We start from the raw sequence: 229,479 nt of genomic DNA, 5'->3' as shown, positions 1-229,479 counted from the left end.
CAAGGGCGAGGTCGACGGCGACCGGCAGTCCGCCGGTCAGGTGCCAGACCTGCCACACCTGCCCGTTGGTCAGGATCATCCACTCGACCCCTTCGTTGACGGCGTACATCTGCACCTGCCGCAACTGCCGGATTCCGAGCTTCTGCGTACACCGCTTGACCTCGATGAACGCGACCATCTGACGGTCGATCCGGACGCCGTAATCGGCGAACTCACCCTTGACCTGATACTCCGTGGTCAGGTCCTCGTACTTGTCAAAACCGAGACCCTCACAAAGGAAATCGGTGACCAGCAGCCGGGTGTCGCCTTCGTTGGCGTCTCGTTCGACGAGGTCGGCGAGCGGGCGGGAAAACCTCCGGACCGCCGTCCTTGCGCGTTCTCTGGCTGCCGTTTCCCACTTTGGCAACGGTCGAGGTTCCACACCGGTCGGCTTCGCAGCCGTCACCTTCTCCGGCGGCATCGGATCGGGTTCGATCAATAACCCTGAAGCCGGGGCGAAATCAGCGTCATCCGCCATTTCCAGGACCTCCCGCGACCGGATGTTACTTACAGAACATCAGGTCGCGTTCAGTCGAGCGCGTGTTACGGAATACGGTCCAGGAAATTCTGTATACCGTTTCCCAGATCACCAGGAAAAGATGTTATTAATTGACAATTTATGCGGTAAATGAATCACAAGAATCATGAGTGACCCGAAAGTTCCACCCGCCGAATACCGGTTAGCCCTCGACGAGCTCCCATTCCGCGCCCGGGGCCTCGCGGTCGAAAACCTGGCCCGGCGCGGCCTGCAGGACGGTCACGACATCCGGGTACAGCCGCACGACGTGTTCCAGTTCCATGCCCTCGACTTCGAAGTCCTCGGCTTCCGGGACCTCGAAGCCGACGAACAGCCAGGTGCCGTCCGCCTCCCGGACCACCTGGCGGACGGCGCGAGGCGGCGCGTCCGGTCCCGTGCCGACCTCGGCGAGGCCGGTGCTGAGCTGCACCTCTTCGAGCGGTGAGCCGGGGTGTTGCCAGGCGGCGACGCGCGTTTCGCGGATCGCGACGTCCTCGGCTTCGTCGTCGGAGTCCGCGACGGAGCTGAGCAGCCAGGTGGCCCGGTCCGGGTCCCAGTCCGCGGCCATGCCCGGCGGCAGGTCGGCCAGCGCCTTGAGCTGCGGGATCCGCTCGACGGCCTCGCGCAGGCGCAGGGCGCCGAACTGCTCGCGGTTGACGTCCATGTCCTCGTCGAACTCGGCGCCGTCGCTGATGAACCAGTCGTCGTCATCGTCGAGGACGACGAACGCCAGCTGGCCGGCGTCCTCGAGCAGCGTGTGCGCGAAGATCACCGGAGACTCCGGATCCTGTCGCAGCGGCCATTCGGTCGACATGCTCACTCCCCGCGTAGTTCCGGTGTGTGCGCACATCCCACCAGACCCGCGACCCGGCCGCGTGCCCCGCCTCACCCAACGGCTCGCGGCACCGAATCACCGCACGTCAGGAGGTAATTCGACGCCGGTTGGATTACTGTCTTGGGCATGGTGCTGCCAGAACGTCTTGCCCGCTTCAACCGCGTGGTGACGAACCGGATCTCGGGGCCGTTTGTCGGGTGGCTGCCCGGCTTCGGGCTGCTCGTGCACAAAGGGCGCCGCTCCGGCAAGGAGTTCCGGACGCCGCTGAACGTGTTCCGCACCGAAGACGGCTTCGCCGTGGCGCTGACCTACGGCCCCGGCGCCGACTGGGTCAAGAACGTGCTGGCCGCGGGCGGCGCGGAGATCATCACGCGGCACCGGAAATACCGCGTCACCAAGCCGGAACTCGTGCATGATGAGTCCCGCCGGTCGATGCCGACTCCGGTCCGGCAGTTCCTCGGCCTGCTCGACGTTCAGGATTTCCTGCTGGTCAAGCGGGAGTGAGGGGGAGCGGATGCTCACCGGGGAGCTGGTCCGGCTGCGCGCGCTGGAGCCGTCGGACGCCGAGTCGTTGTACCGCTGGGTCAACGACTGGGAGCTCGGCCAGTGGATGACCAACAGCCATCCGCGCTCGCTCGACCAGATCCGCAAACGCTGCGAGGACCGCAAGGTCAACACCTACGAACTCGTGGTGCTGGGCATCGAGAAGATCGCCGACGGCAAGCTGCTCGGCGTTGTCGACCTGCGTGACGCCGAGCCCGAGCAGGGCCGCGCCGAGGTCGACATCTACATCGGCGACCGGGACCACTGGGACGGCGGCTACGGCACCGAAGCGCTGCGACTGATGTGCAACTACGGCTTCGCGATGATGCGCCTGCACCTGATCGCGCTGTGGGTGGTCGCGGAGAACGAACGCGCCCGCCACGTCTACCGCAAGCTCGGCTTCGTCGAGGACGGCCGGCACCGCGAGTGCTTCCGCGGCCAGGACGGCAAATACCACGACATGTACCTGATGAGCCTGCTCGAAGGGGAGCTCAAGTGAGCACTCGAGCTCAGCTGACCAGCCGGCGCGGGGCCTTCCGCCGCCAGGACTCCGTCAGCAGCTCCCGCAGCTGCTGCCCGTCCACCCGGTCCAGGTCGACCAGGATCGAGCCGTGCCCGTCGTAGTGCGGGGTCGTGAAGAACGCCGGATCGCCCGCAGCGAGCAGCGCGGCCTTCTCGTCGAGGCCGCAGAACAGGACGAGCCCGCCCTCGGCCTCCGTCCGCAGCCGCGCGAATCCCTTGCCCGCCACCTTCAACGCGGGTGTGCGGTACCAGGTGGACTCCTCGGTCTCCGGCAGCTCCGCCCCGAGCGCCACCACTTCTTCCCAGGTCGCCATGGCTCCATCGTCGCCGACCGCGCCGCGGTTGTCTTGGACAAACGGGAGCCCCGCCTCGGGCGTGCCGAGGCGGGGCTCCCGTGAATCGCGAAACTACGGCGTGACCGTGATCCGGTCCGCCGGCGGCGGCGCGACGCCCGGGTGCGCGCCGAGGTAGGCGATCAGCGCGTCCAGGTCGACGGGGCCGCCCGCCAGGTCGGTGCCCTTGGTGAACTCGGTGAACCCGTCACCGCCGGCGGCGAGGAAGTTGTTCACCGACACGCGGAACGTCGCGGCCGGGTCCACCGGCGTGCCGTTCACGGTGAGGTTCGAGATGCGCGAGCCGACCGGCGCCGACGCCGAGTACGTGTAGTGCAGCGTGCTCGAGATCTGCAGGATCTTGGTCCCACCCGGCTGACCCCACTGCTGCTCCAGCACGTTCTTCAGGTTCGCGCCGGTGAGCGTGATCGTCTGCATGATGTTCGCGAACGGCTGCACGGTGAACGCCTCGCCGTAGGTGACCACGCCGTCGCCCTCGCCGTTCGGCGACGACGCGTAGTTCAGGTCCGCGCGGATGCCGCCGGGGTTGGTGATGGCGATCTGCGCGTTGTTGGCTTTGGTGCCTTCGAGCTGCGCGTCGGCGATGACGTCGCCGAGCGTCGACTCGCCCGAAGCCGCGCCGGCCGCCTTGAGGTCCGCGGTGATGGTGCCGACCTGCTTGTTCGCGATCGGGGCGGACTTGGTCTTGGCCTCGTCGACGAGCTTGGCCACGGCCGGGTCCGGCGTGACGTCACGGGTGACGATCTCGTTGTGCGCCTTGCTCTGCGACCGCACGACGTCGCGGGTGCGCAGGTCGATCTTCACGTCGAGGACGGACAGCAGCCGCCCGAACGACGCGCCCTGCAGCACCGCGCGCGGCTGGCCGGCGGGGTCGTTGATCACGCAGTTGTACTGCTGGTGGCTGTGCCCGGTGAAGATGGCGTCGACCTTGGGGCTGACGTTCTTCGCGATGGTCGCGGCGGGGCCGTCCGCCTGGAGCTTGCAGTCGTTCGGCCCGGAGTTGACCTCGGTGCTGTCGCCCTGGTGCAGGAGTACGACCTGGGCCTTGATGCCGAGCGCGTCGAGCAGGTTCGCGGTGCGGTTGATGGCCTGCACCTCGTCGCCGAACTTCAGGCCCTTGATGGCCTCCGGCGTGACGACGGTGGGCAGGTCCTTCAGCGTGGCGCCGATGACCCCGATCGGCACGCCGCCGGAGAACTGGACGGTGAACGGCAGCAGCGCGGGCAGGCCGTTGGTGAAGTACACATTGGACCCGAGGAACGGGAACTTCGCGCCGTCGAAGGAACTGCGGAACTGGCAGCCGTCGGTCTTGTTGCAGCCGCCGAACTGCATGCGCAGCAGTTCCTGGTAGCCCTCGTCGAACTCGTGGTTGCCCACCACGGACGCCTTGACGCCGAGCATGTTGAGGAAGTCGATGGTCGGCTCGTCGTGGAACAGCGCGGACACCACCGGCGACGCGCCGACGTTGTCACCCGCGGAAAGCACCATCGAGTTGCGGACCTGCGACTGCAGCTGCTTCACGTGCGTCGCCAGGTACGCGGCGCCACCCGCGTCCACAGTGGAGCCATCCGACTGCGTCACGCGGCCGCTCGAACCGGCGGGCGGCTCGAGGTTTCCGTGCAGGTCGTTGAACGTGATGATCCGGACGTCCGTGGTCTGGGCCGCCGACGCGGGTGCGCTCGTGACGGCCACCGTCGCCAGTGCGGCCGCGGCGGTGACCGCGAGCCGGGTGAAGAGCCTCATGTTTCCTCCGGTTTCGCGCCCGATGTCCCCTAAACGGGCGCACGGCGTCGCAGTCTGCCCAAAGAGGAGGGTCGTCACCAGAGGAAAAGGGAGGGCGATAGGGAAATGTCACCCGGCGTTGGCGCTGCCGTCGAGCAGCACGCGCGCGACGACGTCCGGCGCGTCGCTCATGGGCACGTGCCCGCAACCGCGCAGCGTGATCAGGCGAGACTGGGGAGCGACGGCCTTGAGCGCTTCCGCTTTGGGGCGCGCGAGCACGCGGTCGCGCTCGGCCCACGCGATGGTGACCGGGACGTCGTCGCGGACCGGCCCGGTGAAGTGGAAACCGCCCTTGGCCTGGGCGAGTGTCGGCAGGAACCCTTCGGCGCGGCCGAGCGCGCGGACGTCGTCGACAACCACTTGCGGCGTGAGCACCGCGGGGTTGGCGTAGATCAAACCGGTGAGCGCCTTCCGGCCCGCGGCCGTGGTGGCGAGCTGTCGGACGCGCCGCTCGGGTGTGTGCCGCGCAAGCGTGTGCAGGGTGCGCAGGACGGTCAGCGCGTAGTGCTGCTGCCACGCCGTCCACAACCCGGCGGGCGACAGCGCGGTCACGCTGCGCACCAGCCCGGCCTCCCCGAGCGCGAGGGACAGCAGCCCGCCGAGCGAATTCCCCGCGACGTGCGGCTTTTCGATCCCGAGCCGCCGGAACAGCCGCGCGAACGTCTCGAGCGCCGGCTCGATCCCGTACGCCCCATCCCGATGCGGCGACTCCCCGAACCCGGGCAGGTCAACCGCGATCACGTCCCGGTGCGGCGCCAGCAACGGCACGACGGGATCCCACGCCTGCCGCCGATGCCCGACCCCGTGGATCAGCACCAACGGCGCGCCTTCGCCAACCCGCGTGTAGACGACGTCGTCCATGATCCCGAGCGTAAGTGCTGGTGGCGGGGATTTCTAGTACTTCGGGTAACAGTTACTCATGCGTCCACCTGACGGCGGGTCACCTCTTTGCTTCCGAGTTGTCCACAGCCTGGGCCTCATTGTGGACAACTCGACCTTGCGACGTCCGGGCACAGGGTGCGCTTGTTGCGTGGGGATCGGCTGTTGAGCGGGAGTTGGCTAGTCGGGCGGAGTCGCGTGGAGCTGGGACGGCGGGCGGAACGGGTTGTGGAGCGAGGCTGAGGCGGCGCGTGGCGGGGTTGTCGCGGAGGTGCGGTCGGCGGCAGTGCGGTGGCACTGAGCTGGGGTGGCGCGCCAGCGCGGCAGGCAGTGCGACAGCCGGAACCGGCGTCGCGAGACACGAGGAAGGCGCGCCTGACCAAGAGCGAGGCGCCAAGCAACGAGGCGCGGCAAGGTGGCAGCACCACAAGCGATGGAGGCGGCCCGCCGACAGCTCACGGCAACGCAACAGCTCGGCACGACCGAGGTGCGACCGTCCGACCGCGACAGTTCGGCGCAACCGACCGGAGCACTCCAACGGCCGGTCCAACAGAAGCCCAGGACAAAAGCACCACCACCGACCAACCCCTGCCCCATGAACACGGCGGCCACAGCCGTAACACCCGCCCCAGCCGAACCGATGACCCGGACGCCGCATCGCGAAAACGCACCCGGGGGAACAGATGGAACTGCAGATCGTCCTGCTCGTGATCGTGGTTGTCGGGATCCTGGTGGGCGGGACGGTCTTCAGTGCGTGGCGGGCCGAGCGGGCCGAAGACCGGGAGCGCGACCGCGAGGAAGAGCCTGGCCGATCGGCTTAACGCCGCCTCGGCCAGATGGCCGACCCCCGGCAAAAGCGCCCGGCTCTTCGACCGAAGTGACCGGGCCCCAAGATCCATAACGTTCAAGCCATGACGAACGCACAGGTCACGGCCCTGCAGTACGGCCTCATCGGTTTCCTCGCGGTGTGGGCGACGGTCCTCGTCCCGCAGCTGGTGCTGCAGTTCGCCCGCTACGGGCGACCGCGGGTGCGCGGGCTGGTGACCACGGCCGCCGTCGTGTTCTACGCGTGCATGGCGCTCGCCGTCGTGTTCCTGCCGCTGCCCGGGCCGCACAGCCGGCGGCTCGAGCAGACCGTGCAGTTGCGGCCGTTCCAGTGGATCAGCGACATCCACAGTGAGCTGCTCAAGCACGGCCTGTCGGCGTCGCACTGGTTCACCACGCAGACCTTCCAGCAGGTCGCGCTGAACGTGCTGCTGTTCGTGCCGCTGGGGGTGTTCGCGCGGATCCTGTGGCGCCGCGGGCTGGTCGGGACGCTGGCGATCGGCGCCGCGGCCTCACTCGCCATCGAGATCACGCAGCTCACCGCGAATTTCGGCACCGCGCCGTTCGTCTACCGCATTTTCGACGTCGACGACATCATGACCAACACGTTCGGCGCCGGCGTCGGCTGGCTCTTCGCGGCCCTGCTGCTCGCCCTGCGCGCCGTTCCTTCAGCGGTCCACGCGCAGACGGCCCGGCGCGAGCGGGTCGACCTCGCCCAGGCGCGCTAAGCGGGCCTTGCGCCGCAGCGCCGCCCGCTTGGCGGCGCGCCGGTCCTCCAGGACCACGATCAGCGCGGCGACGGCGATGACCAGGGCCACCAGCCCGAGAACGAGCGAAACCGGCACGTGGCCTCCGCTCCGACGTCGTTGTGCGAGAGATCACACAGGCTACCTAGCCTGGTGGCGGCTTCGCTACCCCGTGTGCGGAGAACCAGTCCCGGTCAGCGGTCACCCACCGGTCGAAGATCAGATCGGCCGAGGTCAGGACCTCGCCGAGCGCTTCGGAAGACAGCCGGCGGCAGGTGAATTCCTGCCGCCAAGCCTCACCGCCGACGCGGTACCGGACGGCCGCGGACAGCAAGTCACCGTCGCGGGCGACGTCCTCCAGGGCGACGGCCACGTCGCCGGGCCGTGGCCAGCAGTGCCCGCGCCTGCGCCGGGTCAGGGGTGTTGAGCAGGTGGCTGCCGAGCAGCACGACGTCGAACCGCCGACCCAGCCGCAGGTCGCCGATCCGCGCGCAGACCGTCTCGGCCCCGCGCACGTGCGCGAGCATCTCCGGTGAGTCGTCCACCGCGACGACCCGGTGGCCCAGCGCCACCGGCGGGACCTCCACCGGGCAACCGTCGGCCGTGACACCCATGGCGCCCAGCGTGCCGGAGACTGGGCGGATGAGCACCCGGCCGACGAAGGAGCAGCTCGCCGCCGCGTATGGCACGACCGTGCCGGACGTGCTGGCGCCCGGTCTCGACGTGCTGTTCTGCGGCATCAACCCGAGCCTCTACTCCGCCGTGCTCGGCGTGCACTTCGCACGGCCCGGCAACCGGTTCTGGCCCGCTCTGCACCGCAGCGGCTTCACACCGCGGCAGTTCGACCCGAGCGAACAGCACGAACTCCTCGCGCTGAAGCTCGGCGTCACCAACGTCGTGGACCGGGCCACCGCGCGGGCGGACGAGCTGGACGACGACGAGTTGCGCGACGGCGGCCAGGCCCTCGTCGCGAAGGTCCGGCAGGCGAAACCGCGCTGGCTGGCCGTACTGGGCATCACGGCTTATCGCCTCGCGTTCGGCGAGTCGAAGGCCCGGGTCGGGCCTCAAGCAGGCATGATCGGGGCGACGAACGTGTGGGCACTGCCCAACCCGAGCGGCCTCAACGCCCATTGGACGCCTGCCGGACTGGCCGAGGAGTTTGCCGCGCTCCGTGCACAGCTTGTTACCGAGCGTCCATCCAACGGGTTACACCCTCAGTAGCAGTCGGTCGAACGACCTCGTCCTGAGGTCGTCGAATAGCCCCTGATCACAGCCGCTTTTCTACGGAGAGTTTGCTGCGACCGGCCGATACGGCCATGAGGGGGAAACCGCGTCACGAGACGCCTACGGGGTACTCGAATCAGAGACAAGGTGTCGTTCCCGTCCGGTCCCAGCAGGGGAGACCGGGTGGTGCCGGACGGCGCGCCGGGGGGCGTGCCACACAGTCCGGCTACCCGGGGACGACCTGGAGTACGGAGGCCCGAGATGCGCGGCATCGAGCCCCACCGACCGACCGCCATGCCGGGGCAGCCCGGCGCGAGCCGCAGCCTCGGGGTCGCCGTGGTCGATCCCGTTCCGATCTTCCGCGAGGGCCTGGCCGCGATGGTGCACCGCAGCCCCGGCCTGCACTGGGCGGGCCAGGCGGCGAGCCACCACTCCGCGCTCCAGCTGTGCGAGCAGGTGCGCCCCGACGTCGTCATCCTCGACTCGGCGCTGGACCCCAACTGCCACCTCACCAAGCTGCTGGCCTCGGGCGATCCGGCGTTGCTGCTGGTCGTGCTGGTCCGCGACGCCAACCGGACGCAGCAGTACCTGGCGACCGCGATCGGCGCGGGCGCGCACGCGATCGTGCCGCGCTCGGTGGACCCGCGCCGGCTCGCGGAGGCCATCCGGCGCGCGCACTCCGACCGTCGTTACATCGACCCGACGCTGGCGGCGCTCACCGCCAGACCGAAACGCCAGCCGTCGCCCAGAGCGGCGCCGGCCGCGGACCACCTGGCCCAGCCGAAGGGCGCGATGCCGCTTTCGCGCCGCGAGTACCAGGTGCTGCAGCTCGTGGCCGAAGGACTGGAGAACTCGGCGATCGCGAAGCTGCTGTTCCTGTCCGTGGAGACGGTCCGGACGCACGTGAAGAGCATCCTGCGCAAGCTTTCCGCGCGGGACCGGACACACGCCGTGACCATCGCGTTCCGCAGCGGCATCCTGATCCCGCGCGCGGACGACGAGCACAATCCCGCGGCCGCCCAGCCCGCCGTGGCGCGCGGCACCCCCTGACCTTGTCGTCCAGGTGGATGTGGGTTTTTCGGCTGAATTCCGCCCCTGAAGGCGGGGTTTCGCTTGCCCGGCGTTACTCGTAGGTAATATCCTGAAGTTACCGGCGAGTAAGGGAACCTGCGCCCGGCCGGAAAGCCGAACACAAAACGGAGTGACGACATGGGCCACTACAAGAGCAACGTCCGAGACCTGGAGTTCAACCTCTTCGAGGTGCTCGGCGTACAGGAGCGCCTCGGCAAGGGCGTGCTCGCCGAATCGGACGAGGAGACCGCGCGCGGGGTGCTGTCCGAGCTGAACAAGCTCGCCACGGGCCCGCTGGCCGAGTCCTACGCCGATGCGGACCGGAACCCGCCGGTGTACGACCCCAAGACGTTCAGCGTCAAGATCCCCGAGTCGTTCAAGAAGAGCTACCAGCAGCTGATGGACGGCGAGTGGTGGCGACTCGGGCTGACCAACGACCTCGGCGGCTTCGGCCTCCCCCCGACGGTCCAGTGGGCCGCGGCCGAGCTGATCCTCGGCGCGAACGCCCCGCTGTTCATGTACATGGCGGGCCCGAACTTCGCGATGATCGTGAACAACAACGGCACCGAAGAGCAGCAGCACTGGGCGCAGATCATGATCGACCGCGCCTGGGGCGCGACGATGGTGCTGACCGAGCCGGACGCCGGCTCCGACGTCGGCGCGGGCCGCACCAAGGCGGTCAAGCAGGAGGACGGCTCCTGGCACATCGACGGCGTGAAGCGGTTCATCACCTCCGCCGAGCACGACATGAGCGAGAACATCATGCATCTCGTGCTGGCGCGGCCCGAGGGTCCCGGCATCGAGACCAAGCCCGGCACGAAGGGCCTTTCGCTCTTCCTGGTGCCGAAGTACCACTTCGACTCGAAGACCGGTGAGCTCGGCGAGCGCAACGGCGCCTACGTCACCAACGTCGAGCACAAGATGGGCATCAAGGCCTCCACCACCTGTGAGCTGACCTTCGGCCAGCACGGCACCCCGGCCAAGGGCTGGCTGATGGGTGAGGTGCACAACGGCATCGCGCAGATGTTCCAGGTCATCGAGTACGCCCGGATGATGGTCGGCACCAAGGCCATCGCGACGCTGTCCACCGGCTACCTGAACGCGCGCGACTACGCCAAGGAGCGCGTGCAGGGCGCCGACCTGCCGAACATGCTGAACAAGGCCGCGGCGCGCGTCACGATCACGCACCACCCGGACGTCCGCCGTTCGCTGATGCTGCAGAAGGCGTACGCGGAGGGCCTGCGCGCGGTGTACCTGTACACGGCGTCGTTCCAGGACCAGCTGTGGACCGGCGAAGGCGACGAGGCTTCGCTGAAGCTGGCGCACGGCGTCAACGACCTGCTGCTGCCGATCGTCAAGGGCGTCGGCTCCGAGCGGGCGACCGAGCAGCTCGTGCAGTCGCTGCAGACCCTCGGCGGGTCCGGCTTCCTGCAGGACTACCCCATCGAGCAGTACATCCGCGACGCGAAGATCGACTCGCTGTACGAGGGCACCACGGCGATCCAGTCGCTGGACTTCTTCTTCCGCAAGATCGTCCGCGACAAGGGCCAGTCGCTCGCGTACGTGGCCGGCGAGATCACGAAGTTCCTCGAAGCCGAGGCAGGCAACGGACGGCTCAAGAACGAGCGCGCGCTGCTGAAGCAGGCTCTCGAGGACACGCAGGGCATGCTCGGCTCGCTGATCGGCTACCTGACCGCGTCGCAGGAAGACCCGCAGAACATCAACAAGGTCGGCCAGCACACCGTGCGGCTGCTGATGTCGGTGGGCGACCTGCTGGTCGGCTGGCAGCTGCTCAAGGGCGCCGAGGTGGCCATCGCCAAGCTGGACGCCGGCGCGTCGGCCAAGGACGTGCCGTTCTACGAGGGCAAGGTCGCCGTGGCCTCGTTCTTCGCCAAGTCCGTGCTGCCGGAGCTGACCGCGCGCCGCGCGATCGTCGAGGCCGCCGACAACACGCTGATGGACCTGGACGAGGCGGCCTTCTGAGCCACTGAGCGAGGAATTCCCCCGGTGCCCGCGCACCGGGGGTTTTTCTTTCGGGTGACTTCGCCGGTCGTGACTGGCGGGGCGGCGGGGCGAAGTGGGTGTAATGCCCCTGGAAACGAGGTTTCGACCGCTCCGGCGAGGGGAATCCCGACAGCGTCCGTGGCCGGTGCCGCGGACTCCGTTTCAGGCAGAGGAGTTTCGATGACCGTCTCAGGCATCATCAGCGCCATCGTGATCGGCTTGATCCTCGGCCTGCTCGGCCGGATGTTCGCGCCCGGCAAGCAGTCCATCCCGATCTGGCTGACGATCGTCGTCGGCATCGTGGCGGCCTTCGTCGGCACCTGGATCGCCCGCGGGATCGGCTACGCCGACACGAAGGGCATTGACTGGCTGGAAATCATCACGCAGGTGGTGATCGCCGCGATCGGCGTCAGCCTCGTGGCCGGGATCTACGGCCGGCGCAGCGTCAACCGGTAACACTCGCTTCTCTCGGTCCGGCCCGCTTTGCTTGACGGCGGGCCGGATCGGCGTTTTCCAGGGCTGGTTCTAGGCCACGCTCAGCACAAGACGATGGGCTGCGGGGCATAAGTCGTATTACGGGTTTCCTCGCGGATTTCGTTGCCCGTGGCCAAATCGTAGAAGACGCGGGTGTCCGAAACGCTGAAGCCGGTGGCGCCCGGCGAGGCCTGGCAGGTGCCGTCCGGGCCGGGGCCGAACTGGATGGGCGGTGAGACCTGGTTCGTCCGGGCGCCCGTGCGGCCTTCGACGCGGTACTGCTTGGTGCCCCAGATCCGCACCGTCACCGAGCCGCCGCCGGCGTAGGCCTGGATGGCGAAACCCGTCGGCATGGTGTCCGCGATCTTCAGCTCCACCGGGTTTCCCGCGGCGTCCACGGCCGCCGCGTCGCGGCCCGCCGGGTAGCGGTCGAGGTAGTGGTCGTGCGCGGCGTGGCCGCCGTCGCCGAGACCGGCCAGGTACGCGGCGTTGTACAAAGTGGACGCGAGCTGCGAGACTCCGCCGCCCACCACCGAAGGGCCCGTGCCGTCCTCGTCGACGGGGGCGCTGACGTAGCCGTTCGCCGAAGTCCGGGCGCCCGAGCGCGAGCCGAGGCTGAACGTCTCGCCCGGCTTCACGACGGCGCCCGAGACGCGGTCGGCGAGCGTCTGGATGTTCGTGGCCGCCGGGCCGCTGAAGCCGCTGGTGGTGAACTCGCCGATCACCTCGTTGATGCCCAGCGCCGACGCCGCTTCCGTGGTCACGCTCGGCTTCGTCGCGTCGTACGCCACGCTCAGGTCGCGCCCGTCCGGCTTCGCCAGCACCTGCGTGATCGGCTTGAAAGTGTTGGCCCAGTTGATCTTCCGCGCGTCCTCGGACGGCTGCACGGCCGGCGCGCCCGCGGTGAACACGATCTCCGCGTCGCGCCCGTCGGTCTCGGTCGAAACGAGGTCCGCCTGCACGGCCTGCTGCAGCTTGCCCTGGTCGATCCGCAGCTCCAGGCTGCCGCCGTCGCGCGGCGCGAACTGGAACGACGCAGCGATCGCGGCGGGCGTCAGCGTCGCGTCCTTGCCCTGGCCGTGCACCACCACGGGTTTCGCCACCGCGGGCGCCACCACCTGGTCCAGCAGCGCGTGGACGCCGGCCGACGTCGCCTTGGGCGGCGTCACGTCCATCCGCAGCGACACGCCGCCCGGCGCGAGCCAGTCCGCGATCACCGCCTGCACGGCCGCGTGGACGTCCGCCAGCGACTGTCCCTGTCGCGGCTCGACGGGGTACGGCGTCACGTCCGTCCCGGCCTTCGGCAGGAACCCGATGCTGCCCTCGACCAGCGGGTGGTTCAGCCGCCCGTCGGCCAGCGACTGCACGGCCTGGCGGACCTCCTGCTGGTCCGAGCGGGTGACCACATCGACGTCGCGGGTGCTGAAGAACGACATGATGCGCGTGATCGGGCTCAACGGCTGGTGCCCGGCCTGCGCGAGCGTCGCCGGCCAGTCCAGGCCGAGGCCGGATTGGGCGGGCAGCAGCGTCGTCGTGACGTCGCCGCCGTGCACCTGCACCGGCTGCGTCAGCCGCGGCTGGAGCTCGGCGCGCAGCTTGGCCTCGGCGTCGGCGTGCGAGAGACCGCCGACGTCGATGCCCGCCACGACCACCCCACGCGGCACGTCGCCCGCGCTGACGATCAGGTCGAGGCCGTACAGCAGCACGAACAAGCCCATCAGACCGCCGACGATCATGAACGTGCGGCCGATCTTGCGCCGGACCCGGCGCGCCGGCGTATCGGGCGGCGGGGGCGAGCCGACGACGGCGAAGATCTCGGTGGCCAGGTCGTCTTCGGAAACGAAGCCGTCTTCGGCAGCCCGGTCTTCTCGGGAACCATGCAGCAGGTCGTCGAAGAAGAGGTCCTGCGAGGTTTCGTCTTCGCGCACGCCTGCCCTCCCCCTGCCAGGAGCTACAGGTACAGCCCCGTGCCGTGTTCGGTCCGCTCGGTGGCGACGGCGTGAATGTCCCGCTCGCGCATCACCAGGTGCCCTTCGCCCTTGATCTCGACCTCGAACTGGTCTTCGGGGTTGAAAAGCACCCGGTCGCCCGGCTTGACGTTGCGCACGCTGTTGCCCACGCCCAGTACATCACCCCAGGCGAGCCTGCGCGCCACTTGCGCGGTCGCCGGGATGACGATGCCGCCGCTGCTGCGTCGCTCGCCCTCCTCGGGGGACAGCCGCACGAGCACCCGGTCGTGCAGCATCTGGATCTCGAGCTGGGGGCCGTCGGACACGCCCCCATGTTACTGAGGCGGCGGGGTCCCCTTCGGCTCGCCCGCCATGACCAGGCTGAGCAGTCTCTGTCCGCCGGCCTCGAACCGCACCGGCACGCCCCAGTCCTGTCGCGTGATGCGGCACGCGGGGTGCTCGCCGCCTTCGTCACAGCTCGCGGCCTGCGCGACAACCTGAAGCACGCCTTCGGTTACGCCCTCGGCGAACCGGACCCGGCGCACCAGATCCGTGCCGACCCCGGCGCCGTCGGCGAGCAGCTCCGGCGGCGACGCGCTGATCTCCAGCCGCGTCGACGGCCCGTAGCGCTCGTCCAGCTTCTCGCCCGGCGGCGGGGTGAAAACGACGGAGAACTCGACGTTTCCGGGCGCCAGCACGGTCGGCGGCCGTCGCACGGCGTGCGCGGTGCCCGCGACGGTGGTCGCCTGGACGCCGACCGGCACGACGCGGTTGCCCGCCGACTCGACGACCAGCAGCACGCCGTCGTGCAGAAGGAGGCCTTGCGGCTCCGCGAGCCCGGTGGCGAGCGTCGTGACTTCGCGCGTGAAGGGGTCGTAGCGGCGTACAGCGCCGTTGTACGTGTCGGCGATGGCGATGCGGTCTCCGGGCAGCACGGCGAGGCCCAGCGGGTGCTGCAGCAGCGCCTGGTCGGCCGGGCCGTCGGAATGGCCGAAGGAGAACAGGTCGACGCCGATGGCCGTGTGCACGGTGAACGACTCGCCGTCGGGCTCGATCCAGCGCAGCGCGGACGTTTCGGCGTCGGCGAGCCAGAGCTTGTCGCCGTCGGGCGCGAGGCCGGAAGTCTGAGCGAAGAACGCTTCGTGCACGTCGCCGTCTCGCAGGCCTTCGACGGTGGTGCCCGCGAAGCGCCGGATGTCGCCGGAAGCCGGGTCGAACACGCTCAGCGTGTGGTTGCCCGCCATGGCGACCACGACACCGCCCGCGGGGGCCCACCACGCGACGTCCCACGGGCTGGTGAGGTCGACGTCCACGGCCTTGCCGGTGTCGGAGCCGTCGCGCCACTGCCGGCCCGTGCCCGCGATGGTGCTGACCTCGCCGGTGTTGAGGTCGAGGCCGCGCAGCCGGTGGCCGGCCGTGTCGGCGACGACGGCGTGGTACCCGGCGCGCTGGGCGACCTCGTTGGGCAGCAGCGCGATCCCGGACGGCTCGGTGAAGGTGGCGAGGTCGAACGGGCCGTCCTGCGCGCCGCGCTCGCCGCTGCCGAAGCGGCGGATCACGGTCTCGCCGTCGGAAGCGAATTCGACGATGGAGTGGTGCCCGGTGTCGGCGACCAGAATCCGGCCCTCGGCGGTGGCCACGGCCTTGCTCGGGAAGCGCAGCTCGCCGTCCTGCTCCTCGACCGGCACGTACGGGTTGCCACCGCGGCGGAGCGTGCCCTTGGCCGCGTGTTTCACCACCAGGTCGGCGACGACGCGGCGAAGCGCCTCACCGTGGCCCTCTCCCGCGGCGACGTGCACGACGTACCCCTCGGGGTCGACGACCACCAGCGTCGGCCACGCGCGCACGGCGTACTGCGACCACAGCTGCATTTGCGGATCGTTGACGACGGGGTGGTGCACCTCGTAACGCCGGACAGCGGCCTCGATCGACGCGCGTTCGCCCTCGTGCAGGAACTTCGGCGAGTGCACACCCACGGTGACCATGACGTCCGAAAACTCCTCCTCGAGCGGCCGGAGCTCGTCGAGGACGTGCAGGCAGTTGACGCAGCCGCTGGTCCAGAAATCGAGCAGCACGATGCGTCCGCGCAGCTCGGCTAGGGTGAGCCGGTGGCCACCGGTGTTGAGCCAGACGTCGCCGGCGAGTTCGGGCGCGCGCACCCGCGCCTGCGGCACTGCGGGCTGCGGTGAGGTAGTCACGGGACGAGTGAACTACATCCGCTCACGCTGTGTTCCCATATTCGCAGTCTGAGAGAAGAACCTCACCCCGCCGAGGGAGGCGTCAACGGAGCGGAAAAGGACGCGCGGCGCGATGCTTCCGCTACGTACGCTTCTTCGCATGTCGACAGTCCACCCGGCCGGCGCACTCACCGTGGAGGAGGCCCGGAGCCTTCAGGAGAACCTCCGCGAACCCTTGCGGCCCGGCCTCACGGACGCCGAACTCGACGACGTCCAGCAGCAATTCGGCTTCCGCTTCGCCGACGACCACCGGGTGTTCCTGCGCGCGGGCGTCCCGGTCGGCGACCGCTGGCCGGACTGGCGCTGCGGCAACCCGGACCAGCTGCGCAAACGCCTGGACTGGCCCGTCGACGGCGTCCTGTACGACGTCGAGCACAGCGCGCTGTGGGTACCCGATTGGGGGCCGCGCCCGCGTGTCCTGTCGAACGCGCTGGCGGCCGCGCGCCGTCACCTCGCTTCGGTGCCGCAGCTGGTGCCGGTGTGCGGACACCGCTACCTCCCGGCCACGCCCGGCGAGTCGGGTTATCCGGTGTTGTCGGTGTATCAGACGGACATCGTGCCCTACGGCTGGAATCTCCGCGGCTACCTGCGCCACGAGTTCGGCGGGGAGCCGCTGGGGGAGCCGCCGTCCGACGGTGTGCGGGAAGTCCCGTTCTGGTCGCGTTTCGTGGACTGAGCCGGCTTTTCGCGTTCGTCGGTCGGGTTGGGTCCCGTTGCCCCGGTTGGCTCGCGGCGCGCCCATCCGGGCTCCCGGCTTCGTCACGCACCTCCTTCCTCACTCCGACCTTCTCACTCGCGGCCGCCTTACCGCTCTCCGCCGGCTACCTTGTCCACAACCCCCAGCCAGTGTGGACAACTCAAGGTCGCACCTCCGTCGTCGTCCGGTTTTGTCCGAGCCCGCCGGTAGACTGGAATGTGGGGGGACACCCACCACGCAGCCGGTGCGATCCGGCGGGCACAGTTCGACGACGTTCTCGCAGCCGACGCGGCAACCCGACGTGGCCGGTGGCGTCAGGACCCGTTCACCCTGCGACGCATCGGATCAGTTGTCGCGACGCAGCATCCGGCTGACACCGGCCGCGACGGTCGTCGCCAGGATCCAGCCGGACGCCGTGATGCCGGCGGCCACCCAGTTGTCCGCGCCGTGCATGTACCAGCGCGACTTGTTGCCGAAGTCCACGATCGGCACGAGCAGATCGGCCGTGTAGATCACCGGATTCCACTGCAGCCCGGTGTCCTGCTGGTTGACCAGGCAGCGCTTGCCGTCACTGATCGCGTAGAGGCCGGGGTGCGTAACGCAGTCGTCGGTGCCGAGGCCGAACCAGAGGCTGCCGACCACGAGCAACATCAGCAGCCAGCCCAGCGCGCGCACCGGCCGGTAGCCGTACCCGACCATCGACCGCTGCAGCCAGCTCCACAAGCGCACCCCGGGGCCGAAGATCTTGAAGCCCTTGGCCAGCGCCTCGTAGCGGAACTGCTGCTTGCGCAGCCCCACCGTCGACGCGTGTTCTTCGTTGCCCGCCGCGCGCAGGGTGGACGCGAGCTGGTCGTACGGACCGGGCCGGTAGCCGCGCATCGCCTTGCGCAGCAGGACGATCCGGTGGTCGAGGGACCGGTCGTCGTCGAGTGCTATGCCGACTTTCAGCGCGTCGTAACGGAAGTCGTCGAGCTCGATGCCTTCGGCGGAGGCCCAGAACTGCTCGTTGTCGCCGAGGGTGCCGCAGTGCGCGCGGCGCAGGATGACGCGACCGGCGGGCGGCTCGGCGGGCGTGAGCAGGAACTCGTCGGCGGCGACGTCGCTGGCGTCGAGCGCGATCCCGTGCGGGGCAAAGGATCCGAGCTGCGCGCCCCGCAGTTCGAGGCGCCGCGCGATCTGCGCGCCGTCGAGGTTGACGCCGCCTTCGGCGAGGAACGGGCGGTCCTTGTCCTCGGTGAGCACGACGTCGCGGCCGATCCTCGCCGTGCGGACGTCGAGCGAAAAGCTACTGGAAGTGCGCCGGCCGGGGTCGGTGATCCTGGTGCCGCACAGGTTCAGGCTGCCCCCGACCTCCACGCCCTGAAGCCGCAGGGTGCCCTGCACCGTGGCGTCCGTGAGCTGCAGGTTCCCGGAGATCTTGGTGCGGCGCGCGGAAAACGCGTCGCGTCCGGGGTGCAGGAACATCGAGTTCCACGCGAGGAAGTTGCCGCCGACGGTGACGTCCGCCAGCCGCAGTTGGCCGACCGGCACCCGCAGGCTGGTGGCCTCGATGTCGCCGCCGACGGTGGAGCCGTCGAGGTGCAGGGCGCGGTCGTAGAACGGCGCCTGGCGGCCGCGGGCCATCTTGATCTCGGCGCCCGCGAGGCGCAGGGACCCGCCGATGCGCGCGTTGACCATGCGCAGCGTGCCGAACGCCTGGAGCCCGTCGGACAGCTCGAGGTTCCCGTCGACCTTCAGCCGATCGGCGACGAGCGCGGGCCGCGGGTCGAGGTACGGGTCGTTGGACTTCCACGCGTCCACGACCACGGGCCCGCTCTGGTCGACCGTCAGCTTGGCCTCGCGCAGCACGATGTCACTGTCCACAGTGGCGCTCGGAAGATAGACGATCCCGTTGGCGGAGAAGCGTTTGCGCTCACTGGCGGGACCGTAGCTGTCCACCTCGCAGAGCAGGCTGCCGCCGATGTGGAGGCCGTTGCCGTTGAGCGCGAAGCCGTCCGGGTTGTCGAACGTGGCGCCGGAGAAGTTGACGTTGCCGCCGGTGCGCATGCCGGGCAGCCGGACCTCGCCGTTCGCGACCATGCGGTACGCGAGGAGCGCGCCGGTGATGACGAGGCGGTCGCCTTGGATGGCCTTGCCGTGCCGGTGGCTGATGGTGGTGCGGGTGAGCACGACGGACCCGTCGATGACCGCGTCGGTGAGGTTGACGGCGGCGTTGGGCACACCGCGCTCCCGATCGTCCCCGCGCTGGACGGTCGTCTCCTCGATCTCCCGCTCCTCCGGCCCGACCTCCACAATGCTGCGAATCAGCCGCAAGTCGTTGCGGCTGCGGAGATTGCGCGCCTTGAGCCCGGGCAGCCAGCACTTGCGGAAGACCAGCCCCAGCAACGTCGCCTCACGCACGTCCGGCGGATGCTCGAACCGGCACCGCTCGAAGCGGAACAGGTATTTGAGGTCCGCGGCCCGAAGATCGAGCGTCCCGGTGATGTACGCGTCCTCGACCTGCACGATGGGCGCGTTCGTGGCCTGCCGGCGCCACCGCAAGATCCCGCCGCTCCCAGGTTTCAGCAGGTCAGCGGCCTTCACCTCGTACCGCTTGTCGGGCACCCCGTCAAACGGATCCAACGGCGGCAACGTCGTGTCAGTCGGCACGTGCTCCCTTACTCCCCCGGGCATCGGCCCCCAGCGAATCGGATGAACGCCGGGGACGCAAGCGGCCTAATGGAGTAGCCCGGTCAGCTGGGCTTTGTTGTTACCCGGCGTTCGACACATGACTACTCTTGGTGATGACCCGCGGGTGCCGCTTGAGTCGGGTGATCTTGCCGGAACCGGACATGTGCCCGTTCCATCCCTGCTAAGGTCACTAGCCGGAGCTGGAAGAGAACAGAGGGTAGGCCGCACCCCAGGACCTGAGCGGCCCGTGCGGGGAGGCACGACAATGCCAGATGGAACCACGGGTGGACTCCCGGGCGTGATGAACGAGCTGACCACGCCGGGGCAAAATGCACCTGCGCCGGGGAGCCCGCCAGTGCCTTTGCCGGTGGTCGGCCAGACCACGACGAGCGGGCCGCCACCGGACTTCACGGCACTGGGAGCCGGCCAGGCGAAAGCCGACTTCGCCGCGGCTGCGGGGAACGGCGGCTGGAAGTTCGACGCTGCGGCGATGGACAAGGTGATCCAGCAGCTCGAGGACAGCCTCGACAGCGACTACTCACAGGCACGAACCATCGGCTACCAGTTCGCGCAGCTGGGCTACCCGGGCTCGGACGGTGCCAGCAAGGACTACATGACGGCCGCCGGCCGTGCCACGACGGCATACAACGAGTTTCTTCGCGGGACCGTCGACTACCTTCAGTCGTACGTAGAGACCCTGAAGCAAATCCGCACTGCGTATGTGAAGCAGGACCAAGCCGCGATCGACGCGTTTCGCGGCCCAGGGAAGGTCGTTTGATGCGAATCCGAATCGTCTGTCAGCTCGCCCTCATCAGCACGGCGGCAGCGCTGCTGACCGGGTGCGGCGGTTCGACGTCCGGGCAGCCCTCGCCTGCGGCGTCGAGCTCACCAGGGGCTGAACCGATGCTTGCCCCGAAAGTGTCGCAGCCTCTGACAAACACGGCTCCGTACGTGACCGACCCATGTTCCGCTTTGCCTATCAGCGAGATCGAAAAGGTGGGCGGAAAGGTCAAGGGCACCAGCATCGCCGAGTCGATCGTCGGCAAGTCATGCCAGTGGACGTTCGACGGCAGCACCGGGAATGTCAGCGGAGGCTTCTACGCCGGCAACAAACGTGGCCTCAACAGCCTCTACCTGGAGAACCAGGCCGGCCGCCTCTCAACCTTCCAACCGCACGCACCCGTCGAGGGCTACCCGGCGGTCGTGTACAGCGCCGGCGATGAGGGAGCGGGCTCGTGCGCACTGGCTGTCGGAGTTCGCGATGACTTGACCTACACGGTCAACACCCAACTCCGGACCGGGAATCCTGCACTTGCAGACCCGTGCAAGATGGCGGAACAGATCGCTGCCGCGGAAATCACGCGACTGAAGGCGGCGAGCTGAAATGCCTCAAAGCGGATTCGACATCTACAACCAGCTTCACGATCCAGGAGATACCACCGGGCTGGACGCGATGGGGCACGGCTGCAGTCAGCTGAACACGATCCACGAGGACGTGGCCACCAAGCTCACCGATAGCCAGACCGCACTCGACTCGTTGTGGAAAGGCAAGGCCGCCGACAGCGGAAAGGCCGGTCTCTCCCCGCTTATTGTCACGTCTCGCACTGCGGCGCAAAAGATGGAGAGCATGCGGCAATCCATCGAACAGCAGTCCGCTGCTTTCAACTACGCCAAGAACAACGTCGTTCCGGTTGACCAAACCAGACCGGACGACGACAGTCTCGAAGACTGGCTGTCCATCGGCGCGAGCGATGACGAGATCAAGGCCGCCGAATACGACAACAAAACGAAGCAGAACGTCGAGATCTACAACGGCTACTCGCAAAGCAGTCAGCCGCGGACCGAGACGCTCCCGATGGACTATCCCGCCGCGCATGATCCGAATGTGTCGGCTGGTGGGGTCACGCCCGATCCGGTTGGCCCCGGGACTTCCGGTGGGCACCACAGCTCTGGCAGTGGCGGCCATTCCTCCAGCCATTCCGGTGGTTACAGCGGCGGTCCCAGCGCCTACCACGCGCCGCCGGGGGCGGCGGGGTATCAGGCGCCTCCGCCGCCGGGGAGTCATGGGGGTGGGCCGGGTGGTGGGGTGAACGTGCCGTCGCCGGGGGCGCCTGGGGATGATCACACCAGTGCGGCCTGGGCGAATCCTTCGCCGCCGCTTGTGCACGGCGGTCCGGTGGCCGGTGGGGCCGGCAATGGGTTCGGGCCTGGAGGTAGCGGACCCGGCGGAGGTTCCGGCGGCGGCGGGTTCTCCGGTGGATTCGGGCCTGTCGGCGGGTTCGGCGGAAGTGGAAGTGGAAGCGGAGGCAGCGGCGGGTTCGGGCCAGGCAGCGGCGGCGGATCCAAGTCAGGTGGCTTCGGCGGGGGCGGGGCGGCCACGGGCGGCCGTGCCGGTATCGGAGGCGGGGCAGGCAGCGGAGCGGGCGCGGTCGGCGAAAGTGCCGGCGCCGCGAGGTCCGGGATGGGCGCAGGCGCCGCCGGGGCCAAGGGGCAGTCCGGGATGGGCGGCATGGGCCAGGGGGCCAAGGGCGGCAAGGGCGCGGAGGACGAAGAGCACCAGCGCAAGATCCTGCTGTCCGAAGAGGACCCGGACTCCATCTTCGGCGGTTACGACGGGGACAAGCCGACGCCACCGGTGATCGGGGCTTAGGCGTACCTAGGGGGAGGGGAAAGTACGGTGCTGCGCAAGCCCGTGGAGCTGAGCCTGCAGACCTACGAGGTGCTGCTCGAACGCCAGAACCTCGGCGACATCCACCCGACGCTCGTTCGCGGCGCGTTGTGGTACTCGCCGGACGAGCGGCGGCAGCTGGCGGCCGACACGGACGCCGAGCTGGCTCAGCGTGGTCTGGTGCGGGGCGGGCGTCTGGACGACGACTTCGTCGAGACGCTCAACGTCCTGCAGCGGCCCGGCGTCGAGTACTACTCGTGGGTCAAGTCGGACCAGGGTGAGCGGACCGTCCGGGTCGCGGCGAGTGGGCGGGACGCGGTGTCGGTGGTCGCGGTGAACCAGACGCTCTACTTGGCACCGTGTACGCCGGATGCGCTGGCACGCGAGTTCACAGCGATGCTGCCGGAAGCGCCCGCCGCCCGCATTGCGTCCCTGAACTGCTCCGACACCGACCTGAACCTGATCAAGAGCGGCGACATCCCCAGCACCAGCAACCCGAGCATCCGCGACGCCAAGAAGGTGCTGCAGTGGCTGAAAGCCCCGCACACCTACTTCGGACGGCTGTACGTCGCCGTGCGCGACAGCCGCGGAAAGCGCCTGCGCAACGAAAACCCGCCCGGCTGGGTCGACACCGAGCAGGGCCGCATCCTGTTCGGCGTCGACAAGTCCGGCTGGGTCAGCCTGGCGGGCGCCGGGCCGCAGGACATTGCGAAGAAAGTCCAGCAGCTGGAAGGCGAGCTGCGCAGCGGGCGCTGAAACCGGTGTGGCCGCCCCGAAACGAGAGGCGGCCACACCGGTCAGACGGAACTCAAGCGTTCGGGTTCAAAACCCGTGCCAGGAATTCCTTCGTACGTTCGTGCTGAGGATTTCCGATCACCTGCGCCGGCGGGCCCTCCTCGACCACCACGCCGCCGTCCATGAAGAGGACCTTGTCGGCGACCTCGCGGGCGAACTGCATTTCGTGGGTGACCACGACCATCGTCATGCCGTCCTTCGCCAGTTGGCGCATGACGCCCAGGACGTCGCCGACCAGTTCCGGGTCCAGGGCTGACGTCGGCTCGTCGAAGAGCATCAGCTTGGGCTGCATCGCCAAGGCACGAGCGATGGCCACGCGCTGCTGTTGCCCGCCCGAGAGCTGCGCCGGATAGTTCGGCGCCTTGTCCCCGAGGCCGACGCGCTCCAGCAGCTCCAGCGCCCGCTCGCGGACCTGCGCCTTCGGCTCGCGGCGGACCTGGATCGGCGCCTCCATGACGTTCTCCAGCGCCGTCATGTGCGGGAAGAGGTTGAAGCGCTGGAACACCATGCCGATGTCCTTGCGCTGGAACGCGACTTCCTTCTCGCGCAGCTCGTGCAGCTTGTCGCCGCGCTGGCGGTAGCCCACCAGGACACCGTCGACGTACAGGCGGCCGGCGTCGATCTTCTCCAGGTGGTTGATGCAGCGCAGCAGCGTGGACTTGCCCGAGCCGGATGGGCCGATCAGGCAGAGCACCTCGCTGTCGTGCACCTCGAGGTCGATGCCCTTGAGCACTTCGAGGCTGCCGAAGCTCTTGCAGATCCGCTGCGCGGAAACGACCGCGGTCATGTGACGTTGCCTCCGCCCCTGCTGAACAGCCGGTTACGCCAGGCCGCGCGAACGGGAACCGCCCGCGAACTGCCGCGCGCGAACCGCTTTTCGATCTGTATCTGGATGATCGTCAGGATCGACGTCATGAACAGGTACCAGACCACGGCCACGAGGAGCAGGGGAATGATCTTGTAGTTCTGTGCATAAATGGACTGCGCCGCGACCATCAGCTCGAAGTAGCCGATCGAGACGACCAGAGACGTCGTCTTCAGCATCGCGATCGTCTCGTTGCCGGTCGGCGGGACGATCACGCGCATGGCCTGCGGCAAGATGATCCGGCGCAACGTCGTGGTGCGCTTCATGCCCAGCGCGGACGCCGCTTCCAATTGACCGCTGTCGATCGACTGGATACCACTGCGCACGATCTCCGCCATGTATGCCGCTTCGTTGAGCCCGAGGCCCAGCAACGACGCGGTGAACTGGTTGATCAGTGTGTTCGTGTCCCACGACACGAACTCCGGGCCGAACGGGATGCCCAGTCCGAGTCGCGGGTACGCGTACGCCAGGAAGTTCCAGAACACCAGCTGCGTGATCAGCGGCGTGCCGCGGAACAGCCAGATGTAGATCCCCGCCGCACCCTTGGTCAGCGGGTTCGGCGAAAGCCGCATGACGGCCAGCAGAACACCGCCCAGAATGCCGACGACCATCGAGATCACGGTCAAGATCAGCGTGTTCTGCAAACCGCGCAGGATGCGGTCGTTGAACAGATAGTCCCCGACGACCGGCCACTGCAGGTTGTCGTTCGTGATGATGCTGCGGACGATGATGAACGCGAGGAAGAGGATGACCACCCCGGCCACCCAGCGCCCGTAATGGCGCACCGGGACGGCCTTGATGGGTTCGGTGTCGACGGAGGCCTCGGACGGAGGCGCGTCGGAAGAACTGGACACGGGAAACTACGTCCTATCTCAGACGGCCTCAGGAAGCCGGGTTGATCTCGGACGTGGCGACCGCGCCGGCGCTCGAAAGACCCCACTTCTCCAGGATCTTCTTGTAGGTGCCGTCGGTGATCAGGGCCTGGGCCGCGCCCTGCACCGCCTTGCCGTAGTCACCGCTGCCCTTCTTCAGCACGATGCCGTACGGCGCGGTGTCATACGGCGCGCCGACGACCTCGAGCTGCCCGCCGGTCTGCTTCACCGCGTAGTCGACGACCGGGGAGTCGGCCAGCTCGCCCTGCACGCGCTTGGCCGTGAGCGCCAGGTTGACGTCGGTCTGGGCCTGCAGCTGGGTGACCTCGATGGCCGGCTTCCCCGCGGCCGTGCAGGCGTCGGAGCGCTTCTGCAGGTCGTCGACCTGCGTGGTGCCCTTCTGGACGCCCATCTTCTTGCCGCAGAGGTCGTCGACGCTCAGCTTGTCGGGGTTGCCCTTGAGCACGGCCATCGAGGTGCCGGCCTTGTAGTAGCTGATCATGTCGACGGTCTGGAGCCGTTCGGCGTTGATGCTGAACGAGGACATCGCCATCTCATACTTGCCTGCCTCAACGCCGACGATGATGCCGTCGAAGGCGGCGTTCTGAAACTCCATCTTCAGTCCGAGCTTCTGCCCGATCGCGGTGCCCAGGTCGACGTCGAAGCCGCTGACCTTGCCGCTCTCGTCCTGGAACTCGTTCGGCGGGTAGCTCTGGTCCTGGCCGACCAGGATCTTGCCGTCGGCCGAGATCGCGGCCGGGACCATCGCCGCGAGCTTGTCGTCCTTGGCCGCCGCCGGGATGTCCGCCGAGCCGCCCGGGGCCGCCGCGGAGGAATTGCCCCCGGCGTCACCCGCGCCGCTTCCGCCCGCACCGCAGGCCATGGTCAGGCCGACCAGCGCGAAAGCAGGGAGAAGGGCGAGCGCCTTCATCTGGTGTCCTCGGGCCACTTCGTCACTCCTCGTAGTTCTCAACTGTCGAGAGCACGCATATTGCCACTCGTAAGCGGGTATGCCCAGCACCCGTACGTTACGGGGCCGTTTCGCACTGGACAGGTATGACGGTGAGTGTCGCGCCGGGGGCTCGCTGTGCGTCAGGATGTCGACCATGAACAGTTCCCCGGGTCCCCGCCTGCCGCCGGCCGGGCGACGTGCGCGAGCGGTGAAGGGGCGGCGCGCCGGGAAGCCCGGCGCGCAGTTCGACGGGTATCTCGCGCCGGAGCGGCCGCACGCCGGAGCGTACGACGAGATGTTCGACGGCGAGGGCATCGTGCGGGGGCCGTACCGCGCGTTGTACGAGTCCATCGCCTCGCTTGACGCCGCCGACCTCACGAACCGCTCCTCGGCGCTCGACCGCGCGATGGTCGACCAGGGCATCACGTTCTCGCTGTCCGGCCAGGAGCGGCCGTTCCCGCTGGACCTGGTGCCCCGCGTGATCCAGGCCGCCGAATGGGCCAAGCTCGAACGCGGGGTGGCGCAGCGGGTGCGTGCGCTCGAGGCGTTCCTGGCGGACATCTACGGCGACCGCCAGATCCTGCGTGACGGCGTGCTGCCGCGCCGGCTGATCACCTCCTGCGAGCACTTCCAGCGCGAGGCCTACGGCATCAACCCGCCCAACGGCGTCCGCATCCATGTGTCCGGTGTGGACCTGGTGCGCGACGAGGAGGGCACCTTCCGCGTGCTGGAAGACAACCTCCGCAATCCGTCCGGGGTCTCCTACGTGATGGAGAACCGCCGGACCATGGCTCGGGTGTTCCCGGACCTGTTCGCCCAGCACCGGGTACGGCCGGTCGGCGACTACGCGTCCCACCTGCTGCGGGCCCTGCGCGCGGCGGCCGCGCCGAACGTCGCCGACCCGACGGTCGTGGTGCTCACCCCGGGCGTCTACAACTCGGCCTACTTCGAGCACTCGCTGCTCGCCCGCCAGATGGGCGTGGAACTGGTCGAGGGCCGCGACATGTTCTGCCGCGACAACGTCGTCTACCTGCGCACCACCGAGGGCGAGCGGCCGGTGGACGTGATCTACCGGCGGATCGACGACGAGTTCCTCGACCCCGTGCACTACCGGCCGGACTCCGTGCTCGGCGTCGCCGGGGTGCTCAACGCGGCCCGCTCCGGCAACGTGGTGGTCGCGAACGCCATCGGCAACGGCGTCGGCGACGACAAGCTGATGTACACCTACGTGCCCGAAATGGTGCGCTACTACCTGGGCGAGAAGCCGCTGCTGCCCAATGTGGACACCTTCCGGTGCTGGCTGCCGGACGAGTTCGACCACGTCATGCAGCATACCGACGAGCTGGTGGTCAAGCCCGTCGAGGGCTCCGGCGGCTACGGCATCGTGTTCGGCCCGGAGGCGGACAAGAAGGAGCTGGACGCGCTGCGCCGCAAGGTGCGCGCGAACCGGCGCGGCTGGATCGCGCAGCCGGTGGTGCAGCTGTCCACCGTGCCGTCCAAGGTGGACGACCGGCTGGCGCCGCGGCACGTGGACCTGCGGCCGTTCGCCGTGAACGACGGCAAGGACATCTTCGTGCTGCCCGGCGGGCTGACCAGGGTGGCGCTGCCCGAAGGCAGCCTGGTGGTCAACTCGTCGCAGGGCGGTGGCTCGAAGGACACCTGGGTGCTCGCCTCGCGCTCGTCCACAGTGGAGCGCGAGCTGGACCGCCCGGCGCTCGGCGAAGTGTCCGCAGTGGACGGTCTGGCCGCCGAGCAGGGGCCGGAGCTGTCCGCGGCCCAGCAGCAACAGCAGCAGCAACAGAGCTGAGGGAGGTTCGTAAAATGCTGGCACGCAACGCGGAGTCGCTGTACTGGATCGGCCGGTACGTCGAACGCGCCGACGACACCTCCCGCATCCTCAACGTCTCGGTCCACCAGCTGCTGGAAGACGCGAGCGTCGACCCGGACCACGCGAGCCGTCAGCTGCTCGCCGTCCTCGGCATCAAGACGGACGGGGCGGACTCGCTGGACGTCTGGAAGCTCACCGAGCTGGTGGCGTACGCGAAGGACAACCCGGCGTCCATCGTCGGCTCCATCAACTCCGCCAGGGAGAACACCCGCGGCGCGCGCGAGGTCGTGTCCACCGAGTTGTGGGAGTGCCTCAATGCGACGTGGAACGCGGTCCCGGACCGCCAGCGGTACGCCCGGCGCGCCGGACCGCACGCGTTCCTGTCCTTTGTGGAGGAACGCGCGGCGATGTTCGCCGGGCTCGCCGACTCCACCATGAGCCGCGACGACGGCTGGCTGTTCATGGTGCTCGGCCGCTCGGTGGAGCGCGCGGACATGGTCGTGCGGCTGCTGCTCTCGCGGGTCTCGGACCGCGCGTCCTCGCCGGGCTGGATGACGGTGCTCAGCTCGGCCGGCGCGCAGGACACCTACCTGCGCACCAACCGCGGCGCGCTCGACGCCGGCCGGGTGGTGCAGTTCCTGTTGCGGGACACGCTGTTCCCGCGTTCGGTCTTCCACGCGCTGCGCCAGGCGGAGGACTGCCTGCGCCAGCTCGACCCGGGCGTGAACGCGCGCGGCAACGAGAAGTCCGAGGCGCTGCGGCTGGTCGGCCGGGCGCGCAGCGAGCTGGAGTTCCTGCACCCGTCGGCGCTGCTGGACGACCTGCCCCGCCGGCTCGGCGGGCTGCAGACCACGATCAAGGACCTCGGTGAGGCGGTTTCGGTGCAGTACTTCCACACGTCGCCGTGGGTGGCCTGGAGCGGGGCGGAGGTTTCGCTGTGACCTGGCAGCTCCGGGTGACGCACCGGACCGGATACCGGTACGCGACGCCGGCCACGCAGTCGTACAACGAGGCTCGCCTGACCCCTCGGTCCGACCGCCGGCAGACCGCGCTGGCGACGCGCATCGAGACCACGCCCGCCACGCGTGCCTACCGGTACACGGATTACTGGGGCACCGTCGTGACCTCGTTCGACCTGCACGCGCCGCACACCGAGTTCACGGTGCTGGCGACGTCGGTGGTCGAGACCGCGGACGAGGCCGAGCCGCAGCGTTCGGCTTCGTGGAAGGAATTGCACGGCGAGACCGTCGTGGACCACCGCACCGAGTACCTGACGCCGACGGACTACACGCCGCGGGACCAGGAACTGTCCAAACAGGCCCGTGAGCTGCGCAAGGGCCTCGACCCGGCGGACGCGGTGCTGGCAGTGTGCGAGTGGGTGAACCAGCAGCTGAAGTACCAGCCGGGCACCACCGGGGTGCACAGCACGGCGACCGATTCGTGGCGGGCGCGCGAGGGCGTCTGCCAGGACTTCGCGCACGTCACGCTGGTGATGCTGCGCGCCATCGGCGTCCCGGCGCGGTACGTCTCGGGCTACCTGCACACGAAGTCCGACGCCAAGCTCGGCGAGACGGTGGAGGGCGAGAGCCACGCCTGGGTCGACGTCTGGACCGGCGGCTGGTGGGCCTACGACCCGACGAACGGCATCCCGGTCGGCCCGCGCCACGTGTGGGTCGCGACCGGGCGGGATTACGCGGACGTGGCACCGTTGAAGGGGATCTTCACCGGCGGCGGTCAGTCCACTTTAGACGTCTCGGTGCAGCTGACCCGGCTGGCCTGAGTCAGGCGACGCGGCGGCGCGGGTGAGCCGCAGCCCGATCAGGTACGCGGCGGAGGCGGACAGGTTCGGGCCCGGCCGGCGCGTCAGGCGGCGCGCGAGCTGGGGCGCGACGAACGAGATCGGCCCGGCCGCGGCCGGCGCGAGCGACCGCAGTCGGGCTGGTGCTCAGCCTCGCGCGTGGGCGTCCAGGATGTGCGCCACGGCCTCGGTGACCTGGTGCGCGTAGTCCAGGTTCAGCCACTCGTCCGGGACGTGGATGTTCGAGTCGGCCCCGCAGGCGCCCGTGACCAGGAACTGCGCGTCCGGGTACTTCTCGCCGAGCAGGCCCATGAACGGGATGGACCCGCCCATGCCGGCGGCCCGGTGCGGGCGGCCGAAGACCTCGTCGCTGACGCGGCGCAGCGCGGCGGTCAGCCACGGCGCCTCCTCGGGGGCGTTCCAGCCGTCCTCGGCCTGGGCGTCGTCCGCGATGGTCACCTTCGCGCCGTACGGGACGTCCGTGGTCAGCACCGCGCGGACGGCCGCGAGCGCCGCGTCCGACGAAGCCGTCGGCGGGAGACGGAAGGACAGCGTGAGCGTGGTGCTCTCGCGCAGCACGTTGCCGGCGTCGGCGGGCAGCGGAAAGCCGTCCGCGCCGATGATCGACAGCGTGGGGCGCCAGTAGTTGTTGAGCAGCAGCTCCAGCGCGTCCTCGCTGACCGTCTTGCCGCCGCTGACCAGCGGGAACACCGTGCGCAGGCCGTCCGGGGCGACCTCGGCGACGGCCTCGATCTCGGCCAGGCGGCTGGCCGGGACCTCGACGTTCAGCTCCGCCAGCTTGATCTCGCCGGTCTCGGCGCTCTCCACCCGCTCCAGCAGCTGCCGAAGCACGCGGAACGAGCTGGCGACCACGCCGCTGGCCAGGCCGGAGTGCTGCGCGGCGGCGAGCAGCTGCACGTTCACGGTCAGGTGCAGCATGCCGCGAAGGCTGGTGGTGAGCCAAAGCCGCTCGTAGTCCATGCCGCCCGCGTCGAGGCAGACGACCAGCGACACCTCGCCGAGCCGTTCCGCCAGGTGCGCCACGTACGCGGGCAGGTCCGGGCTGCCGGACTCCTCGCCCGTCTCGAGCAGCAGCACGGCGCGCGCGTGCTCACCGCCGGCGGCGTGCACGGCCTCGAGCGCCGACACCGCGGCGTACCCGGAATAGCCGTCGTCCACCGAGCCGCGGCCGTAGAGCCGGCCGTCGCGGACCACCGGGGTCCACGGGTCGAGGCCCTCGGACCAGCCGCCGACCGGGGGCTGCTTGTCGAGGTGGCCGTACATCAGCACGGTGCCACGGTCGACGGCGCCGGCGGTCGCGGGCACGTCGACGTAAAGCAGCGGGGTCCGGCCGTCGAGCTGGACGACCTCGATCGTCGCGCCCGGCAGCGCCCGGCCCTCGATCCACGTCTTCACGTGCTCGACGGCGGCGGCCAGGTGACCCGAGTTCACCCAGTCCGCGTCGAACGCCGGGGACAGCGCCGGGATCGCGACCAGACCGGACAAGCTCGGCAAGACGTCGCTGATCCACGTCGAGACCACGGTTTCACGTACGGATTTCTGTTCCACACCAGCCATCCTGCCACGGTGACGGAGGTCACGGAGGGGCCTGAGCCGGTGAGGCGCGACACCCGTGCGCGCCCGGCGGCCACCCGGTGACGCCTGGTGAACGCCCGTCGGGATGACCGACCATCGTCGGTCCCATACTCGGGCGTCCGAGCGTTTTCGCTGTTCAGGCGGGGTTTCTCAGCAACAAATCAGCAACCACCGCTCACCATCGGCCTAACCTTCGTGCCAGGATGTCGGCGAGAACCGTCAACGCCGACGGTGGCCTGACGCCTCGGACCCGAGGCGCCGGTCCCGCCGGTGCAGTCGCTGTGGCCGCCACAAGCGGCCGCCAGAGGCACCGACACCGAGGAGAACAGCGCATGCCGTCCGAACAGTGGACGCACCCGGAACCTGGAGACGGACCGGCCGCGGTATCGGCCCAGCCATCCCCCGAACAGGTGATCGCCGGTTTGCGAGCAACAAGTGAAGGTGGCGCTGAGCTGACTCAGCTGCTCACCCCCGAAGGCGAACGGATCCCTTCGCCGCAGTTCGACAAGTACGTCGCCGACGTCGACGAAGAGATGCTCAAGAACCTCTACCGCGACATGGTGCTGGTGCGCCGCGCGGACCGTGAGGCCAACGCGATGCAGCGCCAGGGCCAGCTCGGCATCTGGGTTCCGCTGCTCGGCCAGGAGGCCGCGCAGATCGGCTCCGGCCGCGCGCTGGAACAGCGGGACATGGCCTTCCCGAGCTATCGCGAGCACGGCGTCGCGTACGCCCGCGGCGTCGACATGCGCGACCTGCTGGGCATCTTCCGGTGCACGGACCACAGCGGCTGGGACTACAAGGCCCACGGCTTCCACCCGTACACGATCGTCATCGGCAACCAGGTCCTGAACGCGGCCGGGTACGCGATGGGCCAGAAGTTCGAGGGCAAGGTCGGCGACGACGACGGCGAAGCCACCATCTGCTACTTCGGTGACGGCGCGACTTCGCAGGGCGACGTGCACGAGGGCTTCGTCTGGGCCGCGGTCTACGACGCGCCGCTCGTGTTCTTCTGCCAGAACAACCAGTGGGCCATCTCGGAGCCGACCGAGCGCCAGTCGCGCCTGCCGCTGTACCAGCGCGCCCGCGGCTACGGCTTCCCCGGCATCCGCGTGGACGGCAACGACGTGCTCGCCTGCCTCGCCGTGACCCGGTGGGCCCTGGAGGAGTGCCGGCACGGCAACGGACCGGTGCTGATCGAGGCCTTCACCTACCGGATGGACGCCCACACCACCACCGACGACCCCTCCCGCTACCGGCTCTCGGACGAGCTGGAGGAGTGGAAGCTGAAGGACCCGATCGAGCGCGTCCGGGCGTACCTGGCCCGCGGCGGCGGCGCCGATCACGGCTTCTTCGACCAGGTCCAGGCCGAGGCCGACCAGTTCGCGGCCGAGCTGCGCGAGTACACGTTCAACATGCCGGAGCCGCCGCCGGAGCGGATCTTCGCGAACGTCTACGCCGAGCCCTCGCCGGTGCTGGACGCCCAGCGCGAAGAGTTCCTGTCCTATTTGGACGGTTTTGCCACGGCGGGTGAGCACTGATGGACCTCCAGAAGCTGACCATCGGCAAGGCGCTCAACCTCGGCCTGCGCCGGGCCATGGAAGAGGACCCGAAGGTCCTGATGATGGGTGAGGACGTCGGCAAGCTCGGCGGCGTCTTCCGGATCACCGACGGGCTGCAGAAGGACTTCGGCGAGCAGCGCGTGCTGGACACGCCGCTGGCCGAGTCGGGCATTATCGGCACCGCGGTCGGCCTGGCCGTCCGCGGCTTCCGGCCGGTGTGCGAGATCCAGTTCGAGGGCTTCATCTTCCCCGGGTTCGACCAGATCTCCTCGCAGCTGGCGAAGCTGCACTACCGCACGCAGGGCAAGATCAAGATGCCCGTGGTCATCCGGGTGCCGTTCGGCGGCGGGATCGGCGCGGTGGAGCACCACTCCGAGTCGCCGGAATCGCTGTTCTCGCACATCGCCGGGCTGAAGGTGGTCTCGATCTCCAACGCGCTGGACGCGTACTGGGGCATCCAGGAGGCCATCAAGTCCGACGACCCGGTGCTGTTCTTCGAGCCGAAGAAGCTGTACCACTCGGGCGCGCTCAAGATGGAGGTGGACACCGGCACGTCGCCGGGCCGCGTCTTCAAATCGCAGGTGGTGCGCGAGGGGACCACGGCCACGGTCGTCGCGTACGGCCCGTCCGTGAAGGTGGCGCTCGACGCCGCCGCGGCCGCCGCCGACGAGGGCAAGTCGCTCGAGGTCATCAACCTGCGCACGCTCTCGCCGCTCGACCTCGGCCCGGTGTTCGAGTCGGTGCGCAAGACCGGACGGCTGATCGCGATCAGCGAGGCGCCGTCGGAATCGTCGCTGACCTCGGAGATCGCCGCCCGCGTCCAGCAGGAGTGCTTCTACTCGCTGGAGGCCCCCGTGCTGCGCGTGGCCGGGTTCGACACGCCGTACCCGCCGGCCAAGCTCGAGGAGTACTACCTCCCCGACCTGGACCGGGTGCTGCACACCGTCGACCGTTCGCTGGCCTGGTGAGGGGGGTTCATGCCCGAGTACAAACAGTTCCCCCTGTCCGACACGGCTGAGGGGCTGACCGAGGCCGACATCCTCGCCTGGCACGTGAAGCCGGGCGACACGGTCACGGTCAACCAGATCGTGGTGGAGATCGAGACCGCCAAGGCGGCCGTCGAACTGCCCATCCCGTGGGCCGGCGTGGTCACCGAGCTGCACGTGGAGCCGGGGCAGACGGTCGAGGTCGGCACGCCGATCCTGACCATGGACGTTGATCCCGGCGGCACCGCCGCGCCCGCGCCCGCTCCCGTGGCCGCTGCCGCTGCCGCTCCGGAGGCTCCGGCCGAGGAGGAGATGAAGCCGCTGGTCGGCTACGGCTCCAAGGCCGTGGTCACGAAGCGGCGGGAGCGCAAGGGTTCGGCACCCGCCGCGCCCGCTCCCGTGGCGGCCGTCGCCGCTCCGCCCGCGCCGGCGTCGGTCGTCGCGGAAAAGCCGCGCGGCGGTTACGTTCCGCTGGCCAAGCCGCCGGTCCGCAAGCTGGCCAAGGACCTCGGCGTCGACCTGCACGCCCTGTCCGGCACGGCCGGCGGCGTCATCACGCGTGACGACGTCGAGCGCGCGGCCAACGGATCGGCCGTCGTCCAACCGTCCACTGTGGACGCCGGATACGACCCCGGCACGCGCGAGCGCCGCGTGCCGATCAAGGGCGTCCGGAAGGCCACCGCGAACGCGATGGTGCAGAGCGCCTTCACGGCCCCGCACGTCACGGAGTTCCTGACCGTGGACGTCACGCCGATGATGGAGCTGCGCGAGAAGCTGAAGAAGTCGCGCGAGTTCGCCGGCACCAAGCTGACCCCGCTGGCGTTCGCGGCCAAGGCCGTGTGCCTGGCGGCGAAGCGCACGCCGGACGTCAACGCGGTGTGGGACGAGGCGGCGCAGGAGATCGTCTACAAGGACTACGTGCACCTCGGCATCGCGGCAGCGACCCCGCGCGGTCTCGTGGTGCCGAAGATCCGTGACGCCGATTCCCTGTCGCTCAAGGAACTCGCGCTCGCGCTGACGGAGCTGACCGACGTCGCGCGCGAGGGCAAGACCACCCCCGCGGCGATGGCGAACGGCACCTTCACGATCACCAACGTCGGCGTCTTCGGCGTCGACACCGGCACGCCCATCATCAACCCGGGCGAGTCGGCGATCCTGGCGGTCGGCGCCATCCGCGACACCCCGTGGGTGGTGGACGGCGAGATCGTGGTGCGCAAGGTGATGCAGCTCTCGCTGAGCTTCGACCACCGCGTGATCGACGGCCAGCAGGGCTCGGAGTTCCTGGCCGACGTCGGCGCGCTGCTCGCCGACCCGGCGGTGGCGATCACGTACTGACCGAATAACCGAATTGGGGCCTTCCGTCCGCGGAAGGCCCCTTTTTCCTGCTCTGCAAAGGAATTTCCCGCACAGCGCCAGCACAGCCGACTGACAGTACCGGCCCAGAAAACGATCTTACCGTGGGTTTGTCAGCAGTTACTCAAGCTGTGCAGGAGTTTCCGACATGAGCCGCTCCCTCCATTCCGCGCCCGCTCCCCAGGTAGCTCACGTTCCCGAACCACCGCCGCCGCCTCGCACGCTGGTAGACATCTTCGCCCGGACCGTGGACCGATATCCGCACGCGACCGCACTCGACGACGGCGCCACCCGGTTCAGCTACCGCGCGCTCGCCGACCGCGTCGAACGGACCGCCCGCAAGCTGCGCGCGCACGGCATCGGCCCCGGGGACCGGGTGGGGATCGCGATCCCGTCCGGCACCGCCGATCTGTACGCGGGCATCCTGGCCGTGCTGGCCGCCGGAGCGGCGTACGTGCCGGCGGACTTCGACGAGCCGGCCGAACGCGCCGAACTGGTCTTTTCCGAGGCACGTGTCTGCGCCGTGCTCCGCCCGGACCTGCGGATGCGCCCGGACCTCGCGCTCGCCGAGGGCGCCCGGCGCCGGCTGAGCCCGTCCGACGACGCGTGGGTGATCTTCACGTCCGGCTCCAGCGGCACGCCGAAGGGCGTCGCGGTGACGCACCGTTCGGCCGCGGCGTTTGTGGACGCGGAGGCGACGCTGTTCCTGCGTGAGCGCCCGATCTGCCCGGCCGACCGCGTGCTGGCCGGGCTCTCGGTCGGCTTCGACGCTTCGTGCGAGGAGATGTGGCTGGCCTGGCGCCACGGTGCCTGCCTGGTGCCCGCGCCGAGGTCGGTGGTGCGCGCGGGCCCGGACCTCGGGCCGTGGCTGGCACGACGCCGGGTCACGGTGGTCTCGACGGTCCCGTCACTCGCCATGCTCTGGCCGCCCGAGCTGCTCGACGGCGTGCGGCTGCTGGTCTTCGGCGGTGAGGGCTGCCCGGCGGAACTGGTGGACCGGCTCGACGACGGCCGGCGCGAAGTGTGGAACACCTACGGCCCGACGGAGGCCACTGTCGTCTCCACGGCGACGCGGCTGCGCGCCGGGGAGCCGGTACGGATCGGGGTGCCGCTGCCGGGCTGGCGGGTCGCCGTGGTCGACCCCGAAGGCGCGCCGGTCCCGCAGGGGGCGACCGGCGAGCTGATGATCGGCGGCGTCGGCCTGGCGCGGTACCTCGATCCGGACAAGGACGCCCGCGCGTACCCGCCGATGCCGCGGCTGGGCTGGGACCGGGGTTACCGCAGCGGTGACCTGGTCCGGGCCGATCCGGCCGGCCTGGTGTTCCTCGGCCGCGCCGACGACCAGGTGAAGATCGGCGGCCGGCGCATCGAGCTGGGCGAGGTGGAGGCGGCGCTGCTGGCGCTGCCCGGCGTGACCGCGGCCGCGGCGGCGGTCCGGGGCGGGCTGGTGCTCGTCGGATACCTGCTGGTGGACGGCCCGTTCGACGCCGAGGCCGCGCGCGCCCAGCTGGCGAAACGGCTGCCGCACGGACTCGTGCCGACGCTGGCCGTCCTCCCGGATTTCCCGCTCAGCGCGGCCGGCAAGGTGGACCGCAAGGCGCTGCCGTGGCCACTGCCCGCCTCGCCCTCGTCGTCCGAGCACGCCGAAGTGCCCGAGCCACTGCGCGCGGACCTCGCGTGGATCGCGCAACGCTGGGCCGAGCTGTTCGGTGTCACCCCGGCGCCGGGTTCGGACTTCTTCGCCGACGGTGGCACGAGCCTCGCCGCGGCGCAGCTGATTTCCGCGCTGCGCCCACGTTTCCCGGACGCGTCGATCACCGATCTCTACCAGCACCCGGGGCTGCTGGACCTGACCGAGCACCTGGTCGGCGCGGGCAGCGCGGCGGTCGAGGTGATCGAGCCGGTACGCCCGCTGTCCCGGCGATCGGGCACCCTGCAAACCCTGCTTTACGTGCTGCTGCAATGGATTCCCGGCATGCGGTGGACCCTCGCGGTGCTCGCCGGCGCCGCCGTCTTCGACTCGCTGACCGGCGACGCGACCGTCCCGCTCGCCGGCTGGATCGCCATCGCGGGCGGCCTGCTGCTGGCGTTCTCCTCGCCCGGCCGGGTGCTCGTCGCCGGACTCGGCGCCCGGCTGCTGCTCCGCCGGCTGCGCCCCGGCGCGTACCGCAAGGGCGGGTCCGTCCACATGCGACTGTGGACGGCCGAGCGGCTCGCCGCCGTGGTCGGTGTCGCCGGACTGCCGGGCACAACCTGGAACCTGCGTTACGCGCGGCTGCTGGGCAACAGCGTCGGCCGCGACGTCGACCTGCACGCCCTGCCGCCGGTCACCGGGCTCGGGCGCTTCGGCGACCGATGTGCCGTCGAGCCCGAGGCCGACGTCGCGGGCTGGTGGCTGGACGGGAACACGCTGCACATCGGCACCGTCGACGTCGGCGCGGACGCCTCCGTGGGCAGCCGCTCGACGCTGATGCCGGGCAGCGTGGTCGGCGACGGCGCCGTGGTACCGCCGGGGACCTTCGTCCGCGAAACCGTGCCCAGTGCGGCCGTTTCGGGCGAGCGACCGCCGGTCAGAAGCCGCTGGCGGCTGGCGTACGCGCTCACCCCGGTGCTGTCCGGCCTGATCATGCTGATCGCCGTGCTGCCCGCGGCCGCCGTGTACACCTGGCTCGGCCTCACCACCGGGGACACGCTGTCCAGCCTGGTCTGGCTCGTGCCGCCGCTCGGTGTGGTGACCCTGCTGCTCAACGCCGGCCTCACCGCCGCGCTGGTCCGGCTGGCCGGTCGCGGGCTCCGGCCCGGCTCGCACCCGGTGCACAGCCGCGCCGGCTGGGCCGCCTGGCTGGTGCAGCGACTGGTGACCAGCGCCAGGAACAGCGCTTTCCCGCTGTACGCGAGCCTCGTGACGGGCCTGTGGCTGCGGCTGCTGGGCGCGTCGATCGGGCGCCGCACCGAAGCGTCCACTGTGGTCGGTCTGCCGCAGATGATGTCCGTGGGCGCCGGGAGCTTCCTGGCCGACGACTCGGTGCTCGCGCCGTACCGGCTGCGCGGCGGCCGCGTCGAGATCGGCCGGGCCACGGTGGACGACCAGGCCTTCATCGGCAACTCCGCCGAGGTCGCACCCGGGCGCACGGTCCACTCCGGCTCGCTGATCGGCGTCCTCTCGCACGCCCCGGCGACGGGTGAGCCCGGCACGTCGTGGCTGGGCCGCCCGGCGATGGCCATCCCGCGCCGTGCCACCGTGACCGACTCGGCCCGGACGTACGCGCCGTCTTGGCACCTGGTCTTGCGACGAGCGCTCGTCGAGCTGACCCGGCTGGTGCCGACCGCGCTCGGCGCGATGCTCGGTTACGCGGTGTTCGTGCTGATCGAAGCCGTCTCGACCGGGCTCGGGATCCCGCTGGCGTTCGCGCTTTCCGGCCCCATCCTGCTCGGCGCCGGTGTGGTGGCGACGGGGCTGGCGCTGGCCGCGAAATGGCTGTTCAACCGGCGGGTCCGCGCGTCCGAGCACCCGCTGTGGAGCGGTTTCGTGTGGCGTAACGAGCTGGTGGCCGTCTACCACGAGGAGCTGGTGATGCGCTGGCTCGGGCCGGCGGTGCTCGGCACGCCGGTGTTCAGCGCGGTCCTGCGGGCGCACGGCGCGAAGATCGGCCGCGGCGTCATCGTCGAGACGAAGTGGCTGCCGGAGCCGGACCTGGTCAGCGCCGGCGACGGGGTGGTGGTCAACCGCGGCTGTGTCGTGCAGACCCACCTGTTCCAGGACCGGATCCTGCGGCTCGGCCCGGTGCGGCTGGACGCGGGCGCCACCCTCGGGCCGCACACGGTGGCCCTGTTCGACACCCACCTCGGGCACGACTGCTCGATCGGGGCGAACTCCCTGGTCATGCGCGGCGAGACGGTCCCGGCCCAGCGCCGGTTCGAGGGCAACCCGGTCGCCCCCGCGTAATCCAGTTGACGGAGTGAGCACTCACTCCGTACCTTGGATCGCATGACACCCGTAGAAGCCAAGCGCCGCGCGCCGGGCATGGCGCCGGAGGACCGGCGGCAGATGATCGTGCGCGCCGTGCTGCCGCTGGTCGTCGAGCACGGGGCCGCCGTGACGACCAGCCAGATCGCACGGGCGGCCGGCATCGGTGAGGGCACGATCTTCCGGGCCTTCAAGGACAAGGACGAGCTGATCGACGCGTGCGTGGTCGCCGCGCTCGACCCCGGGGAATCGCTGGAGATCATCGGCGAGATCCCCGGGGAGCTGCCGCTGGAGAAACGGCTGCTGGAGGCGGTCGAGGCCCTCACCGCGCACTTGCAGCGGATCGGCGCGGTGATGGCGTCGGTCCACAAGGGACGCGCGCGGCCCGAGCACCTGCGTAGCCAAGCGGCCAAGGGCGGGGACAGCCGGCGCGAGTCCGTGGACGCCATGCGGGTGGCCATCGAGGGCCTGTTCGAGCCCGACGCCGCGAAACTGCGACTGCCGCTGGACAAGACCGCGTCGCTGTTCCTCTCCATGCTGTTCTCGATGTCCCGGCCGATGCCGGACGGGCCGTCGCCGGCCGAAACGATCGACCTCTTCCTCCACGGCGCGGTGTCCGCGTGATCCCAGGAGGCGGAGTGTTCGTCGGCCGCCGGGGCCGGCGCCGCCCACCGTCGACGGTGCCGGACAGCGGTCTGACCGGCCCGGTCGACATCCCGGAGCCGAAACAGCCGGAGCAGCCGAAAGACCTGAAGTCCCGCTTCGCCCGCATGAAGGTCTCGGTGGCCGGGACCGTACGCGGGCTGCCGAAGGTGACCCGGCTGACCTGGCAGGCCAGCCCGCCGCTGACGATCGTGCTGACGCTGGTCACGGTGGTCTCCGGCCTGCTGCCGACGGCCACCGCGTACATCGCGAAACTGCTGCTGGACTCGGTCGTCGCGGCGATCCAGCATCGCGGCGGCACGGGCGACATCGTGCGGATCACGCTGTTCCAGTTCGGCGTGCTGGCCGCGACGGCGATCAGCAGCGCGTTCACCACCATCGCGCAGTCACTGCTGCAGGAGCGGATGGCGCTGACCATCCGCCACCAGGTGATGGCGCACTCCAGCGAACTGCACCTGGCGTATTTCGAGGGCTCGACGTCGTACGACATGCTGCGCCAGGCCACCCAAGAGGCGCCGACGCGGCCGTTGTCGATGATGAACTCCGCGCTCGGGCTGGGGCGCACGGCGATCACGTTCGGCAGCATGATCGCGCTGCTCGTCTCGATCAGCCCGCTGCTCGCGCTGGTCGCACTGCTCGCGCCGGTGCCCGCGTTCATCTCGCAGTCGAAGTACGGGTCGCGCGCGTTTTGGTTGACGTTCCTGATGTCGCCGATCAAACGCCGGATGGACTACCTGTCCTCGCTGGTCACCACGGACACGTATGCCAAGGAGACCAAGCTCTTCGGGCTGGGGCCGTACTTCGTGGACCGGTTCCGGCGGCTCGGCGTGGTGTCGTACGAGCGGCAGCGGAAGCTGACGATCAACCGCAACATCAGCTCGACGTCCTGGGGCCTGTTGAGCACCCTCGTCGGCTCGGCGATCGCGCTGTACATCGCGCTGGAGGCCGTCGGCGGGCAGCTGACGCTGGGCGACCTGGCGCTGTACACGGCGGCCGCGACATCCGTGCAGAGTTCGGTTTCCGGGCTGTTCACGGCGTTCTCCGGGATGTACGAGAACAACCTGTACCTGGACACGCTGTACCGGTTCCTGGACACCGAGCCGGAGATCGTGGCCCCGCCGTCGCCGCGGCCGATGCCGTCCACTGTGGAGGGACACATCCGGTTCGAGTCGGTGAGCTTCAGCTACCCCGGCGCCGACGAGGCCGCGTTGACCGGCGTCACGTTCGAGATCCGGCCCGGCGAGACGATCGCCGTGGTGGGCCGGAACGGCGCGGGCAAGTCCACCCTGTTCAAGCTGCTGTGCCGGCTCTACGACCCGACCGGCGGGCGCATCCTGCTCGACGGCGTCGACATCCGCGAGTACGACCCGGACGAGCTGCGCACCCGGATCAGCGCGATGTTCCAGGACTACGTGACGTACCAGGGCACCGCGGCGGAGAACATCGGCCTCGGCGACCTGACCCGGCTGGAGGACCGTCCGCACATCGAGGACTCCGCCCGCCGCGCCGGCGCCGACGAGCGCATCGAACGCCTGCCGTCCGGTTACGACAGCCCACTCGGCCGCTGGTTCGACCAGGGCGTCTCCCTCTCCGGCGGCGAGTGGCAGAAGATCGCACTGGCCCGCGCCTTCCAGCGAGAGGCCCCGATCCTGATCCTGGACGAGCCGACGTCCGCACTCGACGCCCAGGCCGAGCACGACCTGTTCGCCCGCCTGCGCTCGCTCGCCGAGGGCCGCACCACGCTGTACATCTCGCACCGTTTCAGCACGGTCCGCCAGGCCGAGCGGATTCTCCTGCTGGACCACGGGAAAGTGGCGGAGTACGGCACGCACGAGGAGCTGATGGCCGCGGGCGCCGGCTACGCGGAGCTGTTCACCTTGCAGGCGCAGGCCTACCTCGACGAGCTGCCGGGTTAGTCTCTGATGTGCTGATCGAAACGAGGGGGCTCGGCGTCAGCGTCGGGGAGACGGAGCTGTTCAGCGACCTGGACCTGGCGGTCGACGCGGGTGAGTGCGTGGTCGTCACGGGGGCGAACGGGGTCGGTAAGTCGACATTGCTGCGGTGCCTCTACGGCACGCAACAGCCGACGTCGGGGACAGTGCTGGTGTGCGGGATGCCGCCGGACGAGCGCACGGCGTCGTTCCGCCGCCGGGTCTCGGTGCTGATGGACGACTCGGCACTGTTCGACGAGCTGACCCCGCGCCAGCACCTGGACCTGCTGGCACGCTCGTTCGGCATCCCACCGGCGACGGGTCTGGACGACCGGGCCGACGTCCCGGCCGCTGATCTGTCTGCGGGCCAGCGCCGCCGGCTGCTGCTGCTCGCGGCTACGGCGCGGCCGTACGAGGTCCTGCTGCTGGACGAACCCGAGCGCGCGCTGGACACCGCCGGGCGCGCTTGGCTGACCGAGCTGGTGGACGCGGCCAAGGCCGGCGGGGCCGCGGTCGTTGCGGCGAGCCACCACGCGGCGCTGGTGGACGAGGTCGCGGATTACTTGGTGGAGCTGTGAAACGGGCTGACCTGGTCCTCGCGCTGGTTCTGCTCGGGTCGCCGTTCTGTGGGCCGGCGCCGGTGGGCTATGTCGCAGGCTACGCGGTGCAACCATGAAACGGGCCGACCTGATCCTCGCGCTGGTCGTACTCGGCGGAGCGCTCGGATCACCGTTCTACAACACCGCGCTGGTCCGCTCGCAGCTGATCGGCGACGCCCCGGTCGGGGTGCAGGGCGGCGTCGCCGTGTTGTGCGTCGGGCTTGCGATGGCCTGGCGGGCGACCACGCGCCGCGGCCACCTGTGGGCCGATCCCGCCGCGCTGACCTGGTCGGACTTCGACGGCTCGCGCCCGCGCACCCTCACCCGGCGGCTGCTGGTCGACTGGGCCGCGCGCTTCGCCGCGGCCGGGTACGCGTTCGCGATGGCCGGTGTGCTGATCGGTTTCCCGGCGGACCTCGGCGGCGCGCTGGGGCTGTTCGTCGGCGTCGCCGGGCTCGCCCTGGCCTTGGCGCGCCGCGCGCGGGTGTGGGGCGAGGCCGTGTTGCCGTTGGTGCCAGTGCTCGGCGTGCTGCCGTTCATTCCTTTGTGGACGCTCGCTTTGGTGGCCGCTTCGGCGGCCGTCGCGCTGGGTTGGTCGACCCCGCTGGCGCGCACGGCGGGCCGCCGTTCACTTGTCCACCACTTCGCCGAGCGGATGGTGCGACGCACGTCGGCGGCGTTTTTGGACGTCTGGGCGCTGCTGCCGGCCGGGCGCCCGGTCCGCTGGCGGACCGCGCTCGACGGCCGGTTCGTCGTCACGCGTTACCTGGTCACGGGGGTGCTCGCGCGCCGGCACCAGCTCGGACTGCCGTTGTTCCTGGCGCTGGCCGTGGCCGCCGCGCACGTGACTTTTCCCGCGGTGACGTCCGTCTGGCTGGTCGGGATGGGCGGTTACCTGGCGCTGCTGCCGTTCGCCGCGCCGGTCGCGCAGGTTTATCGCGTGCCGGGCCTGCGCCGTTGGTTCGACGCGTCCGACCTGCGGCTGAAGGCCACCACCGTGGTCGTGCTGGCCGTGCTCGCGGTGGTGTGGACGGCTTTCGTCGCGCTCCTCCGCGTGCCGATGACCGTCGGGGCCGTGGTGGCCGCGCTGCTGGCGGCGGTGGCTGTTGTCCGGACGGTCACGCGTGGCGCGCTGGATTTCGGCTCGCTCGGCTTGGTGCTGTACGAAGGCGTGCTGGTCCCGATGGGCCTCGCCCGCCAGCTCGTCCGCGGCCCGGATGTGCTGCTAGTCGGCCTGATCGCAGCGAGTTTCCTGCCCGGCTGACTACGCTTGTCCCGTGCTGCGGCGGGTCCTGGTCTTCGGCTGTTCGGGCAGCGGCAAGTCAACCCTCGCCCGGCGACTGGCCGCGCGGCTGAACGTCCCCGTCACCCATCTCGACCACCTGTACTGGCGTCCGGACTGGGTGGAGGCGCCGCTGTCGGATTTCCGCGCGGCCCAGGCAGCCGCCGTGCAGACGAACGGCTGGGTGATCGACGGGAACTACAGCGGCACTATGGACATCCGTTTCCCTCTGGCCGACACCGTGGTATTCCTCGACGTCTCGCGATGGACGAGCCTGCGCCGCGTGCTGCTCCGCACGCTGCGCGAACGCGGCCAGGACACCCAGGCGCCGGGCTGCCTCTCGAAGGTGGACCTCGAGTTCATCCGCTGGATCTGGACCTGGCGGACCTCACACCGTTCACGACTGTTGAGCCGCATCGCAGCGGAGGCGCCGACCGCGCGACAGGTGCTGCTGAGTTCGTCTCGCGAGGTGGAGGCGTTCTTGCGGTCGGTGTGACCTCGGGTCTGCGGGTGCAACCCCGCTCGCTGACGTACTCACGTCGGCCGGCGTCGCCCGCGCCGACCGGTGGGCCGCTCGCCCGAGGCCGATGTGTCCCTCCCGCGCCCCCTCGGCCACTCGCCGAGGCCGATGCGCCATCCTGAGCCGGCGCGGTCCCGCGCCACCCCGTCGGTCACTCGCCTAGGCCGATGCGCCCCCTCGGCAGCCGCCACCCGAGCACCGTTCACCGAGTCCGATGCGCCGCGGCAGCAGCTGCCCCCGTGCGCCGCTCACCAAGGTCGATGCGCCCGGCAGCAGCCGCCACCCGAGCCAACCCGAGCGCCGTTCCCGAGGTCGATATGTCCCCATCAGCAACTGCCGCCCGGGCCAACTCCCGCGCCACTCACTTGAAGTCGGCGTGACCTGGTCGCGTTGCCCAAAGCCTGCTCCCGCGCCCCTGGAATCGATGTGACCTGGTCGTCTTGGCCGCCCGTCCCTGCGAATTCGCGGCCCCGAACGCCGAGATCCCCGGGTCCCGGGAGCAAATCGGGCAGCTCGTTCGTTCACTCGATATGGCTGTCGTGTTCCTGCTCTACGTCATCGCCGAGTTCGCCGCGATCTGGGCGGTGGGCTCGGCCGTCGGTGTGCTCGGCACGATCGCCTTGCTGCTGGTGGGCGCCTTCGTCGGCTCCTGGCTGGCCCGCCGCGAGGGCGGCAAGGCGATGCGCGCGTTCGTCTCCACGGCCCAATCCGGCCGCAACCCGGAGAAAGAACTGACCGACGGCATGCTCATCGCCCTGGGCGGCGTGTTGATCATGATCCCGGGCTTCGTCAGCGACGTGGTGGGCCTGCTCCTGATGCTGCCCCCGTCCCGCGCCGTGGCGCGCCGCCTGTGGCTGCGCCGCGCGGAGAAGCGCGCCGTCCGCTACGCCAACCGCGCCCGCGGCCCCGTGATGGTCGTGGACAGCGAGATCGTGGAACCTGAGCCGCGCCCCTCGGAGAAGCCGCACCCGGTGATCGAGGGACGAATCATCGAGGGCTAGGACGCCTAATTCTCGTACGCCGCTCGATGCCAGGCCAAATACTTGTGGTCCACGTGGTGGCTTGGATGAGTGCGTAGTTCGCCGTAGCGCACACCATTGAGCCACAACGAGTGATCGTCGTGAATGACTATCGCGCCAAGGTCAAACCGGACATGGCAGCTGGGGCAAAGACAGAGGACGTTGCTCTCGATATCCGGGCCCTCATGAGGCTTCCCGAGACCCTGAATGTGGGCGCCTTCCGAGTAGCTCACGTCGCCGGCGACCAGATGATCTCCACAGATCTGACATCGATCATCGTGGATATTCTTGATCTTCTTAGTCACAGCGGTGCTCCGCACGATCCGCTGACGCCACGCTCCGCGGCGTCCCGGCACTAGATTGCCCAGGGGCTTGTCAGAGTGCGCAACCTCAACAGATACCTTGACATCCTTGGCGTTGAGTACTACGTCAAGCCCCGGAAGCTCAACCTTCACCATCCCGAACTGGCAGATCCGATACTTGCCGTCGCTGGTGCGCCCGTAGGAGGCGGACTCGACTCGGAAGAGACCGTCGTATCGAAGACCCTCAGCGGGACCATGCTTCGAACCTCGGTGAGCTCCCCGGATCACTCGAACAAGATCGCCCTCGGCCATGCTTACCTTCAGCGCGGCATTGCCGGGGGCAGCGAACGTCTGATCATCCACCTGCTTCCCGGTATCTGAGTCCCGCCCGCCATGCCCGGTGTAGAGGATGAAGTCCCCCTCGTCGCGATCCTCGTCGTAACCACCCGAAACGACGATGGATTCGGCACCTGTTTTCGCGGTACCGACGATGCCCGCCTGCAGCGCCCGATGCACCTGCCGTCCCGCGGCCGACCTGCGATCGATGAAGGCGCGCCCCTCATCTATGCCGGGAATCGGCCCGAAGCGCGGAATCAAGTCGCGGTCCTGGACTTCAAAACCCAAGTCAACTAGGCGAGCAGTTGCGGCCTTCATATCTGTCGCGTTAGACATGCCCAGCAGGGCCTCGACCTCGTACGCCCAGTCCTCCTGCATGACGTAGAAGCGCTCCGCAGCTCGGATGTTGTGCTTGTCGAAGAACTTGCCCTTGCGGAGGTGGTCATACTCGTCGATCGCCGCCTCTACGTGTTTGCGGTCGATGTCACCAAGGCCCATGGACTCACTGTATGGGGTGACACCGACAGTTTCAGCGAGATCGCGAGACTACCCGTCGCTCGGCTTAGGGATGTTGAAGTAGCTGGACAGCCGGACCGCCGGGGCGTACTCGCCCTTTACCTTCACGCGGCCAGTGACGAACATCGTTGCGACGGTGGCGTTGCCGGTGGCCATGCGGATGAAGTCGTCGGCTGAGAGGGTGATCGTGGTGTCCGGGGTGCGGGAGAGGTCGGTGCTGGAAACGCATAGGCCGTCTTCGATTACAGTCTGGAAGCGGTCGTAGCCGTCTTCCGATTCGCCGCCGGGAAAGCGCCAGGAAACGACGACGTTGACGTAGCGGGCGCGGGCCGGGAGGAAGTGCTCCGACATTCGGCGGAAGATCTCGTCGAGGAATACTGCGCGCAGTTCCGGATGATCGGCGATCGCTTTGAGTTGGTCGCGGGAGGAGTGGCCGACGATGTCGACCAGGACCTGGGTGGACAGGGCGCTCAGTTCGATGCCGGCGCCCGCGTTTCCCAGCATGTGCAAGGTTTCCAGGACCTGCACGAACTGTGCCGGGGTCAGCTTCGCCAGCTCCAGCTTCCGCGCGAAACCGTTGACCGCGTGGTCTGAGGCCGGCGAAGCGTGCGGACGGGAGAACCGTCGCCAGCGAATACGGGACACGGAAATCGAGTGTAACGGCTCAAGCCGGTTTGGGAAGGTCGAAATAGCCGATCAGGCCCGCCGCGAATGCGAGATCGCCTTTCACCTTGATTTTCCCGGTGACGAACAAGACCGCGGGCGTGGCCTGGTGGGTGATGATGCGGAAGAAGTCCGTCGGCGCCACTGTGATCGTGACGCGCGGCTTCTCCTTCATCTCCCGTGAAACCGTGCAGGCGCCACGCGAGATCACCGTCTCGTAGCGGTCGTAACCGCCGTCGCCCACGCCGCCGGACAGGCGCCAGTGCACCACCGCGTGCAACGACCGCGCACGGTCCACCCGGATGTGCGCACCCATGCGCGCGAAGATCTCGTCCAGCACCCGCTCGCACAGCACGCGCTCGCCGACGACGGCCTCCAGCTGGGCCCGCGAAGCGCGCGCCACGAGGTTTGCGAAGCGCGTCGGGTCCACCTTCGCCAGGGAGAACGCCGGTGCCGTTTCCGCGAGGCGGATCAACGTCGCCAGCAGCCGGCGGAAGTCGTCTTTTCCCAGCTCACGGGGGTCGACGGCGTCGGCCAGCTCGTTGACGTCCAGCGCGCCGGCCTCCGGGCCCAGCCCGTCGACGCGGTCCAGCGCGTCGAGCAGCGCCGTGCCACGCAGGTTCGCCAGATCGGTGTCCTCGGCCATGCGCCACCCCTTTCCCCTCGGCTACAGCGTAAGGCTACCCGTGAGTAGGTAAGCGGGCAAGAACGCGCCGACCACGGTGGCAGGTAGCGTCTCGTGCTGGCGAAAGGGAGGTCGGAGTGCCCGACGAAGAGCAGCGCCCGCCCGAGCGGGCCCGGCGGCTACCGCGCGCCGTGCGCGAGCGGCAGATCCTGGACGCCGCGGTGCAGGTGTTTTCGCGCCACGGCTACCACTCGGCGTCGATGGACGAGATCTCCGAGGTCGCCGGCGTCTCCAAGCCGATGATCTACACCTACCTCGGCTCCAAGGAGGACCTGTTTGGCAAGAGCATCCAGCGCGAGGCGACCCGGCTGCTCGAGGCCATCCAAGCCGGCGTCCAGCCCGACCTGCCGCCCGACATGCAGCTCTGGCACGGGCTTCGGTCGTTCTACCGCTTCGTCGCCGAGTACCGCGAATCGTGGACGGTGCTGCACCGCCAAGCGCTGACGGTCGGCGGCGCGTTCGCCGCCGAGATCACCGCCATGCGCACCCGCGCGATCGAGCTGGTCGCCGCGCTGGTCGTCTCCGCCGGCACCCGCAAGGGCCTGGCCCAGCAGGCCGAGTTCTCCGGCGCCGGACTGTCCGCCGCGCTGGTCGGCGCCGCGGAATCGCTCGCCGACTGGGCGCTCGACCACCCCGAGATCTCCGACGGGGTGCTCGCGTCCTGGCTGATGAACCTCGTCTGGCTCGGCTTCAACGACCTCGTCGAGGGTGAGGTCTGGAAGCCGCGGCCCGGCGAAACCGCGTCAGAGGGCTGAAATCGTCCCGTCGAGGTGCGGCTTGGGCTTGCGCGCGTTCCACAGCTCGAACGCCCAGCCGTCTTCGGTCGCCCAGGTGGTGAAGGCCGCCTTCGCGGGCAGCAGCACGGGCTGCTTGAACCGCACATCGATGGTGAACGCCGACGGCAGCCGCCCCTCGAACGCCGCCAGCGCGTGCGCCTTCGTCCACATGCCGTGGGCGATCGCCGCGGGGAAGCCGAACAGGCGCGCGCTCAGCGGGTGCAGGTGGATCGGGTTCCGGTCGCCGGAGACCTCGGCGTAGCGACGGCCGATGTCACCCGGCACCGCCCAGATCGCGTTCGGCGTCGGCGGCGCGAGCTGCTCACGCGGCCCCGACGGGCCCGAACCACCACCCCGGCGCAGATAAGTCGACACGTCCGTCCACACCGTCTCGGCGCCGGCCGAAACCTCGCTGACGACGTCGAACTGGCGCCCCTTCTCGTGCGGCCGCAGGTTTTCCGCGCGCACCCGCACCGTGAACACCTCGCCCAGCCGCAACGGGCGACGCTGCGTGATCCGGTTGGCCACGTGCACCATGCCGAGCAGCGGGAACGGGAACCCCGGCTCGGTCATCAGCGCCATCTGCAATGGAAACGCGAGCAGGTGCGGGTACGTCGCCGGCAGCTCGTCGCCGAAACGGAAGCCGCAGACCTGGTTGTACGCGGCCACGTGCGCCGGGTCGACGACCACGCCGGAACGCACCAGCTCGAGGTCCGGCAGCGTCGAACCGCCGCCGCGGCGAAGCAGCGCCTTCGGATACAGCGTCGCCAGGCTGGGCGAGCCGCTGAGTTCACGCACGGCCACGGTTCACGCCCCCAGCAGGGCTTGACCGCAGACGCGGACCACGTTGCCGTTGACCGCCGCCGACGCCGGATTCGCATACCAGGCAATGGTTTCCGCGACGTCCACCGGCAGCCCGCCCTGGCCGAGGCTGGACAGCCGCCGCCCGGCTTCGCGGATGAACAGCGGCACCGCGGCCGTCATCTTGGTCTCGATGAAGCCCGGCGCGACGGCGTTGATCGTGCCGCCGTACTCCGCGAGCTGCGGCGCGCCGACGTTCACCATGCCGATCACACCCGCCTTCGACGTCGCGTAGTTCGTCTGGCCGACGTTGCCGGCGATGCCCGCGATGGACGAGACGCCGATGATTCGCCCGTTGGCATTGAGGACCTTGTCCGCGAGCAGCTTGTCGTTGACCGCGAGCTGCGCGGCGAGGTTCACGGTGAGCACCGCGTCCCAGCCCGATTCGGTCATGTTGCCGAGCGTCTTGTCGCGCGTGATGCCGGCGTTGTGCACAACCACGTCGACGCCGCCGTGCCGGGCCGACAGGTACTCGGCGAGCTTGGCCGGCGCGTCGGCCGCGGTGACGTCGAGCTGCAGGGCCGAGCCGCCGATCCGGTTCGCGACCTTGGACAGGTCCGCGCCCTGTGCCGGGATGTCGAGGGCGACGACGTGCGCGCCGTCGCGGGCCAGTGTCTCGGCGATCGCCTCGCCGATGCCGCGGGAGGCGCCCGTGACCAGCGCGACCTTGCCGTCGAGCGGCTTCTCCCAGTTCGACGGCGCTTCGGCGGCCAGCGCGTGCGTGCCGACGCGGATCACTTGCGCGTCAACAAAAGCGGACTTCGCGGACAGCAGGAAGCGCAGCGTCGACTCGCTCGCTTCTTCGGCACCTTCGGCGACGTACACGAGCTGCGCCGTCGCGCCGCGCTTCAGCTCCTTGCCGACCGAGCGCACGAAGCCTTCCAACGCCCGTTGCGCGATCCGCTCCCGGCCCTCGGCCAGCTCCGGCGGGGTGCCGAGCACCACCACTCGGCCGGACGCGCCGACCTTGCGGATCACCGGGTGGAAGAAGCGGTAAACCTCGCGAAGCTCGGCTGGGTCCTTGACGCCGGTGGCGTCGAAGACCAGCGCCGCGTGCCGCTCGGCGGGCGCGGTGACCACCTCGATGCCGGCGTCGGCGAGCTGGCTCTTGAGGGTTTTCTCCAGCCTTCCGCCCGGCGCCGCGCCGACGAGTGCGGGACCCTCGAGGGCAGGCTGACCCGGCCGGTACCGGCGGAGGGTGGCGGGGCTGGGCAGGCCGAGCTTCGGCACCACGAACTTCCCCACCGGGGTTTTCGTGAACTGCTGGTACCTGTCAGCCATCGGATGCCTCCCGTGCCGTCTGCGTCACGTCGCAGTCTAACCTACTGGCTAGTAGGTTACAGTGTGAGAGGGACGACTTGAGAGAGGTGGACGTCATGGCGACCAGAAAAACCGCCGCGGTGCGCAGGGTCGCGATCGTCGGCGGGAACCGGATTCCCTTCGCGAGGTCGAACGGCCCGTACGCGAAGGCGTCGAACCAGGACATGTTCACCGCCGCGCTCGACGGCCTGGTCAGCCGCTTCTCGCTGCAGGGCGAGCTGATCGGCGAGGTCGCCGCCGGGGCCGTGCTCAAGCACTCGAAGGACTTCAACCTGGCGCGCGAGAGCGTGCTGGGCAGCCGCCTCTCGCCCGCCACGCCCGCGTCCGACGTGCAGATGGCGTGCGGCACCGGCCTGCAGGCCGTGATCACCGTGGCGCACAAGATCGCGCTCGGTGAGATCGACTCGGCGATCGCCGGCGGCGTCGACACCACCAGCGACGCGCCGCTGGCCGTCAACGACGACCTGCGCAAGGTCCTCGTGCAGTTCAACGCCGCGAAAACGCTCGGCGACCGGCTGAAGCTCGTCGCGAAGCTGCGGCCGGGCCACATCGTGCCGGAGATCCCGCGCAACGCCGAGCCGCGCACCGGCCTATCGATGGGCGAGCACGCGGCGCTGACCGCGAAGGTCTGGGAGGTCACGCGCGAGGCGCAGGACGAGCTCGCGGCGGCCAGCCACCAGCACCTCGCCGCGGCCTACGACCGGGGCTTCTTCGACGACCTGGTGACGCCGTTCCTCAAGCTCTCCCGTGACCAGAACCTGCGACCGGAGTCCAGCGTCGAGAAGCTGGCGAAGCTCAAGCCGGTGTACGGCGGCCCGGGCGGCACGATGACGGCGGGCAACTCGACACCGCTCACCGACGGCGCGTCGACCGTCCTCCTCGCGACCGAAGAGTGGGCGAAGGCGCACAAGCTGCCGGTGCAGGCGTACCTGACGTTCACGCAGACCGCGGCCGTCGACTACGTCCACGGCGACGAGGGACTGCTGATGGCCCCCGCGTACGCCGTGCCGCGGATGCTCGCGCGAGCGGGACTTTCGTTGCAGGACTTCGACTTCTACGAGATCCACGAGGCGTTCGCATCGCAGGTGCTCGCCACGCTCAAGGCGTGGGAGGACCCGGCGTTCGCCAAGGAGAAGCTCGGCCTGGACGAGCCGCTCGGCTCGATCGACCGGACCAAGCTGAACGTCAACGGCTCGTCGCTGGCCGCGGGGCACCCGTTCGCCGCGACCGGCGGCCGGATCGTCGCCACGCTGGCGAAGCTGCTGGACGAGAAGGGCTCGGGCCGCGGGCTGATCTCGATCTGCGCGGCCGGCGGCCAGGGCGTCACCGCGATCCTGGAGAAGTAGAGCGGAAAACGGGCCGCATCCCACGCCGGGGTGCGGCCCGTTTTCGCGAGTCAGTGGGTGATGGCCTTCTCGGCCTTCTTGCTCAGCTTGTCGGCGCGCTTGCTCGCCTTCTTGCCCAGCTTGTCCGCGCCCTGGCCAGCCTTCTTGGCGGCACGGCGGGCGCGCCAGCCCAGCGACGGCCTGCCCGCGGTGTCGCCGGCGGCGAGCAGCAGCCCGCCGGCGAGGCCCGCGTTCTTGAGGAACTGCACCTGCTGCGCCTGCTTTTCGGCGGGCTCCTTGCTCTCCCAGAACCGGTGCGCGGCCAGCGTGGTCGGCAGCAGCGTGCCGAGCAGCGCCAGCGACGCGAGCCGCGGCGCCTTGCCCGACGCCAGCGCGAGGCCCGCGCCGATCTTCACGACCGCGTCGATGCGGACGAGAGTCGCCGGGTCGCGCGGCACCTGGTCCGGCACCAGGCCCTCGACCTTGTCGAACGCGTCAGTCAGGAAGGGTTCGACCGCCTTCGCGTGCCCCTGGGTGTCGCGGAGCATGCCGATACCGCCGTAGATGAAGATCGACGCGAGCAGTGGACGGGCCACCCGACGCAGTATCACGGTCGTCGCCTTTCCTGGGATGTCGGCTGTCTGCCGGTCAAACCTACGCCTGGGTTTCCCCGCGGGCCCGGCGCCGAACCGCGCTAGCGGCGCATACGTGAGTATCGCGTTTTTCCTAGATTCCCTCAGATGACGGTAGGCGGGAACCCGGACGGCCGAGCGTCCGTCGGAGTGGTCGCTGGGGGTAGGGATGGACGGGGCTGCAGACCCGGCCATCCCTCGTGCCCGGCGACACGCCCTAGCGATGTATGGCCGAATATCGGACCTGCCCTAGATACGTCGATACGGTGGCAGAGTGGACCCCATCCGCAATCCCTTCGCCCCCGGCGCCGGACAGCGGCCGCCGGAGCTGGCGGGGCGGGAGCGCGAGCTCAAGGCCTTCGAGGTGGTGCTGGAGCGGGTCGCCCGCGGCCGTCCCGAGCGCAGCCTGGTGCTGACCGGGCTGCGGGGCGTCGGCAAGACGGTGCTGCTCGGGGAGCTGCGGTCGATGGCCGTCCGGCACGGGTGGGGCGCCGGGAAGATCGAGGCACGCCCGGACGCCGAGCTGCGGCGGCCGCTGTCCGCCGCGCTGCACCGGGCCATCCGGGACCTCGCCGTGCGGCACCGCGCGCCGGACCGGGTGGAAGAAGTGCTCGGGGTGCTCAAGGCGTTCGCGCTGCGGGCCAACAAGTCGGACGCCAAGCTGCGCGACCGCTGGCAGCCCGGCATCGACGCGCCCGCCGCGCAGGGCCGCGCGGACTCCGGCGACATCGAGATCGACCTGGTCGAGCTGTTCACCGACGTCGCGGACCTGGCGGCGGACGTCGGGACCGGCGTGGCGCTGCTGATCGACGAGATCCAGGACCTGCAGCCGGACGACGTCTCAGCGCTGTGCGCGGCGTGCCACGAGCTTTCGCAGTCCGGGGCGCCGCTGGTGGTCGTCGGGGCGGGGCTGCCGCACGTGCCGGCGGTGCTGTCCGCGTCCAAGTCGTACTCCGAGCGGCTCTTCCGCTACGCCCGGATCGACCGGCTCGAGCGCGAGGACGCCGACCTCGCCGTGATGGCGCCGATCGAACGCGAAGACGCCGGCATCGAGCCGGAAGCCCTCGACGCGCTGTTCGACGCGTCGGGCGGTTACCCCTACTTCATCCAGGCCTACGGCAAGGCCGCCTGGGACGCCGCGCCCGCCGACCCGATCACGGTCAAGGACGTGCAGGTCGCCGCGCCCGAAGCGGAGGCCGAGCTGGCCGTGGGGTTCTTCGGCTCGCGGTACGAGCGCGCGACCCCCGCCGAACGCGAGTACCTGATCGCGATGGCCGAGCTGACGCAGGGCCGCGACGAGCCCGCCGGCACCGCCGACGTGGCCGTTTACCTGGGGCGCAAGCCCTCCTCGCTGTCGCCGGCGCGCGACAACCTGATGAAGAAGGGCCTGGTCTTCTCCGCGGAGCGCGGCCAGATCGCCTTCACCGTGCCGCACTTCGGCCACTACCTGCTCGGGCGCGACTGAGCACTCGGCCGCAGGGCCCTCGATAGGACTCGCTACCGCGCATTGCCCTCTAGAACTCGCTACCGCGCATTGCCCTCTAGAACTCGCTACCGCTCTATGACGTCGCCTAGAACTGTGTATTGATTTTGCTAGATAGCTTTAGATGGCGCTAGCGCGTTAGCCACGAGTGATCGGCGACACGGAATCTGTCCGGCCGTCACCCATTCGCCACCGTTGATTCATCGGTCAGTGCGCCGCATCACCGTGGATTCGTTGGCGATCTTGTGAAAAAAGGTGCATACTTAAGGCACAACAACCGAAGACCTCTTAAGGGGATGCAGAAACCAATGAGCAACATCGCCGCCAAGCTCCGTGCCCGTCGCGCCGAGGTTCGTACTCGCCGGGCGCTGAACCGGGCGATCGACACCGCGGCCACCTCCACGGTGCGCCAGGAGCTCATCGCCCTCGCCCAGGCTCGTCAGCCGTTCATGCGCTGACCGAGCACACCCAGTTGGTGTGTCACTCACACGAGTGAGCTACACCACAGAGTGCTGTGGGTGTAACGCCGCGCTGAGTAGCGCCGATACCCACTACGACCCCGTGATGCTGGCGGACCCCCGACCTGGCAGCATCACGGGGTTTCCACATGTCCGGGCCCCTTTGCCCGCTCCTCGAAAACCCTTGCGGCAGATGGCCTATCGCGCGATCCTTGACCTAGTCAACGAATCTGTTGAGGTGGTCAATGAACAACTCGCGCCTGACCGACCGCGTCGCCACCGTCCGCGCGTTCAACCGGCTCTACACCGGCGTGATCGGCATCCTCGACGAAGGACCGGCCGACGCCGAGTACTCGCTGAGTGAAGCCCGGGTGCTGTTCGAACTGGCCCAACAGGACCAGCTTCACGTCAGCGACCTGCGTAAACGCCTCGATCTCGACGCCGGTTACGCCAGCCGCCTGCTCGCCCGGCTCGAAGGCCGCGGCCTGCTCGTGCGCGAGCGGAGCGGCACCGACGCCCGTCGCCAGCTCGTCTTCCTCACCGACGAAGGGCGGGCCGCGTTCGCCGATCTCAACGACCGGTCGACGCAGCAGATCGGCGGCCTGCTCGAACGGTTCCCGGACGAGGACCAGCGCCGGCTGCTCGGCGCGATGAAGACCATCACGGCACTGGTCGACGAGCGGGAGCAAGACCACACGATCGTGCTACGCGCCCTCCGTCCGGGTGACCTTGGCTGGGTCGTGCACCGGCACGGCACCCTGTACGCGCACGAGTACGGCTGGGACGAGCGCTTCGAGACCCTGGTCGCCCGCGTCGTCGCCGATTTCGCCGAAGGCCGCGGCAACCCGCGCCAAGCCGGCTGGATCGCCGAGCTGGACGGCGAACGCGTCGGCAGCATCTTCTGCATGCCCGGCCCCGACGAGCGGACCGCCAAGCTGCGGCTCCTCCTGCTGGAGCCGGCCGCCCGCGGCCGCGGCGTCGGGAAGCGGCTGGTGCGCGAGTGCATCGAATTCGCCCGCGCGCACGGCTACGCGGCCATGGAGCTGTGGACGGTGTCCGTGCTCGACGCCGCCCGCGGCATCTACCAGCGGGCGGGGTTCGAGCTGGTCGGCGAGGAGCCGACGGACGGCTTCGGGCCGACCGTGACGAGTCAGACCTGGCGGCTGGAGTTGTAGATGTTCGTTGTGTACTGCGCCGTCTGCGAACGCCGCACGCTGCTGGGCGTCGACGAGGTCGACTGGGTGGAGAACCTGACCCGCGGCATGATCTCCGTGTCCGGCCGGTGCCCGCAGGGCCACGACGTCGTCGTGCTGACCGGCGACGCGTTCACCCCGCACGAGGACCCGCGGTACTTCGGCCCGGCGCCGCGCGTGTGGACGAAGCCGGTGGCCCGGCTGCGCGGATGGCTGCGCGGCCGGTTCGAGCTGAGCCGCGACCTGCCCGGGCCGTTCTACCGGTTCTGAGCTACCGCTTCTGCCGGCCCATCAGGTAGAACTCGGCGTTCGGCTTGAGCGCGGTCAGGTGCGCGAGCCGGTTGGACATCGCGAACAGCGCGGTGATGGCGCCGACGTCCCAAATCTCGTCCTCGGTGAGCCCCGCGTCGCGCGCCGCCTCGAGGTCGGGCTCGCCGAACAGCGCGGAATCCCGCGCGAGGTCGACGATCGCGCGGCCACGCTCGTCCAGCTCGACCTGCCACGGGTTGCTCGAAACCCGGTCGGCCAGCTCGGGGTCCTTCGCCCGGATCCGCAGGATCGCCCCGTGCGCGACAACGCAGTAGGTGCAGTGGTTGGCGCCGGACGTCGCGACGACCACCAGCTCGCGCTCGGCCTTGGTGAGTCCGCCCTCGCGTTCCATAAGCGCGTCGTGATAGTCGAGGAACGCCCTCAGCTCGGCCGGGCGGTGGCCCAGCGCGCGGAAGATGTTGGGCGTGAACCCGGACTTCTCCGCGATGGCGCCCACTCGCTCGCGCAGGTCTGCTGGCAGGTCTTCGAGTTCCGTCACCGGGAACCGGCTCACCGCATCGCTCATGGCTCCACGCTAACCCGTGCGTTCCGGCCCCGGGCCGGGCCTCGATGAGCCAAAGTGGTCGGGTGACCGCTGACGAGCCGCGCCCGATTCTGCGACCCATCCCGCGCTGGGTGATCTCGGTCGGGCTGCCGGTGATGGTGCTCGTCGCGGTGGCGGTGACCTGGCTGCTGCTCGCGTTCGCCCTCGGCGGCGACCAGCTCGACGCCATCCGCACCGGCGGCACCCTCGGCGTCGGCCTCGGCGGCGCGGTCGCGCTGTGGCTGGCGGTGCGCAAACAGCGGTCGACGAAGCTGGACCTGCTGCAGAAGTACGAGGCGCACCAGCTCGCGGAACGCGCCGCCGCCCATACGGAGAAGGTGGCCGCGGAGAACCACGCCCACCAGCTGCGCCTCGCCGCCGACGCGCACGAGGACGCGACGGCCCGGCGGATCACCGAGCTGTACGGCAAGGGGGTGGACCAGCTCGGTTCGGACAAAGCCCCGGTCCGGCTCGGCGGGCTGTACGCGCTGGAACGGCTCGGCCAGGACAGCGACGATCCGCGGCTGCGGCAGACGATCGTCAACGTGATCTGCGCGTACCTGCGGATGCCGCCGGAGGGGGAGTGGCCGCAGGAAAGCGAAGTTCGCCTTACCGCGCAACGGCTTCTCGAGCACCACACGCGCCCCGGTCCCGGCCCGGACCCGGTCAGCGCCTTCTGGCCGGACATCGACCTGGACCTCACCGGCGCGGAGCTGGTCGACGTCGACCTGAGCGGGTGCCGGCTCCGGACGATCCGCCTGCGATCGGCGCAACTCACCGGGCGCGCGTCTTTCCTGGACACGCAGGTCACCGGTGAAGCGGACTTCGGCGCCGCCGAGTTCTCCTGGACCGCCGGTTTCGACGGGGCCCGGTTCGACGGGCCGGCCAGATTCGGCTACGCGGTCTTCGCGGACGACGCCGAGTTCGAGGATGCCGTCTTCGCCGGCGAAACCTCCTTCTCGGCCACCGAATTCGAACGGGGAGCGATCTTCCGGCGCGCCGAGTTCGGCGGGATCGGCAGCTTCGTGAGCACGAGGTTCGGGGACTACACGACGTTCAACCGCGTGGCCTTCGCGCAGCTCGCCGAGTTCGAGGCGGCTTCCTTCGCGGGTTACGCGGGGTTCCGCCGTACCCGCTTCGCGGTCCACGCCAACTTCACGCGCGCCGAGTTCTGCGGAGACGTCGTCTTCGACGAAGCGACCTTCGCCGGGCCGCCCGACCTCGGCCGGGCGAAGGTCCGCGCGGATCGGGAGGGCCCGGTGGTCTGTTCCTGGCCGCCCGGTTGGGCCGCGCCCGGGCTCGACGCCTCGGCGCCGTGGGCCCGGCTGGTCCAGGAGACCCCGGCGCCGGGCGCGCACCCGTGAGGAGTTAGGTGTCCTCGTGGACTGGACCGCGTACGTGGACGGTTACTGCGAGCGCATCGCCCCCGGCCTGTGGGGCGAGCCGCTCAACGACCTCACCAACCTGGCGTTCCTGGTCGCCGCGGCCGCGGTCTGGTGGCGGGCCCACGGCGCGCGGACCGGCCGCACCCTGGCGGTCCTCGTCGGGCTGGTGTTCCTGGCCAGCACGGTGTTCCACCTGACGGCAACGCGCTGGGGCGGGGCCGCCGACTCCGGCTTCATCCTCGTGTTCGTCCTGTACTACGCGGCGATGTTCCCGCACGTCTTCCTGCGCGTGAGGCTGAAGCTGTCATGGCTGGCGGCGCCCGCGTTCGTGGTGCTCACCGTCGCCATGGCCGCGCTCGGCGGCGGGCTGTACCTGCCGGCGCTCGTGGGCCTGGTGGTGTTCGCCGGCGTGCTGCTGTACGCGCGAGACCCGTATTGGACGCACTTCGCGATCGCCGGCGCGCTTTTCGCACTGTCGCTGGCGTTCCGCAGCATCGACGGGGTCGCCTGCGGCGATTTCCCGACCGGCACGCACTTCCTGTGGCACCTGCTCAACGCCCTGGTGCTGTACGTGGTGTCGAAGGCGATGATCAGCAAGGAAAAAGCCCCCTCGCCGACGTAGGCGAGGGGGCTCTTCACTGTCCTCAGTGGACGCCGATGGGCCGCAGGTCCTTGTCGTGCTCGTCGGCGTGGTAGTCCGCGGGCTCGGTCTCGTCCGTGCCGGACTGCCACTTCAGCCGGCGCGCGATCACCGTGACGACCGCGGCGACCACGATGTTCGCGACCAGCGCCACGAAGCCCGGGTAGATCTGCACCGTCGAGCCGGCGAACGGGTGCCAGCCGAAGATCGACAGGTTGCCCATCGCCAGCGCCGAGCCGCCGAAGTGCTGTTTCCCGTTGGCCGGGTTGGGGATGCCGTACAGCATGATCAGGCCCCAGCCCATGCCCACGATCCAGCCCGCGATCAGGCCGGCCTTGTGGAACCAGCGGGTGTACAGCGCGATCGCGACCGCCGGCAGCGTCTGCAGGATCAGCACGCCGCCGATGAGCTGCAGGTCGATGGAGAACTGCGGGTCGATCAGGATGATCACCAGCACCGCGCCCAGCTTGACCACCAGCGAAGCGAGCTTCGCCTGCTTCGCCTCCTGCTTCGGCGTGGCGTCCTTGCGGATGTACTCCTTGTAGATGTTGCGCGTCCACAGGTTCGCCGCGGCGATCGACATGATCGCGGCGGGCACCAGCGCGCCGATGCCGATCGCGGCGAACGCGATGCCCGCGAACCAGTGCGCGAACTGCGAGTCGAACAGCAGCGGGACGATCGTGTTGCCGTCGGGCTTGCCGGTGGCGTTGTTGGTCAGCGGCTTGACGCCGGCGCTGATCGCCACGTAGCCGAGCAGCGCGAGCAGGCCCAGCACGAACGAGTAGGCCGGCAGCGCGACCATGTTGCGCTTGATGACGTTGCGGCCGCGCGAGGCGAGCACGCTGGTCAGCGAGTGCGGGTACAGGAACAGCGCCAGCGCCGAACCGAGCGCGAGGGTGGCGTACTGCAGCTGGTTGTTCGCGTTCAGCAGCAGCGAGCCCGCGGGCTTGCCGGTCGCCTTGCTCGGCTTGGCCAGCTGCGTCTGCGCCTGGTCGAAGATGTGCGACCAGCCGCCCAGCTTCGAGGGCAGGTAGATGATCGCCACGATGATCACGATGTAGATCAGGATGTCCTTGACGAACGCGATCAGCGCGGGCGCGCGCAGGCCCGACTGGTACGTGTACAGCGCCAGGATCAGGAACGCGACCAGCAGCGGCAGGTGCCCGACGATGCCGGAGCCGTTGATGCCCATCGTGCGCAGCACGGCCTCGAGGCCCACCAGCTGCAGCGCGATGTACGGCATGGTCGCGACGATGCCCGTGATCGCGATCAGCAGCGCGAGCGTCGGCGAGCCGAAGCGGCCGCGGACGAAGTCGGCCGGCGTCACGTAGCCGCGCGACCGGCTGACCGACCACATGCGCAGCGCGGGCAGCAGGACGATCGGGTAGACGACGATCGTGTAAGGCAGCGCGTACATGCCCAGCGCGCCGGCGCTGAACACGAGCGCGGGCACGGCGACGAACGTGTACGCCGTGTAGAGGTCACCGCCGAGCAGGAACCACGTGATCCACGAGCCGAACTTGCGGCCGCCGAGGCCCCATTCGTCGAGGTGGTCCAGGTTCGCCCCGGCCTTCCAGCGCGAGGCCACGAAGCCCAGCACGGTGACGATCAGGAAGAGGACGATGAAAACCGTCAGCTCGAGCCACTGGATGGTCATCGGGCCTCACCCTCGTCGAGATCGTCCACGCTCAGCTCGTCCTTGCCGCCGGTGCTGCCGGGCTTCTGGCGCGTCGCCCAGTAGACGATGCCGGTGCAGAGCACGCCGATCACGACGAACGCGAGCTGGAACCAGTAGAAGAACGGCATCCCGAACAAGCGCGGGCCGTCGAAGTTGAACAGCGGGGTGACCAGGATCAGCAGCGGGATGATCAACAGCAGGTTCCACGGACTGAACTGGAACCCGCGCACCCGCCCATCCTGTTTGGCAGTGGACATCGAACCTCACCTAACACTCACGTAACACGCGACCGGGCTGACCCTAGAACTTCGGCCTCCCGGGCGTCACGCGTGTCCGATATCGATTTGATCAGCGCTGGTCACGGGCCTGGCGAAGGTGGCGTTCACTGGCTTGCCGGAGTGGCTGGGGATGGCTGCGGGTTTCGGCGCGGGTTGTGGACAAGATCGTGGAGGACTGCCTTGTGGACGGCCTCGGGCCGGCCGATCATGAGCGGTCGGGTGTCCCACTGCCGGTAGCGGCCGGTGGGTGGAGCCCCAAGGTGTTGTGGACCCACCGGGTTTTCCCCAGGCGGGGCCACTTTCCCACAGCTTGTGCACAGAGTTATCCACAGGCGGTGGACAACTTTCGGCTAGACTGCCGGGCATGGTGCGGGTGCCGCTGACGGAAGAGGAACGCTCACGAGGTGAGCGGCTCGGCGTGGCGCTGCGCGCGGCCCGCGGCGCCCGGAGCATGGTCGACGTCGCCGCCGAGGCGGGGATCTCGGTGGAAACCCTGCGGAAGATCGAGACCGGCCGAATCCCGACCCCGGCGTTCTTCACGGTCGCCGCGATCGCCGACGCGGTGGCGATGCCGCTGGACGTGCTGCGCGAGGCTTGTTCCGAGGGCGCTGGGGCCGGCGCGGGGGAGTTCTCGCAAGCCAGCTGAAGCCTGCGCGCAACCTCAGCCGCGCAGGCGGTTCAGGATGTGGTCCCGATCGTTGATGTACAAGCAATCCTTCACCGGCAGGTCGAACGAGTTCAGCAGCTTTTCGAAGTCCGAAAGCTCGTCCGGGGTCAGGGGCAGGTCGGCGACGGTGATGTGGGCGGACAGCGCGTCCGCCAGTTCCTCCCACTCGCCGGACCACTGGAGGCTGCGGTAGTGGGTCAGCTCGGCCGGGGTGAAACGGTCGGCGAGCAGGCTCAGCAGGCTGTCGAGGAAGTAGCTGATGCGGTTCTCGGCGGCGTCGGCGACGGTGGGGTTCGCCGGGTCGCGCGCGGCGTCCGGGTTGCGGACCACGCCGAGGCCGGCGAGCGGGTATCCCGTGTGGACAAAGCCCTCGGCGTCGACCAGCACCACGACCTGGACGCCGTAGCGCTCGCCGGCGCAGCGCCAGCGGCCGTTGTACTGCCGGACCCGCGGCTCGCCCGGGTCGTTCGCGACGTCCTTGACGACCGCGATGATCTGCTCGTCGCTCCAGGCAGGCGGGAACTCGGTGGTCGCCCTGCGCCCGGTGCCCGGTGCGTGTCCGCCGCCCACCAGAACTCCTCTCGTCCGGGTGGAGCCTAACGCGCCGCGCCCGGCTCAGCCGATCAGCGACAGCACCACGATCCCGGCCACCAGCAGGTCCGGGCCCCGGAACAGCTGACGCGCGAGGTTCGCGGGCAGGGGACCGGCGGGGGTGTCCACGAAGCCCGCGCTGCTGTAGTCCACCGGCTTACGCGTCACCGTCCGCAGCACCGCCAGCACGGCCACTGGCAGCATCGTCCACGCCAGCCCCGAAACGGACGTGCCCAGCGCCAGCAGCCCCGCGCCGAGCAGCACCGACCACACCACGGCGACCACCACCAGCGCCACGCCGTGCGTCACCACCAGTTCGAGGTCGGACGAGCCCAGCCACCGCCGACGGCCCGGGTTGCGCCAAAGCACGCCGAGCCCGGCGCCGAACGGTGTCAATGCGACGTACGCGCCCAGCCCCACCAGGACCGCGCCCGGCAACGTCGGCACGGCGACGTGGCCGACCGCCACGGCCAGCGCCACCAGCAGCAACGCGCCCAGGTACCGCGAGCGGCCGACGACGCCCGCCCAGGCCAGCCGCAGCGCCGACGGGTGGCGCAGCGACCACGAGCCCGCGGGCGCCGACTCCGGCAGCATCATCATCGGGTCGAGGAAGGTGACCGCGACCGAGCGCAGCACCCGCGCGTTCCAGCCGTCGAGCAGCACCGCGCGGCCCGCCCGCGTCACCGCCCCGCCGCCGAACGCCAGCGCCACCGCGCACAGCAGCACCGCCGCGCCGACATACTGCACCGGCGACGGCCCGAGGCGCGCCGCCGCGATCGCGACCCCCGCGACCGCCAGCACCAGCGGGCCCGCCGGGTCGACCCGCAACGCCGTGCGCCGCGCCGTCGCGAAGGCCAGCACCGCGCTCCCCACGATCAACGCGAACCCCGCGCGCCACAGATCCGGCCCGCCGCCGCCGACGGCCAGCATCAGCGCGGCCACGTACGCGACCACCGCGACGAACCCGGTCAGCGCGCCCGCGAACCGCGCTGCCACCACGCGGCGACGGTCGACGCGCGCGAAGTCCATCCACGTCAGCTCGGCGGGCTCGGCCCACACGAAGCCGCGGCGCAGCAGGCTTCGCCAGCCGACGGCGCAGCACAGCAGGACCAGGCCCAGCACCGCCGGATAGTCCACAGGAGACTGTCCGAAAAGGACCCGATGCCAGGAGTCCGTGCGGAAGAACGCGGTGAACAGGAAGCCGCCGCCGAAGATCAGCACAAACGTGGCGCTGTCGCCGCTGAACACCCCGCCGAACCGTTTGCGGCCGGGCACCCGCAGGCGGACGCCGAGGCTCACCACAGTTCGAGCACGCTGTCGGCCGCGTCCAGCAACGGCTGGTGGTGCGTGGCCACCACCACGGCGGCACCCGCCGCCGTCGACCGGCCGATCAGGTCCACCAGCCACTCCTTGCCCGCCGTGTCCAGCGCGCGCTCCGGCTCGTCGAGCAGCAGCACGCGGTGCGGGCGCGCGGTGACGCCGAGCAGGAGCAGCCGCCGCCGTTGACCCGCGGAGAAGTGCCCGGCCGTGACGCGGGCGCGCTCGGCCAGGCCGGCGTCGGCCAGCAGCGCGTCGAAGTCGCCGAGGTCCTCGCCGAACGAGCCGGCCAGCAGCTGCAGGTGCTGCACCGGGGTCAGCTCGGCGAAGAAGTCCGAGTCGTCGAACAGCACGGACACCTTGCGGCGGAAGTCGAGGCTGCGCTCGTCCGGCTTCCGGCCGTCGATCAGCACCCGTCCGCGCTGCGGCTGCTGCATGCCGTACAGGCACCGCATCAACGTCGACTTGCCGACGCCGTTGGGCCCGACCAGCACCGCGCACTCACCCGGGTCGACCGAGAAGTCGAGGCCGTCGAGCAGCCAGAGGTCGCCCGCCTTCACCCCGATCCCGCGCGCGTCGATCATCGGCCCTGCAACAGCTCGACGACGGGCGCGAACGCCTCCATATTGGGCTCGAGCAGGGTGAAGTACGAGAAGCCGAACCGCTCGCGGTGCGCGAGGAGCTGCTCCGCGATCTCCTCGGGGGTGCCGACCAGCGCCGTCGGCGCGGCGGCCAGCTCGTCGAACGTGAGCGTGTCCTTGACGCGCTCGTGCAGCCCGGCCAAGGCCCGCGGCCGGTCGTCGGTCACGATCACGAACTGGACGAGCAGGTTGAACTCGGCGGTGCGATCACCCAGCAGCTCGCGGACGAAGTGGACGCGCTCGGCGACCCCGTCCGGCGCGGCGAGCGCGATCCCGGCCCCGTCCGGCACCTTCGCGGTGCCGCTGAACGCGATGATGTCGGCGTGCTCGGCGGCGAGGGTGAGCACCCGGTCGCCGCGGCCGCCGATCATCAACGGCGGGCCGCCCGGGTGCACCGGCGCGGGCCGGTGCTCGGGGTCGGCGTAGAGCCGCTTCAGTTCCTTGACCGTGTGCTCGAGGTGGTCGACACGCCGTCCGGCGCCCGGGAACTCCAGGCCGGCCGCCTCGAACTCCGCCTTGACGTAACCCGCGCCGAGGCCCAGCTCCAGCCGCCCGCCGAGGAACTGGTCGGTGCCGGTCACCTCGCGCGCGAGCAGTGCCGGCCGGTGGAAGCCGACATTGAGCACGAACGTGCCCAGCCGGACCCGCTCGGTCACCTCGGCGGCGAGCACCAGCCCCGGGAACGGCGGCGCCATGCCCAGATGATCGGCCACCGTCAGCACGTCGTAGCCGATTTCCTCGGCGCGGCGGCATTTCGCCACCCAAGCTGCACGCGAGTCCGGAAAGAGCAGATTCACGCCGAACCGGAACGGTTTCACCCCAGGAGCGGTCATGGCCCCACGCTACCCACCGGACTCGTGAGTGTTCAGGCCGGTGGGAACCGTCACGAACGCTCACGAGCCGGTGGGGCGGGTGGGTCAGCCCAGGCGCTGGGCCAGCGCGTCCAGCTCGTCGCGCAGCGAGGTCGGCACCTCGCCGATCTTCGCGAACCACTCCTCGATCAGCGGCAGCTCCTCGCGCCACTCGGCCGGGTCCACCTTCAGCGCGGCCTGGATGTCCTCGGCCGGCTCGGACAGGCCCTCGATGTCGAGGTCGGCGGCGCTCGGCACGAAGCCGATCGGCGTCTCGGTCGCGTTTCCGCGGCCCTCGACCCGCTCGATGACCCACTTGAGCACGCGCGAGTTCTCGCCGAAGCCCGGCCACAGGAACCGGCCGTCGTCGCCACGGCGGAACCAGTTGACGTAGAAGATCTTCGGCAGCTTGTTCGCGTCGGCGTTCTTGCCCAGCGTCAGCCAGTGCTTGAAGTAGTCGCCGGCGTGGTAGCCGAGGAACGGCAGCATGGCCATCGGGTCGCGGCGCACGTTGCCGACGGCGCCGGCCGCGGCCGCGGTGGTCTCCGACGACATCGTGGCTCCCATGAACACGCCGTGCTGCCAGTCGCGGGCCTCGTTCACCAGCGGCACGGTGGTCTTGCGGCGGCCGCCGAACAGGATCGCCGAGATCGGCACGCCCTTCGGGTCGTCCCACTCCGGCGCGAGGATCGGGCACTGCGACATCGGTGTGCAGTAACGCGAGTTCGGGTGCGCCGCCTTCTCCGCGGAGTCCGGCGTCCAGTCCTGGTGCTTCCACGAGATGGCGTGCTCGGGCTTGTTCTCCATGCCCTCCCACCAGATGTCCCCGTCGTCGGTCAGCGCGACGTTGGTGAACACAGTGTTGCCCTGCTCGATGGTGCGCATGGCGTTCGGGTTGGTGTGCCAGTCGGTGCCCGGCGCGACGCCGAAGAAGCCGAACTCGGGGTTGACCGCGTACAGCCGGCCGTCCTCGCCGAAGCGCATCCACGCGATGTCGTCACCGAGGGTTTCGGCGCGCCAGCCGGGAATGGTCGGCTGCAGCATCGCGAGGTTGGTCTTGCCGCAGGCGCTCGGGAACGCCGCCGCGACGTAGTGGACCTTGTCCTCGGGGGAAATCAGCTTCAGGATCAGCATGTGCTCGGCGAGCCAGCCCTCGTCGCGCGCCATCACCGAGGCGATGCGCAGCGAGTAGCACTTCTTGCCCAGCAACGAGTTTCCGCCGTAACCCGAGCCGTAGCTCCAGATCGCGCGCTCCTCGGGGAAGTGCGAGATGTACTTCGTCTCGTTGCACGGCCAGGCGACGTCCTCCTGGCCGGGCTCGAGCGGCGCGCCGACGGAATGCAGCGCGGGCACGAAATCGCGCTCGCTGCCGTCCGGGTCGACGAACTTGTCGAGGGCCGCCTGACCGGCGCGCGTCATCACGCGCATCGACGCCACGACGTACGCGAAGTCGGTGATTTCCAGACCCAGCTTGGGATTCTCATCGCTGAGCGGGCCCATGCAGAACGGGATCACGTACATCGTGCGGCCCCGCATCGAGCCGCGGTACAGCTCGGTCATGGTGGCCTTCATCTCGGCCGGGTCGGTCCAGTGGTTCGTCGGCCCGGCGTCCTCCGGCCGCTGCGAACAGATGAAGGTGCGGTCCTCGACCCGTGCGACGTCGCCGGGGTCGGAAGTGGCCCAGTAGGAGTTCGGCTTGGCCTTCAGCTGCACGAAGGTGCCGGCCTCGACCAGTTCGGCGTTGATCCTGGCGGCCTCTTCGTCGGACCCGTCGACCCACACCACACGGTCCGGGGTGGTCAGCTCGGCGACCTCCCGGACCCAGGACAGCACGCCACTGTGCGTCGTCGGCGCGGTGTCCAGTCCGGGGATGGCGACTGCGGTCATCTCTACTCCTGACTTCCGACGACAAAAGAGCCCACACCTCGAACGACTGTGTTCAGGTGCGGGCTTCATTGCCGGCGACCGAATGGCTTCGCCCACCGGCGGCGGACCGGTGTGCGGGTTTTTGGGATTCCTCGACTGTAGCTGGATGACCGGCAGGTAACCGAGAGCTGACCTGTTGGTTCTCTCACAAGAACGATAAGGGAATCGATTCAGTTGTCACTGAATCGGACCATGACCGGAAATCTTTTCGAGTGGCCTGAGTCGCATTCGCGACCGAAGGGCGCTGCGCCGGAAACGCGAACGGGCCCGGCGACGCTGATGCGTGGCCGGGCCCGTGTGACGCGAGTCACAAGATGCGCTAGTTGGGGCTGATCCACTGCCCGGTGCCGGAGTCGATTTTCGCGACGCCGTTGAGCAGCTGGGTCCCGTCGCCGCCCCAGAGGTGATCGCCCGCGGGGTCGGCGGGTGCCGCCGCGCCGTTGCCGCCGCTTTCCTCGGTCCACTGGCCGGCGCCGGTGTGGTCGAACGTGGTGGTGGTGCCGTCGGCGTCGATCTGCACCGCGATGTCGGCCTCGCCGTCGCCGTTGGTGTCGGTGAACGCGATCGTGCCGCCGGACTTGGTGTCGACGATCGCGGTGTCGTTATGGCCGTCGTGGTTGGTGTCGATGGTGGCGACGCCGGCGTCGACCTCGCCGCCGGGCAGGTCGGCGTGGATGTGGCCGGTGGTCGAGTCGTCCTGGCTGTGGGAATCGGGGTGGCCGCCGCCGGACTCGACCCAGGCGCCGCTCGCCTCGTCGTACACGGCCTGGTCCACGACGTGGCCGGTCGAGTCGAGGACCGCGTAGTGGTCCGCGGTGCCGTCGTGGTCGGTGTCGGTGAACGCCTGCGCGCTGCCGTCGTCGTGCTCGACGATCGCGGTGTCGGAGACCCCGTCGTGGTCACTGTCGAAGTTGACCTCGGCCTGGTACTCCTGGCCGTCGACGTGGACCGTCATCGCGTCGGTGCCGCTGGTGTCGGTGCCGCCACTCTCGTCGACCCACATGGGAAAAGCCCCCTTTTACGACCGGGTCTCACCGGCTGCTTCGGCTGTCGAACTCCTAAGACTCACGTTAGGCCGGTTCGGTTCCCGACCACAACCTGATCACACGGTGACCGGGGCCGCGTCACGCAGCGCGCGGATGCGGGTGAGCAGGGATTCGGCCCGGTCACGGCCCTCGGTGGCGTCGCGGAGCCGCTTGGCGACGACGGCGATCTTCTTGGCCCGCTCCTGCGCGCCCATCTTGATCGTCTTGTCGACCTCTTTCAGCTCGGCCTCGATGGACTCGATGCGCCGGGTGAGGGCCTCGTCGAGCGCCATGGACAGCTGCTGCTCCGCCTCGATGAGCTGTTCGGCGACCAGCTGGTCGAGCGTCGAGCGGGCGTCGGCGATGGCCTCGACCAGCCACTGCTTCATGTGCTGCTTGTCGGACGCGTGCTTGCGGGTGCGGGCCATCCACCAGCCCGCGCCGAGGCCGATGATGATCGTCGCGGGCAGCACCACCGGGTTGAGGATGGCGACGCCGGCCAGCGGGAGCGCGGCGATCTTGGCCCCGCCGACGCCGCCCGAGATGCCCATGAAGACCAGCAGTTTGTCCTCGGCCGTCGGCGGTTTCTTGTCCGGCGGGCGCAGCACCACGGGCGGTCCGCCGGCCCGCGCGAACTGCGCGCGGATCACGTCCAGCTCCTCGGCGGAGAACAGCTCCGACAGCGCCACGTTCGTGACGTGGTTGAGGCGCTGGGAAAGCAGCATGGAGATCCACTGCGAAGTCGTCTGCAGCGCGATGTCCACCTGTTGCGGCAACGCGGCCAGCTCGTCGCGCTTCGCGGCCTCGATGCGCAAGCGGAAGTGCGTCTGGGCGTCCCGCATCTCGCGGCTGCTCTCGTGGCCGACCTCGACGCGGGTGCGCTGGACCTCGCCGCGCAGCTTGAGCTGCCAGCCCCGGGTCGACGTGCGGCGCTCGGCCTGCAGCTGGTCACGGCGTTCGCGCAGCTGCTCGGCCTCGGCCTCACCGGCGGACAGCGCGCGGCTCTCCGCCTGCAGCTTCGCCTTGATCTCGCCGAGCGCGCTGGACAGCGCCCGCAGTGTGTTGGCCTCGGCGAGCATGGCCGAACGGCCGACGAGCAGCTCCTGCAGCGCGACCTGCACCGTCGCGACGCCGGACTTCTCCCGCAGCATCGCGGCCACCTGCTCGTTCGGCGCCTTCGCGGCCGTCTCGAACACGCGGGCCGAAACGGGGTGGAAGACGGCGTCGGCGAACCTCGGCGCGTGCTGGGCCAGCAGCTGCTTGTCGGCCTCCAGGATCTCCCGCCAGCCGCGGAACATGTCCACCTTGGCCAGCACGAACACCACGGTCTCGACGCGCTCGCCGACGTCGCGGAGGAACTGCAGCTCGGTGGAGGTGAACGGGGCCGACGCGTCGACCACGAACACCAGCGCCGTCGCGCCCGCCGCGGCCTCCTTGGCCAGCTCGCCGTGCAGCGAGTCCAGCCCGCCGACACCCGGCGTGTCGACGACCGTCATGCGTTCCAGCAACGGGACCGGGCCGCTGACCTCGACGTACCGCGGCGGGAGCTGGCCGGCCGGCAGCTCGTGCGTCGCCGAAACCCAGTTCACCAGCTCACGCAGGTCGATCGGCACGGACGCGAACTGGCCGGGGTAACAGGCCTGCGCGCCCCAGGTCTCGGCGTGCTCGAACACCAGGTACGTGGCGGTGGCGACGTCAGCGTCCACAGGGGACAGTCCCGGGGCCGCGAGCAGGGCGTTGACCAGTGAGCTCTTGCCCCGGTTGGTCTCGCCGACCACTACCACGGACGGCTTCTTCGGCCGCGCCCGGCGGACCTCGTCGACCCACTTCGCGGCCTGTGGGTCGGCCTCGCGGACGACGGTCGTCAGCTGTTCACGCGCGGCCTGGACCTGCGCGGGCAGCGTAGGCGCGGTCACGGGACACGCTTCGCGTACACAGTGACGATCGGCGCGCGCAGCAGCCGCTCGTGATCGGCGAACCCGGTCACCTCGGTCTCGGCGACCACGCCGTCGAGCGCCGGGTCGTCGGTCGTGACCGCGCCGCCCGCCTCGTGCCGGGCCGGGTCGAAGCGCTCGCCGTCCGGGCGCAGCGCGCAGACGCCGATGCCGGCCAGCCCGTGCTCCAGCCGCTCGACGACCCCGCCGCTGCGGGCGCGGTCCAGCGCGTACAGGCACAGCTGGATGAGGGCCTGGCGGTCGGCCAGCGCACGCTCTAGTTCGTCACCGGGGGCAGCTACGACGTCCACACCGGTGTTCGACGCGGCCTCGCCGACCGGGGTTCCCTCGTCGGGATCAACTTCCTTACTGCGAAACCAAGCCAAAACCCTCACCCCTGGTCGTCGGCCGAGCCGCCCGGACGGATTCCACCAGTCTGCGGCAAGCGTTTGCCGAGCGCTCAGGCGAGTTCGCGGATCACGGTGCGCATGGCCGCTTCCAGGGCCGGCGGGTCCTCGGCGAAGCGGGACGAGACGAGGATCTGGTCCTCGGCCGTGCGCGTCCAGATCCGGCCCGCGACGGAGATCTCGATGACCGACAGCCGGAACGGGTGCGCGCGGCGGCCGAGGTGGACCTCCGTCTCGCGGACGAGCTGGCCCAGCCGGTCGCCGGCCAGGATGTGGCGGCGGTAGAAGCCGGGGGCGGACAGCGGCGCACCGTCTCGCAGCCCCGAACCGCGCGCGGCGGCGAAGTGCCGCAACGCCGCGGGCGCGAAATGCTGGACGGCGAGGTCGATCGCCGAGCCGTCGCCCGGCTGGGGACGGCGCAAGCGGGTTCGCGGCGCGCGAGGGCTGGACTCGCCGCGCCCGCGCAGGAACGTCAGGAGATCGGTCCACCAACCGGACCACTGCGCCTGCACCTCGGCCCGGTTGATCGCGGGCGGGATGTGCACCGGCACGGCCGGCTCCACCGGAGGCAGCACCTGGTCGTCGTCGACCGAGAGGGCGAGGACATCACGGAGGTACAGCGCGAGGTCGATCTGGTGCTCGCTCCCCCAGGACGCCCGCCACGAAGTGGTGTTCTCCAGTCGCACGAAATCCACCCTACGCCGAAAACGGCGGGCGCTCCGGCGGCCGTTGTCACTCGCGGATCTGTTGCCAGATCAGGAAATAAGCCCGGTGGACGACGTGTGCGACCCGGCTCTGCGCGGGTGTCGCGCCGAACGACGCGAAGGACCGCCACCAGCCCGCGCGCTCCAACGCGTGCGCGGCGAGCTCCGGCCGCGCCGCGCCCGGAAGGCCGAGCTGGGCGCCGATGTCGGCGTTGCTGCCGACGCGCAGCACTTCCTCCGACAGGTCCTCGGGCATGTCGACGGCGCCGGAAGCGACCAGCGTCAACGCCTCCAGCAGCCGCAGCGCGTGCGCCTCCGGCTTGGCGAGCAGGACCTCGATCGCGTCGTGCACCCGTTGCCGCTCGCCCGCGTCGCCGGAGGCGTGGGCCAGCGCGGTCACGGACGCAAGCGCGGCCGCGGCCTTGATCCCGTCGGCGCGCGCGGCGAAGACGATGGCGAGCCGTTGGCGCACGGCGTCAAGACCGGACGCGTCGAGCAGCGTCCGCCGCAGCGCGCCCGCGGTGATGGCCGGCTCGGCGCGGATCGCTTCGACCGCGCACCGGACGCCGAACAGGTCCAGCTTCTCCAGCAGCCGCAGCCGGACGCCGGACGGGACGTCGCACTCCCAGCTGGTGAAGATGTCGGCCGAGATCAGCATCGTTTCGAGGATGTCCTCGTCCAGCGCGGAAAGCTGCCGCAGCGCCTCGGCGTCGGCGGAGGTGAAGCCGCCGGACTCCGCGGACTCGGCCATCAGGCCGATCACCGGCAGCACGTCGGCCACCCGCGGCTTGAGCGTGCTCGCCTGCTTCTCCGCGAGCATCGTCGCGGCCTTCCAGACGTCGCCGTCGGAGCCCGCCACGGACTCGGCGACGATCGTGTCCGCCTTGTTCAGCACGGCGATCGCGTTGACCGGGCCCGCTTCGCGGCTCGCGGTGGCGGCGGTGAACGCGGCGAGCGCCTGCTGATCGTCGGCGCGTACGCCCTGCGTGACGACGTACAGCACGGCTTCCGCGCCCGCGACCGCGTTTCGCGAGGTGTCGTCCAGCTCGGTGGAATCCTCGTCGGCGCCGCTCTGTTTGGCCGCGCCCAGCAACAGCTCGGTGCGCGAGACGGACGCGGCGTCGAGCGACCCGAGGCCCGGGGTGTCGATCACCGTCATGCCCTGCAGCACGGCGTTGGTCAGGTACGCCTCGAGGTGCGAGACCTCGGTGATGTCCACGCCCAGCTCGGCCGGGATCGACCCGTCGGCGGCGAAGGGCAGCACCTGCTTGCGGCCGTCGGTGAACACGACCTCGACGCGGTCCACCGTGCCGTACTGGAACCGGGTGACCAGGCGGGTGCACTCGCCGACGTCGGTGGGCGCGACCCGGCGCCCGATCAGCGCGTTGACCAGCGTCGACTTGCCCGACTTGATCCGCCCGGCGACCGCCACCTGCAAGGGCGCGCCCAGCCGGCGCAGCACCTCGGCGAATCCCGCGGCCGTGCGCGGGGAGACCTGCGACTGGAGCCGGTGGCACAGGTTGGCCACCGACATCGACAGCGGGCCCGCGAGGCGCCCCTGCTCCGCCGCTGCCGTCACGGCCCCGGCCCCCTCCCGACTCGTCTGTCCAGCCCGCCGGGGAAATCGTGCCATGCCGGTCATCCTCGGGTCGCACCGAAGGTGCTACCGACGGGCGACGCGCCCGGGCCCGTCGCCGACCTAGGGTTGAAGCGTGCGAAGGCTGAGTCTGTGGATGCGTGCCCACCCGATGGCGGGAGACACCCTGCTCGCCGTGCTTCTCGGCCTGATCGACGTGGCCTTCTTCCTGGGCGGCGCCCTGATCGACGGGGGCTTGCAGCCGCAACCGTGGTACGTCGCGATCCCGATCGACGTGCTGATGGTGGCGCCGCTGGCGTTCCGCCGGAAGAGCCCGCTGTGGTCGGCCTACGCCGTCCTGCTGATCAGCATCGCGCACACCACGCTCCAGCTCGGCATCTCGAGCCCCGTGGCGGTGGCGATGAGCCTGTACTCGATCGTCGTCTACGTCGGGCGCAAGCAGGGGCTGATCTACCTCGGCGCGCTCACCGTGCTGAACATCGTGCAGACGGCCACCGCCCAGAGCCACTCGTGGTTCGCCGAAATGCTGTTCACGCTCTTCGGCCTCGCGCTGTGCTGGACGCTCGGCGAGTTCGTCGGCGCGCGGCGGGCGTACGACGACGAGGTGGAGGCGCGCCTGCACCTGCTCGAGACCGAGCGCGACCAGGCCACCCGGATCGCCGTCGCCGAGGAGCGGGGCCGGATCGCGCGCGAGCTGCACGACGTCGTCGCGCACTCGGTGAGCGTGATGGTGGTGCAGGCCGACGGCGCTTCGCTCGCGCTGCCGACGAATCCCGAACTGGCCGGCCGCGCGCTGCAGACGATCTCCGAGACCGGCCGCGGCGCGCTGGGCGAGCTGCGGCGGCTGCTCGACGTGCTGCGCAACGACGACGGGGACAGTGAGCCCCGCGTCCCCCAGCCGGACGCGAGCGCGCTCGCCGACCTCTCCGAGCGGATGCGCGCGGCCGGCGTGCCGGTGGAGCTGGAAGTGGACGACAACCTGGACGACCTGCCCGCCGGCGTCTCGCTCGGGCTGTACCGGATCGTGCAGGAATCGCTGACGAACACGCTCAAGCACGCGGGCACGGGCGCGCGCGCCGAGGTGCGCGTGCACCGCGACGGGGAGACGGTGGAGGTGCTCGTCCGCGACGACGGCGCCGGGCGGGCGAGGCAGCTGGAGGCGGCGCACGCCGGGCCGTCGAAGAAGGCCCCGCGGCTGGCCGTCGCGGGCGGGAACGGGCTGATCGGGATGCGCGAGCGCGCGCACGTGTACGGCGGAACGCTGGAGGTGGGCCCCGCGCCGGCCGGTGGGTGGCAGGTGCGGGCGGTCCTGCCGGTTAGGTTGGCGCCGTGATCCGAGTAGTGGTCGTCGACGACCAGGAGCTGATGCGCGTCGGGTTCCGGATGGTGCTGGGCGCGCAGGCCGACATCGACGTGGTCGGCGAGGCCGGTGACGGCGCGCAGGCCATCCGGCTGGCCGCCGAGCTGCGCCCGGACGTGGTGCTGATGGACGTGCGCATGCCGGTGCTCGACGGGGTGGAGGCGACGAAGCAGATCGTCGCGGCCGGCACCGCGCGGGTGCTGGTGATGACCACGTTCGACCTGGACGAGTACGTGTACGCGGCGCTGCAGGGCGGGGCGTCGGGCTTCCTGCTCAAGGACACGCAGCCGGACCACCTGGTCTCGGCCCTGCGCGCGGTGGCGTCCGGCGAAGCCGTGGTCTCGCCTTCGGTCACGCGCCGCCTGCTGGACCGCTTCGTCGGCACGGGTGGAGCCCCGGTCCGCGACGTCCGTGAGCTGGACGTGCTGACCGACCGCGAGCGCGAAGTCCTCGTGCTGATCGCGAAGGGCCTGTCGAACCTGGAAATCGCCGAGTCCCTGTTCCTTTCGGAAGCCACCGTGAAAACGCACGTCGGCCGCATCCTGGCGAAGCTCGACCTCCGGGACCGGGTGCAGGCCGTGGTGCTGGCGTACGAGACCGGGCTGGCCCGGCCGGGACTCGGCTGAGCGCTGGGCTCAGGGGGATTTCAGGGTCGCCTCAGGGGTTTCACCGATCGTATGTCCACCGTAGACACGATTGGGTACTACTCAAGTCGGGTGACTGGTTAGACCCACAGGATGACGCCAAGACCGGCCGCGCTGCGTCACGATAGTCCGGGTAAGAGCACCAGGGTGAACGGCGATCGGGCCGTTACAGAGGGAGCAGGGATGATCGAGGCATCAGGTCTCACCAAGCGCTACGGCAACACAGTCGCGGTGAACAACCTGTCGTTCGCAGTGGCCGCGGGGAAGGTCACCGGCTTCCTGGGTCCGAACGGCGCCGGCAAGTCCACCACCATGCGCATGATCCTGGGCCTGGACAACCCGACCTCGGGCCAGGTCGTCATCGGGGGCAAGCGCTACCACGAGCTGAAGGACCCGCTGCGGACCGTCGGCGCGCTGCTGGACGCGAAGTGGGTGCACCCGAACCGCTCCGCCCGCGCGCACCTTTCGTGGATGGCGAAATCCAACCGGATCCCGACGTCGCGGGTGGAAGAAGTACTCGACACCGTCGGCCTCACCAGCGTCGCGGACAAGCGCGCCGGCGGGTTCTCGCTCGGCATGTCGCAGCGCCTCGGCATCGCCGCCGCGCTGCTGGGCGACCCGGAGGTGCTGCTGTTCGACGAGCCGGTGAACGGCCTCGACCCCGAGGGCATCCTCTGGATCCGCAAGTTCATGCACCGGCTGGCCGAAGAGGGCCGCACGGTTTTCGTCTCCAGCCACCTGCTTTCGGAGATGGCGCTGACCGCGAGCGACCTCATCGTGATCGGCAAGGGGCAGCTGATCGCGCAGTCCACCACGGAGGAATTCGTGGCCCGTGCCGCGGAAAACACCGTGAAGGTGCGGTCACCGCAGCTTCCGGCGCTGCGCGAGCAGCTCGTCCGCGCCAGCGCACAGGTCACCGACTCCGGCAACGCGCTCATCGTGTCCGGAATGGACAGTGACAAGATCGGCGAGATCGCGGCGTCCGCGAACCTCGTGCTCCACGAGCTGAGCCCGCAGACGGGCTCGCTGGAGCAGGCCTTCATGCAGATCACCGGCGACTCCGTCGAGTACCACACCGGGCTCGAGGCCGAAGCGCAGCAAGCCTTCCAGCCCACCGCCCGCTGACCACTCTTTCTCCTAGGAATCAGACCATGACTCTGCTCGCGGTTGAACGCATCAAGCTCTTCACCACCCGCTCGCCGTGGTGGTGCGCCATCATCGCCATCATCCTCACCGCAGGCTTCGCCGCGCTCATCGCGAGCGCCTCGCCGGCGGGGGAGACGATCGAGGTATCCACCACCCAGGCCGGCTACCAGTTCGGCGTCGCCGTGATCATGGTGCTGGCCGCGCTGTCGGTGACCACGGAGTACCGCTTCGGCACCATCCGCACCACCTTCCAGGCCGTCCCGCACCGCGGTTCGGTGCTCGCCGCCAAGGCCGTCGTCGTCGGGCTGCTCGGACTGGTGATCGGCGAGGTCGGCGCGTTCGGCGCCTGGGCACTCGGCTACGCCATCCGCCCCTCGTCGGCGCTCGTGCTCGACAGCTCGGGCAAGTGGATCGACGTGGCCGGGGTCGGCGTGCTGTTCGCGCTGGCCGCGGTGATCGCGGTGGCCATCGGCATCCTGATCCGGCACAGCGCCGGCGCCATCGCCCTGCTGCTGATCTACGTGCTGGCGGTGGAGAACCTGGTCCAGCTGATCCCGACCGTCGGCCCGAAGATCCACAAGTGGCTGCCGTTCAACGTCGCCGACAAGTTCCTCCACGGCGGGGCGCCGGGGGGACAGACGGGCCAGAGCGCCTCGGACGTGGTGCTCTCGCAGGGCTGGTCACTCGCCTACTTCGCCGCCTTCGCGGTGGCGCTGATGGCCATCGCCATCGGAGTCGCGAAGAAGCGCGACGCCTAGGACCCATCACAGGGAGGTTCGCACCCGCGCCAGGCGGGGGCCGGGTACCGGTGCGAACAGGGGAAAAAAGGGGATAAAGGAAAATCCGGGTCGCCAAATTCGGGGGGCGACCCGGATTTCCTTCATGCCGGTAGAGTTCGCGCGAAGCGGGAGGGGAGCGCGCGTGCTCGAAACGAGAGGGCTCACGAAGTCCTACGGCGACACCATGGCGGTGCACGATCTGACGTTCACCGCCGAGGCCGGCCGGGTGACCGGGTTCCTCGGCCCGAACGGCGCCGGCAAGTCCACGACGATGCGGCTGCTGCTCGGCCTCGACACCCCGACGGCGGGCACCGCGCACATCGACGGCCGCCCGTACCGGGAGCTGCGTGATCCACTCCGGACGGTCGGCGCGCTGCTCGACGCCACCTGGCGCCACCCCGGCCGGAGCGCGCGCTCGCACCTGCGCTGGCTCGCGGCCACCAACGGCCTGCCGGAGCGCCGCGCGGACGAGGTGCTGGGACTGGTCGGGCTCGACTCGGTGTCGAAGAAGCGCGCGGGCGAGTTCTCCCTCGGCATGCTCCAGCGGCTCGGCATCGCGACCACGCTGCTCGGCGACCCGAAGGTGCTGCTGTTCGACGAGCCGGTGAACGGCCTCGACCCGGAGGGCGTCCACTGGATCCGGCAGCTGATGCACGCACTCGCCGCCGAGGGCCGCACCGTGTTCGTGTCCAGCCACCTCCTGCCGGAGATGGAGCAGACGGCGCAGGACCTCGTGGTGATCGGCCGCGGCCGGCTGATCTACCAGGGCACGATGAAGGACTTCGTGGAGCGCGCCGGGTCCCGCGGCGTGCGCGTGCGCACCCCGCACGCCGACGCCATGCGGACCGCGTTGCGTGAGCGCGGCGCGGAGTTCACCGAAGAGGCCAACGCCTTCGTTGTGTCCACCTTGGACAGTGACGCGCTCGGCGAGCTGGCCTTCACGGCCGGCGCCACCCTGCACGAGCTGAGCCCGCTGACCGGATCGCTGGAGCAGGCGTACCTGGAGCTGACCGGCGACGCGACCGAGTTCACCACCGGGGGATCGCGATGAACGTCCTGCGCGCCGAGCGCATCAAGCTGTTCAGCACCCGCGCGCCGTGGTGGTGCAGCCTGCTCGCGGTGGCCGCGCCGCTGGGCTTCACCCTGCTGTTCTTCCTGCTGACCGGCGCGGAGATCAGCGCGAACGTCGGCAACACCCAGCTCGCCACCGGCGTCGGGCGCACGGTCGCGCTGGTGCTGGCGGTGCTCGCCGCGACGTCGGACGCCAGCTGGGGCACGCTGCGGCTGACCTTCCAGGCCGTGCCGAAGCGCGTGCCGGCGCTGCTCGCCAAGGGCACGGTGGTCTTCCTGCTGTGCGCGCTGCTCGGGCTGCTCGCCGGCGTCGGCTCATGGGGCCTGGCCTCGCTGGCGCGCCCGGACGCCAACCTCGGGCTGCACAGCGCGGAGGACTGGCGGCTGGTGCTCGGCCAGACGGTGACCTTCGCGCTCACCGGCCTGCTCGGCGTCGGCGTCGGGCTGCTGTTGCGCAGTACGGCGCTCGCGCTGACGCTCGTGCTGGTGTGGACCCAGCTCGTGGAGGGGCTGGTGCTGCTGATCCCGAAGGTCGGCGACGACATCTACCAGTGGCTGCCGTTCTACGCGGCTTCGCAGTTCGCCGGTGGGGATTTCACGAGATCCGCACTCAATCTGTCCCCGCCTCTCGGACCTTGGGGTTATCTCGCGTATTTCGCCGCGATCTGCGTGGTTTTCTTCGCGGCCGGAGTGATCACCACGGATCGCCGCGACGCCTGAACATGCGGCCTGCACGTGCAATCTGCTTGTACAGCGGGCAAACGGATTAAGACCACGTTAAGAGCCTGTGGCTTCTCTCACAGGAAGCAGACATAATGTCAAAGTCCCCAGGATATTCGAAGTAGAGCGCGCATCCGTCTCAGCTCCCCGGAGGTGAACCTTGACGGTGGACGCTGGTCAGGGATTGAAGAGTCCCATCCCGTCGGCCCGCGATGAAGCGGCCCCCCAACCCCGGCTCGAGCCGATGCTGGACCTGGAATGGTCGCAGGCGATCGAGCTGCCGCGATTCGCCCTGCCGGCCGATCGGCCCGGCGATCTTCGCCAGGCGTGGGTACACCGTGCGGCCGAAGACGTCGTACTGGCGCTGTACCGCAGAGCGAGTGGTCTCGAAGGCCCGCTGCCCGCCCCGTGGTGGCTACGCGCCGTGGCGAGCGGCCGGCTCGAATCGCGGGAGCTGGGCTTCCGCATCGAGGACCGCATCGCCCAGCTGCTGACCCGGCGGCCGGGCTGGGAGTTCGTCCCGTGGGCCGCCGACGGTGAGTCCGGGTACTGGGAGTTCATGCCGTCCGAACGCGGCAAGTCGGGCCACTCCATCCCGACGACCGTGGTGAACACCGACCGCCACGGCGGCTGGATCGACGTGCTGCCCGCGCATTCCGGCACCACGCCGGAGCCGATCCCGGTGGCCGGGCTGGCCGGTCTGCGCTCCCGGCTCGGGGAGTTCGAAGCGGTCCGCTAGCCCGCCCGTATCTTGGTCCGGTGGAGAACCAAGACCAGCCACGATTGCGCAGCGTGGTCAGTTACGTGAAACGCGGCGGCCGGATGACCGTCGGCCAGCAGCGCGCCTGGGACGAGCTCTGGCCCCGGCTGGGCCGGACGGTCACCGACCTGGCGCCGGGGCCGGTGGACTTCGGCGCGTGGTTCGGCCGGGAAGCGCCGGTGCTGCTGGAGATCGGCTCGGGCATGGGCGAAACCACGTCACAGCTGGCCGCCGCCGCGCCGGAGCTGAACTACGTGGCCGCCGAGGTGTACGAGCCGGGGCTCGGCCAGCTGATGCTGCGCGCGGAGAAGCTCGGGCTGGAGAACCTGCGCCTGCTGCACGGCGACGCGGTGATCCTGCTGACCGAGCACGTCGAGCCGGGCACGCTCGAGGGCGTCCGGCTGTTCTTCCCCGATCCCTGGCCGAAGAAGAAGCACCACAAGCGACGGATCGCGCAGCCCTCGTTCGTCGCGCTCGTCGCGTCGCGGCTCAGGCCCGGCGGCACCTTCCACCTGGCGACGGACTGGGAGAACTACGCCGAGCAGATGCTCGAGGTGTGCTCCGCCGAGCCCGCGCTGCGCAACCGGCACGCCGACGAGCCGGGCGGCTGGGCCCCGCGGCCGCAGTGGCGGCCGGTGACCAAGTTCGAGCAGCGCGCCGACGTCGAGGGCCGCGAGTCACACGACCTGATCTTCGAGAAGCGCTGAGGCGTTCTTCCGAAACGAAAGAAGGGCTGTCGCCGGGTTCCCGGCCCGGCGACAGCCTCTCCCTCTTACCCCCGCGCCCGCCTGGCCCCCGAGCCGGACGGACGACGTCTCCTACTCGTCGGCCAGCGGCTCCGCCTGCACCCGCTTGAGCGCGGGCGTGCAGACCGACGCGCCGAGCAGGGCCACCCCGATCCCGAGCACCACCGGAGCGAGGATCCACGGGCTGAGCACCACGCTGCCCGAGTTGACCGTGCTGAACAGCCCCACCCCGACGAGGACGCCGACCACCCCGGCGCCGATCGTGGCGACCAGCGCGGGCAGCGCGGCCTCCATCCGCAAGGCCCGCGAGAGCACCCGCACCGGCGTGCCCGCCGCGATTAGCGCGCCGAACGTCCGGCGCCGGTCCATCACCGAGCCCGCCGTGGCGACCGCGGCGCTGCAGCCCGCGAGCACGCCCGCGGCGATCAGGCCGATCACGGTCACCCGGCGCAGGTCGTCCAGCTGGGTCTGCTGACCGGACAGGTGCTGGTCCAGGCTGCCGATGTCCACCCCGACCGCGGCGGCCGTCAGCGCGGTGCGCACGATCTCGCGGTTCGCGTCCGTGGTCGGCGCGATCACCGAGGTGTAGCTGGGCGTCACCCCGGCCGGCACCGAAGCCGGGTCGAGCACGTACGAGCCGTCGGACTTGCTGTTTTCGCTGTACGCCTTCATCGGCACGTTGCCGAGCGGCTTGCCGGGGTCGGACCCGTACGGTTCGCCGACCACCGAGTAGCCGGCCGTGTTCATCTGGTACGGCGCGTACAGGCCGGTGCCCTCGGCGCAGTCGGCCGCGGTGATCCCGAGCCGGGTGAGCCGCGCGGCGTCCGCGCACGACATGACCAGTGCCCGTTCGAAATTCTGGTACCGGCCGGAGCCCTGCGTGAGGTACACGCTGTCGACGGCGAGCGCGCGCTCCTGCTGGCCGTACCGGGCCAGCGCGGCGTTTGCCTTGTCCACCACCGTTTTCGCCTGAGTCGAGGTGACGTCGGCGTACAGCACGGAGTCGACGTACGGCCGCCCGCCGCCGGCGAGGGAGTCGAACGAGGGCAGCAGCGTGAGCGCCATCGAGCCGGTGAACACGGCGAGCACGATCCCGGCCGAAGCGCGGTAGGCGCCCTTCGGGTCGTTGCGCAGCCGTCGTCCGGCCAGCAGAGACGAGGGGCGGCGCCACATCCGGACGAACGTGCCGCCGACCGCCGACGTCACCCACGGGCCGACCACCATCGCGGAGGCCACCAGCAGGAACAGGCCGAACAGCACCATGCTGGGACCGCTGCTGTTGTGGCCCGCGGTCACCACCGCGTACAGGAAGAACGCGCCCGCGATGGGCAGGGCGAGCAGCCGCCACCAGCGCAGCGGCTTGACGCTGTGGCCGCCGGTGGCGAACAGCGGGTTGCGCAGCACGCGGCGCAGGCCCAGCACCCCGGCCAGCACCACCAGCGCGGGGATCGCGACGACGATCAGCACCAGCAGCCCGACCGGCAGGCTGAAGTCCGAGGCCAGCCAGGTGCCGCCGGCCCACGGGACGAAGGTCGCCAACCCGTGCAACGCCGGGCTGATCCCCAGCCCGAGCAGGGCGCCGATGCCGGCCGAGAGCACGGTCTCGCTCGCGACCATCGACGTCACCTGCCCCGGCGTCGCACCGGCGAGGCGGATCGCGGCGAGCCGCCGTTCGCGCCGGGCCGCGGTGAGCCGCGCCGAGGAGGCGACGAGCACCAGGCTCGGCACGAGCAGCACGATGATGCCGACCCAGGACAGCAGCGTCAGCAGGCCGTCGGGCTTCGCCTCCTTGGTGGGGAAGCCACTGGCCGGCCTCGGGTGCTCCCCGGTCAGCTCGTCCGGGGTGTGCCCGACATACGCGACGAGCTGCTCCGGGTACCGCAGGGCCTGTTCGCCGAGCGCGGCGACGGGCTGGCCGAACCGGTCGCCGAGCTGGTCGGCCGGCGTGGTGTTCAGGATCCGGCCCAACGCGGGCGACACGATCGCCTCGCCCGGAGCCGGCAGCTTCGGGATCCCCGCCGGCAGCTTCAGGCCCGCCGTGTTCCCGGTGACCGCCACGTCGACGCGGTCGATCTCCTGGCCGTTGAAGTAGTCCTTCGAATCGCCGACCATCATGACCGGCCGGCCGCCGGTGTTGTAGTGGTAGCCGGTCTGCCACTCGGCGCGCTGCTCACGCGCCTGCGTGGCGAACGGCAGCGAGGCGAGCAGGAGCACGAGCCCGGTCGCGACCGCGACGCCGACCGCGGTGAGGATCGCCGAGGTGCGGGTCCGCCGGTCGACGCGGAGCACGCGCAGGGCGAGCTGGAGCGAATTCATGCCGCGAGCCTCGTCGCGATCAGGCCGTCACGGATGGCCACGGTCTTGGGCATCGACTCGGCCAGCTCACGGTCGTGCGTCACGACCAGCACGGCCGCGCCGGACTCGCGGGCGGCGCCGAGCAGCGCGTCCATGGTCTCGCGGCCGGTGCGGGTGTCGAGGGCGCCGGTCGGCTCGTCGGCGAAGATCACCTTCGGCCGGTGCGTGAGCGCCCTGGCGATCGCGACGCGCTGGGCCTCGCCGCCGGACAGCTCGCCGGGGCGGCGGGCCTCCTTGCCGGCCAGGCCGAGGTGGGCCAGCCACTCGCGGCCGGCCTGCACCGACTCGCGGCGGCTCTTGCCCGCGAGCAGCGACGGCAGCGCGACGTTCTCCTCCGCCGTCAGCTCCGAGACGAGCATGCCGGACTGGAACACGAAGCCGAACTCGGTGCGCCGCAGCTCGCTGCGCTTCTTCTCACCGAGCTGGTCGACGCGCTGGCCGGCCAGGTGGATCTCACCGCCGTCGGCGCGCAGGATGCCGGCCAGCACGTGCAGCAGCGACGTCTTGCCGGAGCCGGACGGGCCCACGATGGCGACCGCGTCGCCGGGCTGGATGTCGATGTCGACCCCGGCCAGTGCGTACTGCCCGCCGTACCGCTTCACCAGACCACGGCCCGAAAGCACCGGCCCGTTGGTCCACTGTGGATTGCTCATCCGGGAGTCTCTCCTCGTAGCTGAGTAGCTGACGCGACTTCGTTGCGGATGAGCTTCACGGATCGGCCCGGGTGTCCACTTCGGGCAGACGGCCAGTCCGGCGGCCACCGGCATCGGCCGATCGGCCGATGCGGCTCGAACCACCTGGCCAAGGTGCGGGCGCCCCCGGATCCTCTAACGTTTTGCTGTGCCCGAAGCTCCGTCCCGCAGTCAGGCCTTCTACGCGCGCGCCTCCGACCTGGTGCGCCGGCTTGGCATGCCGACGGTCGTGCTGCTCTGCGCACTGGTTTTCGACCTGCTGTTCCTGACGAACGCGGCGCTCGACCACTCCGGCCCGCGGTTCGTGGACTTCGAGCTGCTGCCGGGCATCTTCGCGATGGTGGCCTGCGCGCTGTGGTCCCGGCGGCGCGCGGCCGTCGCGGCGGCGGTCGGCGCGGCCGTGCTGATCTTCTTCACGTTCTTCATCCACTACCTGCACACGCCGGCGTACTCGAGCGTGCTGCCGAACCTGGCCGTCACCGAGGTGGTGGCCGGGGTGGAGATGGTCTACTACGCCGCCCGCCGCGCCCGCCCCGGCGTCGCGTTCGCCGTGATCGCCGCCCTCGTGGTGGGCGCGCTGACCGCCGTCTTCGGCCGTTACCCGTACGGCGAGATGTCCAGCTCCACGACCGTGCAAGGACTGCTGTTCGGCTGCCTGCTGCTCACCGGGGCCGTGGTCATCGGCACGGCCGGGCGCACCCGCACCGGCCCCCGCGAGCAACGGCTGCGCCGGATCCGCCGGCTCAACGAGCTGGTCCGGGGCCAGTGGCCGCTGATCGGCCTGCTGTCGTTCGCCCTGCTGGTCGAGTTCGCCTTCACCTACAGCACCGCGGTCCGGGGCTTCCCCGTCCTGCTCTGCTCGATCGCGGCCGCGGTGATCGCCGTGCTGTCGCCGCGCCGTCCGGCCGACGCGATCCTCGGCCTGGCCGGGGTGCTGATGCTGTCCACCCTGGTCACGCCGTTCCTGCGGCTGGGCTCGGATTACGAGCTGCTGGGCGGGGTGGCGCCGGCCCAGGTCGTGGCCGGCATCGGCGTGGTGATCAACCTGGTCCGCGCGGTCCCGCTGGCGCGGGCCTGGCCGCGGATCGCGACGCTGTCCGCGGTGGTCGCCGTCGCGACGGTGGTGAACTCCGTCCGCACCACCCGGTACCGGCTGATGACGGACCCGCAGGCGCTGGCCTCGTTCGCCATCGCCGCGGCGCTGCTGCTGGGCATCGCGATCGCGATCGGACTGTTCCTGCGCTCGCGGGACTCCGAGCGCAAGCAGGTGATGAAGTCCGCGGTCACCGACGCGCAGACGGCCGAGCGGATGGCGCTGGCGCGCGAGCTGCACGACGTGGTCGCCCACCACGTGACCGGCATCGTGGTGCAGGCGCAGGCCGCGCGGATGGTCGGCGAGAAGAGCCCGCAGCTCGCGGTCGACGCGATGGGCCGGATCGAGGACGCCGGCGTCGAGGCGCTCGCCGCGATGCGGCGGCTGGTCCGCAGCATGCGCGGGGACACGCCGTCCGGCTCGACCGAGTTCAGCGAGCAGGCCACCACCGACCTGGCCGCCGACCTGCAGCGCCTGGTCGAGAGCGGGAGCCACGGCGTGCCGACGTCCCTGCGCCTCGACCTGCCGCCGGACCTGCCGCACGAGGTCGGCCGCTCGGCGCTGCGGCTGATCCAGGAATCGCTGACGAACGTGGGCAAACACGCCGCCGGCGTCACCGAAGCCTTGGTACTGGCCGAGGTCGTCGGCAAGGAACTGCACATCCGGGTGCTGGACGACGGCCGGGAGCAGGTGGACCGACCGGCCGGCGGATCGGGCGGCTACGGTCTGGTCGGCATGCGCGAGCGCGTCGCCCTGCTGCACGGGCGGCTCACCACGGGACGCGGGCCGGACGGCGGCTGGCGCGTCGAAGCGTGGCTGCCACTCGAAGCGAACGGGGATGAGGACGAGTGATCCGGGTACTGATCGCGGACGACCAGGAGATGGTGCGGATGGGCTTCCGCATGATCCTGGACGCCCAGGAGGACATCGAGGTGGTGGCGGACGTCGCCGACGGGGTGTCGGCGGTGTCCCGGGCCCGCGAGCTGCGACCGGACGTCTGCCTGCTCGACATCCGCATGCCCGGCCTCGACGGGCTGGAGGTGACGCGCCAGCTCGCCGGCCCGGACGTCACCGACCCGCTGAAGGTCGTGGTCGTCACGACGTTCGACCTCGACGAGTACGTGCACACCGCGCTGCGCAACGGCGCGAGCGGCTTCCTGCTCAAGGACGCGGGCCCGGCCCTGTTGATCGAGGCGATCCGCGCGGCCGAGCGCGGCGACGCACTGGTGTCGCCGCAGATCACCGTCCGGCTGCTGAAGCACTTCGACGGCGGGACCAAGCGACGTGACATCGCGCCGCCTTCGGAGCCGCTGACCACCCGGGAGCTGGACGTGGTCAAGGCCGCGGCGCGGGGCCTGACCAACACCGAGATCGGCGCCGAGCTGTACCTCTCGCTCTCGACGGTGAAGACCCACCTGGCCTCGGTGCAGGGCAAGGTCGGCGCGCGCAACCGGGTGGAGATCGCGGCCTGGGCCTGGCGCAGCGGAGTGGTCGACTGATCGCCGTGAGTGTTTACGCGGAGTAAAGCGGGCCTGAACACTCACGGCCTTGTTGCCGAGGGTGAGTGGGACGTCCGTACTATCTCCGCATGTCCAGTCGTTTCCTCGCCCCCGTCGTCCTGCCCTCCGACCCCGCCTGCTCCCTGCTGCGCGACGCCGTCGTGGACGTCGACGACACCGGCCGGATCACGCACGTGGGGCCGGAGTCCGCGGCGCCGGAGTTCGCCGGCGACGTGACCCGGCTGGGCGGGATCCTGTTGCCGGGCTTGGTGAACACCCACGCGCACAGCCCGATGACGCTGCTGCGCGGGATGGGCGGCGACCTGCCGCTGCTGCGCTGGCTGAACGAGATCATCTGGCCGGCCGAGGCCAAGCTGCGCCCGGAGAACGTGCGCACCGGCATGCTGCTCGGCTCGGTGGAGATGCTGCGCCACGGCGTCACCACCAGCGCGGAGATGTACTTCGAGGGCGAGCAGCTGGTCGACGCCGTGCTCACCACCGGCGGGCGGGTGCTCGTCGCGCCGCCGGTGATGGAGCTGCCGGGCATGGACTGGCGGACGTCGCTGGCGGCGATCGACCGCTGGATCGACGCCGACGGCCTGCGGTTCGGCCCGGGCGAGCGGATCGAGCTCGGCTACGGCCCGCACTCGGCGTACATGCTGAACCCCGAAGGGCTGCGCGCCACCGCGGAATCGGCTGCCGCGCGCGGCGCGCTCGTGCAGATCCACGTGGCCGAGGCCGCGGCGGAGGATTTGGCGCAGCGCAAGGAACACGGCTCCGTACCGAAGCTGCTCGACTCGCTGGGCATGCTGAACGGGCGGACGCTCGCCGCGCACGCCATCCACCTCTCCGACGAGGACATCGCGCTGTTCGCCGCCCGCGGCACCGGCATGGCGCACTGCCCCGGCTCGAACGCGAAGCTGGCGTCCGGCATCGCGCGGATCAAGGAGCTGCGCGAGGCGGGGGTCGCCGTCGGCCTCGGCACGGACGGTCCGGCCTCCAACGACGACATCGACCTGTGGGAGGAGCTGCAGCTCACGCCGATGCTCGCGCGCCTGGCCACCGGCGACTCCACCGTGCTGACCGCGGCCGACGCGTTCCTGATGGCCACCCGCGGCGGCGCGGAAGCGTTGGGCCGCAACGACATCGGTGTGCTGGAGCCGGGCCGCTGGGCCGACCTGGTGCACGTCGACCTCGACGACCCGGCCTTCGCCGCCGGGCTCGACGTGCCCGACGAGCAACTGCTGTCCAACCTGGTCTGGGCCGCGGGCTCACGGCGGGTCCGCGACGTCTGGGTCGCGGGCGAGCAGGTGGTCGCCGACGCCGAGCCGACGCGGGTGGACCGCGCCAAGATCCAGGCCGACGTCGCGGAGACCGCCGCGCGGCTGCGCGCCTGACTCAGCGGGGGCGCAGGACCAGCTCGGTCAGGTGCGCGTCCGGGCTGGCCGAAACGGCCGTCAGCACGGCGGTGGCGACGGAGTCCGGGCGGAGGTACCGCGCCGGGTCGTACTCGCCGCCCAGGTGCGCGACGACGCGCTGCTGCATCTCCGTGTCGGTGCGCCCCGGGTAGATCGAGGTGACCCGCAGACCGCTCGGACCCTCCTCCTCGCGTAGGGCGTCGGCGAACGCGCGTGCGGCGAATTTGCTTGCGGAGTAAGGGCCCCAGCCCGCGCGGGCACTCCGGCCGGCGCCGGAGTTGACCACCACGACGTGCCCGCGGGCGGCCCGCAGCGCCGGCAGCAGCAGCCGGGTCAGCTCGGCCACCGCGACGACGTTGACCTCGAGGTTCGTGCGCCAGACGTCGGCAGGCGAGTCCGCGACCGAACCCAGCCGCGCGGCGCCGGCGGAGTGGACGAGCACGTCCAGCTCGACGATCCGGCTGGTGGCCTCGGCCAGCGCGGCGGGATCGGTGAGGTCGACGGGCCACGGTCGCGCACCCGGCAGCTCCTCGGCCACCTTCGCGAGCGCCGCCTCGTCACGGCCGCCGAGCAGCAGCCGGTGGGTGGGCGCGAGCTGGTGGGCGACGGCGGCGCCGATGCCACGGGAAGCACCCGTGACCAAGGCGAGCGGAAGATCGGTCATACCCACCACCGTATGGGTCAGCAGGCGGCCGCCGCGTGGGGGTCACGGTCGTAGCGGATCTGCGTGCGCCCGGTCGCGCCGGTGAAATTGTCGATGAACCGGCTGAACGTCAGCGGGGCGCGGGTCGAGGCGAGCACGTCCTGGACGCCCGGGCAGCGCAGTGCCTGCCGCGCGGCATCGATGTCGGACGGGGCGAAGACGTGCGGCTGCCCGTCGGTCGCGACGTCGCCGCGGCCCGCGTCGGCGATCTCCCACGCCGCGATCAGCCATTTCGAGTGCCCCGGCCGGCCACCGGGGATGGAAACGGTGTGCGCGGCGAGATCGCTGGCGAGGCCGTAACCGTCGTGGACCCGCACGTCGAGGGACACCAGGTTGCTGGTCGCGCCCATGCTGTCGGTCGCCATGGTCACGTACGGGCGGTCGGTCGGGAAGGTGTACCAACGCTTTTCGCCGTAGCTGTACACGAGCACGGCCGGCGTGCGCGCGCTGTTGACGGCGTCCACGGCCGCGAGCGCCATCGGCTGGCCGAGGAAGTCCGACGCGAGCACCGGGTGCGCGTCGCCGGTGTCCCAGGACCAGTACGCCCGCTCGTCGGTGACGCCGGTGGAAAGGTGCTCGTTCGCGTAAGGCACCCGCAGCCAGCCCGCCGCGACCACGGACCAGACGCCGACCGCGGTCAGCAGCGCCACCGTCCGCCGAGTCAGGGGGACCGCCATGACCGGCAGCAGCAAGGCGAAGAGGGCAGGCAGCAGCATGCGGCCGTGCATGAAGTCCCCGCCGACACGCACGACGTAAACGGTCAGCAGCACCGCCGCGACCACGGGCGCGAGCGTGAGGATCCGCGACCGGCGCGTCAGCGCGACCACCACCGCCAGCAGCAGGATCGGCAGCCAGAGGTAGTACGGCTCGACCAGGTCCAGCAGGTAGGCGAACCCGCGGGCCCAGTTGGCGTCGCCGGCTTCCTTGGCGAGCGCGGTGTTCGGGACGAGCAGGCCGTAGTAGCCCATCCGGAAGACCTGGTACCCGAGCGGCAGCACCAGCCCGGCACCGAGCCAGGCCGCGCCGCGGCGCACACTCGGCCGCCGCAGCAGCACCAGCGCGGCGAACGCGACGATGCTGAACAACGCCAGGTCCGGCCGCACCAGCGGGCCGAGCCCGAGCACCACCGCGGTCGCGATGGGCGCCTTCCCCCGCACCAGCAGCCACCAGGCCAGCCCGATCCACAGCAGCTCCGGCCCGGTTTCCAGGCCCGAGGTGGCGAAATCCCGGAACGGCGGCAGCGCGCAGACCACGAGCCCGCCGGCCGGCACCACGGTCGCGCCGCCGTACAGCCGGCGCGCGCCGTCCAGCCCGAAGAACAGTCCGCCGACCGCGCAGAGCAAACCGAGGACGACGGCCAGCCACTCGAGCGTGGCGCCGGTGATCCCGCCCGCCCCGGCGAGCAGCCAGGTCCACAGTGGACTGGTACTGGCCTCGACCCGCTCGCCGACGTTGAACACCGGCCCGTGGCCCGCCAGGATCTGCCGGACGGTCCGCAGCACCAGCAGCCCGTCGTCGCTCATCCAACGGCGGCGCCAGGCCAGCGCGGCGTACAGCGCGAGGGTGGCCGCGACCCCGGCCCAGACCCAGTTCGACGGGCGGCGGTGCCAGGCAACTGGTGACTCCGCGACGGCCGTTGCTGCCGCGGTCATCGGTTCCGCCGGCCCCCTTCTTCACCCGTGGCCCCGCCGCTGGTGGGCGGGGGTGTCCGGGCTCAGTCTAGGGCGACGGCTTCGGCGAGGGCACGGCCGTCGGCGAAGGCGGGGGCGGCGGCACGGCCGTGGACGAAGACGGGGGCGCCGGCGCCGGGGGCTCCGGCGGGGCCAGCCCCAGGTCGACGTCCGGGTTCTCGCGGTGCTCGCCGCCCAGGGTGAACGCCGTGGTGCAGCCCGTGGCCGGGTCGGCGTCGGAGTCCTTCGCCGGGTCGCCCGCGCCGCGAGTGGTCACGGTGAGGCCGTCCGGCAGCGCGCTGACGTCGAAGCAGACCTGGTAGGTGCCGTCCTTGAGCTTGTCGAACAGGTAACTGCCGTCGTCGGCGCTCTTGGCGGTGGCCACCGTGCCGCCGGCGCCGTCCTTGAGCGTGACCGGGATGCCGCCGACGCCCGGCTCGCCGTCGTCCTGCAGGCCGTTGCGGTTCAGATCGCGCCAGACGCGGTCGCCGATCTTGTCGATCAGCGGCAACGGGGTGACGGTGATGGTGGCCGTGGCCTTCTGGTCGCCCAGCTTGCCGCTCGCCGACGTCACCCCGGAGACCGTGGCGGTGCTGACGTGGCCGTTGTCGTTCTCCGCGAGGTTCGGGTGATCGCAGGTCAGCGCCTTGGACGCACCCGCGTCGAGGTCGAACGCCGCGGGCAGCCCGGTGCACCAGGGGTCCTTCACCAGCAGGCCGGTGAGCGGCACGCTGCCGCTGTTCGCCACCGTGACGCGGTAGTGCGCGGTGGACCCGGCGGGCAGGCTCGCGGACGGGCCCCACTCGCCGTTCACCGGGTTCTGCACCTCTTCCTTCACCGAGTAGGCGGCGAGCTGCACGTTCACGCAGTCCCACATCACCCAGTTGCGGTTCGTCGTGGCGAAGAAGGTGACCGACGAGGTGCCATCCGGCGCCGCCGTGGCCGGGAAGTCCTGGCGCGCCAGCTTGCTGTCGGACGCGACGTCGTGCGTGACGTCCTGCGCCTGCTCCAGCAGAGTGCGCCCGGCCGAGTCGCTGAAGCGCAGTCCGGTCGACTGCGCGTTGCCGCGCTCGGCCAGCGCGGTGGCGACGGTGCCGGTCCAGGCGGACAGCGAGTACAGCCCGCCGGGCGCGTACGGCACCGTCTGGCTGGCGGAGCTGACGCGTCCGTCCGGCGTCTGGATCTTCGCCTTCAGCTGCCCGTCGACCGCGAGCGAGCTGTCCGTGACGAGCTTCGGCAGCTTGTCCGGCGGAGTGCTGCGCGGCACCGGCGCGGCGGGCGTGAACAGGTAGCCCTGCGGCGGGCCGCCGGGCGCGGAAACCTGCTCCACGCTGGGGTTCGGCGCGATCCCGCCGCAGGCCGGGGCGTCGGCGGCCGGCGCCGAGCCGGGCAGGAACACGACGAGCGCCCCGGCCAGCACCACCGTGCCCGCCGAAGCGCCCGCCGACCGTCCGATCGCGATTTTCCGTGCCCGCCTCATGCCGCGAAGCTATTACCCGGCGCCGACCCCGGCCGAGCCGCGGCGCCGGGCTTCACTCCAAAGAGTCAGCGGACGCCGATCCGCCCGACCAGGCCGAAGTGCCCCTTCTTCCACACCGAGACGATCGCGGGCCGCGGCTGCGCGGCCCCGCCGTCGGGCCAGTGCGAGCTCGGGTTCGCCGAGCTGGCCGCGTTCTCGCCCGGGTGCTGCACGGCGACCAGCACCAGGTGGTCGGTCACCACCGGGCCACAGGTCTCCGCGCCGACCGGCACGGACAGGAACTGCTTGACGTGGCCCCGTTCCGGACCCGAGACGGGCACGGAGAACAGGCCGTCGTTCGCGCCGAGGGTGTTGCCGTCGGTGGAGATCCACAGGTTGCCGTGCCGGTCGAACGCGACGTTGTCCGGGCAGGAGATCGGGCTGACCTGGTCCTTCGGGAAGCCGCCGAAATAGGTGTCGGCCGTCGCCGGGTCGCCGCAGACCAGCAGCAGCCGCCAGGAGAACCGGGTGGACGCCGCGTCGCCGCGCGCCTCCTCCCACTCCAGCACGTGGCCGTTCTTGTTGCTGTTACGAGGATTCGGCTCGTCGGCGGCCGCCTTGCCCGCGGCGCCGCGGTCGGTGTTGTTGGTCAGCGCGGCGTAGATCCGGCCGTTGACGGGGTTGGGCTCGATGTCCTCTGGCCGGTCCATCTTCGTCGCGCCCGCCTTGTCCGCGGCCTGGCGCGTGAAGACGTACACCTCCTCGGCGGTGAAGCCGTCCACAAAGGACTTGCCACCCGCGGCGAGCGGGATCCACTCCCCGACGCCGTCGAACTCGTCGTCATCGGGGAGCTTGCCGCTGCCGTCGATCTGGCCCGGGCTGTCGCCGGTGAACTTGGCGACGTACAGCGTGCCGTCGTCCAGCAGCGCCGAGTTGTGCCGGCGGGCGAGCGCGCTGGAACCCTTCTTGTACTTGCCCTTCGAGACGAACTTGTAGATGTACTCGAACCGCTCGTCGTCGCCGGAGTAAACGGCGACCCGGCCGTCGGCGGTGATCTTGACGGTCGCGGCCTCGTGCTTGAACCGGCCGAGCGCGGTGTGCTTGACCGGCGTCGAATGCGGGTCGTGCGGGTCGATTTCGACGACCCAGCCGAAGCGGTTGGGCTCGTTCGGCTCACGCGGGACGTCCCAGCGCCGGTCGAACCGCTCCCACTTGCGGGTGCTCTCGCCGGCGCCGATCAGGTAGCGCTTGAGCCGCGGGGCCTGCTCCGGGTCGGTCACCTTGTCCGCGTTCGCGAAGTACTGGTGGAAGTTCTCCTCGCCGGAAAGCACGGTGCCCCAAGGAGTCACGCCGCCGGAGCAGTTGTTCTGCGTGCCGCGCACCTTCCGCCCTGAAGGGTCCGCCGACGTCTTCAGGTACTTCGACCCGGCCGCCGGGCCGCGGACCTCGAAAACGGTGTCGAGCGTGATGCGCCGGTTCAGCGGGCTGGGCGTGGTGCGCAGCGCGCCGCCGATCGGGTCGCGCAGCGTCTGGACCACCGAAAGCCCATGCGCCGCCCAGGCGATCTTCACCTGCTCCTCGGTCGGGTTCGCCGGGTCGTACTGGTCGGCCGGGAACAGGTGCACCTCGGTGGTGTACTCGTGGTTGACCACCAGCAGGTTCGCCAGCCCCAGCGGGTCCTGCGGGATCAGCCCGACGAAGTCGTTGTTGTAGCCGAACTGCTTCGCCTGCGCGGCCGCGGTCTGCTTGCGGAAGTCGAACTTCGGCGCGCCCGGCACGACGGCGTCGCCCCAGCGGATCACCACGTGCTGGTCGTAACCCTCGGGCACGCTCACCCGGTCCAGCTTGTTCGGCGGCACGGGGGCGAAGTCGGTGCCGGGCACCGGGCGTCCGCTGCGGGCGGGCGAAAGCGGGGCCGAGGGCGCGGCGGCGGCCGTCCCGGACAGCGCGGCGAACCCGCCGGCCGCGGCCGCCATCACCGCGCCCGCCTTGAACACGCCGCGGCGCGAGACCACGTTCTTCGCGACGTCGCCGAAGTACTCGTTGCCCGTGGGGTTCGGCGCTTCGTGCGCGCAGGCGTTGCCGCAGCGGTACTCGCAGGTGATGGGGGAACGGCCGCCGTCGTGCGCGGCGAAGAGGGGCAGCAGCCGCCCGGGCTCCAGGGACACAGGGCCTCCAGGTCAGTGTGGTGGGAACGAAGCGACCGTAAACGCCGAAACCCGACCAAACCGGACCAGAAGGTGAACAGCGGGTGTATTAACCGCAATTGAGACGAACTCGAAGAACGCCCCCGGACGGACAGTCCGGGGGCGATCGCCGAGCGTCAGAATTCCTCGTCGCCGACGAGCGCGGCCTCCTTCGGCACCACGTGCGGGTCGGCCTTCTTCTCCCGCATCGAGAGCAGCACCGCGGCGATCACACAGAGCACGGCCGCGACGACAAACGGGCCCTGCTCCCAGCCGAGCCAGTCGGCGATGTGCCCGACGAGCGTGGCCGCGACCGCGCCGCCGAACCAGCGGCAGAAGTTGTACCCCGCGCTGGCGACCGGGCGCGGCGCGTCGCTGATGGACATCGCGGTGCCGGTGAACAGCGTGTTCAGCAGCCCGGAGACCAGTCCGGACAGGATGATGCCGACCACGGCCACCGTCTTGTCCGGGATGGCCAGCACCAGCATCAGCACGGTGTAGCCGACCACGGCCAGCGCGGCCGCGTGCCGTTCGCCGAACCGGGCGGCGAGCTTCGGCGCCAGCGCGACGCCGGCGACCGCGACGCACAGGCCCCAGCCGCAGAAGATCAGCCCGACGGCGATCGCGCTCCAGCCCAGCACGAACGGCGACCAGGCCAGCACCGTGAAGAACGCGGCGGTGTACAGCGCCGAAGCCAGCGACGTCCGGAGCAGGCCGGGGTGCTTCAGCGCGCGGATCGGGTCGAGCAGCTTGATCGGCGGCCGCTTCTCGTGCGAATCGCTCTTCAGGAAGATCGAGCACAGCACCAGCGCGCCGGCCATCAGCACCGCGGTGCCGACGAACGGGCCGCGCCACGAGATCGTGCCGAGCAGCGCGCCCAGCAGCGGGCCGACGGAGAGGCCGACGCCGAGCGCCGCCTCGTACAGCAGGATCGCGCCGCCTTGGCCGCCCGTCGCCGCGCCGACGATCACCGAAAGCGCGGTGGCGATGAAGAAAGCGTTGCCCAGGCCCCAAACCGCGCGCAGCCCGACCAGCTGCTCGATCGAGCCGGCGGCCGCGCACAAAGCGGTCGCGGCGACGATCAGCGTCAGCCCGACCAGCACGGTCCGCTTGGCGCCGAAGCGCGCGGACATCGAGCCGGTGAACAGCATGGCGATCACCTGCACGCCCAGATACGACGTGAACAGCAGCGTGACCTGGGACGGCGTCGCGTCCAGCCCCTTGGCGATGGACAGCAGGATCGGGTCGACCAGGCCGATGCCCATGAACGCGATGACCGCGGCGAACGCGGTGATCCACACCTGCTTGGGCTGGCCTTTGACCGCGTCCAGCAGGCTCGAGTGGTGCTCAGCGCTCATCGCGGATCAGTTCCTCCTTCGGGTCTTCACGGTGAAAGTCGCGGATCAGCTTCGAGAGGGCCGGGAGGGCGGCGTCGATCGCGGCGCGGTCCGCGTCGTCCAGGTCCAGCAGGCGTTCCCGCAACTGCTCCTCACGAGCGGCGACCAGCTCGGCGTAGAACCGCCGGCCTTCGTCGGTGGCTTCCACGAGCACGGCCCGCCCGTCGTCCGGGTCCGGACGGCGGCTCACCATGCCGAGCCGCTCGAGCCGGCCGACGACGTCGGTCATCGACGGCATCCGCACGCCCTCCAGGCGCGCCAGGCGGCTCATCCGGCTGGGCCCGCCGCCGACCAGTTCGGCCAGCACCGAGCCCTGGGTCAGGGTCAGCACCTGCGTCGTCTCCCGGCGGACCAGGTAGTACAGCCGGAAGACGACCGGGCGGAGCCGGCGCGCGAGGTCGACGATCGGGGAAGTCACTTAGCCAGGCTAACAAATTTAGTTAGCTACGCGAAGTAATTCCCCTCACAGGATAGGCTGCCGCCCATGGACGCGGTGATCTTCGACCTCGACGGCGTGCTGGTGGACTCCGAGCGGACCTGGGACGAGGTGCGCCGCGCCGTCGTCGCCGAGCACGGCGGCACCTGGCTGCCCGAGGCGACGCGGGCGCAACAGGGCATGAGCACGCCGGAATGGGCTTCGTACCTGGTGGACACTCTCGGCGCGCGGCTGACCGCCGACGAGATCGCGCGAGTGGTGGTCGAGGAGATGGCCGAGCGGTACGCCTCGGGCCCGCCGGTCATCGACGGCGCGGCGGAAGCGGTCCGCGCGGTCGCCGCGAGCCGCCCGGTCGCGATCGCCAGCTCGTCGCCGCCCGTGCTGATCCGGGCCTTCGTGACCGCTTGCGACCTCACGGAGCTGGTCCCGGTCGCGGTGTCGAGCGAGGAGGTCGGCGCCGGCAAGCCCGCGCCGGACGTCTACCTGCGCGCCGCGTCGCTGCTGGGCGTCGACCCGGAAACCTGCGCCGCCGTGGAGGACACGACCAACGGCCTGCGTTCCGCCCTCGCCGCGGGCATGGCCGTGTACGCGGTGCCGAACCCGCACTTCCCGCCGGACCCGGCGGTGCTCGCGAAAGCGACCGCCGTGGTCACCGACATCCGCGACCTGCCGGCCGCGCTGGGACTGTAGAAACAGCGAAAGGCCCCCTCCCACAACGGGGAGAGGGCCTTCGCCGGGGTCGCTAGCGCTCCAGCTCGCCGCGGATGAACTTGTCCACGGCGTCACGCGCGGTGGAGTCGTCGTACTGCTCCGGCGGCGACTTCATGAAGTACGAGGACGCCGACAGGATCGGGCCGCCGATGCCGCGGTCCAGCGCGATCTTCGCGGCGCGCACGGCGTCGATGATGATGCCCGCGGAGTTCGGCGAGTCCCAGACCTCGAGCTTGTACTCCAGGTTCAGCGGCACGTCGCCGAAGGCGCGGCCCTCGAGCCGGACGTAGGCCCACTTGCGGTCGTCGAGCCACTGCACGTAGTCCGACGGTCCGATGTGGACGTTGCCCTTGCCGAGCTCGCGGTCGACCTGCGAGGTGACGGACTGGGTCTTCGAGATCTTCTTCGATTCGAGCCGCTCCAGCTCCTTCATGTTCAGGAAGTCCATGTTCCCGCCCACGTTGAGCTGCATCGTGCGGTCGAGCTGCACCCCGCGGTCCTCGAACAGCTTCGCCAGCACGCGGTGCGTGATGGTGGCGCCGACCTGGGACTTGATGTCGTCGCCGACGATCGGGACGCCCGCGTCGGTGAACTTCTTCGCCCACTCCGGGTCCGACGCGATGAAGACCGGCAACGCGTTCACGAACGCCACGCCGGCGTCGATCGCGGCCTGCGCGTAGAACTTGTCGGCCACTTCGGAGCCGACGGGCAGGTAGGAGACGAGCACGTCGACCCGCGCCTCGCGCAGGGCCGCGACGAAGTCGACCGGCGACTCGTCGGACTCCTCGATCGTCTCGCGGTAGAAGCGGCCGAGGCCGTCGTGCGTGTGCCCGCGCTGCACGGTGACGCCCAGCGGCGGCACGTCCGCGATCTTGATCGTGTTGTTCTCGCTGGCGAAGATCGCCTCCGAGAGGTCGCGCCCGACCTTCTTCGCGTCCACGTCGAACGCGGCGACGAACTCGATGTCCCGCACGTGGTACTCGCCGAACTGGACATGCATCAAACCGGGCACGCGCGTGCCGGGATCCGCTTCGCGGTAGTACTGGACACCCTGGACCAGCGAAGAGGCGCAGTTGCCGACGCCCACGATGGCCACCCGAACGCGGCGGTTCTCGCCCATGCCGGTTTCTCCTTAATCCGTTCCTTCAAATGCAGGTCTGCCGCCACGCTGCGGCCCGATCGGCGCGCCCCTACTCCTGTGGGCCGCGCTGCTCGGCTTGTTCGTGCGCGATCAGCTCGTTGAGCCAGCGCACCTCCCGCTCGCTGGTCTCCAGCCCCAGCCGGTGCAGCTCGCGGGTGTAGCGGTCGATCTTCTCCTCGGCCCGTCCCAGCGCGTCGCGCAAACCCTCGCGACGCTCCTCCACGCGGCGGCGCCGACCTTCCAGGATGCGCATCCTGACGTCAGCCGGTGTCCGCGAGAAGAACGCCAGGTGGACGCCGAACCCCTCGTCGTCCCAGGTCGTCGGACCCGCGTCGCCGAGCAGCTCCGCGAACCGCTCCTTGCCCTCGGCGGTGAGCTTGTAGACGCGGCGGCCGCGCCGGGACCAGGCCCGGTCGTCCGCCTCGTCCAGCTCCTCGACGAGGTAGCCGGCCCGCAGCAACCGACGCAGGGTCGGGTACAGCGAGCCGTACGAGAACGTCCGGAGTGTCCCGAGCGTCTCGTGCAAACGCTTGCGCAGCACGTACCCGTGCATGGGCGCCTCGTGCAGCAACCCGAGGATCGCGAGCTCGAGCACTCCGCACCCCCTCACGGGAACAAACCACGGCCGCCGACGTTGGCCACAACGTCGATCGGCTCGGTCAACCTACTGGCCGACTATATCGCGCCGATACATCGAAGTGGCGGAACTAACCCCCGTTCGAGGTCAGAGCGGGGCGAAAGTCATCAGACAGTTATCGAATCACCGGCGTGTCCGTCCGGTCGCCCACCGTGCCCTCGTGCCGGGGGCACCACGCACACAGCAAGAGCCCGTACTCTGTCCTTCGTGCGAAACCAGCGGCAGGTAGTGGACTACGCCTTACAGCGCAGAGCGCTGCTGGCCGGCGTCCGCTCCGGACGCGTCGGCGACCACGAAGTCTGCGACGCGACCCCGTACCTGCTCCGTGCGGCGAAGTTCCACGGCAGACCGGAAGAACGGGCCTGCCCGATGTGCCGCCGGACGCCGTTGACCCTGGTGTCCTGGGTCTACGGCGACGAACTCAAGCACGTCTCGGGATCGGCGAGGACACCCGACGAGCTGACCCGCATGGCGGGGATGTTCGGCGAGTTCACCGTCTACGACGTGGAAGTGTGCCGGACGTGCCACTGGAATCACCTGGTCCTGTCCTACGTCCTCGGCACGGGTGAGCCCCAGCCCACCCGTCCGCGAAGGACCGCGGGCCAGTGACGAGTACCACAACCGCTGCAGAGCGCAGGGCGGCGTGTCCCCGGACGCCGGCCTGGGAGGCCCATTCGTGACCGACGATCGCAACCGCTCCTGGCCCGGCCAGGAGCCAGATGCACCTCGCCGCGCCCAATGGCCGGGGGAGGACCCCGGTCCGGCCTGGCCGGGCGAAGAGGCCCCCCGCCGTCCCCAGCGCCCGAACCCGCCCCGCGGCAACGGCGCTCCCCGCCGTCCGGCCGCGAACGGCGGCGGTCCCGAGTGGCCGAGCGGAGACGAGCCGCAGTGGCCCTCGTCCGACGAGCCCCCGCGCCGCCGGCCGCCACAGCGTCCCCAGGCGCCGGTGGACGGGCGGACGCAGTCCGGCATGCCGCCGCGCCGCCAGCCGCCACCGCCGCCCCCCGGCAACCGCCCGCCGGGCCCGAACGGCCAGCCGGGCCCGAACAGCCAGCCGCAGGGCTTCCGCCAGCCACCGCCGCCGGGCCAGGGCCCGAACGGCCAGGGACCGAACGGCCAGGGACCGGGCGGCCCCTCCGGCCCGAACCGCCGCCCGCCGCAGGGCCGGCCGATGCCGCCCCCGCCGCCGTACTCCCCGGATCCGTCCTATCCGGACCGTGAGCCGGAGCTGATCACGCACGCGGTGCACAACGGCACCGACGACGGCTTCGGCTACGACCCGTACGACGATCGGTATGACGACCGGTACGACCAAGACCACCAGCTCGCGCAGTACGCCGACGACGAGGACTTCGAGGACGAGCCGGAACTCGACGAGGACGGCAACCCGATCAAGCCGCCGCTGACGCCCAAGCAGCGCAAGAAACGCCGCTGGAAGATCATCCGGCGCGTCCTCTACGCGATGTTCGGCCTGTTCGTGGTGGTTCCGGCGATCGCGTTCGTCATCACGTACTTCGCGGTGACGGTTCCTTCCCCGCAGGACGTCAAGGCGTTGCAGAGCCAGCCGATCACCTTCCTGTACGCGAACAACACGGTGATGGGCCGCAACGTCCCCGAGGGCGGCGACCGCGAGCTGCTGCAGCCGAACCAGGTGCCGGACGTGGTGAAGCACGCCGTGTACTCGGCGGAGGACGCCACCTTCGAGACCAACTCCGGGTTCAACGTCATGGCCATCGCGCGGTCGGCGTTCAACCAGGTCACCGGCGGCACCGGCGGTGGCTCGACGATCTCGCAGCAGTACATCAAGCAGGCCACGGCGAACGACGCGCCCACGCTGACCCGTAAGTGGACCGAGCTGGCGAAGTCGTTCAAGCTCAACAACACGACGTCCAAATCGGACATCATCACCGGCTACCTCAACATCGTCTACTTCGGACGCGGCGCGAACGGCATCGCCGCGGCGGCGAAGGCGTACTACGGCAAGGACGTCGGCCAGCTCAACCCGTCGGAGGCCGCGCTGCTCGCCGGCCTGATCCAGGGGCCGAGCCGCTCGGAAGACCAGACGTACGCCAAGAAGCGCTGGACGTACGTGCTCGACCAGATGGTGCAGAACCACTGGCTCTCGCAGGCCGACCGCGCCGCCGCGACCTTCCCGACGCTGATCCCGAAGGGCTCGCAGAAGCAGAAGGACAACGCCACGCTGGATTACCACATCCAGCAGCGGATCCTGGCGGAGCTGGCGGCCAAGGGCTACGACGAGGACAAGCTGTACGCCACCGGCGCGAAGATCTACACCACGATCGACCCGGCCGCGCAGAACATGGCGGTCCAGGCCGTGCAGGACAACATGCAGGGGCAAACCGACCCCGACATCCTGGGAGCTCTGGTCGCCGTCGACCCGAGAACGGGCGGGGTGATCGCCTACTACGGCGGCCCGTCCACGGTGAAGGACAGCAACGGCAAGGACCAGGTGGCCACCGACTGGGCGAACACGCCACAGAACCCGGGCTCGTCCATGAAGCCGTACGACCTCACCGCGTTCCTCAAGATGGGCAAGGGCCTAGGCGAGACGTTCGACGGGACGAACAACCGGCAGCTCGGCGGCCGCGTCGTCCGCAACGCGGGTGAGAGTGCCAGCTGCGGCCCGGTGTGCACGGTCAAGAAGGCCATGGAGGTCTCGGCCAACACCGTGTTCTACGACATGGTGCTGAACGTGACGAAGCCCGCGCCGGTCGCGGAAGCCGCGAAGGAGGCCGGCGTCCAGGCGGCCCCGAACGGCAAGGCCCGGCTGGGCATCAGCGACGCCAACATCGCGCTCGGCGGTGGCGAGACGGCCCTGACCCCGGAGGACCAGGCCGCGGGCTACTCGAGCTTCGCCTCCGGCGGGGTCCGGCACCAGCAGCACTTCGTCGCGAAGCTGACGAACTCCCAGGACGAGGTGGAGTTCGACAACACGACCGACCAGGGCAAACCGGCGTTCGACACCGACGCGCAGAAGAGCCAGCAGATCGCGGGCAACGTCACCGACGCGCTCGGGCCCGTCATCGCGGAATCCCACCTGAAGTGCCCGACGAACCACGAGTGCGCGGGCAAGACCGGCACGCAGCAGTTCGACCCGCACGGGCAGAACGTGCCGGCTTCGTACAACAACCGCAACGCCCAGACCTGGATGGTGGGGTACACGCCGTCCATCTCGGCCGCGGTGTGGGTCGGCGGCGACGGCAACAAACCGTTGCACGACAAGAACAACAAGCCGATCTTCGGTGCCACGATCGCCGGTCCGACGTGGCAGGACTTCATGACCGCCTACCTCAAGGACAAGCCGGCGGAGAAGTTCGACAAGGTCCAGCCGATCGGCAAGGACGCGAGCACGGTGGTCACGTCGACCTCGCAGAGCAGCCGGGTGGCGACGACCAGCGACGCCCCGCCGTCGACCCAACCCTCGACGTCCAGTTCGACGCCCACGACGTCCGAGACGAAGAGCGTCTCCGAGTCCCCGACCCGGCCGACGCTGTTCGGCGGTGGTGGCGGCAACCCGAACCCGCCGGGCGGCGGCGGCAACGGGCTCGGGGCCGGCGGCAAGCCACCGAGAGGCCCGACCGGGTAGCGCCCGGACCCGACCTGCGAAGGCTCCCCCTCATCTCGTCGAGGGGGAGCCTTCGTGCGTCCGGCACCGGTGACGCCACAGCGTGTCCGGCCGGGCACACTTCAGAAGAGTCACGCGTGTGAGTGAACCTGCCCCCCGGCACGCGCGTCCTCTCCAGGAGAGGGGCACTGCGCCCGCAGCACGCCCGAATCCTGACGGAGGATCCGCACGTGAACGACGACCGCACCCGATCGTGGCCCGACCGGGATCCGGACCCGCGGCGTCAGCCCCCCGCCGGAGGTCAGGGAACGCCGCCGTGGGCTCGTAATCCGGGCGGACCGCCACAGAACCCCGGCCCCCGGCCACCCCAGAACCCGGGCCCGCGGCCGCCGCGGGCCCAGCCGAGCCGGCCCGGCACCCCGCCGCCCGGCTTCCGGCAGCCGCCGCCGGGTGGCCGCCGTCCCGGCCCGCCGCCGCAGGGGCCGTACCACGAGCCCGAGCTGATGACCCATCACGTGCACAACGGCACTGTGGACACCGGCGCTCGGGACCACGACCCGCTGGACCCCGACGACGTCTTCCTGCAGGAGCCGGAACTCGACGCCAAGGGCAGACCGGTCCTCACCGCCGCGCAGCGCAAGAAGCGCCGCTGGAAGATCATCCGGCGCTCGCTGTACGCGTTTGTCGGCCTGTTCATCGTGATCCCGGCGATCGCGTTCGTGATCACCTACTTCAGCGTCGACGTGCCCTCGCCGCAGAGCGTCGCCTCGACGCAGAGCCAGGCCGTCACCTACCTCTACGCCGACGGCAGCCCGATGGGCAAGGACGTGCCCTCCGGCGGCAACCGGCAGATCCTGACCTCGCAACAGATCCCCGACATCGTGAAGCACGCGGTGATCGCGACGGAGGACGCGTCGTTCGAGACCAACTCCGGCTTCGACGTCACGGGCATCCTGCGCGCCGTCTACAACCAGGTGACCGGCGGCAGCGGCGGCGGCTCCACGATCTCGCAGCAGTACATCAAGAAGGCCACGGACAACGACGCGCCCACGCTCACCCGCAAGTGGACCGAGCTGGCCAAGTCCTTCAAGATGAACCAGACGTACGAGAAACAGGACATCATCACCGCGTACCTGAACATCATCTACTTCGGACGCGGGGCGTACGGGATCGGCGCGGCCTCGCAGGCCTTCTTCCACAAGGACGTCAGCCAGCTCGACTACTCCCAGGCGGCGCTGCTCGCGGGCCTGATCCAGCAGCCTGGCCGGTCGGAGAACACGAAGGTGGCCACCGGCCGCTGGAACACGGCGCTCGACCGCATGCTGCAAAACCACTACATCACCCAGCAGCAGCGGGCGAGCGCGCAGTTCCCGACGCCGATCTCGCTGGCGGACTCGAAGGGCGACTCGGGCGCGCCGTACAGCTTCATCTCCGACCAGGTGCGGTTGGAGATGACGCAGCACGGGATCCCGGACGACAAGTACTACTCCGGCGGCTACACCGTGCAGACCACGATCGACAAGAAGGCGCAGGACGCCGCCCAGCAGGCTGCCACCGACGTGTTGAAGGACCAGGTGGACGACCGCCTGCTCGACGCGCTGGTGGCCATCGACCCGAAGACCGGCGGCGTGCTGGCGTACTACGGCGGCCCGGTGACCGTCGACGTGAACGGCCAGAAGCAGGCCGCGCGCGACTGGGCCGACACCCCGCAGAACCCGGGCTCGTCGATGAAGGCGTACGACCTCACCGCGTTCCTCAAGATGGGCAACGGGATCAACAAGACCTTCGACGGGTCCAACAACCGGGTGTTCGACGGGCGCAAGGTCCGCAACGCCGGCCCGAGCAGCAGCTGCTCGACGCAGTGCACCGTCGCCGAGGCGATGATGCGCTCGGCGAACACGGTGTTCTACGACATGGTCCTGAACGTCACGCACCAGGTGCCGGTGGAGCAGGCCGCGCAGGAGGCGGGCGTCCGCACCACCAGCGACGGCGGCAAGTCCGAGATCTCCACCAAGGACAACAACATCTCCCTCGGCGGCGGCGACACCCGGATCACCCCGGCCGACATGGCGGCGGGCTATTCGACGTTCGCGGCGAACGGCGTCCAGCGCGACCGGCACTTCGTGCTGAAGGTGACGAACGCGCAGAACGAGATCGCGTACGAGGCCACGCCGAGTGCGGGCAAGCCGGCCTTCGCCGGCGACGCCGATCTGAGCAAGCAGATCGCCGGCAACGTGACCAAGGCGTTGAAGCCGGTGATCGACTTCTCCCACCTGAAGTGCCCGCCGGGTCACGATTGCGCCGGCAAGACCGGCACGCAGCAGCACACCAAGCGGGCGAACGAGCCGGCCTGGTCCGCCGACGCGAACGCCCAGACCTGGATGGTCGGCTACACCCCGTCGGTCTCGGTCGCGGCCTGGGTCGGCGCGGACGGCGACCAGAACCTGCACGGCAAGAACAACTCGCCGATCTTCGGGTCCACGATCGCGGGCCCCCTGTGGCAGAAGTTCATGACTGCCTACCTGGCGGGCAAGCCGAGCGAGAAGTTCGACGACGTGCCCCTCATCGGCGAGGCCGCGCCCCCGTCCGACGGACCGTCCGACACCAACACCCCGCCGCCGGACAACCAGGGCGACCCGACCACGCCGCCGACCAACACGGGCGACCAGCCCACGGGGGACCCGGGCAACAACCCGAACCAGCCGTCGCGCACTCCGAAGCCCCCGAAGCACAGCCAGACCAACGGCCCGACCGACTCGGGCGGACCACCGAACCCCGGCAACCAATAACGGAAAAATGGGGCGCCCCACCGAAATCCGGTGGGGCGCCCCATTTTTCGGAGGAAGCCGTGGTCTCGTCGCTGGGGGTCGCCAAGACCACGGCCGGTACTGGGGTCAGCCTTCGGACAGGCTGATCGCACGGGCTTCCGCACCCGAACGGTGCGCGGCCTCGATCACGCGCAGGGTCTCGACGGAACTCGCCGGGTCGACCGGGAACGGCGCGTCGCCGCTCAGAGCGTCCCGGACCTGAGCGTAGAAGTCCTGGTAGCGGCCGACTTCGGTCGGAACGGTTTCGGTGGCGTCGTCGACGCCCAGCGAGCCCGCGTCGGCGGCTGGCTCGACGCCCCAGCCCTCGTCACCGGGGCGGAGGCCGTCCTTGATCTGGGGCTCCTGCACGTCGAGGCCGTATTTGGTGAACGTCGCCTGCTCGCCCAGCACACGGAAGCGCGGGTTGCGCGTCGCGGCCAGCGCAGAGGCCCACAGGTGCGAGCGGACGCCGTTGTCGTGGCGCAGCGCGACGAACACGTCGTCGTCCACGGCCACGCCGGGGCGGCGGCGGTCGACCTCCGCGTACACCTCGGCGACCGGCCCGAACAGCTGCAGCGCCTGGTCGACGATGTGCGCGCCCAGGTCGTAGAGCAGGCCACCGGCTTCGGCGGGGTCGCCGAACTCGCGCCAGTTGTCCTTGACCTTCGGCACCCAGCGGTCGTAACGCGACTCGAAGCGGAAGACGTCGCCGAGGCGGCCGGACTCGAGCACCTTGCGCACGGTCAGGAAGTCCGAGTCCCAGCGGCGGTTCTGGAACACCGTCAGCCCGACGCCCTTGGCCTTCGCCGCGTCGGCGACCCGCGACGCCTCGGCGGCGGTCGGCGCGAACGGCTTGTCCACCACCAGCGGCAGGCCCAGCTCGATCGCGCGGAGGGCGAGCGGCACGTGCGTCCGGTTCGGGGTGCTGACCACCACCAGGTCCAGCTCACCCGCGCGGGCGAAGAACTCGTCCGGCCCGGGGAGCACGTCGGCCCCCGGGTACTCGGCGCGGGCCTGCGCGGCCCGTTCGGGGTTCGAGGTGACGATCGCCGCGGGCGCCAGACCCGGGGTCGCCGCGACGAGCGGCGCGTGGAAGACGCGGCCGCCGATGCCGTAGCCGAGGATCCCCACTCGTAAGTCAGCCATACGGCCTATTAAACAACACTGTTGCGAAACTAGCCAGCTCTGCGAAGATCACCGGATGACGGAATCCGGGGTCAACCTGCGCGGGCTGCGGCGGCACAACCGGGCCATGCTGCTCGGCCACATCCTGCGCTCCGGCGGCCTCAGCCGCGTGGAACTCGCCGAGCGTAGCGGGCTGACCCAGCAAGCGGTGTCGAAGATCGTGACCGAGCTGCTGGAGACGGAGCTGCTGGACGTCGAACGCCAGCCGTCCACCCGCGTCGGCAAGCCGCGCACGCAGCTGCGCATCCGGCCGTCGGCGCGGTGCGCCCTCGGCGCCCAGCTGGACCGCGACGAGTTCCGTGTGCTGCGCACCGACCTGATCGGCGGGGTCGAGGCCGTCGTGGAGGGCCCGCTGCCCGTCGGCTTCACGCCCGAGCAGGCCGTCACCGCGCTCACCGACGCGGCCCGCAAGCTGCTCGCCGACGTCGACCCGGCGCGCGTGCTGGGCCTCGGGGTCGGCGCGGTGGGCCCCCTCGATCACCTCGAGGGCCGGGTCCGCGACGCCACGAACATGCCCGGCTGGCACGACGTTCCGCTGCGCGACCTGCTGGCCGAGCGCACCGGCTTGCCCGTCACGCTCGACAAGAACACCAATTCCGCGGCGTTCGCGCACGCCTGGCCGCAGGAGAGCGTGCCGTCCGCGGCCGTGGTGCTCGTCGGCACCGGGATCGGCGTCGGGCTGCTGGTCGACGGGCGGGTCTACCGCGGGCCGCGCACGAACGCCGGTGAGTTCGGCCACACCACGATCGCCTACGAAGGCCCGCGCTGCGCGTGCGGCCGGCGCGGCTGCGTCGAGGTGCTGCACAACTCCGCGGCCACCACGGAGGAGGCCGCGCGACTGCTCGGCATCGGGCTCGCCGACCTGGTCCAGGTGCTCGACCTGGAGCGGATAGTGCTGTTCGGCCGGGCCGTGCGCGCCGCCCCGGAGGTCTACCGCGACACCGTCGCCGGTGAGCTGCGCGAGCTGCTGCCGGTACCGCACTGGCAGCGGATCGACGTCGAGCTGAGCACCTTGAGCGAGGACGCGGTGGCCTTGGGCGGGGCATTCGAGGTGCTTGCCGGGTTCTACGAAACGCCGAAATGACAGGCTCCTGACCTGCGTACCGATAACATCCGCGGCGTGCCCGACCAAGCCACCGACGAAGAGCCGGACGCGGCTCCCCGCACGCTGACCCCAGCCGAGCGGATAGTGCCCAGCTGGACCGACCCGCTGGCGGCCGCGGCGACGAGACCGCTGGGCGGCCCCTTGGGCGAGCACGCCGCGATCGGCAGGCACTGGTTCTGGTCACCGCAGCGCGTCGGCCTCGCGGTCGCGATGCTGGCACTGGTCCTGTGCTGGTTCGGCAAGGCCTCGTGCATCCAGCAGTACACCGACTCCAGCGGCACCAACCAGCTCGACTGGCGGGCCGGGCGCCCGTTCGTCGCGATGTGCTACTCCGACATCGTCCCGCTCTACAGCTCCGAGCGGCTGAACGACCCGCACACGTTCCCGTACGTCTCCTCGTGGAAAGAGGACACGCAGACCGCGGAAAACCAGACCCGGTACATGGAGTACCCGGTGGTCAGCGGGCTCTTCCAGTGGGTCAACGCGAAACTGGCGGCGGGTTGGCTCTCGCTCGCCGACTCCGGCTGGCTGCCCGGCGCGCTGCCGGTGGCGATCTACTTCGACATCTCCGCGTTCTGGCTCGCGCTCGCCTGGCTGGTCACGGTCTGGGCGACCGGCCGCACGATGAAACGCCGGCCGTGGGACGCGTTGCTGGTGGCGGCCTCGCCGCTGGTGCTGGTGCACGCGTTCACGAACTTCGACGCCATCGCCACGGCGTTCACCGCCGCCGGCCTGCTCGCCTGGTCACGCCGTCGCCCGGAGGTGGCCGGCGTGCTGCTCGGCCTCGGCGCGGCCACGAAGCTGTACCCGCTGTTCCTGCTCGGCGTGCTCTTCGTGCTCTGCCTGCGCGCGGGGAAACTGCGCGCGTGGGGGAGAACGGCGCTGTTCACCGTGCTCGCCTGGCTGGTCGTGAACGTCCCGTTCATCCTCGTCGCGACCCGCGGCTGGTGGGAGTTCTTCCGGCTCAACACCCTGCGGCCGATGGACCCGGATTCGCTCTACAACGCCTTCTCCTACGCCACCGGCTGGACCGGCTTCGACGGCGTACTCCAAAAAGGACAGACGCCGACCTGGCTCAACATCGTGGTCGCGGTGCTGTTCCTGGCCTGCTGCGCGGGCATCGCGTACATCGGGCTGACCGCCCCACGCCGGCCGCGGCTCGGGCAGCTCGCCTTCCTGGTGGTGGCGGCGTTCCTGCTGACGAACAAGGTGTGGAGCCCGCAGTACTCGCTCTGGCTGGTGCCGCTGGCGGTGCTCGCGATCCCGCGCTGGCGCCTGCTGCTCGGCTGGATGGTGCTCGACGCGCTGGTCTGGGCGCCGCGGATGTTCTACTACCTCGGCACTGACCACAAAGGACTGCCGGAGGGCTGGTTCCTCGGCACGGTGGTCGTGCGCGACCTCGCCGTGATCGGGCTGTGCGTGCTGGTGATCCGCGAGATCTACCGGCCACGCACCGACCTCGTCCGCCTCTCCGGCGACGACGACCCGGCCGGCGGCGTCCTGGAACGCACGCGCGACCGCGTCCGGCTGCCGGGGTTCCGCGGCCGCCCGTCGAGGGCCGCGCACGCGGCGCCCCGGCGCGCCGAAAGCCCGTGACGGGTCGCCTCAGCCGACCTGCTTGCGCAGGTAGGCGATGTCCGCGGCCTGCCCGTCACCCGGGGTCTCGACCACCACGGGGGCGCCGGCCTGGCGCACGACCTCGACGAGCACCTCGGGGTCGATCGTGCCGTCGCCCTCGACCACGTTGGCGTGCCGGTCGCGGTTGGAGCCGAACTCGTCGCGGGAGTTGTTGAGGTGCACCAGGTCGATCCGGCCGGTGATGGCCTTGACCTTCTCGACGGCGTCGGCCAGGTCCCAGCCCGCGGCGTAGGCGTGGCAGGTGTCGAAGCAGAAGCCCGCGCCGAACTCGCCGACCTTGTCCCAGAGCCGCGCGATCACGTCGAGCTCGCGGGTCATCGCGTTCTCGCCGCCCGCGGTGTTCTCGATCAGGATCGGCACGGCGAAGCCGCCCTTTTCGGCTTCGCGCTCGAAGAGCTTGCGCCAGTTGGCCAAACCGTCCTCGACGTCGTCGCCGGCGGTGACGTGACCGCCGTGCACGATGAGCCCCTTCGCGCCGATCTCGGCCGCGCCGGCCGCGTGCTGCGTGACGTTCTTACGGGATGGGATGCGAATGCGGTTGTTCAGCGACGCGACGTTGATCAAATAGGGCGCGTGGATGAACACCTCGACGGGTGCCGCCTTGATCGCTTCGCCGTGCGGATGCGGCTTCGGCGCCTTCCATCCTTGCGGGTCAGACAGGAAAAACTGGACGACCTCGGCTTCTCGCTCGGCGACGGCGGCGAGCGGATCGTCGTCTCGGACATGAGCGCCAATCTTCATGCGAGCACGCTACCCCCGAGTGAATCCGCACCGGAGGGCCCAGTTCGTCACGCTCGTGGAGTACCGTGAGCGCGTTCCGTGATCCAGTCTGGGGCCGTCGGAGGGCTTGTATGGGGAAGAACGCCGCCCGGATCACCGCGTTGGGGATCGCCGCCGCGGTACCGGTCCTGTCCGCCGCGATCGCCCTCCCGGCGACAGCCGCCGCGGACACCAGCCCCACCATCAGCGGCAGTTGCCCGGCCACCCTGCAGAACGGCAAGACCGGCCAGGGCCTGACCGTCGACGCGGGCGCCCCGCTCAACGCCCCGAACCGCCTCACCGTCGGCCTCGACTCGAAGTCGAAGCAGGCCGACGGCCAGAACAACCTGCTGAACCTGCCGGTCGGCGACGTCGCCCGCACCCTCGGCGCCGGCGAGCTCCCGCTGGTCGGCGACGCGGCGAGCAACACCGTCTGCCCGGTGGTGCAGAACACGGCCAACGGCGTCGGCAACACCACGCAGGCGCTGATCGGCGGCGTCCAGGGCGCGCTGCCCAAGCCTCCGGGCAGCCCTGGCCCCGGACAGCCGGGCCCGGGTCAACCTGGTCCTGGCCAGCCCGGCCCGGGCGGCCCGAACCCCGGCGGCGGCAGCCTCGAGCCGGTGGCCACCGGCCCCGGCGACGTGCTGGCCGGCCTCGACTCCATCTCCGGCGTGTTCACCAACGCCGCGATGCTGCCCGCCAGCTTCGTCCAGGCGCCGGTGATCACCCAGGTCATCCCCGGCAAGGTGCCGACGGACCAGCCCCCGACGGTCGACGAGAAGAAGTCCGGCAGCGCGCAGGCCCTGCCCGCCGTGGCGCCGCCGGCGAAGCTGCCGATGCTGATCGCAGTGCTCGCGCTGGCGATCGTCGCCGCGGCGCTGGTGCGCGCCTGGCTGCGCCGCAAGCCCGCCTGACCCCGCCCTGCTCACCACGAGTGACGCCCGCTTCCACCCGAATGCCTGACATCGGTGGCTGAGCGGGCGTCACTCGTTTTCGTTACCGTCGTTGTCCTGGGGAGAGAAGCTCCACGGGATGCGGCGAAGGGGTCGGCGACCATGCAGCATCGGACACGGAGGGCCACCGCGGTGGGGGCCGCCGCCTTCGTTCTGGCGGGGTCGGCCGTTTTCGCCGCGCCCGGCACCGCCTCGGCGGACACCGTCACCGCGAAATGCGGGGACACCGTCACGGTCAAGCCCGGTGACGTCGTTTCCACGCCCTTCGGTTTGAAGACCGTGACGGACGGCGTGACCAGCCTCGTCGGCGGGCTGCTCGGCGGGCTGTGCCAGGTCACCGTGAAGGTGGTCGACACGGTCGTCGCGCCGGTCCCGGTGCTCGGCGCCCCGGCCGCGAGTGCGCTCAACCAGACGGTCCAGGGCACCACCAACGGACTGAGCAAGACCACCGGCGACCTCGGTAGCGCGCTCAGCGGGGGCAAGCCCGCACCGCAGAGCCCCGGCCCCGGCGGCAGCCCGCAACAGCCGCCGAACAGTGGTGCCCCGCAAGGTGGCGCGCCCGCCGGTCAAAGCCCCATTCCGGAGTCGAACAGCCCGCTGCTGCCGTCGTCCGGCGGTGGTGCCGGCTCGCTGTCGACGTTGTTCCCGAACTTCACCAGCCTGCCCTTCGGCTACAGCACCGGTTACGCGCCGATGCGCGACTACAGCGGCATCCCGATGGCGATGGCCGGCCTGTTCACCCCGTCTCCCGCGCTTCGGTACGGCAGCCAGATCCCGGGTTACCAGCCGCAGTACGGCCTCTCGAACCCGGCCGGGCCGGGTTCGGGCAGCGCGAGCGTGCAGAACGCCGGGCAGGCCGAGGCGCTACCGACCGACGGCAACTCTCACACGAACGGGTTGGACTGGCCCATGCTGGTCGCCGTTCTGGCACTCTCCGGAGTCAGCGCGGGCCTGGTGCGGACCTGGGTGCTCCGCCGAATGGCCGCTTCTGTTTAGGCCGACTCGCCAGTATCTTTTGCAGGTCCCGGTCGTTATTCCTGTGACAATGGCCGACGCCCCGGACCTCTGGAGGAAAGTGCTCGTGCGGAAGACCCCCACCTGGCAGAGAACCCGTCGAGCACTCACTGTCACCGCTCTGGCCGCCCTGGTGACGGGCGGCGCGTTCCTCGGCTCCGGCACCGCCTCGGCGGCGACCACGCTGGCCGGCACCTGCAAGGGCTCGGTGAGCGGCAGCATGGGCGACAGCGTCGCGCTGCCGGGCTCCTCGGTGAAGGACGTCGTCCGCCAGGCCGCGCAGGAGCAGGTCGGCCTGTTCAACTTCCTCACCGTGTGGCCGGACGCGCTGGCGAACACCATCGCCGGCAAGGGAAACCTCGAAGTCGGGCAGATCCCGCAGTCCGCGGGCGGCACCATCGCCGGCGACGCGATCGGCACCGTCGTGTCCACCGCGCTGAAGGGCTCGAGCGGCCTCGGCCTCACCAGCGGCACCCAGAACCAGGTGCTGACCGCGATCAAGAACAAGGTCGCGTCGGCCTGCGCGCTGACCACGCTCGCCACGAACTACACCGCGCCGTCGTCCTCGGCGCCGAGCAGCAGCCCGTCGAACGGCTCGTCCTCGAACCCGGGCACCGGCGGCTCCCCGCTCGCCAACCTGGTCCCGGGCAGCAACGGCGGCACCGCCCCGCAGCGCGACTACAACGGCATCCCCACCGCGACGCCGGGCACGGCGATCGCCCCCGGCATCCGCTACCCGGCCAACGGCGCCCTCCCCGGTGACGCCTCGGCCCCGCAGCTCGGCGGTCAGAACAGCGAGGGCCAGGGCCCGGACATCCGCAACGCCGGCAACGCCGAGTCGCTGGCGACCCCGGGCAGCGCGAACGACGTCCAGCTGCCGATGCTGCTCGCGGTGATCGTGCTCGCCGGCGTGACGGCCGGGCTGGTCCGCACCTGGGTGCTGCGCCGGGCCGCCTGACGCTGCCTGCGCGACCCGCCGCGCGGGACTGTCGGTGCCCCCGAGTACGCTTACCTGGACAAACCCTCCTGCCACGGACAGTCCGTGGCCGCGAGCCCATAGGAGGTGAGTGGTTATGTCACGCCATTACGAGGTAATGGTCATCCTGGACCCCACGCTCGACGAGCGCACGGTGGCCCCGACACTGGACAACTTCCTCAACGTGATCCGCACTTCGGGCGGAAGCGTCGAGAAGGTTGACGTCTGGGGACGTCGTCGCCTTTCGTACGAGATCAAGAAGCACGCCGAGGGCATCTACGCGCTGCTGGACCTGAACTCCGACGCGGACGCCGTCAAGGAGCTCGACCGCCAGCTGTCGCTGCAGGAGACCGTGCTGCGCACGAAGGTCATGCGCCGCGAGGTCAAGCGCGCCGCGGCCAAGCCCGCTGCTGCTGCTGTTGCGGCTGCGCCCGCTGCCGCCAAGGCCTGATCCGAAGGGACGCCACCCGTGGCTGGAGACACCGTCATCACGGTGATCGGGAACCTGACTTCCGACCCGGAGCTGCGCTTCACCCCGTCCGGTGCGGCGGTCGCGAACTTCACCGTCGCGTCCACCCCGCGCACCCTCGACCGCCAGTCGGGCGAGTGGAAGGACGGCGAGGCGCTGTTCCTGCGCTGCAACATCTGGCGCCAGGCGGCGGAGAACGTCGCCGAGTCGCTGACCCGCGGTGCCCGCGTGGTCGTGCAGGGCCGGCTCAAGCAGCGGTCCTTCGAGACCAAGGAAGGCGAGAAGCGCACCGTCGTCGAGCTCGAAGTCGACGAAATCGGGCCCTCGCTGCGCTACGCCACGGCGAAGGTCAACAAGGTCAGCCGCGGTGGCGGTGGCGGCGGTGACTTCGGCGGCGGCGGTGGCGGCGGCTTCAACGGCGGTGGCGGCGGTGGCGGCAACCGCGGTGGCGGAGGCGGCGCGCCCGCCGACGACCCGTGGGGCTCCGCGCCCCCCGCAGGTGGCGGCGGCGGCGGTTTCGCCGACGAGCCCCCGTTCTGATCTCGTATTTCATTACCCAAGATTTGATTCCAGGAGACCACAGTGGCCAAGCCACCCATCCGTAAGCCCAAGAAGAAGGTCTGCGTTTTCTGCAAGGCCGAGAAGAAGGGCCGCCCGGAGACGATCGACTACAAGGACACCAACCTGCTGCGGAAGTACATCTCCGACCGCGGCAAGATCCGTGCCCGTCGCGTCACCGGCAACTGCAGCCAGCACCAGCGGGACATCGCCATCGCGGTGAAGAACTCGCGCGAGATGGCCCTGCTTCCCTACACCTCGACTGCCCGCTGAGGAGGCTCGTCATGGCGAAGATCATTCTCACCACGGACGTGGCGAACCTCGGCGGCCCCGGCGACATCGTCGAGGTCAAGGACGGCTACGCCCGCAACTACCTGCTGCCCCGCGGCTACGCGATCGCGTCCAGCAAGGGTGCCGAGAAGAACGTGCGCACCATCAAGCGCGCACAGGAGTCCCGGCGCATCCGCGACCTCGACCACGCCAAGGAAATCAAGGCGACGCTCGAGGGTCTCGGCGCGATCCCGCTGACCGGCAAGGCGGCGGAGGGCTCGAAGAAGCTCTTCGGCTCCATCACAGCCGGCGAGATCGTCGACGCAATCAAGGCCGCCGGCGGCCCCCTGCTCGACAAGCGCGTCCTGGAACTGCGCGACCACATCAAAACGGTCGGCAAGCACTCCGTCGGCGCCCGCCTCCACCCGGACGTCAAGGTCGACGTTCGCCTCGAGGTCAAGGCCGTCGCGAACTGACGCACTGCTCGTTTCGAAAGCGGGGCGCCCCCAATTTTCGGGGGCGCCCCGCTTTTCGTCGCTCTCCGAAACCAGCGGCGGGCCAAGCCACGCTGCGTTAGCATCCGAGTCGCTTCCGTAGTGAAGGAGACTCTCCGTGCGCATCTCCCGCCCCGTGCAGCTCACCGGCGCCGCCCTCGGCACCCTGTGCGTACTCACCGCCTGCGACGGCTCGACAGCCACTTCACCGCCCTCGACGCCAAGCAGCACTTCAGCGGGCGACGGCCCGAAGGTACCGGCACCACTGCCCACCAAGGCCTTGCTCAGCGATCCGTGCAGCATCCTGACCACCGCGGAAGCGGCCCAGGTCGGCCTGAACTCGCCCGGCAAGAACGACAGCACGAGCACCCTGCCCGGCTGCATGTGGAAGTCCTCGGCGACGGAAGTGAACCAAGTCGGACTGACGGCACTGCCGCAGAACACCGGCGGCATCAGCGACATCTACACCAAGAAGTCGGGCGCTGCGTACTTCGAACCCGTCAACGTCAACGGCTACCCGGGTATCTACACCGACATCCAAGACGCACGCACCCAGGGCAGCTGCACACTCTGGGTCGGCGTCACCGACCAACTCGCGGTCTCCGTCATCCCGAACATCCAGAGCGGCCCGAACAAGACTGACCCCTGCGGTATTGCGAAGAAGTTCGCGACCGCGATGATCACGCACCTGAAGTCGTGATCACCACGAGCCTGAGAGCCTCCGGAGAAGCGGCACCTCATAGGAATGGGGCCAACGCCATCGGCGTCCACCTCGATGTACAGGCTGTCGCGAACTGACGCCTGCTCCACCGTTGAAACGGCGCGCCCTTTCTCCAGGGGACACCCCACTTTGCTGTTATCCGAAACCAGCGCAACACTAGCCACGCTGCGTTAGCATCCGAGTCGCTTCAGTACAGAAGAGGGGACTCTCGTGCGTACCTCCCGCACCGTACAACTCACCGGCGCCATCCTCGGCGCTCTGTGTGTGCTCACCGCCTGCAGCCCCAAGACCGACAGCGGCGACAAACCGTCGGCCGCGCCTAGTCCGACGAGCGCCGACGTCGCCGCGAACCTCAAGGTCTCGGCCCCACTACCGACCGGCGGCCTGCTCTCGAACCCCTGCGCCGTCATCGCGCCCAGCCAGTTCGATGCGCTCAATTTCGCCGGCGCCGGCACGAAGCGGGAACCCGCCAACGGAAGCCTTGCCGCGGACTGCAAGTGGGCCTCCAAGTCGAACGACGGCAACATCGTCTTCATCTCGCCCCTACCGGTCAACAAAAACGGCATCAGCGACATCTACTCCCAGAAGGCGCAGGCCGCGTACTTCGAGCCCGCGACGATTGCCGGGTACCCGGGCGTCTTCACCGATGTGCACGACGGACGCCCTTCGGGGAATTGCAGCCTCTGGGTCGGAGTCACCGACCAACTCGCCGTATCGGTCAACGCCCAGATCTCCTCCGACGACGCCAAATCGAACACCTGCGCCATCGCGCAGAACGTCGCGGAAGCGATGATCAAACATCTCAAGGGCGCGGCCTGACCCCCACCCGGGGCCGCCCCGCTCCCGCGTTCACCCATTCGGGCGCGTAACCAAGCAGCCGGACCGGGCTTTCTCCAGTTTCCGAACCGGGCGCGGGAACCAACCGCGTTGAGTTACCATCCAAGGTGCTGATCTCGCCGGATGGGGAGCGGGAGCCGGTCAAAGGGGGCCACACGCGATGTCCGACATGCCGCCAGTCGCACCGATCATGGTCGGTGGCTACGGGAGCCCCGGCGGCTACGCGTTCAGCGACGACGAGGTCGACTCGGTCATCAAGAAGTGGGAAGACCTCCTCACGGATCTGCGCACCGACCGGATGAAGGCGACCGAGATCGCCGAGGTGCTGCCGCCCGGCGACGAGCCCGCCAGTCGCAACTTCGTCGAGACCGGCGTCAATCCGTCAGGCCAGTCCCTGAAGGACGAGCACCAGGCCATGTACGACTACACCAACAACTACCTCATGGCGCTCCGGGCGGCGAAGAACAAGATCAGCGTCGCCGAGCAGCAGAACCGCGACGCGATGAACCAGACTGGAGCTTGAGCAGCACATGCCGCACCGCACCGTCCGCCTCGCTGCCGGGAGCCTCGCCGTCCTCGGCTTGCTGAGCGCCTGCAGCGGCACAACCGGTGGCGCGAGCGAGCCCCCCGCGAGTCCGACCGGCGCAGCCAGTGCCCCCGGCACCGACCCGAGCCTCAAGGTCCCGGCTCCGCTGTCGACCCAGAAGCTGGTCTCCGACCCGTGCAGTGCGCTCGGCGACGCCGACGCGGCCAAGCTCGGCCTCATCTCGCCGGGCAAGATCGACAACCGGCAACCGGCGAGCTGCAACTGGACCTCGACGCAGTTCCCCGGGAACGGGGTCAGCGTCGCGCCGATGACCCAGAACAAGAACGGGCTCGGCGACATCTACGCGCAGAAGGCGCAACAGGCCTACTTCGAGCCGGCCACGGTTCAGGGCTATCCGGCGGTATATGCGGACAAGAGCGACGACCGCCCGAGCGGCACCTGTTTCGCCTGGGTCGGAGTCACCGACCAGCTGGCCGTTTCGGTCGGCGGGGTATTCGGCACCGGAAAGAACAAAAACGACCCGTGTGGGTTCCTGGGAACTGTCGCGACCGCGATGGTCGATCATCTCAAGGCAGCAGCGTGACCACCGCGCAGCTCGTGTCAGCTCGAAAGGAAGTGGCTCATCATGGGGAATGACGCCAATAACAACACGGGTCAGCTCCTGAAGGACGGGGCGGCCGGGGCGGTTGTCGGCGGCATGATCGGCGGACCGGTCGGTGCCGTGGTCGGCGGCGTCGGCGGCGTTGTGGTCGGCGGCCTGGTCAGCATGTTCAGCGGCGGGCCGACCGCCCAGCAGCAGTCGGCCAACGTGGGTGGTCAGTCGATCGACGCCGTCGCGATCTACAAGAAGATCAGCACCGGCAACACCAGCTCGATCGACGGTGGCATCAGCGCGGCCAAGGACCTCGAAACGGTCCACACCGACCGGGTCGGCAAGATCGACGCGTTGAACGGCGCGATGGACGGTGCCTGGCAGGGCAACAGTGCAGCCGCGGCGCAAGCCGGCGGGCACGCGCTCAGCATCTGGCACGACGACTCGGCGAAGAACCTCCAGACGAGTCACACCTTCCTCGGCAATCAGAAGGACAGCTTCCACACCGTCCAGGGTCAGGTGCACGAGCTCCCCGACTCGCCGCCGAAGATGGGCTTCTGGGACCACGCGCCCTGGAGCGACAAAGACGACGAGATCAACAAGTACAACGACAACAGCAAGGCCAACGTCCAGGCGTACACCGCGTACTACTCCTCCAGCGCCCAGAACGCCGGTGGAATGCCGACGTACAACGTCTGGAAGGGCAACAACATCTCCGACGGCACCGGGAATCCCAACAGCATTTCCGGCGGCGGGGGCGGCGGCCACTTCGGCAGTGGGGGCGGCGGTGGTGGGGGCGGCAGCTTCAACCCCAACACGAAGGTGCCCACGTTCAATCCGAACGTGCCCACCACTCCGCACGGGACCCTGCCGAACGTGCCCACCCACGACCCGAGTTCCACCAACCTGCCCAACTTCCCGAACGACCACACGTCGGCGTCCAGCTACGTGCCGCCGTCGGTCGACCCGAGCACGTTCAACCCGAGCGGCTTCGGGCCTGGCGGAGGCGGGGGCGCCGGTGGCGGTTTCGGACCCGGCGGCGGGGGCGCCGGGTCCGGTGTCGGATCGGCGGCCTTCGGACCGGGCGGGTTCGGCGGCGGGTTCGGGCCGGGCGGAGCCGGCTCCGGGGCGGCAGCCGGAGGTGCCGGAGAAGCAGCCGGCGGCATGCGCGGCGGGGCCATGGGCGCCGGCGCGGCGGGCAAGGCCGGTTCGTCCGGGATGGGTGGTATGGGTGGTGGCCGCGGCGGCGGCAAGAAGGGCGAGGAGGACCAGGAGCACCAGACCAAGTACCTGGTGGAAGAGGACAACAACGAACTCTTCGGCTCCGACCAGCTGACGGTGCCGCCCGTGATCGGTGAATGAGGCCTGACGAAGTGATCACTCTCGACGGGCCAGTGACTCTCACCGTGTACGCCCTGTCCAACCTGATCAGGCGGCGCGGTGGCGAGCCGCACCAGATCATCGCCGAAACCGGGGCGTTCTACGAGCCGGGGGCCGAGCGCAAGCTCGACCAGGAGGTCAACGCGGCGCTGACCAAGGCCGGGCTGATGGGGCCGCGGGGGATGGACCGCGATCTGCTGGCGTTGATCGAGTCCCTCTCCCAGCCGCACCTCGAGTACTACGGGTGGTTCGACGGGCAGTTCGGGGACGGCAGCCCCGCCAACTTCGGTGCGTTGGTCGGCAGTGGCAATGGCGGCGGCTTCGGCCTGGTCCGGGTCACCGACCAGCCACACGTGACGGTCACCCGGCAGCGGCCGGACCTGCTGCTGGAGACCTTCCTCGACATCGTCCCGGCAGGCCGGGCCGCTCCCGGGCAGCCGATTGTGACCAGCCGTAAGGAGTTCGAGAGCGGGCGCTCAGCCGCGTCGGAGGACACGGCACAGCGGTCGATCATGCAGAACGGGCCGGGGCGCGCCGAGCCGGCCTCGCCGCTCAAGGAGATGCAGCGCGTCTTCGCCGCACCGCGCACCGGCGGCGGGACCCTCTACGTCGCAACGCGGCCCCACGGCGGACGGCGCCGGCGGATCCCCATGCCGATCAACTTCATCGACACCAACGAAGGCCGCTGGCTGATGGAGGAGCGACCCGGCCGGGAGTCGCTGCTCGTCTTCACCCCCGGGTCGCGGCAAGCGATATCGGAGCGGCTGCGGTCCGCGCAGAGCGCCTTGGGCTGACCTGACGCACTACGCCGGGTGGGGTTTCCGCCGTGCCAAGTCGACATGGCCGGGGGGTGAACCCCACCCGGTTTTCGTGTCTGGTGTGGTCGGCGGGGGTCCTACCTGCGGCTTCTCGCTCATCGGTTACACAGCGGAGTGGGAGGGCCGGCGGTGCCGCGCCTCGTCGTCCGTTCAGCCCACCGTGTCATGGCTCTACGCTCCGTAGCATTCATCCACAGGCGGCTGAACCGGGCCGGCCGCGACACGCCGAACGACGCGCCGGGCGCGACACGCCGGACGAGTTTCGACAAAGTTCTCCACAGTCTCTGCACAGGGCTTGACCTGCGGGTTTATCCAAGCCGATCAGCCTTGTCCCCAACTTGTCCACAGCGTTACGGCTGCCTGTGACTGGTTGCCCCCAGTCATCCACAAGTTGTCCACAGGACGGTCAACACCCGGAATTGCATTGCTCCTAATGAGGGATCTAGCGTGCGCTGTCGCCCAGTACTCACGGTGGTGCCCGGCGTGGCAGTCCACTGGCGGGAGGGACGCCGTACATCATCAGGAGGGGTTCGGCGGGCGACTGGGAAAGCCGGGGAGGATCCGGCATAATCGAACTGGTGTTCGCATGACTCGGGTTGCGTGACGCGGGCCGGTGCCGGGCAGTTCGACACATGACCTGTTCGAGAAGTGAAGCGTGAGCCGGCCGGGGTGCGGTCGGCCGAGGAGGTGTCCGGGGCGGTGGCGCTGACCGACGACCGCGGTCCGACGTACGCGGAGTCCGACCCGGGCCCGAGCGACCCCGGGTCCGGCGGCTTCGACCGCCAGCCGCCGCAGGATCTCGCGGCCGAGCAGTCGGTGCTGGGCGGCATGCTGCTGTCGAAGGACGCGATCGCCGACGTCATCGAGGCGCTCGGCCCCGGCGACTTCTACCGGCCCGCGCACCAGGCGGTGTACGACTGCATCCTCGACCTCTACGGCCGCGGCGAGCCCGCCGACCCGATCACGGTGTCGGCCGAGCTGGAGCGGCGGGGCGAGCTGGGCCGCGTCGGCGGCGCGCCGTACCTGCACACGCTGATCGCGACCGTCCCCACCGCGGCCAACGCCGGCTACTACGCCGAGATCGTCTCCGAGAAGGCGGTGCTGCGCCGGCTCGTCGAGGCGGGCACGCGAATCGTGCAGTACGGCTACGGCGCGGCGGCCGCCGACGGCGCCAACATCGACGAGGTCGTCGACCGCGCGCAGGCCGCGATCTACGACGTCACCGAGCGGCGCACGAGCGAGGACTACGTCGCTCTCGAAGACCTGCTGCAGCCGACCATGGACGAGATCGACGCGATCGCCTCCCGCGGCGGGCAGTCGCAGGGCATCCCGACCGGGTTCGCCGACTTCGACGAGCTGACGAACGGCCTGCACCCCGGCCAGATGATCATCGTCGCGGCCCGTCCCGGTGTCGGCAAGTCGACACTCGGCCTGGACTTCGTCCGCTCCGCGTCCATCAAGCACGGACTGACCAGCGTCATCTTCTCGCTGGAAATGAGCCGCACCGAGATCGTCATGCGCATGCTCTCGGCCGAGGCCAAGATCCGCCTCGCCGACATGCGCGGTGGCAAGATGTCCGACGACGACTGGACCCGGCTGGCCCGGCGGATGAGCGAGGTCTCCGAGGCGCCGCTGTTCGTCGACGACTCGCCGAACATGACGATGATGGAGATCCGCGCGAAGGCCCGGCGGCTCAAGCAGCGGCACGACCTCAAGCTCGTGATCGTCGACTACCTGCAGCTGATGACGTCGGGCAAGCGCGTCGAGTCGCGGCAGCAGGAGGTCTCGGAGTTCTCGCGGCAGCTCAAGCTGCTGGCGAAGGAGATCGAGGTACCGGTGATCGCGATCTCCCAGCTGAACCGTGGCCCGGAACAGCGCACCGACAAGAAGCCGATGCTGTCCGACCTGCGTGAGTCCGGCTCGCTGGAGCAGGACGCGGACATCGTCATCCTGATCAACCGCCCGGACGCCTGGGAGCGCGACGACCCGCGCGCCGGCGAGGCGGACCTGATCCTGGCGAAGCACCGTGCCGGCCCGACCAGCACGATCGTCGTCGCGCACCAGCTGCACTACAGCCGCTTCGTCGACCTCGCGCACGACTGACGGCGGGCGTCAAGTTCACGAAACACTCGACCGACGACCTAGCCGTCGAGCTCAGACTCGTCCACGACGCTGTCGCCTCCGTGATCCAGGAAGCGTGATGCCATTCTGCCGCGGCATCCCGACGAGCGATCGTGGCTGGAATCTTCAGCAGGAGCGGAGTGCCTTGTATTGGCTGGTGACCGAGTCCCCCGCCATCGTGGAAGCCGCAAGCCAACTGAGCTCCTACGAAGTCGATGAGCCGTTACAGCCACGACCGGTGTGGTCAAACAAGATCAACATGTCAGGCGAGATGAGAACCCAGAGACGTCAGTCCTTTTCGAGCTGATCGGCGAGGTCGGCCAGGCCGTCGGCGTGCCAGTCGAACCGGTCTGAGGAGGCCGGCGGGTCGCCGACGGGGCGGGCGACGTAGGCAGTGCGGAAGCCGAGGGCCTGCGCGCCGCGCAGGTCCCACGCGTGGGCGGCGACCATCACCAGCCGCTCCGGCGGGACTCCGGAAACGGTGACGGCCAGCCGGTAGACCGCCGGGGCCGGCTTGTACGTCCGGGCCTCTTCAGCGGACAGGGCCTGGTGCCAGCGCAGTCCGGCGTAAGCGTTGAGTCCCAGCAGCGCGGTCCGGCTCGCGTTCGAGAGGCCGATCAGCGGGAACCGCTCGGCGAGCCGGGCGAGCCCGGCCACTGTGTCGGGCCACGGTGGGAGCCGGCGACCCGAGCGAGCCAGCGCTGCCACCGCGGCCGGGTCGTCGACCCCGGCCTCGGCGGCGACGAGCCGGGCCGCTTCCTCGTCGAGGACGTCGCTGGGAACGTAAGGCCGGCGGCCGGCGAGGCAACGCTGTTGCTCGCTCTCGATGTGCTGCTGCCACACCAGCAAAAGCTGCTCGACCCGGGCGTCGTCGAGCGACGGGTCGAGGTCCCGGATGCCGGCGCGGAGGCCGGCGGGTTCGTCGACGAGCGTGCCGAGCACGTCGAACACAACGGCATCGATGCCTGGCTCCGGCATGGCGAGGTCTCCTGAACAGGGGGCGCATTTTCAACTGAAGCGACTGCCAGCCGAACGTAGCGAACTACGCGAGCCGCGGCCGGGGAATATCGCGGGACTGGCCGACGTCACGTATCGTTGTAGTTGAAGTTTCAAATATTGGAGGCAACGATGGCGCGAACGCCGGTCCTGTACCTCAGCCACGGCGCGCCGCCGCTCGCCGACGACGCCACGTGGACCCGGCAGCTGGCGGGCTGGTCCGCGAACCTGCCGCGGCCGAAGGCGATCCTGATCGTCTCGGCGCACTGGGAAGAGGCGCCGTTGACGCTCGGGGCGACCACCACCGTCCCGCTGGTCTACGACTTCTGGGGCTTCGAAGACCGCTACTACCAGGTCGAGTACGCCGCACCCGGCGCGCCTGAGCTGGCCCGCCAGGTCCGGAAGTTGTTGCACTCCACCACAACGCCGGTGCACGACGCGCCGGAGCGCGGTTTGGACCACGGCGCGTACGTGCCGCTCGTCGAGATGTACCCCGGCGCCGACATCCCGGTGCTGCAGATCTCGATGCCGTCGCTCGACCCGCAGGCGCTCTTCGACGTCGGCCGCAAGCTCGCACCGCTGCGTGACGAAGGCGTGCTGATCATCGGCAGCGGCTTCTTCACGCACAACCTCAGCGCCCTGCGCCAGGTCGACGGCACCGGAGGAACGCCGCCGCAGTGGTCCGCCGAGTTCGACCAGTGGGGCGACGAGGTGCTGCGCGCCGGCGACGTCGACGCGCTGCTCGACTTCCGGCACAAGGCCCCGGCCGCCGCCGTGGCGCACCCGCGGATCGAGCACTTCGCACCGCTGTTCGTCTCGCTCGGCGCCAGTTCCGCCGAGGGCTCGGGCCGCACCGTCATCGACGGGTTCTGGTACGGCCTCGCCAAGCGCTCACTCGAATTTTCCTGAGCGGACAAGGAAACGGGCCCGGAAGCTGGCTGCTTCCGGGCCCGTTTCAGTACTGGCTAGTTGTTCACTTCTTGAAGAAGCCGGTCACCTTCGCGGCCAGCTTCTGGATCGCACCCAGCGGGGACGAGTCCATCCCGGCCAGCGCCGGAACCTGCGCGGCCGGCAGGCCCGCAGTGGGCAGGCCCGCGGTCGGCAGCGCCGGCAGGCCCGCGGTGGGCAGACCCGCGGTCGGCAGCGCCGGCAGGCCGGCGGTCGGGAGACCGGCGGTCGGCAGGGCCGAGACAACGGGCAGCGCCGGCAGGGCGGGCAGACCGGCGGTCGGCACCTGGGCCGGCATCGTGGTCGGCACACCCGGCAGGGCGGGCACGCCCGGCAGGGCCGGGAGCGCCGTCACGGCGGGCAGCTGGTTCAGCGTCGGCAGCGAAGCCTTCACCGGCAGCTGGGTCGGCAGCTGCGGCAGGGTCGAGGCGTCGGACCGGCCGGGGGTGCCGGGCAGCGCCGGGACCCCGGGCAGGGCCGGAACCCCGGCCAGCTTCGGCAGACCCGGCAGCGCCGGCGCGTGCACGCCGTTGCCGAGACCGGTCACCGACGGGAGCGCACCCGCGCCCTTGAGCTGCTGCAGCTGCTCCAGCGCCGAGAGCCCGCTGATCTGCGGCAGGTCGGCGCGCTCCGCACCCGGGACGGGCAGCATGGACATCGCCGGCAGCTGCGGCAGGGCCGGCATCGCGGCACCGCTGGGCAGCGCCGGGAGGCCCTGCGACAGGTCCGGCAGCGCCGGCAGCTGGTCAGCGGCCATCTCGTTGCCGAGCGGCGTGTCGAGCGACGGCTCCGTCACCTCGGTGGAGTCGGTCCCCTCCGAGGTCGCGGTGCCCAGCAGCGCCAGCGGCACCCCGTAGACGGGCACGGTGACCGGCAGGTGGTGGTAGAAGTCGTAGCCGGACAGCGCGCTGCCGTCACCATCGGTGGTGGGGGTGCCCCCGTTGGTGGCGGTGATCATGTTGTCGCCGACGGCGTGCGAAACACCGGCACCGGTGACCGAGTCGGCCACGGCGTACGGCACCGCGCTGACCGGGAGGTCGAGGATGTTGCCCGAGACCGAGCCCTCGACGCCCGACGTGGTGTCGTCGCCGGCGTTGGTGATGGCCTGGCTGTTGGTGCTGTCGGCCGAAGCCACACCCGCCGCCGAGACCGCGTCGGCCACGACCGGCACCGTCGCCAGCGGGTCGGCGCCGACGACGTTGCCGGCGACCGCGCCCGCGTCACCGTTGGTCAGGACGCTGCCGCCCGCCACCGAGGTGACGTCGTTGGAGCCGTCGCCGTGGCCGAGTGCCGCGCCCCCGACCCCGGTGCCCGAGGGGCTGACCGCGCCCGCGATCGGCGCCTTCACGATGTTGCCCGCGATGCCGCCGGCCTTGCCGTCGGTGCTGGCGTTGCCGCCCGCCTTCGAGTCGGTCAGGTTGTCCGACGAACCGGTGCCGATGCCGGCGACCGCGCCACCGAGGCCGTGGCCCTGCACCGGCAGCGAGACCGGGGCCTCGACGATGTTGCCCGCACCGGCGCCGCCGGGGCCGGTGGCGTTCACGTCGGAGCCGGCGCCCGAGGTGGTGTCGCTCGAGGCCTTGCCGTGGCCCTGGCCCACGAACGCGCCGCCGATGCCGAACAGCTGCACCGGGGTCGACACCGGGACGGTGCCGAGGTTCGAGCTCAGGAAGCCGTTGTCGTCAGCGGTGTTGCCGCCGCCGCCGCCCTGGACCACCTTGGTCTCGTGCGCTTCGGCCGAGCCCTGGCCGATGAACGAGCCACCGACGCCGAAGACCTCGGCGGGCACGCCGACCGGCACCTGGACGATGTTGCCCGAGCCCGAGGAGTCGGTGCCCTGGCTGCCGTCGTAGCCACCGGCCGTGACGGTCTTGTCCTCGTTGGCCGTGCCCGACGCGTTGCCGATGTGGCTGGCGCCGATGCCGTAGACCTCGGGCGCGCCCGCGGCCTGGGTGTTGACGACGTTGCCGCCGAGCACGGTGCCGTTGCCACGCGTGTAGCTGCCGTTGCCGGCGTTCGCGTTGACGGTGTTGTCGCACGCGGCGTGGGAGTTGCCGATGTAGGTCGCGCCGACGCCGCAGACGTCGACCGGGAGCGCCACGGCGGGGTCGACCACGTTGGCCGCGCCGGCCGCGTTGTCACCGGAGGTCTTGACGAAGCCGCCCGAGTCCACCGTGCTGGAGGTCGCGCCGGCCGTGCTGTCACGGTCGATGGCCTGGCCGGTGGTGGCGTTGCCGATCCACGAGCCGGCCACGTTGGCCACGTCGGCGACCGGGCTGAGCTGCGCCGCGGCGGCGTTGCCGGCCAGGAACGAGTTGTCCCCGCCGGTCTCGATGTAGGTCGGCGTGCCGGACAGGCTGCCCGGGCGCTTGTCGCCGGCCTTCGCGTCGGCCGAGGAGTTCGACGCCGTGTCGGCGTCCGAGCCCCACACGCCACCGGCGTTGCCGTTGAACTTCACCGGCAGTGCGATGGGGGCGCCCACCACGTTGCCCGTGCCGGCGCCGCCCTTGCCCTCACTGAGGATGGACCCGCCGGAGGTGGCGGAGGTGTCGGCGGCGTACGAGCTGTAGGCGTTGCCGAGCAGGTACGAGATCGCGTTGCCGGTCACCTGGACCGGGGTGGCGAACTGGCCCGCGACGACGTTGCCGGACAGGCCGGAGCCCTTGCCGGTGGTGTCGATGTTGCCGGTCTCGGACGCGCTCTGGTAGGCCGAGCCGCCGTGCACCGCGCCGCTGCCGCCAGCCACGCCGACGCCGTTGCCGGCGAGCTGCACCGGCAGCGCCCAGTCGAGGGCCACGACGTTGCCCGCGAGCCCGGAGTCCTTGCCGGAGGTCGCGATGTCCTGGTTGTGCGAGTAGTTCTGCTCGTGCGAGGTGCCGTCGACCTTCGCGTCGCCGATGACGCCGACCGCGTTGTCCACGATCTGGATCGGCACGACCAGGTCGCCCGAGACCTTGTTGCCCTTGACCGCGTCGTGGGTCGGCGTGAGGTCACGCGGCCCGTCGGCCTTGGGCAGGCTGTCCGTCAGGTCGCCGGCGCCGGCAGGCGACTTCGCCGAAGCGAGCGCGTCCTTGACGGCGGAGGTGACCGGCTTGGTGCTCAGCTCGTTCTGGAACGCCGGAACGTCGTACTGGCCGAGCGGCGTGCCGATCGCGTTGTTCGACGTGTCGATCGGGACGGTGACGTTCAGGTCGAGCGGGGAGGCCGGGGTGTCAGGGTTGACGTTTTCGTCGGCCGAGGCGATGCCGGTGCCCAGCATCAGCAACCCACCCGTGACCAACGCGGTCTGGAGTCCGCGCTTTGCCCAGGTCTGCATGGGGTTTTTCTCCTTCATTTCGGGTTCCCTTGCGGGCTTGTGGGGGTGCGCTCGTGCGAGCTCGCACAGTGAGGAGCGCACCGGAGGGGGTGGTGCGGCGGCGGGCGCGAGAAGTGCGCACGCGAGAAACCCGCGGGTTCGGTCGGTGACGCCGAGCCGGCACGCGAAAAGGCGCTTGGCTTCAGGGCGCGTCAACGACCCCGCGGGTGAGGTGAATCAGTCGGGAGTGACGCCGGGCTGCTCGCCCGGGCTGAGCGGCGTGTGCCGCACGCCGGCGCGGGTCGAACCCGCCACGGCGTTGTCGACGGCCGCGGAGACCCACGAGGGGACGCCGAAGTTCAGCACGTCGAGGTGGCCACCGGGAGCGGTCGTGCCGCCGCCGGGGGCAGTCGGGATGCTCGGGGGCGCCATCGGGAGCTGACCCGGGCTGAACGGTGCCGGCGGCAGGTTGTGGTGGTCCCTGTGGTGCGAGGAGGCACCGAGGCCGTCGGCCGGGGCGTCGGTGCGCGCGAGGCCCGCGAGCGGGAACATCGCGCGCAGGGCGCCGGGGGTGGAAACCGCGGCTGCGCCGAGGTTCTGCGCCGGGTCACCGGTGATGCCGGTGGCGGCGGAGTCGGGGGCGGGCTCGAGCGGCGAGGCCGGGAGCTCGGGCAGGTCGACCAGCTTGCCGTGCCGGTCCGGGTCGAGCAGGCCCCAGACCTTGCTGCCGAAGTCCGGTGTCCCGGGCGACGGGGCGACGGTCTGCTCGATGACCTGGCGGGTGTCCTCCGGCTTGCGCGCGATGTGCTCGGCCGCGCCGAGGGTGCGCTGCACCGGGTGGAGGACGGCCTCCTGGCCGAGGTCGGCGACGGCGTCGCTGACCCGGCCGGAAACCTCGTGGTCGGCGGTGGTCCGGACCTGCTCGGTGTGCGGGCCGCCGATATGGTCACGCGGGTCGAGCGGGCAGATCGGCCGCGAGGTGCCGGGCTCCGACCACGTGGTGGCGTCCTGCTCGCAGGCGGTCACGCTGGTGACCGTGCCGACCGCGGCACCGGCGATGTCGCCGGTGAAGCTCGAGACGCCGTGGGTGACGTCGCCGAGGTTGGCGACCGTGGCGTCGGTGACCGGGGTGACGCTGACGGTTCCGGTGTCGGCCGAGGCGGCCGAGGCGGAAACGGCCCACGCGGCGGCGGTGGCGGCCAGGGCGCCACCGAGCACGAGGAGCGCACGCGAAGCGAGACGACCGGCGCGCATCGCGCCTCGTCCCTCGTTCGCCGCGTCCTTCACTCGTGCTTCTCCTCAACTGGGTCCTGCCGGCTGGTTGCGGAACCGAGACAACCAGCAGCCACCGCCGCAGCGCACCCTTGACACGGCTTGATGCCACCATCGTGTGAACAACACAGTGTGTGTTCGATTCTCACGAAAAGTGATCGGAACTGGCGGGGCCCGGTTACTCCGGAGTCGCTCTGTCAAGCGGCCTATCAGGCGAAGCGTGGAACGCGCCGATGCCCGGACGACTCCGTTTCGCCCGGAATTGTCGGTGGGACCGATACGGTTGATCTCGTGAGCCAGCCTGGGCGCGAACAGCGCGAACAACCGTTTCTCACCAACGAGTCCGACGTGACCGGTCTGATCCCGCGCGGCCTGCGTGTCGGGGCGGCGCTGGCGTGGCGGTTCATCGTCGTGATCGCCGCGCTGTACGCGGTCGTCTGGCTGATGGGCTACCTCTCCGCGGTGGTCATCCCGGTCTCGATCGCGCTGCTGCTCTCGGCGCTGATGGCGCCGGCCGTGGCGAAGCTGGTGGCCTGGCGGTTCCCGCGCGGGCTGGCGACGGGGATCGTGCTGATCGCCGGGCTGGCCGTGCTGGGCGGGCTGCTCACGTTCGTCATCACGCAGTTCTCCAGCGGGCTCCCGCAGCTGCAGCAGCAGCTCAACAACAGCCTGAACCAGATCAAGGACTGGCTGATCAACGGGCCGCTGCACCTGCGCCAGGAGCAGATCCAGGACTTCATCAACCAGGCCATCGGCTTCATCCAGAACAACCAGTCGTCGCTCACCACCACGGCGCTGACCACGGCGGGCACGATCGGCGAGATCCTCACCGGGTTCGTGCTCACGCTGTTCGTCACGATCTTCTTCCTGGCCGGCGGTGACAACATCTACTCGTTCCTGGTGCGCGGCGTGCCGGCGCGGGTGCGCCGCCGGGTCGACGTCGCCGGGCGGCGCGGGTTCGCGTCGCTGGTCAGCTACATCCGCGCGACGGCCGCGGTGGCGGTGGTCGACGCGGTGGGCATCGGCATCGGCCTGTGGATCGTCGGCGTGCCGCTGGTGATCCCGCTGGCGACGCTGGTGTTCCTCGGCGCGTTCATCCCGATCATCGGCGCAGTGCTGGCCGGCGGGGTCGCGGTGCTGATCGCGCTGGTCACCAAGAGCTTCATCGGCGCCGTCATCGTGCTGGCCATCGTGATCGGCGTGATGCAGCTGGAGAGCCACATCCTGCAGCCGCTGCTGCTCGGGCGCGCCGTGCGGCTGCACCCGCTGGCCGTGGTGCTGGCGATCGCCACCGGGCTGGTGGCCGCGGGGATCGCGGGCGCGCTGCTCGCCGTGCCGCTGCTCGCCGTGCTGAACGCGGGCATCCGCTCACTGCTGCACGAACACGACCCGGATCCGGCGACCGTCGACGCGCTGCACTCCAAAGCCGCTCAGCCCAACGACGCGAAACCCGACGAGGCCGATGCCGAGAAGGACAACGAAAAGAAGTGACCTCGCCGGCCACCCGTGACCCGGCGACCCCGCTGTGGCGCGGGGTCGTGCTGCTGCGCGTGCTCACCTGGTTGTTCGCGCTGGCCGTGGTCATCGGGCACCGCGCCGAGTTCGAACGGCCGTGGCTCGCGTGGGCGGTGGTCGCCGCGATGGGTGTGTGGTCGCTGGCCACGAGCGTCGCGTACTGGCGCGCGTCGAGCCGGTGGAGCTGGCTGGTGGTGCTGGACGTCGTGGTCACCACGGCGCTGATGCTCACGTCGCCGCTGATCCTGTCCCCCGAGCAGTACGCGGCGGCGACCCCGCTGATCACCACGGTGTGGGCGGCCGCCGGGCCGCTGGCGGCGGCGACGCGGTTCGGGGCGGGCGGCGGGGTGCTGGCCGGGCTCGTGGTCGCCGTCGGCACCGGCTTCGCGCGGGAGAAGCTGGACCTCGACGTCGCCCGCGACGGTGTGCTGCTGTGCGCGAGCGGGCTGCTGATCGGCATGGCGGCGACAACGGCACGGCGTTCCGCCGAAGCACTCGCGCGTGCGTTGCGCACCGAAGCCGCCACGGCGGAGCGAGAGCGGCTCGCGCGCTCGATCCACGACAGCGTGCTCCAGGTCCTCGCGCGCGTACGGCGGCGCGGCCTCGAAGTCGGTGGTGAAGCGGCGGAGCTGGCGAAATTGGCTGGGGAGCAAGAGATCGCGTTGCGCGCGCTCGTCACGACGGAGCCGACGTGGGCGAGCGCGGGCGGTGGCGACGGCTTCTCGGACCTGCGGTCGGCGTTGCAGCTGCTGGCCACGCCGTCGGTGCAGGTGTCGACGCCCGCGGGCACCGTCGACCTGGCGGCGCACGTCACCGAGGAGCTGGTGTCCGTCACGCGCGAGGCACTGTCCAATGTAGAAAAACACGCGGGGCCGGACGCGCACGCGTGGGTCCTGCTGGAGGACCTCGGCACGGAGGTGGTCGTGAGCATCCGCGACGACGGCCCCGGAATCCCCGCCGGGCGATTGGAACGCGCGGCGCGCCTGGGGCATCTGGGTGTGGTGGAGTCGATCAGGGGGAGGGTGCGCGATCTCGGCGGGACCGCGACCCTGGAGACCGGTCCGGGCACCGGCACGGAGTGGGAAGTGCGGGTGCCGAGCGCGACGAGGGGCGAGAGATGACGGACGGCACGATCTCGGTGATGGTCGTCGACGACCATCCGATCTGGCGCGACGGGGTGGCGCGCGACCTGGCCGAAAACGGCTTCGACGTGCGGGCCACCGCGGCCGACGCGCCCGCGGCCGTCCGGATCGCGCGCACCGTCCGGCCCTCGGTGGTGCTGATGGACCTCAACCTCGGCGGCACGTCCGGGGTGGAGGCGACGCGCGAGATCACGGCGGCGCTGCCGGAGACGAAGGTGCTGGTGCTCTCGGCCAGCGGCGAGCACAGCGACGTGCTGGAGGCGGTGAAGGCGGGCGCGTCCGGCTATCTGGTGAAGTCGGCCTCGGTGGTGGAGCTGGTGGACGCCGTCCACCGCACGGCCGCCGGCGACCCGGTGTTCACGGCGGGCCTGGCCGGTCTGGTGCTGGGCGAGTACCGGCGGATGGCCGACGCGCCCGAAGGCGGCGCCGAGCCGCCGCGCCTGACCGAACGTGAGACGGACGTGCTGCGGCTCGTCGCGAAGGGGCTCACCGCGCGCCAGATCGCGGAGCGGCTGGTCCTCTCGCACCGGACCGTGGAGAACCACGTGCAGTCGACGCTGCGGAAGCTCCAGCTGCACAACCGCGTGGAGCTGGCGCGATACGCGATCGAGCACGGGCTCGACGAAGACTGAAGGCTCAGGAGGTCGAGACGCCCGGGAACTGCTGGGCGTCGGGGATCTTCGCCGCGCCCAGCCGCCACGCCGGCTCGCCGGGATGCCAGGCCGCGACGACGCCGTCGTCCAGGAGGAGGTCGCCGTCCGGGGACCAGTCGAGGCCGGAAGACTTGAGGTGCGAGGTCGTGTAGGGCATCGACGGCGCCTGCTGCCAGGTGAGGTCGTGGAGGTCGAGCAGCCACAGGTCGCGGGTCTGGATGTCGGTGCTGTGCCAGGCGGGCGTGCCGAAGTCGACGGCGGCGAGGCTGCCGTCGCGGTTCGGCAGCACGTACGGCGTCGACTGCACCACCGGCGGCGCGACCTTGGCGCGGCCGCCGTCCCGCAGGTCGACGACGGTGAGGTCGGTGAGGCCGCCGAGGATGAGCCGGTCGCCGGTGGCCGCGAGGATCCTCGGGTCCTGCTCGACGGAACGGCCGGTGGCGGGGTCGATCAGCACGTCGACCGTCTCGGCGGTGCCGTTGTCCACGGTGATCAGCAGGCCGTGTGAAGTCTCCTGCCGGACGCCCGTGCGGCAGCTGGCCACGGTGCCGGGGCCGAGCGCGGAGCCGGCCAGCGAAACGTGCTGGAGACGGCAGTTGCCGGGGCTGTCCTGGCGGATCACCCACACGCTGTCGCCGTCCGCGCCCGGGGCGACGCTGAACGCCTGGCCGAGCGAAACCGGCGCGGTGCCCGGGCCGGTGTAGGCGTAGACGTCGGCGGGGGCGCAGGTGTCGGCCTGGCACTGGGGCGAGGTCTGGACGACGGGTGTGTGGCCGACGCGCTGCACCCAGACGAGCCGGTCACCGCCGGGGACGCCGGGCACGGTGCCCTTCGCGCCGGTGTCGGCGTCGAACAGGGTGGGCGGGGACGTCGAGAGCAGCAATTGCACGTCGAGCCGGTTCGCGACCCCGCCGTCCAGACCGGTGGGCGGCGGCTCGACGGGCCGGTTCTGCTCGGTCGACGGGCTCGGGGTCGTGACGGGTGCGGGGGTCCCGTTCGTGCAAGAGGCCAGGAGGAGGCCCGCCGCGGCGAAGGCGGCGCCGGCACGAAATACGGGTCTGTTCAGGGTTTTTCCCCGATCTGGCTGGCGGAATCGAGTTCTACCATCAACACCATGGGTGAGGAAGAGACAACGGCCGCGGAGACCGCGACCGAGACCAAGCCGTTGACCGCGCGCGACATCCGGGTCTCCGACGACGAGCGCGAGCACGTCGTCGGCGTGCTCCAGAAGGCCATCGGGCTCGGCATGCTCAACCTCGACGAGTTCACCGAGCGCACCGACCGCGCGCTGGCGTCCCGGACCCGTGGTGAGCTGAACGCCGTGCTGGCCGACCTGCCGGGCCTCACGCATCCGGAGGCCGCGCCGGCTCCGTACGCGGCGCCGGGCGCGCCTTCGTACACGCGCTCGTGGGCGCCGGGCCAGCGGATGGAGCTGAACGCGAAGTACTCGTCGCTGCATCGCAGCGGCCCGTGGCAGGTCCCGCCCGCGATGGTCGTGCGCAACAAGTACGGCAGCACGAAGCTGGACTTCACCGAAGCCCGCACGTCCACGCCGGTGGTCGAGATCGAGCTGGACTCGAAGTGGGGCTCGGTGGAGATCATCATCCCGGCCCAGGCCGCCGTCGACTACAACTCGATCACCGAGATCAAGTTCGGCTCCCTCGACGACAAAACCGGCAGCAACGGCCGTCCCGGCACACCGCGGTACGTCCTCACCGGCCGGGTCCACGGAGGCTCGCTGGTCATCCGGCACCCCAGGCGGGGCTTCTTCGGCTGACCGGCGTCCGGTGCCGGGCCCACCTCCATCTCCTCGGGTGGGTCCGGCACTTTTCGGAGTTACTTAAGCGCGGCGGCGACCACGGCCCGAGCGTCGGCCGGGGTGCCTGTGGACAGTGCCGCAGCAGCCAGTGACCGGGCGTCGTCCAGGGTGACGGACGCCAGGCTCGCGCCGACGGACCGGATCGCCGGGGCGTTCATCGAAACGCTGGTCAGGCCGAGCCCGGCCAGCACCAGGGCCAGGCGCGGGTCGCCGGCCGCCTCGCCGCAGACGCCGGCCGGCTTGCCCGTCGCCGTCGCCGCGTCGCCGATCAGCTTCAACAGGCGCAGCAGCGCCGGCTGCCAGGGGTCGTTGAGCTTGGCCACGGCGCCGAGCTGGCGGTCGGCCGCGAAGGTGTACTGGGCCAGGTCGTTGGTGCCGACCGAGACGAAGTCCACGGCGTCCAGGATCTCCCGCGCCGACAGGGCCGCGGCCGGGATCTCGATCATCACGCCCGCGCGGTCGAGGCCGGCGGCGCGGGCGCGCTCGGCGAACCAGGCCGCCTCGTCCGCCGTCGCGACCATCGGGGCCATCACGGAAACCACCGCGCCCGAGTCCTCGGCCGCGCCGGCGATGGCCGCCAGCTGACGGTCCAGCACCTCCGGCCGGTCGAACGCGATCCGCAGGCCGCGGACGCCCAGCGCCGGGTTCGGCTCGGCCTCCGGCGAAAGGAAGGCGAGCGGCTTGTCGGCGCCGGCGTCCAGCGTGCGGACGATGACCGGCTTGCCGCGGAACGGCGAAAGCACCGCGGTGTAAGCCTGGCGCTGCTCGTCGACGGTCGGCTCGGCCGAGGCGTCGAGGTAGCAGAACTCCGTGCGGAACAGGCCGACGCCCTCGGCTCCCGCGTCCGCGGCGGCCTGCGCGTCGGCGGGTGAGCCGACGTTGCCGTACACCTTGACGACGTGGCCGTCGGCGGTCGCGCCCGTGCCGTTCCACTCCGCGGGGCCAGCGGCGACGGCGGTGACCACGGGTGCCTCCGGGTCGGCGACCTCGACGAGGCCGGTGTCCCCGTCGACGGTGAGCGCCGGCGCGTCCAGCGCGAGCAGCCCGCGGACCGCGACCACGGCCGGGATGCCGAGCGCGCGGGCCAGGATCGCGGTGTGGCTGGTCGGCCCGCCCTCCTCGGTGACGAGCGCGAGCACCTTCGCCGGGTCGAGGCCCGCGGTGTCGGCGGGCGCCAGGTCGCGGGCGACGAGCACGCTCGGCGACGTCAGCTCCGGCACGCCCGGCGGGGCGATCCCGAGCAGCTCGGCGACCAGGCGGTCACGCACGTCGCGAACGTCGCGCACCCGCTCGGCCATGTAGCCGCCCGCCGCCGCGAGCGCTTCGGCGAACCCTTCGGCGGCCTGGTAGACGGCGCGGGCCGCGGGCAGGTTCTGCGCCGTCACCAGCTGTTGGGCCTGCGTGGCCAGTGCCGGGTCGGCGGCCATCGCGGCGGTGGTGATGAGGATCGTGGCGGCTTCGCCCTCGGCGGTCTCGGCCTGCGCCTCCAGCCGGGCGGCGACAACGGCGGCGGCGGGCTCGATCCGCGCGGCCTCCGCGACCGGGTCGGCCGGCGCGGGGGTGCTCGCGGGCTCGCCGAGCGGCTCGGCGACGCGCACGACGGGACCACTCGCGCGCCCCGGGCTCACAGCGACCCCGGTCAACGACGAAACGGCGGGGTTGTTGGTCACGGTGACTCCGGCTGACTCGGTGGTCGCGGCGGGCTGGCCCGAGGCGGCGGTGCCCGTGAGGGTCTCAGACATGGTCTAGACCATAGCTCAGATACGTCTCGATATCTCGCGGTGCCGCACACAATCCGCGCAGGCGCACCCGCTCCAGCACCGGCCGCACCTCCTCGTGCCACCACGCCTCGGCCAGTTGTTCGCGGCTGGCCAGCGGGCGGCCGTGCAGAGTCTGCCGGAAACCCCAGGCCTCCGCCGAGTCCGCGAGGCGGAACCAGTCAGCCGGATCGTCGAGCCAGAGATCGAGGCGGACGTCGTCAGCGAGAGGCACGCGTTCGAGGAACATCCGCTCGGCGGTCTTGGACGGCAGGTCCGCCACCGTCAGGCAGCGCAACGCCCAGGCCACGGTGCAGATCCGGCGCACCCGGGCGCGCACCGTCGTCGACCCCCGGGCGCGGGAGAGCGCGACGCGATGGTGGCCGTCCTCCACGAAGTACATGTCGCCCAGCCGCACGAGCCGCACCGGCGGCAGCTCCGCCGACGTGCGCGCCAGCACCTCCCACCGCTCCCGCAACGCGCGGTTGCGCGGCCGGAACTGACGGTCGAAGTCGCCGCCGCGGGCGACGGTGCCGACCACGCCCTCGAGCGGGACGTCGCACACGCCCTCGTCGGACTCGGACTGCCGGCCCAGCGCCGCCAGCGTCTCCGACAACGACATGATCGCCAGCGCGTCGGGACGCCGGGCGTCCGCGATCGCCTTCAGTTGGGCGGCGTACCCCCGCCACCAGGCCGAACCGAACGAATCGCCCACGTGAACGACAACACGGGGCCGCCGCAGGTCATTCCAGCTCGTCGGGAGTCGGGTACGACGGCTGCGCGCCGTGTCGCGTGACGCTCACAGCAGCGACCTTCACAGCCCGCTTCGCCGCGTCGACGAGCGTCGCGCCCTCAGCCAGCGATGCGGCCAGCGCACCCGCGAAGGCGTCTCCGGCACCGGTGGTGTCGACGGCCTCGACCTTCGGCGACGCGACCTCCGTCGAACCGTCCGCCTCGACGACCACGGCACCCTTCGCACCCAGGGTCACGACGGCCGCGCGCGGTCCCAGCTCGAGCAGCTTGCGCGGGTCCGCCCCCGCGGTACCGAGCAGGTACGCGGCCTCGTGCTCGTTGACGAGCAAAACGTCCAGCGCGCCCAGTGTTTCGCGTGAAACCTCGGCGGCGGGCGACAGGTTGAGCAGCACGCGGACGCCCTTCGCGCTCGCGCGCGCGACGGCGTGCTCGACCGTCGGCAACGGCACCTCGAGCGAGGTGACCATGACGCGCACGCCGTCGAGGACGTCGTCGGTGATGTCACCGGGCTCCAGCGCGGAATTGGCGCCGGGGGAGACGAGGATCGAGTTCTCGCCGTCCGGGGTCACGGTGATGTAGGCGATGCCGGTCGGCCGCCCGACGGTGCGGAGGTGACCGGTCGCGACGCCCGCGGCGGCGAGCGAATCACGCAGCAGACGGCCGTACGAGTCGTCGCCGACGGCGCCCAGCAACGCGACGTCCGCGCCCAGCCGCCCGGCCGCCGCGGCCGTGTTCGCGCCCTTGCCGCCGGGCGACAGCGTGGTGTCGCCGCCCAGCACCGTCTCGCCGCCCCCGGGACGGCGCTCGACCGGCACGACCAGGTCGGCGTTGGCGGATCCCACGACCAGAACGGCAGAACTCATGGCGGCCACTCTGCCACGAGCCCCTGGTCACGCGAGCCAAGGACGGTACGGGCACAAAAGTGAAGGTTTTTGTAACTTATCTCGCGCCGGGTGCGACAATCAGGCGAGCAGCGGACAACCCGTCACTCGATCGGGGGATAGAACTCCCCCAGGCGTCACTTCTGACACGGGCTCCGCTCTTGTGGTGCGTCACTGTCCTCGAGACCAGTGGCGTTGCCCCGACCGGAAGCGCACCGGAGAGGGCATCGGGTCGCCGGCGCCGATCACGTAGCCCCCCGAGTGATCGGCGTCGGCGGCGCCCCGCTACCCGCGGAGCCGCCCCCGGTTTTCCCTACCCGAGACGGCGGCTTCCCGCCTGTTTCGGCCGGTCAGAGCCTCCTACCGTCAAGGCATGACCATCTCCGACTGGAAGCGCTCGATCTACGCCCTGCTGGCGTTGCCCGCATTCGCCGCCGGCCCTCGGGTCCGACGGCGGCTCGCCGCGCGGCTGGTGGGGACCACCGTGCGTGAAGGTCCCCCTCGTCCCCTCGCCTCGGCCGGGCTGGCACTGCTGGCGTGGCCGTTCGCCCTGGTGGTCTGGTTCCTGGTGTGGCGGATCGCGACGTACGGCCTGTTCTGGGACGACGCCACCGCCGGCGCTTCGTGGGGCGGGCCGTCGCTGACCGGGGCGTGGATCGTGCACTTCTTCTGCGCGCTGGGCATGGTTGTTCCCGCGATGTGGCTGCTCCGGCCGCTGACCGCGGCACAAGCCGGACTGCTCTCCGGCCGCGTTGGTACCGAAATAGGTGTCCCGAGCACCTAGAATGTCCGGATGAGCAGCCCCACGCGAAGGGGCCGCGCGCGAGCGGCTACCGAGCAGGACATCCGCCGCACCGCCCGTAGACTCCTGGTGGACGACGGTCCGGACGCGGTCACCCTGCGCGCGATCGCGCGCGAGCTGGGCATCACCGCGCCGGCTCTCTACCGCTACTACGAGTCCCGCGACGACCTGGTGGAGAACCTCCGCCTCGACGTCTGCGCCGATCTGGCGGCCGAGCTGGCCGTGGACATCGCCGACCTGCCCGACGACGGCATGCTCCAGCTGTTCGCCATCTGCAAGGGCTTCCGGCGCTGGGCGTTGACGCACACCAAGGAGTTCACGCTGGTGTTCGCGTCGCCGACGGGCGGGGTCGGCACCACCGCGGGCAGCGCGCTGCACCGCCTCGACGAGCCGTTCGGCCGGATCTTCCTCGCCGCCGCCGGCCAGGTGCTGGCGATCCACGACCTGGTGATGCCGCCGAACGACGTGGTCCCGCCCGAGCTCCGCGACGACCTCACCGCGTTCCAGGGGGAGCTGCTCGCGGTGCTGGCGGAGTCCGGGCGGGCCATCGCGCCGGAGAAGCTGGACCTGGGCCTGACCTACCTGATGATCCAGTTCTGGGCGCGGCTCTACGGGCACGTCACGCTCGAGGTGTTCGGCAACTACCCGATCCCCGTGTCGAAGCCGGACGTGCTGTTCGAGGCGATGCTGGCCGACCTCGCCCGCGACGTCGGCCTCGACGCGCGCTAGGCCGCGTGCCCGCCGTCGACCGAGAGGATCGCGGCGGTGACGTACGCGCTGGCCGGGTCCGCCAGGTACGAGACGGCCGCCGCGACTTCCTCGGCTGAGCCATAACGGCCGACGGCGGTGGAGGACGCCTGGTCGGCCGCGTACGGACCGTCCGCCGGGTTCAGGTCGGTGTCGATCGGGCCGGGGTGCACGAGGTTGACCGTGACGCCGCGGGGCGACAGCTCGCGCGCGAGCGCCTTGGTCAGCCCGACCATGGCCGACTTGCTCACCGCGTACAGCACCATCCCCGGCCCGGGCACGCGGTCGGTGACGCAGCTGCCGATCGTGATCACGCGCCCGCCCTCGCCGAGATGCGCGACGGCGGCCTTCGACGCGACGAGCACCCCGCGGACGTTCACCGCCAGCACCCGGTCGACGTCGTCCTGCGCGGTCTCTTCCAGCGGCGCGACGAAGCCCACCCCAGCGTTGTTGACCAACACGTCGAGCCGCCCGAACTCGGCGACGGTGGCCGTCACCGCCGCCTCCACGGCCGCCGCGTCGGCGTTGTCCGCCCGGACGGCGAGCGCCCTTCGGCCTCGGCTCTTGATCCGTTCGACCACTTCGGCCGCCAGCCGCTCGCTGTCGGCATACGTGACCACCACGTCGGCCCCGTCCTCGGCGAGCCGCACCGCCGTGGCCGCCCCGATGCCCCGGCTGCCGCCCGTCACCAGAGCCACCTTGCCGTCGAGGATCATCCGCAATTCTCCTTCGCTGAAGCCGTTTTCCTGATAGCTCCATCGAATCGGCCCGGGACTGGCGCCTTTCCGTCTTGGCGTTGGCCTTTGGGTTGTCGAGGTGCGTCCGAGCTTCGGGCGAGCCTTGCGGTGCGAGGCCGCTTCGATCCCCTCTACCTGGACCGCGACGCTCGGCTGGGTGGCGCGCCGCACCGTTGCGGGGGCTACCGCCACCTGCCCGCCCGCCCGCCGCGCCAGTACCCGCCGCAAACCCGGCTCACGGGCGAACCCGGGTCGCCTGCGCCTGCCCAAAGCCGAAGTACAGCCCCCGCCGACACAGCCCCCGCCCTCCTCTGGGGGGACTGTAAGACGAGCGGTGTAACTCCCGATCATGGAAGTGCACCTGATGACCGACATGATGTCCGGCGTGGAGAACGCTGAGGGCTTGAACACCGCGTCCGGGCTGGGTGGCCTGGACGAGCAGCTCGTCGCGCAGCTGGTGGATCGCGCGAAGGCTGGTGGGCTGGCGGTGACCGGCGAGAACGGGGTGCTGGCGCAGTGACGAAACGGCTGCTGGAGTCCGCTCGAGGGCGAGATCACCGACCACCTCGGCTATGACAAGCACGACCCGGCCGGCCGCGGAACCGGCAACTCCCGCAACGACACCCGCGTCAAGACCGTGCTCACCGACGTCGGCCCGGTGCAGATCGACGTGCCGCGGGACCGGGACGCCAGCTTCGAACCCAAGATCGTCGCCAAGCGGCAGAAACGCCTGGGCGGCGTGGACGAGATGGTGATCTCCTTGGCCGCAAAGGGCCTCACCACCGGGGAGATCTCCGCGCACCTGGCCGAGGTGTATGGCGCCGAGGTGTCCCGGCAGACGATCTCTACGATCACTGACAAGGTGGTGGAGGGCATGGTCGAGTGGCAGAACCGGCCCTTGGACCCGGTCTATCCGGTGATCTTCATCGACGCCATCCACGTCAAGATCCGCGACGGCAAGGTCGCCAACCGGCCGATCTATGTCGCCCTGGCGGTGACCTGCGAGGGCCGCCGCGACATCCTCGGGTTGTGGGCCGGCGGCGGCGGCGAGGGTGCCAAGTACTGGCTGCACGTGCTCACCGAACTCAAGAACCGCGGCGTCGCCGACGTGCTCATGGTCGTCTGCGACGGGCTGACCGGGTTGCCCGAGTCGATCGCCGCGGTCTGGCCGGCCACGATCACCCAGACTTGCGTGGTTCACTTGCTGCGCAACAGTTTCCGCTACGCAGGCCGCCAGCACTGGGACGCGATCGCCAGGGCACTCAAACCGGTTTACACCGCGCCGACCGAGGCCGCCGCCCGCGAGCGGTTCGCGGAGTTCGTCGAGGTCTGGGGCGCCCGATACCCGGCCATCGTCAGGTTGTGGGACAACGCTTGGGCGGAGTTCGTGCCGTTCCTGGCCTTTGATCCGGAGATCCGGCGGGTGATCTGCTCGACCAACGCGATCGAGAGCGTCAACGCCTGCATCCGCCCCCGTGAAGGCCCGCGGGCACTCCCCGAATGAGCAGGCTGCGCTCAAGTGCGTCTACATGGCGATCATGAGCCTGGACCCGACCGGCGCCGGCCGGAAACGCTGGACGGTGCGGTGGAAACCCGCGTTGAATGCGTTCGAGATCGCCTTCGACGGCCGCCTGGCCGCCGGACGCAAGTAGTTCCCCTTCAACCCGAGTTACACCGTTCGTTTGACAGACCCCTGGGGGCGTCCCATGCCCAGTCTATCGGCGGGGTCCGACGGTGACGGGGAAAAGCGGGGCAGAAGCCGTAGTTGTCCACAACGGAGGGTGGTTGTGGACAAGTGGCTTGCAGCGTTGGCGGAGAGGGCCGAAGAGGACAGAGGGGGCGGAGAGACTGAGCGGGCGGCGGCGCGGAAAGGCCGACAGGACGGAGGGGTCGACAGGACGGAGGGGTGAGCGGGTGGACGGGTGGAGCGGGTGGAGGGTGCAGAAGGGCGGACAGCCGGAGGACGGAGGGGGCGAGAGGCGGAGGGGCGGAGGGGCGGAGGTGAGGAGGGGCCCGGAGACGGCGAAGGCCGCCCCGGGGAGGGGCGGCCTTCGGCAGGTGCCGCGTTACAGCACGATGTTCACCAGGCGGCCGGGCACGACGATCACCTTGCGCGGTGTCTTGTCGCCGATCAGTGTGGCGACCTTCTCGTCGGCCAGGGCGGCGGACTGGACGGCCTCGTTGGTCGCGGCGGCGGGCACCGTGATGCGGGAGCGGACCTTGCCGTTGACCTGGATCGGGTATTCGACCGAGTCTTCGACCAGGTACTTCTCGTCCACCACCGGGAACGGGCCGTGCACCAGCGAGTCGACGTGGCCCAGGCGGCGCCACAGCTCTTCGGCGATGTGCGGGGCCATCGGGGCCAGCAGCAGCACCAGCGGCTCCGCCATCTCGATCGGGGTCGCCGCTGCCGAGCCGTACGCCTTGGTCAGGTGGTTGTTCAGCTCGATCAGCTTGGCGCCCGCGGTGTTGAAGCGCAGCTCCGCGTAGTCCTCGCGGACGCCGGCGATGGTGCGGTGCAACAGTTTCCGGTCGGTCTCCGACGGTTCGTCCGCGGTGACCCGCAGCTCGCCCGTCTGCTCGTCGACGACCAGGCGCCACAGCCGCTGCAGGAACCGCTGCGCGCCGACCACGTCCTTGGTCGCCCACGGGCGCGACATGTCCATCGGGCCCATGGACATCTCGTACAGCCGGAAGGTGTCCGCGCCGTAGTTGTCCGAGATCTCGTCGGGCGTCACGGCGTTCTTCAGGCTCTTGCCCATTTTCCCGTATTCCTGCTTGACCTCTTCGTCACCCAGGAAGAACTTGCCTTCGCGCTCCACGACCTCTTCGGCCGGCACGTAAACACCGCGCTCGTCGGTGTAGGCGTACGCCTCGATGTAGCCCTGGTTGTACAGGCGGCGGTACGGCTCCTTCGACGACACGTGGCCCAGGTCGTACAGCACCTTGTGCCAGAAGCGGGAGTACAGCAGGTGCAGCACCGCGTGCTCGACGCCGCCGACGTACAGGTCGACGCCGCCCGGGTCGTCGACGCCGTGCTCGGCCGGGCGCGGGCCCATCCAGTAGGCCTCGTTCTCCGGCGCGCAGAACACGTCCTTGCTGTCCGGGTCGACGTAGCGCAGCTGGTACCAGCACGAGCCCGCCCACTGCGGCATCACGTTGGTGTCGCGGCGGTACTTCTTCGGGCCGTCGCCCAGGTCCAGCGTGACCTCGACCCAGTCGGTGGCCCGCGACAGCGGCGGCGACGGCTCGGAGTCGGCGTCGTCCGGGTCGAAGGTCTTCGGCGAGTAGTCGTCGACCTCCGGCAGCACCACGGGCAGCTGGTCCTCGGGCAGCGCGATCGGCAGGCCGGACTCGTCGTAGACGATCGGGAACGGCTCGCCCCAGTAGCGCTGGCGGGCGAACAGCCAGTCGCGCAGCTTGTACTGCACGGTGCCCTCGCCGTGGCCGTGCTCCTCCAGCCAGGCGATGATCGTCTTCTTGGCGTCGGCCACGCCCATGCCGTCCAGGCTGACCGACTCGTTCGCCGAGTTGATCGCGGCGCCGTCGCCGGTGAACGCCTCGCCCTCGAAGCCGGGGCCGGGGTCGACGGTGCGGACGATCTCCAGCTCGAACTTCTTCGCGAAGTCGTAGTCACGCTGGTCCTGCGCGGGCACGGCCATGATCGCGCCGGTGCCGTAGCCCATCAGCACGTAGTCGCCGATGAAGACCGGGATTTCCTTGCCGTTGACCGGGTTCACCGCGTACGTGCCGGTGAAGACCCCCGTCTTGTCCTTGTTCTCCTGACGGTCCAAATCGGACTTGCGGGCGGTGGCGGCGCGGTACTCGGCGATGGCCGCGGCGGGGGTGTCGGCGCCACCGGTCCAGCTCTCCGGGTGCTCGCCCGGCCACTGCGCGGCGGTCAGCTTCGGCACCAGCGGGTGCTCGGGCGCGATCACCATGTAGGTGGCGCCGAACAGCGTGTCCGGCCGGGTGGTGAAGACCTCGATCCTCTCGCCACCGGCCGTGAACGCGACCCGGGCGCCCTGCGAGCGGCCGACCCAGTTGCGCTGCATGGACTTGACCTTGTCCGGCCAGTCCAGCAGGTCCAGGTCGTCGACCAGGCGGTCGGCGTACGCGGTGATCCGCATCATCCACTGGCGCAGGCTCTTGCGGAACACCGGGAAGTTGCCGCGGTCGCTGCGGCCGTCCGCGGTCACCTCCTCGTTCGCGACGACGGTGCCCAGTCCGGGCGCCCAGTTCACCGGCGCCTCGGAGATGTAGACCAGACGGTGCTCGTCGATCACCTTGCGCTGCTCGACGTCACTCAGCTCGGCCCACGGGCGGCCGTCCGGCGTCGGGCGCTCGCCGGCCACGAACGCCTTCTCCAGCTCCTCGATCGGCCGCGCCTTCTGGGCTTCGGTGTCGTAGTAGGAGTTGAAGATCTGCAGGAAGATCCACTGGGTCCACTTGTAGTAGTCCGGGTCGATCGTCTCGATCGAGCGGCGCTCGTCGTGGCCCAGCCCCAGCCGCTTCAGCTGACGGCGCATCGTGACGATGTTCGCCTCGGTGGTGGTGCGCGGGTGCGTGCCGGTCTGCACCGCGTACTGCTCCGCCGGCAGGCCGAACGCGTCGTAGCCCAGCGTGTGCAGGACGTTGCGCCCGATCATCCGGTGGTAGCGGGCGTAGACGTCGGTGCCGATGTAGCCCAGCGGGTGCCCGACGTGCAGGCCCGAGCCGGACGGGTACGGGAACATGTCCTGCACGAACAGCTTGTCCGACGGCACCGGCTCGCCCTCGGCCGCGAGCGGGCCGGTGGGGTTGGGCGCGTGGTAGGTGCCGTGGTCGGACCAGTAGTCCTGCCAGCGCTGCTCGATCTGCCCGGCCAGCTCCGCGGTGTAGCGGTGCGGCGGGGCCTGCTCAGCGCCGGGCGGCGTCGGTGTTTCCGCCGCGCCGGCCGCCGGGACCGGAGCTTCCGTGGACCCTGTCATCGCCGTTTTCCTCCGTGTCGAGCCACTCCAGAAACAACTCGACCCCCCAAGCCCGAAGGCGTGAGGGGTCGCCGCGCCGGCCGTGGCCATGGTGGCCTGGTCAGCGCGGCAGGCTAAGGAGCAGCCGAGCCGTGTTCATACCGCCATCTTAACGTCCTGGTCAAAGCCGTTCTGACGGGACCGCCAAAGCGATCACCTGCGTCACCTGCGTGGCGGCGAAGTTGTTGTCGCTCACCAGCACCAGGCTGCGCTCGCCGCCGGGCAGCGCCGGGCCCCAGGTCATGTCCTCCACGTTGTCCACAGTGGACAACGGGTAGTCGGCGAGGTCGAGCAGGAGCTTCTTCTTGACCGGCCGGACGCCCGTGGCCGAGGCCAGCGACTTGACGTTCAGGATGTTCGTCGCGCCCCTGGTGTCGATCTCGTAGATCCGGATCTTGTTCCCGACGCCGGTGACGAACGAGCGCTCCATCATCAGGTACTTCGTCGGGTCGGCCTGGTTCACCGCGAGCATCGAGGAGACGCCGGTGGTGGCGAAGGCGGTGGGCGGCACCGGGCCGGCGAACAGCTTCTCCTGCGGGTACGCGTACTGGGCGAGCACCGGGCCGGCGCGACCCTGCAGCGTGATCCGCGAAAGCGAGCCGGACGTGGTGGTCGCCTCCGGTCCGTCCTGCAGCAGCGGGCCCTCGACCTCGCTGGCGACGAGCGTGCCGAACGCGGCGTAGGTGAGGCCCTCGAGCACCAGGTTCTGCCGCGGCCCGGCGCCGGGGGTCATCTTCTCGTTCGCGGGGATCGGCAGGTCGCGGACGTATTCGCCGGTCCGGCGCGCCTGGCGGATCGACGGGTCGATCAGCGTCGCCGGGGTGGTGGCGGTGCGCTCGCCCTCCTGCGACCACGTGTAGTCGCCGGTCCACGGGTCGACGCGCAGCTCTTCGGGGTCGATCGTCTGCTCGTTCTGCGGCGCCGCCGGGTCGTTCCGCTCCAGCGGCGGGTACGGCGTGCCGTCCGGGCGCAGCAGCGGGCGGGTGCCGGTGAAGGTGACGGGCCCGAGGTGGTGGGCGTCGACGTCGAACTTCGCCGTGTAGAACCGCGCCGGGTTGATGGCCGAGCGGTCGTCGCAGATCAGGGCGTAGCCGCCGGTCCTCGGGTCGTAGTCGATCGAGGACAGGCCGCCGACCGTGGTGCCCTGGAACTGCAGCGCGTTCGGCACGACCTGCTCGCCGATCAGGCGGATGGGCCGGGCGTGACTCTCCGTGGCGCTGGCTGACGGGGCGGCGGCCAGCAGGGCGAGCGGGAGTAACCCGGTCAGGGCAAGGCCGAGTACCCGGCGTCGCGTAGGTGAAGACATGGGCTGTAGCACAGCGGATGAGGGTATCCGGCAGGTTGCCGGGACGTCACGCTTATCCTCGTGGGGTGTTCGCTATCGCGCTCGTCCCGATCGTGCTGGGTGTTGTCGTCGGCTGGGGTGGCTTCCTCGGCTTCCGCGAGCGGCTGACCCGGGAAAGCGGTACCGGGGTCCGCACGGCGGCCTCGCTGCGCAGTGAGGCCGCGTTCAAGCTGGCCAACCGCATCGCCGGGCTGCCGACGCTGGCCGGTGGCGCGGTGGCCGTGGTCGCCGGGCTCGCGGCGCTGGCCATGCCGACCACGGCCGGGCTGATCGCCGCCGCGTTCGTCGGCGTGCTGGGCCTGCTCGCGATGGTCGTCGGCGGCGGGGTGCTCGGCGCCCGCGCCGCGCTGACCGTGCCGGCCCCGGCGCCGGCCGCGCCCGCCGGATGCAGTGGCTGCGCCTGCGGCGCGGGTGGCTGCGGGGTGTTCCAGAAAGCCGACGGCAGCTAGTTGCGCTGCAGGTCGCCCGGGTGGGTGGCCAGCAACGCGACCGGCACGCCCTGACGGCGCAGCACCTGGCCCCACAGGTCACGGCTCGGCGAGGCCAGGATGTCGCTCGGCAGCGCGGGCACGATGACCCAGTCCTCCCGCTCGATCTCGCCCGCGAGCTGCCCCGAGTCCCAGCCCGCGTACCCGGCGAAGACCCGCACCCCGCGCACCTTCGGCACCAGCACTTCGGGATCGGTGTCGAGGTCGACCAGCGCCACCGGGCCGCGGACGGCGATCACGCCGGGCACGCTCGCCGCCGTCTCGCCCGTGCGCAGCGCCGCCAGGCACAAGGCGGTCTTCTTCTCCACCGGCCCGCCGACGAACACCGACTGCGGCTCCGCGACGTGCCCGCCCCAGCTGGGCAGGACGTCGTGCACGGGCACGTCGCTCGGGCGGTTCAGCACCACCCCGAGCGTGCCCTCGTCGCGGTGGTCGATGACGAACACCACGGTGCGCTTGAAGTTCGGGTCGAACATCGTGGGGGCGGCGACCAGGAGCGTTCCCGGTTCTACCTCGGCGTCCGCTGGCACGCCCGCCATGATCCCACCCCCGGCTCCAAGAAAACGCGGCGGCTGGGGAACACCAGTCCCACCCGCCCCGTTGAACACAGTGGCCGGCGCACTCCGTGTCCCCCGGGCTCACTGAAGAACCGCCTTTGTGGAATACCGTTCGGCTGGAGCCACACTGCGCCAAGCCGCCGAGAGGCGACCAAGTGCGCCGGCCGCCACCTGGTCGCGGAGCACCGCTTCCCCGCAGTCGCACTTGCTGTGTCGACCGGGGGCCGGGCCCCCGGACCCCCACCGGTGCGCCGGCCCCATATCTCCCTCACGCCCCCTGAAAGCACCTTCTGACCAGCCACCTCTGATGGCTACGCTGAACCGCGTGACCATCAGCGGAGCGGCGACCACGGAACGGATGGGGCCGCGGCTCCTGCTCCGTGACCCCGAATTCCGCCGTCTGCTGTACGCACGCTTCGCCGCGCAGTGGGGCGACGGGGTCTATCGCGCCGGGCTGGCCGGGGCCGTGCTGTTCAATCCCGAGCGCGCCGCCGACCCGCTCGCCATCGCCGAGGGGTTCGCGGCGCTGCTGCTGCCGTACTCGATCGTCGGGCCGTTCGCGGGGGCCCTGCTCGACCGATGGGACCGGCGGAAGGTGCTGGTGTTCGCGAACGTGCTGCGCGCGGTCGCGATCCTGGCTTCGGCGGCCGCGGTCGGGACGGGCCTCGGCGGCACCGGGCTGTTCTCGCTCGCGCTGCTGGCCGAGGGCACGTCACGCTTCATCGGCTCCGGTCTTTCGGCCTCGCTGCCGCACGTCGTGCCGGCTTCGAGCGTGGTTTCGGCGAACGCCTTCGTGACGACGCTGGGCTCCGGGCTGGCCGTGGTCGGCGGCGGCTGCGCCATCCTCCTGCGCGCCGTGTTCGGCGCGGGTGACGTCGGCTCGGCCGAGACGACGGCGTTTGCCGCGCTGGGCGCGCTGGCGTCCGCGCTGATCGCCCGGAGGTTCAGTCGCGGCGTGCTCGGGCCGACGGTGGTCGACGAGCCGCCGAACCCGTTCCTCGCCGTCGCCCGCGGCCTCGCGGACGGTGCGCGGCACGCTTGGCGCGCGCCGAGCGTGACGGCGGGCTTCATCGCGCTGTTCGCGCACCGCGCGGCTTATGGCATCTCACTGCTGGTCACCGTTCTGTTGATGCGTAACTACTTCGTGGACGACGGGGTCTTCCGGGCCGGTCTGCCCGGGCTCGGCCAGATGGTGGCGCTCGGCGGGGTGGGCATCCTCGTCGCCGGGCTGTGCACGGCGCGGCTGATCCGCGGGCTCGGCCGGCTCCGCGCGATCCTCGGCGCCTTGGTCGTGGCGGCGCTCGCGCAGTCCGCGCTCGGCCTGCCGATGCTGCTGCCGCTCGCGCTCATCGCGTCGTTCCTGATCACGGGCGCGGGGCAGGTGCTGAAGCTCGGTGTCGACTCGTCGATCCAGCTCGACGTCGCCGACGAAGCCCGCGGCCGCGTCTTCGCCCTCTACGACACGCTGTTCAACATCACGCAGGTGGCCGCCGTGGCCATCGGCGCGGTCTTCGTGCCGGACAACGGGCACTCGCCGGGCCTCATGGTGGCGGCGACGATTTGTTACGTGCTGGGCGGCGCCGGCTACGTGCTGGCGCGCCGGCGCGCCACGCCGAACTGATTCGCTGCCGCAAACCGTTGGGCCGAACGGCGACTGTGATCAGGCCATTGGCATTAGAGTGACCGATGACCCGGCCGGGTGAACCCCGGCGAGTTCAACCACCACGGGGGGCCACCGTGAGCACCACCGGCGACGATCGCGCGCGCCTCGAGGTCGGTCCTGCCGTGCTGACGTCACCGGACGGGCTGGTCCAGGCCACCGTCGGCGTGGGCGGCACGCTCGGGAAGCTCGAGTTCGCCCCGGACACGTTCGAGCGCACCTCGCCGGCGCAGCTCGCGTTCACCGTCCAGGCCTTGGTGCAACAGCTCGCCGAGGCCCCGCTGACCGACGGGCTGTCCTTGCCGGCGACGGCCCCGCGACCCACGCCGCGGCGGGTGCGCCCGCGCGGCGCCGTGCCCCAGAACCGCCGCCGCGGCTTCTGAGCCCGCATGTCCCGGATGCGTTGATTCACGTGGAACAAATCCTCTCCGCGGACGAGCAGCGGGCCCTGCTCGTCGAGATCGGCCAGCTGGTCCGCGCCCACCAGTCCGACCCCGCCGGTCCGGCCGGAGTCGGGTTCGCCCAGGTCGGCAGCCACACCGAGGTACGCCTGCGCAACACGACGGCCGGGCCGGAGCTGACCGAACGGTTCAGCACGCTGCGCTCCGGGATGTATCAGCAGGGCCGCGGCACCTGGTTGCAGTCGCGCTTCGTCCTCGCGCCCGATTCGACCTTCGACTTCGACTTCTTCGCCGACGAAGACCCCCAGTGGACGACCGCGCCCGAGGCCGAGGCGTACGCCGACGAGCTGGCCACGTTCCCGCGCGACGACGAGCACATCCCCGACTGGTGGCGGCTGCGCACCGGGCTTCCCCTCGGCGTCGTGTTCCGCCGCGCCCGCCCCGCCGAGACGGGGGAGGAGCGCGAGCCGCTGCCGGAAGACGAGCTGCCGCTGGTGTTGCAGTACCTCGAACGCGAGCCGCTGGTCGGCGACGGGCACCGCACCGACGGCACCTGGCTCTGGCCCGAGGCCGTGTCCCAGCAGCTTCGCGCCGGCGTCGCACCCGAGCCCGAGCTGGTCGCGCACATCCGATCGCTGGGCTTCCAGCCGCCGTACGTGGAGCACCTCGTCCGCCGCACCGCCGAGGCCGACCTGCTCGGGAAGCCGCGGCCCCGTCCCGGACCCGCCGATGTCCAGCGGACCGGCGGCGACGAGGCGGCCGAGCTGGAGACCGCCGCGGACCCCGAGCTGACCGACGACCAGCTGCTCACCGTGTTGCAGCAGCGGCTCGAGTCGTCCGGCGTGTGGCCGCAGGCCTACCGGATCGGCTCCCGCGAGCGGGGGAAGTGGTGCCTCGAACCCGCCGGGCACGGCTGGACGGTGACATCCCCGACCGGCGTCGAACAGCGTTTCGCGCACCTGGCCGGCGCCGCCCAGCAGCTGCTCGGCGCCCTGCTGCTGCACCCTGCCCGCATGACCGCCGGGCGGGAGACGCCGCTCGAGACCGCCCGTGTGCTCGACGACTGGCCGATCCAGGCGGCCCCGGGTGACCCTCCCCTCACCCTGCTCCGCAACAAGAGACTCACCCGGTTGGCGGAGGGTACCGTCGTCCTGCGTTTCGGCGAGGAACCCGGCAACCTGGTACATCACGGCGAGGTACGGTTCGTTACGACGTCACTGCCACTCGAACGAGAGCGAGTGGCCCGCACCTATCGACTCCGGCGCTCACTCCACGTGATCACCGGGGTCACTGTGCCCTGGGCGAACCTGCCGGGCGGGGCCGTGGCGTACGTGCTGCCGAAGCCGATCTCGGAGCACGAGTCCGACGGAAGCCTGGAGAGGATCGAGTAGGTGGAAGCGGCGGAAGCGATGGAGAAGGTCGGGAACTGGCTGCGCGCTGTGCACGGTCCCGACGTCGTCGGCCCCGGTGGCCTCCGGGTGGACCACGACCAGGTGCTGCGTATCCCCGAAGGCTGGTCGATCCCGTACAACACCGTCGCGTTCCTCGACGACGGCCGCCCGGAGAAGGAGCTGTTCCCGCCGCCGTCGGTGGTCGTGCGCGAGCCGGACGGCGAGCTGCGCCAGGCGCATCCGCACCCGGGCGGGCTGAGCATCCCGGTCGCGTTCCCCGGCCAGGAGAGCTGGCGCGAGGTCGTCGACCCGGAGTACGTGAAGGCCGGGCTGGGCGAGCTGGGCGTGCCGCTGCAGGCCGTCGCGGGCTGGGTGAAGGTCGACAACGAGGGCCACCAGACCGGCGACGAGCGCGAGAACCCCGAGTACAAGGCCGGCCCGATCCGCCGCGGCTACCCGAAGCCGGAGAACACGCTGGAAACGCTGCTGGCGTTCGCGAGCGTCGGCTGGCTGACGCGCGAGCAGCTGCTGATCGGGCTGTTGCGCTGCGAGGTCTTCGTGCCGCTCGACGCCGAAAGCGGCTCGACCGACCGGTTCTACTTCTCCGAGGACCGCAACGAGCTCAAGGTGTTCAGCGCGACCCGGCACTTCCCGCCGCGCGAGCACGCCTGGTGGCGGGTGGACCTGGCCACGCTGGCCGAGTTCGAGCACCCGCCGAACCTGGTGATCAACGGCGGTCCGGCGACGTTCGAGGACGTCACGGGCGACGAGCTGGCCGCGATCGCGAAGCGGTTCCCCCGGCACGAGCCGCGGATCGATCGCAACGGCCGCTGCCCGGAGGCCGAGGAGGACCTGGAGCGGCTGGCCCGCGACACGGCGGCGCGAATGGGCCTCGAAGAGCCCGTGCCGCCGCCGTTGGGCGCCGCGGAGCGGGCACGGAGACACGGCTTCGAGCTGACCGCCGAAGAGTGCCAGAAGACCGTGCTCGGCCAGTCGTGGCTGCGGCGGCTGGCCCAGCCGGAAGGGCCCCGGAGCAAACCGAACGACCTGCGCGCCAACGGCCTCGCGCCGTCCTGGGACAACGACGGCCAGCTGGTGCCGCGGCTGGACACCTTCGGCAAGTACCACGAGCAGGAGCTGGAAAACTTCCGCTTCGGCTGGCAGCGCGTCACGGGCGCGTACGTCGGCTTCGCGCTCGGCGAGGCGCTGGGCATGGCCGTCGACCGGCTGCGGCTCGACGAGATCGTCACCCAGTTCGGCCCCGACGGCGTCGACGACCTGCCGGTGGCCTTCGACAAGCCGGGCCGCGTCGGCTCGCTGACGCAGCGGCTGCTGTTCTACACCGAGGCCGTGATCCGCAGTCCGCACCGCGAACAGCCGGAATCGCGTGACGTCGAAAAGCTGTTCCCCAGCGTCGTGCGCGGCTCGCTGATGCGCTGGCTGCACACGCAGGGCGCGCCCCACGAGGAAACCGACGGCTGGCTGGTGAAGGTGGCGGACCTGCACGTCCGCCGCACGGCCGAGGACACCGAGCTGAACGCGTACCACGCGCTGGCCACCGGATCGCCGTCCGCGGTGCCGATGTCGGGCCCGGCGGCGCTGATCGCCGCGCTGCCCGCGGTGCTCACGGTGGCCGGCCCGGGAACCGGCTTCAGCGGCGGCGTCCGGCAGGCCGTGCGCGACCTCGTCGGCGTCACGCACCCGCACGAAGACGACCTCACCGTGGCGACGTACTTGGCTTGGCTGTTCGAGTCGGCGCTGACGAAGGAGGCGTTCAGCTACCCCGTCTGGAACCTCTCGCGCGAGATCCTGACCGACCACAACACCACGTTCGTCAACGGGCCGGAGTGGGCGCCGGTGAAGGCGATGGTCGCGGAGTCGGTGCCGTTCTTCGGCGAGCACGGCCTCCCGGACCTGCGGATGCCCGAGCTGATCGGCGACGGCCAGGGCACGCTTTCGGTGCTCGGCCGCGCCTTCGCCGCATTGTCCGGCTTCGAGAACTACCCGGAGCAGGCGCTGCTGCGCGCGGTCAACCACTCCGGCCGCAGCGCGCTGACCGGCGCGATCGCCGGCGCACTGCTCGGCGCCCGCGCCGGGGTGCCCGGCCTGCCGCAGAAGTGGATCGACCAGCTGGAGCTGCGGCACCTGATCGAGCAGATCTCGTCCGACGCGCTGTGGCACTTCGACCGCGATTCGGCGCTGAGCCGGCTCGGCGACCAGTGGGCACAGCGGTATCCGCGGCACTGACCGGTCCGGGAATTCCGTGGTCCCCGAGACGCGGGCCGTGGCACTGAGCAAGATGGGCGGCATGGAGGCACACCGGCTGCGCGGCAGCCTGCTCGCCGGGGCGATCGGCGACGCGCTCGGCGCGGGCACGGAATTCGACTCGATGGACCGGATCCGGGAGATCGCCGGGCCGGCCGGGATCACCGGTTACCTCCCCGCGTACGGCGGCGAAGGACGCTTCACCGACGACACGCAGATGACGTTGTTCACGCTCGAAGCCCTGGTCCGCGCCCATTCGCAGCGGCGCCGGACCGGGACCGGCGACGTCGTGCACTCGTTGCAGATGGCGTACCAGCGGTGGCTGCACACGCAGGGCGTGCCGTGGGAGCGGGCGCGCGGGCCGCAGTCGGCGACCGCCGCGCCGGACGGCCGGCTGATCACGCACGGCGAGCTGTTCAGCCGTCGCGCGCCGGGGCTGACCTGCTTCGGCGAGCTGGAGGCGTACGGCCGGTCCGGGATCCGCGGCGGCGTCGAGCGGCCGGTGAACAACTCCAAGGGCTGCGGCGGCGTCATGCGCGTCGCGCCCATCGCGTTGTGGTCCGACGACCTGGCGGAGGTGTTCGGACTCGCGGCCGAGGCCGCGGCGCTGACCCACGGTCACCCAAGCGGGTATTTGTCGGCCGGTGCTTTCGCGGTGGTGATGCACGAACTGCTGATCGGCAAGCCCCTGCACGACGCCGTCTCGACCGCGCGCGGCGAGCTGGCGCGCCACCCCGGCCACGAGGAGACCGACGCCGCGCTGGAGCAGGCGCTGGCGGCGCCGGGACCGTCGACGCCGGAACGACTGGGGACTTTAGGGCAGGGCAACGTCGGGGAAACGGCGCTCTCGATGTCCGTGTACGTGGCCTTGACCACCGAAGACGCCGAATCCGCGCTGCTCGCGGCGGTGAACCACGGTGGCGACAGCGATTCCACCGGCTCGATCTGCGGCAACCTCGTCGGCGCGATGTACGGCGAGGACGCGCTTCCGGCCCGCTGGCTGAACCAGCTGGAGCTGCGCGACGTGATCACAGAGCTGGCCGACGACGCCGTCGCCGAGCTCGGGCCGGACGCGCCGGACGACGACCGATGGTCCAGGCTTTACCCGGTCGACTAAATTCTTCCGGGTCATCAAGGGGATGGGGAGGAACCGAGGTGCGCTACCGGGTCGAAGCGGCGGAACGCCCGGACGGGCTGTACGCGACGCTGGAGGGGCGAACGTTCGCGGCCGAGCGGTCGACCACCGACGGCACGCTGCTGCTTTCGCTGCTGCCGGACGACGAGGACACACCCGAAGGCTTCGACCGGGAGCACGAAGGCCGTCCGGCCCGGGTGGTCCTCGCGAGCGAGGTCCCGGCGACGTTCACGCTCCAGTCGTACTGCGAGTACGACAACGAGCTGTTCGAGGTCGCCCCTGGTGAGCAGACCGAGCTGACCTTGCGGTGGACGCAGCACGATCCCGTGCGCGCCGCCCAGCTCGGCCTCACCGATTTCTCGGTGACGGTCCCCGCGAAGCAGCTCACGGGGCTCTGGCAGACCCGCCGGGACTACCGCACCGAGGCGCACGAGGAGACCGACGGCGACCAGAGCAAGCTGCTGCGCGCCATCGGCCGCACGCTGCGCGCCGTGCCCGGCGGCTGGACGCGGGTCGGCGCCCAGTTCCGGCAGATCGGGGACTACTCGGAGCTGGAGGTCCGCGCCATCGGCGACGAGAACGGGCCGGTGTCCGTGTCGCTGCCCGCGCCGCCGCAGCTGACCACGCTGTTCGCCCAGCTGCGCGCCGCGATGTACCAGCCGGAGAGCGGCACCTGGTTCCAGGGCACGTTCACGCTGGACACCGAGGCGCAGTTCGATTTCGACTTCGACGCCGACGCCGAACCCGTGTGGCGCCTCCCGCCGCACGACAACGGCCGTCCGAACTCCCAGTCGTACGCGCTGGAGCTGGCGAACTTCGCGCGCTCGCCGAAGCAGCTTCCCGAGTGGCTGGCCGCGAAGGCCGAGACGCCGCTCGACATCGCCTTCCGCCAGGCCCGGGTGGTCGATGCCCACAACGAGGGCGAACGGCCCGTGGTCAACCGCCCGCCGGTGCCGCCGGACCAGGTCCGCGGGGTGCTCGACTACCTGTTCCGCGCGCCCGTCGCGATGCATCGCCCGGCGCCGCAGCCGGACATCTTCGCGCCCGGCGGGCCGCCGGACGTGCCACAGGCCTTCCACACCGACGGCGCCTGGATCTGGCCCGCCGCCGTCCCGCACTACCTGCGGAAGTACGGCGTGCCACCGGAACCCGAGCTGGTGGAGCACATCCGCGCGGCCGGGTTCCGGCCGCCGATGGTGCGTGAGCTGGTGCGGGCCACGGCGGAGGCCGACGTGCTCGGCCAGCCGCGGCCGAAGCGCTCCGAAGCCGACCTTCCCGACGACACGGCGCTGGCCCGCGTCGCGCGCGAAGGAGACCCAGGCCGTCCGCTGCGGGCCGCCGAGACGCTCGCGCTGCTTCAGCAACGGCTGGTGGAGCACGGCGTGCCCGCCTCCGCCTATCGCATCGGCGCGAACGAGGTGCCGGTCGACGATGTCTGGACGCTGCGCCGCGCCGACAACGGCTGGGAGATCTCGCGCCCGCCGTCGACGGAGCCGGTTGCGTTCCCGAACCTGGCCGACGCCGCGCGGTACCTGCTCGGCACGCTGCTGATGCTGCCGCCGCGCGCGCCCGACGAGTCCGACCAGCCGGCGGACTGGCCGATCCTCCCGCAGCGCGGCGAGCCGCCGTTGAGCTTCTACCGCGGCAAGCGGCTGATCGTGCTGCCCGCGGGCGTCACCGTGCAGCGCTACGGCAACGAGACGGGCAACCTCGTGCACTCGGCGTCCGCGCGGTTCGAGGAGACCTCGCTGACTCCCGCGCGGGAGCGGGAACACCAGCAGTACCGGGTGCAGCGGGCGCTGCGGGTGCTCACCGGCGTGACCGCGCCGTGGGGCCCGATGCCCGGCGGCGCCGTCGCGTACCTGCTGCCGCGCCCGATCGCGCAGCACGTGGAGGCCGGGGCGCTATCCCGCGTGTGAACCGCGCGCGGTGACGAGGACTGCGGGCGACCACCAGTAGTCGGCGAGTGGTTCGACGGTGACGTCAGTGAAGCCGGCGGCGGTGAGCTGCGCCGACCAGCCCGCGGCCGGCTGCTCCCAGTTCGTGCGCTGCGCACCGGCGGCGACGCCGAGCAGCACGGGCATGAGAAACCCTTGTGCGACAAGGGAAGCCTCTTCGCCGTACTCCGCGATGCCGCGTTCGTACCGCGCGGCCAGCGACCGGAGGTGCTCCGGCGAACCCTCGGTCAGGTCCGGGACGTCGAACTCCGCCAGCAACAGCGTTCCGGTGCGGGGGCGCAGCGTGCGAAGGACTTCCTCGCGGTCGGCCGGCGGAATGGACTGGAGCGCGAACGTCGACTGCACAAGGTTCCACGTGGAACCGTGCGCGGCCAGGAAGTCCTGCGCGGTCGACTCGAACCGGTTGCCGCCGGGAACGTCCACAGCGGACAGCAGCCCGGCCGACGGCTCCACCAAGTCGACCCGTGACGGCCGGAACGACGCTTGGGCCAGCGCCGGGACGACGGCCAACCCGTCGCCACAACCCAAGTCCAGCAAGGATTCCGGGCGCAGCCGGTCGTACCGCGCGGCCAGCTCGGCGCTCAGCCGGCGGTACAGCCCGACGTTGCCGCCGCCGCGGATGAACGTGGTGAAGGCGCGCGGCTGGTCGTACACCGGGCCGGAGCCGTCCGTGGCGAGATAGGCGGAAAGCTCGGCACCGAGCGAGGAATCGGCGCTGGCGGCCAGTGTCGCGGCCCGGGCGGCGTCCCCGGCTCGGTAGGCGGCCAGCGCGTCGGCGAGAAAGTCGGTCACCTCGCTGTGTTTAGCAGGCCAGGGTTCAAAACGGCACCCACAACGTCACCCGCGTGCCGTTGCCGGGCGTCGATTCCACCAGCGACGTGCCGCCGACCTCGGCCAGCCGCGCGGTGATCGACTCGCTGATGCCGAATCCCGCGGGGCGCGTCTCGGTGCTGAACCCGGTGCCGTGGTCACGCGTGATCACGGCGATGCCGCCGTCGCGCTCCTCCACCCGGACCACGACCTTGTCGGTCCCCGCGTGTTTCATCGTGTTGCGCAGCGCCTCGCGCACCGCGTCGCGGATCGCGATCTGCCGGACCTCGGAAAGCGTGTCGTCGTCCAGCTCGGAGATCACCAGCTGCGCGCGCAAGCCGTCACGCGCCATCTCGGCGGCCAGCGCGGCGAGCTTCTCACCCAGCGGCCGCGAGCCCTCCTCGGCGCGTTGCGCGGCGGCCGTCTCGATGGTCTGCCGCAGCTCCATCGCCTGCGCGCGGGCCAGCCGCTGCACCTCGACGAGCCGCTCCCGGGAATCCCCGGCGCCGCCGAGCGAGATGGCCTCCAGCGTCTGCAACACGGTGTCGTGCAGCATCCGGTGCTGCTGCGCGCGCTCGGCGAGCCGCCCGTTGCGGATCCCGTACGCCAGCGCGAGCCGCGTGCCGAGGCCCACCAGGATCAGCCCGCCGATCCCGGTGAACAGGACGCCGAACATCGTCGGGTAAATCGACCAGGCCTGCGTGAAATCGGCCGAGCCGCTGTTGAGCCAGTCCGACAGCAGCCGGACGGGCAGGCTCAGCACCGCCAGCCCGATACCCGCCGGAATGCCGACGGCGAGTGTGAGCAGCGCGATGTCCCCCAGCAGGTGCTTCTCGGCGACCCCTAGCGCGTCGTGGAACACCGCCGAAGGCACGCTCAGGCCGATGACCAGCTGGAACACCACCGTGATGACCAGGTCGACGATCAGCAGCCGCGCCGCCTGGCCGCTGCGGAACGGGGCCCGGCGCAGCATCCAGAACATGCCGAACGCGCTCATCGCCATCGAGCAGAGCGCGACCAGCCCCACCGGCAGCGCGCCCTGCGCACCGTGCGCCACCACGAACGCGCCGAACGCGCCGGGCACCGCGACGATCCGGTAGGCCAGCGGCACCAGCACCACGTACCGCGCGGCCCGCAGCAGCAGGCCGTCGTTGTACCTCGCGTCGACCGGGCCGGCCATGCGTGAGATCCGCTGCAGCGCCCGGACCGGGGTGGGGTCGGCGATCTCGTCGGTGAGCCCGGTGGTCGCGGTCGCCAGCGCGGGCGTGCCGCGTCGCAGCAGGGTCACCAGGAAGCTCGCGGTGCGGCCTTCGGACGTCTGCGCCGCCATCGATCTCCCCAGATCGGGGCGCGCCCCCGACGGCACACCCGGGGCAGCGAGTATTCCCGCTCGCCGGGTATCCATCCAGGGGCCGAACGGGGAAACGGGCGAATTCGCGATCACGAATTCGACTCGTGTTCGCCGGGCGCCGGATCCGGCCACCCCAGGGTGACCGGCCGTGCCCGGAGTGCGAGATCAATCCCCGGCGGTGAGCCCTTCGGAGGCGGCCCAGCGCTTCAGCTCGGCCACGGCCTCGTCGTGGTCCAACGGGCCGCGGTCGAGGCGCAGCTCCTTGAGGAACTTCCACGCGCGGCCGACGTCCGGGCCCGGTTTGAGGCCGAGCAGCCGCATGATCTCGTTGCCGTCGAGGTCGGGGCGGACCCGGTCCAGGTCCTCCTGCTCCTTCAGCCGCGCGATCCGCACCTCGAGGTCGTCGTACGTCGCCTGCAGCGCGGCCGCCTTCTTGCGGTTGCGCGTGGTCGAGTCGGCGCGCACCAGCTTGTGCAGCCGCGTCAGCAGATCGCCGGCGTCGGTGACGTAACGGCGCACGGCCGAATCGGTCCACTCGCCGTTCGCGTAGCCGTGGAACCGCAGGTGCAGGAACACGAGCTGGGAAACGGCCTCGACGATCTCCTTGGAGTACTTCAGCGCGCGCAAACGCTTGCGGGCCATCCGCGCCCCGACCACCTCGTGGTGGTGAAAGCTCACGCCGCCGCCCGGCTGGAACTCGCGGGTCTCCGGCTTGCCGGCGTCGTGCAGCAGCGCTGCGAGCCGCAGCACCAGGTCCGGCTCCGACTGCGGCTCGTGGGTCCGCTCCAGCTCGATCGCCTGCGCGAGCACGGTGAGCGAGTGCTGGTAGACGTCCTTGTGCTGGTGGTGCTCGTCGATCGTCAGCCGCATGCCGGGCAGCTCGGGCAGCACGTGGTCGGCCAGGCCGGTGTCCACCAGCAGCTCCAGGCCGGGGCGCGGGTCGTCGGCGAGCATCAGCTTCGACAGCTCGGTCTGCACGCGCTCGGCGGTGATCCGGGTGATCTCGTCCGCCATCGACGTCATCGCGTCGACCACCCGCGGTGCGGGGACGAAGCCGAGCTGCGCGGCGAACCGGGCCGCGCGCAGCATCCGCAGCGGGTCGTCGGCGAACGACTCCTGCGGCGTCGCGGGAGTGTCCAGCACCTTCAGCCGCAACGCGTCGAGGCCGCCGTGCGGGTCGATGAACGTCTTGGCCGCCAGGTCGATCGCCATCGCGTTGACGGTGAAATCGCGCCGGAGCAGGTCGCCTTCGATGCTGTCGCCGAAGGTGACCTGGGGATTGCGGCCCACCCGGTCGTAGCTGTCGGCGCGGAACGTGGTGATCTCGAGCGTCATGCCCTTTTTCGTCACCCCGACGGTGCCGAAGGCGATGCCGACGTCCCACACCGCGTCGCCCCACTCGCTGACGATCTGCAGCACGCGGTCGGGCCGCGCGTCGGTGGTGAAGTCGAGGTCGGCCGAGAGCCGGCCGAGCATCGCGTCACGCACGCTGCCGCCGACCAGGTACAGCCGGTGGCCGGCGCGGGCGAACCGCTCCGCCAGCTCATCGGCCAAAGGCGACACACGCATCAGTTCCGTCACCGCGTTCTGCTGGGCGACCAGGTTGTTCACTTCGATCCCACCACGGAAGTGGCGCCACTACTACGGGCACCGTCGGACACGGACACGGAGAGCCAGCGTACCTGGGCAACCGTTTGCTCTAGCATCGCAGCATGCCTGGATCTGCCGGCCGCGCCGGAGCGCCCAAGCCGCGGAGGCGGCGCAGGCGCCAGCGCGGCAGGCGGCTGACCACCGTGGACGAGACCTCGGCCGGCGGGCTGGTCGTCGACCCGGCCCGTGAGCATGCCGCGCTGATCGGGCGGCTCGACCGGCACGGCAAACTGCTCTGGTCGTTGCCGAAGGGCCACATCGAGGACGGTGAGACGGTGGAACAGACCGCGATGCGCGAGGTGCAGGAGGAAACGGGCATCTCGGCGCGGGTGCTGCGCCCGCTGGGCACCATCGACTACTGGTTCGTGGCCGAACGACGCCGGGTGCACAAGACCGTGCACCACTTCCTGCTCGAGTCGACGGGCGGCGAGCTCTCCGACGAGGACGTCGAAGTCACCGAGGTCGCCTGGGTCCCGCTGGCCGAGCTGGAGCACACTCTCGCCTATTCGGACGAGCGCAAGCTGGTCCGCAAGGCCAAAGAACTTTTCGCGCACGACGACCGCGCCTGAGAGGGAGCACCCGAGTGAAGCGGCCGGCCGCCTTCTTCCTGTCCCTGCTGTTCTTCGCAGTGGCCGCCCTGATCGGCGCGCCCGCGCAGGCCCAGGACGAGCCGAGCCCGGAGCCCCCGCGGCTGCGGATCGACCTCGCCCAGCTGAGCCCCCGCGTCGTCACCGGTGCCTCGACGACGCTTTCGGTCTCCGGCACCGTGACCAACATCGGCGACCGCCGGATCGCGCGCCCGCAGGCGCGGCTGCAGGTCGGCGAGCGGCTGACCAACGACCGCGCGATATCGGGCGTGCTGGCGGGCGAGCCGATCCAGGACACCCCGCTGACGGACTTCAACACGCTCACCGATTCGCTCGAGCCGGGCCAGAGCGCGCGTTTCGACATCCAGGTCCCGCTCACCGGCAAGAGCGCGCTGAACCGGCCCGGCGTGTACCCGATGCTGGTGAACGTCAACGGCACGCCCGAGTTCGGCGGCACCGCTCGGCTCGCCGCCGTCAGCGTGCTGATGCCGGTGCTCTCGGCGCCGGGCGGGAAGTCCGGGAACTCGCTGCCGCCGCCGTCCAAGCACGCGAACGTCAGCGTCCTCTGGCCGATCACCGACAGCTCCCCGCACGTGCTCTCGACGCCGTACGGCGGCCGGCTGACGCTGTCGGACGACACGCTGGAGAACGAGCTGAAGCCGAACGGGCGGCTGTACTCCCTGGTCTCCGCCGCGCGGGCGGCGCAGGAGAACAACCCCCACGTCCGCGAATCGCTGTGCTTCGCGCTCGACCCCGACCTGCTGCGGACCGTCGACGCGATGACCCGCGGCTACCTCGTCGGCGGCGCGCAGGGCCAGAACGCCGCCGCGGCGAGTGACTGGCTGTCGTCGCTTCGCGCGCTGGTCAAGGACCGCTGCGTGGTCACCATGCCGTTCGCCGACGCCGACCTCACCACGCTGGGCCAGGTGCACTCCGCCACCGGGACCGACCCCAACCTGCTCCAGTCCGCGCTGGGCGGCGCCGCGACGATCCGGCAGCTGCTCGGCGTCCAGCCGCAGGAAGGCGTGCTGTGGCCGGACGGGACGCCGGACGGGCAGGCGCTCACCGCGATCGCCGGCGCCGGGTTCGGCACGGTGCTCACGGACGGCTCGAAGCTCCAGTCCAAGACGCCGGTCACCGGCGCCGTCACCCTGTCCACGGGCGGGCTGCGCGCCCAGCCGATCGACGGGCTGATCGCGAGCGCGATGACCGGCGCCCCGCCGAACCCGCAGGCCCCGACCACCGTCGGCGCGGCCTCCCAGCCCGCGATCTCCGGGCAGAACGGCCTGGCCGCCATCGCGTACGAAGCGGGCCTGGGCCGAGCGGACGCGAAGCAGAACGCGCGGCTGCTGGTCGCGCCGCCGCGCCGCTGGGCCGCGCCGATGTCCGAGCTGACCTCGTTCCTGAACGAGCTCGGCACCTTCTTCGGCGACGGGATGGCCTCCGCCACGCCGCTGACGTCGCAGCTGCAGACCGACCCGACGGGCACCGCTTCGCTGTCGGCCGGCAACCGCGACCAGCCCGCCGGGACCGGCGACTCGGCCACGCTTTCGACCCTCGACACGCAGGCCTCCGGGCTGCTGTCGGCCATGCGGATGGACACCACCCGGCGGGTGCAGCCCGACACCATCGTCGCGCCGGTGCGTGACGCGATCGTGCGCGGCGCGTCCACGGCGTGGCAGTCGGCCGCGCCCGGCGCCGCGGTGGCGAACGCGAACGCCGAACTCGGCGCGATCGCCAACCAGGTGACCGTGGAGCAGCCGAAGCAGACGATCGCGCTGGCCTCGGGCTCGTCGCCGCTGCCGGTGTTCGTGAGCAACGACCTGCCGGTCGGCATCGAGGCGCAGGTCGCGCTGAAGAACAACGTCGGCATCCGCCCGCTGGCCGCGCAGAACCTGTTCTTCCCGGCCGGGGGCAGCAAGAACGAGTACCTGCAGATCGAGGCCCTGCGCGCCGGCCTGCTCAGCGTCGATGTGTCGTTGAACACCCCCGCGGGCACCTCGCTCGGCACGACCGCGCGGTTCGAGCTGACCTCGACCGAGTACGGCCCGATCACGATCATCTTCACCGTCGTGGCCGGGTGCGCGCTGCTCCTGCTGGCGTCGCGCCGCATCTACCGGCGGATCAAGGAGAGCCGCCAGGCGCGCTGAGTTTTCCGGCCTTGTCCTCGGGGGACCGAGTGTTCGGCCCGTTCGGCGATTACCCTGGGTCGACCGCTGCCACAATGGCAGGGACCCCGAGTACCGAGGATTGGGCACGCGTTGGACAAAGAGCCGGGCTTACCACCCGAGCGTGCGAGCCGTCCTCGGCGCGAAGGTGCGCCACCGCGGCGTGACGAGCGGGGTGAACCGCCGAGCCGCCGTCGCCAGCCGCCGCCACAGGGCCAGCCGCCGCCGGAGCGCAGGCAGCCGCCGCCCGCGAACGGCCGGACGCGGCGGATGCCCGTGCCCGACGAGCGGCCGGGGCGCCGGGTCCCGCCGCCGCCACCACCCCAAGGCCGCCAGGGCGCGCCGCCGCGCAAGCCGGCCGGACCGCCGCCCACCCGTCGTCAACAAGTGCCACCGCCGCCCCCGCCTCCGCAGGGGCGGCCGCCGTTGCCGCAACCGTCCGGGCCGATGCCTTCGGGGCCGATGCCTTCGGGTCCGCTGCCGCAGCCGTCGGGTCCACAGTCTTCGGGCGCGATGCCGCAGCAGGCGCCGTCTTCGGGGCCGCCGTCCGGACCGCAGCAGATCCCCCCTGGCCCGCCGCACCGCGGCCGCGGCCCACGCCCGGGCACGCCGATCCGGCCGTGGCAGGAGGAGGCCCGCCGCGACCCGGAGGCGACGCGGTTCATCCCGCGCACCGCCGGCGTCCCGATGGCCGCGTCTCGCTGGCCGACCGCCGACCCGGACGTGCTGCGCCCGTACGACGCGCTGGCCACGCAGGTCATGCCGCGGATCCGGGACGCGCCGCTGGTGCGCCCGGCCGAGCCGACCTCGACCGGCGAACAGCCGGTCACCCCGAAGGCGCCTTCGCTCGCGAAGGCGAGCGGGCGGATGGCGATCGCTTCGCTGATCAGCCGCATCACCGGCTTCCTGTGGAAGCTGCTGCTGGTGGCGGCGATCGGCGCGGGCATCTCGAACGACTCGTTCAACGTCGCGAACACGATGCCGAACATCATCTTCGAGCTGCTCATGGGCGGCGTGCTCGCCAGCGTGGTGGTGCCGCTGCTGGTCCGCTCGCAGGACGACGAAGACGGCGGCCAGGCCTACACCCAGCGGCTGCTCACGGTCGCGATCACGCTGCTGCTGATCGGCACCGTCGTCGCGGTGATCGCCGCGCCCGCGTTCACCTCGCTGTACGTCGACTCCTCCGGCAAGGCCAGCCCGCAGCTGACCACGGCGTTCGCCTACCTGCTGCTGCCGGAGATCTTCTTCTACGGGGTGTTCGCGCTGCTTTCGGCGATCCTGAACGCGAAGCAGATCTTCGGCCCCACCGCGTGGGCGCCGGTGGTCAACAACATGGTGGTCATCTTCACGATCCTGGTCGTGTGGATCATGCCCGGCTCGATCGACGAGGCCCACCCTTCGATCACCGATCCGAAGGTGCTCACGCTGGGCCTCGGCGTGACCGCCGGCATCGTCGCGCAGGCGTTCATGCTGGTCCCGCCGCTGCTGCGGTCCGGCTTCCGGCCGAAGTGGCTCTGGGGCATCGACCGGCGGATGAAGGAGTTCGGCGGGCTGGCGCTGTGGATCGTCGGCTACGTGGCGGTGAGCCAGGTCGGCTACACGGTCACCACCCGGGTGCTGACCAAGGGCACGCCCGGCGGCGTGACCGCGTACAGCAACGCGTGGCTGCTGTTCCAGCTGCCCTACGGCGTCATCGGCGTCTCGCTGCTCACGGCGATCATGCCGCGGATGAGCCGCGCGGCCGCCGACGGCGACACCAGGAAGCTGATCGGCGACCTGTCCTACGCGTCGCGGATCTCCACGGTGATGCTGGTGCCGATCTCGGCGGTGATGACCATCGTCGGCTCGTCGATCGGCGTCGCGCTGTTCACCTTCGGCAAGGGCTCGCTGGAGAGCGCGGAGCGGCTCGGCGAGGCGCTGGCCATCTCGGCGTTCGCGCTGCTGCCGTACGCGCTGGTGATGCTGCAGATGCGCGTGTTCTACGCGATGAAGGACGCGCGCACGCCCACGCTGATCATGATCGTGATGACGCTGGTCAAGGTGCCGCTGCTGTACCTGTGCCCGGTCGTGCTGTCCCCGGACAACATCGTGCTGGGCGTGATGATGGTGAACGCGCTGACGTTCGTGGTCGGCGCGGTCCTCGGCCAGGTGTGGCTGTGGGTGACGCTGGGCAACCTGCGGAGCAAGCGGGTGATCGGGGTGATCCTGTTCACGGTCGTCGCGAGCGTGCTCGGCGTGGCCGCGGCGTGGCTCGTGGGGCAGATCGTGCCCGACTCGCTGGGCGTGACTTTGCACGCCTGGGTCAAGCTGCTGTTGCAGGGGATCGTCGGCATCGGCGTCTCGTTCGGCGTGCTCATGGCGCTGAAGGTCGAGGAGCTGGTGCCCGCCTCGTCCAGAATCACCCGTTTGATCAAGCGCGGGTAACGATTGATTCACGACTCACGACGCTTCCCCCGGAGCTGATCCGGGTACCCTCGATCCGGGAGCGCGACGCGGGAGAGAAGCGGTGGACACGAGACGGAGCGAACAGGCAGGGGAGGCCAGCCGTTCGGGCATACGTGCCCAGGGCGGCTCGCTGGCCCCCGGCCGAGTCGTCGGCGACGGCCGGTACCGCCTGCTCGCGCAGTTCGGGGTGGACGAACGAGCCGCCGCGCACCTGTGGCGGGCACGCGACGGGCAGCTCAAGCGCGACGTCGCGCTGACCCTGCTGGTCGGTGACCCGGCGGACCCGGAGGCCGCGAGGCTGGCCCGGCGGACGCTGGAGCGCGCGGCGCACGCGTCGAAGTTCGGCCACGGCGGCGTCGCCAGGGTCCTCGACGTGCTGAGCCTCGGCAGCGGGGTGACCTCGAGCGAGGGTCTGCTCGGCGTGGTCGTCGCGGAGTGGACCAAGGGCAGTGACCTGGTCGACCTCGTCGCGCAGCGGCCCGTGGCGCCCGCCGCGGCCGCGCGGATGGTGCAGGCGCTCGCCGAAGCGGTGGAGCACGCGCACCAGAACGGCCTGGTCCTCGGCCTCGACCACCCCCAGCGCCTGCGGCTCACGCCGAACGGCGCGTTGAAGCTCGCGTTCCCCGGCCCGCTGCCCGAGGCGACGCTGCGTGACGACGTCAAGGCGCTCGGCGCGGTCCTCTACCTGCTGCTCACCGGGCGTTGGGCGTTGCCGGGCGGGCCGCCCGCGATCCCCGCGGCGCCGCTGACCCCGCAGGGGCTGGTCGTGCCGCCGCGCACGCTGGTGCCCGCGGTGCCCCCGGAGCTGTCCTCGCTGGCCGTCCGCACGATCGAGGACGGCGGCAACGGCGGCATCCGGACCAGCTCGGCGATCCTGCGCGTGCTCGGCCAGGTCGCCGACGAGGAGGAGCGCACCCAGCTGATCAAGGCGGTCGGCGAGGGCGACGAGGCCCCGGCCGACGGCACGCTCTGGACCACGAAGAAGCCGGTGAAGGACGTCGCGCGGCGGCGGAAGCTGGCGTTCGGCGTCACCGTGCTGGTGGTCGCCACCGTGGTGATCCTGGCCTGGGGCGGGCTGATGCTGATCAACCTGTTCCAGGGCGACTCGAAGGCCAGCGGCCCGACGATCAACGTCGCGGCGCCGAGCAGCCAGGGCGCGCCGCCGCCGGCGAACTCGGCCGCGCCCCCGCCGTCCTCGCCGGCCCAGCCGAAGATCGGCGCGGCGGTCGCCCCGAAGTCGGCCGGCGTCTACAACCCGGAAGGCTCGGGCGACAACTCGGGACGAGCGAAGAACACCATCGACGGCGATCCCGGCACGACCTGGCGCACCGACCAGTACCAGCAGCAGCTGCCGGTGCTGAAGTCCGGCGTCGGCATCGTGGTCTCGTTCGACAACCCGGTGAACCTGGCCCAGGTGAAGATCACCGCCGACAGCCCGGGCACCAAGGTCGAAATCCGGTCCGCGGACAGCAAGAACCCGAAGCTCGACGCCACCAAGGTGGTCGGCTCCGGCGATCTGAACGGGACCGACACCACCATCAGCCTCCAGCAGCCGACGCAGAGCCAGTACTTCATCGTCTGGATCACCCAGCTGGGTGACGACAGCGGCGGCGGCTTCATCAGCGAGATCGGGGAACTGAGCTTCCTGCCTGCGGGGTGACGCTCCTTACCCACTCAGTAGGCTCTCCCGGGTGACGGCTGCAGCTCCCACGGATGCTGATCTCATAGCGGCGCACGCCGCCGGGGATCCGCATGCGTTCAGTGAACTGGTCCGGCGACATCGGGACCGCCTCTGGGCGGTCGCGCTGCGGACACTGCGGGATCCGGAGGAGGCCGCGGACGCGCTGCAGGAGGCGTTCATCTCGGCCTTCCGCGCGGCAGGCAACTTCCGCGCCGAGTCCCAGGTGACCACCTGGCTGCACCGGATCGTCGTCAACGCCTGCCTCGACCGCATCCGGCGGCGGCAGGCCCGGCCCACCGTCCCGCTGCCCGAAACCGGCTTCAACGAGCCGGCGTCGCCGCGCGACTCGATGGCGGAGAAGGAGACGAGCCTGCTCGTCCGCGCGGCGCTGGACCAGCTGCCCGAGGACCAGCGCGCGCCGATCCTGCTCGTCGACGTCGAGGGTTATTCGGTGGCCGAGACGGCGAAGATGCTCGGCATCGCCGAGGGCACCGTGAAGAGCCGATGTGCCAGAGGGCGCGGGAAACTCGCGAAGGTTCTCGGGCATCTGCGGAACCCCGATGCGCACGGAGGCGTCCCAACTAACGAAAGCAAACGCAAGCGCGCCACTTCGGAGGGGTCCCGGAGTGCCGGGCGGGCCAACGGCTCGCCGGGGAACGGGGAGGGACGATGACGGACGAAAGTCGGGGGGTCGGCGGAGCCGCCGGCCCGCCCTGGTCTGTCGACCTGCTCGCCGACCTCCACGCGGGCGTGCTGGACGACCACGAGGCCGCCGAGCTGTGGCCCCGGGTGAACGAAGACCCCGAAGCGCTCGCCGTCATCGAGGCCCTGGAGGCCACGACAGCCGACCTGGCGTCGCTCACGCTGGAGCCCGTACCGCCGATGCCCGCCGAGTACGCGGCGCGGCTGGACGCGGCGCTGGCGGCGGAGGCCTCGACCCGGCAGGCCGCCTCGTTTCCCGGGCCCGCGCCGATCCCGGCACCGGCACCGGCAGCTCCGACGGCCGGCGGCGCGCCCGTGGTGGACCTCGCGGCCGCACGGCGGAAGCGCAACCGGCGGCTCGGGTGGGGCGCCGGGGCGCTGACCTCGGCCGCCGCGGCGATCGTCGTCGTGGCCGTCACCGTGCCCGGCTCGTCGCAGGAAACCGGGACGCCCGGGGTGGCGGCACCCGCGCCGTCCGGACCGTCGGTCAGCGGCGACGGCAGCGGTGCCGAAGCCTTGCTGGGCGGCGCCATGGGCGTCCGCGACTTCGGCCCCCTCCAGGACGAGCAGCGGCTCGACGCGTGCGTCACCGCGGCCGGGCTGGACGCGAACGTGCGCCCGGCGGGCGTCCGGCCGGTGAACGTCGGCGGCAAGGCGGGCGTGCTCGTCATCTACACCACGGGCAAGATCGCGCAGTACCGGATCGTGGCCTTCGGCGCCGACTGCGGCCCGGGTAACCCCGACAAGCTGTTCGACAAGATCGTCGGGAAGAAATAGCCGCTGGTCGGGGCTGGTAATGCTTCGGTAAGTAGTGGGCGTCACCGTCGGGAACACCGCCACCTACGATCGTGTTGAGCCTGATGCACAGGTCACTACGAGCGGAGGTCCACGGGTGGCTGCCGAGGAAATCAGGAACGTGATCGTGGTCGGATCCGGTCCTGCCGGTTACACCGCCGCGGTCTACGCGGCACGCGCACAGCTCGAGCCGCTGGTGTTCGAGGGCACCCAGTTCGGCGGTGCGCTGATGACCACCACGGAGGTCGAGAACTTCCCCGGCTTCCGCGACGGCATCCAGGGGCCGGACCTGATGGAGGAGATGCGCAAGCAGGCCGAGCGTTTCGGCGCCGAGCTGCGCGCGGAGGACGTCGAGTCGCTGGAGCTGACGGGCGAGGTCAAATACGTCGTCGCGAACGGCAAGCGCTACGCGGCCCGCGCGGTGATCCTCGCCATGGGCGCGGCCGCGCGCTACCTCAACGTGCCGGGCGAGCAGGACCTGCTCGGCCGCGGGGTGTCGGCCTGTGCGACGTGTGACGGCTTCTTCTTCCGCGACCACGACATCGCCGTGGCCGGCGGCGGCGACTCCGCGATGGAGGAGGCGACCTTCCTGACGAAGTTCGCCAAGTCCGTCACGATCGTGCACCGCCGGGACGAGTTCCGGGCGTCGAAGATCATGCTCGAGCGCGCCCGCGCGAACGAGAAGATCAAGTGGCAGCTGAACTCCCAGATCACCGGCGTCGAGGGCGAGGGGAAGGTCCAGGGCCTCAAGGTCAAGGACACCGCGACCGGCGACGAGCGGACGCTGGACGTGACCGGCTTTTTCGTCGCGATCGGCCACGACCCGCGCAGCGCGCTGGTGAAGGGCCAGGTCGACGTCGACGAGGACGGCTACGTCGTCACGCAGGGGCGCACGTCTTACACCAACGTGCCCGGCGTGTTCGCGGCCGGCGACCTGGTGGACCGCACCTACCGGCAGGCCGTCACGGCGGCCGGCTCCGGCTGCAGCGCCGCGATCGACGCGGAACGATGGCTGGCCGAGCACGGCGACGCCGAAGCCCACGAGGCCCCTGAACTGGTCGGCGGCGGCTACGGCCCCGGCGCCCACTGACCTTTCCCACCGACTCGAAGGAGAAGCCCGATGACCAACACCGTGAAGGTGACGGACAAGTCGTTCGTCGACGACGTGCTGACCAGCGACAAGCCGGTTCTGGTGGACTTCTGGGCCACCTGGTGCGGCCCGTGCAAGATGGTCGCCCCGGTGCTCGAGGAGATCGCGGCCGAGAACGGCGAGAAGATCACCGTCGCCAAGCTCGACATCGACGAGAACCCGAACACGGCGCGTGACTACCAGGTGATGTCGATCCCGACGCTGATCCTGTTCCAGGGCGGCAAGCCGGTGAAGCAGATCGTCGGTGCCAAGCCGAAGGCCGCGCTGCTTTCGGACTTGTCGGACGTCCTCTGACGGAGGGCACGCCGTCCAGTAGCTGAGAACCCGGGCCTGCGGTGATTCACCCGCGGGCCCGGGTTCTCGCACGTTCGGGCAAGCCGCCCGTGGCCATGATCACGCAGGTGCACGGCGTGTCCCCGGACGTGAACCACGTTCGGCGGCTTGCCGCACAGACTGGGCCTGCGCGCTCACCGAGAGTTCACAGGGCACAATAGGTGCCTGGGCTTACCACCCATCCAGGTTTCTGTATCGCATCGAGCTGGTTTCGGTGCCCTAGTGAAGAGCGAGGAGTGCATGCGGGTACTCCGCCGCGGTGACACCGGTCCGGACGTCGCCGAGATCAGGGCGATCTTCGCCGGGATGGAACTGCTCCCTGCGGTCACCGAGACCGAGCAGTACGAGACCTTCGACGTGGCGGTAGAACAGGCGGTGCGGGCCTTCCAGCAGCGGCGTGGGCTGATCACCGACGGCGTGGTGGGCCCCGCGACGTTCCAGGCGCTCAAGGGCGCCAGCTATCACCTGGGCAGCCGTCCGCTGGCGCACATGATCTCCTCGCCCGTGCAGGGTGACGACGTGTTCGCGCTGCAGGAGCGGCTCACCGAGCTGGGCTTCGACGCCGGCCGCCCGGACGGGTACTTCGGCCCGCAGACGGCGCGCGCGCTGATGACGTTCCAGCGCGACATGCGCCTGAACCCGGACGGAATCTGCGGCCCGGCCACGATCCGTGAGCTGCACCGCCTGTCGTCGCCGCGCGCCCGCGGCGGCCGCCCGGTCTTCCTGCGCGAGCAGGAGCAGGTCCGCCGCGCCGGCCCCCGGCTGCGCGGCAAGCGCATCGTGATCGACCCCGGCCACGGCGGCGAAGACCTCGGCGTGGTCGCCGGCGGCCTGCGTGAAGCGGACATCGCGTGGGACCTCGCCCGGCGGCTCGAAGGACGCATGCAGGCAACGGGCATGGAAGCCCTGATCTCCCGCGGCCCGAACCACAGCCCCACGGACTTCGAGCGCGCCCGCTTCGCCAACGACGCCGGCGCGGACCTGTTCCTGTCCCTGCACAACGACGGCAACCCGTCCCCGCGCGCCCAGGGCGTGGCCAGCTTCCACTTCGGCACGGGCAACGGCACCACCTCCACGGTGGGCGAACTGCTGGCGGGCTTCATCCAACGCGAGGTCGCGGCCCGCACCGGCCTGCGCGACTGCCGCACGCACTACAAGACGTGGGAGATCTTCACCCGCACCCGCTGCCCAGCCGTCCGCGTGGAAATCGGCTACCTCACCAACCCGGACGACGCCCGCAACCTGGGCGACCCCGCTTTCCGCGACATCGTCGCCGAAGGCATCCTGATCGCGGTGAAACGCCTGTACCTCCTGGGTGAAGGCGACCAGCCCACCGGCACCTTCACCTTCGCCGACGTCCTGGCCCACGAACTCGCCAAGGCCGAGTAGGGAATCCTTCGGCCACTCGGGCTTGTACCGAGTTTGGCTTTGCCTGGTCGGCTCCCGCTCAACTGGCTTGTGCTCGGTTGGCTTCCGCTGGGTTGGCTTCCGCTGGGTTGGCTTGACCTGACGTGGCTTCCACTCGACTGACCTGTGCGGGATGGCCGCCCAGCTGCGTTGTACTGGGCTGGCCGCCACCCGGCCGACTTGTACTGGGTCGGCCGCCGCTCAGCTGCCTTGTGCTCGGTTGGCCGCCACCCGGCCGACCTGTGCGGGCTGGCCGCCGCTCAGCTGCGTTGTGTTGGGCTGGCCACCACCCGGCCGACTTGTACTGGGCCAGCCGCCGCTCAGCTGCCTTGTGCTGAGCTGGCCGCCGCTCGATTGCTCGCCCGCTCGGCTGACTTGTACTGGCGTGGCTTCCACCCGGTTGCTTCCCGGCCGGTCGGCTGAGGCGACAGCTTCAGCCAACCCCCTGCCCGTTCGCCCGACGCATTGCCTCGGCCCCGCGCACCCCCGGACCCACTCGGCGCCCTCCAACCAGCCCCCGCGCGCCAACGCAGCCCGACCCGACACGTCATGCCAGCTCAGCCTGCCCCCGCACGACGAGTCCGACGATCGCCTGCTCCCGGCAAACCAGAGCAGCCAGCCACCCCTGCCTGCCCAGTCCAGCCGCCCTGTCTGCCCACCCCACCCGGTACCCGGAACGTGCCTCACACCGCCGACCGTTGCAATCCGATCACCTGCGCCGCCGTTCACCCACCACTGAAACCGCCCGTTCACGCATCGCCCGAACCACCGCTACGCACCCTCAAGCTGCCACTAGCCCATCCCCTCGGCAGCCATGCGGCCCTCCACCACGCGATCCGCTCCAGCCGAACCCAGCTCTTCCGTGGATAACTCCCGCCGCCCCTTCACCGCGCCGCGGACCTCCTGCCCACCGCGAACTCCTCGCCACCCCACCCCAACCGTCCCCGAAGCTCCTCAAATCCCCAGCACCCCACTCTCCCGACTCCACCAGTCACCAACCATCACGAACCACCAAGCACCCCAGTCACCCAGCGTCACCACACTCAGCGACTCACCATCCACCACTGACCAACCCCACCCACCCGTCATCCCCAGCCGCACGCCCCCACGCGCGAGCACCCCGCCGGCCCGCCCCCTCACCACCCCAAGCCCCACCACTGAGCAGACAACCCACCTACGCCCCACCAGTCACACCCACCACACCAAAACCGGAGCCCCCACCCCGCTTCCGCCGTCTCAAGCACCGCCACAACCCGTTGCGATCACCGCCCGCCAGACCCACCACACCTTGGGGCAGCCCCCGCCCTCCTCGGGGGGCGTCCCCAGATCCAGTCTAGTCATCCACAGGTTTTCCACGGCCTCTATCAGCAATCTGTGGATAACTCGGGGGTTCTTCCACAGTTGTGCACAGCGTTTGGAATCGGATCTTTCCGGCACGGGGCGGAGTGTTATGGAAGCTGGTCGGGGCGGGTGGAGTGGCGAGTGTCGAAATGGGGGAAGGGGTGGCGACGTCCTTGGTGTGCGGGGAGTGGGAGACGGGAGGAAGCGGGATGGGCGAGACGAAGCTGACTTCGGGTGGAGCCGTGCGGAGGGCTACCGGGTTGAGCTGGGATGAGTGGGGTGAGGAACTTGACGCTTGGAGGGCGCTCGGGCGGAGCCATGGCGAGATCGTGAGATGGCTCATGGCCGAGAGTGGTGTCGGTAGCTGGTGGGCGCAGACAGTGACTGTCGAGTACTAGCGGGCGCGAGGGCTGCGGGCGGCCGGAAGTGGACGCGACGGGCTCTACACCGTGAGCGCCAGCAAGACGGTTGGCGCACCCGTGGAAGAGCTGTTCCGGGTCGTCACGGATGCCGGGATGCGTGAACGATGGCTGCCGGACGGTCTGCTCGCCGAACGGACCGCGCGACCTCGCCGTTCGGCCCGGTTCGATTGGGGCGACGGCACCACCCGAGTCAACTTCGGATTTGTCGATAAAGGGACACGATCTCAGGTTGCGCTCGCCCACGAACGCCTTCCTGATCAGGAGACGGCCGACAAGACCAAGCGGTACTGGCGGGACCGCCTCACCCGGCTCAAGCAGCTGCTCGAAGGCTGAGGGTCAAGCTCGCCCGAGGCTCGGCTCGGCCGTCGTGATCGTCACCTGGCCGAGTAGCCGCTCCAGCGCCGCTTCGACGTCTTCCTTCCAGCTGATCGCCGAGCGCAGCTCGAGGCGCAGCCGCGGCCACTTCGAGTGGGGGCGGACCGTCTTGAAGCCCACGCTCTGCAGGAACGCCGCCGGCAGCACGCACGTGTGCTGCTCCATCGGGTCGCCTTCGTCCGGGTTCGCGTCGCCGAAAGCCTCGATGGCGCGGACGCCGCGTTTGGTCAGGTCCTTCGCGACCGCTTGGACCAGCATCCGGCCGAGGCCGCCGCCGCGGAATTCCGGGAGGACCTGGAACGCCGTGAGCAGCACGGCGTCGGCGCTGGGGGGCGAGGTGGGGAAGGCCAGCGAGCGCGGGACGGCGTTCGGCGGCGCGTACAGCACGAACCCGACCGGCAGCGTGTCGCTGTAGACGATGCGGCCGCAGGAGCCCCACTCCAGCAGCACGCTGGAGACCCAGGCCTCCTTCTCGACCTCCGTGGAGCCGAACTCCTCGGCCTGCGCCTTCAGATGCGGCGCCAGCTCCCAGTACACGCACCGACGGCAGCTCTTGGGCAGGTGCTCCAGGTTGTCCAGGGTGACGCCCACGACGCGACGCGACACCTGAAACCTCCTGAAAGCCTCACCCGACAACTCACCACCGGCCTCTTCGCCCGCGCGAGCGCAGGCAGTACCGGAAGAGCCACACCGAGGATAAGCCGATGTGACGAGCGCCGGAAGAGCGGGGACCGCGAAGAGGCCGCGGTTACACTCGATGGATCTACCAGCAGGTACCACCGAGCCCTCCAGGTTGCCGTCGATGACCGAGAACCGCCCTGTCAAGCCGCAAGCCGGCCGCCACAACCTCGACCCGCACCTCGACCGGTACGCCGCGCGCACCGCGGGGATGACCGCTTCGGAGATCCGAGCGCTCTTCGCGGTGGCCAGCCGTCCCGAGGTGGTTTCCCTGGCCGGGGGGATGCCGAACCTCGCGGCGCTTCCCCTGGACACGCTGTCGGCGCAGGTCGGCGAGATCATCGCCGAAGAGGGGCTCGTCGCGCTCCAGTACGGCTCCGCGCACGGCGTGCCGGCGTTGCGGGACCAGATCTGCGAAGTGATGGCGCTCGAGGGCATCAAGGCGCACCCGGACGACGTCGTCGTCACCGTCGGCTCCCAGATGGGCCTGGACATGGTGACGCGCCTGTTCTGCGACCCGGGTGACATCGTGATCGCGGAAGGCCCGTCGTACGTCGGCGCGCTCGGCTCGTTCTCCGCCTACCAGGCGAAGGTCGTGCACGTCGCGATGGACGATCAGGGGCTCGTGCCCGAGGGGCTGAGGGAGGCGCTGAAGCAGGCTGAGAAGGCCGGCCAGCGGGTCAAATTCCTTTACACCATCCCGAATTTCCACAATCCCGCCGGCGTCACGCTCGCAGTGGAGCGGCGCGCGGAGATCGTGGAGATCTGCCGCGAGTACGGCGTGCTGATCGTCGAGGACAACCCGTACGGCCTGCTCGGCTTCGACGGCCAGACCTACCCGGCGCTGCGCTCGATCGACCCCGACAACGTCGTGTACCTCGGTTCGTTCTCGAAGACGTTCGCCTCCGGCCTGCGCGTCGGCTGGGTGCTCGCGCCGCACGCGGTGCGCGAAAAGCTCGTGCTGGCAGCGGAATCCGCGACGCTGTGCCCGCCGACGTTCAACCAGATGATCGTCTCGCGCTACCTCGCGACGCACGATTGGAAGGGCCAGATCAAGAAATTCCGGGAGAACTACCGCGAGCGGCGCGACGCGATGCTGTCCGCGCTGAACCAGCACTTGCCCCCCGGCTGCTCCTGGACGAACCCCGACGGCGGCTTCTACGTGTGGGTCACGGTGCCGGAAGGCGTTGACACCAAAGCAATGTTGCCCCGCGCGGTCACCGCGCGCGTGGCGTACGCGTCCGGCACCGGCTTCTACGCGGACGGCTTCGGCTCACGCCAGATGCGACTGTCCTACTGCTACCCGACGCCGGAGCGCATCCGCGAGGGCGTGCGGCGGCTCGCCGCGGTGCTGGAGTCCGAAATGGACCTCGGCCGCACCTTCGGTAGCGTGAAGGCGCGCACCATCCCGGGGTCAGAAACCCCGTCTCCGGACACGGTCTGACCGACCGCTGCTCCACCCACAGCTAAGGAGTTCCCACGGTGGTCGACCGTACCGTTGCCGTGCTCGCCGGCGGGCTTTCCCACGAACGCGACGTCTCCCTTCGCTCCGGCCGCCGGCTTTCGGCCGCGCTGCGCACCGAGGGGCTGACGGTCGAGGAGTGGGACACCGACGCCGGGCTGTTGGAGCGCCTGCGGACGCAGCGGCCCGACGCCGTCGTCGTCGCGCTGCACGGCGGCGAAGGGGAGAACGGCTCGGTGCAGACCGTGCTGGAGATGCTCGACGTGCCGTTCGTCGGCACCAGCTCCCAGGGCTGCCGCCGCGCGTGGGACAAGCCCACCGCCAAGGCGTTCGTGCAGCAGGCCGGCTTCTCGACGCCGGACTGGATCGTCCTGCCGCACAGCACTTTCCGCGAGCTCGGCGCGCAGTCGGTGCTCGACGCGATGGTCGAGCGGCTCGGCCTGCCCCTGATCCTCAAGCCGGATCAGGGCGGCTCGGCGCTCGGCACGCAGGTCGTCCGCGAGGCGGCGGAACTGCCCGCGGCGATGGTCGGCTGCTTCGCGTACGGCGACACCGTGCTCGCGGAACGGTTGGTGGACGGCGTCGAGGTGGCCGTGACGGTCGTCGAGGGGGAGAACGGGGCCGAGGCCCTGCCCGCGGTCGAGATCGTCCCGGAGAGCGGCGTCTACGACTACACCGCGCGCTACACGGCGGGGCTGACGGATTTCTTCACGCCGGCCCGGATCTCCGACGAGGCCTCGAAGGCGGTCAGCGAACTCGCGGTCGCCGCGCACCAGTGGCTCGGCCTCCGGGACATTTCACGCACCGACGCCGTCATCATGTCCGACGGCACGGTGCAGTTCCTCGAAGTGAACCTGTCGCCGGGGCTCACCGAGACCTCGACCGTGCCGATGGCCGTGGAGGCCGCGGGGAAATCGCTCGGCTCGGTGTTCGCCGAACTCATCACCCGCGCCGTCACCCGCGCCAGCTGACTCCCGGCCGATGATCACCCAGGGTGCTGTCCGGCGTCCCGGTGAGCAATCATCACCGTGACGAAACGACCCTGGGTGATCCCTAGTCCGTTTCCTCTGTCCGATTCGCCGTTTTTTCGCCCGCTTCCGCATCGATCAGCGCGACGATGCGTTCGAGGTCGTCCACCGAGCCGAACTCGAGCACGATGCGTCCCTTGCGCCGGCCGAGGTCGACTTTCACGCGGGTGTCGAATCGATCGGACAGACGGTTGGCGAGTTCCTGCAACCCCGGCGCCTGGATCGGCTTGCGGGGAGCGGGCTTCGGCTTGGCCGGCTTCTCGCTTTTCTTCAGCGTGACGGCTTCCTCGGTCGCGCGGACTGACATGCCCTCCGCGATGATCCGCGCCGCCAGCTCTTCCTGGCTCTCGGGATCCTCGAGAGACAGCAGTGCCCGCGCGTGCCCGGCCGACAGCACGCCCGCGGCGACGCGACGCTGAACGGGCAGCGGCAGCTTGAGGAGCCGGATCGTGTTGGTGATGACGGGGCGACTCCGGCCGATCCGACCGGCCAGCTCCTCGTGCGTCACCGCGAACTCGTCGAGCAGCTGCTGGTACGCGGCCGCCTCCTCGAGCGGGTTCAGCTGGACGCGGTGGATGTTCTCCAGCAACGCGTCGCGCAGCATGGACTCGTCGGCGGTCTGCCGGACGATCGCCGGGATCGCCTCCAGCTCGGCCTGCTGCGACGCGCGCAGGCGCCGCTCGCCCATGACGAGCTCGTACTCGTTCTCCCCGAGCTCGCGCACGACGATCGGCTGCATGAGCCCGAACTCGCGAATGGAGTGCTCGAGTTCGCTGAGCGCTTCTTCGTCGAAGACCTGACGGGGCTGCTTCGGGTTCGGCTTGACCGAGCCCACGGGGATCTCGCGGTAGACCGCGCCGGCGACCTCGCCGCCGACAGGCGTCACCGCTTCGTTCGCCGGGAACCAGCCCTTGTCCTCGCGCCCCACCTTCTCGGCCGGGGCGCCGTCCTCTCTGCCGGAGGGCGCCGGGCCGGCCGTGGTGGCCGGCCCGGTCGGGATCAGGGCCGCGAGCCCGCGCCCGAGCCCTCCTCTGCGCTCAGTCATGCGCTGTTGCTCCTTCCTTCGCTCGCACCACGTTCCGCGATCTCCTTCGCCGCGTCGAGGTAGCTCATCGCGCCACGTGAACCGGGGTCGTAGGAGAGCACGGTCTGGCCGTACCCGGGCGCCTCCGACACCTTCACGCTGCGGGGGATGACGGTCTTCAGCACAGTGTCGCCGAAGTGGTTCCGGACCTCGTTGGTCACCTGGTCGGCCAGCTTGGTGCGGCCGTCGTACATGGTGAGCAGGATCGTGGAGACCTGAAGCTCGCGGTTGAGGTGCTGCTGCACGAGCTCGATGTTGCTCAGCAGCTGCCCCAGGCCTTCCAGCGCGTAGTACTCGCACTGGATCGGGATGAGCACCTCCTGCGCGGCGACCATCGCGTTGACGGTCAGGAGACCGAGCGACGGTGGGCAGTCGATGAACACGTAGTCGACGCCGATCTGGTCGAGCACCTCGCTCGAGAGCGCCTCTTTCAATCGCGTCTCGCGGCTCGCCATGGAGACGAGTTCAATCTCCGCGCCGGCGAGGTCGATGGTCGCGGGGACGCAGAAGAGATTGGGGGACTGCTCGCTGGTGGCCGCCGCCTCCGCGAGCGACACCTCGCCGATCAGCACCTCGTAGATCGACGGCGTCCCGGAACGGTGCTCGATGTCGAGCGCCGTGCTGGCGTTGCCCTGGGGGTCGAGGTCGATCACCAGCGTCTTGAGTCCGTGCACGGCGAGCGCGGCAGCGAGGTTGACCGTGCTCGTGGTCTTGCCGACGCCGCCCTTCTGATTGGCGACTGTCAGCACGCGTCGCCGAGTGGGTCGGGGGAGCGCGCCTTCTTTCGGGTGCAGAACGCTGGCGGCTCGGACGGCTTCTTCAGCGATCGGCGTCCAGCCCAACTCGTGGCCGGTGCTCGCAGGGTCGGACGGTGGGGGATTCACCGGTCTCGACACCTCCTCTGTGTAGACGATTCGATGGCGTTCGAATCCGCGTTGTTTCACGTGGAACGCCGCGGCTGATTCTCGTGCGCTAGCTCCGCCTGCCTCGTGGCCGGGACGGCTTCGATGGCAGGCGGCGGATCATCACGACCGTGCTGGGGACCTCGAGTACTGCTTTGCCGCACTCAGCGAGTTCCGGATCGGCACCGCCCGCCCTACGCACGGCGTCGCGGTCCCGTTCGATCTCCTCTCCCGCACTGGCGCCCTTGAGCGCGACCAGACGGCCCTCGGGGCGAACCAGCGGAAGACACCAGCCCGCAAGGCGAGCGAGAGGAGCAACAGCGCGAGCGGTGACGATGTCGGCGCCACCCAGCTGTTCGCGCACTGACCGCTCCTCCGCCCGTCCACGGACGATGGTGATCGGGAGTTCCAGCTTCTCGGCGACCTCGGCCAGCCAGTCAACCCGGCGGGCCATCGGTTCAAGGAGAACGATAGCGAGGTCCGGTCGGGCGATCGCCAGCGGCACGCCCGGAAGCCCGGCGCCTGATCCGACGTCGACCACGCGGGCGCCTTCAGGGATCTGCTCGCCGATGACCGCCGAGTTCAGCACGTGCCGATCCCACAGCCGCTCGACCTCACGCGGCCCGATCAGCCCACGCTCGACCCCGTGAGTCGCCAGCAGATCGACGTAGCCGGCGGCCTGGTCGACGCGATCTCCGAACACTGCCGCCGCCGCACTCCGCACGGTCCCGGTGGCGCCGTCCAAGCTCACTACACCCACTCCTCGATCCGCGCGTTTCACGTGAAACGCGCTCGTTTGATTGTCCCCGATGCCGAGCCCAAATCGAGCCGACAGACCGCAACTGTGGACAACTCCACTCGGGTGCTCAGCCCTGTGGGCAACCGGTGCCAGTTTCACGTGAAACGCGGCGGAGGTCAGCGTGACCAAGAGGCGCGCGTTTCACGTGAAACGCCAAGCGTGTAATTCGCTCCGCGACGCCGAACTCGCGAACGACCCGGTGGGCTACATCCGCGGGACGGCAACGCGAAGACGGGGGAGTCGTGCGGCGTGAGCGCATCGGCAGGTAGCCGGTAGGCGGAGAGGTGAACCGTGCGCATCCTGTCGAGCCAGGCGTACTCGATCGCGTGCGTCCGGGTCGCGTCGCCTGGACCGAGGATGCGAGCGCAGTCCTCGGGAGTTGTCGACGGGGTCGTCCACGCCATCACGCGCGGGCAGGCACAGGGGAACCAGTAGGCCGGAGCCCGCTCGCCGTCAACGGCCCAGACGAACGCATCGGGTTGACGAGCAGTTCCAGTCGCAGCTCCCGTCGGCCGGGCGGCGGTCCAGTGAGCAAAAACGAAGCGGCCCGCCGGACGGATGTCCAGCGGGCCGCTTCGGCTCAGTGCTCGGTAAAGCAGGAAGGCGTCAGCCCTCCGGGAAGATCACCACACGACGCTTCGGGTCTTCACCCTCGCTCTCGCTCGTGACGCCGTCCACGGTCGCGACCGCGTCGTGCACCACTTTGCGCTCGAACGGGCTCATGGGCTGCAACCGCACCCGCTCGCCGCTCGAAAGCACCGACTCGGCCGTGGAGCGGCCGAGCTCGCGGAGCTCCTCGCGACGGTCCGCCCGCCAGCCCGCGATGTCCAGCATGAGCCGGCTGCGCGAGCCGGTCTCCTGCTGGACGGCGAGGCGGGTGAGCTCCTGCAGCGACTCGAGCACGGTGCCGCGCGGCCCGACCAGCTTCTCCAGGTCCTCACCGCCGTCGATGCTCACGATCGCGCGACCGGCCTCGACATCGAGGTCGATGTCGCCGTCGTAGTCGAGCAGGTCCAGCAGGCGCTCCAGGTAGTCGCCGGCGATGTCACCCTCCTGCACGAGGGTGTCGTCGGCACCTCCCTGCTTCTCGGCGGGAGCGGCGGCGGTCTCGGCCACGTCCACGTCTTCCTGATCGGCTTCGATCGTGTCGACCGTCTCCGACATCATTCGTCTCCTCTCCGAACCGGATCGGCGTCAGCGACGCTTCCGGCCCGACTTCCTGTTCGAGTCCTTGAGGAGCCCCGGCACCCCGGTGCCGTTCTCCTTCGATCCGTTCTGGGCCGGCTCCTTCGCCGGCTCGGACGGGGTGGTCGTGTCTTCCGGTGTGGCGGACGGCTTGCTCTGGACGCCACCGGAGGGCGAGGCCGTCTGCGCGAAACCGTGGGCCGAGCCCGCCTTGGTCACCTTGCCCTGCTGCCCGCTCCCGGACGACTGGTTCTTCTTCTGCTGGACCGGCTTCTGACCGACCTTCGGCGCCGTCGGCTTCTGGCCCGGCTTCGGGCCGAGCGACGCGCGCTTCTCCGCGGCCTCCTCCTTGCGAGCCTTCTCTTCCTTGTCGATCTTCGTGTAGACGAGGCGCTGCTGCATCAGGGTCCAGCCGTTGTTCGCCAGCCAGTAGAAGAGCAGGCCGAGCGGGAACAGCGCACCGAACACGAGCACACCGAGCGGGAAGACGTACATGGTCAGCTTGTTCATGATCGCGGTCTGCGAGGTGGCCGACGCGGCGTTCTGCCGGGCCACCGAGTGCCGCGCGGTCAGGTGCGTGGCGATCGACGCGATGATCATCAGGGGCAGGGCGACCGGCAGCACGTTCCAGTGCCAGCCGCTGCCGCCGACGCCACCGCTCACCATGCCGACGCCGTTGTTCACGGCCTCGCCGAGGTTGACCCCGAACAGCTTCGCGCTGACGTAGGAGTGGACGTCGGTCTGCTTGAAGAAGTAGTTCTCCGTCTTCGCGCCACCGCCGGCGGGCAGGATGGTGAACGCGCGGAGCACGTGGTTCAGACCGATGAACACCGGGATCTGGAGAAGCATCGGAAGGCAGCTGCCGAGCGGGTTGACGCCGTGCTCGCGCTGGAGCTTCTGCATCTCCTGCGCCTGGCGCTGCCGGTCGTTCGCGTACTTCTTCTGGACCTTCTTCATCTCCGGCGCGAAGTCCTGCATCTTCTTCATCGACCGAACCTGGTTCACGAACGGCTTGAACATGATGCCGCGGACGGTGAACGTCAGGAAGATGATGCCGAGGATCCAGGAGATGGCCGAGGCGTCGCCGAACGCGAAGCCGAAGACCTTGTGCCAACACCACAAGATGAAGGACACGGGGTAGTAGATGAAATCGAGCACTGAGCTACTCCTCGATCGGTGTTTCAGGCATGCGGTGTCGCCACGAGAACTTCTCGGGGACCGGGTCGCGGCCGGGTGGCGTCCACGGGCCGCAGCGGAGCAGCCGGCGCAGCGCGAGATAGGAGCCGCGGCCGGCACCGTGCCGGGTCAGGGCTTCGACTGCGTACGCGCTGCAGCTCGGGTAGAAGCGGCAAGCCGGCGGCAAGAAGGGGGAGATCGCCTTGCGATAGAACTTGATGGGGAGGAGCAGCACCCAGGCGACCGGGCCGGGACGGGCCGCCGGGGCCTGGTCCTCGGGAGCCTCGCTGACGCTGTGCTCGGGGCTGGCTTGCATAAGGCGTTACACCGCTGATCCGTGGTCGGGGGCCGTGTCCTGCTGACGCGGCTGCCGGGGAGCACCGTCCCCGGCCGGACGGCGGTGCGGCGCGAGACCGAGCCGTCGCAACGCCGCGTCGAGGTCGGCGCCGAGCTCCGCACTGGAAGCGGACGCCGCCGGAGGTAATGCCCTTACCACCAACGAGCTGCCGGCGGGCAGGGTTCCGAGCCGCGCGAAAACGAGATGCCGCAGCCGCCGGGAGACGCGGTGGCGGACCACCGAGTTCCCGACGGCCTTGCTCACCACAAAACCCGCCCTGACCGCATCGGGTGCGGCCTCGGACGGGTCCGTGGTCAACGCGTGGACGACGAGATGACGCCTGCCTGCCCGGGACCCCCGGCGAAGGACGACCCGGAAGTCTTCACTCCGCCGCAGACGTGCGGCAACGGGCAGCACGGCGCGCCTCGACGAGCCGGATCAGGCGGACAGCGCGCCGCGGCCCTTGCGACGGCGAGCCGCCAGGATGGACCGGCCCGCACGAGTCCGCATGCGCAGGCGGAAACCGTGGACCCGGGCGCGTCGTCGGTTGTTCGGCTGGAAGGTGCGCTTACCCTTGCTCACTGCTTCTCCTGTGTGTCGGCCGTCGGGCGACGGATTTTCGGCCGTCTACCGGCATGTCGTGCGGTCGCACGGCAGTCTCTGGTGTCTCCTACCAACGTGTGGCCTCGTCACGACGAGCGACGACATACGTGGGCACGCGAAACGCGCCCGTCGCTTACGGGAGACCTTACGAGGGTACGCACCCCGGTCGAGAGCCGTGAAGGCACCCCTCCGCCACGCACCGCGACCGGGTTCCGGCCGGAGGCTCCGGCACGCCCCGACACCGAATGGCAACACGCCGTACAGCGTGAAATGCTTGCGCGCGACGACGCCTTGTGGCAACGGGCAGGGCTTGTTAGCGTGCCTCTCTCGGGTCACCGGACGAGGTGCCGGCGGGATCACTGCCAGGGTGTGGAGGCACCCGAGGCGAACGTCGAACCCGCACGTGGCGTGGCTGCGGGCCGCCGTACATTAGTGCACAGCTGTGGACAACTATGTGGATATTCGCTGTGCCCGCGCGCAGGTCGGTCCAAGATGACGTCCGAGGGAGAGTACCGGGCGTGTTGGGGGTGACTTCGCCGTCCACGCCGCCGAGGGGAGGGGAGCCAGACAGGTGTCCGAGCACCAGCACAATCTAGGTGTCATCTGGGAGCAGGTGGTGCGGGAGCTGTCCAACGGCACCCTTTCGCCCCAGCAGCGGGCTTGGATGCGCGTCACCCGGCCGATCGGGCTGCTCGACGGTACCGCGCTGCTGGCCGCCCCCAGCGACTTCGCGAAGGAAGCGATCGAGCGCGGGCTGCGCGGCGCGATCACCGACGCGTTGTCCCGCCGGCTCGGCCGCACCGTCTCGCTCGCCGTGAAAGTCGACAGCACCGAGACCGTCGCGCCGGCTCCCACGCCGCGGTATGCGCCGTCACCCGCACGGGTGGAAAACGGACGGCCCGAGAACGGCAACGGCCACGGCCACCTCGAGAACGGCAGGCATGAGAACCGCGCCGAGCCGTCACGGCCCGCGTTCGACGGCAACGGCTTGATGCCCGCCGGCGGCCCAGCGCGGCCCGCGCCGCCGCAGCAGATGCCCACCGGTCAGCAGCAGCTGTCCGCCGAGGACTCCGACGACACCGAGGAAGAAGTCGACGAAGAGGGCGACGCCCTCGCCGCCGTGCACGAGATCTGGCCGTCCTTCTCCGGGCAGCCGACCGCCGGGCAGCCGTACACCGCGCCCGCGCAGCCGCAGACGTCGAAGACGAAGCTGAACGAGAAGTACACCTTCGACACGTTCGTCATCGGCGCGTCGAACCGCTTCGCGCACGCGGCCGCCTTCGCCGTCGCCGAAGCGCCGGCCCGCGCGTACAACCCGCTGTTCATCTGGGGTGAGTCCGGGCTCGGCAAGACGCACCTGCTGCACGCCGTCGGGCACTACGCGCAGCGGCTGTTCCCGGGCATGCGCGTGCGGTACGTGTCGACCGAAGAGTTCACGAACGACTTCATCAACTCACTGCGAGACGACCGCAAGGTCGCCTTCCAGCGCCGCTACCGCGACATCGACATCCTGCTCGTGGACGACATCCAGTTCCTGGAGGGCAAGGAAGGCACCCAGGAGGAGTTCTTCCACACCTTCAACACGCTGCACAACGCGAACAAGCAGATCGTCGTCTCCTCCGACCGGCCGCCCAAGCGGCTGGAGACGCTGGAGGACCGGCTGCGGACGCGGTTCGAGTGGGGCCTGATCACCGACATCCAGCCGCCGGAGCTCGAGACCCGCATCGCCATCCTGCGCAAGAAGGCCGCGCAGGACCGGCTCGCGGTGCCCGGCGAGGTGCTGGAGTTCATCGCGTCACGGGTCGAGGCGAACATCCGCGAGCTGGAGGGCGCGCTGATCCGCGTCACCGCGTTCGCTTCGCTGAACCAGCAGGCGGTCGACATCGGCCTGGCCGAGATCGTGCTGCGCGACCTGATCCCCGACTCCCACGCCCCGGAGATCACGGCGCCGACCATCATGGGCGTCACGGCGGAGTTCTTCGACGTCACGCTCGACGACCTCTGCGGCCCGGGCAAGACGAAGGCCCTCGCGACGGCCCGTCAGATCTCGATGTACCTCTGCCGCGAGCTGACCGACATGTCGCTTCCGAAGATCGGCCAGACCTTCGGCGGCCGCGACCACACCACGGTGATGCACGCGGACAAGAAGATCCGCAAGGAGATGGCCGAACGCCGTCGCATCTACGACCAGGTGCAGGAGCTGACGTCGCGCATCAAGCAGCGCGCCCGCCAGTAGCCGCTTTCCCGAATACCCGCTGAGCCGCGCGCGAGGCGTCACCGTCCACTGAGGCAGGTGACACCGGCGCGCGGCTTTGTCGTTTCGGCCGTCCAATCGCGTCGCGAAGCACCTTTCCCTTACCACACAACACTTCGCTGTGTACGCGGGTCTCACGTGGACGAAGCGGCGAAGCGAACCGCTGTGCCTTCGGCCACGTACGCCCGCGTACACAAGAATCTCGAAACTCATTGATACACAAGGGCTTTTCCCCACCCTGTGCGCAGTTTGCCCACAGCCCCAACAAGTTCTCAGCCTGCGACGACGTCGAAACCACCCACACCCCGCCCACACGGAATCCACAGACTTTCCACAGGGTTGTCCACGGTGATTCCACAGGTTGCCCACATTTGATCCACATGCGTCGCCCGTCACTCACCAGGGCGAACCGGAGGGCTTCCGGGACCCACAGAGCCTGGGTACAACTCGGCTCACAGCTGGGGATAACCATGGGGACAACTGGGCCCGATTGTGGACAGATCGGCCATGGCCCGAAACCATCCACGGGTGGCCTGAGCTGTCCACGGATCCACCACCAGGGCTCTCCACACCCCCGCGCCCGCTCCGACCTGCGCGAACGAGCTCTATCCACACAACCCACAGCCCCTATTACTGTTACTGCCCTTAGATCTTTTTTAGAAGAGAACAGAACAAAAACAGGCGATGGACGAAACTGGGGACAACCGGCAAACGCTGTCGTCTTGTCGACAAACTCAAGGGGAGGCCGAGGTGACGGCGACCCCGGCGACGGCCTAACGTGGATGTCTGCACCTGGTCCGAACCCCGAGCCGACCCCGGTCCGGGATCCGGGCCAGCACGGTGGGGACCCGGTCGCGCGGTACTCATGGGCCGGTAACCCGTCGACCCTTCACGAGCCGAGGGGCTCGGCTGTCGAAAGGATGCGCGCATGAAGATCCGCGTCGAGCGCGACGGGCTCGCCGACGCCGTCGCCTGGGTGGCCAGAAGCCTCCCCTCCCGGCCTCCGGTGCCGGTGCTGGGCGGTGTGCTGCTCGACGCAGGCGCGGACGGCGAAAGTGACGCGCTCACGGTCTCCGGCTTCGACTACGAGGTTTCCGCCACCGTGGGCGTCCCGGCGACGATCGCCGACGGCGGCCGCCTGCTGGTGTCCGGCCGGCTGCTGGCCGACATCACCAAGGCGCTCCCCGCGCAGCCGGTGGAGATCTCCGTCGACGGCGCCCGCGCGACGATCACCTGTGGCAGCGCCCGGTTCAGCCTGCCGACCATGCCGGTCGAGGACTACCCGCAGCTGCCGGCCCAGCCCGCGTTCGCCGGTGAGCTGACCGGCGACGTCTTCGGCCAGGCCGTGACGCAGGTCGTCACCGCGGCGGGCAAGGACGACACGCTCCCGATGCTGACCGGCATGCGGCTGGAGATCTCCGGCAGCACGCTGACCCTGGTCGCCACCGACCGCTTCCGCCTCGCCATGCGCGAGTTCACCTGGAAGCCCACCGAGGGCCTGGCCGACGCCGCGGTGCTCGTCCCGGCGCGCACGCTGGCCGAAGCCGCGAAGACGCTCGGCGGCGCCGGCTCCACGGTCAAGCTCGCGCTGGCCAGCGGTGAGGGCCTGCTCGGCCTGTCCGGCAACGGCCGGTACACCACCACCCGGCTGCTCGACGCGGAGTTCCCGCCGTACCGGCAGCTGCTGCCGGCCAGCCACACCTCCCGCGCGGTCATCGACGTCTCCGCGCTCGCCGAGTCGATCAAGCGCGTGTCGCTGGTCGCCGAGCGCGGCACGCAGGTGCGGCTCGAATTCGCCGACGGCTCGCTGCGGCTTTCCGCCGGCGGCGACGACGAGGGCAGCGCCGAAGAGGAGCTGCAGGTCGACTACGAAGGCGAGCCGGTGACGATCGCCTTCAACCCGGGTTACCTCGTCGACGGCCTCGGCGCGCTGCACACCGACCGCGCCGAGCTGACGTTCACCACCCCGAACCGGCCGGCGCTGATCAAGCCCGCCGACGCCGAGGGCAACGTCGTCCCCGGTTACCTGTACCTGCTGATGCCGGTCCGGCTGCCCGGCTGACGCGTCGTTCACACCGCGGATTTTCGTTACTACCTAAGGGGATCTCATGGTTCAGCTCGGTCTCGTCGGCCTGGGCAAGATGGGCTTCAACATGCGCGAGCGGCTGCGCGCCGCCGGGCACGAGGTGGTCGGCTACGACCGCAACCCGGACGTCAGCGACTCCGACTCACTCGCCGATCTGGTGTCCAAACTGGACGGACCGCGGATCGTCTGGATCATGGTCCCCGCGGGTGACCCGACCCGGCAGACCATCGTCGAGCTCGGCTCCCTGCTGTCCGAGGGCGACATGGTGATCGACGGTGGCAACTCGAAGTTCACCGACGACAAGCTGAACGCCGACCTGCTCGCGGCCAAGAACGTCGGCTACCTCGACTGCGGCGTCTCCGGCGGGGTCTGGGGCAAGGACAACGGTTACGGCCTGATGGTCGGCGGCGCCGCGACCGAGGTCACCCGCGCGATGCCGATCTTCGACGCGCTCCGCCCGGAGGGCCCGCGCGAGGAAGGCTTCTCGCACGCCGGCTCCGTCGGCGCCGGGCACTACGCGAAGATGATCCACAACGGCATCGAGTACGGCATCATGCAGGCCTACGCCGAGGGCTTCGAGCTGCTCGAGGCCTCGAACGTCGTCGAGGACGTGCCGGCCGTGATCAAGGGCTGGCAGCGCGGCACCGTCGTCCGCTCCTGGCTGCTCGACCTGCTGGTCCGCGCGCTGGACGAGGACCCGGACCTGGACGACCTCGAGGGCTACGTCGAGGACTCCGGCGAGGGCCGGTGGACGCTGGAGGAGGCCGTGAACCACGCGGTGCCGGCGCCGGTGCTCTCCGCCGCGCTGTTCGCCCGGTTCTCCTCGCGGCAGAAGGACTCCGCGGCCATGCGCGCGGTGGCCGCGCTGCGCAACCAGTTCGGCGGCCACGCCGTGAAGAAGGCCGGGAGCTAGCTCCCGCCCCGGTCCCCGCCCGTGTATCTGCGACATCTCCAGGTCACCGACTTCCGGTCCTGGCCGCAGGCCGACCTCGCCCTCGAACCGGGGCCGGTTGTGCTCGTCGGCCAGAACGGCCGGGGGAAGACGAACCTGCTCGAGGCGATCGGCTACGTCGCGACCCTCGGCTCGCACCGGGTCGCGACGGACGCGCCGCTCATCCGGCACGGCTGTGAACGCGCGCTCGTCCGGGTGGCCGTGGTCAACGAAGACCGCGAGCTGACGGTCGAACTCGAGATCACGGCGGGCCGGGCCAACCGCGCGCGCGTCAACCGCGGTGCGGTCGGCAGGCCGCGTGACGTGCTCGGGATCCTGCGCACGGTGCTGTTCTCCCCGGAGGACCTGGCGCTCGTGCGCGGCGACCCGAGCGAGCGGCGGCGGTTCATGGACGAGCTGCTGGTGCTGCGCGCGCCGCGGTACGCCGGTGTCCGCGCGGACTACGAGAAGGTGCTGAAGCAGCGCAACGCCCTGCTCAAGACCGCCGGCAAGCGCCGGACCGGTCGCGAGGACCCGTACGCGCTGTCGACGCTCGACGTCTGGGACGACCACCTCTCGGTGGCCGGCGCGGCGCTGCTCGCGGCGCGGCTGAACCTGATCGCCGACCTCGGGCCGTACGCGGCCGAGGCCTACATGGGCGTCGCGCCGGACTCTCGGCCCGCGAAGATCGCGTACAAGTCTTCGCTCGGCGAAGCGCTGCCGCCCTCGTACGGTGTCGCCGGCGGCGAGCGGGCCGACGCGGAGGTGCTGCGGGAGCTGCTGCTCAAGGCGCTGGCCGACGTGCGCAAGAACGAGCTGGAACGCGGGATCAGCCTGGTCGGGCCGCACCGCGACGAGCTGGACCTGATCCTCGGCGACCTGCCGGCGAAGGGCTACGCGAGTCACGGCGAGTCCTGGTCGTTCGCACTGGCGCTGCGGCTCGGAAGCTACGAACTCCTGCGTGGCGAAGCCGGCGAACCGGTGCTTCTGCTGGATGATGTGTTCGCGGAGTTGGACCGCAAGCGGCGGGCCCGGCTCGCGGAGGTCGCGGCGGGCGCCGAACAGGTGCTCATCACGGCGGCGGTCGACGAGGACGTGCCCACCGAACTGGCCGGATGCCGGTTCGTTGTGGCTGATGGCGAGGTCACCCGTGCCTGAAGAACCGTCGGCAAGATCAAACTGGCGACGCGGAGTGACCGCGGCCACAGCAGTTACCCACCGATCTGGGGACAAACCTGTGGACAGTGTGGATAAACCCGTGAACGGGTTATCGCCGCGCGTGACCAACCGGCCGGATGGGGGCCTTGACACCCCCCACGCGGTCAGTCACCCACGTGGGGAGGTGCCGTCTGCCACTCAGCGTGACAACGGTGCTGGGCCGAACGGGCGGGGGCCGGCGACCGGGCCATCGGGGACGGGGGAACAGCCCACCGACCCGGCGGCCGGAGCCGCTGCGTGGCCGCGTTCGATCGGCCGGGCCCGCGGTGGTCCGGCCCAGGGCGGTCGAGCGCAGAGTGGCCAATCCGAGCGCGGCCAGAAGTGGGGCGGCCGGTCGTCCGGGACGCGGTCACGGGCGAGCGGCCAGTCCTCCAGCCAGCCGTCGGACGGCCGGACGGGCTACGGCCGAGCCGCCGCCGGCCAGTCCGCTGCCGATCAACGCCGGCCCACCGACCAGCCCGCCGCCGACGGACCGCCCACCGGCCCGACTTCCGGACGGGACCTGGCGCACGCCGCGCTCGAGGCGGCCAAAGCGAAAGCCAAGGAACGGGGCGCCCCGCCGAACCTGCGCCGTGGGCGGATCACCGGCGGCGGCGGCCAGAACCCGCGCCGGCGCCGATGGTCGGGCTCCGGCGCGGACGCGCGCGACCCGCAGCCGCTCGGCCGGCTCGTCTCCCGGCTGATCTCCGACAGCGGCTGGCAGGACACCATGACGAACGCGCGCGTGTTCGGCCAGTGGGCGCGGCTCGTCGGCGAGGACGTCGCCGAACACGCCGAGCCGGTGGCGCTCAAGGACGGCGAGCTGACCGTGCGCGCGAGTTCCACGGCGTGGGCCACGCAGCTGCGTTTGCTCCAGGGGAAGCTGCTGGCGAAGATCGCCGCGGGCGTCGGGCACGGCGTCGTCAAGCGCATGCGGATCCAGGGCCCGACCGCCCCGAGCTGGCGGAAAGGGCCCCGTCACGTGCCCGGGCGCGGGCCTCGTGACACGTACGGCTGACCCGGGTTGCGAGTCGGCGGGTGAGTTCCCCGAGAACCGCGTCAAGCCGGTCCGGATACGAGATGACTCGCCTTCGGGCAATTTCGCGCCTCTGTGACGCACTGAGGGGTGTCCTTGCCGCATGTCAGCGTACGCGGGCAAGTACACTGGACGGGTAGCGAGCGTCCGCTCGGGCGAGACGAGGAGAAACAACGCCGGTGACCGAGAACAAGAGCGAGTACAACGCGTCGTCCATCACCGTGCTCGAAGGCCTCGAAGCGGTCCGCAAACGTCCTGGCATGTACATCGGTTCCACCGGTGAACGCGGTCTCCACCACCTGGTCCAGGAGGTGGTGGACAACTCCGTGGACGAGGCGATGGCGGGGCACGCCACCAGGGTCGAGGTTACCCTCCTGGCCGACGGCGGGGTGCGGGTCGTCGACGACGGCCGCGGCATCCCGGTGGACATGCACCCCAAGGAGAAGAAGCCGACCCTCGAGGTCGTGCTCACCATCCTGCACGCGGGCGGCAAGTTCGACAGCGATTCCTACGCCGTGTCCGGTGGCCTGCACGGCGTCGGCGTCTCGGTGGTGAACGCGCTGTCGACGAGGCTGCTCGCGGAGATCAAGGTCGGCGGCCGCAGCTGGCGCCAGCTCTACACCGACCAGATCGCCGGCGAGCTGGAGGACCTCGGCCCCGCCGAGGACACCGGCACCACGATCACCTTCTGGGCCGACTCGGGCATCTTCGAGACGACCACGTACAACTTCGAGACGATCTCGCGCCGGCTGCAGGAGATGGCGTTCCTGAACAAGGGCCTCACCCTGTCGCTGCGCGACGAGCGCGTCGCCGACGAGGAGACCGAACAGGACGCCCAGGGCAAGCAGGCCCGCGTCAAGGAGAAGGTCTACTGCTACCCCGGCGGGCTCGAGGACTTCGTCCGGCACATCAACGCCAGCAAGGACCCGATCCACGAGAGCGTGATCTCCTTCGACGCCAAGGGCCCCGGCCTCGAGGTCGAGGTCGCGATGCAGTGGAACAACGGGTTCACACCGTCGGTGTACACGTTCGCCAACACGATCAACACGATCGAGGGCGGCACCCACGAGGAGGGCTTCCGCGCGGCGCTCACGCGCGTGGTCAACTCGTACGCGCGCGAGAAGAAGCTGCTCAAGGAGAAGGACGCGAACCTCACCGGTGACGACGTCCGCGAGGGCCTCGCCGCGATCGTCTCCATCAAGCTGTCCGAGCCGCAGTTCGAGGGCCAGACCAAGACGAAGCTGGGCAACAGCGAGGCCAAGACCTTCGTGCAGCAGCAGTCGAACGAGTGGCTCGCCGACTGGTTCGAGCGCAACCCGTCCGAGGCCAAGACGATCATCACCAAGTCGATCTCCTCGGCGCAGGCGCGGATGGCCGCGCGCAAGGCCCGTGACCTGGTCCGCCGCAAGGGCGCGCTGGAGATCGGCGGCCTGCCCGGCAAGCTGAAGGACTGCCGCTCCACCAACCCGGGCGAGTGCGAGCTCTACATCGTGGAGGGCGACTCGGCCGGCGGCTCCGCCAAAGAGGGGCGCGACTCGATGTACCAGGCGATCCTGCCGATCCGCGGCAAGATCATCAACGTCGAGAAGGCCCGCATCGACCGCGTCCTCAAGAACACCGAGGTCCAGTCGCTGATCACCGCGCTCGGCACCGGCATCCACGACGACTTCGACCTGGAGAAGCTGCGGTACCACAAGATCGTGCTGATGGCGGACGCCGACGTCGACGGCCAGCACATCACCACGCTGCTGCTCACCCTGCTGTTCCGCTTCATGACCCCGCTGATCGAGCACGGCCACGTCTTCCTCTCGCGGCCGCCGCTGTACAAGATCAAGTGGCCGCGGCAGGACCCGGAGTACGCCTACTCCGACAAGGAGCGCGACGCCGTCATCCAGGCCGGGGTCGAGGCCGGCCGCCGGCTGCCCAAGGACGACGCGATCCAGCGGTACAAGGGTCTCGGCGAGATGAACGCCGAGGAGCTGTGGGAGACCACGATGGACCCGGCCAACCGCCTGCTGGGCCAGGTCACCCTCGATGACGCCGCACAGGCCGACGAGCTGTTCTCCGTGCTGATGGGCGAGGACGTCGAGGCCCGCCGCTCGTTCATCACCCGCAACGCCAAGGACGTCCGCTTCCTGGACGTGTAGCCGTCCGCCTGACCTGCCACCCCAGGACTTTCCACCGAGAAGGAACCCATGACGGAAACCTTGCCGCCGGCGCCGGACCACGACCGGATCGAGCCGGTCGACATCCAGCACGAGATGCAGCGGTCCTACATCGACTACGCGATGAGCGTGATCGTGTCGCGGGCCCTGCCGGACGTGCGAGACGGCCTCAAGCCGGTGCACCGCCGGGTGCTCTACTCGATGTTCGACTCCGGCTTCCGCCCGGACCGCGGGTACAACAAGTGCTCGCGCGTGGTCGGCGACGTCATGGGCAACTACCACCCGCACGGCGACTCGGCGATCTACGACGCGCTGGTGCGCCTGGCCCAGCCGTGGTCGATGCGCTACCCGCTGATCGACGGGCAGGGCAACTTCGGTTCGCCGGGCAACGACCCCGCCGCCGCCATGCGGTACACGGAGTCGCGCCTCGCGCCGCTGGCGATGCAGATGCTGGCGGACATCGAAGAGGACACCGTCGACTTCTCCGACAACTACGACGGCCGCACGCAGGAGCCCGACGTGCTGCCGGCGCGGTTCCCGAACCTGCTGGTCAACGGCGGTTCCGGGATCGCGGTCGGGATGGCGACCAACATCCCGCCGCACAACCTGCGCGAGGTCGCGTCCGGTGTCGTGTGGGCGCTGGAGAACTACGAGTCGTCCGACGACGAGCTGCTGGCCGCGCTGCTCGTGCGCGTCAAGGGCCCGGACTTCCCGACCAAGGCGATGATCCTGGGCACCTCGGGCATCGAGGACGCCTACCGCACCGGCCGCGGCTCGGTGCGCATGCGTGCCGTGGTCGAGGTCGAGGAGGACGCGAAGGGCCGCACCACGCTCGTAGTGTCCGAGCTGCCGTACCAGGTGAACCCGGACAACCTGGTCGAGAACATCGCGCACCTGGTGCGCGACGGCAAGCTCACGGGCATCGCCGACATCGCGGACGAGTCCAACAGCCGGTCCGGCATGCGGATCGTGGTCACGCTCAAGCGCGACGCGGTGGCGAAGGTGGTGCTGAACAACCTGTTCAAGCACACCCAGCTGCAGCAGAACTTCGGCGTGAACATGCTGGCGCTGGTCGACGGCGTGCCGCGCACGCTGCGGCTGGACCAGATGATCCGGCACTACGTGAAGCACCAGGTCGAGGTCATCGTCCGGCGGACCCGCTTCCGCCTGCGCAAGGCCGAGGAGCGGGCCCACATCCTGCGCGGCCTGGTCAAGGCACTGGACCTGCTCGACGAGGTGATCGCCCTGATCCGGCGCTCGCCTTCGGCCGACGAGGCCCGGCCGGCCCTGATGGAGCTGCTGGACGTCGACGAGATCCAGGCCACCGCGATCCTCGACATGCAGCTGCGCCGCCTGGCCGCCCTCGAGCGCCAGCGCATCATCGACCAGCTGGCCGAGATCGAGCTGGAGATCGCGGACCTCAAGGACATCCTGGAGAAGCCGGAGCGCCAGCGTTCGATCATCCGCGACGAGCTGATGGAGATCGTCGACAAGTACGGCGACGACCGGCGCACGAAGATCATCCCGTTCGACGGCGAGGTCTCGGTCGAGGACCTGATCGCGGTCGAGGACGTGGTGGTCACCATCACCCGCACCGGCTACGCCAAGCGCACCAAGACCGACCTCTACCGCTCGCAGAAGCGCGGCGGCAAGGGCGTGCAGGGCGCCACGCTGAAGCAGGACGACATCGTCCAGCACTTCTTCGTCTGCTCCACGCACGACTGGATCCTGTTCTTCACGAACAAGGGCCGCGTCTACCGCACCAAGGCCTACGACCTGCCCGAGGCGAACCGGAACGCGCGCGGCCAGCACGTGGCCAACCTCATGGCGTTCCAGCCGGACGAGCAGATCGCCCAGGTCATCGAGATCCCGAACTACGAGGTGGCGCCGTACCTGGTGCTCGCCACGAAGCGCGGCCTAGTGAAGAAGACCAAGCTCACCGACTTCGACTCCAACCGCGCCGGCGGTCTCATCGCCGTCAACCTGCGCGAGGGCGACGAGCTGATGGGCGCGGTGCTGGCGGCGGCGGAGGACGACCTGCTGCTGGTTTCGGCCGAGGGCCAGTCGATTCGCTTCCACGCCACCGACGAGGCGCTGCGGCCGATGGGCCGGGCGACGTCCGGCGTGCTCGGCATGCGCTTCAACGACGGTGACGAACTGCTCGGCATCAGCGTCGTCAAGCCGGACAAGTTCCTGCTCGTCGCGACCGACGGCGGGTACGCCAAGCGCACGCCGATCGAGGACTACCCGGTGCAGGGCCGCGGCGGCAAGGGTGTGCTCACCATTCAGCACGACCGCAAACGTGGCAGGCTAGTGGGGGCACTCATCGTCGACTTCGACGACGAGCTGTTCGCCATCACATCGAGCGGCGGCGTCATCCGCACGCCGGCGCGCGACGTGCGGAAGGCCGGTCGGCAGACCAAGGGGGTGCGCCTGATGAATCTGGGCGACGGAACCACTCTTCTCGCGGTCGCACGCAACGCCGACGAGGGTTCGGACGTCGCCAGTGATGGCGAGGAATCCGCGGACGTGGAAACCCCCGACGTCATCGACGGCGAGGTGGCCACCGCGCCCGAGGAGACCGAGGCAGAAGACGGCACGGCGCCGGAGCAGTGAGCGGCGCCCCACGCACGGGTAAGGACTGACTCTTCGTGACACCATCCGAGAAGGCCGACGGCGCGTCGGCAACCCCTCCGTGGCAGCGGACCGCCAAGGACGGCGGCGGTGACTCCGAGGCGACGGTCTCGACCGGAATCGCCACCGAGGGTGTGGTCTACTCGGATCATGAGCAGGACGGACCGCGCGTGAGCGAGAGCGACTACCCCGTGGTGACCGGCACGGCGGCCCCCCGCCTGTTCGGCGGCGCTTCGGGTCCGGTGCAGCCCGAGCCGGCGGAGGACATCCCGTCGGCCGGGCGCACCCGCCCCACCCCCAGCGCCCTGCGTCGCCCGGGCCGCGGCCCGCGGCGCGCGAGCCTGCAGATCAAGCGCTTCGACCCGTGGTCGGTGCTGAAGCTGGCGCTCGTGCTGGGCGTCGCGATGTTCTTCGTGTGGCTGGTCGCCGTCGGCGTCCTCTACACGGTCCTCGACGGCATGGGCGTGTGGGACAAACTGAACGGCACGTACTCGTCCCTGGTCGGCGGCGAAGGCGCGAACGCGTCGTCGCAACCGCTGATCAGCGCGGGCCGCGTGTTCGGCATCGCCGCGATCCTGGGAGCGATCAACATCGTGCTGGTGTCCGCGTTGGCCACCGTGAGCGCCTTCATCTACAACGTGTCGGCGGACCTCGCGGGCGGCCTCGAGGTCACCCTGTCCGAGCGGGAGTAACCCGGTTACGTACCACGCAACCGGGTCGGGTAGAGTTCTTCTCGTTCGACGGGCCCATAGCTCAGGTGGTTAGAGCGCTTCGCTGATAACGAAGAGGTCCCAGGTTCAAGTCCTGGTGGGCCCACCCGATCGACCCGGTCATGTTTGCTGAGAAGCGCAAACGTGACCGGGTTTCTTCGTTTCCGGGGCCGAGCACCATGGCCCGGGTATGGGTCAGCCCTGCCGGGAAGAGAAGTGCCGGCAGGGCTGGGTGTGTGGCGGTCGGCTCGCGACCACCTGGTTCAACGGTGGGGCGGGGGTCGGTATTCCGGGTCGGGGGTGACGTGGGTCGCCCGTGTTCCACGTGGAACCAGGGGGCTGGGAACCGGCGGGCTGGGCGCTCGGCGGGTGCAGTAGCATCGTGGGGTAACTCGGCAAGTCGAAGAAGGGGGCTTCAGGTGAAGAAGCTGTTGGCACTCGCGGTCGTCGCGGGCGGCGTTCTGTTCGTCGTCAAGCGCAACAAGGCGGCCAAGGCCGAGGCTGACCTGTGGCGTGAAGCCACGGCTCCCACGGGCCCGGTCTCGGCGAACGGCACCACGCCGGCCAAGGCCACGGACGCCTCGCACAACTGACCTTCGGACGGGCGGCGGTTCTCGCCGCCCGTACCCGGGGCTGTAGCTCAATTGGTAGAGCACCGCCTTTGCAAGGCGGGGGTCAGGGGTTCGATTCCCCTCAGCTCCACACGCTCGTGAGTGAGGAATGTCCGCAGAAAGCGCGGACCTTCCTCGCTCGTAGTGTTTTCTGGGGGTGCAACCCCCAGGCCCCGCCCGGAGGGCTTCGCCCCCGGACCCCCAGCGGTGGTCACCTTGTTCGAGTAAGGACCCGCAAGGTCCACACTTCTGAGGGTGTTTCCAGGCTCGGGATGACCGAACTGTTCAAGACACCCGACCCGCCGCCGTGTCACCGTGAACAACGTGACTGTGAACCTGAACGCCGCCGCCTCCTTCCTCGCCACGCACGCCCGGGTGCTCGACCGGCGGCGGTTCGAACTGCTTACCGGGGAGACGGAGCCGCAGGCGGTGCTCGCGGCCGTCGAGGGGTATCGGAACGTCGATGGCGGGTACGGCTGGGGGCTCGAGCCTGACCTGCGCGCGCCGGAGAGCCAGCCGGGTGGGGCGTTGCACGCGTTCGAGGTCTTCGAGCAGGTCGCGCCGACGGCCACGCCGCTGGCGGCCGAGCTGTGCGACTGGCTGGAGTCCGTTTCGCTGCCGGGCGGTGGGCTGCCGTTCGCGTTCCCCGTGGCCGACCCCGCCGGGTGCGCTCCCTTCTGGCTGCAGTCGGCGCCGACGTTTTCCTTGCAGAGCACGGCTTTTGTCGCCGGCACGGCGCTGCGGGTCGCCGCGCACGATCAGGCCGTCGCGAAGCACCCGTGGCTGACCGCGGCGACCGAGACCTGCCTCGAAGCCATTCGGCGGGTCGACAGCGCGCCGCACGCCATCGAGCTTTCGTTCGCGATCCGTTTCCTCGACGCGGCGCACGCCACCCGCCCGGAGGCGGACGAACTGCTGGACCACCTCGGGAAGTTCCTGCCCGACAACGGAATCCTCCACGTCGCGGGCGGGGCGGACGACGAGTTCATGCGCCCGCTCGACTTCGCCCCGGCGCCCGGGCCGGCGCGGAAGCTCTTCGACAACCAGGCCGTCGAAACCGAGCTCGACGCCCTCGAAGCACGCCAGCAGGACGACGGCGGCTGGCCCGTCGTGTTCGCCAGCTACTCGCCCGCGGCCACGCTCGAATGGCGCGGTTACGCCACCGTTGCCGCGATTTCCGTGCTCAAGGCCAATTCCCGGCTCGACCCGGCGGCGCCGTGCTGAGGCCCCTGCCGCCGGACGGTCACGTGCACACCGAGTGGTCCTGGGACACCGTCACCGGCTCGATGGTCCGCTCGTGCGAGCGGGCGCTGGAACTCGGCTTGCCGTCGCTGGCTTTCACCGAGCACGCCGACCTCACGCCGTGGCTGATCCCCGAGCCGATCCGGCCGCACCTGCCCGAGCACTTCCGCGTGCGGCTGCGGCCCGACGGGGTGCTGGAGCCGCCGGACCTCGACGTCGACGGGTACCTGGCGGCGGTGCAGGAGTGCCGCGAACGGTTCCCCGACCTGCGCATCCTGTCCGGTGTCGAGCTGAGCGAGCCGCATTGGCACCGCGACCGTGCCGACGCGCTCCTGGCGGCGCACGACTTCGAGCGGGTGCTCGGTTCCGTGCATTCACTGCCGGACGGCGAGCACCACCACGAGCTGAGCGTCATCTCCCACCGTCCGCCTGCCGACGTGATGCGCGCGTACCTCGCCGAGGTGCTCGACCTCGTCGAGTCCACAGCGGACTTCGCCGTGCTGGCGCACATCGACTACGGCTTGCGGTCGTGGCCTGCCGAGCAGCCGCCGTTCGAGGCGGGGGACTTCGAGGAGGAGTTCCGCACGGTGCTGCGTGCCCTCGCCGACAGCGGGCGGGTGCTGGAAGTCAACACAAAAGTCCCGCTGCCAAGGGAAATCGTGCGCTGGTGGTTCGAAATCGGCGGCGGGGCCGTGGCGTTCGGCAGTGACGCGCACGAGCCGGGGCTGGTGGGCCACGGCTTCGCGGACGCGGCCGCCCTCGTCGAGTCGTGCGGCTTCCATCCGGGACGCACGCCGCACGACTTCTGGAGCCGGCGCGGCTGAAGCGTCACGGCCAGAGTCGTTCGCGCGTCCAGCCTTCGTCCTCGCGCAGGTAGCGGAGACGGAGGTGGCGGCGGTCGTGGCTCGCCTGCCAGAACTCGACGACCGTGGGCACGAGGAGGTAGCGCGTCCACGTTTCCGGTGCGGTGTCGGGGTTTTCCTCGACCCAACGCTCAGCCGCGGTGGCCGCCTCGGTGAGCTTCTCCGGGTCGGTGAGGACTTCCGACTGGTGGCCGATGAAAGCCTCGACGCGTGAGGCGGGCGGGCGCGCGAGGAAGTCTTCGTCGGAGACTTCGCGCGTGGCCGGGGTGACGGTGCCGCGCACGCGAACTTGACGGCCTCGCCCCGGCCAGAAGAACGTCAACGCGGCGCGGGGGTTTTCCTTGAGCTGCAGTCCCTTCGGGCTTTCCGAGCTGGTCGCGACGGCCCAGCCGCCCGGGCCGACGTCCTTGAGGATCACCACCCGCGCGTCGGGGGCGCCCTCTTCATCCACTGTGGACAGTGTGACGGCGTGCGGGGCCAGCACGTGCTCGCCGGCCTCGGTGAGCCAGGTCAGGAAGAGGTCTTCCGGGGAGTCCGGTGCCGTGTCGGGGTCGAAGCCGGGGAGTTCGGCCGGGAAGGACGGCCAGCCGCGCAGCGAAACCATGTCACCGACCGTACGGCGGATGGCCCGGCGGCGGGTAGTGCGGCGGCTGCGGCCCGGGCGGCCCGGCCGCGGGCGGCGGCGCGGTCTGCGGCTGCTCACCGGGCGGGATCTGCCGGCCGGGGAAACCGCCGGGACCGGGCTGGGGGCCGCTGGGTTGCCCGGGCGGAACCTGCTGCTGCGGGTAACCGGGACCGGATTGCGCGGGCGGTACCTGCTGCTGCCCCGGGTAACCGGGACCGGGCTGTGCGGGCGGTACTTGCTGCTGCGCCGGGTAACCGGACGGACCCTGCTGCCCCGGATAACCGGGCTGCCCGGGCGGAACTTGCTGCTGCCCCGGGTAACCCGCCGCCCCACCAGCCATTCCAGGCTGCTGCGGATACCCGCCGGCCGGCTGGCTCGCCTGCCATTGCAGCTGCTGGTAGGCCTCCACCGGCTCCGGGAAGCAGAACTGCAGCTTCGCGTTCACCGCGCCTTGGACGGCGGCGCCCCACAGTTTGCCGCCGATCCAGGCGTAGCGCGGGCCGGTGGGGTCGATCGCGACCATGCGGGTCTCGCCGCCGAACTGGTTGGTCGTCTTGGCCGCGGCGAGTTGGGCGGCGTCCGGGTACACGCGGCCGACGAGGCCGGCGATGACCACCGAGGCGGCCGTCCAGCCGACGGTGCCCTGCACGTTCGCGCGGGCGTGCTGGGTGGCCAGCCCGGTGAACTGGGACAGCGTCTGCGCGGTGATGTCCGGGTACGCGGCGGCCACCACGCAGTAGTTCATCGTGGACAGCATGATCGATTCGGTGAAGAGCCCGACCACGGCCGTCGTCGGGCCGATCTGGACGCTGCTGAGCCAGCCGCCGCTGCGCTGGACGCGCTCGGCCACCACCTGCAGGTACTGCTCCGGCGTGAGCAACTCTCCCGACCTCCTGGAAATGGCGTGACCGCCCGGATATCGTCGCACGCCCGACCAGGACGCCCCGGTCAGCTTCGGCCTTCACTCCCGTATGAGGCGGACATGATTGACTGTGCCCGCCATGCGACGAATCCTCGTTCTCGCGCCCGCCCTGGTGCTCCTCGCCGGCTGCGGAGCGTCGACCCAGATTTCGGGCACGCCCGCGCCCGCCCCCACCTCGGCGACCGGCTCGGCGTCGGCGGGCCTGCCGCCCGACCCGCAGCCCGCGAAGACGGCCGACTGCCCGTACCTGAACAGCCTGGCGGTGGAGGACGCGAACGGCCAGCACGTGTCGAAGGTGCGGGTGTCGGACGACAAGCCCCACCCCGCCTGCTTCTTCTACCGGCCCGACGGGCATCTGCAGCTGACCGTGCAGGTGTACGTCGGCAAGGCGGACGTCGCGACGGCGCTGGTCAACAAGGTCGCGCCGATCGACACGTCCAACCCGGCTTCGGACCCCGCGGGGTGGAAGGGCGGCTACCAGCCCTCCGGTGACGGGGTGGTGTACGCCGTCTCGAAAGGTGACGCCGCCGTCATCGTGACGAGTAACCAGAAGCAGAGCATCAAGGCACGCAAAGTGGCGAAAAATGCTATCGCTGCCCTGAAGCTCTGAGTAATGCCTCCACACGGGTGAGTGAAGTTGATCTTGTATTACCCTGTGCGTCACGCGCAGGCCTGGAGCACTCGCGCGGGCGGGTGCCCGTCCGGCACCACATGCACTTCGCCATTCGACGACAAGGACAAGATTCGTGGCTGACACCCTCAAGGAAATCCTGCTCGACTCCAGCCGTCGCCCGACGGTCGTGACCGACCTCGAAGGCCTCGTGGACGCCGAGGTGTCCGACAAGGGCGGGGTCTCCGGCGCCGTGGTGAAGACCGGCTTCGCCGCGGTCAAGAAGATCAAGCCGGGCATCATCCCGTCCGCGGTCGACACGCTGCTGGACGACTTCGCCGGTGCGCTCGAGCCCTTCTACGGCGACTTCAAGGCCAAGGGCGGCAACGACTTCGGTGCCTACCTGACCAGCCGCTCGGACGAGGCCTCCGACGCGCTGCTGACCGTCACGGACAGCCGTGCGGACCGCAGCAGCCGTGACAGCATCAAGAAGGTCTACTCGAAGCTGCGCCCGAACGGCAAGAAGAACGTCGAGGAGGCGCTGCCCCGCCTCGGCCAGCTGATCGACAAGCACGCCGCCGCGGTCTGATCGACCTGAGCGAACGCAAGAGGGCCCCGGGAGCGATCCCGGGGCCCTCTTCGCGGGCGGGTCAGTTCTTCTTCTCGGCCGGCGTGCTCGGCGCCTTGCCGTTCGCCGTCGGGGACGGCTTGGCTTCGGCGGCGGGCTTGGCCGGGGGTGCCGGCGGCGTCGCCTTCGGCGGGGCCGGGGCGACCGGCGGCTCCTGCTGACGCGACTTCAGCACCACCGCCGTGCCGACGGCGACCGCGCCGAGGCCCAGCAGCCACGGCCAGCGACGACGCTTGCGGGTGCCCTTGGCCGCGGACTTCGCCTCGACCAGCGCGGCCCGGAAGTCCTTCTTCGCGCTCTTGAAGTCCTTCTTGCCGCGGCGCTTCGACTCGCCGGCGGACTTGGCCGCCTTGATGGCCGCCTTCTTCGCCTTGCGACCGGGCTTCTTCAGCTCGGCGACGCGGGCCAGCGCCTCCTTGCGTGCCGCGGCCGAGCTCTTCTTGAGCTCCTTGCGGGTCAGCTCGGTCTTCTTCGCCAGCTTCTTGCGCGCCCGGCGGCTCTGCTTCGCGAACTCCTCGGCGCCGGCTTCCGCAGCCTTGGCGGCTGCCTCCGCCCCCGCCCTGCCCGCTTCGGTGGCTCGCTTGCGCAGGCCGAGCGTGCCGGACTCCACGGAATCTGCGGCCCGGGTCATGGCCTTCACCTCATCAATCGTTGTGGTACTGCTCTGTTGCCTGCAACCTATCGTGCCCTTTTTCCCGGCGTACCGCTGTGCCTTCCCCGTTCGGGAATCGCCGAAACCTCGGAAATGGGCCTCTTCCTGCAGTCGGACGGGTCACATCCGCCGGGCGAAGCCCCCTGAACCCCCCAAATGTGCGAAGGGATGGCACGATGGCCGCGTGACTGAAAGCGCCCGTAAGGCCACCCTGCACACCAATCAGGGTGACATCCACGTGAACCTGTTCCCCGACCACGCGCCGAAGACGGTCGCGAACTTCGTGGGGCTGGCCGACGGCTCCAAGGAGTACACGCAGCCGAACGCGCAGGGGACGAACTCCGGCCCCTTCTACGACGGCTCGATCTTCCACCGGGTCATCGACGGCTTCATGCTCCAGGGCGGTGACCCGACCGGCACCGGCCGCGGCGGCCCCGGCTACAAGTTCGGCGACGAGTTCCACCCGGAGCTGCAGTTCAACAAGCCGTACCTGCTGGCGATGGCGAACGCCGGGCCCGGCACCAACGGCTCGCAGTTCTTCATCACCGTCGCGCCGACGACGCACCTGAACTTCAAGCACACGATCTTCGGCGAGGTGGCGGACCAGGAGTCCCGCACCGTCGTCGACGCGATCGGGCGTGCGGCGACCGGCCCGGCGGACCGTCCGCTGTCCGACATCGTCATCGAGAAGGTCACCGTCGAGGCCTGAGGCCGGTCCGGAGGGATTTCGGTAGGTTGGTGGCATCGTGAACCAACCGCCGAATCCCTCCGCCTACCCCCAGGCCCCGCAGCCCGGTTGCTGGTGGCACCCGAACCGCCCGACCGGTCTGAGCTGCGCGCGCTGCGGACGTCCGGCCTGCCCGGATTGCCTGCGCGAAGCCGCCGTCGGCTTCCAGTGCACCGACTGCGTGCACACCGGCACGCGGCAGCAGCGCCAGCAGCACCGCTCGTACCAGGACTCCGGCATGGGCGCCCGCACCATCGCCGGCGCGCGGCCGTCGAACTCCGTGGTGGTCACCACCACGCTGCTCGCGGTGAACGTGCTGATCTTCCTGATCACCGTGGTCCAGGCCAAGAGCCTGTTCGACAACGGTAATTCCCAGCTGTCCCTGCTCGGCCAGCTTCAGGCGTATCCCACCCTCGGCGGCGGCGAGTGGTGGCGGATCTTCACCTCTGGCTTCTTCCACTACGGGCCCATCCATATCGCGGCGAACATGTTCTCGCTGTGGATGATGGGCCGCGCCCTGGAGCAGGTGTTCGGCAAGGCGCGCTACACCGCGCTGTACTTCATCTCGATGCTCGGCGCGTCCACGGCGGTGCTGCTGTTCGACGCGCCCGGCAGGGCCTCGGCGGGCGCGTCGGGTGCGCTGTTCGGGCTGCTGGGCGCCTACGCGGTCATTGTGCTGAAGCTCAAGCTGAACCCGTCCAGCTTGTTGATCAACCTGGCGATCAACGCCTACATCACGTTCTCGATCCCGAACATCTCGATCCTCGCGCACGTGGGCGGCCTGGTCACGGGTGCGCTGGTCGCCGTCGCGTTCTTGTACGCGCCGGAGCGCGACCGCGTGCGCTGGCAGGCGATCGGGGCAGCGATCCTGGTGGTCGCGCTCGTTGGCCTGGTGATCTACCGAGGCACGCAGATTCCGCCCGTTGACTGCATGTTCCAGCAGGTCCAGGGGATCGGGTCGGACTACAGCTGTTTCTTCACCGGCGCAGGGCGCTGAGGACGTCCATCACGTCACGGGGGTCCTCGCCGAGGTCGAGGCGACCGAAGACGTAGAGCTGGTCGCCGTGCTCCAGTTCCAGCGTCACGCCGTCGCGGCCCATCCGGCGGGTGGTGCGCAATTGGGTCGTGGTGCCGGCCCAGGGCAGCCGGTGGGTGCCGCCGAGTGTGCGGGCCACCAGGCCCTCGGCGTCGACGGCCAGGCGCGGCCGCACGAGGCTCCAGTGGACGGCGAACCCGCCGACGGCCAGCATCGCAACGCCCAGCAGCACCGCGCCCTTGCCGTCGCCGAAGACCAGGTCGGTCACCGCGCCCACCAGCAGGAGTGCGGCGACGGACCAGGCCAGTACCACAAGCGACCGGCGCGGTGCCCACGAGGTGGGGTAGTTATCCACAGAGGTTATCCACAGTGGGGATGACTCACACCGTTGTAATTCGGTGTCAAGCCGCCGTCCGGAGTAATGGTCAGCGCCACCGCATCGTCATCAGCAGGCCGACGATCATCGCGGCGAAGCCGATCGCGAAGTTCCAGTTGCCCAGGTCGTTGAGAAACGGAATCTTGGGACCGGCGATGTAGTTCACGATGAGCCAGAGCAGCCCGATCACCATGAGGCCGAACATGACGATCTTGTAGAACAGGTTCGACGGGCCCGCAGCCTTGACCTTCACCGGCGTACGGCGATCGGCAGGCGGGGTGTACGCGGTCTTCTTGCGGACCTTGGACTTCGGCATCGTGTTCCTCGCGTGCTGTTCGGGCTCTCCTGGTGGCGGTGCCTGATCCGCGGGGTTCCCCGCTGTCGGGTTGCGCAACCAGCGCCACGTGGACACGTTAACGTAAACGACGGCTCCAGAGCACTGGGCGGGAGCGGTCGGATTTCCGGACTGTGACAATAGCGCCACCTAGCGTTCCTCACGGGGTGCGACGCCGGGCGCGAGAGGAGCTTGCGTGGGAACGCAGGATTGGCCGGGCGAAGACCGCCCTCGGCGCTCCGGGCCAGGGCCGGAAGGCCAGGGACGACGCCGGGCGCCCGGCCCCGACGGAGCCGGCAGACCCCGCAGACAGCCCCCCGGTGAACCACCGCCGAGAACCCCGCCGTCCGGCTCGCCGCAGCCGAGGGCCCAGCGGCCCGGCGCGCCGGGGGAGCCCCCGCGCCGACAGCCTGATCCGCGGAGATCACCCGATCAGCCCAGGGGCGGACGGTCCGACGGCCCGAATCGCGCGCGGCCGGCCGATGACCCGAACCGGACCCGGTCGATGGACAGCCCGAACCGGGCAGGGTCCGCCGACGACCCGGGCCGGGGCGGACGGCCTGGCGATCCGCGGGCGCGGCGTGCCGAAGACCCGAACCAGGCGCGGTCCGACGAGCCGAGCCGGGCGCGGCCGACCGAGCAGCTGCGGCGCCCCGGCACCGGCCCGGACCCGCGCCGCCGCCCGTCGCGGCCTGGCCTGGCGAACCAGGAGACCGAGGTCTTCGAGGCGGTCAAGGACGGCGGCAGCACGGCAGTGAAGGAGAAGCCGGAGCCCACGCCGCTCGGCAAGGGCGGTCTCGCGATCCGGACCGCCGGCGAGGTGCTGATCACCCTCGGCGTGATCGTCCTGTTGTTCATGGTTTACGAGGTCTACGTCACCGACCTGTTCTCGGCCGAAAAGCAGTCGGTCGCCAGCGATCAGCTGCAGGGCGACTGGGCGAAGGACCGCACGCTGCACCCCGAGCTGGTGGACGGCAAGGCGTTCGCCCGGATCCATATCCCCAGCTTCGGCGCGGACTTCAACTTCACCATCCAGGAGGGCACCGGCGAGGATTCGCTCGCCGTCGGCCCCGGCCACTACAAGGGCACGGCGCTGCCCGGCGAGCCCGGCAACTTCGGCATCGCGGGCCACCGCGTCGGCAAGGGCGCGCCGTTCAACGACCTGGACAACCTGAGCTCGTGCGACCAGATCGTGATCGAGACGGCGACCGACTTCTTCATCTACAAGGTGCTGCCCTACGACGACGAGATGAACGGCTGGACCAGCGGCAAGGGCGCGCAGCCCGCGTGCAAGGGCGTCCCGACGCTGCGAGACCCGAGCATCGCGGGCGGCGGCGCGTACGACCAGACGTTCGGCCGCAAGGTGGTGCTGCCCAGCCAGGGCGACGCCGTGAACCCGGTGCCGTACAAGCCGTCCGACGTGCTGCCCAAGGCGCAGGAGGCCTCGCTGCTCACGCTCACCACCTGTCACCCGCAGTTCTCGGCGAAGCAGCGGCTGATCATCACCTCCGTGCTCACCCAGCAGGTGCCGAAGTCGCAGGTCCCGGACTACACGAAGCTGCTCTCACAGATCGGCGGTGCCTCCTGATGTACGGCTGGATCTGGCGGCACCTGCCCGGCCCGTTCGCGGCGAAGCTGACGCTCGCCGTGGTGCTGGTGCTGGGCGTGGTCGCGCTGCTGATGTTCGTGATCTTCCCGTGGATCGATCCGCTGCTGTGGTTCAACGACGTCGCGGTCAACAACTGAGGTTCGGCGTCTTCCTCGTCTCCGGGCGGTTTCCGGGGCAGGAGGACGCCGACGTGCTGCGCCGGACCGTCCGCGCCGCGGAGGCCGCCGAGGCGGCGGGGTTCGACGACGTGTGGCTCGCGGAGCACCACTTCATGCCGTACGGCGTCTGCCCGTCGGCGGTCACGCTCGCCGGGCACGTGCTGGGCCGGACCTCGCGCGTCGACGTCGGCACGGCGGTGAGCGTGCTGTCCACCGCGCATCCGGTGGCGCTGGCGGAGCAGTGGTCGATGCTCGACGCCGTGTCCGGCGGGCGGCTGCGGGTCGGCGTCGGGCGCGGTGGGCCGTGGCAGGACCTGGAGGTGTTCGGCACCGGGCTGGCGCGGTACGAGACCGGTTTCGCCGAGTCGCTGGACCTGCTGCTGTCGGCGATGGCCGGCGGTGACGTGCGCGCGGACGGCGAGCACTTCGCGTTCCGTGCCGTCCCGTTCGTGCCACGGCCGGAGCGTCGGCCGCGGCTGGTCGTCGCCTGCGGCGGACCGGGGTCCGAAGCCGTGCGGCTGGCAGCCGAACGCGGGCTGCCGATGCTGCTGGGCCTGCACGCGGACGACGCGGAGAAGGCCGCCACGGTCGAGGCCTACGGCGCGCCCGCGGAGCACGTTTCGACGGTGCTGTGCCAGGTCGGCGAGGACGCGGCCGACGTGATGCGGCGCGCGCTGCCCGGCTGGCTGGCGGACGGCCTCGGCGCGCACGTGACGGTGGACGGCAGGCCCGGCCCGTCACGCGACCCCGGCGAGTACACCGAGCGGCTGTGCGCGATCCACCCCGTCGGCGACGCGGGTCATTGCGTGGCGACGCTGGAAACGAGCCTCCGGCGCACCGGCGTCGCCCACGTCGTGATGTTCGTGGAAGCGTCCGGCACGCCGGAGGGCACGTGCGAAAACATCGCGCGGATCGGCGCCGAGGTGCTGCCCGCGCTACGGCGTCAGGCCCGTCAGCAGTCCCGCAGTTCCGGGCTCTGATTCAGCAGCTGGCCGCGGGGCGAGACGAACGCGCGGTAGCGGTCGCCGTCCAGCTCGGTCGAGCGGAACACGGCCACCCGGTGGCAGTTCTGGAAGGCCAGCTTCACGCCGAAGTGCCGCTCCAGGCCGCCGCGGATGGCGTCGGAGGCCAACGCCCGCAGCAGCTGCCCGCGGGCGGTCTCGTCCGGTGGCGGCGTCTCGTTGTCGGCGAACCCGTCCGCGGCGCCGTCGGCCTCGGCGATCACGCCGGTGATCACCTCCCACGCGTAGGGCAGGGACTCCCGCACGCAGGCCACGAACTCCGCGTCGGAGACCTCCCCGCGCTCGGCCTTTTCCAGCAGCGCGGGCGATACGTCCAGAGACAAGAGAACCTCCATGGTCAGTGGGTCCTTTCCTGGCTACCGCCGGGGCGTCCGCGCCACAAGAGAAAACGATGTTCATCACCACTTCGGTGGACTACTCCCACCGGAACAGCCGTACCGCCAGCGCCGTTCCGCCCAGTGCGAACAGGGCCAGCACGAGGAACTGCAGCGGCTGAACGCCATTGCCCACCCACGCGTCCTGCAGTGGCTGTGTGCCGGGCGGGATGTACGCGCCGATCCGCTGGATCACGGCGGGCAGCAGCGGCCGGGGCAGGTAGACGCCGCCGAGGAACATGATCGGGAAGTAGGCGACCATCGCGAGCCCGCCCGCGCCCTTGCTGGTCCGCGCCAGCGACGCGGCGATCAGGCCGAGCGCGAACACCGAGACGAGGCCGAGCGCCAGCGTGACGAGGAAGGTCAGCGGGTGGCGCGGCATCGGCACGTCGAACGCGGCGTGGCCGGCCACCAGCAGGACTGCGACGCCCGCGAGCGCTACCACGGCGTGGATCGCGAGCTGGGCCAGCAGCAGGTACGACGGTGGCACGGGTGTGGTGGCGAGCCGGCGGAGCACGCCCTGCTCGCGGTAGGCGGCAATGGCGCCGGGGGCGACCTGCAGGCCGAGCATCGCGATCGCGATGACCACCAGCGAGGGCACGAACAGGTCGACGAAGCGGTAGCCGCCGGTCACGTCGCTCGGCTTCGTGAAGCCGGGGATCAGGCCCACGGCGAGCAGCACCGCGGCGGGCAGCAGCACGCCGAGCACCGGCCAGATCGGCGTGCGGAGGAACAGTTTCGTCTCGGTGGCGACGAGCTTGGTGAAGGTGCGCACGGGTTTCTCCTGGTTCTCAGTCGCGGCCGGTGAGGGTGACGAACGCGTCGTCCAAAGTGGACTTCCCGGTGGTGCCGAGCAGCTCGGCGGGGGTGCCGGTGGCGACCACCCGGCCGGCGTCGAAGACCGCGACGCGGTCGCAGAGCCGCTCGGCCTCGTCCATGAAGTGGGTGACGAGCAGGACGGTCACGCCGCCGTCGCGCACCCCTTCGACGAGCTTCCAGGTGTCGCGGCGGGCGTGCGGGTCGAGGCCCGTGGTGAGCTCGTCGAGGATGGCGACCTCGGGCTCGCCGATCAGCGCCAGCGCGATGGACACCCGCTGCTTCAGCCCGCCGGAGAGCCGGCCGAAGTACGCGCGCTCGTGCGCCTCCAGCGAGAGCCGCCGCAGCAGGCTGTCGACGTCCGCGGGGTGCGGGTAGAACGACGCGAACAGCTCGAGCGCCTCGCGCACCCGCAGCTTTTCGGGCAGCCGGCTTTCCTGCAGCTGGACGCCCACGCGCCGGCGCAGCTCGTCACGGTCGCGCGCCGGGTCGAGGCCCAGCACCGAGATCGTGCCGGCGTCGGCGGTGCGCAGTCCCTGGAGGCATTCGACGGCGGTGGTCTTCCCGGCGCCGTTGGTGCCGAGGATCCCGAAGATCTCGCCGCGCTCGACGGTGAAGGAGACCCCGTCGACCGCGACCCGGTTCCCGTACCGCTTGGTCAGCTCGGTGACTTCGATGAGTGGCATGCGGAAAACGCTAGAAGCGCGCGGCGACCGGCAGAATGGCCGTGAAACCCCAGCCCGGGTGGGATTTTGCTGACGTGGGGGTGGGTCCAGCACCACCCCTGCCGGGTGGCTCGGGCCAATGCGCTTCGCCGCTTCGAGCGGTCAGACTGAGCCGGTGGGAGGAGGGATGTCGATGACGTATCCGACGGCGGTGCGGCGGGCGTTCGTGCTGGCCGGGCTCGCGCTGCTGAGCTGGTTCGACGTGCTGGTGGAGCTGTTCGCGTTCGTGCTGCTGTGCGTCGGGCTGGTCTTCTTCCTGCCGTCGGCCATCCTGTGGGCGCGTGGGCGGTCCCGGCGGACGCGGGCGCTGGCCGGTTCGTGGTGCGGCGTCGAGGTCCCGGACCCGTACCGGCCGGCGCCGCCGGAGCCGGAGCGGGAGCGCGACGGCTGGTACCGCGACGGGAACCAGCTGTTCAAGCGGTCGTGGTGGATCCGGGCGAACCGGCGGATCAACTGGGTGCTCGACGACCCCGCGGTCGGGCGGGAACTGCAGTGGCAGCTGGTCAACCCGGTCGCCGGGCTGGTGCTCCTGGTGGCCACGGTACTGTCCGGTCCCCGCGCGCTGCGGGGTTACGGCCGGTGGACGCGCTGGTGGCTGGGGCACCACCCGGCCCGGCCGCGGGACCGGTGGCTCCACCGGCACACCGAGTCGCTCGGTCACCAGATCGGGATCCTCGTGCTGGGCCTGATCCACCTCGTGCTGGCGTTCGTGCAGCTGCTGGCGCTGCCGTTCTTCCCGGCGCTGGTGGTGGCGAGCCGGACGGTGCCCGACACCGCCCGCCGCGAAATCCACAACTGGACGGGCGTGCGGATCCCCCGGCCGTACCTGCCGCCCCCGCCGCTGCCCGTCCCGCGCGCCGACGGGCTGTTCCAGGTGGGCAAGCAGCTCAATCGGCTCTGCGCCGGCCGGTGCAGCGGGCGCGGTTCCGCTGGATCCTGCGTGACCCCGCGACCTGGCGCGACCTCGCCGCCGCGGTGCTGGTGCCGGTCGTTTCGGCCGTGCTGCTGATACCCACGGTGGTGCTGACGTTCTGGGGGATCGCCGGGCTGGCGGCGCTGTGGGCGGGCCGGTTCATCAGCGGCTGGCCGGCGGCGCAGCAGGCGTCGACGCACTACTTCGAGGTGATCGGCCTTCCCCCGGTCACGAGTACCGGGCCGGCGCTCGCGGTCACGCCGGTCGCGCTGGCCGCGTTGGTGCTCGGCCTGGCGCCGACGACCTGGCTCGCGCGGCAGCAGGCGAGGTTCGCCCGGCTGGTGCTCGGCCCGACCGAGGCGATCCGGCTGGCGCAGCGCGTGCGGCGGCTGGACCAGACCCGCTCCGACGTCACCGTGGCGCAGGCCGCCGAGCTGCGGCGGATCGAGCGCGACCTGCACGACGGGATCCAGTCGCGGCTCGTGGCGATGGGCATGAAGCTGGGCGCGGTGGAAGCGTTGATCGACAGCGACCCGGCGGCGGCGAAGAAGCTGGCGGCGGACCTGCGGACCGCGTCGGCGGAGGCGTTGACGGAGCTGCGGGTGCTGGTCCGGGGGATCCACCCGCCCGTGCTGTCGGAGCGGGGCCTGCTGGACGCCGTGCGCGCGGTGGCGCTGGACAGCCCGTTGAAGGTCGAGGTCACGGGCTCGCTGGCGGGTCGCGTCGAGCAGCCGGTGGAGGCGTGCGCGTACTTCGCGGTGTGCGAACTCCTTGGCAACGCGGCGAAACACGGGTCGGCCCGGCGGGTCACGATCTCGCTGGAGCACGACGACGGGCTGCTGCGCGCGGCCGTCACCGACGACGGCAAGGGCGGCGCGGACGCCGCGCGCGGCTCGGGACTGCGGGGAATCGAGCGCCGGCTGGGCGGCTTCGACGGTAGGTTGACGCTCGCCAGCCCGCTGGGCGGCCCGACCGTGGCGATCGTGGAGGTTCCGTGTCAGCTCGACCCCGAACCGTCGTCGCCGAAGACCAGTACCTCCTCCGGGACGGCCTGACGCACCTGCTCACCGCGCACGGCTTCGACGTCGTCGCCGCGGTGGGCTCGGGTCCCGAGCTGGCGGCCGCGCTCCGCGAGCACCGGCCGGACGTGTCCATTGTGGACGTCCGCATGCCGCCGACGAACACCGACGAGGGCCTGCAGGTGGCGCTGGCGGCCCGGCGTGAGAAGCCGGGCCTGCCGATCCTGGTCCTGTCGCAGCACGTCGAGCAGCTGTACGCGCGCGAACTGCTGGCGGACGGCACCGGCGCCGTCGGCTACCTGCTGAAGGACCGGGTGTTCAACGCCGCCGACTTCATCGACGCGGTCCGCCGCGTGGCCGCCGGCGGCACGGCCATGGACCCCGAGGTGATCGCCAAACTGGTGGCGGGCAACGCTTCCGACCCGTTGGCGGCGCTGACCCCGCGCGAACGCGAGGTGCTCGCGCTGATGGCGGAGGGCTGCTCCAACGCCGCCGTCGCCACGCGCCTGCACTTCAGCGAAGGCGCGGTCGGCAAGCACACTGCGAACATCTTCGCCAAGCTCGGCATCGCCGCCTCGGACGACACCAACCGCCGGGTGCTGGCCGTGCTCGCCTACCTCTCGGCCGGCTGAACGGCTCAGTCCCGCGAGACGCGGATCATCTCCTCGCGCTCCACGACCTTGATGCGCTCGCGTCCGTGCGGCTCGCCGAGCGACTTCTCGTGCGCGTCCAGCTTCGCCCAGCCGTCCCAGGTGGTGAACGGGATGCCGCGGGTGGCAAGGAAGTCGAGGATCGCGTCCGGGGAGCCGTACTTCGGGGCGGCCAGGGTGTCGGCGTCGGCCAGCAGGCTGGCGACGGTCTCCGCGGCGTCGCCCTTCGTGTGCCCGATCAGGCCGATCGGGCCGCGCTTGATCCAGCCCGTGACGTAAACGCCCGGCAGCTGGTTCTCGTCCAGGTCCAGCACCCGGCCGGCCTGGTTCGGCACCACGCCGGCGACGTGGTCGAACGGGACTTCCGGCAGGTGCGTCGACAGGTAGCCCACCGCGCGGTAGACGGCCTGCACGTCCCAGTCGTGGAATTCCCCGGTGCCGCGGACACTGCCGTCACCGGTGTACTCCGTGCGCTCGGTGCGAAGACCGGTCACGCGGCCGTCCTCGCCGAGCACCTCGGCCGGCGAGTGGAAGAAGTGCAGGTGCAGCCGCTTCGGCCGGGTGCCCTCGTCGCGGATCGCCCACTCCTGCAACGTTTTCACCACCATGTCGACCTGCTTCGACGCCCGCAGCGCCGCGACGCTGCCCTCGTCGAACTCGATGTCCTCGGGGTGGACGATCACCTCGACGTTCGGCGAATGGTCCAGCTCGCGCAGCTCCAGCGGCGTGAACTTCGCCTGCGCCGGGCCGCGGCGGCCGAACACGTGCACGTCGGTGACCGGGCTGGCCTTGAGCCCTTCGTGGACGTTCGCCGGGATGTCCGTGGCCAGCAGCTCGTCGGCGGTCTTCGCGAGGATGCGGGCGACGTCCAATGCCACGTTGCCGACGCCGAGCACCGCGACCGAGGTCGCCTCCAGCGGCCAGGTGCGCGGCACGTCGGGGTGGCCGTCGTACCAGGAGACGAAGTCGGCGGCGCCGTGGCTGCCGTCGAGGTCGACGCCGGGGATGTCCAGCGGGCGGTCGGCCATCGCGCCGGTCGAGAAGACCACCGCGTCGTAGAACTCGCGCAGCTCGTCGAGCTTGATGTCGGTGCCGTAGTCGATGTTGCCGAGCAGGCGGATGTTCGGGCGGTCCAGCACCTTGTGCAGCGCGGTCACGATGCCCTTGATCCGCGGGTGGTCGGGGGCGACGCCGTAGCGGATCAGCCCGAACGGCGCGGGCATGCGCTCGAACAGATCGATCGTCACGTCGGCGCTGTCGGACTTGTCCAGGATGTCGGCGGCGTAGATGCCGGCTGGGCCGGCGCCCACCACGGCCACGCGAAGAGGTCGGCTCACGCTGCCCACGCTAAGTTAGGCTGCCCTAATTTTCATTGTGATCTGGCGTACGGTCCACCAGGTGGGAGCCGCTAAGCTGGGGCGTATGCGCGTACTCGTCGTCGACAACTACGACAGCTTCGTCTACAACCTCGTCCAGTACCTGGCGCAGCTCGGCGCCGACTGCACGGTGTGGCGCAACGACGTGGTCGACCTCGAACGCGTCCCCGAGTTCGACGCGGTGCTCGTCTCGCCCGGCCCCGGCACGCCCGAGCGCGCCGGGCAGAGCATCGACGTGATCGCGAAGTGCGCCGAGACGCGCACACCCATGCTCGGCGTCTGCCTTGGCCACCAAGCACTCGGCGTGCACTTCGGCGCCACTGTGGACCGGGCGCCGGAGCTGTTGCACGGCAAGACCAGCCAGGTCCGCCACGCCGGCGCCGGGGTGCTCGCCGGGCTGCCGGACGAGTTCACGGCCACCCGCTACCACTCGCTCACCGTGCTGCCGGAGACGATCCCCGAGGACGTCTTCGAGATCACCGGCCGCACCGAGTCCGGGGTGGTGATGGGCATGCGTCACCGCTCGCTGCCGCTGGAAGGGGTGCAGTTCCACCCCGAGTCGGTGCTGACCGAGGGCGGGCACCGGCTGCTGGCCACCTGGATGGCTTCGGCCGGGCACCCGGTCGAGCCGCAGCTGGTCGACGAGCTGGAGCGTGCCACCCAGGTGTTGCAGAAGGCCGCCGCTGCGTGACCGCCCCGCTGCTCCGGCTCGCTGGAGTCGGCAAGCGGTACGGCGGCGGCGAGCTGGTGCTCGACGGCGTCGACCTGACTGTGCCCGCGGGCCGGGTGATCGGGATTCTCGGTGCGAACGGGTCGGGCAAGTCGACGCTGCTGCGGATCATGGCGGGCGTCTCGCGCGCGAGCACCGGCGTCGTCGAGGGCAGTCCGTCCATCGGCTACCTGCCGGACCGGTTCCCGGGCGGCCAGCGGCTCGGCGCGCGGGCGTACCTGCGGCACATGGCCCGGATCCGCGGGCTGGTCGACTTGTCGACAATAGACCCGTTGCTGGAGCGGTTGTCGCTGGTCGGCGGCCCGGATGCGCAGCTGCGAACGCTGTCGAAAGGCAACGCGCAGAAGGTCGGCCTCGCACAGGCGGTGCTGCCACGGCCGGACCTGCTGATCCTCGACGAGCCGTGGTCCGGGCTCGACGTCAGCACTCACGCCGTGCTGGGCGAGCTGGTGGCAGAGACGCGGGCGCGCGGCGCGAGCGTGGTGTTCACCGATCACCGGCCGGACGTGGTGCGCGAGTACGCCGACGACGTGCACCGGATCGAGCGCGGCCGGCTCACCCCGGTGGCCGTCGCCGTGGCCGGGCCGGCGACGCGGATCGTGTTGTCCGGGCCGAGCGGCGACTGGTCCGTCGAGCCGGGGGTGCGCCACGTCGTCGCGGACGGCGCGCAGATCGTGCTGACCGTGGATGCGACCAGCGCCGACGCCCTGCTGTTGCGGGCGTTGTCGGGCGGCTGGTCGGTGCGGGAGGTGGCGCCGTGCTCGCCGTGAGCCGCTACTACCTGGCGCTGCTGGGGCATTCGCAGCGTTACCTGCCGGCGCTGCTCGCGTACCTCGCGCTGTGCGTGATCCTCTACTCCGACCCGACTTCGCCGCCGTTGCCGTTGTACGGCGTGAGCGGCGGCGCGCTGATGGTGGTGGCCTGCTGGCTGACGATCGCGCTGCTCGACATCGAGGATCCGGTCCAGGTTCTTGTCACGCTGAGCAACGCCGGCGGCCGTCGGATGACCATCGGCGGCGCCCTGCTGACGGTGTCCGGCTGCTCGGCCGTGCTCACGCTGGTCACTCTCGGGTGGTCCGCGGTCAAGCCGTGGCAGCTGCACTGGGGGGCGCTGGGCGTCGGCCTGCTGACCCACCTGGCGTGCGCGTTGCTGGGCATCGCGATCGGGCTGCCGTGCTCGCGGCTGCTGGTTTCGCGGATCGGCTGGACGGTGCTCTCGGCCGTGCTCGTGCTCGGCGTGGTGCTGCTCGGCAAGTGGGTCCCGCTGGCCCACCCGTTGCTTCAGGCGCTCATGAACGGTGCCGCTTACGGTGGCCCGCTCGCGCTGGCCGTCGTCACGTCCGTGGTCGCGGTGCTGGTCAGCGCGACGGTGGTCGGGCGGCTCGCGGCCCGCCGGTCCTGAACCACGCACCCTCGTTTCGATGAATCTGCAAATTGCATCTCGCAATTACCGGTATGGATGTTCCCTTCGGGAGTCGATCCGCGTTACTCTCTCTGGCCTCATGCCACCGCCGCCCCCGAACCACCAGTCCCCACTGATCCCCGTGACGCGCCCACGGCCCGGTGGGGGCTGGTGCCTGGTCCGTTGTGAGTAATCTGCAAATTGCATCTGGCAATCGAGTGTTGGAGTCTTCCTCGCAGGCGGCGGGCCGGGTTACCCTCGCGCCGTCTGTTCGGGCCCGTGAGGGGAGAGCCGTGACGGCTGGGATCGCCGCGATCACCGTGGGCGGATCAGGGGACGAGCTGCGACAGCTGGCGTCCTGGTTGCGGACCGAGGACGAGCTGAAGGACCGCGTGCGGCTGTCCGAACGGTCCGTCGCGGCCGACGGCGACGTCGTGGTGGTGCTGGTGAGCAGCCGCTCCGTGGCGACGCTGTGCCGGTCCCTGTTCGGCTGGGTGCGCCGGCGGCGCGGCGACCAGCGGGTCTGGCTCAAGGTGAAACGCTCCGGCGCCGTCGAAGAGCTCGACCTCGACTGCGGCACCGGCAGCGACGCAGACGCGGTGCTCGCCAGCGTCCGCGGATTCCTCGACCAGCCTTAGGCACCAACCGGAAAGGGCCCGCACGGCGAACCGTGCGGGCCCTTTCACCCCGGCGGGAATCCGCCGGGTGGCCTCAGTTGGGCGGGAAGATGCCGCCGGGCGAGGTCGGGTTGCTGCTGGTGCTGCCGCTGTCCTCCTGGACGAACAGCACGATCGTCTGGTCCGCGGCGATCGTCGTCCCGGTGGTCGGGGTCGTCTTCACCACCGTGTTCGGGTCGGCATTGCCGGAGTGGACCGACTGGGTCTGGATGCTGCCGTGCCAGCCCAGATTCTGCAGCGTCTGAGTGGCCTGATCCTCGGTCTGGCCCTTGAGGTTCGGCATCTGGATCTGCTGCACGCCCTTCGACACCATCAGGGTGACCGTGCCGCCCGGCGGCAGGTTGCCGCCGTTGGGCTGCTGGTTGACGACCTGGTCCTTCGGCGCGGTCGAGTCCTGGTCCTGCCTGACGACCTTGAAGCCGGCGTTCTGCAACGCGCTCTTCGCGGAGTCGAAGGTCTGGCCGACCACGTTCGGCACCGCCTTCTGGGCCTGCTGCGTGCCGATCGTGATCGAGACCGCGGTGCCGATCGGGGCCGTCGAGTTCGCGGTCGGCGTCTGCAGGATCACCTTGTCGACGTCGTTCGGGTCGGTGACGGGCGCCGTGTTGGTGTTCCCCAACGTGAGGTTCGCCTGCTGGAGCGCCGTCTTGGCGTCGTCGGCGGACTTGCCCTTCAGATCCGGCACGGTGGTGTTCCCGGGCTTGACGCCGACCGTCAGCTTGATCTCCGTGCTGGTCGCCACGTTGGCGCCGGCGGTCGGGTCGATCGCGAGGACGTGGTCGACCTGTTCGTCGGTGCAGGTCAGCTGGCCGGGCTGCTGCGCCGCGACCCCACACGGGACCTGGACCGCCGCCGCGAACGTCGTGAAGCCCAAGTCGTTCAGCTGGGACTTCGCCGCGGTCACCGTCTGGCCCACCACAGGGGGGACGGTGGCGGTCTTGGCGGTGCTCTTGAACAAATCGGTGGACAGCCAGAGGATCAGCAGCACCACGCCCAGCACGAGCAGCGTCGCGACCACGGCGAAGATCGTGCGACGACGGCGCTTGGCGCGTGGGTCCTCGTCCGGCTCCTCGGCGTACTCGTCGTAGCGCTGGGGCTGGCGCCGGTCGGTGTTCATCACCTGGGTGCGCTCGTCCTCGGACATCACCATCGGCGCCGACGGGCGCTGGCCCGAGAGCGTGCGCACGAGGTCGGAGCGCATCTCGGCGGCCGACTGGTACCGGTTGGCCGGGCCCTTGGCCAGCGCCTTCAGCACCACCGCGTCCAGCTCGGGCGTCACCGCCGGGTTGACCGACGACGGCGGCTTCGGGTCTTCCCGCACGTGCTGATACGCCACCGCGACGGGGGAGTCGCCGGTGAACGGCGGCTCGCCGGTGATCAGCTCGTACAGCACACAGCCGGCCGCGTAGACGTCCGAACGGGCGTCCACCGCTTCGCCGCGCGCCTGCTCCGGGGAGAGGTACTGCGCGGTGCCGATGACGGCCGCCGTCTGCGTCATGGCCGACTGGCCGTCGTGCATGGCGCGCGCGATGCCGAAGTCCATCACCTTGACGGCGCCGTTCTTCGTGATCATCACGTTCGCCGGCTTGACGTCGCGGTGGACGATGCCGTGGCGGTGGGAGAAGTCCAGCGCGGCGCAGACGTCGGCCATGACCTCCATCGCCCGCTTCTGCGACATCGGGCCCTCGGTCTTGACGATGTCGCGCAGCGTCCGGCCCTCGACGTACTCCATCACGATGTAGGGCAGCGCCCCGACATCGGTGCTGGCCTCGCCCGTGTCGTACACGGCGACGATCGCCGGGTGGTTCAGCGCGGCCGCGTTCTGCGCCTCGCGACGGAACCGTTCCTGGAACTGCGGGTCGCGAGCCAGGTCCGCGCGCAGGACCTTGATCGCCACTTCCCGGCCCAGACGCACGTCGTGTCCGTGATGGACCTCGGACATACCTCCGTAGCCGAGCGTGTCGCCCAGCTCGTACCTATTGGAGAGCAGTCTGGGTGTGCTCATCTCTGTGTGCCGTTCCATTCCGTCCAAGGTGTGGTCATGATGCCTTGTTGGCCCTGCTTCTCGCTCGGCCCGAGCGCGGCCGGCGCCGGTCTGCCCGGCGGTTCACTCGTGTTCACGCTTCCCGCCGATGGACCGTTGCCCCGGCTCACCACTCTCGCGATGAAGAACGCCCCGGCCACCAGCACCGCGATGAGCAGAACCGCGAGCAGAACCCACCAGCCCCACTGGCTTCGCCGCCGCGGCGCGGGCCTCGGCGGCGCGACAGCGGGGAGCGCGGGATGGGAACCAGGACCGATGGGGTTCATGGGGGCCGCGAGGTGCACCGGGTTCGGCCCGGACCCTGGTGTCACCGGCACCTGGCCGGCCGCGTACGCGGCGTTCACCAGCCCCAGCGGTGTCGGCAGCGGGTGCCCGGCGCGGATCGCGGCGACGGCGTTGGCGAATTCGCCGCCACTGGCGTACCGCTGCCTCGGGTCCTTCACCAGGGTCGCCTCGATGACCGCCCGAGCGCCCGGCGGGACGTCCGGCGGCAGCGGCGGCGCGAGGTCGCGGATGTGCATCATCGCGACGGTCACGGCGTTCTCGGACAGGAACGGCCGGTGCCCGGAAAGGCATTCGTACCCGCAGACGGCGAGGGAGTAGACGTCGCTGGCCGGCTCGGCGTCGTGGCCGAGCGCCTGTTCCGGGGCGATGTAGTGGGCGGTGCCCATCACCATGCCCGACCGCGTGACGGGGGCCGCGTCGGCCGCCTTGGCCACGCCGAAGTCGGTGATCTTCACCTGCCCGGCCGGGGTGACGAGGATGTTGCCCGGCTTGACATCGCGGTGGACCAAGCCCTGTTCGTGCGCGGCCTGCAGCGCGGTGCCGGCCTGCTCGAGGAGGTCGAGGGTGTAGTCGGCGGAAAGACGGCCGTGCTTGGCCAGGATGCCCGCGAGCGGATCGCCCTCCACGAACTCCATCACCAGGTACGCGATGGAGAGGTCCTCGTCGACCGTCTCGCCGTAGTCGTGCACCGCCGCGATGCCGGAGTGGTTGAGCGAAGCCGTCATCCGCGCTTCGGTGCGGAAACGGTGCAGGAACTCGGCGTCTCCGGAGAGCTCGGCCTTCAGCACCTTCACCGCGACGACCCGGTCGAGCCGGGTGTCGCTGGCCTGCCAGACCTCGCCCATCCCGCCGACGGCGATCCGGTTCGTCAGCTTGTAGCGCTCGGCCAGCAGCTGACCCGAGGACAGCATCCGCTATCCACCCCCGAGGTGCGCCGCGATCGCGGCCCGGCCGATTTCGGCGGCCACGGAGCCACCGGTGGCGGCGAGGCCGCGGTTGCCGCCGCTCTCGACGATGACGGAGACGGCGATCTGCGGGTTGTCCGACGGCGCGAACGCGGTGTACCAGGCGTGCGGCGGGGTGTTCTTCGAGTCGGTGCCGTGCTCGGCGGTGCCGGTCTTCGACGCGATCTTCAGCGCCGGGTTCTTGCCGCCGCCCGCGGTGAAGCTCTCCGACGCGATCATCATGTCGGTCATGATCGCGGCGTTCGCCGAGGTCAGGGCCGGGGTGCCGGTGAGCTGCTCCGGCTCCGTGTCCTCGATCGTCGACAGGTCCGGCGCCAGGATGGACTGCACCAGCTGCGGCTTCATCGCCATGCCGCCGTTGGCCACGGTGGCGGAGAGGATGCAGTCCTGCAGCGGGGTGATCCGGACGTCGCGCTGGCCGATGCCGCTCTGGTAGAGCGCGCCCTGCGAGTCGAGCGCGCCGACGGTGGACGTCGCCACCTTCATCGGCACGGCCAGGTTGTTCTGGCCGATGCCGAAGTTGGCCGCAGTCGCCTTCATCTTGTCCGCGCCCAGCTGGCCGGCGAACGTCGCGAACGGCACGTTGCACGAGTGCGCCAGCGCCTCCTTGAACGTGGTGCCGGGGCAGGTCTCGCCGCCGTAGTTCTCCAGCGTGGTGTTGGTGCCGGGCAGCTTCACGTTCGGCGCGTTGGACACCGGGGTGTCCGGGCCGATCCCGTCGGCCAGCGCGGCCGAGCCGGTGACCAGCTTGAACGTCGAGCCCGGCGGGTAGGTCTCCGAGATCGCCCGGTTCAGCATCGGGTTCTTCGGGTCCTTGGAGTACTGCGTGTACGCCGTGGTCTGGTCCTGCGTGTGCACCGCGAGCTTGTTCGGGTCGTACGAGGGCGTGGACACCATCGCCAGGATGCGGCCGGTCTTCGGCTCCATCGCGACGACGGCGCCGGTGTAGCCGCGCTGCGTCATCAGGTCGTACGCGGCCTTCTGCACCTTCGGGTCGATCGTCAGCTTCACGTTGCCGCCACGCGGGTCGCGGCCGGTGATCATGTCCGACAGCCGGCGGACGAACAGCCGCGGGTCGGAGCCGTTGAGCACGTCGTCCTCGGTGCGCTCCAGGCCGCCGGCGCCGTAGTTGATCGAGTAGAAGCCGGTGACCGGCGCGTACATCGGGCCGTCGGTGTAGGTGCGGGTGAACTTGAACTTGTCGTTCGAGGCCTGCACGCCGGCGAGCACGGTGCCGTCCGGCGTCACGATCTGGCCGCGCTGGCGCGAGTACTCGTCGTAGAGCACCCGCTGGTTGCGGGAGTCGGTGCGGTAGGCGTCCGCCTTGACCACCTGGATGTAGGTGTCGTTGGCCAGTAGCAGCACGATCATCACGAGCATCGCCATGCCGACCTTGCGCAGCGGCGTGTTCACGACTTGCTCCCGTCACCGTTGATGAGGCCGTCGGCCGGCGGGCGCTGCACCAGCACGGTGTGAGCTTCGGCGAGTGGGGCTTGGGGTTGCGGCTGCGGCTTCGGGCGCGCGGCAGGCCGCCGCGCCGCGTCCGATATTCGCAGCAGCAGGGCGACGAGGATGTAGTTCGCCAGCAGCGAGGAACCGCCCTGTGACAGGAAGGGCGCGGTGATGCCGGTCTCCGGGATCAGGGCCGTGACCCCGCCGACGACCACGAAGATCTGCATGACCATGGTGAACGCGAGGCCTCCGCCGAGCAGCTTGCCGAACGTGTCCCGCACGGCCAGCGCGCTGCGCATACCCCGCATCGCGAGCAGCAGATACAGCATCAGCACGGCGGCGAGGCCGACGAAGCCCAGCTCCTCGCCGATCGACGCGGTGATGAAGTCGCTGTTCGCCTCCGGCACGATGTCCGGCCGGCCGGCGCCGAGCCCGGTGCCGCCGACCCCGCCCGTGCCGAGGCCGAACAGGCCCTGCGCGAGCTGGTACGAGCCGCCCTTCGCGTCGTAGCGCGGGCCCAGCGGGTCCAGGAAGTTCTCCACCCGCTGCTGCACGTGCGTGAAGAGGTTGTAGGCGATCACGCAGCCCGCCGCGAAGAAGCTCAGGCCGACCACGACCCAGATCACGCGCTCGGTCGCGACGTAGAGCATGACCAGGATGACGCAGAAGTACAGCAGCGAGGTGCCGAGGTCCTTTTCGAACACCAGGATGCCGACGCTGGCCACCGCCGCGATGAGGATCGGGCCGAGGTCACGCGCGCGCGGCAGCTCCACCCCGAGGAACTTCTTGCCCGCCACCATGAACAGATCGCGCTTCGACACCAGGAACGAGGCGAAGAAGATCATCAGCAGGATCTTCGCGAACTCACCGGGCTGGATCGAGAACAGGCCGGGGAGCAGGATCCACACCTTCGCGCCGTTGACCTCGGAGAGGCTGGAGGGCAGCAGTGCGGGCAGCGCCAGCGCGAAAATGCCGAGCAGACCCGCGGTGTAGCCGTAGCGGGTCAGGGTGCGGTGGTCCCTGACCACGATCAGGACGACCACGAACAGCACCAGCGAGATGACCGTGTACAGCACCTGGTTGCTGACCGCCGGGTTGAACGGTTTGCCCGCCTGCAGCGCCTTCTCGGCCTGGGCCAGGTCGATGCGGTGGATCATCACCAGCCCGATGCCGTTCAGCAGCGCGACGCACGGCAGCAGCACCGGGTCGGCGTAGGGCGCCCAGCGGCGCACGGCGAGGTGCGCGACGGTCAGGATGGCGAGGTAGGAGAGCCCGAGCCACAGGATCGAGAGCGTCAGCTCCTGCTCCTGGTTGGCCTCCACGATCACCAGGGCGAGGGTGACGATGAAGGCCGCGAAGGCCAGCAGTAGCAACTCGGTGCCCCGCCGCGTGGGCAGTTCGCGCGGCGGGTTCGTCGCGAACTGCGCGGACACCGGGTCGGCCAACGGCTGGCCCATCAGTTACCGCCCCCTGTCGGCGCCGTACTCGACGTCGAGCAGTCCCTCCCCGCAGGCTGGTTCGCCGACGGCGGCACACTGCCGGCCGGGGCCGACGGGGAAGTACTCGGCGAGGGCGGGCCGCCGGGCGCCGTCGGCACCCCCGAGGTCGTGCCGCCCGGAGGCGCGACCGGCTTGCAGTCGGTCAGCTGCTTGTTCAGGCGCAGGAAGTCGTCGATGTACTTGCGCGCGTCGTCCAGGCTCTCGCGCTTGACGCCGTTGCGCACCGCGATCCGCGCGTCCTCCTGCAGGGCCGGCACGCGCAGCTTGTCCGTGCACAGCTGGCCCGGCGGGCACGAGCCCTGCTCGAAGCTGTGCAGCTGGATGCCGAGGATGCTGCCGGGGACGCCGCGGTAGATCACGACCTCCTCGTCCGGCCCTTCACCGACGTAATACTGGCTGAGCACGAAATACCGGGTCGCGATCGCCGCCGCGGCCAGCACCACCAGCACCACGACGATGCCGACCAGCCAGCGGAACCGCTTGCGGCGCTTGGCCTTCGGGTCCTCTTCGAGCTGCTGCGGCTCGGTCCGCTGCGGAGGCGGCGGCTGGGTCAGCGCCCGTGCGCGCGCGGCGGGCGAGTCGCCCTGGTGCCGCTCGTCGCTGCCGTCACCCGCAGCGCCGCCCACGATCGGGGCGTCGTCGCCGAAGTCGACGTCGACCACGTCGGCGATGATCACGGTGACGTTGTCCGTGCCACCGCCCTTGAGCGCCAGCTCGATCATCCGGTCCGCGCAGTCCTGCGGGTCCTTGATCAACACGGCCTCGGCCATGGTCTCGTCGGAGACCATGCCGGACAGGCCGTCGGAGCAGATGAGGTACCGGTCGCCGGCGCGCGCCTCGCGTACGGTCAGGCTCGGCTCCACCTCGTGGCCGGTCAGTGCCTTGAGCAGCAGCGACCGCTGGGGGTGCACCGCCGCCTCCTCGGGCGTGATGCGGCCCTGTTCCAGCAGCTCGTTCACGAAGCTGTCGTCACGGGTTATCTGCGCGAATTGCCCCCCGCGCAGCAGATAGGCGCGTGAGTCGCCGACGTGCACCAGCCCGAGGCGGGTGCCGGCGAACAGGACGGCGGTGAGCGTGGTGCCCATGCCGTCCAGGTCCGGGTCCTGGGAGACGAGTTCGGCGATGGCGCCGTTGCCGTTCGACACCGCCTCCCGGAGCTGGGCGAGCAGGTCGTCGCCCGGCTCGTCGTCGTCGAGGGGGGCGAGCGAGGCGATGACGACCTTGCTGGCCACCTCACCGGCCGCGTGGCCGCCCATTCCATCGGCGAGCGCGAGCAGGCGGGGGCCGGCGTACACGGAGTCCTGGTTGTTCGAACGAACCAGGCCACGGTCGCTGCGGGCTGCGTAGCGGAGGACGAGAGTCATGGGCGAAGCTCGATCACCGTCTTGCCGATCCGGATGGGGACTCCGAGCGGGACCCGGAGGGGTGCAGTGACCTTAGCCCGGTCGAGGTAGGTCCCGTTCGTCGAGCCCAGATCTTCCACGTACCAATCCTCACCGCGCAGGGCGATCCGGGCATGCCGGGTCGACGCGTAGTCGTCGTCGAGCACCAGCGTCGAGTCGTCCGCGCGGCCGATCAGGATCGGCCGCCCGTCGAGCGCGATGCGGGTGCCCGTCAGCGCCCCGTGGGTCACGAGCAGCTGTTGCGGGGCCTTGCTGCCCCGCGGCTTCTTCTCTTTGTTACGGCGGAAAGTCGGCACCTGGACCCGCAGGCCCGAAGCGGCGTACAGGTCCGAGCGCACGACCCGCAGTGCGGCGAACACGAAGAGCCAGAGCAGCACGAGAAAGCCCACTCTGGTGAGTTGAACGACCAGCTCTGGCACTTGTTGTGTCCGCTCCCGACTCTGCCTGCAAGCCGCGGTGCACGCGCACCGCGGATCCCCCCGCACGACAATTCTGCGGGAACCCCGTCACCGTCGGTCGGTCAGCCCTGGGTTCGGAACACCAGTGAGGAGTGCCCCACCCGGATCACGTCGCCGTCGGCGAGCTGCCAGGTCTGCACCGGAGTCCCGTTCACCGTGGTCCCGTTGGTGGAACCGATGTCGGCGAGCGTGGCGCTCTGGCCGTCCCAGGTGATCTCGAGATGACGGCGTGAGACCCCGGTGTCGGGCAGCCGGAAGTCCGCGTCCTGGCCCCGGCCCACCACGTTCCCGCCCTGCTTCAGCGAGTAGGTGCGGTTGGAGCCGTCGTCGAGCTGAAGGCTCGCCGCCAGCGCGCGCCCGGCCGCGGGAGCACCCGGCTGGCCGTACCCGCCGCCCTGGGCATACGGGTCCGCGGCCGGCTGGCCGTACGCCGCCTGCTGGCCGTACTGGTCGTAGCCGCCACCCTGCTGGGGCTGGCCGTACTGGTCGTAACCGGGTTGCTGCTGGCCGTAACCCTGCTGGTCGTAGCCGCCCTGCTGGGGCTGGCCGTAACCCTGGTCGTAGCCGCCGCCCTGAGGCTGCTGGCCGTAACCCTGGTCGTAACCGCCGCCTTGGGGCTGCTGGCCATAGCCCTGGTCGTAGCCGCCGCCCTGGGGCTGCTGGCCGTAGCCCTGGTCGTAACCGGGCTGCTGCTGACCGCCCGTCTGGGGCTGGCCGTACTGGTCGTAGCCGGGTTGCTGCTGGCCGTAACCCTGCTGGTCATAGCCGCCCTGCTGGCCGTAACCCTGGTCGTACCCGGGCTGCTGGCCACCCTGCTGTCCGTAGCCGTACTGGCCCTGCTGGCCGTACGGGTCACCCTGGTCGTATTGGCCGTAGCCGGGGGGCTGGCTCATTGCTGGGTCTCCTGCGTTGCTGGGTCGTGCCGACCGTGACGAGCCACCGGCCCCACTCGCGCGGGCGTCGGGATCGACGGACGAACGGGTCTTGAACTGTCCAGTATGCAGCGCCTCGTTGCGCTCGAGTGATACGACGACGTCACCATAGGTGTCCCAGCCGTGCTCGGCGAGGTGTTCCGCCACGGCTTTCGCGAGAACCCCGGTGACCCGCTGCTCGTCGCCGGCCATGCGTTCGTGGTCAGCTTGCCCCAAGGACACGATGTAGTGATTCGGGGCGAGCTGCCGACCGCCTGCCAGCTCACGAACGTTCTCCTCGCCTTCTCTCTCGAGCGCGACCGCCACTTCCTGCGTGACGACGTTGCCACCGAACATGCGCGCGAAGGTATTCCCCACGAGGTTCTCGAGTCGCCTGTCGAAGCGCTCTACGCGACCCACCGGGGACTACCTCCTCACACGTGTGCTTCCGCCCCGATCCTATCCGGGAGAGGAAGCCTCGACACGGCCCCCGCTGAAACCCGCGAAAACCGGCTGCTAAGCTTTGCTGGCTGTCAGAGAGAAGCAACTCGGGCGAGTGGCGGAATGGCAGACGCGCACGGTTCAGGTCCGTGTGTCCGAAAGGACGTGAGGGTTCAACTCCCTCCTCGCCCACCGTGTTCAGAGGCCCCTCCCGCTTGCGCGGAAGGGGCCTCTTTCCCGTTGGGGAGGGAGTTCCTCGCCCCGGGGGCCGAGCCCCCGGACCCCCACGGTGCGGCAGGTGGCGGAACCAGCGGGGGTCGGCGTAGGGCGCGGGGCGCCCTCGCCTGGGGTGAGGGCATAAGGCGCGGAGCGCCTGCGCCCGAGGTGAGGTAGGGCCGGGACCGGCATTGGGCGCGGGGCGCCCGTGCCTGGTGACAGGTGCCGGGTCGGTCTGGGCGGGTTTGTGGGCTTCTTGCTGGGTGTTTTTGTGACGGGGGTCTCGGTAGAGTGGCGGTCACTTAGTGTGAGGGGTGGCTGTGTGGAGGGGCGCAACGAGGTCGGCGAGGTGTCCGGCGGGTCTTCGGTGGTCCAGGCCAACTACGTCGGGCAGGTGACGATGGCTGCGTCGGTGCCTGAGCGGATGGTGCCGCGGGAGTTGCCGCGGGCGGTGGGGCGGCTGGTGGGGCGGGATCGGGAGATTCGGCGGTGTGTGGACGGGTCGGCGCCGCTGTTTGTGCTCGACGGGTTGAGCGGGGTGGGGCGGCGGGCGGTGGCCCGGTACGTGTCCCGGCGGATGGCTTCCAGGTTTTCCGGTGGGCAGCTGTATGTGGATTTGTCGACCGGTCTGGTTGACGGGGAACAGGTGGTTTCGTCGGCGTTGCGCGGATTGCTGCGGTCGGTGGGGGTCGACGAGCAGGTCATGCCGCCGGATTCGGAGCTGCCGGCATGGTGGCGTAGCCGGTCGGCCGAGCGGGAATGCCTTCTGCTCGTAGAGAACGTCACCGAGGCGGAGCAGGTTCTGGCGCTGTTGCCTGGGGGCGAGGGCAGCGTGGTGCTGGCCGCCGGCCGGGTGGAGGCACAGGTGCGCGTCCGGGCCGTCGGCGGCGAGACGATCAAGCTGGAGCCGCTCGCGCCGGAGCAGGCCGCCGAGTTGTTCGGGTGGCTCAGCGGTGTGGAAATCGACGTCGAAGACGAGGTGCTCGCGCACTGCGGCGGCTTGCCACAGGCGCTGGAGCAGGCGGCGAATCTCGTTCTGGCCAAGCGCTGCCCGACCCTGGAGTCGTTGCGCGAGCGGCTCCGGAAATCGCGGGACGAGCTGATGAAGGTGTGGCAAGGCAGTAAGAAGGGCGAGTCGGTGTTCGAGGCGACCTACCAGGCGGCCGGCCGCGAGGCCCAGCGGATGTACCGGCTCCTCGGCGCGTACCCGGCGGGCGGGATCTCCGCCGAGACGGCCGGGATGCTGGCCGCGCTCGACTCGGTCGAGGCTTCCGACGCGCTGGCCGAGCTGGTTTCGCTCCGGATCCTCGACGACGAGGACGGTCAGTACGTCCTGCATCCGCTCGTGCGCGATCACGCGCAGGTGTGCGCCGCGCGGGCCGGCGTCGAAGAGCAGCACGAAGCCTTGCAGCGGGTGGTCGTGAATTTCCGCGACGTCGCCTATCACGCGGATGTCGCCGTGCTGGGGCCGCGGTTCCGGGTGGCAGCCGCGCCGGAGACCACGGACCCGTTCACCGGGACGAAGGAAGAACGGAACGCCGCGGCGCTGGCCTGGTTCGAGCTGCACCGGCGGACGCTGCACGAGATACAGGCGATCGCGATGGAGATCGGCCTGCCGGACCCGGCTTGGCAGCTCGCGGAATCACTCACGGCGTACTACTTCAACCGCAAGCGGCATGCCGATTCACTGCAGGTCGCCCTGCACGGGGCCGAGGCGGCGCGCGCGGCGGGCAACGTCCCGGCCGAGGCGAGGCTTTCGAGCGTCGCCTCCCGTCCGTTGTCGGACCTGGAACGGTTCGCGGAGGCGGAAGAACTGGTGAACCGGTCGATCGAGCTGGCCGATCTCGAGGGGCCTCCGGTGCTGCGGGCTTCCGTGCGTGAGTTCCAGGGTCGTTACCTGGACAAGTCCGGGCAGCCGGAAGCGGCGCAGGCGGCGTACCGGCTTTCGATCGAGCTGAACGAGCAGGCCGGCGAGCTGCGAGGAGTCGCGCTGGCCCGGATGTTCCTCGGCGACTCGCTCGCCGATGCGGCCGGCCTGAGCGAACTCGAGACGGCGCACCAGTGGTTCGCTGCCAACGAAGATCCACGGATGGCGGCGCGCGCGTTGCTGGCCATCGGGAAGCTGCGGCTGAAGCTTTCCGATGACCAGCTAGGGCTCGAAGCGGTGGAGCAAGCTGTGGACGCCTTTGAACGCAGCGGGCTGTACTCCTATGAGGCCGACGCTCGGGAGTTGTTGTACCGGGAGCTGGCCGAACGTGAACCGGACCGGGCCAGGGCGCACCTGAAGCGGGCGATCGAGCTGTATCGGCAGCTCGGCAGCCTCCGGGCCGGTGAGCTGGCTCGGTCAGTGCCGGATGACAACAGTGGTGACGGCACGGCCGAGGCGCAGTGAAACGGTGCGGTCCGTGGTGCCCCGGCAGGCGTAGAGGGTCGAGGCCAGTGCGGCGGTGTCGGCTGTTCCGGTCGCCGTGACAGCTTCACCGTCGGGGGCGATGGCGACACAGCCGTCGCGAGTCGCGGCCGCAGCCAGCTCGCAGCGCGGGTAACGGCGCAGCGTGGCCCGGCACCACTGTTCCGGCTCATTGTCCACTGTGGATCGGACCAGCACCAGGGCTTCGCCGATCCGGCCGACGTTGGTCTCGCGTTCGTCGACGACCGTGTGCAGCAGGTCAGCCGGCGCCCGGCCGGGTTCGGGCTTCCATTGCTCCACCGCACGGGGAAAACGGTGGAGTGTGATGGCGTCGGCGCCGGTGAGATCCGGGTAGGTGGTGAACGCCAGCACTGGTGACGGCCGGGTCTCCGGGTCGGCGGCGCGCAGTTGCGGGGCCGGCCGTGGTGACAGTCCCAGCGTTTCGTAGACGAGCGCATGCAGTCGTGAGATCGCGGTCTGAGCGTGGGCGAAGGTCCGCTCGGCGAGTAGTTCCTGCCACGGCTGCGATCCGGCTGCTTCCAACTGGGGACGCAGCGGCTGATCGCGGCGTAGCCGAGTGGCCTGTTCACAGAGCAGTTCGGCGCTGGTGCCGGGCACGACCTCGTCGCCGGAGGCCGCGAGCAGCACCGGCTTTCCGACCGCCGCGGCCAGCAGGCTTACCGAACCGTGGTCACCAACCACCAGATCCGCCGCGATGAGCGCTGCTTGCCAGCCCAGCTCCGGTGGAAAGAGCAGCAGCCCGGCCTTCCTGGCCCCGTCGTACCAGGCGCGCAACTGAAGAGGCCCGTACTTGCTCCAGATATTGGGGTGCAGGACCAACCCGACGGCTGTTTCGTCGTGCGGCATGGCCGCGAGGGTTTCCGTGGGCAGGTGCGGGCGGGTTCCGAACAGCGAGCCCTTCTTCCAGGTCGAGCTCAGCAGTACGAAACGGCGATCGCCCAGGCCGAGGATCCGTCGGTAGTGCCCGCGGTGACCGGCGCTGTCCAGCAGTTGCTCGAACTGGGAGTCACCAATCAGCACCGTCGTCCCGGCGGTCGCCGGATTCGCCGCCCGCAGCTGTACTTCCTGGGATGGATGGGAAATCGCCATCCGGACCTGGCCGGATTTCAGCGCAGCCTCGGGAACCAGACCGGACAGCCGGTCACCGCTGGATTCGGAATCGGGCACGTACTTGTGGAAACCGACCCCGTGCTGGAAGACCAGGACCGGTCCGCTTAGAGAGGTGAAACCGATGTTCTCGCTCGCCGTCAGGGTCAGAACGTAGCCCGAGCTCGCGATCTTGTCCCAGGGGTACAGCCGAGCTCCCGCGCGAGACAGCAGTGCCTCGACACCGTCGCCGAACTCGGAGCCGTGGTGCACGGTGAAAACAAAGCGGAATCGCAGGTCATCTTGAAAAGTCCGGCAGATTTCGAGCAGCCTGATCGCCGAGGCCCCGGTGCGGGCGACGCAGAGGACCGTAATCGAGGCGTGTGTATCCCATCTGCTTTGCTCATTTTCTTCTTCGCTGCTCAATTCAAATCTACCAAGCCGTTCTCGAAATGACCGGGCGAATCCTAGCGTCCCCCGGCGGCCGGTGAAGAGAGCAACACGGATTGTGACAGCTCGGGTAGCCTGGGTGGACGAGTTCGGAGTTGGGGAGCGATGAGCGAGGGAAACTTCTTCGACGGTTCGGCCGGCAGTGTGTTCCAGGGCCGGGACGTCTACGGCGGCGTGCACTTCCAGCAGCCGGCGCTGCAGGTGGTGCCGCCGGTTCAGGTGCTGGAGCCGCCGCGGCACTATCGGAACAACGAGCGGCAGCTCGCCGAGTTGAGCCGGGTTCGGGCCGAGGCCGAGGCCGGGGGCGGGGTGGGGATCGCGATCGTGCGGGGGGTGCCGGGCAGTGGGCGCAGCACGTTGTGCGAGTGCTGGGCGTTCCGCAACCAGGAGTTGTTCGACGACGGGGTCTTCCCGGTGCGGCTGGGGCGTCGGCCGGTTACGGATGTGCTCGCCGATCTCCTGGCGCTCGCCGGGTATACGCCGCAGCAGTGGCCGCAGAGCTTGGAGGGCCGGTCCGCGATGTGGCGGGCCTGGACCGGGAAGCAGCGGCTCGCGCTGCTGGTCGACGACGCGATGAGCGCCACCGAAGTCCGTGCGCTCCTGCCGGCCGGGGCCGGGTCGATGGTGCTGGTCGTCGAGGCGGGTCGGCTGACCGAGCTGAAGACCCGGCATTCGGCGCAAGAAGTGGAGCTGGATCCGCTGAGCGACGAGGCGGCCCACGGGGTGCTCGCCGAGCTGGTGGGAGTCGAGCGGCTTGATGCCGAGTCACAGCCGCGCAACGAACTGATCCGGATCTGCGCAGGTTCCGCGGCCGAGCTGACGGTCGCGGGGGCGATGCTGGCCGAATCGCCGAACTGGACGCTGGAACGGCTGATCGGCCGGATCCGCCGGAAGGGCAGCCTCGCGAGCCCGGTGTTCGACGTCGCGTACGACCGGCTGCCCGAGGACGCGCAGGCCTGCTACCGGATCTTCGGCGCGCACCCCGGCGACGGTGATGTCGCCCTCGAAACCCTGATGGCGGTGCTGGGCTTGGACATCGACGACGCCGAAGACGCGGTCGGCCATCTCGTGGCCGCCAAGCTGGTCGAGCCGATGGGTGCCGACCGGTACCGGATGGCCGACCTGGCCCGGCTGCACGCCGGCACCCTGGGGGCGGACCTGCCGGCGAAGGTGGTGGCGTACTACGCGAAGTCTGCCCTCGAGATCGCCGAGAACGCGCTGGACCGGGGCTGGGCCGGGCAGCTCTGGCCCGGTTTCGTGCCGGACGGGCGTGACCGGGACAGGGCACAGAAGTGGCTCCGGACCGAACGGCTGAACCTCGTGGCCGCGGCGGAAACCGCGTACCAGGAGGGAGCGCTCGAGGACGTCTGCCGGCTGGCGCTCGCGTTGTGGGCGGAGCACAAGGACGGCGGCTATCCGGCCGAGATGGTCGCGGTCAACCAGGACGCCGTGTCCGCCGCACGGGCCTGGAACTCCCCGCTCGCCGAGTCGATCCTGCTGACGCAGCTGGGGTTCGCCGCGGCGCAGCGCCGGGATTGGGCGACTGCGTACGAGCACCATGGCCGCGCCGCGGAGCTGGCCGAGCTGGCGAACTCGGTGGAAGCCAGGGCGACGGCCGTGGAGTCGCTGGGGCTGGCGTATTTCGAGGCGTCCGCCCATGCCCAGCCGGAAGAGGCGGAGCGGCTCCTCGCCGCGGCGGAGGAGCGGTTGCGGCTCAACCTCGGCCTCGCCGAGCAGCTGGGCGTTGATCGTCGGCTGGCGTTGGCCCGGATGCACCTGGCCAAGGTCGCGCGTCCCGCGGAGGCGGCCGAGCTGCTGGCTGAGGCGTCGGGCTTCCTGGACAGTGAGCCTGGCAATCGGGCGAAGGTCCTCTTGTGGCGCGGGCGGAAGGCGGTCGAAGACGGCGCCCTCGACGACGGGGTTTCCTGGTTGCTGGAGGTGGTGGACCTCGCGGCGAAGGGCGGCTGGCACCGTGAGCGCATCATGGCCGGACGCACGCTCGCGGAGGCCGCCCTCGCCAAGGGGGAGCGGGCTTCGGCTCGGGCGCACGCCGAGGATGCGCTGAACGTGGCCAGGCTGAGGGGTTACACCGCCGAGGCGCTCGACATCATGGAGTGGCTGGACCAACCCCGTTTTTGACGACGCTCAGCTGCACCTCGTGCTGAACGCCGGCGGCGGCGAAACGGAGTTCGGCCGAGATGTCGCCGCGCAGATACAGGAGTGACGGGACCACCTCGGGCAGCTCCGGGGTGGTGAACCGCACCAGCCGCCCGTCGCGGTCGCCGGCGAGCCAGCCCGTTTCCGCCGGGCAGGCGACCCACTGGCAACCGGGAAGCGCGGTCAGGGTTTCCACGATCCAGCGGACCGGATCCGGCACTCGGGCGCCGAGCACCACGCTCGCCTGTTCCAACAGCCGCGGGTCCGGCGCGTCGGTGGTGACCACCAAGTGTGCCTGCGGAGGGAAAACGGCGCTGTTCGCGGCGTGGCGGACCACCTGATCTTCGACGACGCTCACCCAGTGTGCGCCGGCCTGGCTGTCCGGGATCCGGGGTGGCGGGAACGTGGTGAGCGCGGGCGGGTGATCCGGCAGTGACAGGCGAAGCGCCCGGTAGCCGAGTTCGGTGAGCCGGGTCGCGGATTCGCCTGGCGCGCTCGTGGCCAGCGCGGTCACGGCGTCGAGTGCGGGTGGGTGGGCGATGACCTCGGTGAGCTGGTCGGCGAGGTGGTCGGCTTTCAGCTCGGGCGCGGTTCGCAGCAGCGCGGCGATCGGGGAGGCAGGATCGACGGTCTCTTCCGGAGCTGTGGCCAGCAGCACCGGGGTGCCGAGACAGGCCGAGTAGAAGGTGACCGATCCTTGGTCCCCGATGGTCACATCAGCCGCGACGGCAGCCGGCTGCCACAGTTCTTCGCGCGGCAGGACCACCACGCCGCTGCGACGGCAGGCCTCCAGCCACATTCGCAGCTGCCACGGGAAATGGCCCTGGCTGATGTTCGGGTGCAAGGCGAGTACGGTCTTGAATTCGTCGACCGGCAACTCCCGCGCGATTTTCGCCGGAAGGTCAGGGGCTTGGCCGAACAGGGAGTCGGCGCCCCAGGTCGAGGAGACGAGGACCAGCTTCTGTCCACTCCGGACGCCGAGGGCCTGTCGGTAGGTTTCCCGCAGTGGCTTGCTTGCCTGAAGCCGGTCCAGGCAGGGATCGCCTGCGACGACCGCACGTTCCGCCGCCGGTGGACAGCTGTGCCGGAGCCGGTCGAGCTGTTCCCGGTGGGAGAGCACGATGTGCCGGGGGACGACTTCGCCCCGATGCATCAGCCAAGGCTCGGAAAGCCCGAAGACCGGTTTCCGGTTTCCGGTTTCCGGTTTCCGGTTTCCGGTTTCCGGTTTCCGGTTTCCGGTTTCCGGTTTCCGGTTTCCAAGAATTTATTGTAACCCATTCCGTGCGGCACCACCGTCAACGGCGCGCGCAATTCGTGCAGGTCACCGCCGTAACTCGCGGCCAGAGCCCAGTCGAATTTGGTCCGGATCGCTTCCGGCCAGGGTAGGAGGGGAATGCCGCGGGCGGCCAGGAATTCTTCGGTGCCGCGGGTGAACGCACTCGATCCTGGGCAGGTGA

The 229,479-nt window shown here is 70.3% G+C and carries 207 protein-coding genes, 3 tRNA genes and 2 pseudogenes; 123 read left to right on the top strand and 89 right to left on the bottom strand.

The genetic code is table 11. The features are described 5' to 3' along the window. Together BMY97_RS33360 and BMY97_RS33355 are read right to left on the bottom strand one after the other, a co-directional pair. Positions 1-517 (bottom strand): type I restriction enzyme HsdR N-terminal domain-containing protein (locus BMY97_RS33360; protein WP_218156930.1); only part of this gene is annotated, 517 nt, incomplete at its 3' end. A gap of 202 nt (positions 518-719) precedes the next feature. Next, a complete protein-coding gene (locus tag BMY97_RS33355; RefSeq protein ID WP_091624916.1) occupies positions 720-1,370 on the bottom strand; it encodes a hypothetical protein in 651 nt (216 codons plus the stop codon). Between the two features lie 147 nt (positions 1,371-1,517). On the opposite strand from BMY97_RS33355, the gene BMY97_RS33350 reads away from it, so the two are divergent. Together BMY97_RS33350 and BMY97_RS33345 are read left to right on the top strand one after the other, a co-directional pair. Beyond that, positions 1,518-1,895 (top strand): nitroreductase family deazaflavin-dependent oxidoreductase, encoded by a 378-nt coding sequence (locus BMY97_RS33350; RefSeq protein ID WP_091624835.1) that lies wholly within the window; start codon positions 1,518-1,520, stop codon positions 1,893-1,895. A 10-nt stretch (positions 1,896-1,905) separates the two neighbouring features. Beyond that, a complete protein-coding gene (locus tag BMY97_RS33345; protein ID WP_091624833.1) occupies positions 1,906-2,433 on the top strand; it encodes a GNAT family N-acetyltransferase in 528 nt (175 codons plus the stop codon). Between the two features lie 10 nt (positions 2,434-2,443). Here BMY97_RS33345 and BMY97_RS33340 read toward each other — a convergent pair whose 3' ends face one another. The 3 genes from BMY97_RS33340 to BMY97_RS33330 all read right to left on the bottom strand — a co-directional run bounded on the left by BMY97_RS33340 (position 2,444) and on the right by BMY97_RS33330 (position 5,452). Then, positions 2,444-2,770: an MmcQ/YjbR family DNA-binding protein gene (locus BMY97_RS33340; RefSeq protein ID WP_091624830.1), complete on the bottom strand. Its 327-nt coding sequence runs from the start codon at positions 2,768-2,770 to the stop codon at positions 2,444-2,446. A gap of 93 nt (positions 2,771-2,863) precedes the next feature. After that, positions 2,864-4,552, bottom strand: a complete 1,689-nt coding sequence (locus tag BMY97_RS33335) for a bifunctional metallophosphatase/5'-nucleotidase (protein ID WP_091624828.1) — start codon at positions 4,550-4,552, stop codon at positions 2,864-2,866. A gap of 108 nt (positions 4,553-4,660) precedes the next feature. Beyond that, positions 4,661-5,452, bottom strand: a complete 792-nt coding sequence (locus BMY97_RS33330; RefSeq protein ID WP_091624825.1) for an alpha/beta fold hydrolase — start codon at positions 5,450-5,452, stop codon at positions 4,661-4,663. A 701-nt stretch (positions 5,453-6,153) separates the two neighbouring features. Between BMY97_RS33330 and BMY97_RS47335 the strand changes: the two genes are divergently transcribed. After that, positions 6,154-6,291, top strand: coding sequence for a hypothetical protein (locus tag BMY97_RS47335; RefSeq protein WP_177231659.1), 138 nt, complete (start codon positions 6,154-6,156; stop codon positions 6,289-6,291). A gap of 90 nt (positions 6,292-6,381) precedes the next feature. Then, positions 6,382-7,023, top strand: a complete 642-nt coding sequence (locus BMY97_RS33325; protein WP_091624822.1) for a VanZ family protein — start codon at positions 6,382-6,384, stop codon at positions 7,021-7,023. Here BMY97_RS33325 and BMY97_RS47330 read toward each other — a convergent pair. Both BMY97_RS47330 and BMY97_RS33315 read right to left on the bottom strand, forming a co-directional pair. Next, positions 6,964-7,140 carry a hypothetical protein gene (locus tag BMY97_RS47330; RefSeq protein ID WP_177231658.1) on the bottom strand — a complete coding sequence of 59 codons (177 nt, stop codon included), beginning with the start codon at positions 7,138-7,140 and terminating at the stop codon, positions 6,964-6,966. The two genes, BMY97_RS33325 and BMY97_RS47330, sit on opposite strands and share 60 nt — an antisense overlap. 236 nt (positions 7,141-7,376) lie before the next feature. After that, the gene (locus BMY97_RS33315) at positions 7,377-7,655 is read right to left on the bottom strand and encodes a methyltransferase domain-containing protein (protein WP_143086357.1); all 279 of its coding nucleotides are present in this window, start codon (positions 7,653-7,655) and stop codon (positions 7,377-7,379) included. Positions 7,656-7,683: 28 nt separating this feature from the next. Between BMY97_RS33315 and mug the strand changes: the two genes are divergently transcribed. The 4 genes from mug (at position 7,684) to BMY97_RS33295 (ending at position 11,796) form a co-directional block, all read left to right on the top strand. Continuing rightward, a complete protein-coding gene (gene mug, locus BMY97_RS33310; protein WP_091624813.1) occupies positions 7,684-8,262 on the top strand; it encodes a G/U mismatch-specific DNA glycosylase in 579 nt (192 codons plus the stop codon). A 264-nt stretch (positions 8,263-8,526) separates the two neighbouring features. Further along, a complete protein-coding gene (locus BMY97_RS33305; RefSeq protein ID WP_177231657.1) occupies positions 8,527-9,315 on the top strand; it encodes a response regulator transcription factor in 789 nt (262 codons plus the stop codon). A gap of 159 nt (positions 9,316-9,474) precedes the next feature. Continuing rightward, positions 9,475-11,319 carry an acyl-CoA dehydrogenase gene (locus BMY97_RS33300; RefSeq protein ID WP_091624810.1) on the top strand — a complete coding sequence of 615 codons (1,845 nt, stop codon included), beginning with the start codon at positions 9,475-9,477 and terminating at the stop codon, positions 11,317-11,319. Positions 11,320-11,520: 201 nt separating this feature from the next. Next, positions 11,521-11,796, top strand: a complete 276-nt coding sequence (locus BMY97_RS33295; protein WP_091624807.1) for a GlsB/YeaQ/YmgE family stress response membrane protein — start codon at positions 11,521-11,523, stop codon at positions 11,794-11,796. Positions 11,797-11,876: 80 nt separating this feature from the next. Here the strand turns inward: BMY97_RS33295 and BMY97_RS33290 are convergent, their stop codons facing one another. Genes BMY97_RS33290 through BMY97_RS33280 form a run of 3 tightly spaced genes read right to left on the bottom strand, consistent with a single transcriptional unit; the run spans position 11,877 to position 15,922 of the window. After that, positions 11,877-13,742, bottom strand: a complete 1,866-nt coding sequence (locus BMY97_RS33290; protein WP_091624805.1) for a VanW family protein — start codon at positions 13,740-13,742, stop codon at positions 11,877-11,879. A 23-nt stretch (positions 13,743-13,765) separates the two neighbouring features. Next, the gene (locus tag BMY97_RS33285; protein ID WP_091624910.1) at positions 13,766-14,059 is read right to left on the bottom strand and encodes a GroES family chaperonin; all 294 of its coding nucleotides are present in this window, start codon (positions 14,057-14,059) and stop codon (positions 13,766-13,768) included. Positions 14,060-14,098: 39 nt separating this feature from the next. Further along, on the bottom strand, positions 14,099-15,922 hold the full coding sequence (locus tag BMY97_RS33280; RefSeq protein ID WP_091624908.1) for an NHL domain-containing thioredoxin family protein: 1,824 nt from the start codon (positions 15,920-15,922) through the stop codon (positions 14,099-14,101). 178 nt (positions 15,923-16,100) lie between these two features. Between BMY97_RS33280 and BMY97_RS33275 the strand changes: the two genes are divergently transcribed. Continuing rightward, entirely contained in the window at positions 16,101-16,676 is a 576-nt protein-coding gene (locus BMY97_RS33275) for a hypothetical protein (RefSeq protein WP_091624802.1), read from the top strand. Positions 16,677-17,042: 366 nt separating this feature from the next. On the opposite strand, the gene BMY97_RS33270 is transcribed toward BMY97_RS33275, so the two are convergent. After that, positions 17,043-19,370, bottom strand: a complete 2,328-nt coding sequence (locus BMY97_RS33270; protein ID WP_245787625.1) for an oxidoreductase — start codon at positions 19,368-19,370, stop codon at positions 17,043-17,045. 298 nt (positions 19,371-19,668) lie between these two features. Here BMY97_RS33270 and BMY97_RS33265 point away from each other — a divergent pair, with 298 nt between their 5' ends. From BMY97_RS33265 to BMY97_RS33250, 4 genes are read left to right on the top strand one after another with little or no spacing between them, the layout of a single operon-like run. Next, on the top strand, positions 19,669-20,145 hold the full coding sequence (locus tag BMY97_RS33265) for a hypothetical protein (protein ID WP_245787626.1): 477 nt from the start codon (positions 19,669-19,671) through the stop codon (positions 20,143-20,145). Beyond that, a complete protein-coding gene (locus BMY97_RS33260; protein WP_091624796.1) occupies positions 20,145-20,750 on the top strand; it encodes a DUF3558 domain-containing protein in 606 nt (201 codons plus the stop codon). Before BMY97_RS33265 ends, BMY97_RS33260 begins: the two co-directional genes overlap by 1 nt. Before the next feature lies 1 nt (position 20,751). Further along, complete coding sequence (locus BMY97_RS33255) at positions 20,752-22,017, top strand: hypothetical protein (RefSeq protein WP_091624794.1); 1,266 nt, start codon at positions 20,752-20,754, stop codon at positions 22,015-22,017. Positions 22,018-22,044: 27 nt separating this feature from the next. After that, complete coding sequence (locus BMY97_RS33250) at positions 22,045-22,791, top strand: ESX secretion-associated protein EspG (RefSeq protein ID WP_091624791.1); 747 nt, start codon at positions 22,045-22,047, stop codon at positions 22,789-22,791. A gap of 52 nt (positions 22,792-22,843) precedes the next feature. Here BMY97_RS33250 and BMY97_RS33245 read toward each other — a convergent pair whose 3' ends face one another. From BMY97_RS33245 to BMY97_RS33235, 3 genes are read right to left on the bottom strand one after another with little or no spacing between them, the layout of a single operon-like run. Then, a complete protein-coding gene (locus tag BMY97_RS33245) occupies positions 22,844-23,617 on the bottom strand; it encodes an amino acid ABC transporter ATP-binding protein (RefSeq protein ID WP_091624789.1) in 774 nt (257 codons plus the stop codon). Beyond that, positions 23,614-24,549 (bottom strand): amino acid ABC transporter permease, encoded by a 936-nt coding sequence (locus BMY97_RS33240; RefSeq protein WP_091624786.1) that lies wholly within the window; start codon positions 24,547-24,549, stop codon positions 23,614-23,616. Before BMY97_RS33240 ends, BMY97_RS33245 begins: the two co-directional genes overlap by 4 nt. A gap of 28 nt (positions 24,550-24,577) precedes the next feature. Further along, the gene (locus BMY97_RS33235; RefSeq protein ID WP_091624783.1) at positions 24,578-25,498 is read right to left on the bottom strand and encodes an ABC transporter substrate-binding protein; all 921 of its coding nucleotides are present in this window, start codon (positions 25,496-25,498) and stop codon (positions 24,578-24,580) included. Positions 25,499-25,664: 166 nt separating this feature from the next. Between BMY97_RS33235 and BMY97_RS33230 the strand changes: the two genes are divergently transcribed. The 3 genes from BMY97_RS33230 to BMY97_RS33220 are packed head-to-tail and all read left to right on the top strand — an operon-like array spanning position 25,665 to position 29,127. Then, positions 25,665-27,326 (top strand): circularly permuted type 2 ATP-grasp protein, encoded by a 1,662-nt coding sequence (locus tag BMY97_RS33230; protein WP_091624780.1) that lies wholly within the window; start codon positions 25,665-25,667, stop codon positions 27,324-27,326. 14 nt (positions 27,327-27,340) lie between these two features. Beyond that, entirely contained in the window at positions 27,341-28,288 is a 948-nt protein-coding gene (locus tag BMY97_RS33225; protein WP_091624777.1) for an alpha-E domain-containing protein, read from the top strand. Next, positions 28,285-29,127 carry a transglutaminase family protein gene (locus BMY97_RS33220; RefSeq protein WP_091624775.1) on the top strand — a complete coding sequence of 281 codons (843 nt, stop codon included), beginning with the start codon at positions 28,285-28,287 and terminating at the stop codon, positions 29,125-29,127. Before BMY97_RS33225 ends, BMY97_RS33220 begins: the two co-directional genes overlap by 4 nt. Positions 29,128-29,292: 165 nt before the next feature. Here the strand turns inward: BMY97_RS33220 and BMY97_RS33215 are convergent, their stop codons facing one another. After that, positions 29,293-30,714 carry a M20/M25/M40 family metallo-hydrolase gene (locus BMY97_RS33215; protein WP_177231663.1) on the bottom strand — a complete coding sequence of 474 codons (1,422 nt, stop codon included), beginning with the start codon at positions 30,712-30,714 and terminating at the stop codon, positions 29,293-29,295. A gap of 359 nt (positions 30,715-31,073) precedes the next feature. On the opposite strand from BMY97_RS33215, the gene pdhA reads away from it, so the two are divergent. The 10 genes from pdhA (at position 31,074) to BMY97_RS33165 (ending at position 44,602) form a co-directional block, all read left to right on the top strand. After that, entirely contained in the window at positions 31,074-32,279 is a 1,206-nt protein-coding gene (gene pdhA / locus BMY97_RS33210; RefSeq protein WP_091624769.1) for a pyruvate dehydrogenase (acetyl-transferring) E1 component subunit alpha, read from the top strand. Next, a complete protein-coding gene (locus BMY97_RS33205) occupies positions 32,276-33,268 on the top strand; it encodes an alpha-ketoacid dehydrogenase subunit beta (RefSeq protein WP_091624767.1) in 993 nt (330 codons plus the stop codon). The genes pdhA and BMY97_RS33205 overlap by 4 nt, the downstream gene beginning before the upstream one ends. Positions 33,269-33,277: 9 nt before the next feature. Then, a complete protein-coding gene (locus BMY97_RS33200) occupies positions 33,278-34,621 on the top strand; it encodes a dihydrolipoamide acetyltransferase family protein (protein WP_091624764.1) in 1,344 nt (447 codons plus the stop codon). A gap of 265 nt (positions 34,622-34,886) precedes the next feature. Further along, on the top strand, positions 34,887-38,585 hold the full coding sequence (locus BMY97_RS33195; RefSeq protein WP_245787623.1) for a Pls/PosA family non-ribosomal peptide synthetase: 3,699 nt from the start codon (positions 34,887-34,889) through the stop codon (positions 38,583-38,585). Positions 38,586-38,663: 78 nt separating this feature from the next. Further along, positions 38,664-39,230: a TetR/AcrR family transcriptional regulator gene (locus tag BMY97_RS33190; RefSeq protein ID WP_091624759.1), complete on the top strand. Its 567-nt coding sequence runs from the start codon at positions 38,664-38,666 to the stop codon at positions 39,228-39,230. Beyond that, positions 39,227-41,185 (top strand): ABC transporter ATP-binding protein, encoded by a 1,959-nt coding sequence (locus BMY97_RS33185; protein ID WP_177231656.1) that lies wholly within the window; start codon positions 39,227-39,229, stop codon positions 41,183-41,185. Before BMY97_RS33190 ends, BMY97_RS33185 begins: the two co-directional genes overlap by 4 nt. Before the next feature lie 8 nt (positions 41,186-41,193). After that, the gene (locus BMY97_RS33180; protein WP_245787622.1) at positions 41,194-41,778 is read left to right on the top strand and encodes an ABC transporter ATP-binding protein; all 585 of its coding nucleotides are present in this window, start codon (positions 41,194-41,196) and stop codon (positions 41,776-41,778) included. A gap of 94 nt (positions 41,779-41,872) precedes the next feature. Next, positions 41,873-43,063 carry a hypothetical protein gene (locus tag BMY97_RS33175; protein ID WP_091624756.1) on the top strand — a complete coding sequence of 397 codons (1,191 nt, stop codon included), beginning with the start codon at positions 41,873-41,875 and terminating at the stop codon, positions 43,061-43,063. 13 nt (positions 43,064-43,076) lie between these two features. After that, positions 43,077-43,577 carry a P-loop NTPase family protein gene (locus tag BMY97_RS33170; RefSeq protein WP_091624753.1) on the top strand — a complete coding sequence of 167 codons (501 nt, stop codon included), beginning with the start codon at positions 43,077-43,079 and terminating at the stop codon, positions 43,575-43,577. A 554-nt stretch (positions 43,578-44,131) separates the two neighbouring features. Further along, a complete protein-coding gene (locus BMY97_RS33165) occupies positions 44,132-44,602 on the top strand; it encodes an FxsA family protein (protein ID WP_091624751.1) in 471 nt (156 codons plus the stop codon). A gap of 5 nt (positions 44,603-44,607) precedes the next feature. Here BMY97_RS33165 and BMY97_RS33160 read toward each other — a convergent pair whose 3' ends face one another. The 3 genes from BMY97_RS33160 to BMY97_RS33150 are packed head-to-tail and all read right to left on the bottom strand — an operon-like array spanning position 44,608 to position 47,083. Continuing rightward, entirely contained in the window at positions 44,608-45,756 is a 1,149-nt protein-coding gene (locus tag BMY97_RS33160; protein ID WP_091624748.1) for a YDG/SRA domain-containing protein, read from the bottom strand. Positions 45,757-45,804: 48 nt separating this feature from the next. Then, the gene (locus BMY97_RS33155; RefSeq protein WP_091624899.1) at positions 45,805-46,410 is read right to left on the bottom strand and encodes an SCP2 sterol-binding domain-containing protein; all 606 of its coding nucleotides are present in this window, start codon (positions 46,408-46,410) and stop codon (positions 45,805-45,807) included. 28 nt (positions 46,411-46,438) lie between these two features. Next, positions 46,439-47,083 (bottom strand): SCP2 sterol-binding domain-containing protein, encoded by a 645-nt coding sequence (locus BMY97_RS33150; protein WP_091624746.1) that lies wholly within the window; start codon positions 47,081-47,083, stop codon positions 46,439-46,441. Between the two features lie 116 nt (positions 47,084-47,199). Between BMY97_RS33150 and BMY97_RS33145 the strand changes: the two genes are divergently transcribed. Further along, complete coding sequence (locus BMY97_RS33145; RefSeq protein WP_091624743.1) at positions 47,200-47,877, top strand: TetR/AcrR family transcriptional regulator; 678 nt, start codon at positions 47,200-47,202, stop codon at positions 47,875-47,877. On the opposite strand, the gene BMY97_RS33140 is transcribed toward BMY97_RS33145, so the two are convergent. Continuing rightward, positions 47,866-48,702, bottom strand: a complete 837-nt coding sequence (locus BMY97_RS33140; RefSeq protein ID WP_091624741.1) for a MaoC family dehydratase — start codon at positions 48,700-48,702, stop codon at positions 47,866-47,868. The two genes, BMY97_RS33145 and BMY97_RS33140, sit on opposite strands and share 12 nt — an antisense overlap. Positions 48,703-48,705: 3 nt before the next feature. After that, entirely contained in the window at positions 48,706-50,040 is a 1,335-nt protein-coding gene (locus BMY97_RS33135) for a 3-oxoacyl-ACP reductase (protein ID WP_091624738.1), read from the bottom strand. A gap of 95 nt (positions 50,041-50,135) precedes the next feature. Between BMY97_RS33135 and BMY97_RS33130 the strand changes: the two genes are divergently transcribed. Further along, entirely contained in the window at positions 50,136-51,425 is a 1,290-nt protein-coding gene (locus BMY97_RS33130) for an acetyl-CoA C-acetyltransferase (protein WP_091624896.1), read from the top strand. Between the two features lie 50 nt (positions 51,426-51,475). On the opposite strand, the gene BMY97_RS33125 is transcribed toward BMY97_RS33130, so the two are convergent. Continuing rightward, positions 51,476-52,015 carry a DoxX family membrane protein gene (locus BMY97_RS33125; RefSeq protein WP_091624736.1) on the bottom strand — a complete coding sequence of 180 codons (540 nt, stop codon included), beginning with the start codon at positions 52,013-52,015 and terminating at the stop codon, positions 51,476-51,478. A gap of 295 nt (positions 52,016-52,310) precedes the next feature. On the opposite strand from BMY97_RS33125, the gene BMY97_RS33120 reads away from it, so the two are divergent. The 4 genes from BMY97_RS33120 (at position 52,311) to BMY97_RS33110 (ending at position 55,440) form a co-directional block, all read left to right on the top strand. Next, positions 52,311-53,501, top strand: coding sequence for an ATP-binding protein (locus BMY97_RS33120; protein ID WP_091624732.1), 1,191 nt, complete (start codon positions 52,311-52,313; stop codon positions 53,499-53,501). A gap of 326 nt (positions 53,502-53,827) precedes the next feature. Further along, positions 53,828-53,977 (top strand): hypothetical protein, encoded by a 150-nt coding sequence (locus tag BMY97_RS47325; protein ID WP_177231655.1) that lies wholly within the window; start codon positions 53,828-53,830, stop codon positions 53,975-53,977. A gap of 245 nt (positions 53,978-54,222) precedes the next feature. Further along, positions 54,223-55,152, top strand: a complete 930-nt coding sequence (locus BMY97_RS33115) for a bifunctional helix-turn-helix transcriptional regulator/GNAT family N-acetyltransferase (protein ID WP_091624729.1) — start codon at positions 54,223-54,225, stop codon at positions 55,150-55,152. After that, positions 55,153-55,440, top strand: a complete 288-nt coding sequence (locus BMY97_RS33110) for a hypothetical protein (protein ID WP_091624726.1) — start codon at positions 55,153-55,155, stop codon at positions 55,438-55,440. It abuts the gene before it with no gap. A gap of 1 nt (position 55,441) precedes the next feature. On the opposite strand, the gene BMY97_RS33105 is transcribed toward BMY97_RS33110, so the two are convergent. Continuing rightward, positions 55,442-56,005 carry a peroxidase-related enzyme gene (locus BMY97_RS33105; RefSeq protein WP_091624723.1) on the bottom strand — a complete coding sequence of 188 codons (564 nt, stop codon included), beginning with the start codon at positions 56,003-56,005 and terminating at the stop codon, positions 55,442-55,444. 62 nt (positions 56,006-56,067) lie between these two features. Here BMY97_RS33105 and BMY97_RS33100 point away from each other — a divergent pair, with 62 nt between their 5' ends. Together BMY97_RS33100 and BMY97_RS33095 are read left to right on the top strand one after the other, a co-directional pair. Continuing rightward, entirely contained in the window at positions 56,068-57,387 is a 1,320-nt protein-coding gene (locus BMY97_RS33100; protein WP_177231654.1) for a pentapeptide repeat-containing protein, read from the top strand. Positions 57,388-57,403: 16 nt separating this feature from the next. Next, positions 57,404-58,030 (top strand): hypothetical protein, encoded by a 627-nt coding sequence (locus BMY97_RS33095; protein WP_091624718.1) that lies wholly within the window; start codon positions 57,404-57,406, stop codon positions 58,028-58,030. A gap of 22 nt (positions 58,031-58,052) precedes the next feature. On the opposite strand, the gene mctP is transcribed toward BMY97_RS33095, so the two are convergent. Both mctP and BMY97_RS33085 read right to left on the bottom strand, forming a co-directional pair. Beyond that, a complete protein-coding gene (mctP, locus tag BMY97_RS33090; RefSeq protein ID WP_091624716.1) occupies positions 58,053-59,705 on the bottom strand; it encodes a monocarboxylate uptake permease MctP in 1,653 nt (550 codons plus the stop codon). Further along, positions 59,702-59,983 (bottom strand): DUF3311 domain-containing protein, encoded by a 282-nt coding sequence (locus BMY97_RS33085; protein ID WP_091624713.1) that lies wholly within the window; start codon positions 59,981-59,983, stop codon positions 59,702-59,704. The genes mctP and BMY97_RS33085 overlap by 4 nt, the downstream gene beginning before the upstream one ends. Positions 59,984-60,368: 385 nt before the next feature. Here BMY97_RS33085 and BMY97_RS33080 point away from each other — a divergent pair, with 385 nt between their 5' ends. After that, complete coding sequence (locus BMY97_RS33080; protein WP_091624710.1) at positions 60,369-60,650, top strand: helix-turn-helix domain-containing protein; 282 nt, start codon at positions 60,369-60,371, stop codon at positions 60,648-60,650. 15 nt (positions 60,651-60,665) lie between these two features. Here the strand turns inward: BMY97_RS33080 and BMY97_RS33075 are convergent, their stop codons facing one another. The 10 genes from BMY97_RS33075 to BMY97_RS33030 all read right to left on the bottom strand — a co-directional run bounded on the left by BMY97_RS33075 (position 60,666) and on the right by BMY97_RS33030 (position 71,601). Then, complete coding sequence (locus tag BMY97_RS33075; RefSeq protein ID WP_091624707.1) at positions 60,666-61,241, bottom strand: EndoU domain-containing protein; 576 nt, start codon at positions 61,239-61,241, stop codon at positions 60,666-60,668. Positions 61,242-61,286: 45 nt separating this feature from the next. Then, positions 61,287-62,564, bottom strand: a complete 1,278-nt coding sequence (locus BMY97_RS33070; RefSeq protein WP_091624705.1) for a DUF6297 family protein — start codon at positions 62,562-62,564, stop codon at positions 61,287-61,289. Then, a complete protein-coding gene (locus tag BMY97_RS33065) occupies positions 62,558-63,163 on the bottom strand; it encodes an ABC transporter ATP-binding protein (protein WP_091624702.1) in 606 nt (201 codons plus the stop codon). The genes BMY97_RS33070 and BMY97_RS33065 overlap by 7 nt, the downstream gene beginning before the upstream one ends. Next, the gene (locus BMY97_RS33060) at positions 63,160-64,053 is read right to left on the bottom strand and encodes a TIGR03621 family F420-dependent LLM class oxidoreductase (RefSeq protein WP_091624700.1); all 894 of its coding nucleotides are present in this window, start codon (positions 64,051-64,053) and stop codon (positions 63,160-63,162) included. Before BMY97_RS33060 ends, BMY97_RS33065 begins: the two co-directional genes overlap by 4 nt. A gap of 84 nt (positions 64,054-64,137) precedes the next feature. Continuing rightward, on the bottom strand, positions 64,138-65,958 hold the full coding sequence (locus BMY97_RS33055) for a phosphoenolpyruvate carboxykinase (GTP) (protein ID WP_091624698.1): 1,821 nt from the start codon (positions 65,956-65,958) through the stop codon (positions 64,138-64,140). 358 nt (positions 65,959-66,316) lie between these two features. Further along, positions 66,317-67,000, bottom strand: a complete 684-nt coding sequence (locus BMY97_RS33050) for a hypothetical protein (RefSeq protein WP_091624696.1) — start codon at positions 66,998-67,000, stop codon at positions 66,317-66,319. Positions 67,001-67,099: 99 nt separating this feature from the next. Beyond that, a complete protein-coding gene (locus tag BMY97_RS33045) occupies positions 67,100-68,938 on the bottom strand; it encodes a dynamin family protein (protein ID WP_091624693.1) in 1,839 nt (612 codons plus the stop codon). Further along, the gene (gene grpE, locus BMY97_RS33040; RefSeq protein WP_091624690.1) at positions 68,935-69,342 is read right to left on the bottom strand and encodes a nucleotide exchange factor GrpE; all 408 of its coding nucleotides are present in this window, start codon (positions 69,340-69,342) and stop codon (positions 68,935-68,937) included. The genes BMY97_RS33045 and grpE overlap by 4 nt, the downstream gene beginning before the upstream one ends. Positions 69,343-69,416: 74 nt before the next feature. After that, positions 69,417-70,049 carry a hypothetical protein gene (locus tag BMY97_RS33035; protein WP_091624893.1) on the bottom strand — a complete coding sequence of 211 codons (633 nt, stop codon included), beginning with the start codon at positions 70,047-70,049 and terminating at the stop codon, positions 69,417-69,419. A 46-nt stretch (positions 70,050-70,095) separates the two neighbouring features. Next, on the bottom strand, positions 70,096-71,601 hold the full coding sequence (locus BMY97_RS33030; protein ID WP_091624890.1) for a dynamin family protein: 1,506 nt from the start codon (positions 71,599-71,601) through the stop codon (positions 70,096-70,098). Positions 71,602-71,815: 214 nt separating this feature from the next. Between BMY97_RS33030 and BMY97_RS33025 the strand changes: the two genes are divergently transcribed. The 8 genes from BMY97_RS33025 to trmB all read left to right on the top strand — a co-directional run bounded on the left by BMY97_RS33025 (position 71,816) and on the right by trmB (position 78,851). Beyond that, positions 71,816-72,997 carry a sensor histidine kinase gene (locus BMY97_RS33025; RefSeq protein WP_091624687.1) on the top strand — a complete coding sequence of 394 codons (1,182 nt, stop codon included), beginning with the start codon at positions 71,816-71,818 and terminating at the stop codon, positions 72,995-72,997. Next, a complete protein-coding gene (locus tag BMY97_RS33020) occupies positions 72,994-73,650 on the top strand; it encodes a response regulator (RefSeq protein WP_091624684.1) in 657 nt (218 codons plus the stop codon). Before BMY97_RS33025 ends, BMY97_RS33020 begins: the two co-directional genes overlap by 4 nt. A gap of 201 nt (positions 73,651-73,851) precedes the next feature. Then, a complete protein-coding gene (locus tag BMY97_RS33015; protein ID WP_091624681.1) occupies positions 73,852-74,793 on the top strand; it encodes an ABC transporter ATP-binding protein in 942 nt (313 codons plus the stop codon). 26 nt (positions 74,794-74,819) lie between these two features. After that, on the top strand, positions 74,820-75,572 hold the full coding sequence (locus BMY97_RS33010) for an ABC transporter permease (protein ID WP_091624679.1): 753 nt from the start codon (positions 74,820-74,822) through the stop codon (positions 75,570-75,572). A gap of 163 nt (positions 75,573-75,735) precedes the next feature. Continuing rightward, positions 75,736-76,644, top strand: coding sequence for an ABC transporter ATP-binding protein (locus tag BMY97_RS33005; RefSeq protein ID WP_091624676.1), 909 nt, complete (start codon positions 75,736-75,738; stop codon positions 76,642-76,644). Then, the gene (locus BMY97_RS33000) at positions 76,641-77,384 is read left to right on the top strand and encodes a hypothetical protein (protein ID WP_091624672.1); all 744 of its coding nucleotides are present in this window, start codon (positions 76,641-76,643) and stop codon (positions 77,382-77,384) included. The genes BMY97_RS33005 and BMY97_RS33000 overlap by 4 nt, the downstream gene beginning before the upstream one ends. A 244-nt stretch (positions 77,385-77,628) precedes the next feature. Beyond that, positions 77,629-78,123, top strand: a complete 495-nt coding sequence (locus tag BMY97_RS32995; RefSeq protein ID WP_245787621.1) for a hypothetical protein — start codon at positions 77,629-77,631, stop codon at positions 78,121-78,123. A gap of 20 nt (positions 78,124-78,143) precedes the next feature. Continuing rightward, the gene (trmB, locus tag BMY97_RS32990) at positions 78,144-78,851 is read left to right on the top strand and encodes a tRNA (guanosine(46)-N7)-methyltransferase TrmB (RefSeq protein ID WP_091624669.1); all 708 of its coding nucleotides are present in this window, start codon (positions 78,144-78,146) and stop codon (positions 78,849-78,851) included. 111 nt (positions 78,852-78,962) lie between these two features. Here trmB and BMY97_RS32985 read toward each other — a convergent pair whose 3' ends face one another. After that, entirely contained in the window at positions 78,963-81,206 is a 2,244-nt protein-coding gene (locus BMY97_RS32985) for an ABC transporter permease (protein ID WP_091624666.1), read from the bottom strand. Then, positions 81,203-81,898, bottom strand: a complete 696-nt coding sequence (locus tag BMY97_RS32980; RefSeq protein WP_091624664.1) for an ABC transporter ATP-binding protein — start codon at positions 81,896-81,898, stop codon at positions 81,203-81,205. The genes BMY97_RS32985 and BMY97_RS32980 overlap by 4 nt, the downstream gene beginning before the upstream one ends. A gap of 187 nt (positions 81,899-82,085) precedes the next feature. Here BMY97_RS32980 and BMY97_RS32975 point away from each other — a divergent pair, with 187 nt between their 5' ends. The 3 genes from BMY97_RS32975 to BMY97_RS32965 all read left to right on the top strand — a co-directional run bounded on the left by BMY97_RS32975 (position 82,086) and on the right by BMY97_RS32965 (position 85,926). Continuing rightward, positions 82,086-83,882, top strand: a complete 1,797-nt coding sequence (locus BMY97_RS32975) for a sensor histidine kinase (RefSeq protein WP_425425358.1) — start codon at positions 82,086-82,088, stop codon at positions 83,880-83,882. Further along, the gene (locus tag BMY97_RS32970; RefSeq protein ID WP_091624661.1) at positions 83,879-84,529 is read left to right on the top strand and encodes a response regulator; all 651 of its coding nucleotides are present in this window, start codon (positions 83,879-83,881) and stop codon (positions 84,527-84,529) included. Before BMY97_RS32975 ends, BMY97_RS32970 begins: the two co-directional genes overlap by 4 nt. A gap of 89 nt (positions 84,530-84,618) precedes the next feature. Further along, a complete protein-coding gene (locus BMY97_RS32965) occupies positions 84,619-85,926 on the top strand; it encodes an amidohydrolase family protein (protein WP_091624658.1) in 1,308 nt (435 codons plus the stop codon). Between the two features lies 1 nt (position 85,927). On the opposite strand, the gene BMY97_RS32960 is transcribed toward BMY97_RS32965, so the two are convergent. The 6 genes from BMY97_RS32960 to BMY97_RS32935 form a co-directional block, all read right to left on the bottom strand. Then, positions 85,928-86,611 carry an SDR family oxidoreductase gene (locus BMY97_RS32960; protein ID WP_091624655.1) on the bottom strand — a complete coding sequence of 228 codons (684 nt, stop codon included), beginning with the start codon at positions 86,609-86,611 and terminating at the stop codon, positions 85,928-85,930. 17 nt (positions 86,612-86,628) lie between these two features. Beyond that, positions 86,629-88,302, bottom strand: a complete 1,674-nt coding sequence (locus BMY97_RS32955; RefSeq protein WP_091624653.1) for an arabinofuranosyltransferase AftB family protein — start codon at positions 88,300-88,302, stop codon at positions 86,629-86,631. Positions 88,303-88,369: 67 nt separating this feature from the next. Then, entirely contained in the window at positions 88,370-89,800 is a 1,431-nt protein-coding gene (locus BMY97_RS32950) for a DUF7850 domain-containing protein (protein ID WP_091624651.1), read from the bottom strand. A 65-nt stretch (positions 89,801-89,865) separates the two neighbouring features. Next, positions 89,866-91,947: a PhoX family protein gene (locus BMY97_RS32945; RefSeq protein WP_177231652.1), complete on the bottom strand. Its 2,082-nt coding sequence runs from the start codon at positions 91,945-91,947 to the stop codon at positions 89,866-89,868. 155 nt (positions 91,948-92,102) lie between these two features. After that, complete coding sequence (locus BMY97_RS32940) at positions 92,103-93,323, bottom strand: MFS transporter (protein ID WP_091624648.1); 1,221 nt, start codon at positions 93,321-93,323, stop codon at positions 92,103-92,105. Then, positions 93,313-93,780, bottom strand: a complete 468-nt coding sequence (locus tag BMY97_RS32935) for a MarR family winged helix-turn-helix transcriptional regulator (RefSeq protein WP_091624646.1) — start codon at positions 93,778-93,780, stop codon at positions 93,313-93,315. The genes BMY97_RS32940 and BMY97_RS32935 overlap by 11 nt, the downstream gene beginning before the upstream one ends. A gap of 66 nt (positions 93,781-93,846) precedes the next feature. Between BMY97_RS32935 and BMY97_RS32930 the strand changes: the two genes are divergently transcribed. Further along, positions 93,847-94,488, top strand: coding sequence for an HAD family hydrolase (locus BMY97_RS32930; protein ID WP_091624643.1), 642 nt, complete (start codon positions 93,847-93,849; stop codon positions 94,486-94,488). Between the two features lie 52 nt (positions 94,489-94,540). Here BMY97_RS32930 and BMY97_RS32925 read toward each other — a convergent pair whose 3' ends face one another. Together BMY97_RS32925 and BMY97_RS32920 are read right to left on the bottom strand one after the other, a co-directional pair. Next, the gene (locus BMY97_RS32925; protein ID WP_091624640.1) at positions 94,541-95,629 is read right to left on the bottom strand and encodes an inositol-3-phosphate synthase; all 1,089 of its coding nucleotides are present in this window, start codon (positions 95,627-95,629) and stop codon (positions 94,541-94,543) included. Positions 95,630-95,699: 70 nt separating this feature from the next. Continuing rightward, on the bottom strand, positions 95,700-96,245 hold the full coding sequence (locus BMY97_RS32920) for a PadR family transcriptional regulator (protein ID WP_091624637.1): 546 nt from the start codon (positions 96,243-96,245) through the stop codon (positions 95,700-95,702). A 249-nt stretch (positions 96,246-96,494) separates the two neighbouring features. Here BMY97_RS32920 and BMY97_RS32915 point away from each other — a divergent pair, with 249 nt between their 5' ends. The 3 genes from BMY97_RS32915 to BMY97_RS32905 all read left to right on the top strand — a co-directional run bounded on the left by BMY97_RS32915 (position 96,495) and on the right by BMY97_RS32905 (position 102,662). Continuing rightward, entirely contained in the window at positions 96,495-96,896 is a 402-nt protein-coding gene (locus BMY97_RS32915) for a DUF5318 domain-containing protein (protein WP_091624634.1), read from the top strand. 361 nt (positions 96,897-97,257) lie between these two features. Then, positions 97,258-99,894, top strand: coding sequence for a transglycosylase domain-containing protein (locus tag BMY97_RS32910; protein ID WP_091624632.1), 2,637 nt, complete (start codon positions 97,258-97,260; stop codon positions 99,892-99,894). Between the two features lie 482 nt (positions 99,895-100,376). Beyond that, on the top strand, positions 100,377-102,662 hold the full coding sequence (locus BMY97_RS32905) for a transglycosylase domain-containing protein (RefSeq protein ID WP_245787619.1): 2,286 nt from the start codon (positions 100,377-100,379) through the stop codon (positions 102,660-102,662). 105 nt (positions 102,663-102,767) lie between these two features. Here BMY97_RS32905 and BMY97_RS32900 read toward each other — a convergent pair whose 3' ends face one another. Then, complete coding sequence (locus BMY97_RS32900) at positions 102,768-103,826, bottom strand: Gfo/Idh/MocA family protein (RefSeq protein ID WP_091624626.1); 1,059 nt, start codon at positions 103,824-103,826, stop codon at positions 102,768-102,770. Positions 103,827-103,881: 55 nt separating this feature from the next. Here BMY97_RS32900 and BMY97_RS32895 point away from each other — a divergent pair, with 55 nt between their 5' ends. Continuing rightward, positions 103,882-104,949 (top strand): ROK family transcriptional regulator, encoded by a 1,068-nt coding sequence (locus BMY97_RS32895; RefSeq protein ID WP_091624622.1) that lies wholly within the window; start codon positions 103,882-103,884, stop codon positions 104,947-104,949. A gap of 36 nt (positions 104,950-104,985) precedes the next feature. Continuing rightward, positions 104,986-106,566, top strand: a complete 1,581-nt coding sequence (locus BMY97_RS32890) for a glycosyltransferase family 87 protein (protein ID WP_091624619.1) — start codon at positions 104,986-104,988, stop codon at positions 106,564-106,566. 9 nt (positions 106,567-106,575) lie between these two features. On the opposite strand, the gene BMY97_RS32885 is transcribed toward BMY97_RS32890, so the two are convergent. Next, entirely contained in the window at positions 106,576-107,349 is a 774-nt protein-coding gene (locus BMY97_RS32885) for a deoxyribonuclease IV (RefSeq protein ID WP_091624617.1), read from the bottom strand. A 110-nt stretch (positions 107,350-107,459) separates the two neighbouring features. Here BMY97_RS32885 and BMY97_RS47320 point away from each other — a divergent pair, with 110 nt between their 5' ends. The 14 genes from BMY97_RS47320 to dnaB all read left to right on the top strand — a co-directional run bounded on the left by BMY97_RS47320 (position 107,460) and on the right by dnaB (position 119,099). After that, complete coding sequence (locus BMY97_RS47320; RefSeq protein ID WP_091624614.1) at positions 107,460-108,281, top strand: hypothetical protein; 822 nt, start codon at positions 107,460-107,462, stop codon at positions 108,279-108,281. A gap of 141 nt (positions 108,282-108,422) precedes the next feature. Further along, on the top strand, positions 108,423-109,316 hold the full coding sequence (locus BMY97_RS32875) for a hypothetical protein (protein WP_177231651.1): 894 nt from the start codon (positions 108,423-108,425) through the stop codon (positions 109,314-109,316). Between the two features lie 79 nt (positions 109,317-109,395). Beyond that, positions 109,396-110,292 carry a hypothetical protein gene (locus BMY97_RS32870; RefSeq protein ID WP_091624609.1) on the top strand — a complete coding sequence of 299 codons (897 nt, stop codon included), beginning with the start codon at positions 109,396-109,398 and terminating at the stop codon, positions 110,290-110,292. 115 nt (positions 110,293-110,407) lie between these two features. Continuing rightward, positions 110,408-110,761 (top strand): 30S ribosomal protein S6, encoded by a 354-nt coding sequence (gene rpsF, locus BMY97_RS32865; RefSeq protein WP_091624606.1) that lies wholly within the window; start codon positions 110,408-110,410, stop codon positions 110,759-110,761. Positions 110,762-110,779: 18 nt separating this feature from the next. Next, positions 110,780-111,319 carry a single-stranded DNA-binding protein gene (locus BMY97_RS32860; RefSeq protein WP_091624603.1) on the top strand — a complete coding sequence of 180 codons (540 nt, stop codon included), beginning with the start codon at positions 110,780-110,782 and terminating at the stop codon, positions 111,317-111,319. 42 nt (positions 111,320-111,361) lie between these two features. Then, complete coding sequence (gene rpsR / locus BMY97_RS32855; RefSeq protein ID WP_009085242.1) at positions 111,362-111,610, top strand: 30S ribosomal protein S18; 249 nt, start codon at positions 111,362-111,364, stop codon at positions 111,608-111,610. 11 nt (positions 111,611-111,621) lie between these two features. Next, positions 111,622-112,083, top strand: coding sequence for a 50S ribosomal protein L9 (rplI, locus tag BMY97_RS32850; RefSeq protein WP_091624600.1), 462 nt, complete (start codon positions 111,622-111,624; stop codon positions 112,081-112,083). A gap of 136 nt (positions 112,084-112,219) precedes the next feature. Continuing rightward, positions 112,220-112,801 carry a DUF3558 domain-containing protein gene (locus BMY97_RS32845; RefSeq protein ID WP_091624598.1) on the top strand — a complete coding sequence of 194 codons (582 nt, stop codon included), beginning with the start codon at positions 112,220-112,222 and terminating at the stop codon, positions 112,799-112,801. Between the two features lie 231 nt (positions 112,802-113,032). Beyond that, positions 113,033-113,641 carry a DUF3558 domain-containing protein gene (locus BMY97_RS32840; protein ID WP_091624595.1) on the top strand — a complete coding sequence of 203 codons (609 nt, stop codon included), beginning with the start codon at positions 113,033-113,035 and terminating at the stop codon, positions 113,639-113,641. A gap of 187 nt (positions 113,642-113,828) precedes the next feature. Then, a complete protein-coding gene (locus BMY97_RS32835) occupies positions 113,829-114,182 on the top strand; it encodes a hypothetical protein (protein WP_245787618.1) in 354 nt (117 codons plus the stop codon). 7 nt (positions 114,183-114,189) lie between these two features. Continuing rightward, entirely contained in the window at positions 114,190-114,789 is a 600-nt protein-coding gene (locus BMY97_RS32830) for a DUF3558 domain-containing protein (protein ID WP_091624591.1), read from the top strand. Positions 114,790-114,831: 42 nt separating this feature from the next. Next, on the top strand, positions 114,832-116,160 hold the full coding sequence (locus BMY97_RS47315) for a hypothetical protein (RefSeq protein WP_177231650.1): 1,329 nt from the start codon (positions 114,832-114,834) through the stop codon (positions 116,158-116,160). Between the two features lie 32 nt (positions 116,161-116,192). Beyond that, on the top strand, positions 116,193-116,972 hold the full coding sequence (locus BMY97_RS32810) for an ESX secretion-associated protein EspG (RefSeq protein WP_245787617.1): 780 nt from the start codon (positions 116,193-116,195) through the stop codon (positions 116,970-116,972). Positions 116,973-117,695: 723 nt separating this feature from the next. Then, the gene (dnaB, locus tag BMY97_RS32805; protein ID WP_091624876.1) at positions 117,696-119,099 is read left to right on the top strand and encodes a replicative DNA helicase; all 1,404 of its coding nucleotides are present in this window, start codon (positions 117,696-117,698) and stop codon (positions 119,097-119,099) included. A gap of 306 nt (positions 119,100-119,405) precedes the next feature. On the opposite strand, the gene BMY97_RS32800 is transcribed toward dnaB, so the two are convergent. Further along, complete coding sequence (locus BMY97_RS32800; protein ID WP_091624582.1) at positions 119,406-120,095, bottom strand: haloacid dehalogenase type II; 690 nt, start codon at positions 120,093-120,095, stop codon at positions 119,406-119,408. Positions 120,096-120,245: 150 nt separating this feature from the next. Between BMY97_RS32800 and BMY97_RS32795 the strand changes: the two genes are divergently transcribed. Beyond that, complete coding sequence (locus BMY97_RS32795; protein ID WP_091624580.1) at positions 120,246-121,022, top strand: dioxygenase family protein; 777 nt, start codon at positions 120,246-120,248, stop codon at positions 121,020-121,022. 64 nt (positions 121,023-121,086) lie between these two features. Here the strand turns inward: BMY97_RS32795 and BMY97_RS32790 are convergent, their stop codons facing one another. Beyond that, positions 121,087-124,377 (bottom strand): beta strand repeat-containing protein, encoded by a 3,291-nt coding sequence (locus BMY97_RS32790; protein WP_245787616.1) that lies wholly within the window; start codon positions 124,375-124,377, stop codon positions 121,087-121,089. A gap of 216 nt (positions 124,378-124,593) precedes the next feature. Beyond that, entirely contained in the window at positions 124,594-125,643 is a 1,050-nt protein-coding gene (locus BMY97_RS32785; protein ID WP_143086354.1) for a hypothetical protein, read from the bottom strand. Positions 125,644-125,919: 276 nt separating this feature from the next. Between BMY97_RS32785 and BMY97_RS32780 the strand changes: the two genes are divergently transcribed. The 3 genes from BMY97_RS32780 to BMY97_RS32770 are packed head-to-tail and all read left to right on the top strand — an operon-like array spanning position 125,920 to position 128,917. Further along, positions 125,920-127,119, top strand: coding sequence for an AI-2E family transporter (locus BMY97_RS32780; protein ID WP_091624573.1), 1,200 nt, complete (start codon positions 125,920-125,922; stop codon positions 127,117-127,119). Continuing rightward, positions 127,116-128,264, top strand: coding sequence for a MacS family sensor histidine kinase (gene macS / locus BMY97_RS32775; RefSeq protein ID WP_091624570.1), 1,149 nt, complete (start codon positions 127,116-127,118; stop codon positions 128,262-128,264). Before BMY97_RS32780 ends, macS begins: the two co-directional genes overlap by 4 nt. Continuing rightward, on the top strand, positions 128,261-128,917 hold the full coding sequence (locus tag BMY97_RS32770) for a response regulator (protein WP_091624567.1): 657 nt from the start codon (positions 128,261-128,263) through the stop codon (positions 128,915-128,917). Before macS ends, BMY97_RS32770 begins: the two co-directional genes overlap by 4 nt. Positions 128,918-128,921: 4 nt before the next feature. On the opposite strand, the gene BMY97_RS32765 is transcribed toward BMY97_RS32770, so the two are convergent. Beyond that, positions 128,922-129,827, bottom strand: a complete 906-nt coding sequence (locus BMY97_RS32765; protein ID WP_245787615.1) for a hypothetical protein — start codon at positions 129,825-129,827, stop codon at positions 128,922-128,924. Positions 129,828-130,052: 225 nt separating this feature from the next. On the opposite strand from BMY97_RS32765, the gene BMY97_RS32760 reads away from it, so the two are divergent. Then, positions 130,053-130,715, top strand: coding sequence for a DUF1707 SHOCT-like domain-containing protein (locus BMY97_RS32760; RefSeq protein ID WP_091624565.1), 663 nt, complete (start codon positions 130,053-130,055; stop codon positions 130,713-130,715). Between the two features lie 59 nt (positions 130,716-130,774). Here BMY97_RS32760 and ptsP read toward each other — a convergent pair whose 3' ends face one another. From ptsP to BMY97_RS32745, 3 genes are read right to left on the bottom strand one after another with little or no spacing between them, the layout of a single operon-like run. Then, on the bottom strand, positions 130,775-132,499 hold the full coding sequence (gene ptsP / locus BMY97_RS32755) for a phosphoenolpyruvate--protein phosphotransferase (RefSeq protein ID WP_091624562.1): 1,725 nt from the start codon (positions 132,497-132,499) through the stop codon (positions 130,775-130,777). Next, a complete protein-coding gene (locus tag BMY97_RS32750) occupies positions 132,492-133,229 on the bottom strand; it encodes a hypothetical protein (protein WP_091624560.1) in 738 nt (245 codons plus the stop codon). Before BMY97_RS32750 ends, ptsP begins: the two co-directional genes overlap by 8 nt. Positions 133,230-133,257: 28 nt before the next feature. Beyond that, positions 133,258-134,130, bottom strand: coding sequence for a ribokinase (locus BMY97_RS32745; protein ID WP_091624557.1), 873 nt, complete (start codon positions 134,128-134,130; stop codon positions 133,258-133,260). A 391-nt stretch (positions 134,131-134,521) separates the two neighbouring features. Here BMY97_RS32745 and BMY97_RS32740 point away from each other — a divergent pair, with 391 nt between their 5' ends. Both BMY97_RS32740 and BMY97_RS32735 read left to right on the top strand, forming a co-directional pair. Continuing rightward, entirely contained in the window at positions 134,522-134,932 is a 411-nt protein-coding gene (locus tag BMY97_RS32740; protein WP_091624556.1) for a hypothetical protein, read from the top strand. Between the two features lie 9 nt (positions 134,933-134,941). After that, positions 134,942-135,679: a TetR/AcrR family transcriptional regulator gene (locus BMY97_RS32735; protein WP_091624553.1), complete on the top strand. Its 738-nt coding sequence runs from the start codon at positions 134,942-134,944 to the stop codon at positions 135,677-135,679. On the opposite strand, the gene BMY97_RS32730 is transcribed toward BMY97_RS32735, so the two are convergent. Continuing rightward, entirely contained in the window at positions 135,676-136,413 is a 738-nt protein-coding gene (locus tag BMY97_RS32730; RefSeq protein WP_091624551.1) for an SDR family oxidoreductase, read from the bottom strand. The genes BMY97_RS32735 and BMY97_RS32730 overlap by 4 nt on opposite strands. Positions 136,414-136,807: 394 nt before the next feature. Between BMY97_RS32730 and BMY97_RS32725 the strand changes: the two are divergent. Next, a pseudogene (locus BMY97_RS32725) lies at positions 136,808-138,086 on the top strand (IS256 family transposase). Positions 138,087-138,500: 414 nt separating this feature from the next. Here BMY97_RS32725 and leuS read toward each other — a convergent pair. Both leuS and BMY97_RS32715 read right to left on the bottom strand, forming a co-directional pair. Continuing rightward, a complete protein-coding gene (leuS, locus tag BMY97_RS32720) occupies positions 138,501-141,404 on the bottom strand; it encodes a leucine--tRNA ligase (protein ID WP_245787614.1) in 2,904 nt (967 codons plus the stop codon). A 160-nt stretch (positions 141,405-141,564) separates the two neighbouring features. Further along, a complete protein-coding gene (locus BMY97_RS32715; protein ID WP_091624548.1) occupies positions 141,565-142,749 on the bottom strand; it encodes an esterase-like activity of phytase family protein in 1,185 nt (394 codons plus the stop codon). A gap of 65 nt (positions 142,750-142,814) precedes the next feature. Between BMY97_RS32715 and BMY97_RS32710 the strand changes: the two genes are divergently transcribed. Next, positions 142,815-143,237 (top strand): SdpI family protein, encoded by a 423-nt coding sequence (locus tag BMY97_RS32710; protein WP_091624545.1) that lies wholly within the window; start codon positions 142,815-142,817, stop codon positions 143,235-143,237. Here the strand turns inward: BMY97_RS32710 and BMY97_RS32705 are convergent. Continuing rightward, positions 143,234-143,815: a YqgE/AlgH family protein gene (locus BMY97_RS32705; protein ID WP_177231648.1), complete on the bottom strand. Its 582-nt coding sequence runs from the start codon at positions 143,813-143,815 to the stop codon at positions 143,234-143,236. The two genes, BMY97_RS32710 and BMY97_RS32705, sit on opposite strands and share 4 nt — an antisense overlap. A 376-nt stretch (positions 143,816-144,191) precedes the next feature. Here BMY97_RS32705 and BMY97_RS32700 point away from each other — a divergent pair, with 376 nt between their 5' ends. The 6 genes from BMY97_RS32700 to BMY97_RS32675 all read left to right on the top strand — a co-directional run bounded on the left by BMY97_RS32700 (position 144,192) and on the right by BMY97_RS32675 (position 152,604). Continuing rightward, a complete protein-coding gene (locus BMY97_RS32700) occupies positions 144,192-145,454 on the top strand; it encodes an MFS transporter (protein WP_091624863.1) in 1,263 nt (420 codons plus the stop codon). A gap of 116 nt (positions 145,455-145,570) precedes the next feature. Continuing rightward, complete coding sequence (locus tag BMY97_RS32695) at positions 145,571-145,876, top strand: hypothetical protein (protein WP_091624543.1); 306 nt, start codon at positions 145,571-145,573, stop codon at positions 145,874-145,876. Between the two features lie 29 nt (positions 145,877-145,905). Then, complete coding sequence (locus BMY97_RS32690; RefSeq protein WP_091624540.1) at positions 145,906-147,285, top strand: TNT domain-containing protein; 1,380 nt, start codon at positions 145,906-145,908, stop codon at positions 147,283-147,285. Then, the gene (locus BMY97_RS32685) at positions 147,286-149,532 is read left to right on the top strand and encodes an ADP-ribosylglycohydrolase family protein (RefSeq protein ID WP_091624538.1); all 2,247 of its coding nucleotides are present in this window, start codon (positions 147,286-147,288) and stop codon (positions 149,530-149,532) included. 37 nt (positions 149,533-149,569) lie between these two features. Beyond that, positions 149,570-150,667 (top strand): ADP-ribosylglycohydrolase family protein, encoded by a 1,098-nt coding sequence (locus BMY97_RS32680; RefSeq protein ID WP_245787613.1) that lies wholly within the window; start codon positions 149,570-149,572, stop codon positions 150,665-150,667. 38 nt (positions 150,668-150,705) lie between these two features. Beyond that, positions 150,706-152,604 (top strand): TNT domain-containing protein, encoded by a 1,899-nt coding sequence (locus tag BMY97_RS32675; protein ID WP_091624535.1) that lies wholly within the window; start codon positions 150,706-150,708, stop codon positions 152,602-152,604. On the opposite strand, the gene BMY97_RS32670 is transcribed toward BMY97_RS32675, so the two are convergent. The 3 genes from BMY97_RS32670 to BMY97_RS32660 form a co-directional block, all read right to left on the bottom strand. Further along, complete coding sequence (locus BMY97_RS32670; RefSeq protein ID WP_091624532.1) at positions 152,590-153,435, bottom strand: class I SAM-dependent methyltransferase; 846 nt, start codon at positions 153,433-153,435, stop codon at positions 152,590-152,592. The two genes, BMY97_RS32675 and BMY97_RS32670, sit on opposite strands and share 15 nt — an antisense overlap. Before the next feature lie 25 nt (positions 153,436-153,460). After that, positions 153,461-154,783, bottom strand: a complete 1,323-nt coding sequence (locus tag BMY97_RS32665; protein WP_091624530.1) for a sensor histidine kinase — start codon at positions 154,781-154,783, stop codon at positions 153,461-153,463. Positions 154,784-154,969: 186 nt separating this feature from the next. After that, positions 154,970-156,415 carry a CCA tRNA nucleotidyltransferase gene (locus BMY97_RS32660; RefSeq protein WP_091624527.1) on the bottom strand — a complete coding sequence of 482 codons (1,446 nt, stop codon included), beginning with the start codon at positions 156,413-156,415 and terminating at the stop codon, positions 154,970-154,972. Positions 156,416-156,516: 101 nt separating this feature from the next. Here BMY97_RS32660 and BMY97_RS32655 point away from each other — a divergent pair, with 101 nt between their 5' ends. The 10 genes from BMY97_RS32655 to BMY97_RS32605 all read left to right on the top strand — a co-directional run bounded on the left by BMY97_RS32655 (position 156,517) and on the right by BMY97_RS32605 (position 169,818). Beyond that, positions 156,517-157,023, top strand: a complete 507-nt coding sequence (locus BMY97_RS32655) for an NUDIX hydrolase (protein ID WP_091624524.1) — start codon at positions 156,517-156,519, stop codon at positions 157,021-157,023. Between the two features lie 14 nt (positions 157,024-157,037). Further along, positions 157,038-159,191: a DUF6049 family protein gene (locus BMY97_RS32650; RefSeq protein ID WP_091624521.1), complete on the top strand. Its 2,154-nt coding sequence runs from the start codon at positions 157,038-157,040 to the stop codon at positions 159,189-159,191. A gap of 630 nt (positions 159,192-159,821) precedes the next feature. Further along, a complete protein-coding gene (gene murJ / locus BMY97_RS32645; protein WP_425425360.1) occupies positions 159,822-161,633 on the top strand; it encodes a murein biosynthesis integral membrane protein MurJ in 1,812 nt (603 codons plus the stop codon). 82 nt (positions 161,634-161,715) lie between these two features. Further along, positions 161,716-163,314, top strand: coding sequence for a protein kinase family protein (locus BMY97_RS32640; RefSeq protein WP_091624516.1), 1,599 nt, complete (start codon positions 161,716-161,718; stop codon positions 163,312-163,314). A gap of 31 nt (positions 163,315-163,345) precedes the next feature. Then, a complete protein-coding gene (sigM, locus tag BMY97_RS32635; protein ID WP_091624513.1) occupies positions 163,346-164,008 on the top strand; it encodes an RNA polymerase sigma factor SigM in 663 nt (220 codons plus the stop codon). Beyond that, the gene (locus BMY97_RS32630) at positions 164,005-164,814 is read left to right on the top strand and encodes a hypothetical protein (protein WP_091624511.1); all 810 of its coding nucleotides are present in this window, start codon (positions 164,005-164,007) and stop codon (positions 164,812-164,814) included. The genes sigM and BMY97_RS32630 overlap by 4 nt, the downstream gene beginning before the upstream one ends. 115 nt (positions 164,815-164,929) lie before the next feature. Further along, positions 164,930-165,922 (top strand): thioredoxin-disulfide reductase, encoded by a 993-nt coding sequence (gene trxB / locus BMY97_RS32625; protein ID WP_091624508.1) that lies wholly within the window; start codon positions 164,930-164,932, stop codon positions 165,920-165,922. A 30-nt stretch (positions 165,923-165,952) separates the two neighbouring features. Then, a complete protein-coding gene (gene trxA, locus BMY97_RS32620; RefSeq protein ID WP_091624505.1) occupies positions 165,953-166,276 on the top strand; it encodes a thioredoxin in 324 nt (107 codons plus the stop codon). 279 nt (positions 166,277-166,555) lie between these two features. Further along, positions 166,556-167,704 carry an N-acetylmuramoyl-L-alanine amidase gene (locus BMY97_RS32615; RefSeq protein WP_091624502.1) on the top strand — a complete coding sequence of 383 codons (1,149 nt, stop codon included), beginning with the start codon at positions 166,556-166,558 and terminating at the stop codon, positions 167,702-167,704. Positions 167,705-169,512: 1,808 nt separating this feature from the next. Next, entirely contained in the window at positions 169,513-169,818 is a 306-nt protein-coding gene (locus BMY97_RS32605) for an SRPBCC domain-containing protein (RefSeq protein ID WP_143086353.1), read from the top strand. A 3-nt stretch (positions 169,819-169,821) separates the two neighbouring features. Here the strand turns inward: BMY97_RS32605 and BMY97_RS32600 are convergent, their stop codons facing one another. Beyond that, positions 169,822-170,466 carry a GNAT family N-acetyltransferase gene (locus BMY97_RS32600; protein ID WP_091624495.1) on the bottom strand — a complete coding sequence of 215 codons (645 nt, stop codon included), beginning with the start codon at positions 170,464-170,466 and terminating at the stop codon, positions 169,822-169,824. A gap of 196 nt (positions 170,467-170,662) precedes the next feature. Between BMY97_RS32600 and BMY97_RS32595 the strand changes: the two genes are divergently transcribed. Next, positions 170,663-171,982, top strand: a complete 1,320-nt coding sequence (locus BMY97_RS32595) for an aminotransferase-like domain-containing protein (RefSeq protein ID WP_091624493.1) — start codon at positions 170,663-170,665, stop codon at positions 171,980-171,982. A gap of 38 nt (positions 171,983-172,020) precedes the next feature. Next, positions 172,021-172,971 carry a D-alanine--D-alanine ligase family protein gene (locus BMY97_RS32590; RefSeq protein WP_091624491.1) on the top strand — a complete coding sequence of 317 codons (951 nt, stop codon included), beginning with the start codon at positions 172,021-172,023 and terminating at the stop codon, positions 172,969-172,971. An 82-nt stretch (positions 172,972-173,053) separates the two neighbouring features. Here the strand turns inward: BMY97_RS32590 and BMY97_RS32585 are convergent, their stop codons facing one another. From BMY97_RS32585 to rpmH, 9 genes are all read right to left on the bottom strand, one after another. Then, on the bottom strand, positions 173,054-174,073 hold the full coding sequence (locus tag BMY97_RS32585) for a ParB/RepB/Spo0J family partition protein (RefSeq protein ID WP_091624487.1): 1,020 nt from the start codon (positions 174,071-174,073) through the stop codon (positions 173,054-173,056). Further along, positions 174,070-174,996, bottom strand: coding sequence for a ParA family protein (locus BMY97_RS32580; RefSeq protein WP_091624484.1), 927 nt, complete (start codon positions 174,994-174,996; stop codon positions 174,070-174,072). The genes BMY97_RS32585 and BMY97_RS32580 overlap by 4 nt, the downstream gene beginning before the upstream one ends. Positions 174,997-175,084: 88 nt before the next feature. Next, complete coding sequence (gene rsmG, locus BMY97_RS32575) at positions 175,085-175,765, bottom strand: 16S rRNA (guanine(527)-N(7))-methyltransferase RsmG (RefSeq protein WP_091624482.1); 681 nt, start codon at positions 175,763-175,765, stop codon at positions 175,085-175,087. Positions 175,766-175,929: 164 nt separating this feature from the next. Next, on the bottom strand, positions 175,930-176,373 hold the full coding sequence (locus BMY97_RS49420) for a DUF6886 family protein (RefSeq protein ID WP_342744069.1): 444 nt from the start codon (positions 176,371-176,373) through the stop codon (positions 175,930-175,932). Positions 176,374-176,419: 46 nt separating this feature from the next. Next, on the bottom strand, positions 176,420-176,977 hold the full coding sequence (locus BMY97_RS32570) for a Jag family protein (protein WP_177231647.1): 558 nt from the start codon (positions 176,975-176,977) through the stop codon (positions 176,420-176,422). A 30-nt stretch (positions 176,978-177,007) separates the two neighbouring features. Next, complete coding sequence (gene yidC, locus BMY97_RS32565) at positions 177,008-178,156, bottom strand: membrane protein insertase YidC (RefSeq protein WP_091624477.1); 1,149 nt, start codon at positions 178,154-178,156, stop codon at positions 177,008-177,010. Between the two features lie 4 nt (positions 178,157-178,160). Continuing rightward, positions 178,161-178,490 carry a membrane protein insertion efficiency factor YidD gene (gene yidD / locus BMY97_RS32560; RefSeq protein WP_091624474.1) on the bottom strand — a complete coding sequence of 110 codons (330 nt, stop codon included), beginning with the start codon at positions 178,488-178,490 and terminating at the stop codon, positions 178,161-178,163. Between the two features lie 6 nt (positions 178,491-178,496). Then, complete coding sequence (gene rnpA / locus BMY97_RS32555; RefSeq protein WP_091624472.1) at positions 178,497-178,928, bottom strand: ribonuclease P protein component; 432 nt, start codon at positions 178,926-178,928, stop codon at positions 178,497-178,499. 21 nt (positions 178,929-178,949) lie between these two features. Continuing rightward, complete coding sequence (rpmH, locus tag BMY97_RS32550) at positions 178,950-179,093, bottom strand: 50S ribosomal protein L34 (protein ID WP_091624469.1); 144 nt, start codon at positions 179,091-179,093, stop codon at positions 178,950-178,952. 592 nt (positions 179,094-179,685) lie between these two features. On the opposite strand from rpmH, the gene dnaA reads away from it, so the two are divergent. The 13 genes from dnaA (at position 179,686) to BMY97_RS32485 (ending at position 194,804) form a co-directional block, all read left to right on the top strand. Then, complete coding sequence (gene dnaA, locus BMY97_RS32545; protein WP_091624466.1) at positions 179,686-181,350, top strand: chromosomal replication initiator protein DnaA; 1,665 nt, start codon at positions 179,686-179,688, stop codon at positions 181,348-181,350. Positions 181,351-182,296: 946 nt separating this feature from the next. Beyond that, a complete protein-coding gene (dnaN, locus tag BMY97_RS32540) occupies positions 182,297-183,430 on the top strand; it encodes a DNA polymerase III subunit beta (RefSeq protein WP_091624464.1) in 1,134 nt (377 codons plus the stop codon). A 46-nt stretch (positions 183,431-183,476) separates the two neighbouring features. Further along, a complete protein-coding gene (gnd, locus tag BMY97_RS32535) occupies positions 183,477-184,367 on the top strand; it encodes a phosphogluconate dehydrogenase (NAD(+)-dependent, decarboxylating) (RefSeq protein WP_091624461.1) in 891 nt (296 codons plus the stop codon). A 21-nt stretch (positions 184,368-184,388) separates the two neighbouring features. Then, a complete protein-coding gene (gene recF, locus BMY97_RS32530; RefSeq protein ID WP_091624458.1) occupies positions 184,389-185,543 on the top strand; it encodes a DNA replication/repair protein RecF in 1,155 nt (384 codons plus the stop codon). Positions 185,544-186,105: 562 nt separating this feature from the next. Further along, positions 186,106-186,600 carry a DciA family protein gene (locus BMY97_RS32525; protein ID WP_091624858.1) on the top strand — a complete coding sequence of 165 codons (495 nt, stop codon included), beginning with the start codon at positions 186,106-186,108 and terminating at the stop codon, positions 186,598-186,600. 197 nt (positions 186,601-186,797) lie between these two features. Continuing rightward, on the top strand, positions 186,798-188,765 hold the full coding sequence (gyrB, locus tag BMY97_RS32520; RefSeq protein ID WP_091624456.1) for a DNA topoisomerase (ATP-hydrolyzing) subunit B: 1,968 nt from the start codon (positions 186,798-186,800) through the stop codon (positions 188,763-188,765). A 48-nt stretch (positions 188,766-188,813) separates the two neighbouring features. After that, positions 188,814-191,399, top strand: coding sequence for a DNA gyrase subunit A (gene gyrA, locus BMY97_RS32515; RefSeq protein WP_091624453.1), 2,586 nt, complete (start codon positions 188,814-188,816; stop codon positions 191,397-191,399). A gap of 35 nt (positions 191,400-191,434) precedes the next feature. Beyond that, complete coding sequence (locus BMY97_RS32510) at positions 191,435-192,109, top strand: DUF3566 domain-containing protein (RefSeq protein ID WP_091624450.1); 675 nt, start codon at positions 191,435-191,437, stop codon at positions 192,107-192,109. A 50-nt stretch (positions 192,110-192,159) separates the two neighbouring features. Beyond that, a tRNA-Ile gene (locus tag BMY97_RS32505) sits at positions 192,160-192,233 on the top strand. Between the two features lie 313 nt (positions 192,234-192,546). Then, entirely contained in the window at positions 192,547-192,720 is a 174-nt protein-coding gene (locus BMY97_RS32500) for a DLW-39 family protein (RefSeq protein WP_091624447.1), read from the top strand. Between the two features lie 36 nt (positions 192,721-192,756). Further along, positions 192,757-192,829 (top strand) — tRNA-Ala (locus tag BMY97_RS32495). 233 nt (positions 192,830-193,062) lie between these two features. After that, positions 193,063-193,962 (top strand): hypothetical protein, encoded by a 900-nt coding sequence (locus BMY97_RS32490; protein ID WP_091624856.1) that lies wholly within the window; start codon positions 193,063-193,065, stop codon positions 193,960-193,962. After that, entirely contained in the window at positions 193,956-194,804 is an 849-nt protein-coding gene (locus BMY97_RS32485; RefSeq protein WP_245787612.1) for a PHP domain-containing protein, read from the top strand. The genes BMY97_RS32490 and BMY97_RS32485 overlap by 7 nt, the downstream gene beginning before the upstream one ends. A 4-nt stretch (positions 194,805-194,808) precedes the next feature. On the opposite strand, the gene BMY97_RS32480 is transcribed toward BMY97_RS32485, so the two are convergent. After that, positions 194,809-195,447, bottom strand: a complete 639-nt coding sequence (locus BMY97_RS32480; RefSeq protein WP_091624442.1) for a pyridoxine/pyridoxamine 5'-phosphate oxidase — start codon at positions 195,445-195,447, stop codon at positions 194,809-194,811. Between the two features lies 1 nt (position 195,448). Continuing rightward, positions 195,449-196,348, bottom strand: a complete 900-nt coding sequence (locus tag BMY97_RS32475) for a hypothetical protein (protein WP_091624439.1) — start codon at positions 196,346-196,348, stop codon at positions 195,449-195,451. Positions 196,349-196,469: 121 nt separating this feature from the next. Here BMY97_RS32475 and BMY97_RS32470 point away from each other — a divergent pair, with 121 nt between their 5' ends. Together BMY97_RS32470 and BMY97_RS32465 are read left to right on the top strand one after the other, a co-directional pair. Then, positions 196,470-197,000, top strand: coding sequence for a DUF2020 domain-containing protein (locus tag BMY97_RS32470; protein ID WP_177231646.1), 531 nt, complete (start codon positions 196,470-196,472; stop codon positions 196,998-197,000). A 136-nt stretch (positions 197,001-197,136) separates the two neighbouring features. Further along, positions 197,137-197,589: a DUF6918 family protein gene (locus BMY97_RS32465; protein ID WP_091624437.1), complete on the top strand. Its 453-nt coding sequence runs from the start codon at positions 197,137-197,139 to the stop codon at positions 197,587-197,589. Positions 197,590-197,650: 61 nt separating this feature from the next. Here the strand turns inward: BMY97_RS32465 and BMY97_RS32460 are convergent, their stop codons facing one another. Continuing rightward, the gene (locus BMY97_RS32460) at positions 197,651-198,259 is read right to left on the bottom strand and encodes a hypothetical protein (RefSeq protein ID WP_091624849.1); all 609 of its coding nucleotides are present in this window, start codon (positions 198,257-198,259) and stop codon (positions 197,651-197,653) included. Positions 198,260-198,464: 205 nt separating this feature from the next. On the opposite strand from BMY97_RS32460, the gene BMY97_RS32455 reads away from it, so the two are divergent. Then, complete coding sequence (locus BMY97_RS32455; RefSeq protein WP_091624434.1) at positions 198,465-198,989, top strand: peptidylprolyl isomerase; 525 nt, start codon at positions 198,465-198,467, stop codon at positions 198,987-198,989. 37 nt (positions 198,990-199,026) lie between these two features. Continuing rightward, positions 199,027-200,004, top strand: a complete 978-nt coding sequence (locus BMY97_RS32450) for a rhomboid family intramembrane serine protease (protein WP_091624431.1) — start codon at positions 199,027-199,029, stop codon at positions 200,002-200,004. On the opposite strand, the gene BMY97_RS32445 is transcribed toward BMY97_RS32450, so the two are convergent. Further along, the gene (locus BMY97_RS32445; RefSeq protein WP_245787611.1) at positions 199,985-200,398 is read right to left on the bottom strand and encodes a PH domain-containing protein; all 414 of its coding nucleotides are present in this window, start codon (positions 200,396-200,398) and stop codon (positions 199,985-199,987) included. The two genes, BMY97_RS32450 and BMY97_RS32445, sit on opposite strands and share 20 nt — an antisense overlap. Before the next feature lie 70 nt (positions 200,399-200,468). Next, entirely contained in the window at positions 200,469-200,735 is a 267-nt protein-coding gene (gene crgA / locus BMY97_RS32440; RefSeq protein WP_091624426.1) for a cell division protein CrgA, read from the bottom strand. 523 nt (positions 200,736-201,258) lie between these two features. Between crgA and BMY97_RS32435 the strand changes: the two genes are divergently transcribed. The 3 genes from BMY97_RS32435 to BMY97_RS32425 are packed head-to-tail and all read left to right on the top strand — an operon-like array spanning position 201,259 to position 203,500. Then, positions 201,259-202,341 (top strand): class E sortase, encoded by a 1,083-nt coding sequence (locus tag BMY97_RS32435; protein ID WP_425425356.1) that lies wholly within the window; start codon positions 201,259-201,261, stop codon positions 202,339-202,341. Then, complete coding sequence (locus tag BMY97_RS32430) at positions 202,341-202,499, top strand: hypothetical protein (protein ID WP_091624423.1); 159 nt, start codon at positions 202,341-202,343, stop codon at positions 202,497-202,499. The genes BMY97_RS32435 and BMY97_RS32430 overlap by 1 nt, the downstream gene beginning before the upstream one ends. Continuing rightward, positions 202,451-203,500 carry an LLM class flavin-dependent oxidoreductase gene (locus tag BMY97_RS32425; RefSeq protein ID WP_483860487.1) on the top strand — a complete coding sequence of 350 codons (1,050 nt, stop codon included), beginning with the start codon at positions 202,451-202,453 and terminating at the stop codon, positions 203,498-203,500. Before BMY97_RS32430 ends, BMY97_RS32425 begins: the two co-directional genes overlap by 49 nt. On the opposite strand, the gene BMY97_RS32420 is transcribed toward BMY97_RS32425, so the two are convergent. The 3 genes from BMY97_RS32420 to BMY97_RS32410 form a co-directional block, all read right to left on the bottom strand. After that, complete coding sequence (locus tag BMY97_RS32420; protein WP_091624844.1) at positions 203,473-203,865, bottom strand: SCO5389 family protein; 393 nt, start codon at positions 203,863-203,865, stop codon at positions 203,473-203,475. The two genes, BMY97_RS32425 and BMY97_RS32420, sit on opposite strands and share 28 nt — an antisense overlap. Before the next feature lie 91 nt (positions 203,866-203,956). Next, positions 203,957-204,691 carry an ABC transporter permease gene (locus tag BMY97_RS32415; RefSeq protein ID WP_091624420.1) on the bottom strand — a complete coding sequence of 245 codons (735 nt, stop codon included), beginning with the start codon at positions 204,689-204,691 and terminating at the stop codon, positions 203,957-203,959. Between the two features lie 16 nt (positions 204,692-204,707). Beyond that, positions 204,708-205,418: an ABC transporter ATP-binding protein gene (locus tag BMY97_RS32410; protein ID WP_091624418.1), complete on the bottom strand. Its 711-nt coding sequence runs from the start codon at positions 205,416-205,418 to the stop codon at positions 204,708-204,710. Between the two features lie 172 nt (positions 205,419-205,590). Here BMY97_RS32410 and BMY97_RS49415 point away from each other — a divergent pair, with 172 nt between their 5' ends. The 3 genes from BMY97_RS49415 to BMY97_RS32400 are packed head-to-tail and all read left to right on the top strand — an operon-like array spanning position 205,591 to position 208,021. After that, the gene (locus BMY97_RS49415; RefSeq protein ID WP_342744067.1) at positions 205,591-206,466 is read left to right on the top strand and encodes a sensor domain-containing protein; all 876 of its coding nucleotides are present in this window, start codon (positions 205,591-205,593) and stop codon (positions 206,464-206,466) included. Further along, the gene (locus tag BMY97_RS49410; protein WP_342744066.1) at positions 206,367-207,425 is read left to right on the top strand and encodes a sensor histidine kinase; all 1,059 of its coding nucleotides are present in this window, start codon (positions 206,367-206,369) and stop codon (positions 207,423-207,425) included. Before BMY97_RS49415 ends, BMY97_RS49410 begins: the two co-directional genes overlap by 100 nt. Next, positions 207,365-208,021: a response regulator transcription factor gene (locus BMY97_RS32400; RefSeq protein ID WP_091624415.1), complete on the top strand. Its 657-nt coding sequence runs from the start codon at positions 207,365-207,367 to the stop codon at positions 208,019-208,021. The genes BMY97_RS49410 and BMY97_RS32400 overlap by 61 nt, the downstream gene beginning before the upstream one ends. A 5-nt stretch (positions 208,022-208,026) precedes the next feature. Here the strand turns inward: BMY97_RS32400 and BMY97_RS32395 are convergent, their stop codons facing one another. Beyond that, positions 208,027-209,349, bottom strand: a complete 1,323-nt coding sequence (locus BMY97_RS32395) for an FAD-dependent oxidoreductase (protein WP_091624839.1) — start codon at positions 209,347-209,349, stop codon at positions 208,027-208,029. A 112-nt stretch (positions 209,350-209,461) separates the two neighbouring features. Here BMY97_RS32395 and BMY97_RS32390 point away from each other — a divergent pair, with 112 nt between their 5' ends. The 4 genes from BMY97_RS32390 to BMY97_RS32375 all read left to right on the top strand — a co-directional run bounded on the left by BMY97_RS32390 (position 209,462) and on the right by BMY97_RS32375 (position 212,185). Then, positions 209,462-210,106, top strand: a complete 645-nt coding sequence (locus tag BMY97_RS32390; protein WP_091624412.1) for an aminodeoxychorismate/anthranilate synthase component II — start codon at positions 209,462-209,464, stop codon at positions 210,104-210,106. 8 nt (positions 210,107-210,114) lie between these two features. Continuing rightward, positions 210,115-210,915, top strand: a complete 801-nt coding sequence (locus tag BMY97_RS32385) for an ABC transporter ATP-binding protein (RefSeq protein ID WP_091624837.1) — start codon at positions 210,115-210,117, stop codon at positions 210,913-210,915. Then, a complete protein-coding gene (locus tag BMY97_RS32380; RefSeq protein WP_091624410.1) occupies positions 210,903-211,547 on the top strand; it encodes a hypothetical protein in 645 nt (214 codons plus the stop codon). The genes BMY97_RS32385 and BMY97_RS32380 overlap by 13 nt, the downstream gene beginning before the upstream one ends. A gap of 293 nt (positions 211,548-211,840) precedes the next feature. Then, the gene (locus BMY97_RS32375) at positions 211,841-212,185 is read left to right on the top strand and encodes an effector-associated constant component EACC1 (protein WP_091624407.1); all 345 of its coding nucleotides are present in this window, start codon (positions 211,841-211,843) and stop codon (positions 212,183-212,185) included. Positions 212,186-212,258: 73 nt separating this feature from the next. On the opposite strand, the gene pknB is transcribed toward BMY97_RS32375, so the two are convergent. The 7 genes from pknB to BMY97_RS32340 all read right to left on the bottom strand — a co-directional run bounded on the left by pknB (position 212,259) and on the right by BMY97_RS32340 (position 221,661). Continuing rightward, positions 212,259-214,229, bottom strand: a complete 1,971-nt coding sequence (gene pknB, locus BMY97_RS32370; protein ID WP_091624404.1) for a Stk1 family PASTA domain-containing Ser/Thr kinase — start codon at positions 214,227-214,229, stop codon at positions 212,259-212,261. Further along, positions 214,226-215,464 (bottom strand): serine/threonine-protein kinase, encoded by a 1,239-nt coding sequence (locus BMY97_RS32365; RefSeq protein WP_091624402.1) that lies wholly within the window; start codon positions 215,462-215,464, stop codon positions 214,226-214,228. Before BMY97_RS32365 ends, pknB begins: the two co-directional genes overlap by 4 nt. A 3-nt stretch (positions 215,465-215,467) precedes the next feature. After that, positions 215,468-216,931 (bottom strand): peptidoglycan D,D-transpeptidase FtsI family protein, encoded by a 1,464-nt coding sequence (locus BMY97_RS32360; RefSeq protein ID WP_091624399.1) that lies wholly within the window; start codon positions 216,929-216,931, stop codon positions 215,468-215,470. Further along, the gene (locus tag BMY97_RS32355) at positions 216,928-218,427 is read right to left on the bottom strand and encodes an FtsW/RodA/SpoVE family cell cycle protein (RefSeq protein WP_091624396.1); all 1,500 of its coding nucleotides are present in this window, start codon (positions 218,425-218,427) and stop codon (positions 216,928-216,930) included. The genes BMY97_RS32360 and BMY97_RS32355 overlap by 4 nt, the downstream gene beginning before the upstream one ends. Next, positions 218,427-219,833 (bottom strand): PP2C family protein-serine/threonine phosphatase, encoded by a 1,407-nt coding sequence (locus BMY97_RS32350; protein ID WP_091624394.1) that lies wholly within the window; start codon positions 219,831-219,833, stop codon positions 218,427-218,429. Before BMY97_RS32350 ends, BMY97_RS32355 begins: the two co-directional genes overlap by 1 nt. Then, complete coding sequence (locus BMY97_RS32345; protein WP_091624391.1) at positions 219,830-220,291, bottom strand: FHA domain-containing protein FhaB/FipA; 462 nt, start codon at positions 220,289-220,291, stop codon at positions 219,830-219,832. The genes BMY97_RS32350 and BMY97_RS32345 overlap by 4 nt, the downstream gene beginning before the upstream one ends. Before the next feature lie 101 nt (positions 220,292-220,392). Then, complete coding sequence (locus tag BMY97_RS32340; protein ID WP_091624389.1) at positions 220,393-221,661, bottom strand: FHA domain-containing protein; 1,269 nt, start codon at positions 221,659-221,661, stop codon at positions 220,393-220,395. Between the two features lie 130 nt (positions 221,662-221,791). Here BMY97_RS32340 and BMY97_RS32335 point away from each other — a divergent pair. Both BMY97_RS32335 and BMY97_RS32330 read left to right on the top strand, forming a co-directional pair. Continuing rightward, positions 221,792-221,874: transfer RNA gene (locus BMY97_RS32335), tRNA-Leu, on the top strand. A gap of 346 nt (positions 221,875-222,220) precedes the next feature. After that, on the top strand, positions 222,221-224,290 hold the full coding sequence (locus tag BMY97_RS32330) for a hypothetical protein (RefSeq protein ID WP_091624386.1): 2,070 nt from the start codon (positions 222,221-222,223) through the stop codon (positions 224,288-224,290). On the opposite strand, the gene BMY97_RS32325 is transcribed toward BMY97_RS32330, so the two are convergent. Next, on the bottom strand, positions 224,243-225,841 hold the full coding sequence (locus BMY97_RS32325) for a hypothetical protein (RefSeq protein ID WP_143086352.1): 1,599 nt from the start codon (positions 225,839-225,841) through the stop codon (positions 224,243-224,245). The two genes, BMY97_RS32330 and BMY97_RS32325, sit on opposite strands and share 48 nt — an antisense overlap. Positions 225,842-225,970: 129 nt before the next feature. Here BMY97_RS32325 and BMY97_RS32320 point away from each other — a divergent pair, with 129 nt between their 5' ends. Further along, positions 225,971-228,004 (top strand): P-loop NTPase family protein, encoded by a 2,034-nt coding sequence (locus BMY97_RS32320; protein WP_091624380.1) that lies wholly within the window; start codon positions 225,971-225,973, stop codon positions 228,002-228,004. On the opposite strand, the gene BMY97_RS32315 is transcribed toward BMY97_RS32320, so the two are convergent. Next, complete coding sequence (locus tag BMY97_RS32315; protein WP_091624376.1) at positions 227,973-229,175, bottom strand: hypothetical protein; 1,203 nt, start codon at positions 229,173-229,175, stop codon at positions 227,973-227,975. The genes BMY97_RS32320 and BMY97_RS32315 overlap by 32 nt on opposite strands. Next, a pseudogene (locus tag BMY97_RS47310) lies at positions 229,175-229,479 on the bottom strand (hypothetical protein); the annotation flags it as partial. The pseudogene BMY97_RS47310 and the gene BMY97_RS32315, both read right to left, overlap by 1 nt.

Source organism: Amycolatopsis saalfeldensis, from assembly GCF_900110575.1.
GTDB lineage: Bacteria > Actinomycetota > Actinomycetes > Mycobacteriales > Pseudonocardiaceae > Amycolatopsis > Amycolatopsis saalfeldensis.
Note: the sequence above shows the minus strand (reverse complement) of the source record. Positions and strands in the feature narration are given on the sequence as shown.

What these genes read in the sequence shown, in the direction of transcription:
- BMY97_RS33355 (WP_091624916.1), bottom strand. Translation starts at nt 1,370, where the DNA reads ATGTCGACCGAATGGCCGCTGCGACAGGATCCGGAGTCTCCGGTGATC.
- BMY97_RS33350 (WP_091624835.1), top strand. Translation starts at nt 1,518, where the DNA reads ATGGTGCTGCCAGAACGTCTTGCCCGCTTCAACCGCGTGGTGACGAAC.
- BMY97_RS33345 (WP_091624833.1), top strand. Translation starts at nt 1,906, where the DNA reads ATGCTCACCGGGGAGCTGGTCCGGCTGCGCGCGCTGGAGCCGTCGGAC.
- BMY97_RS33340 (WP_091624830.1), bottom strand. Translation starts at nt 2,770, where the DNA reads ATGGCGACCTGGGAAGAAGTGGTGGCGCTCGGGGCGGAGCTGCCGGAG.
- BMY97_RS33335 (WP_091624828.1), bottom strand. Translation starts at nt 4,552, where the DNA reads ATGAGGCTCTTCACCCGGCTCGCGGTCACCGCCGCGGCCGCACTGGCG.
- BMY97_RS33330 (WP_091624825.1), bottom strand. Translation starts at nt 5,452, where the DNA reads ATGGACGACGTCGTCTACACGCGGGTTGGCGAAGGCGCGCCGTTGGTG.
- BMY97_RS47335 (WP_177231659.1), top strand. Translation starts at nt 6,154, where the DNA reads ATGGAACTGCAGATCGTCCTGCTCGTGATCGTGGTTGTCGGGATCCTG.
- BMY97_RS33325 (WP_091624822.1), top strand. Translation starts at nt 6,382, where the DNA reads ATGACGAACGCACAGGTCACGGCCCTGCAGTACGGCCTCATCGGTTTC.
- BMY97_RS33315 (WP_143086357.1), bottom strand. Translation starts at nt 7,655, where the DNA reads ATGGGTGTCACGGCCGACGGTTGCCCGGTGGAGGTCCCGCCGGTGGCG.
- mug (WP_091624813.1), top strand. Translation starts at nt 7,684, where the DNA reads ATGAGCACCCGGCCGACGAAGGAGCAGCTCGCCGCCGCGTATGGCACG.
- BMY97_RS33305 (WP_177231657.1), top strand. Translation starts at nt 8,527, where the DNA reads ATGCGCGGCATCGAGCCCCACCGACCGACCGCCATGCCGGGGCAGCCC.
- BMY97_RS33300 (WP_091624810.1), top strand. Translation starts at nt 9,475, where the DNA reads ATGGGCCACTACAAGAGCAACGTCCGAGACCTGGAGTTCAACCTCTTC.
- BMY97_RS33295 (WP_091624807.1), top strand. Translation starts at nt 11,521, where the DNA reads ATGACCGTCTCAGGCATCATCAGCGCCATCGTGATCGGCTTGATCCTC.
- BMY97_RS33285 (WP_091624910.1), bottom strand. Translation starts at nt 14,059, where the DNA reads ATGCTGCACGACCGGGTGCTCGTGCGGCTGTCCCCCGAGGAGGGCGAG.
- BMY97_RS33275 (WP_091624802.1), top strand. Translation starts at nt 16,101, where the DNA reads ATGTCGACAGTCCACCCGGCCGGCGCACTCACCGTGGAGGAGGCCCGG.
- BMY97_RS33270 (WP_245787625.1), bottom strand. Translation starts at nt 19,370, where the DNA reads ATGCCCGGGGGAGTAAGGGAGCACGTGCCGACTGACACGACGTTGCCG.
- BMY97_RS33265 (WP_245787626.1), top strand. Translation starts at nt 19,669, where the DNA reads ATGAACGAGCTGACCACGCCGGGGCAAAATGCACCTGCGCCGGGGAGC.
- BMY97_RS33260 (WP_091624796.1), top strand. Translation starts at nt 20,145, where the DNA reads ATGCGAATCCGAATCGTCTGTCAGCTCGCCCTCATCAGCACGGCGGCA.
- BMY97_RS33255 (WP_091624794.1), top strand. Translation starts at nt 20,752, where the DNA reads ATGCCTCAAAGCGGATTCGACATCTACAACCAGCTTCACGATCCAGGA.
- BMY97_RS33245 (WP_091624789.1), bottom strand. Translation starts at nt 23,617, where the DNA reads ATGACCGCGGTCGTTTCCGCGCAGCGGATCTGCAAGAGCTTCGGCAGC.
- BMY97_RS33235 (WP_091624783.1), bottom strand. Translation starts at nt 25,498, where the DNA reads ATGAAGGCGCTCGCCCTTCTCCCTGCTTTCGCGCTGGTCGGCCTGACC.
- BMY97_RS33230 (WP_091624780.1), top strand. Translation starts at nt 25,665, where the DNA reads ATGTCGACCATGAACAGTTCCCCGGGTCCCCGCCTGCCGCCGGCCGGG.
- BMY97_RS33225 (WP_091624777.1), top strand. Translation starts at nt 27,341, where the DNA reads ATGCTGGCACGCAACGCGGAGTCGCTGTACTGGATCGGCCGGTACGTC.
- pdhA (WP_091624769.1), top strand. Translation starts at nt 31,074, where the DNA reads ATGCCGTCCGAACAGTGGACGCACCCGGAACCTGGAGACGGACCGGCC.
- BMY97_RS33200 (WP_091624764.1), top strand. Translation starts at nt 33,278, where the DNA reads ATGCCCGAGTACAAACAGTTCCCCCTGTCCGACACGGCTGAGGGGCTG.
- BMY97_RS33190 (WP_091624759.1), top strand. Translation starts at nt 38,664, where the DNA reads ATGGCGCCGGAGGACCGGCGGCAGATGATCGTGCGCGCCGTGCTGCCG.
- BMY97_RS33175 (WP_091624756.1), top strand. Translation starts at nt 41,873, where the DNA reads ATGAAACGGGCCGACCTGATCCTCGCGCTGGTCGTACTCGGCGGAGCG.
- BMY97_RS33165 (WP_091624751.1), top strand. Translation starts at nt 44,132, where the DNA reads ATGGCTGTCGTGTTCCTGCTCTACGTCATCGCCGAGTTCGCCGCGATC.
- BMY97_RS33160 (WP_091624748.1), bottom strand. Translation starts at nt 45,756, where the DNA reads ATGGGCCTTGGTGACATCGACCGCAAACACGTAGAGGCGGCGATCGAC.
- BMY97_RS33150 (WP_091624746.1), bottom strand. Translation starts at nt 47,083, where the DNA reads ATGGCCGAGGACACCGATCTGGCGAACCTGCGTGGCACGGCGCTGCTC.
- BMY97_RS33135 (WP_091624738.1), bottom strand. Translation starts at nt 50,040, where the DNA reads ATGGCTGACAGGTACCAGCAGTTCACGAAAACCCCGGTGGGGAAGTTC.
- BMY97_RS33130 (WP_091624896.1), top strand. Translation starts at nt 50,136, where the DNA reads ATGGCGACCAGAAAAACCGCCGCGGTGCGCAGGGTCGCGATCGTCGGC.
- BMY97_RS47325 (WP_177231655.1), top strand. Translation starts at nt 53,828, where the DNA reads ATGAGCAACATCGCCGCCAAGCTCCGTGCCCGTCGCGCCGAGGTTCGT.
- BMY97_RS33115 (WP_091624729.1), top strand. Translation starts at nt 54,223, where the DNA reads ATGAACAACTCGCGCCTGACCGACCGCGTCGCCACCGTCCGCGCGTTC.
- BMY97_RS33110 (WP_091624726.1), top strand. Translation starts at nt 55,153, where the DNA reads ATGTTCGTTGTGTACTGCGCCGTCTGCGAACGCCGCACGCTGCTGGGC.
- BMY97_RS33105 (WP_091624723.1), bottom strand. Translation starts at nt 56,005, where the DNA reads ATGAGCGATGCGGTGAGCCGGTTCCCGGTGACGGAACTCGAAGACCTG.
- mctP (WP_091624716.1), bottom strand. Translation starts at nt 59,705, where the DNA reads ATGACCATCCAGTGGCTCGAGCTGACGGTTTTCATCGTCCTCTTCCTG.
- BMY97_RS33085 (WP_091624713.1), bottom strand. Translation starts at nt 59,983, where the DNA reads ATGTCCACTGCCAAACAGGATGGGCGGGTGCGCGGGTTCCAGTTCAGT.
- BMY97_RS33080 (WP_091624710.1), top strand. Translation starts at nt 60,369, where the DNA reads ATGGTGCGGGTGCCGCTGACGGAAGAGGAACGCTCACGAGGTGAGCGG.
- BMY97_RS33065 (WP_091624702.1), bottom strand. Translation starts at nt 63,163, where the DNA reads ATGATCGACGCGCGCGGGATCGGGGTGAAGGCGGGCGACCTCTGGCTG.
- BMY97_RS33060 (WP_091624700.1), bottom strand. Translation starts at nt 64,053, where the DNA reads ATGACCGCTCCTGGGGTGAAACCGTTCCGGTTCGGCGTGAATCTGCTC.
- BMY97_RS33055 (WP_091624698.1), bottom strand. Translation starts at nt 65,958, where the DNA reads ATGACCGCAGTCGCCATCCCCGGACTGGACACCGCGCCGACGACGCAC.
- BMY97_RS33050 (WP_091624696.1), bottom strand. Translation starts at nt 67,000, where the DNA reads ATGTGGGTCGACGAGAGTGGCGGCACCGACACCAGCGGCACCGACGCG.
- BMY97_RS33030 (WP_091624890.1), bottom strand. Translation starts at nt 71,601, where the DNA reads ATGTCGGTGGCCAACCTGTGCCACCGGCTCCAGTCGCAGGTCTCCCCG.
- BMY97_RS33025 (WP_091624687.1), top strand. Translation starts at nt 71,816, where the DNA reads ATGGCGGGAGACACCCTGCTCGCCGTGCTTCTCGGCCTGATCGACGTG.
- BMY97_RS33015 (WP_091624681.1), top strand. Translation starts at nt 73,852, where the DNA reads ATGATCGAGGCATCAGGTCTCACCAAGCGCTACGGCAACACAGTCGCG.
- BMY97_RS33010 (WP_091624679.1), top strand. Translation starts at nt 74,820, where the DNA reads ATGACTCTGCTCGCGGTTGAACGCATCAAGCTCTTCACCACCCGCTCG.
- BMY97_RS33000 (WP_091624672.1), top strand. Translation starts at nt 76,641, where the DNA reads ATGAACGTCCTGCGCGCCGAGCGCATCAAGCTGTTCAGCACCCGCGCG.
- BMY97_RS32995 (WP_245787621.1), top strand. Translation starts at nt 77,629, where the DNA reads ATGCTGGACCTGGAATGGTCGCAGGCGATCGAGCTGCCGCGATTCGCC.
- BMY97_RS32985 (WP_091624666.1), bottom strand. Translation starts at nt 81,206, where the DNA reads ATGAATTCGCTCCAGCTCGCCCTGCGCGTGCTCCGCGTCGACCGGCGG.
- BMY97_RS32980 (WP_091624664.1), bottom strand. Translation starts at nt 81,898, where the DNA reads ATGAGCAATCCACAGTGGACCAACGGGCCGGTGCTTTCGGGCCGTGGT.
- BMY97_RS32965 (WP_091624658.1), top strand. Translation starts at nt 84,619, where the DNA reads ATGTCCAGTCGTTTCCTCGCCCCCGTCGTCCTGCCCTCCGACCCCGCC.
- BMY97_RS32960 (WP_091624655.1), bottom strand. Translation starts at nt 86,611, where the DNA reads ATGACCGATCTTCCGCTCGCCTTGGTCACGGGTGCTTCCCGTGGCATC.
- BMY97_RS32955 (WP_091624653.1), bottom strand. Translation starts at nt 88,302, where the DNA reads ATGACCGCGGCAGCAACGGCCGTCGCGGAGTCACCAGTTGCCTGGCAC.
- BMY97_RS32950 (WP_091624651.1), bottom strand. Translation starts at nt 89,800, where the DNA reads ATGAGGCGGGCACGGAAAATCGCGATCGGACGGTCGGCGGGCGCTTCG.
- BMY97_RS32940 (WP_091624648.1), bottom strand. Translation starts at nt 93,323, where the DNA reads ATGAGCGCTGAGCACCACTCGAGCCTGCTGGACGCGGTCAAAGGCCAG.
- BMY97_RS32930 (WP_091624643.1), top strand. Translation starts at nt 93,847, where the DNA reads ATGGACGCGGTGATCTTCGACCTCGACGGCGTGCTGGTGGACTCCGAG.
- BMY97_RS32925 (WP_091624640.1), bottom strand. Translation starts at nt 95,629, where the DNA reads ATGGGCGAGAACCGCCGCGTTCGGGTGGCCATCGTGGGCGTCGGCAAC.
- BMY97_RS32910 (WP_091624632.1), top strand. Translation starts at nt 97,258, where the DNA reads ATGCCGCCGCGCCGCCAGCCGCCACCGCCGCCCCCCGGCAACCGCCCG.
- BMY97_RS32905 (WP_245787619.1), top strand. Translation starts at nt 100,377, where the DNA reads ATGACCCATCACGTGCACAACGGCACTGTGGACACCGGCGCTCGGGAC.
- BMY97_RS32900 (WP_091624626.1), bottom strand. Translation starts at nt 103,826, where the DNA reads ATGGCTGACTTACGAGTGGGGATCCTCGGCTACGGCATCGGCGGCCGC.
- BMY97_RS32895 (WP_091624622.1), top strand. Translation starts at nt 103,882, where the DNA reads ATGACGGAATCCGGGGTCAACCTGCGCGGGCTGCGGCGGCACAACCGG.
- BMY97_RS32885 (WP_091624617.1), bottom strand. Translation starts at nt 107,349, where the DNA reads ATGAAGATTGGCGCTCATGTCCGAGACGACGATCCGCTCGCCGCCGTC.
- BMY97_RS47320 (WP_091624614.1), top strand. Translation starts at nt 107,460, where the DNA reads ATGGGGAAGAACGCCGCCCGGATCACCGCGTTGGGGATCGCCGCCGCG.
- BMY97_RS32875 (WP_177231651.1), top strand. Translation starts at nt 108,423, where the DNA reads ATGCAGCATCGGACACGGAGGGCCACCGCGGTGGGGGCCGCCGCCTTC.
- rpsF (WP_091624606.1), top strand. Translation starts at nt 110,408, where the DNA reads ATGTCACGCCATTACGAGGTAATGGTCATCCTGGACCCCACGCTCGAC.
- rplI (WP_091624600.1), top strand. Translation starts at nt 111,622, where the DNA reads ATGGCGAAGATCATTCTCACCACGGACGTGGCGAACCTCGGCGGCCCC.
- BMY97_RS32835 (WP_245787618.1), top strand. Translation starts at nt 113,829, where the DNA reads ATGCCGCCAGTCGCACCGATCATGGTCGGTGGCTACGGGAGCCCCGGC.
- BMY97_RS32830 (WP_091624591.1), top strand. Translation starts at nt 114,190, where the DNA reads ATGCCGCACCGCACCGTCCGCCTCGCTGCCGGGAGCCTCGCCGTCCTC.
- BMY97_RS47315 (WP_177231650.1), top strand. Translation starts at nt 114,832, where the DNA reads ATGGGGAATGACGCCAATAACAACACGGGTCAGCTCCTGAAGGACGGG.
- BMY97_RS32800 (WP_091624582.1), bottom strand. Translation starts at nt 120,095, where the DNA reads ATGCCGGAGCCAGGCATCGATGCCGTTGTGTTCGACGTGCTCGGCACG.
- BMY97_RS32795 (WP_091624580.1), top strand. Translation starts at nt 120,246, where the DNA reads ATGGCGCGAACGCCGGTCCTGTACCTCAGCCACGGCGCGCCGCCGCTC.
- BMY97_RS32790 (WP_245787616.1), bottom strand. Translation starts at nt 124,377, where the DNA reads ATGCAGACCTGGGCAAAGCGCGGACTCCAGACCGCGTTGGTCACGGGT.
- BMY97_RS32770 (WP_091624567.1), top strand. Translation starts at nt 128,261, where the DNA reads ATGACGGACGGCACGATCTCGGTGATGGTCGTCGACGACCATCCGATC.
- BMY97_RS32760 (WP_091624565.1), top strand. Translation starts at nt 130,053, where the DNA reads ATGGGTGAGGAAGAGACAACGGCCGCGGAGACCGCGACCGAGACCAAG.
- ptsP (WP_091624562.1), bottom strand. Translation starts at nt 132,499, where the DNA reads ATGTCTGAGACCCTCACGGGCACCGCCGCCTCGGGCCAGCCCGCCGCG.
- BMY97_RS32745 (WP_091624557.1), bottom strand. Translation starts at nt 134,130, where the DNA reads ATGAGTTCTGCCGTTCTGGTCGTGGGATCCGCCAACGCCGACCTGGTC.
- BMY97_RS32740 (WP_091624556.1), top strand. Translation starts at nt 134,522, where the DNA reads ATGACCATCTCCGACTGGAAGCGCTCGATCTACGCCCTGCTGGCGTTG.
- BMY97_RS32735 (WP_091624553.1), top strand. Translation starts at nt 134,942, where the DNA reads ATGAGCAGCCCCACGCGAAGGGGCCGCGCGCGAGCGGCTACCGAGCAG.
- BMY97_RS32730 (WP_091624551.1), bottom strand. Translation starts at nt 136,413, where the DNA reads ATGATCCTCGACGGCAAGGTGGCTCTGGTGACGGGCGGCAGCCGGGGC.
- leuS (WP_245787614.1), bottom strand. Translation starts at nt 141,404, where the DNA reads ATGACAGGGTCCACGGAAGCTCCGGTCCCGGCGGCCGGCGCGGCGGAA.
- BMY97_RS32715 (WP_091624548.1), bottom strand. Translation starts at nt 142,749, where the DNA reads ATGTCTTCACCTACGCGACGCCGGGTACTCGGCCTTGCCCTGACCGGG.
- BMY97_RS32705 (WP_177231648.1), bottom strand. Translation starts at nt 143,815, where the DNA reads ATGGCGGGCGTGCCAGCGGACGCCGAGGTAGAACCGGGAACGCTCCTG.
- BMY97_RS32700 (WP_091624863.1), top strand. Translation starts at nt 144,192, where the DNA reads ATGGGGCCGCGGCTCCTGCTCCGTGACCCCGAATTCCGCCGTCTGCTG.
- BMY97_RS32665 (WP_091624530.1), bottom strand. Translation starts at nt 154,783, where the DNA reads ATGGCGGCGCAGACGTCCGAAGGCCGCACCGCGAGCTTCCTGGTGACC.
- BMY97_RS32655 (WP_091624524.1), top strand. Translation starts at nt 156,517, where the DNA reads ATGCCTGGATCTGCCGGCCGCGCCGGAGCGCCCAAGCCGCGGAGGCGG.
- BMY97_RS32630 (WP_091624511.1), top strand. Translation starts at nt 164,005, where the DNA reads ATGACGGACGAAAGTCGGGGGGTCGGCGGAGCCGCCGGCCCGCCCTGG.
- trxA (WP_091624505.1), top strand. Translation starts at nt 165,953, where the DNA reads ATGACCAACACCGTGAAGGTGACGGACAAGTCGTTCGTCGACGACGTG.
- BMY97_RS32615 (WP_091624502.1), top strand. Translation starts at nt 166,556, where the DNA reads ATGCGGGTACTCCGCCGCGGTGACACCGGTCCGGACGTCGCCGAGATC.
- BMY97_RS32595 (WP_091624493.1), top strand. Translation starts at nt 170,663, where the DNA reads ATGACCGAGAACCGCCCTGTCAAGCCGCAAGCCGGCCGCCACAACCTC.
- BMY97_RS32585 (WP_091624487.1), bottom strand. Translation starts at nt 174,073, where the DNA reads ATGACTGAGCGCAGAGGAGGGCTCGGGCGCGGGCTCGCGGCCCTGATC.
- BMY97_RS32570 (WP_177231647.1), bottom strand. Translation starts at nt 176,977, where the DNA reads ATGTCGGAGACGGTCGACACGATCGAAGCCGATCAGGAAGACGTGGAC.
- yidD (WP_091624474.1), bottom strand. Translation starts at nt 178,490, where the DNA reads ATGCAAGCCAGCCCCGAGCACAGCGTCAGCGAGGCTCCCGAGGACCAG.
- dnaN (WP_091624464.1), top strand. Translation starts at nt 182,297, where the DNA reads ATGAAGATCCGCGTCGAGCGCGACGGGCTCGCCGACGCCGTCGCCTGG.
- gnd (WP_091624461.1), top strand. Translation starts at nt 183,477, where the DNA reads ATGGTTCAGCTCGGTCTCGTCGGCCTGGGCAAGATGGGCTTCAACATG.
- gyrA (WP_091624453.1), top strand. Translation starts at nt 188,814, where the DNA reads ATGACGGAAACCTTGCCGCCGGCGCCGGACCACGACCGGATCGAGCCG.
- BMY97_RS32480 (WP_091624442.1), bottom strand. Translation starts at nt 195,447, where the DNA reads ATGGTTTCGCTGCGCGGCTGGCCGTCCTTCCCGGCCGAACTCCCCGGC.
- BMY97_RS32470 (WP_177231646.1), top strand. Translation starts at nt 196,470, where the DNA reads ATGCGACGAATCCTCGTTCTCGCGCCCGCCCTGGTGCTCCTCGCCGGC.
- BMY97_RS32460 (WP_091624849.1), bottom strand. Translation starts at nt 198,259, where the DNA reads ATGACCCGGGCCGCAGATTCCGTGGAGTCCGGCACGCTCGGCCTGCGC.
- crgA (WP_091624426.1), bottom strand. Translation starts at nt 200,735, where the DNA reads ATGCCGAAGTCCAAGGTCCGCAAGAAGACCGCGTACACCCCGCCTGCC.
- BMY97_RS32435 (WP_425425356.1), top strand. Translation starts at nt 201,259, where the DNA reads ATGGACAGCCCGAACCGGGCAGGGTCCGCCGACGACCCGGGCCGGGGC.
- BMY97_RS32430 (WP_091624423.1), top strand. Translation starts at nt 202,341, where the DNA reads ATGTACGGCTGGATCTGGCGGCACCTGCCCGGCCCGTTCGCGGCGAAG.
- BMY97_RS32410 (WP_091624418.1), bottom strand. Translation starts at nt 205,418, where the DNA reads ATGCCACTCATCGAAGTCACCGAGCTGACCAAGCGGTACGGGAACCGG.
- BMY97_RS49415 (WP_342744067.1), top strand. Translation starts at nt 205,591, where the DNA reads ATGACGTATCCGACGGCGGTGCGGCGGGCGTTCGTGCTGGCCGGGCTC.
- BMY97_RS32390 (WP_091624412.1), top strand. Translation starts at nt 209,462, where the DNA reads ATGCGCGTACTCGTCGTCGACAACTACGACAGCTTCGTCTACAACCTC.
- pknB (WP_091624404.1), bottom strand. Translation starts at nt 214,229, where the DNA reads ATGAGCACACCCAGACTGCTCTCCAATAGGTACGAGCTGGGCGACACG.
- BMY97_RS32365 (WP_091624402.1), bottom strand. Translation starts at nt 215,464, where the DNA reads ATGCTGTCCTCGGGTCAGCTGCTGGCCGAGCGCTACAAGCTGACGAAC.
- BMY97_RS32355 (WP_091624396.1), bottom strand. Translation starts at nt 218,427, where the DNA reads ATGGGCCAGCCGTTGGCCGACCCGGTGTCCGCGCAGTTCGCGACGAAC.
- BMY97_RS32350 (WP_091624394.1), bottom strand. Translation starts at nt 219,833, where the DNA reads ATGACTCTCGTCCTCCGCTACGCAGCCCGCAGCGACCGTGGCCTGGTT.
- BMY97_RS32320 (WP_091624380.1), top strand. Translation starts at nt 225,971, where the DNA reads ATGAGCGAGGGAAACTTCTTCGACGGTTCGGCCGGCAGTGTGTTCCAG.
- BMY97_RS32315 (WP_091624376.1), bottom strand. Translation starts at nt 229,175, where the DNA reads ATGCATCGGGGCGAAGTCGTCCCCCGGCACATCGTGCTCTCCCACCGG.